Source organism: Rhizobium rosettiformans W3, from assembly GCF_004912135.1.
In the GTDB taxonomy this organism is placed as follows: Bacteria; Pseudomonadota; Alphaproteobacteria; order Rhizobiales; family Rhizobiaceae; genus Allorhizobium; species Allorhizobium rosettiformans.
On record NZ_STGU01000001.1, the window covers coordinates 227,036 to 454,440 of the forward strand.

213 protein-coding genes and 1 tRNA gene (2 of these 214 running past the window's edge) are annotated in these 227,405 nt (G+C 62.2%); 106 read left to right on the plus strand and 108 right to left on the minus strand.

All coding sequences use genetic code 11. From position 1 onward, the window contains the following. From FAA86_RS01045 to FAA86_RS01070, 6 genes are all read left to right on the plus strand, one after another. On the plus strand, positions 1–1,232 hold the 3' portion of the coding sequence (locus FAA86_RS01045; RefSeq protein WP_136537969.1) for an ABC transporter substrate-binding protein. It extends 28 nt beyond the left edge of the window; only the last 1,232 of its 1,260 coding nucleotides appear in the window; its start codon lies beyond the left edge, outside the window; it ends in the stop codon at positions 1,230–1,232. A 61-nt stretch (positions 1,233–1,293) separates the two neighbouring features. Further along, the gene (locus FAA86_RS01050; protein ID WP_136537970.1) at positions 1,294–2,280 is read left to right on the plus strand and encodes a carbohydrate ABC transporter permease; all 987 of its coding nucleotides are present in this window, start codon (positions 1,294–1,296) and stop codon (positions 2,278–2,280) included. Then, positions 2,280–3,107, plus strand: a complete 828-nt coding sequence (locus FAA86_RS01055) for a carbohydrate ABC transporter permease (protein ID WP_183954604.1) — start codon at positions 2,280–2,282, stop codon at positions 3,105–3,107. Before FAA86_RS01050 ends, FAA86_RS01055 begins: the two co-directional genes overlap by 1 nt. Positions 3,108–3,118: 11 nt before the next feature. Continuing rightward, on the plus strand, positions 3,119–4,144 hold the full coding sequence (locus FAA86_RS01060) for an ABC transporter ATP-binding protein (protein ID WP_136537972.1): 1,026 nt from the start codon (positions 3,119–3,121) through the stop codon (positions 4,142–4,144). A gap of 59 nt (positions 4,145–4,203) precedes the next feature. Next, positions 4,204–4,989 (plus strand): ThuA domain-containing protein, encoded by a 786-nt coding sequence (locus FAA86_RS01065; RefSeq protein ID WP_136537973.1) that lies wholly within the window; start codon positions 4,204–4,206, stop codon positions 4,987–4,989. Further along, a complete protein-coding gene (locus FAA86_RS01070; protein WP_167494849.1) occupies positions 4,986–6,044 on the plus strand; it encodes a Gfo/Idh/MocA family protein in 1,059 nt (352 codons plus the stop codon). Before FAA86_RS01065 ends, FAA86_RS01070 begins: the two co-directional genes overlap by 4 nt. 93 nt (positions 6,045–6,137) lie before the next feature. Here FAA86_RS01070 and iolG read toward each other — a convergent pair whose 3' ends face one another. Then, positions 6,138–7,133 (minus strand): inositol 2-dehydrogenase, encoded by a 996-nt coding sequence (gene iolG, locus FAA86_RS01075; RefSeq protein ID WP_136537974.1) that lies wholly within the window; start codon positions 7,131–7,133, stop codon positions 6,138–6,140. Between the two features lie 203 nt (positions 7,134–7,336). Here iolG and FAA86_RS01080 point away from each other — a divergent pair, with 203 nt between their 5' ends. The 7 genes from FAA86_RS01080 to FAA86_RS01110 all read left to right on the plus strand — a co-directional run bounded on the left by FAA86_RS01080 (position 7,337) and on the right by FAA86_RS01110 (position 14,754). Continuing rightward, a complete protein-coding gene (locus FAA86_RS01080) occupies positions 7,337–8,155 on the plus strand; it encodes a MurR/RpiR family transcriptional regulator (protein ID WP_136537975.1) in 819 nt (272 codons plus the stop codon). 119 nt (positions 8,156–8,274) lie between these two features. Next, a complete protein-coding gene (locus FAA86_RS01085; RefSeq protein ID WP_136537976.1) occupies positions 8,275–10,203 on the plus strand; it encodes a bifunctional 5-dehydro-2-deoxygluconokinase/5-dehydro-2-deoxyphosphogluconate aldolase in 1,929 nt (642 codons plus the stop codon). Beyond that, the gene (gene iolD / locus FAA86_RS01090; protein WP_136537977.1) at positions 10,200–12,020 is read left to right on the plus strand and encodes a 3D-(3,5/4)-trihydroxycyclohexane-1,2-dione acylhydrolase (decyclizing); all 1,821 of its coding nucleotides are present in this window, start codon (positions 10,200–10,202) and stop codon (positions 12,018–12,020) included. The genes FAA86_RS01085 and iolD overlap by 4 nt, the downstream gene beginning before the upstream one ends. Positions 12,021–12,022: 2 nt before the next feature. Beyond that, positions 12,023–12,916: a myo-inosose-2 dehydratase gene (gene iolE, locus FAA86_RS01095; protein WP_136537978.1), complete on the plus strand. Its 894-nt coding sequence runs from the start codon at positions 12,023–12,025 to the stop codon at positions 12,914–12,916. A gap of 104 nt (positions 12,917–13,020) precedes the next feature. Next, a complete protein-coding gene (locus FAA86_RS01100) occupies positions 13,021–13,287 on the plus strand; it encodes a hypothetical protein (protein WP_136537979.1) in 267 nt (88 codons plus the stop codon). 11 nt (positions 13,288–13,298) lie between these two features. Next, a complete protein-coding gene (iolB, locus tag FAA86_RS01105; protein WP_136537980.1) occupies positions 13,299–14,108 on the plus strand; it encodes a 5-deoxy-glucuronate isomerase in 810 nt (269 codons plus the stop codon). 115 nt (positions 14,109–14,223) lie between these two features. After that, on the plus strand, positions 14,224–14,754 hold the full coding sequence (locus FAA86_RS01110; RefSeq protein WP_136537981.1) for a DUF3833 family protein: 531 nt from the start codon (positions 14,224–14,226) through the stop codon (positions 14,752–14,754). Positions 14,755–14,757: 3 nt separating this feature from the next. Here the strand turns inward: FAA86_RS01110 and FAA86_RS01115 are convergent, their stop codons facing one another. The 3 genes from FAA86_RS01115 to FAA86_RS01125 are packed head-to-tail and all read right to left on the minus strand — an operon-like array spanning position 14,758 to position 18,161. Next, on the minus strand, positions 14,758–15,972 hold the full coding sequence (locus tag FAA86_RS01115; RefSeq protein WP_377343793.1) for a TIGR03862 family flavoprotein: 1,215 nt from the start codon (positions 15,970–15,972) through the stop codon (positions 14,758–14,760). A gap of 6 nt (positions 15,973–15,978) precedes the next feature. Further along, a complete protein-coding gene (locus tag FAA86_RS01120; RefSeq protein WP_136537983.1) occupies positions 15,979–17,154 on the minus strand; it encodes an aminotransferase in 1,176 nt (391 codons plus the stop codon). A gap of 17 nt (positions 17,155–17,171) precedes the next feature. Further along, positions 17,172–18,161, minus strand: coding sequence for a LysR substrate-binding domain-containing protein (locus FAA86_RS01125; RefSeq protein ID WP_136537984.1), 990 nt, complete (start codon positions 18,159–18,161; stop codon positions 17,172–17,174). Positions 18,162–18,324: 163 nt separating this feature from the next. Here FAA86_RS01125 and speB point away from each other — a divergent pair, with 163 nt between their 5' ends. The 7 genes from speB to FAA86_RS01160 all read left to right on the plus strand — a co-directional run bounded on the left by speB (position 18,325) and on the right by FAA86_RS01160 (position 24,148). Further along, a complete protein-coding gene (gene speB / locus FAA86_RS01130; protein ID WP_136537985.1) occupies positions 18,325–19,380 on the plus strand; it encodes an agmatinase in 1,056 nt (351 codons plus the stop codon). 167 nt (positions 19,381–19,547) lie between these two features. Further along, complete coding sequence (locus tag FAA86_RS01135) at positions 19,548–20,558, plus strand: ABC transporter substrate-binding protein (protein WP_246034986.1); 1,011 nt, start codon at positions 19,548–19,550, stop codon at positions 20,556–20,558. Positions 20,559–20,764: 206 nt separating this feature from the next. After that, on the plus strand, positions 20,765–21,010 hold the full coding sequence (locus FAA86_RS01140; RefSeq protein ID WP_136537987.1) for a type II toxin-antitoxin system Phd/YefM family antitoxin: 246 nt from the start codon (positions 20,765–20,767) through the stop codon (positions 21,008–21,010). Continuing rightward, a complete protein-coding gene (locus FAA86_RS01145) occupies positions 21,007–21,441 on the plus strand; it encodes a type II toxin-antitoxin system VapC family toxin (protein ID WP_136537988.1) in 435 nt (144 codons plus the stop codon). The genes FAA86_RS01140 and FAA86_RS01145 overlap by 4 nt, the downstream gene beginning before the upstream one ends. Positions 21,442–21,465: 24 nt before the next feature. Continuing rightward, entirely contained in the window at positions 21,466–22,500 is a 1,035-nt protein-coding gene (locus FAA86_RS01150; RefSeq protein ID WP_136537989.1) for an ABC transporter ATP-binding protein, read from the plus strand. Then, positions 22,497–23,351: an ABC transporter permease gene (locus FAA86_RS01155; RefSeq protein ID WP_136537990.1), complete on the plus strand. Its 855-nt coding sequence runs from the start codon at positions 22,497–22,499 to the stop codon at positions 23,349–23,351. The genes FAA86_RS01150 and FAA86_RS01155 overlap by 4 nt, the downstream gene beginning before the upstream one ends. Then, positions 23,348–24,148, plus strand: coding sequence for an ABC transporter permease (locus FAA86_RS01160; RefSeq protein WP_136537991.1), 801 nt, complete (start codon positions 23,348–23,350; stop codon positions 24,146–24,148). Before FAA86_RS01155 ends, FAA86_RS01160 begins: the two co-directional genes overlap by 4 nt. Before the next feature lie 10 nt (positions 24,149–24,158). Here FAA86_RS01160 and FAA86_RS01165 read toward each other — a convergent pair whose 3' ends face one another. The 8 genes from FAA86_RS01165 to FAA86_RS01200 form a co-directional block, all read right to left on the minus strand. Continuing rightward, positions 24,159–25,754 carry a GMC family oxidoreductase gene (locus tag FAA86_RS01165; RefSeq protein WP_136537992.1) on the minus strand — a complete coding sequence of 532 codons (1,596 nt, stop codon included), beginning with the start codon at positions 25,752–25,754 and terminating at the stop codon, positions 24,159–24,161. Between the two features lie 22 nt (positions 25,755–25,776). Then, complete coding sequence (gene scpA, locus FAA86_RS01170) at positions 25,777–27,912, minus strand: methylmalonyl-CoA mutase (RefSeq protein ID WP_136537993.1); 2,136 nt, start codon at positions 27,910–27,912, stop codon at positions 25,777–25,779. A gap of 185 nt (positions 27,913–28,097) precedes the next feature. Next, positions 28,098–30,107 (minus strand): acetyl-CoA carboxylase biotin carboxylase subunit, encoded by a 2,010-nt coding sequence (locus tag FAA86_RS01175; RefSeq protein ID WP_136537994.1) that lies wholly within the window; start codon positions 30,105–30,107, stop codon positions 28,098–28,100. A gap of 5 nt (positions 30,108–30,112) precedes the next feature. Beyond that, positions 30,113–30,397, minus strand: coding sequence for a DUF2442 domain-containing protein (locus FAA86_RS01180; protein ID WP_136537995.1), 285 nt, complete (start codon positions 30,395–30,397; stop codon positions 30,113–30,115). Between the two features lie 36 nt (positions 30,398–30,433). Further along, on the minus strand, positions 30,434–30,847 hold the full coding sequence (locus tag FAA86_RS01185; protein WP_113461161.1) for a hypothetical protein: 414 nt from the start codon (positions 30,845–30,847) through the stop codon (positions 30,434–30,436). Positions 30,848–30,851: 4 nt separating this feature from the next. After that, a complete protein-coding gene (locus FAA86_RS01190; protein ID WP_113461160.1) occupies positions 30,852–31,229 on the minus strand; it encodes a hypothetical protein in 378 nt (125 codons plus the stop codon). A gap of 9 nt (positions 31,230–31,238) precedes the next feature. Next, complete coding sequence (gene yghU / locus FAA86_RS01195) at positions 31,239–32,150, minus strand: glutathione-dependent disulfide-bond oxidoreductase (RefSeq protein WP_136537996.1); 912 nt, start codon at positions 32,148–32,150, stop codon at positions 31,239–31,241. Between the two features lie 116 nt (positions 32,151–32,266). Continuing rightward, the gene (locus FAA86_RS01200) at positions 32,267–33,799 is read right to left on the minus strand and encodes an acyl-CoA carboxylase subunit beta (RefSeq protein WP_136537997.1); all 1,533 of its coding nucleotides are present in this window, start codon (positions 33,797–33,799) and stop codon (positions 32,267–32,269) included. A gap of 134 nt (positions 33,800–33,933) precedes the next feature. On the opposite strand from FAA86_RS01200, the gene FAA86_RS01205 reads away from it, so the two are divergent. From FAA86_RS01205 to FAA86_RS01215, 3 genes are all read left to right on the plus strand, one after another. Next, positions 33,934–35,343: a helix-turn-helix domain-containing protein gene (locus FAA86_RS01205; protein ID WP_136537998.1), complete on the plus strand. Its 1,410-nt coding sequence runs from the start codon at positions 33,934–33,936 to the stop codon at positions 35,341–35,343. 183 nt (positions 35,344–35,526) lie between these two features. Next, the gene (locus FAA86_RS01210; protein WP_136537999.1) at positions 35,527–35,751 is read left to right on the plus strand and encodes an antitoxin MazE-like protein; all 225 of its coding nucleotides are present in this window, start codon (positions 35,527–35,529) and stop codon (positions 35,749–35,751) included. Next, on the plus strand, positions 35,736–36,074 hold the full coding sequence (locus FAA86_RS01215; RefSeq protein WP_210309854.1) for a type II toxin-antitoxin system PemK/MazF family toxin: 339 nt from the start codon (positions 35,736–35,738) through the stop codon (positions 36,072–36,074). The genes FAA86_RS01210 and FAA86_RS01215 overlap by 16 nt, the downstream gene beginning before the upstream one ends. Before the next feature lie 50 nt (positions 36,075–36,124). On the opposite strand, the gene FAA86_RS01220 is transcribed toward FAA86_RS01215, so the two are convergent. From FAA86_RS01220 to FAA86_RS01245, 5 genes are all read right to left on the minus strand, one after another. Further along, the gene (locus tag FAA86_RS01220) at positions 36,125–37,198 is read right to left on the minus strand and encodes an enoyl-CoA hydratase/isomerase family protein (RefSeq protein WP_136538000.1); all 1,074 of its coding nucleotides are present in this window, start codon (positions 37,196–37,198) and stop codon (positions 36,125–36,127) included. A 272-nt stretch (positions 37,199–37,470) separates the two neighbouring features. Then, positions 37,471–38,427: a D-2-hydroxyacid dehydrogenase gene (locus FAA86_RS01230; protein ID WP_136538001.1), complete on the minus strand. Its 957-nt coding sequence runs from the start codon at positions 38,425–38,427 to the stop codon at positions 37,471–37,473. A gap of 59 nt (positions 38,428–38,486) precedes the next feature. Next, positions 38,487–39,113: a glutathione S-transferase family protein gene (locus tag FAA86_RS01235; RefSeq protein ID WP_136538002.1), complete on the minus strand. Its 627-nt coding sequence runs from the start codon at positions 39,111–39,113 to the stop codon at positions 38,487–38,489. Then, positions 39,113–39,784 (minus strand): Rieske (2Fe-2S) protein, encoded by a 672-nt coding sequence (locus FAA86_RS01240; protein WP_136538003.1) that lies wholly within the window; start codon positions 39,782–39,784, stop codon positions 39,113–39,115. Before FAA86_RS01240 ends, FAA86_RS01235 begins: the two co-directional genes overlap by 1 nt. Continuing rightward, positions 39,781–40,089 carry a hypothetical protein gene (locus FAA86_RS01245; protein WP_246034971.1) on the minus strand — a complete coding sequence of 103 codons (309 nt, stop codon included), beginning with the start codon at positions 40,087–40,089 and terminating at the stop codon, positions 39,781–39,783. Before FAA86_RS01245 ends, FAA86_RS01240 begins: the two co-directional genes overlap by 4 nt. A gap of 89 nt (positions 40,090–40,178) precedes the next feature. On the opposite strand from FAA86_RS01245, the gene FAA86_RS01250 reads away from it, so the two are divergent. Continuing rightward, entirely contained in the window at positions 40,179–41,036 is an 858-nt protein-coding gene (locus tag FAA86_RS01250; RefSeq protein ID WP_136538004.1) for an aromatic ring-hydroxylating dioxygenase subunit alpha, read from the plus strand. Between the two features lie 62 nt (positions 41,037–41,098). On the opposite strand, the gene FAA86_RS01255 is transcribed toward FAA86_RS01250, so the two are convergent. After that, positions 41,099–41,296 carry a CsbD family protein gene (locus tag FAA86_RS01255; protein WP_113461149.1) on the minus strand — a complete coding sequence of 66 codons (198 nt, stop codon included), beginning with the start codon at positions 41,294–41,296 and terminating at the stop codon, positions 41,099–41,101. 227 nt (positions 41,297–41,523) lie between these two features. Here FAA86_RS01255 and FAA86_RS01260 point away from each other — a divergent pair, with 227 nt between their 5' ends. Then, positions 41,524–41,877 (plus strand): ElaB/YgaM/YqjD family protein, encoded by a 354-nt coding sequence (locus tag FAA86_RS01260; protein ID WP_113461148.1) that lies wholly within the window; start codon positions 41,524–41,526, stop codon positions 41,875–41,877. A 2-nt stretch (positions 41,878–41,879) separates the two neighbouring features. Continuing rightward, positions 41,880–42,329, plus strand: coding sequence for a hypothetical protein (locus FAA86_RS01265; RefSeq protein ID WP_136538005.1), 450 nt, complete (start codon positions 41,880–41,882; stop codon positions 42,327–42,329). Between the two features lie 57 nt (positions 42,330–42,386). Here the strand turns inward: FAA86_RS01265 and FAA86_RS01270 are convergent, their stop codons facing one another. Next, positions 42,387–42,578: a NepR family anti-sigma factor gene (locus FAA86_RS01270; protein ID WP_136538006.1), complete on the minus strand. Its 192-nt coding sequence runs from the start codon at positions 42,576–42,578 to the stop codon at positions 42,387–42,389. A gap of 152 nt (positions 42,579–42,730) precedes the next feature. On the opposite strand from FAA86_RS01270, the gene FAA86_RS01275 reads away from it, so the two are divergent. The 5 genes from FAA86_RS01275 (at position 42,731) to FAA86_RS01295 (ending at position 46,333) form a co-directional block, all read left to right on the plus strand. Then, positions 42,731–43,525 (plus strand): response regulator, encoded by a 795-nt coding sequence (locus FAA86_RS01275; RefSeq protein WP_136538007.1) that lies wholly within the window; start codon positions 42,731–42,733, stop codon positions 43,523–43,525. An 86-nt stretch (positions 43,526–43,611) separates the two neighbouring features. Further along, positions 43,612–44,601: a sensor histidine kinase gene (locus FAA86_RS01280; RefSeq protein ID WP_167494850.1), complete on the plus strand. Its 990-nt coding sequence runs from the start codon at positions 43,612–43,614 to the stop codon at positions 44,599–44,601. A 51-nt stretch (positions 44,602–44,652) separates the two neighbouring features. Next, on the plus strand, positions 44,653–45,714 hold the full coding sequence (locus tag FAA86_RS01285; RefSeq protein WP_136538008.1) for a zinc-binding metallopeptidase family protein: 1,062 nt from the start codon (positions 44,653–44,655) through the stop codon (positions 45,712–45,714). 86 nt (positions 45,715–45,800) lie between these two features. Continuing rightward, on the plus strand, positions 45,801–46,136 hold the full coding sequence (locus tag FAA86_RS01290) for a hypothetical protein (protein ID WP_246034972.1): 336 nt from the start codon (positions 45,801–45,803) through the stop codon (positions 46,134–46,136). Then, complete coding sequence (locus FAA86_RS01295; protein WP_136538009.1) at positions 46,133–46,333, plus strand: hypothetical protein; 201 nt, start codon at positions 46,133–46,135, stop codon at positions 46,331–46,333. The genes FAA86_RS01290 and FAA86_RS01295 overlap by 4 nt, the downstream gene beginning before the upstream one ends. Before the next feature lie 70 nt (positions 46,334–46,403). On the opposite strand, the gene FAA86_RS01300 is transcribed toward FAA86_RS01295, so the two are convergent. Continuing rightward, positions 46,404–46,568 (minus strand): DUF1328 domain-containing protein, encoded by a 165-nt coding sequence (locus FAA86_RS01300; RefSeq protein WP_069043330.1) that lies wholly within the window; start codon positions 46,566–46,568, stop codon positions 46,404–46,406. Between the two features lie 230 nt (positions 46,569–46,798). On the opposite strand from FAA86_RS01300, the gene FAA86_RS01305 reads away from it, so the two are divergent. Both FAA86_RS01305 and FAA86_RS01310 read left to right on the plus strand, forming a co-directional pair. Continuing rightward, complete coding sequence (locus FAA86_RS01305) at positions 46,799–46,960, plus strand: NepR family anti-sigma factor (RefSeq protein ID WP_246034987.1); 162 nt, start codon at positions 46,799–46,801, stop codon at positions 46,958–46,960. Then, positions 46,957–47,523, plus strand: a complete 567-nt coding sequence (locus FAA86_RS01310; RefSeq protein ID WP_113461140.1) for an RNA polymerase sigma factor — start codon at positions 46,957–46,959, stop codon at positions 47,521–47,523. Before FAA86_RS01305 ends, FAA86_RS01310 begins: the two co-directional genes overlap by 4 nt. On the opposite strand, the gene FAA86_RS01315 is transcribed toward FAA86_RS01310, so the two are convergent. Further along, positions 47,491–47,886, minus strand: a complete 396-nt coding sequence (locus tag FAA86_RS01315; protein ID WP_136538011.1) for an ANTAR domain-containing protein — start codon at positions 47,884–47,886, stop codon at positions 47,491–47,493. The genes FAA86_RS01310 and FAA86_RS01315 overlap by 33 nt on opposite strands. 122 nt (positions 47,887–48,008) lie before the next feature. Here FAA86_RS01315 and FAA86_RS01320 point away from each other — a divergent pair, with 122 nt between their 5' ends. After that, positions 48,009–48,764 (plus strand): Crp/Fnr family transcriptional regulator, encoded by a 756-nt coding sequence (locus tag FAA86_RS01320; RefSeq protein WP_136538012.1) that lies wholly within the window; start codon positions 48,009–48,011, stop codon positions 48,762–48,764. A 66-nt stretch (positions 48,765–48,830) separates the two neighbouring features. On the opposite strand, the gene FAA86_RS01325 is transcribed toward FAA86_RS01320, so the two are convergent. Next, positions 48,831–48,995 (minus strand): DUF1328 domain-containing protein, encoded by a 165-nt coding sequence (locus FAA86_RS01325; protein ID WP_113461137.1) that lies wholly within the window; start codon positions 48,993–48,995, stop codon positions 48,831–48,833. 254 nt (positions 48,996–49,249) lie between these two features. Between FAA86_RS01325 and FAA86_RS01330 the strand changes: the two genes are divergently transcribed. The 3 genes from FAA86_RS01330 (at position 49,250) to FAA86_RS01340 (ending at position 53,635) form a co-directional block, all read left to right on the plus strand. Continuing rightward, the gene (locus FAA86_RS01330) at positions 49,250–50,827 is read left to right on the plus strand and encodes a Re/Si-specific NAD(P)(+) transhydrogenase subunit alpha (RefSeq protein WP_377343770.1); all 1,578 of its coding nucleotides are present in this window, start codon (positions 49,250–49,252) and stop codon (positions 50,825–50,827) included. A 19-nt stretch (positions 50,828–50,846) separates the two neighbouring features. Beyond that, on the plus strand, positions 50,847–52,349 hold the full coding sequence (locus FAA86_RS01335; RefSeq protein ID WP_136538013.1) for an NAD(P)(+) transhydrogenase (Re/Si-specific) subunit beta: 1,503 nt from the start codon (positions 50,847–50,849) through the stop codon (positions 52,347–52,349). 257 nt (positions 52,350–52,606) lie between these two features. Continuing rightward, entirely contained in the window at positions 52,607–53,635 is a 1,029-nt protein-coding gene (locus FAA86_RS01340) for a ParA family protein (RefSeq protein ID WP_136538014.1), read from the plus strand. 91 nt (positions 53,636–53,726) lie between these two features. Here the strand turns inward: FAA86_RS01340 and FAA86_RS01345 are convergent, their stop codons facing one another. Both FAA86_RS01345 and FAA86_RS01350 read right to left on the minus strand, forming a co-directional pair. Continuing rightward, positions 53,727–54,569, minus strand: a complete 843-nt coding sequence (locus tag FAA86_RS01345; RefSeq protein WP_136538015.1) for a fumarylacetoacetate hydrolase family protein — start codon at positions 54,567–54,569, stop codon at positions 53,727–53,729. Between the two features lie 97 nt (positions 54,570–54,666). Then, positions 54,667–55,395 carry an SDR family oxidoreductase gene (locus tag FAA86_RS01350; RefSeq protein ID WP_136538016.1) on the minus strand — a complete coding sequence of 243 codons (729 nt, stop codon included), beginning with the start codon at positions 55,393–55,395 and terminating at the stop codon, positions 54,667–54,669. 136 nt (positions 55,396–55,531) lie between these two features. Between FAA86_RS01350 and FAA86_RS01355 the strand changes: the two genes are divergently transcribed. Both FAA86_RS01355 and FAA86_RS01360 read left to right on the plus strand, forming a co-directional pair. Further along, complete coding sequence (locus FAA86_RS01355) at positions 55,532–56,332, plus strand: IclR family transcriptional regulator (RefSeq protein WP_136538017.1); 801 nt, start codon at positions 55,532–55,534, stop codon at positions 56,330–56,332. Positions 56,333–56,360: 28 nt separating this feature from the next. Beyond that, positions 56,361–57,200, plus strand: a complete 840-nt coding sequence (locus tag FAA86_RS01360; RefSeq protein ID WP_136538018.1) for an amidohydrolase family protein — start codon at positions 56,361–56,363, stop codon at positions 57,198–57,200. Here the strand turns inward: FAA86_RS01360 and FAA86_RS01365 are convergent. From FAA86_RS01365 to FAA86_RS01400, 8 genes are all read right to left on the minus strand, one after another. Beyond that, a complete protein-coding gene (locus tag FAA86_RS01365) occupies positions 57,197–57,877 on the minus strand; it encodes a TetR/AcrR family transcriptional regulator (protein ID WP_136538019.1) in 681 nt (226 codons plus the stop codon). The two genes, FAA86_RS01360 and FAA86_RS01365, sit on opposite strands and share 4 nt — an antisense overlap. Then, on the minus strand, positions 57,874–59,550 hold the full coding sequence (locus FAA86_RS01370; RefSeq protein ID WP_136538020.1) for an amidohydrolase: 1,677 nt from the start codon (positions 59,548–59,550) through the stop codon (positions 57,874–57,876). The genes FAA86_RS01365 and FAA86_RS01370 overlap by 4 nt, the downstream gene beginning before the upstream one ends. Positions 59,551–59,565: 15 nt before the next feature. Next, on the minus strand, positions 59,566–61,236 hold the full coding sequence (locus FAA86_RS01375) for an amidohydrolase (RefSeq protein WP_136538021.1): 1,671 nt from the start codon (positions 61,234–61,236) through the stop codon (positions 59,566–59,568). Positions 61,237–61,253: 17 nt separating this feature from the next. Continuing rightward, positions 61,254–62,435: a serine hydrolase domain-containing protein gene (locus FAA86_RS01380; protein ID WP_136538022.1), complete on the minus strand. Its 1,182-nt coding sequence runs from the start codon at positions 62,433–62,435 to the stop codon at positions 61,254–61,256. A gap of 71 nt (positions 62,436–62,506) precedes the next feature. Beyond that, positions 62,507–63,541 (minus strand): ABC transporter substrate-binding protein, encoded by a 1,035-nt coding sequence (locus FAA86_RS01385; RefSeq protein ID WP_136538326.1) that lies wholly within the window; start codon positions 63,539–63,541, stop codon positions 62,507–62,509. 31 nt (positions 63,542–63,572) lie between these two features. After that, on the minus strand, positions 63,573–64,382 hold the full coding sequence (locus FAA86_RS01390) for an ABC transporter permease (RefSeq protein ID WP_136538023.1): 810 nt from the start codon (positions 64,380–64,382) through the stop codon (positions 63,573–63,575). Then, a complete protein-coding gene (locus FAA86_RS01395) occupies positions 64,375–65,298 on the minus strand; it encodes an ABC transporter permease (RefSeq protein ID WP_136538024.1) in 924 nt (307 codons plus the stop codon). The genes FAA86_RS01390 and FAA86_RS01395 overlap by 8 nt, the downstream gene beginning before the upstream one ends. 2 nt (positions 65,299–65,300) lie before the next feature. Further along, positions 65,301–66,401 carry an ABC transporter ATP-binding protein gene (locus FAA86_RS01400; RefSeq protein WP_136538025.1) on the minus strand — a complete coding sequence of 367 codons (1,101 nt, stop codon included), beginning with the start codon at positions 66,399–66,401 and terminating at the stop codon, positions 65,301–65,303. Between the two features lie 432 nt (positions 66,402–66,833). Here FAA86_RS01400 and FAA86_RS01405 point away from each other — a divergent pair, with 432 nt between their 5' ends. Next, entirely contained in the window at positions 66,834–68,273 is a 1,440-nt protein-coding gene (locus FAA86_RS01405; RefSeq protein WP_136538026.1) for an amidase, read from the plus strand. 119 nt (positions 68,274–68,392) lie between these two features. Next, positions 68,393–69,445, plus strand: coding sequence for a dipeptidase (locus tag FAA86_RS01410; RefSeq protein WP_136538027.1), 1,053 nt, complete (start codon positions 68,393–68,395; stop codon positions 69,443–69,445). 18 nt (positions 69,446–69,463) lie between these two features. On the opposite strand, the gene FAA86_RS01415 is transcribed toward FAA86_RS01410, so the two are convergent. The 4 genes from FAA86_RS01415 to FAA86_RS01430 all read right to left on the minus strand — a co-directional run bounded on the left by FAA86_RS01415 (position 69,464) and on the right by FAA86_RS01430 (position 74,643). Next, positions 69,464–70,657 carry an alpha-D-ribose 1-methylphosphonate 5-triphosphate diphosphatase gene (locus FAA86_RS01415; RefSeq protein WP_136538028.1) on the minus strand — a complete coding sequence of 398 codons (1,194 nt, stop codon included), beginning with the start codon at positions 70,655–70,657 and terminating at the stop codon, positions 69,464–69,466. An 82-nt stretch (positions 70,658–70,739) separates the two neighbouring features. Then, positions 70,740–71,915: an acetate/propionate family kinase gene (locus tag FAA86_RS01420; RefSeq protein ID WP_136538029.1), complete on the minus strand. Its 1,176-nt coding sequence runs from the start codon at positions 71,913–71,915 to the stop codon at positions 70,740–70,742. Continuing rightward, on the minus strand, positions 71,912–73,276 hold the full coding sequence (locus tag FAA86_RS01425; protein ID WP_167494852.1) for a bifunctional enoyl-CoA hydratase/phosphate acetyltransferase: 1,365 nt from the start codon (positions 73,274–73,276) through the stop codon (positions 71,912–71,914). The genes FAA86_RS01420 and FAA86_RS01425 overlap by 4 nt, the downstream gene beginning before the upstream one ends. Before the next feature lie 368 nt (positions 73,277–73,644). After that, the gene (locus FAA86_RS01430; protein WP_136538031.1) at positions 73,645–74,643 is read right to left on the minus strand and encodes a P1 family peptidase; all 999 of its coding nucleotides are present in this window, start codon (positions 74,641–74,643) and stop codon (positions 73,645–73,647) included. Positions 74,644–74,864: 221 nt separating this feature from the next. Between FAA86_RS01430 and FAA86_RS01435 the strand changes: the two genes are divergently transcribed. Beyond that, complete coding sequence (locus tag FAA86_RS01435; protein WP_136538032.1) at positions 74,865–75,566, plus strand: phosphatase PAP2 family protein; 702 nt, start codon at positions 74,865–74,867, stop codon at positions 75,564–75,566. Between the two features lie 18 nt (positions 75,567–75,584). Here FAA86_RS01435 and FAA86_RS01440 read toward each other — a convergent pair whose 3' ends face one another. From FAA86_RS01440 to FAA86_RS01450, 3 genes are all read right to left on the minus strand, one after another. Then, positions 75,585–76,511, minus strand: coding sequence for an ABC transporter permease (locus FAA86_RS01440; RefSeq protein ID WP_210309853.1), 927 nt, complete (start codon positions 76,509–76,511; stop codon positions 75,585–75,587). Then, complete coding sequence (locus tag FAA86_RS01445; RefSeq protein ID WP_136538033.1) at positions 76,504–77,514, minus strand: ABC transporter permease; 1,011 nt, start codon at positions 77,512–77,514, stop codon at positions 76,504–76,506. The genes FAA86_RS01440 and FAA86_RS01445 overlap by 8 nt, the downstream gene beginning before the upstream one ends. A gap of 74 nt (positions 77,515–77,588) precedes the next feature. Beyond that, positions 77,589–79,295: a peptide ABC transporter substrate-binding protein gene (locus FAA86_RS01450; protein WP_136538034.1), complete on the minus strand. Its 1,707-nt coding sequence runs from the start codon at positions 79,293–79,295 to the stop codon at positions 77,589–77,591. A 322-nt stretch (positions 79,296–79,617) separates the two neighbouring features. On the opposite strand from FAA86_RS01450, the gene FAA86_RS01455 reads away from it, so the two are divergent. Both FAA86_RS01455 and FAA86_RS01460 read left to right on the plus strand, forming a co-directional pair. Continuing rightward, the gene (locus FAA86_RS01455; RefSeq protein ID WP_136538035.1) at positions 79,618–80,781 is read left to right on the plus strand and encodes a M20 aminoacylase family protein; all 1,164 of its coding nucleotides are present in this window, start codon (positions 79,618–79,620) and stop codon (positions 80,779–80,781) included. Positions 80,782–80,824: 43 nt separating this feature from the next. Continuing rightward, positions 80,825–82,660: an ABC transporter ATP-binding protein gene (locus FAA86_RS01460; RefSeq protein WP_136538036.1), complete on the plus strand. Its 1,836-nt coding sequence runs from the start codon at positions 80,825–80,827 to the stop codon at positions 82,658–82,660. Positions 82,661–82,699: 39 nt separating this feature from the next. Here FAA86_RS01460 and FAA86_RS01465 read toward each other — a convergent pair whose 3' ends face one another. After that, the gene (locus FAA86_RS01465) at positions 82,700–83,188 is read right to left on the minus strand and encodes a hypothetical protein (RefSeq protein ID WP_136538037.1); all 489 of its coding nucleotides are present in this window, start codon (positions 83,186–83,188) and stop codon (positions 82,700–82,702) included. A gap of 159 nt (positions 83,189–83,347) precedes the next feature. Here FAA86_RS01465 and FAA86_RS01470 point away from each other — a divergent pair, with 159 nt between their 5' ends. Then, the gene (locus FAA86_RS01470; RefSeq protein WP_136538038.1) at positions 83,348–84,136 is read left to right on the plus strand and encodes a carbon-nitrogen hydrolase family protein; all 789 of its coding nucleotides are present in this window, start codon (positions 83,348–83,350) and stop codon (positions 84,134–84,136) included. A 63-nt stretch (positions 84,137–84,199) separates the two neighbouring features. Beyond that, the gene (locus tag FAA86_RS01475; RefSeq protein ID WP_136538039.1) at positions 84,200–84,922 is read left to right on the plus strand and encodes a sulfate transporter family protein; all 723 of its coding nucleotides are present in this window, start codon (positions 84,200–84,202) and stop codon (positions 84,920–84,922) included. On the opposite strand, the gene FAA86_RS01480 is transcribed toward FAA86_RS01475, so the two are convergent. After that, the gene (locus FAA86_RS01480; RefSeq protein WP_136538040.1) at positions 84,905–85,330 is read right to left on the minus strand and encodes a VOC family protein; all 426 of its coding nucleotides are present in this window, start codon (positions 85,328–85,330) and stop codon (positions 84,905–84,907) included. The two genes, FAA86_RS01475 and FAA86_RS01480, sit on opposite strands and share 18 nt — an antisense overlap. An 86-nt stretch (positions 85,331–85,416) precedes the next feature. Between FAA86_RS01480 and FAA86_RS01485 the strand changes: the two genes are divergently transcribed. Beyond that, complete coding sequence (locus tag FAA86_RS01485) at positions 85,417–85,998, plus strand: TetR/AcrR family transcriptional regulator (protein ID WP_136538041.1); 582 nt, start codon at positions 85,417–85,419, stop codon at positions 85,996–85,998. Here the strand turns inward: FAA86_RS01485 and nth are convergent. Further along, positions 85,979–86,761, minus strand: a complete 783-nt coding sequence (gene nth / locus FAA86_RS01490) for an endonuclease III (protein ID WP_136538042.1) — start codon at positions 86,759–86,761, stop codon at positions 85,979–85,981. The genes FAA86_RS01485 and nth overlap by 20 nt on opposite strands. A 25-nt stretch (positions 86,762–86,786) precedes the next feature. Between nth and FAA86_RS01495 the strand changes: the two genes are divergently transcribed. The 4 genes from FAA86_RS01495 (at position 86,787) to FAA86_RS01510 (ending at position 88,817) form a co-directional block, all read left to right on the plus strand. Then, positions 86,787–87,281 carry a DUF2244 domain-containing protein gene (locus tag FAA86_RS01495; protein ID WP_136538043.1) on the plus strand — a complete coding sequence of 165 codons (495 nt, stop codon included), beginning with the start codon at positions 86,787–86,789 and terminating at the stop codon, positions 87,279–87,281. 79 nt (positions 87,282–87,360) lie between these two features. Beyond that, a complete protein-coding gene (locus FAA86_RS01500; RefSeq protein ID WP_136538044.1) occupies positions 87,361–88,245 on the plus strand; it encodes a methylated-DNA--[protein]-cysteine S-methyltransferase in 885 nt (294 codons plus the stop codon). 43 nt (positions 88,246–88,288) lie between these two features. Continuing rightward, positions 88,289–88,525: a CopG family ribbon-helix-helix protein gene (locus tag FAA86_RS01505; RefSeq protein ID WP_136538045.1), complete on the plus strand. Its 237-nt coding sequence runs from the start codon at positions 88,289–88,291 to the stop codon at positions 88,523–88,525. Between the two features lie 4 nt (positions 88,526–88,529). Further along, positions 88,530–88,817, plus strand: coding sequence for a type II toxin-antitoxin system RelE/ParE family toxin (locus tag FAA86_RS01510; RefSeq protein WP_136538046.1), 288 nt, complete (start codon positions 88,530–88,532; stop codon positions 88,815–88,817). Here FAA86_RS01510 and FAA86_RS01515 read toward each other — a convergent pair. Continuing rightward, the gene (locus FAA86_RS01515; protein ID WP_136538047.1) at positions 88,814–89,791 is read right to left on the minus strand and encodes a sugar-binding transcriptional regulator; all 978 of its coding nucleotides are present in this window, start codon (positions 89,789–89,791) and stop codon (positions 88,814–88,816) included. The two genes, FAA86_RS01510 and FAA86_RS01515, sit on opposite strands and share 4 nt — an antisense overlap. Before the next feature lie 176 nt (positions 89,792–89,967). Between FAA86_RS01515 and tal the strand changes: the two genes are divergently transcribed. The 3 genes from tal to FAA86_RS01530 all read left to right on the plus strand — a co-directional run bounded on the left by tal (position 89,968) and on the right by FAA86_RS01530 (position 95,505). Beyond that, a complete protein-coding gene (gene tal, locus FAA86_RS01520; protein WP_136538048.1) occupies positions 89,968–90,924 on the plus strand; it encodes a transaldolase in 957 nt (318 codons plus the stop codon). A 105-nt stretch (positions 90,925–91,029) separates the two neighbouring features. Continuing rightward, positions 91,030–91,422 carry a GFA family protein gene (locus FAA86_RS01525; RefSeq protein ID WP_136538049.1) on the plus strand — a complete coding sequence of 131 codons (393 nt, stop codon included), beginning with the start codon at positions 91,030–91,032 and terminating at the stop codon, positions 91,420–91,422. A 420-nt stretch (positions 91,423–91,842) separates the two neighbouring features. Next, complete coding sequence (locus FAA86_RS01530) at positions 91,843–95,505, plus strand: beta strand repeat-containing protein (RefSeq protein ID WP_136538050.1); 3,663 nt, start codon at positions 91,843–91,845, stop codon at positions 95,503–95,505. Between the two features lie 24 nt (positions 95,506–95,529). Here the strand turns inward: FAA86_RS01530 and FAA86_RS01535 are convergent, their stop codons facing one another. The 7 genes from FAA86_RS01535 to FAA86_RS01565 all read right to left on the minus strand — a co-directional run bounded on the left by FAA86_RS01535 (position 95,530) and on the right by FAA86_RS01565 (position 102,945). Next, positions 95,530–96,000, minus strand: coding sequence for an SH3 domain-containing protein (locus tag FAA86_RS01535; RefSeq protein WP_136538051.1), 471 nt, complete (start codon positions 95,998–96,000; stop codon positions 95,530–95,532). Between the two features lie 141 nt (positions 96,001–96,141). After that, a complete protein-coding gene (locus FAA86_RS01540) occupies positions 96,142–97,566 on the minus strand; it encodes a gamma-aminobutyraldehyde dehydrogenase (protein WP_136538052.1) in 1,425 nt (474 codons plus the stop codon). A gap of 69 nt (positions 97,567–97,635) precedes the next feature. Further along, complete coding sequence (locus FAA86_RS01545; RefSeq protein ID WP_136538053.1) at positions 97,636–98,451, minus strand: ABC transporter permease; 816 nt, start codon at positions 98,449–98,451, stop codon at positions 97,636–97,638. Then, positions 98,441–99,391 (minus strand): ABC transporter permease, encoded by a 951-nt coding sequence (locus tag FAA86_RS01550; RefSeq protein WP_136538054.1) that lies wholly within the window; start codon positions 99,389–99,391, stop codon positions 98,441–98,443. The genes FAA86_RS01545 and FAA86_RS01550 overlap by 11 nt, the downstream gene beginning before the upstream one ends. Next, positions 99,388–100,377 carry an ABC transporter ATP-binding protein gene (locus tag FAA86_RS01555; RefSeq protein WP_136538055.1) on the minus strand — a complete coding sequence of 330 codons (990 nt, stop codon included), beginning with the start codon at positions 100,375–100,377 and terminating at the stop codon, positions 99,388–99,390. Before FAA86_RS01555 ends, FAA86_RS01550 begins: the two co-directional genes overlap by 4 nt. A 178-nt stretch (positions 100,378–100,555) precedes the next feature. Then, positions 100,556–101,713 carry an ABC transporter substrate-binding protein gene (locus FAA86_RS01560; RefSeq protein ID WP_136538056.1) on the minus strand — a complete coding sequence of 386 codons (1,158 nt, stop codon included), beginning with the start codon at positions 101,711–101,713 and terminating at the stop codon, positions 100,556–100,558. Between the two features lie 323 nt (positions 101,714–102,036). Next, positions 102,037–102,945 (minus strand): LysR family transcriptional regulator, encoded by a 909-nt coding sequence (locus tag FAA86_RS01565; RefSeq protein ID WP_136538057.1) that lies wholly within the window; start codon positions 102,943–102,945, stop codon positions 102,037–102,039. Between the two features lie 184 nt (positions 102,946–103,129). Here FAA86_RS01565 and FAA86_RS01570 point away from each other — a divergent pair, with 184 nt between their 5' ends. After that, positions 103,130–104,026 carry a DMT family transporter gene (locus FAA86_RS01570; protein WP_136538328.1) on the plus strand — a complete coding sequence of 299 codons (897 nt, stop codon included), beginning with the start codon at positions 103,130–103,132 and terminating at the stop codon, positions 104,024–104,026. Here FAA86_RS01570 and FAA86_RS01575 read toward each other — a convergent pair. Genes FAA86_RS01575 through FAA86_RS01590 form a run of 4 tightly spaced genes read right to left on the minus strand, consistent with a single transcriptional unit; the run spans position 104,023 to position 107,522 of the window. After that, positions 104,023–104,865 (minus strand): metal ABC transporter permease, encoded by an 843-nt coding sequence (locus tag FAA86_RS01575; RefSeq protein WP_136538058.1) that lies wholly within the window; start codon positions 104,863–104,865, stop codon positions 104,023–104,025. The genes FAA86_RS01570 and FAA86_RS01575 overlap by 4 nt on opposite strands. Then, positions 104,862–105,770, minus strand: coding sequence for a metal ABC transporter permease (locus FAA86_RS01580; RefSeq protein ID WP_136538059.1), 909 nt, complete (start codon positions 105,768–105,770; stop codon positions 104,862–104,864). The genes FAA86_RS01575 and FAA86_RS01580 overlap by 4 nt, the downstream gene beginning before the upstream one ends. Continuing rightward, positions 105,751–106,638, minus strand: coding sequence for a manganese/iron ABC transporter ATP-binding protein (locus FAA86_RS01585; protein WP_281281660.1), 888 nt, complete (start codon positions 106,636–106,638; stop codon positions 105,751–105,753). The genes FAA86_RS01580 and FAA86_RS01585 overlap by 20 nt, the downstream gene beginning before the upstream one ends. Further along, a complete protein-coding gene (locus tag FAA86_RS01590) occupies positions 106,635–107,522 on the minus strand; it encodes a metal ABC transporter substrate-binding protein (RefSeq protein WP_136538060.1) in 888 nt (295 codons plus the stop codon). The genes FAA86_RS01585 and FAA86_RS01590 overlap by 4 nt, the downstream gene beginning before the upstream one ends. A 212-nt stretch (positions 107,523–107,734) precedes the next feature. Between FAA86_RS01590 and FAA86_RS01595 the strand changes: the two genes are divergently transcribed. Then, entirely contained in the window at positions 107,735–109,327 is a 1,593-nt protein-coding gene (locus FAA86_RS01595) for a putative sodium/potassium/calcium exchanger (RefSeq protein ID WP_136538061.1), read from the plus strand. A gap of 129 nt (positions 109,328–109,456) precedes the next feature. On the opposite strand, the gene lysS is transcribed toward FAA86_RS01595, so the two are convergent. The 5 genes from lysS to FAA86_RS01620 all read right to left on the minus strand — a co-directional run bounded on the left by lysS (position 109,457) and on the right by FAA86_RS01620 (position 116,496). Beyond that, a complete protein-coding gene (gene lysS, locus FAA86_RS01600; protein ID WP_136538062.1) occupies positions 109,457–110,953 on the minus strand; it encodes a lysine--tRNA ligase in 1,497 nt (498 codons plus the stop codon). Between the two features lie 169 nt (positions 110,954–111,122). Then, positions 111,123–112,580 (minus strand): glutamate--tRNA ligase, encoded by a 1,458-nt coding sequence (gene gltX / locus FAA86_RS01605; protein ID WP_136538063.1) that lies wholly within the window; start codon positions 112,578–112,580, stop codon positions 111,123–111,125. Between the two features lie 463 nt (positions 112,581–113,043). After that, positions 113,044–114,813, minus strand: coding sequence for an SLC13 family permease (locus FAA86_RS01610; RefSeq protein ID WP_136538064.1), 1,770 nt, complete (start codon positions 114,811–114,813; stop codon positions 113,044–113,046). A 145-nt stretch (positions 114,814–114,958) separates the two neighbouring features. After that, on the minus strand, positions 114,959–115,717 hold the full coding sequence (locus FAA86_RS01615; protein ID WP_113461086.1) for a TerC family protein: 759 nt from the start codon (positions 115,715–115,717) through the stop codon (positions 114,959–114,961). 113 nt (positions 115,718–115,830) lie between these two features. Next, the gene (locus tag FAA86_RS01620; protein ID WP_136538065.1) at positions 115,831–116,496 is read right to left on the minus strand and encodes a TetR/AcrR family transcriptional regulator; all 666 of its coding nucleotides are present in this window, start codon (positions 116,494–116,496) and stop codon (positions 115,831–115,833) included. A 176-nt stretch (positions 116,497–116,672) separates the two neighbouring features. Between FAA86_RS01620 and FAA86_RS01625 the strand changes: the two genes are divergently transcribed. From FAA86_RS01625 to xylA, 5 genes are all read left to right on the plus strand, one after another. Further along, the gene (locus tag FAA86_RS01625) at positions 116,673–117,860 is read left to right on the plus strand and encodes an HlyD family secretion protein (RefSeq protein WP_136538066.1); all 1,188 of its coding nucleotides are present in this window, start codon (positions 116,673–116,675) and stop codon (positions 117,858–117,860) included. A 34-nt stretch (positions 117,861–117,894) separates the two neighbouring features. Further along, positions 117,895–119,475 carry a DHA2 family efflux MFS transporter permease subunit gene (locus FAA86_RS01630; protein WP_136538067.1) on the plus strand — a complete coding sequence of 527 codons (1,581 nt, stop codon included), beginning with the start codon at positions 117,895–117,897 and terminating at the stop codon, positions 119,473–119,475. A 163-nt stretch (positions 119,476–119,638) separates the two neighbouring features. Next, positions 119,639–120,664, plus strand: coding sequence for a LacI family DNA-binding transcriptional regulator (locus tag FAA86_RS01635; RefSeq protein ID WP_136538068.1), 1,026 nt, complete (start codon positions 119,639–119,641; stop codon positions 120,662–120,664). A 23-nt stretch (positions 120,665–120,687) separates the two neighbouring features. After that, positions 120,688–122,136 (plus strand): xylulokinase, encoded by a 1,449-nt coding sequence (xylB, locus tag FAA86_RS01640; RefSeq protein ID WP_136538069.1) that lies wholly within the window; start codon positions 120,688–120,690, stop codon positions 122,134–122,136. 206 nt (positions 122,137–122,342) lie between these two features. Next, positions 122,343–123,653 (plus strand): xylose isomerase, encoded by a 1,311-nt coding sequence (xylA, locus tag FAA86_RS01650; RefSeq protein ID WP_136538070.1) that lies wholly within the window; start codon positions 122,343–122,345, stop codon positions 123,651–123,653. A 236-nt stretch (positions 123,654–123,889) separates the two neighbouring features. Here the strand turns inward: xylA and greA are convergent, their stop codons facing one another. Together greA and FAA86_RS01660 are read right to left on the minus strand one after the other, a co-directional pair. Continuing rightward, a complete protein-coding gene (gene greA / locus FAA86_RS01655) occupies positions 123,890–124,372 on the minus strand; it encodes a transcription elongation factor GreA (protein WP_136538071.1) in 483 nt (160 codons plus the stop codon). 117 nt (positions 124,373–124,489) lie between these two features. Next, positions 124,490–125,509: a LacI family DNA-binding transcriptional regulator gene (locus FAA86_RS01660; protein WP_136538072.1), complete on the minus strand. Its 1,020-nt coding sequence runs from the start codon at positions 125,507–125,509 to the stop codon at positions 124,490–124,492. Between the two features lie 174 nt (positions 125,510–125,683). On the opposite strand from FAA86_RS01660, the gene FAA86_RS01665 reads away from it, so the two are divergent. From FAA86_RS01665 to FAA86_RS01680, 4 genes are all read left to right on the plus strand, one after another. Next, positions 125,684–127,210, plus strand: coding sequence for a sugar ABC transporter ATP-binding protein (locus tag FAA86_RS01665; protein ID WP_136538073.1), 1,527 nt, complete (start codon positions 125,684–125,686; stop codon positions 127,208–127,210). A 97-nt stretch (positions 127,211–127,307) separates the two neighbouring features. Next, a complete protein-coding gene (locus FAA86_RS01670; protein ID WP_113461077.1) occupies positions 127,308–128,318 on the plus strand; it encodes an ABC transporter permease in 1,011 nt (336 codons plus the stop codon). A 68-nt stretch (positions 128,319–128,386) separates the two neighbouring features. Beyond that, positions 128,387–129,340, plus strand: coding sequence for a substrate-binding domain-containing protein (locus tag FAA86_RS01675; protein WP_136538074.1), 954 nt, complete (start codon positions 128,387–128,389; stop codon positions 129,338–129,340). Positions 129,341–129,479: 139 nt separating this feature from the next. Beyond that, the gene (locus tag FAA86_RS01680) at positions 129,480–130,532 is read left to right on the plus strand and encodes a sugar phosphate isomerase/epimerase family protein (protein ID WP_136538075.1); all 1,053 of its coding nucleotides are present in this window, start codon (positions 129,480–129,482) and stop codon (positions 130,530–130,532) included. Positions 130,533–130,535: 3 nt separating this feature from the next. Here FAA86_RS01680 and FAA86_RS01685 read toward each other — a convergent pair whose 3' ends face one another. Further along, positions 130,536–131,171 carry a CatB-related O-acetyltransferase gene (locus tag FAA86_RS01685; RefSeq protein WP_136538076.1) on the minus strand — a complete coding sequence of 212 codons (636 nt, stop codon included), beginning with the start codon at positions 131,169–131,171 and terminating at the stop codon, positions 130,536–130,538. A gap of 182 nt (positions 131,172–131,353) precedes the next feature. Between FAA86_RS01685 and FAA86_RS01690 the strand changes: the two genes are divergently transcribed. Beyond that, on the plus strand, positions 131,354–132,526 hold the full coding sequence (locus FAA86_RS01690; protein WP_136538077.1) for a Gfo/Idh/MocA family protein: 1,173 nt from the start codon (positions 131,354–131,356) through the stop codon (positions 132,524–132,526). A gap of 448 nt (positions 132,527–132,974) precedes the next feature. Next, positions 132,975–134,348: a GH1 family beta-glucosidase gene (locus tag FAA86_RS01695; protein ID WP_136538078.1), complete on the plus strand. Its 1,374-nt coding sequence runs from the start codon at positions 132,975–132,977 to the stop codon at positions 134,346–134,348. Positions 134,349–134,381: 33 nt separating this feature from the next. Here FAA86_RS01695 and FAA86_RS01700 read toward each other — a convergent pair whose 3' ends face one another. Beyond that, on the minus strand, positions 134,382–134,777 hold the full coding sequence (locus FAA86_RS01700; RefSeq protein WP_136538079.1) for a winged helix-turn-helix transcriptional regulator: 396 nt from the start codon (positions 134,775–134,777) through the stop codon (positions 134,382–134,384). 160 nt (positions 134,778–134,937) lie between these two features. Here FAA86_RS01700 and FAA86_RS01705 point away from each other — a divergent pair, with 160 nt between their 5' ends. The 3 genes from FAA86_RS01705 (at position 134,938) to FAA86_RS01715 (ending at position 138,308) form a co-directional block, all read left to right on the plus strand. Beyond that, the gene (locus FAA86_RS01705) at positions 134,938–135,576 is read left to right on the plus strand and encodes an NAD(P)H-dependent oxidoreductase (RefSeq protein ID WP_136538080.1); all 639 of its coding nucleotides are present in this window, start codon (positions 134,938–134,940) and stop codon (positions 135,574–135,576) included. A 187-nt stretch (positions 135,577–135,763) separates the two neighbouring features. After that, entirely contained in the window at positions 135,764–138,001 is a 2,238-nt protein-coding gene (locus FAA86_RS01710) for a putative bifunctional diguanylate cyclase/phosphodiesterase (RefSeq protein WP_167494855.1), read from the plus strand. 58 nt (positions 138,002–138,059) lie between these two features. After that, positions 138,060–138,308 carry a hypothetical protein gene (locus FAA86_RS01715; RefSeq protein WP_136538081.1) on the plus strand — a complete coding sequence of 83 codons (249 nt, stop codon included), beginning with the start codon at positions 138,060–138,062 and terminating at the stop codon, positions 138,306–138,308. Positions 138,309–138,326: 18 nt separating this feature from the next. On the opposite strand, the gene trhO is transcribed toward FAA86_RS01715, so the two are convergent. After that, positions 138,327–139,271 (minus strand): oxygen-dependent tRNA uridine(34) hydroxylase TrhO, encoded by a 945-nt coding sequence (gene trhO / locus FAA86_RS01720; protein ID WP_136538082.1) that lies wholly within the window; start codon positions 139,269–139,271, stop codon positions 138,327–138,329. 171 nt (positions 139,272–139,442) lie between these two features. Here trhO and FAA86_RS01725 point away from each other — a divergent pair, with 171 nt between their 5' ends. From FAA86_RS01725 to FAA86_RS01740, 5 genes are read left to right on the plus strand one after another with little or no spacing between them, the layout of a single operon-like run. Next, positions 139,443–140,960: an ABC transporter substrate-binding protein gene (locus FAA86_RS01725; RefSeq protein ID WP_136538083.1), complete on the plus strand. Its 1,518-nt coding sequence runs from the start codon at positions 139,443–139,445 to the stop codon at positions 140,958–140,960. Continuing rightward, positions 140,957–141,892 carry an ABC transporter permease gene (locus tag FAA86_RS01730; protein ID WP_136538084.1) on the plus strand — a complete coding sequence of 312 codons (936 nt, stop codon included), beginning with the start codon at positions 140,957–140,959 and terminating at the stop codon, positions 141,890–141,892. The genes FAA86_RS01725 and FAA86_RS01730 overlap by 4 nt, the downstream gene beginning before the upstream one ends. Beyond that, entirely contained in the window at positions 141,889–142,347 is a 459-nt protein-coding gene (locus FAA86_RS24885) for a hypothetical protein (protein WP_246034974.1), read from the plus strand. The genes FAA86_RS01730 and FAA86_RS24885 overlap by 4 nt, the downstream gene beginning before the upstream one ends. After that, entirely contained in the window at positions 142,348–142,707 is a 360-nt protein-coding gene (locus FAA86_RS24890; RefSeq protein WP_246034975.1) for an ABC transporter permease subunit, read from the plus strand. Next, positions 142,704–144,107, plus strand: a complete 1,404-nt coding sequence (locus FAA86_RS01740) for an ABC transporter ATP-binding protein (RefSeq protein WP_136538085.1) — start codon at positions 142,704–142,706, stop codon at positions 144,105–144,107. The genes FAA86_RS24890 and FAA86_RS01740 overlap by 4 nt, the downstream gene beginning before the upstream one ends. On the opposite strand, the gene FAA86_RS01745 is transcribed toward FAA86_RS01740, so the two are convergent. Together FAA86_RS01745 and FAA86_RS01750 are read right to left on the minus strand one after the other, a co-directional pair. Next, on the minus strand, positions 144,104–145,012 hold the full coding sequence (locus FAA86_RS01745; RefSeq protein WP_136538086.1) for a CHAD domain-containing protein: 909 nt from the start codon (positions 145,010–145,012) through the stop codon (positions 144,104–144,106). The two genes, FAA86_RS01740 and FAA86_RS01745, sit on opposite strands and share 4 nt — an antisense overlap. Next, complete coding sequence (locus FAA86_RS01750) at positions 144,996–145,484, minus strand: CYTH domain-containing protein (protein WP_136538087.1); 489 nt, start codon at positions 145,482–145,484, stop codon at positions 144,996–144,998. Before FAA86_RS01750 ends, FAA86_RS01745 begins: the two co-directional genes overlap by 17 nt. 153 nt (positions 145,485–145,637) lie before the next feature. Between FAA86_RS01750 and FAA86_RS01755 the strand changes: the two genes are divergently transcribed. The 4 genes from FAA86_RS01755 (at position 145,638) to FAA86_RS25155 (ending at position 148,275) form a co-directional block, all read left to right on the plus strand. Further along, the gene (locus FAA86_RS01755; RefSeq protein WP_136538088.1) at positions 145,638–146,276 is read left to right on the plus strand and encodes a 2-dehydro-3-deoxy-phosphogluconate aldolase; all 639 of its coding nucleotides are present in this window, start codon (positions 145,638–145,640) and stop codon (positions 146,274–146,276) included. An 88-nt stretch (positions 146,277–146,364) separates the two neighbouring features. After that, a complete protein-coding gene (locus tag FAA86_RS01760; RefSeq protein WP_113461063.1) occupies positions 146,365–147,063 on the plus strand; it encodes a tellurite resistance TerB family protein in 699 nt (232 codons plus the stop codon). Positions 147,064–147,170: 107 nt separating this feature from the next. After that, on the plus strand, positions 147,171–147,860 hold the full coding sequence (locus FAA86_RS01765; RefSeq protein ID WP_136538089.1) for a GNAT family N-acetyltransferase: 690 nt from the start codon (positions 147,171–147,173) through the stop codon (positions 147,858–147,860). Positions 147,861–147,873: 13 nt separating this feature from the next. Beyond that, positions 147,874–148,275 carry a hypothetical protein gene (locus FAA86_RS25155; RefSeq protein WP_342774115.1) on the plus strand — a complete coding sequence of 134 codons (402 nt, stop codon included), beginning with the start codon at positions 147,874–147,876 and terminating at the stop codon, positions 148,273–148,275. A 3-nt stretch (positions 148,276–148,278) separates the two neighbouring features. Here FAA86_RS25155 and FAA86_RS01775 read toward each other — a convergent pair whose 3' ends face one another. The 3 genes from FAA86_RS01775 to FAA86_RS01785 all read right to left on the minus strand — a co-directional run bounded on the left by FAA86_RS01775 (position 148,279) and on the right by FAA86_RS01785 (position 151,015). After that, on the minus strand, positions 148,279–149,397 hold the full coding sequence (locus FAA86_RS01775; RefSeq protein ID WP_136538090.1) for a nickel/cobalt transporter: 1,119 nt from the start codon (positions 149,395–149,397) through the stop codon (positions 148,279–148,281). Next, the gene (locus FAA86_RS01780; RefSeq protein WP_136538332.1) at positions 149,391–150,035 is read right to left on the minus strand and encodes a DUF1007 family protein; all 645 of its coding nucleotides are present in this window, start codon (positions 150,033–150,035) and stop codon (positions 149,391–149,393) included. Before FAA86_RS01780 ends, FAA86_RS01775 begins: the two co-directional genes overlap by 7 nt. Positions 150,036–150,121: 86 nt before the next feature. Continuing rightward, positions 150,122–151,015 (minus strand): LysR family transcriptional regulator, encoded by an 894-nt coding sequence (locus tag FAA86_RS01785; RefSeq protein WP_136538091.1) that lies wholly within the window; start codon positions 151,013–151,015, stop codon positions 150,122–150,124. A 562-nt stretch (positions 151,016–151,577) separates the two neighbouring features. On the opposite strand from FAA86_RS01785, the gene odc2 reads away from it, so the two are divergent. The 4 genes from odc2 (at position 151,578) to FAA86_RS01805 (ending at position 155,359) form a co-directional block, all read left to right on the plus strand. Beyond that, on the plus strand, positions 151,578–152,711 hold the full coding sequence (gene odc2 / locus FAA86_RS01790; protein ID WP_113461059.1) for an ornithine/lysine decarboxylase: 1,134 nt from the start codon (positions 151,578–151,580) through the stop codon (positions 152,709–152,711). 66 nt (positions 152,712–152,777) lie between these two features. After that, complete coding sequence (locus FAA86_RS01795; RefSeq protein WP_136538092.1) at positions 152,778–153,374, plus strand: GNAT family N-acetyltransferase; 597 nt, start codon at positions 152,778–152,780, stop codon at positions 153,372–153,374. A gap of 318 nt (positions 153,375–153,692) precedes the next feature. Next, complete coding sequence (locus FAA86_RS01800; RefSeq protein ID WP_377344430.1) at positions 153,693–154,337, plus strand: OmpW/AlkL family protein; 645 nt, start codon at positions 153,693–153,695, stop codon at positions 154,335–154,337. Between the two features lie 389 nt (positions 154,338–154,726). Beyond that, entirely contained in the window at positions 154,727–155,359 is a 633-nt protein-coding gene (locus FAA86_RS01805) for an outer membrane protein (RefSeq protein WP_136538094.1), read from the plus strand. Between the two features lie 68 nt (positions 155,360–155,427). Here the strand turns inward: FAA86_RS01805 and FAA86_RS01810 are convergent, their stop codons facing one another. The 6 genes from FAA86_RS01810 to FAA86_RS01835 all read right to left on the minus strand — a co-directional run bounded on the left by FAA86_RS01810 (position 155,428) and on the right by FAA86_RS01835 (position 161,343). Beyond that, positions 155,428–157,263, minus strand: coding sequence for a methyl-accepting chemotaxis protein (locus FAA86_RS01810; protein ID WP_136538095.1), 1,836 nt, complete (start codon positions 157,261–157,263; stop codon positions 155,428–155,430). A gap of 300 nt (positions 157,264–157,563) precedes the next feature. Next, positions 157,564–158,550, minus strand: coding sequence for a WD40 repeat domain-containing protein (locus FAA86_RS01815; RefSeq protein ID WP_136538096.1), 987 nt, complete (start codon positions 158,548–158,550; stop codon positions 157,564–157,566). A gap of 66 nt (positions 158,551–158,616) precedes the next feature. Beyond that, positions 158,617–159,729, minus strand: coding sequence for a CobW family GTP-binding protein (locus FAA86_RS01820; protein WP_136538097.1), 1,113 nt, complete (start codon positions 159,727–159,729; stop codon positions 158,617–158,619). A 99-nt stretch (positions 159,730–159,828) separates the two neighbouring features. After that, a complete protein-coding gene (locus FAA86_RS01825; protein WP_136538098.1) occupies positions 159,829–160,224 on the minus strand; it encodes a type II toxin-antitoxin system VapC family toxin in 396 nt (131 codons plus the stop codon). Further along, complete coding sequence (locus tag FAA86_RS01830) at positions 160,221–160,493, minus strand: type II toxin-antitoxin system Phd/YefM family antitoxin (RefSeq protein WP_136538099.1); 273 nt, start codon at positions 160,491–160,493, stop codon at positions 160,221–160,223. Before FAA86_RS01830 ends, FAA86_RS01825 begins: the two co-directional genes overlap by 4 nt. Before the next feature lie 58 nt (positions 160,494–160,551). Then, on the minus strand, positions 160,552–161,343 hold the full coding sequence (locus tag FAA86_RS01835) for a creatininase family protein (RefSeq protein WP_136538100.1): 792 nt from the start codon (positions 161,341–161,343) through the stop codon (positions 160,552–160,554). A 90-nt stretch (positions 161,344–161,433) separates the two neighbouring features. Here FAA86_RS01835 and FAA86_RS01840 point away from each other — a divergent pair, with 90 nt between their 5' ends. The 5 genes from FAA86_RS01840 (at position 161,434) to FAA86_RS01860 (ending at position 165,990) form a co-directional block, all read left to right on the plus strand. Continuing rightward, positions 161,434–161,961, plus strand: a complete 528-nt coding sequence (locus FAA86_RS01840) for a MarR family winged helix-turn-helix transcriptional regulator (protein WP_136538101.1) — start codon at positions 161,434–161,436, stop codon at positions 161,959–161,961. 76 nt (positions 161,962–162,037) lie between these two features. Further along, a complete protein-coding gene (locus tag FAA86_RS01845; protein WP_113461048.1) occupies positions 162,038–163,054 on the plus strand; it encodes a LacI family DNA-binding transcriptional regulator in 1,017 nt (338 codons plus the stop codon). 58 nt (positions 163,055–163,112) lie between these two features. Next, positions 163,113–164,072, plus strand: a complete 960-nt coding sequence (locus tag FAA86_RS01850; RefSeq protein ID WP_136538102.1) for a 2-hydroxyacid dehydrogenase — start codon at positions 163,113–163,115, stop codon at positions 164,070–164,072. 76 nt (positions 164,073–164,148) lie between these two features. Beyond that, positions 164,149–164,628 carry a hypothetical protein gene (locus tag FAA86_RS01855; RefSeq protein ID WP_136538103.1) on the plus strand — a complete coding sequence of 160 codons (480 nt, stop codon included), beginning with the start codon at positions 164,149–164,151 and terminating at the stop codon, positions 164,626–164,628. 255 nt (positions 164,629–164,883) lie between these two features. After that, positions 164,884–165,990, plus strand: coding sequence for a TRAP transporter substrate-binding protein (locus FAA86_RS01860; protein ID WP_136538104.1), 1,107 nt, complete (start codon positions 164,884–164,886; stop codon positions 165,988–165,990). Positions 165,991–166,108: 118 nt separating this feature from the next. On the opposite strand, the gene FAA86_RS01865 is transcribed toward FAA86_RS01860, so the two are convergent. Next, positions 166,109–167,989: a TRAP transporter large permease subunit gene (locus tag FAA86_RS01865; protein WP_136538105.1), complete on the minus strand. Its 1,881-nt coding sequence runs from the start codon at positions 167,987–167,989 to the stop codon at positions 166,109–166,111. A 1-nt stretch (position 167,990) separates the two neighbouring features. Then, positions 167,991–168,542 (minus strand): TRAP transporter small permease subunit, encoded by a 552-nt coding sequence (locus FAA86_RS01870; protein ID WP_136538106.1) that lies wholly within the window; start codon positions 168,540–168,542, stop codon positions 167,991–167,993. Positions 168,543–168,922: 380 nt separating this feature from the next. Here FAA86_RS01870 and FAA86_RS01875 point away from each other — a divergent pair, with 380 nt between their 5' ends. From FAA86_RS01875 to FAA86_RS01885, 3 genes are all read left to right on the plus strand, one after another. Further along, the gene (locus FAA86_RS01875; protein WP_136538107.1) at positions 168,923–171,232 is read left to right on the plus strand and encodes a putative bifunctional diguanylate cyclase/phosphodiesterase; all 2,310 of its coding nucleotides are present in this window, start codon (positions 168,923–168,925) and stop codon (positions 171,230–171,232) included. Positions 171,233–171,451: 219 nt separating this feature from the next. Continuing rightward, entirely contained in the window at positions 171,452–172,171 is a 720-nt protein-coding gene (locus tag FAA86_RS01880) for an N-acyl amino acid synthase FeeM domain-containing protein (protein ID WP_246034976.1), read from the plus strand. Positions 172,172–172,303: 132 nt separating this feature from the next. Next, entirely contained in the window at positions 172,304–172,528 is a 225-nt protein-coding gene (locus FAA86_RS01885) for an aa3-type cytochrome c oxidase subunit IV (protein WP_113461040.1), read from the plus strand. A gap of 138 nt (positions 172,529–172,666) precedes the next feature. Here FAA86_RS01885 and FAA86_RS01890 read toward each other — a convergent pair whose 3' ends face one another. Both FAA86_RS01890 and rpsU read right to left on the minus strand, forming a co-directional pair. After that, positions 172,667–173,530, minus strand: a complete 864-nt coding sequence (locus tag FAA86_RS01890; protein ID WP_246034977.1) for a tetratricopeptide repeat protein — start codon at positions 173,528–173,530, stop codon at positions 172,667–172,669. Positions 173,531–173,667: 137 nt separating this feature from the next. Further along, the gene (gene rpsU / locus FAA86_RS01895; protein WP_006726944.1) at positions 173,668–173,892 is read right to left on the minus strand and encodes a 30S ribosomal protein S21; all 225 of its coding nucleotides are present in this window, start codon (positions 173,890–173,892) and stop codon (positions 173,668–173,670) included. Between the two features lie 304 nt (positions 173,893–174,196). Between rpsU and FAA86_RS01900 the strand changes: the two genes are divergently transcribed. The 6 genes from FAA86_RS01900 to FAA86_RS01925 all read left to right on the plus strand — a co-directional run bounded on the left by FAA86_RS01900 (position 174,197) and on the right by FAA86_RS01925 (position 180,028). Beyond that, positions 174,197–175,450 carry a sarcosine oxidase subunit beta family protein gene (locus FAA86_RS01900; protein WP_136538108.1) on the plus strand — a complete coding sequence of 418 codons (1,254 nt, stop codon included), beginning with the start codon at positions 174,197–174,199 and terminating at the stop codon, positions 175,448–175,450. A 17-nt stretch (positions 175,451–175,467) separates the two neighbouring features. Further along, the gene (locus FAA86_RS01905; protein ID WP_136538109.1) at positions 175,468–175,788 is read left to right on the plus strand and encodes a sarcosine oxidase subunit delta; all 321 of its coding nucleotides are present in this window, start codon (positions 175,468–175,470) and stop codon (positions 175,786–175,788) included. Beyond that, on the plus strand, positions 175,785–178,778 hold the full coding sequence (locus FAA86_RS01910; RefSeq protein WP_136538110.1) for a sarcosine oxidase subunit alpha: 2,994 nt from the start codon (positions 175,785–175,787) through the stop codon (positions 178,776–178,778). The genes FAA86_RS01905 and FAA86_RS01910 overlap by 4 nt, the downstream gene beginning before the upstream one ends. Beyond that, complete coding sequence (locus FAA86_RS01915) at positions 178,771–179,325, plus strand: sarcosine oxidase subunit gamma (protein ID WP_136538111.1); 555 nt, start codon at positions 178,771–178,773, stop codon at positions 179,323–179,325. The genes FAA86_RS01910 and FAA86_RS01915 overlap by 8 nt, the downstream gene beginning before the upstream one ends. Positions 179,326–179,457: 132 nt before the next feature. Next, positions 179,458–179,727 (plus strand): ribbon-helix-helix domain-containing protein, encoded by a 270-nt coding sequence (locus tag FAA86_RS01920; protein ID WP_136538112.1) that lies wholly within the window; start codon positions 179,458–179,460, stop codon positions 179,725–179,727. Further along, complete coding sequence (locus tag FAA86_RS01925) at positions 179,714–180,028, plus strand: type II toxin-antitoxin system RelE/ParE family toxin (RefSeq protein WP_136538113.1); 315 nt, start codon at positions 179,714–179,716, stop codon at positions 180,026–180,028. The genes FAA86_RS01920 and FAA86_RS01925 overlap by 14 nt, the downstream gene beginning before the upstream one ends. On the opposite strand, the gene FAA86_RS01930 is transcribed toward FAA86_RS01925, so the two are convergent. The 18 genes from FAA86_RS01930 to FAA86_RS02015 all read right to left on the minus strand — a co-directional run bounded on the left by FAA86_RS01930 (position 180,017) and on the right by FAA86_RS02015 (position 205,766). Continuing rightward, positions 180,017–181,084, minus strand: coding sequence for a DUF2332 domain-containing protein (locus tag FAA86_RS01930; protein ID WP_136538114.1), 1,068 nt, complete (start codon positions 181,082–181,084; stop codon positions 180,017–180,019). The genes FAA86_RS01925 and FAA86_RS01930 overlap by 12 nt on opposite strands. A 22-nt stretch (positions 181,085–181,106) precedes the next feature. Continuing rightward, the gene (locus tag FAA86_RS01935; RefSeq protein WP_113461033.1) at positions 181,107–181,595 is read right to left on the minus strand and encodes a MaoC family dehydratase; all 489 of its coding nucleotides are present in this window, start codon (positions 181,593–181,595) and stop codon (positions 181,107–181,109) included. 88 nt (positions 181,596–181,683) lie between these two features. Then, the gene (glgX, locus tag FAA86_RS01940) at positions 181,684–183,642 is read right to left on the minus strand and encodes a glycogen debranching protein GlgX (protein WP_136538115.1); all 1,959 of its coding nucleotides are present in this window, start codon (positions 183,640–183,642) and stop codon (positions 181,684–181,686) included. A gap of 81 nt (positions 183,643–183,723) precedes the next feature. After that, positions 183,724–184,452 (minus strand): arsenical resistance protein ArsH, encoded by a 729-nt coding sequence (gene arsH / locus FAA86_RS01945; RefSeq protein WP_136538116.1) that lies wholly within the window; start codon positions 184,450–184,452, stop codon positions 183,724–183,726. Further along, on the minus strand, positions 184,427–184,852 hold the full coding sequence (gene arsC / locus FAA86_RS01950) for an arsenate reductase (glutaredoxin) (RefSeq protein ID WP_136538117.1): 426 nt from the start codon (positions 184,850–184,852) through the stop codon (positions 184,427–184,429). The genes arsH and arsC overlap by 26 nt, the downstream gene beginning before the upstream one ends. 6 nt (positions 184,853–184,858) lie before the next feature. Next, positions 184,859–185,917, minus strand: a complete 1,059-nt coding sequence (gene arsB, locus FAA86_RS01955) for an ACR3 family arsenite efflux transporter (RefSeq protein WP_136538118.1) — start codon at positions 185,915–185,917, stop codon at positions 184,859–184,861. A 3-nt stretch (positions 185,918–185,920) separates the two neighbouring features. Continuing rightward, the gene (locus tag FAA86_RS01960) at positions 185,921–186,442 is read right to left on the minus strand and encodes an arsenate reductase ArsC (RefSeq protein ID WP_136538119.1); all 522 of its coding nucleotides are present in this window, start codon (positions 186,440–186,442) and stop codon (positions 185,921–185,923) included. A 10-nt stretch (positions 186,443–186,452) separates the two neighbouring features. Next, complete coding sequence (locus tag FAA86_RS01965) at positions 186,453–186,812, minus strand: ArsR/SmtB family transcription factor (RefSeq protein ID WP_136538120.1); 360 nt, start codon at positions 186,810–186,812, stop codon at positions 186,453–186,455. Positions 186,813–186,927: 115 nt separating this feature from the next. Next, entirely contained in the window at positions 186,928–188,556 is a 1,629-nt protein-coding gene (locus FAA86_RS01970; protein ID WP_136538121.1) for an alpha-D-glucose phosphate-specific phosphoglucomutase, read from the minus strand. Between the two features lie 3 nt (positions 188,557–188,559). Continuing rightward, positions 188,560–189,999, minus strand: coding sequence for a glycogen synthase GlgA (glgA, locus tag FAA86_RS01975; RefSeq protein WP_136538122.1), 1,440 nt, complete (start codon positions 189,997–189,999; stop codon positions 188,560–188,562). A gap of 8 nt (positions 190,000–190,007) precedes the next feature. After that, positions 190,008–191,267 (minus strand): glucose-1-phosphate adenylyltransferase, encoded by a 1,260-nt coding sequence (gene glgC, locus FAA86_RS01980; protein WP_136538123.1) that lies wholly within the window; start codon positions 191,265–191,267, stop codon positions 190,008–190,010. Between the two features lie 12 nt (positions 191,268–191,279). Continuing rightward, positions 191,280–193,493 (minus strand): 1,4-alpha-glucan branching protein GlgB, encoded by a 2,214-nt coding sequence (gene glgB, locus FAA86_RS01985; protein WP_136538124.1) that lies wholly within the window; start codon positions 193,491–193,493, stop codon positions 191,280–191,282. Then, complete coding sequence (locus tag FAA86_RS01990) at positions 193,493–195,955, minus strand: glycogen/starch/alpha-glucan phosphorylase (protein ID WP_136538125.1); 2,463 nt, start codon at positions 195,953–195,955, stop codon at positions 193,493–193,495. The genes glgB and FAA86_RS01990 overlap by 1 nt, the downstream gene beginning before the upstream one ends. Before the next feature lie 260 nt (positions 195,956–196,215). Continuing rightward, the gene (locus FAA86_RS01995) at positions 196,216–197,481 is read right to left on the minus strand and encodes a TadE/TadG family type IV pilus assembly protein (RefSeq protein WP_167494856.1); all 1,266 of its coding nucleotides are present in this window, start codon (positions 197,479–197,481) and stop codon (positions 196,216–196,218) included. Between the two features lie 93 nt (positions 197,482–197,574). Next, a complete protein-coding gene (locus FAA86_RS02000) occupies positions 197,575–198,456 on the minus strand; it encodes a transglutaminase family protein (RefSeq protein ID WP_136538127.1) in 882 nt (293 codons plus the stop codon). A 4-nt stretch (positions 198,457–198,460) separates the two neighbouring features. Beyond that, on the minus strand, positions 198,461–200,875 hold the full coding sequence (locus FAA86_RS02005; RefSeq protein ID WP_136538128.1) for a circularly permuted type 2 ATP-grasp protein: 2,415 nt from the start codon (positions 200,873–200,875) through the stop codon (positions 198,461–198,463). Positions 200,876–200,878: 3 nt separating this feature from the next. Beyond that, positions 200,879–204,205 (minus strand): transglutaminase family protein, encoded by a 3,327-nt coding sequence (locus FAA86_RS02010; RefSeq protein WP_136538129.1) that lies wholly within the window; start codon positions 204,203–204,205, stop codon positions 200,879–200,881. A gap of 133 nt (positions 204,206–204,338) precedes the next feature. After that, the gene (locus tag FAA86_RS02015; protein ID WP_136538130.1) at positions 204,339–205,766 is read right to left on the minus strand and encodes a mannose-1-phosphate guanylyltransferase/mannose-6-phosphate isomerase; all 1,428 of its coding nucleotides are present in this window, start codon (positions 205,764–205,766) and stop codon (positions 204,339–204,341) included. A gap of 249 nt (positions 205,767–206,015) precedes the next feature. Between FAA86_RS02015 and FAA86_RS02020 the strand changes: the two genes are divergently transcribed. Together FAA86_RS02020 and FAA86_RS02025 are read left to right on the plus strand one after the other, a co-directional pair. Beyond that, positions 206,016–206,717: a fumarylacetoacetate hydrolase family protein gene (locus tag FAA86_RS02020; RefSeq protein ID WP_136538131.1), complete on the plus strand. Its 702-nt coding sequence runs from the start codon at positions 206,016–206,018 to the stop codon at positions 206,715–206,717. A gap of 1 nt (position 206,718) precedes the next feature. After that, positions 206,719–207,150: a hypothetical protein gene (locus FAA86_RS02025; protein ID WP_246034978.1), complete on the plus strand. Its 432-nt coding sequence runs from the start codon at positions 206,719–206,721 to the stop codon at positions 207,148–207,150. A gap of 90 nt (positions 207,151–207,240) precedes the next feature. On the opposite strand, the gene FAA86_RS02030 is transcribed toward FAA86_RS02025, so the two are convergent. Together FAA86_RS02030 and cpdR1 are read right to left on the minus strand one after the other, a co-directional pair. Further along, a tRNA-Val gene (locus FAA86_RS02030) sits at positions 207,241–207,315 on the minus strand. A 94-nt stretch (positions 207,316–207,409) separates the two neighbouring features. After that, the gene (gene cpdR1 / locus FAA86_RS02035; protein ID WP_006726917.1) at positions 207,410–207,772 is read right to left on the minus strand and encodes a response regulator CpdR1; all 363 of its coding nucleotides are present in this window, start codon (positions 207,770–207,772) and stop codon (positions 207,410–207,412) included. Positions 207,773–207,970: 198 nt separating this feature from the next. On the opposite strand from cpdR1, the gene FAA86_RS02040 reads away from it, so the two are divergent. After that, positions 207,971–208,846, plus strand: a complete 876-nt coding sequence (locus FAA86_RS02040) for an N-formylglutamate amidohydrolase (protein ID WP_113461014.1) — start codon at positions 207,971–207,973, stop codon at positions 208,844–208,846. Positions 208,847–209,161: 315 nt separating this feature from the next. Next, positions 209,162–209,938 carry a histidinol-phosphatase gene (gene hisN, locus FAA86_RS02045; RefSeq protein WP_136538132.1) on the plus strand — a complete coding sequence of 259 codons (777 nt, stop codon included), beginning with the start codon at positions 209,162–209,164 and terminating at the stop codon, positions 209,936–209,938. A gap of 9 nt (positions 209,939–209,947) precedes the next feature. On the opposite strand, the gene FAA86_RS02050 is transcribed toward hisN, so the two are convergent. Next, positions 209,948–210,937 (minus strand): alpha/beta fold hydrolase, encoded by a 990-nt coding sequence (locus FAA86_RS02050; protein ID WP_136538133.1) that lies wholly within the window; start codon positions 210,935–210,937, stop codon positions 209,948–209,950. 399 nt (positions 210,938–211,336) lie between these two features. On the opposite strand from FAA86_RS02050, the gene FAA86_RS02055 reads away from it, so the two are divergent. After that, positions 211,337–211,807 carry an Hsp20 family protein gene (locus FAA86_RS02055; RefSeq protein WP_113461011.1) on the plus strand — a complete coding sequence of 157 codons (471 nt, stop codon included), beginning with the start codon at positions 211,337–211,339 and terminating at the stop codon, positions 211,805–211,807. A 27-nt stretch (positions 211,808–211,834) separates the two neighbouring features. Here the strand turns inward: FAA86_RS02055 and FAA86_RS02060 are convergent, their stop codons facing one another. The 5 genes from FAA86_RS02060 to FAA86_RS02080 form a co-directional block, all read right to left on the minus strand. Further along, positions 211,835–212,434, minus strand: coding sequence for a DoxX family protein (locus FAA86_RS02060; RefSeq protein WP_136538134.1), 600 nt, complete (start codon positions 212,432–212,434; stop codon positions 211,835–211,837). Next, a complete protein-coding gene (locus tag FAA86_RS02065; RefSeq protein ID WP_136538135.1) occupies positions 212,431–213,210 on the minus strand; it encodes an HvfC/BufC N-terminal domain-containing protein in 780 nt (259 codons plus the stop codon). Before FAA86_RS02065 ends, FAA86_RS02060 begins: the two co-directional genes overlap by 4 nt. Continuing rightward, positions 213,200–214,090, minus strand: a complete 891-nt coding sequence (gene bufB, locus FAA86_RS02070; RefSeq protein WP_136538334.1) for an MNIO family bufferin maturase — start codon at positions 214,088–214,090, stop codon at positions 213,200–213,202. Before bufB ends, FAA86_RS02065 begins: the two co-directional genes overlap by 11 nt. A gap of 98 nt (positions 214,091–214,188) precedes the next feature. Continuing rightward, positions 214,189–214,491: a BufA1 family periplasmic bufferin-type metallophore gene (locus FAA86_RS02075; protein WP_113461008.1), complete on the minus strand. Its 303-nt coding sequence runs from the start codon at positions 214,489–214,491 to the stop codon at positions 214,189–214,191. Positions 214,492–214,636: 145 nt separating this feature from the next. After that, positions 214,637–215,683, minus strand: coding sequence for a threonine aldolase family protein (locus FAA86_RS02080; RefSeq protein ID WP_136538136.1), 1,047 nt, complete (start codon positions 215,681–215,683; stop codon positions 214,637–214,639). 413 nt (positions 215,684–216,096) lie between these two features. On the opposite strand from FAA86_RS02080, the gene gltB reads away from it, so the two are divergent. The 3 genes from gltB to FAA86_RS02090 are packed head-to-tail and all read left to right on the plus strand — an operon-like array spanning position 216,097 to position 222,452. After that, on the plus strand, positions 216,097–220,815 hold the full coding sequence (gene gltB, locus FAA86_RS02085) for a glutamate synthase large subunit (protein WP_136538137.1): 4,719 nt from the start codon (positions 216,097–216,099) through the stop codon (positions 220,813–220,815). Continuing rightward, positions 220,812–220,982, plus strand: coding sequence for a hypothetical protein (locus tag FAA86_RS24475; RefSeq protein ID WP_167494843.1), 171 nt, complete (start codon positions 220,812–220,814; stop codon positions 220,980–220,982). Before gltB ends, FAA86_RS24475 begins: the two co-directional genes overlap by 4 nt. Before the next feature lie 15 nt (positions 220,983–220,997). Further along, positions 220,998–222,452: a glutamate synthase subunit beta gene (locus FAA86_RS02090; RefSeq protein ID WP_136538138.1), complete on the plus strand. Its 1,455-nt coding sequence runs from the start codon at positions 220,998–221,000 to the stop codon at positions 222,450–222,452. A 75-nt stretch (positions 222,453–222,527) separates the two neighbouring features. Here the strand turns inward: FAA86_RS02090 and FAA86_RS02095 are convergent, their stop codons facing one another. Together FAA86_RS02095 and FAA86_RS02100 are read right to left on the minus strand one after the other, a co-directional pair. Continuing rightward, a complete protein-coding gene (locus FAA86_RS02095; RefSeq protein ID WP_136538139.1) occupies positions 222,528–223,751 on the minus strand; it encodes an SGNH/GDSL hydrolase family protein in 1,224 nt (407 codons plus the stop codon). A gap of 117 nt (positions 223,752–223,868) precedes the next feature. After that, on the minus strand, positions 223,869–225,080 hold the full coding sequence (locus FAA86_RS02100) for a lytic murein transglycosylase (protein ID WP_136538140.1): 1,212 nt from the start codon (positions 225,078–225,080) through the stop codon (positions 223,869–223,871). A 194-nt stretch (positions 225,081–225,274) separates the two neighbouring features. Here FAA86_RS02100 and galU point away from each other — a divergent pair, with 194 nt between their 5' ends. Then, positions 225,275–226,162 (plus strand): UTP--glucose-1-phosphate uridylyltransferase GalU, encoded by an 888-nt coding sequence (gene galU / locus FAA86_RS02105; RefSeq protein ID WP_136538141.1) that lies wholly within the window; start codon positions 225,275–225,277, stop codon positions 226,160–226,162. A 23-nt stretch (positions 226,163–226,185) separates the two neighbouring features. Here galU and FAA86_RS02110 read toward each other — a convergent pair whose 3' ends face one another. Beyond that, positions 226,186–227,405 carry the 3' portion of an outer membrane beta-barrel protein gene (locus FAA86_RS02110; protein WP_136538142.1) on the minus strand. The gene runs 298 nt beyond the window's last position, so 1,220 of the gene's 1,518 nt are visible here — the last part of the coding sequence; its start codon lies beyond the right edge, outside the window; the stop codon is at positions 226,186–226,188.

Sequence of the window (227,405 nt, forward strand, 5' to 3'; positions counted from 1 at the left end):
TCGTAGCAACTGCCTTGTGCGGAACGGCAGAGGCCGCCGAGATTGCCGTTGCCGCCAACTCGACCGGCAAAAACCTCGATTTCCTGCGCAAGATGTTTGCCGAATTCGAAGAAAAGACGGGGCACAAGGTGTCGCTGGTCACTATGCCGCCATCCAGTTCCGAACAGTTTGCCCAGTATCGGCTGTGGCTCGCGGCGGGGAACAAGGATGTCGACGTCTATCAGACCGACGTGATCTGGGCGCCGCAGTTGGCCGACCAGTTCATCGACCTGAAGGAGGCAGCGAGTGAGGTGATCGACCAGTTCTTCCCCTCGATCATCGAGTCCCAGACTGTGGAGGGGCGGCTTGTCGCCATGCCGATGTTCACCGATGCGCCGGCGCTCTTCTACCGCAAGGACCTTCTGGAGAAACATGGCAAGGAAGTGCCGAAGACATGGGCCGACATGGCGGCGGTCGCCAAGGAGATCCAGGATAAGGAGCGCGAGGCGGGCCAGAAGGATCTGTGGGGTTTCGTCTTCCAGGCCAATGCCTATGAGGGGCTGACCTGCAATGCGCTCGAATGGATCAAGTCTTCGGGCGGCGGGCAGATCGTCGAGCCGGATGGCACGATCTCGGTCAACAACGAGAAGGCGGCAGCAGCGCTCGATCAGGCGAAATCCTGGATTGGCACTATTTCTCCTCCGGGCGTGCTTGCCTATCAGGAGGAAGAGTCACGCGGCGTGTGGCAGACCGGCAATGCCGTCTTCATGCGCAACTGGCCTTACGCCTATGCGCTCGGAAATGGCGAAGACAGCGCCGTGAAGGGCAAGTTCGACGTCACGACCCTGCCGGTTGCGGCAGCCGGCGACAAGCCTTCCTCGACGCTCGGCGGCTGGAACCTTGCCGTCTCCAAGTATTCCGAGGAGCAGGAGGCCTCGATCGAGCTCGTCAAGTTCCTGACATCGACCGAGTCCCAGAAGCGCCGCGCGATCGAGCAGTCGCAGTTGCCGACTTTGCAGGCGCTCTACGACGACCCGGAAATTGCCGAGGCGCATCCCTTCATGCCGCAGTGGAAGCCGATTTTCCAGGATGCCGTACCGCGTCCGTCGGCCACCACCAAGGTCAAGTATAACGAGGTTTCCTCGCGCTTCTGGGGTGCTGTGCACAATACGCTATCGGGCTCTGGCACTGCAGCCGAAAACCTCGAGCTGCTCGAAATCGAGCTGAACGAGCTCATGGGCAGCGGCTGGTGATGCCGGCGCCGGGCGGCCTTCGGGCCGCCCGGCTATCCGTCACCTGCAGGGAGGAACGCCCATGACCGACATCAGCATGCAGAGCACCGTCCGGCCCTTGCCGGCCAAGGCGGCACCCGGCTCGGATCTTCGCGCACAGCGCACCCGCTCCGCCTGGATCTTTCTCGCCCCCACGCTTCTCGTCCTCGCCATGGTGGCCGGTTGGCCCCTCATCCGGACGATCTATTTCAGCTTCACCAATGCCACGCTCAACAATCTCGAAGGTGCCGAGTTCATCGGCTTCTCGAACTACCTTAGCTGGATCACGCTGCAGAGCGGGCGCACCGTCTGGCGCGGCCTGCTCGTCGATCCGGCCTGGTGGGGAGCGGTGTGGAATACGCTGCGATTCACGCTGCTCTCGGTCTCGATCGAGACCGTGCTCGGCCTCGTCGTTGCGCTGGTGCTCAATGCCAGCTTCCCGGGTCGGGGCATCGTGCGGGCTGCCATCCTCATACCCTGGGCGATCCCGACGATCGTGTCTGCCAAGATGTGGGCCTGGATGCTCAACGACCAGTTCGGCATTCTGAACGATATCTTTCTCAATCTCGGGCTGATCAGCCAGAAGATCGCGTGGACGGCCAACCCCGATACGGCGATGGTCGCGGTGCTGATCGTCGATGTGTGGAAGACGACGCCGTTCATGGCGCTGCTCATTCTCGCCGGCCTGCAGATGGTGCCGCAGGATATCTATGAGGCTGCGAAGATCGACGGTGTACATCCGGTCAAGGTGTTCTGGCGCATCACGTTGCCGCTGATCCGGCCGGCGCTGATGGTGGCGGTGATCTTCCGCATGCTCGATGCGCTGCGCATCTTCGATCTCATCTATGTGCTGACGCCGAATAATTCGCAGACCAAGACCATGTCGGTCATGGCGCGCGAGAACCTCTTCGAATTCGACAAGTTCGCCTATGGGGCGGCGGCGTCCACCATGCTGTTCCTGACTATCGCCTCGATCACGGTCATCTACATCGTCTTCGGGCGGGTCAACCTGTCGGGAGGGGACCGCTGATGCCGACGATCCTCAAACAGTCCCTCTTTTACGTGCTGGTCACCGTCATCGTGGTGATCGCGGTCTTCCCGTTCTACTACGCGATCATCACCAGTCTGAAGCCGGGCAGTTCGCTGTTCGACATCGGTTATTGGCCCAAGGTGGTGACCTTCTCGAACTACGAGGGTGTGCTGTCACGCGGCAGCTTCCTGCGCAATCTCGGCAATTCCGTCATGATTGCCAGCATCGTGGTGGCCATCTCGCTGGTTCTAGCGGTCACCGCGTCCTATGCGCTGGCACGCGTGCGGTTCCGGGGCAGGGGGCTTCTGCTGCTCACCATCCTCAGCGTCTCGATGTTTCCGCAGATCGCGGTTCTTGCCGGCCTGTTCGAACTCATCCGCTTCGTCGGGATCTTCAACACGCCCTTCGCGCTGATCTTCTCCTACATGATCTTCACGCTGCCGTTCACCGTCTGGGTGCTCACCACCTTCATGCGAGATCTGCCGATCGAGATCGAGGAGGCGGCGATCGTCGATGGCGCTTCGTCCTGGGTGATCGTGACACAGGTGTTCATGCCGCTGATGTGGCCAGCCCTCGTCACCACAGGGCTGCTCGCATTCATCGCGGCGTGGAACGAGTTCCTGTTCGCGCTCACCTTCACCTCGTCGAACAGCCAGCGGACGGTGCCCGTCGCCATCGCGCTGCTTTCCGGGGACAGCCAGTTCGAAATCCCCTGGGGCAGCATCATGGCCGCCTCGGTTATCGTCACCGTTCCGCTGGTCGTGCTCGTGCTGATTTTCCAGCGGCGGATTATCTCCGGCCTCACCGCCGGCGGCGTCAAGGGATAGGAGGAAAATCCATGGCTCACATTCAACTCACCGATATCCGCAAGTCCTTCGGTGCCCTCGAGGTCATCAAGGGTGTCGACATGGAAATCCGCTCGGGCGAGTTCATGGTCTTTGTCGGCCCCTCCGGCTGCGGCAAGTCTACCCTGCTGCGTCTGATCGCCGGGCTTGAGGACATCACCCACGGCACGCTTGCCTTCGATGGCGAGGTGATGAACCAACTGGCGCCCGCCAAGCGCGGCATTGCCATGGTCTTCCAGTCCTATGCGCTTTATCCGCATATGACCGTGTTCGACAACATGGCCTTCGGCATGAAGCTGGCCGGTCAGGACAAGGCGGAGCGCGACCGGCGGGTGCGCGAGGCGGCCGACATGCTGCAACTGACGCCTTATCTTGAACGGCTGCCACGGCAGTTATCCGGCGGTCAGCGGCAGCGTGTGGCGATCGGTCGCGCCATCGTTCGCGATCCTCGCGTGTTTCTCTTCGATGAACCGCTCTCCAACCTCGATGCGGCGCTACGCGTGGCGACCCGCCTCGAAATTGCCAAGCTTCACCGCAGCATGCACAACACTACGATGATCTATGTGACCCATGATCAGGTGGAAGCTATGACGCTTGCAGATCGGATCTGCGTGCTGCGCGACGGCGTGGTCGAGCAGATCGGCACGCCGCTCGAGCTCTACGAGAACCCGAATTCTCTTTTCGTCGCGGGCTTCATCGGCTCGCCGAAAATGAATTTCCTCGATGGCCGCTTTTCGGAGGAAATGCGCGCACATACCATCGGCATTCGCTCCGAGCATCTCCTGATTGAACACGGGGGCCGGTGGCGGGGTTCTGTCGTGCATTCCGAGATGCTCGGATCGGACAGCTATGTTTATGTCGACATCGGGACGTCGGAGCCGATCGTCGTCCGGCAGGAGGGTACCGCTACGCTAAAGCCCGGCGAGACCATTGCGCTCTCGCCCATTGAGCACGAACTGCACCGTTTCGACCGCGATGGCCGCGCCATCGGCCGCGGCCTGATGAAAGGCGCTACTTGAGCGCCATGATGTGATGCGGCTCTCCATGGCGGAGGGCCGAGACCTTAAGGAGAATTCAGATGACGATCAGAACGGTTGTCTGGGGCGAAAACATTCACGAGCGCGAAAACGCCATCGTCCGGGAGATCTATCCCGATGGCATGCATGCGACCATCGCTGCTGCCTTGAACGAGGATAGCGAGATCGAGGCGACAACCGCCACCCTGCAGGAGCCGGAGCACGGGCTTTCCGTCGAGCGGCTGGCCGAGACGGACGTGCTCGTCTGGTGGGGCCACAAGGCCCATGGCGAGGTGTCCGACGAGATCGTTGAGCGTGTCGCCAAGCGGGTTTGGGAGGGCATGGGCCTGCTCGTCCTGCATTCCGGGCATTTCGCCAAGCCCTTCAAGCGGCTGATGGGCACGCCCTGTGCGCTGAAGTGGCGGGAAGCCGGCGAGCGCGAGCGGATCTGGACGGTCAATCCGGGGCATCCGATCGCAGCCGGCATTCCGGAAAGCTTCGTGCTGGAGAACGAGGAAATGTACGGCGAGTTCTTCTCCGTGCCGGAGCCGCTCGAAACGGTCTTCATCTCCTGGTTTGCCGGCGGCGAGATCTTCCGTTCGGGCCTGACCTGGCGGCGCGGTGCGGGCAACATCTTCTATTTCCGCCCCGGCCATGAAACCTACCCGACCTATCACGATGCGACCGTGCAGCAGGTCATTCGCAACGGCGTGAAATGGGCTTACAATCCGATGCCACGTTACTCGGCCGTGCATGACGCACCGAATGTGCCGGTGGAGCAGGCGCTGGAGCCGATCACCGAGCGCGGGCCGCGTCTGCATCAGGCTGGCGAGGAAGGCTACAAATGACCACAACGCCAATCCGCCTGCTGATTCTTGGAACCGGTGGCATGGCCAATACCCATGCCATGAACTTTTCGACGATAACCGATGTGCAGCTGGTGGCTGCTGTCGATCTCGACATGGCCACCGTCCGCGCCTTTGCCGCGCGGCACAACATCCCCAACACCTTCACCTCGCTGGACGAGGCGATCGCCTGGGGCGAATTCGACGCCGTCACCAATGTGACGCCGGACCGGGTTCACTATCCGACGACGCTCAAGCTGCTGGCTGCAGGCAAGCATGTGATGTGCGAAAAGCCATTGGCCGAGAACTATGCCAAGGCAGACGAAATGGCGACGGCGGCAGAAGCGTCCGGCCTCGTCAACATGGTCAACCTCACCTACCGCAACGTGGCGCAGGTGCAGAAGGCCCGGCAGATGGTTCTGGCCGGCGAGATCGGCAAGGTCCGGCATATCGAGGCCTCCTATCTGCAGAGCTGGCTCGTCTCCAAGGCCTGGGGTGACTGGGCGACCGAGAGCCAGTGGCTCTGGCGCCTGTCGACCAAACACGGCTCGAACGGCGTGCTCGGCGATGTCGGCATCCACATTCTCGACTTCGTCGGTTATGGCGCGGTGACCGAGATCGATCATGTCTTCGCTCGCATGAAGGCCTTCGACAAAGCTCCGGGCAACCGGATCGGCGAATATGATCTCGATGCGAATGACAGCTTCACCATGACGGCGGAATTCACCAATGGGGCCATGGGTGTCATCCATGCGAGCCGCTGGGCGACGGGGCACCTGAACGAGCTCAGGCTTCGCGTGCATGGCGACAAGGGCGCGCTGGAGGTCATCCACCGTCTCGACGGATCGGTCCTTCGGGCCTGCCTGCAGGAAGATGTTGAGAAGGCCGTCTGGCGGGAGATCGAGGTCGATCCTGTCGAGACGAACTACCAGAAGTTCATCACCGCGATCCGCTCCGGCTATATGCAGGAGCCGAGCTTCCGGCATGCCGCCAACCTGCAGAAGATCCTTGATCTCGCCATGCTGACCGAGGTCGAGCGGCGCGAGCTCGTCGTTTGATATCGGCCTTTGAAACGGAAAGCGCCGCCCGAGGAGGTTCGGGCGGCGCTTCCATTCTGCGCGACCTTGCGGCCACGCGGGAGCTGTTGATCGTCAGTAGGCGACGGTGACGGCCGACTTGTCCTTGGCCGATTTCACGGCAGCGTCGGCGAGCGCCAGCGCGATCAGGCCGTCTTCGGCGGACGGCGCCATAGGCGTGCCGTTGTCGAGCGCGTCGATGAAGGCAGAGATTTCAGCGGCGTAAGCTGCCGTGTAGCGGGTCATGAAGAAGTCGTGCAGGGGCGGGCGGGTATAGCCGTCCTTGTTGGCGACCTCGATCGAGACCGGGCGCTGGTTTTCGGCCGAGACCGAGCCGAGCGAACCATGCACTTCGATGCGCTGGTCGTAGCCGTAGGAAGCGCGGCGGGAGTTGGAGATGATCGCCTGGCGGCCGCTCTTCGTCGTCAGGATCAGCGAGGCGCTGTCGTAGTCGCCGAGTTCGCCGATCTTGGGATCGACCAGAACCGAGGCCGAGGCCTGGACCGTTTCGATCTCTTCGCCCAGCAGGAAGCGGGCCATGTCGAAGTCGTGGATGGTCATGTCGCGGAAGATGCCGCCTGAGACCTTGATGTATTCGGCCGGCGGTGCGCCCGGGTCGCGGCTGGTGATCGTCACCATCTCGACCTGGCCGATCGAGCCCTTGTCGATCTCCTTGCGAACGGCCTGGAAATGCGGATCGAAGCGGCGGTTGAAGCCGAGCATGACCTTGCCGCCGACGGCGCGCACGGTTTCGAGGCAGGCCTTGGCTCTGTCAACATCCAGATCGATCGGCTTTTCACAGAAGATCGCCTTGCCGGCCTTGGCGAAGCGCTCGATCAGGTCGGCATGGGTGTTGGTCGGCGCGCAGATGATGACGGCGTCGATGTCCTTGTCGGCCTCGATCTCTTCAATCGTCTTTACCGCGCAGCCGGTCTGGGCCGCAATGGCGTTTGCGGCGTCCGCAAAGGCATCCGCAACGGCGACCAGTTTCGCGCGCTTGTCTTCTGCAATGGCTTTTGCGTGGACCTTGCCAATGCGGCCGGCGCCCAGAAGTGCCAGTCTCGTGACCATGTTCATTCCTCCCTGTCCGCCTTGGTCTCTCGTCAAGAGGAGGCGATTGTGGTGTCGTTGGGCGCTCCTGATGGAGGCGCTTGACCGATATTCCATTTCTCGCTGGCCAAGGCTGCGATTTGGAATATATGTTCTATTTTGCTAGATCGTGACACGGTTTCTGTCAAGCGTGACGATGTGTCCGGATGAAGGTAGGGGACGGCATGAGCGAGAACGGCGGACCGCAGACGATCAAAGAGTTCGAGGACCGGTTGCTGGAAGTCTCTGGCAGTCTGCCCAAGCGGCTGAAGCAATGCGCGGACTATGTCGCTGCCAACAAGGATCGCATTGCCGTGTCGACCGTTGCGGAGATGGCGGAGGGTGCGGGCGTCCAGCCGTCGGCCTTCATGCGTTTCTGCCAGATCATGGGTTTCTCCGGGTTTTCGGAGATGCAGAAGCTGTTTCGCGAGAGCTTCGTCGGCGGCTGGCCGGATTATTCCACGCGCCTCCAGCATTTGAAAGAGAAGGCTGAGGGGTCGCCCTCGGCCCTTCTCGCGGAATTCGTCGAGGCTGGGCGGCTTTCCCTCGAAAATCTCGTTAAAACTGTGGATCCACAGGCCCTTGAGGTCGCGGTCAACCAACTCGCTTCGGCGCGGATGATCCACATCATGGGTCTCCGGCGGTCCTTTCCGGTTGCGAGCTATATGGCCTATGCATTCGAGAAGATGGGCGTTCCGGCCATGCTGCACAGTGTCGTCGGGCGGCTCGACAATCATCATGCCATCCGCGAAGGAGATGCCCTGCTGGCAGTGACCTTCTCGCCCTATTCCGCCGAGACGCTTGATCTGGTTGAGCAGGTACGGGCGCGCGGCGTTCCGGTCGTTGCTGTTACCGATACGGTCGTCAGTCCACTCCGGCGGATGGGGGCGACGCTGCTTTCCGTTTCCGAAGTCGATTTCGGTGCGTTCCGCTCGCTGTCGGCCACGCTCTGTCTGGCGATCACGCTTTCGGTGGCCGTCGGTACGGCGCGTCAGGATGACTGAACGTCCGTATTGAAATTCTGAAAAATAGAATTTATAGTCCATTTTATGAATGGCTGTTCCAAAAAGGGGAGCGGTCGCGAGGCGGGGCGAAAGATCTCGCATCACAGGGAGGACATCGTTTGGCTTTGCTCGATCTGATCACGATCGGTCGTTCGTCCGTGGACCTTTACGGGGCCCAGGTCGGCGGTCGGCTGGAGGACATGGCCTCCTTCAACAAATATATCGGTGGTTCTCCGACCAATATCGCTGCCGGTACCGCGCGGCTTGGCCTTAAATCGGCGCTGATCACGCGCGTGGGCGACGAGCATATGGGCCGCTTCATCCGCGAGCAGCTGGTGCGCGAGGGCGTCGACGTGCGCGGGGTGAAGACGGACAAGGAGCGGCTGACCGCACTCGTCCTGCTCGGCATTCGCGACGAACACCAGTTTCCGCTGATCTTCTACCGCGAGAATTGTGCCGACATGGCGCTCTCGGAAGAGGATATCGATCCGGATTTCATCGCCGAGGCGCGCTGCGTCTGCGCGACCGGCACGCATCTGTCGCATCCGCGCACGGAAGCTGCCGTCTTGAAGGCGCTTAAGATCGCCCGCGAGAAGGGTGGCCTGACGGCGCTCGACATCGACTATCGCCCGAACCTCTGGGGTCTTGCCGGCCATGGCGACGGCGAAAGCCGCTTCATTGAATCCGCTCAGGTGACGGCGAAGCTGCAATCGACGCTGCATCTCTTCAACCTGATCGTCGGCACGGAAGAAGAATTCCACATTGCCGGCGGCTCGACGGACACGATCGAGGCGCTGAAGGCGGTTCGCAAGGTCTCCTCGGCAACGCTGGTGTGCAAGCGCGGCCCGATGGGTGCGGTCGTCTTTGACGGTGCGATCCCCGACAGTCTCGACGCCGGCCAGACTGGCCAGGGTTTCCCGATCGAGGTGTTCAACGTGCTCGGCGCCGGCGATGGCTTCATGTCGGGGCTACTGAAAGGCTGGCTCACCGGCCAGGACTGGCCGACCAGCCTGAAGTACGCCAATGCCTGCGGCGCCTTCGCCGTCTCGCGCCACGGCTGCACGCCGGCCTATCCGAGCTGGGAAGAGCTGCAGTATTTCTTCAAGACCGGCATCAGGAACAAGGCGCTGCGCAAGGATGAAGCTCTGGAGCAGGTGCATTGGTCGACCAACCGCAAGGGTGACTGGTCGACGATGCGGGTCTTTGCTTTCGATCACCGCATGCAGCTCGAAGCCATGGCCAGGGAAGCGGGCGTTGCCGGCGAGAAGATCGGTGCCTTCAAGAACCTGTGCCTCGATGCCGCCCTCCACGTGTCCGGTGGCAATTCCGGTTACGGCCTGCTCTGCGATAGCCGTCTCGGTCGTGAGGCGCTCTATCGCGCTGCCGGCTCCGGTCTCTGGATCGGTCGTCCCGTCGAATGGCCGGGCTCGCGTCCGCTGACACTGGAGCCGGAAATCGGCCCGGATTTCGGTGGCCTCGTCGAATGGCCGCTAGAGCACGTGGTCAAGGTACTCTGCTTCTATCATCCCGGCGACACCGCAGAGATGAAGGCCGAGCAGGAAAAGACCGTGCAGCGGCTCTTCCATGCGGCGCGCCGCAATCGCCTCGAATTCCTGCTGGAAGTCATCCCCTCCAAGGTCGGCGCGTGCGATGATGAGACGGTGGCCAAGATCATCGAGCGTTTCTACGAAATCGGCGTCTATCCCGACTGGTGGAAGCTCGAGCCGATGAAGACGGTGGCGTCCTGGGCCAATGCCTGCAATGCCATCGAACGCAACGACCCGAACACCCGCGGCATCGTGGTGCTCGGTCTCGATGCGCCGCAGGCGGAGCTTGAGGAAAGCTTCCAGCTTGCTGCCGGCTTCGATCTGGTCAAAGGTTTCGCCGTCGGCCGCACCATCTTCGGGGACGCTGCGCGCAAGTGGCTCGCCGGCAGCATTAATGACGCCCAAGCCGTGGAGGACATGGCGGCCCGTTACCAGAGCCTCTGCGCGATCTGGGACTCGGCACGGCAGAAGGCGGTTTCCGCCAAGGGAGGAAAAGCATGAAGACGATCCGGCTGACCGCCGCCCAGGCGATGGTGCGCTACCTCGCGAACCAGGTGAACGAGGATGGCGTTCCCTATATTGCGGGCATGTGGGCGATCTTCGGTCATGGCAACGTGGCTGGCATTGGCGAAGCGCTCTACGGCATCCGCGAGGAACTGCCGACCTATCGCGGCCAGAACGAGCAATCGATGGCGCATGCAGCGATTGCCTATGCCAAGCAGCTTGGCCGTCGCCGGGCCATGGCGGTGACCTCCTCGATCGGCCCTGGCGCGCTCAACATGGTGACGGCTGCTGCCCTCGCGCATGTCAACCGTCTGCCGGTGCTCTTCATCCCCGGCGATGTCTTTGCCAATCGCGGCCCGGATCCCGTGCTGCAGCAGATCGAGGATTTCGGCGACGGCACGATGTCGGCGAATGACTGCTTCCGCCCCGTGAGCCGGTATTTCGACCGCATCATGCGCCCGGAGCAGCTCTTGACCGCTCTGCCGCGCGCCATGCGCACGCTGACCGATCCCGCGGATTGCGGCCCGGTCACGCTCGCCTTCTGCCAGGATGTGCAGGCCGAGGCCTATGACTATCCTGAGAGCTTCTTTGCAAGCAAGACCTGGCGCTTCCGTCGGCCCGAGCCTGACGTCGTCGAGTTCGAAGCAGCGGTTGCGGCGCTCAAGGCTGCGAAGAACCCTGTCATCGTCGCCGGTGGCGGCGTGCATTTCTCCGGTGCCACCGACACGCTGAAGGCCTTTGTCGAGAAGCACCAGATCCCCGTCGTCGAGACGCAGGCCGGTAAGTCGGCGCTCGCCTGGGACCACGGGTTGAATTTCGGCCCCGTCGGCGTCACCGGTGCCGAGAGCGCCAATGTGGTTTCGGAAAAGGCCGACCTCGTTATCGGCGTCGGCACGCGCTTCCAGGATTTCACCACGGGCTCCTGGGCGCTGTTCAAGAACCCCAACCGCAAGATTCTGGCGCTCAACGTGCAGCCTTACGACAGTGCCAAGCATTATGCGATCCCGCTGGTGGCTGACGCGAAAATCGGCCTTGAAAAGCTCTCGGCAGCGCTCGGCGATCACACGTATGCCGCACCCGATGCCGGTCTCAAGGCCTCCTGGTTTACCAAGGCGGATGCCGTCACCGCTGCCCCCAAGGACAGCAATGCGCTGCCGACGGACATGCAGGTGATCGGCGCTGTGCAGCGCGCCTCGCGCGACAACACGGTCGTGATGTGTGCTGCCGGCACCATGCCGGGCGAGTTGCATCAACTGTGGAAGTCAAAGCTGCCGCTCTCCTATCACATGGAATACGGCTTCTCCTGCATGGGCTACGAGATCGCGGGTGGTCTCGGCATCAAGATGGCGGAACCGCACCGCGACGTCATCGTCATGGTCGGCGACGGCTCCTACATGATGATGAATTCGGAACTCGCGACGGCTGTCGGTATGGGCGTGAAGATCACTGTCGTGATCACCGACAACCGCGGCTACGGTTGCATCAACCGGCTGCAGATGGGCACCGGCGGGGCGCAGTTCAACAACCTCTATGCCCATTCGAATGTCAGCCCGATGGCGATCAATTTCGCCGCTCATGCGGCGTCGATGGGCGCGCGGTCTCACAAGGTGTCCTCGATATCGGAGCTGGAAACAGCGCTTAATGCCGCCCGCGAGGCGACCGAGACGACGGTGATCGTCATCGATACCGATCCTTATCCGACTACCGGAGCCGGCGGCTACTGGTGGGATGTCGCGGTGCCGGAAGTCTCGGCCCGCGCCGAAGTCAATCAAGCCCGCGCAGCCTATGAAGCGGCTCTGAAGGAAAGAACCTGATCATGATCCTTTTCGGAACCAACCCGATCGCTTGGTCGAACGATGACGACCGTCGTCTTGGCGCCCATATCAGCCTCGAACAGTGCCTGGACGAAACCGCAAGAATCGGCTTCGACGGCATCGAAAAGGGCCACAAGCTGCCGACCGATTCGGAGGGCCTCAAGTCGGTGCTTGAGCCTCGCGGCCTGAAATTCGTGTCCGGCTGGCATTCGCTGAACCTGCTCACCAACACGATCGAGGAAGAAAAGGCCGCCATGCAGCCTTTCCTGGATGTGCTCAAGGCCATGGGCTGCAAGGTCATCATCGTCTGCGAAACCTCCAACGCCATCCACGGCGCCGATGACACGGCACTTGCCGACCGTCCTGTCCTCTCGGATGCCGAATGGGCAAAGTTCGGCGCCGGCGTCGAAGCGCTGGCGGAATTCTCGGCTGCCCAGGGCATCTCGCTGGTCTATCACCACCACATGGGAACGGTCGTCGAAACCGAGGCCGAGATCGACAAGCTGATGGAGCATACCGGCCCGCATGCCAAGCTGCTGCTCGACACCGGCCATTGCTATTTCGGCGGCGGCAATCCGGAAGCGGTCGCGAAAAAATACATGCACCGCGTCGGCCATATCCACGCGAAGAACGTGCGTCCCGTCATCGCCGATCAGGTGCGGAGCGAAAAGCTCTCCTTCCTCGAAGGTGTGCGCCGTGGCGTGTTCACCGTTCCGGGTGACAGCGAGGGCGGCGTGAACTTCTTGCCGGTGCTGAAGATTGCGGCGGAGCATGGCTATCAGGGCTGGATCGTCATCGAGGCAGAGCAGGACCCGGATGTGCGCAATCCCTTCGACTATCAGAGCCTGGGCCTGAAATCGCTCAAGGGCTTCGCCAAGGAAGCCGGCCTGATCTGATGTTGCCACGGGGCGGAGCATACCTCCGCCTCGTGTTTTGACAGATCGCAGATTTGGGCTCTATTGCAGGCTGCCTTGAAAACACTGACTGCCGGGAGCAGACCTTGAAGTTCCAGATCCTCGATCCGACCCATCCTTTCTTCAAGCCGCTGTGGCGCCGCATTCTCTGCGTCGTCCTGCCTTTGGCCTGGGCCGGGGTGGAGTATTCGAACGGTGCGACCGGCTGGGCGATGATCTTTGTCGCAGCCGGACTCTACGCGGCCTATGAGCTGCTTTTCATGTACGACCACACGATGAAAAAGGCCGAGGCAAAAGCCGAAGCCGAACGGGCGCGGATTGCGGCAGAGGCCGAACGTTCCGACGCCGACTAAGGGAGACGGAAATGACCGATCTGTTGCGCAAGCCTTCCGGCATCTCGGGCAAGGTCCATGACATCACGCCTGCCAGCGCCGGTTGGGGCTATGTCGGTTTTGGGCTTTATCACCTGAAGTCGGGCGAGCGTGCTGCGGAACAGACCGGCGAGACGGAAGTCATTCTGGTGCTCGTCGAGGGCAAAGCGAAGATCATCGGCTCCGGCAAGGATTTCGGCGAACTCGGCGATCGCATGAAGGTCTTTGAAAAGAAGCCGCCGCACTGCGTCTATGTGCCGGCCGGGAGCGACTGGACGGCGGAAGCGACGACAGATTGCGTGCTGGCGATTTGCACGGCGCCGGCCATGCCGGGCCGCGAGGCGCAGCAGATCGGCCCTGAGGGGATTTCGCTCGTTGAACGCGGCAAGGGCGCCAATACCCGTTACATCTATCCGATCGCCATGGAAGACCGGGATGTCGCCGACAGTCTGCTGGTGACGGAAGTCTTCACGCCCTCGGGCAACTGGTCGTCCTATCCGCCCCATCGTCACGACGAGGACAACTATCCCGAGATGACCTATCTCGAGGAGACCTATTACCACCGCCTCAATCCGGCCCAAGGCTTCGGCTTCCAGCGTGTCTTCACCGAAGACGGTTCGCTCGACGAGACCATGGCGGTGTCGGATGGCGACGTGGTGCTGGTGCCGAAGGGGCACCATCCCTGCGGTGTGCCGCATGGCTACGAGATGTATTATCTGAACGTCATGGCTGGCCCCTTGCGCAAATGGCGTTTCCAGAACCATCCGGATCACGACTGGATCTATCAGCGCGACAGCAAGTAAGCTTGGGCGAAGGCGGCCATCGCCTTCACGAATGCGTTCCCTGGAACAATTCCAAATCCGTTCATCGATTGGCGCCGTAGTGGGAGCACAACGCGCCAATGATGGAGACGCACCCATGCCCAAGTTCAGCTTGGCCCTTGTCGGGCTTGCCCTGAGCCTGCTGCCGTCCGCCGGACAGGCAGCCGAGAAATTCACTTTCGAGGACTACTTCGCCGGACGCACCGAAGCGGTCGGCTCGTTCAGCGCCATCAACGGCGTGAAGCGGACGTTCACGGTCGACCTCACCGGGAACTGGGACGGCAAGACACTGACGCTGCGCGAAGACTTCGTCTTCGATGACGGTACCAAGGATCGCAAGACCTGGCGTTTCACCAAGACCAGCCCGACCACCTATAGCGGCACCCGGGAGGACGTGATCGGCGAGACGACGGTGCGGCTGAACGGTGCCGTCGCGCGCTTCAACTATCTCGTCTATCTCAGCCCGGAAACGCAGGGCAACAAGGTCCGCTTCTGGGACAAGATGGTGCTGCGTGAAGACGGGACGGTGCTGAATACGGCGCTTGTCACTAAGTTCGGCATTCCGGTTGCCAAGACCACCGTCGAGTTTCGCAAACCCGGCACTTCGCACAAGACGGCGAGCCGCTGAGGCTTATAGCCTTTGTCCTGCGAGCCAGCGGTCGATGCCGCTGGCGGCGGCAATGCCGGTTGCAAAGCAGGCGGTGAGCAGATAGCCCCCGGTCGGGGCCTCCCAGTCGAGCATTTCGCCTGCCACAAACGTGCCCGGGCGGGCCTGCAACATGAGGCCATCGTCGATGGCGTCAAGGGACACACCCCCGGCAGTCGAGATGGCCTCGGCGATCGGGCGGGGGCGTTTCACCGGAAGCGGCAGTGCCTTGATGAGGTTGGCTAGGCCACCCGCGTCACGCCGGTTGGCTGCCGGATCGACTTCGCGCAGCAGGGCTATCTTTACGCCATCTAGATTTGCGGCCTTCTTCAATCGTGTCGAAAAACTCGCCTTGCGATCCTGACGCGCGAGGTCTGCGGCAAGCTTCTCCTCTGTCCGGCCCGGTGCGAGATCCAGCATGAGTGCAGCCTGGCCGTCCCGATCGAGCGCATCTCGTAGCGCCGCCGAATGCGCGTAGATCAGGCTGCCTTCAATGCCACCTTTGCTGATGACAAATTCGCCCTGGGTGGTGCCGGCTGCCGAGGTGGCCTTGACCGACTTGATCGGCTGGCCGGAGAAGCGGGTGTCAAAGCTCTCGGAGAAATCGCAGTCGAAGCCGCAATTGGCGGGGCGAAGGGGGACAATATCGATGCCTTCTGCTTTCAGCAGCGGCACCCAGGCGGCATCTGAGCCGAGCTTCGGCCAGCTGGCGCCACCGAGCGCGAGAAGTGTTGCGTCGGCGGTGACGTGCTTCTGACCCTCGGGAGTGTCGAAGATCAAGGGCTTTCCGTCGAAACCCGTCCACCGATGCCGGGTGAGGATGGTCACGCCCATGCCTTCCAACCGCTTCAGCCAGGCGCGCAACAGCGGCGAGGCCTTCATCACCTTCGGGAAGACGCGGCCTGATGTGCCGACAAAGGTTTCCGTGCCGAGGTCGGCTGCCCAGACCCGGATGGCGTCCGGCGTCATCAGGTCCAGCACCGGACGCAGCCGATCGTTCGCCGCGCCATAGCGGGTGACGAAACGCGCATAATCCTCGGCATGAGTGATGTTAAGGCCGGACTTGCCGGCGAGCAGGAACTTGCGGCCGACCGTCGGCATGGCGTCGTAGACGGTGACGCGATGGCCCTTGCGGGCGAGATGTTCCGCCGCCATCAGGCCCGCCGGGCCGCCGCCGATGATCGCCACGCTCTTCTTCATCAGCGATCAGTCCAGCTTGAAGGTCGAGAGACGGGAGACCAGACCTTCGATCGTTGCGCTGTCAGCATTGGCGAAGGCGAAGCGCAGGTAGTCCTGGCAGTCGTCGCCGAAATAGGCGCCGGGGATGCAGAGCACGCCGGCCTTCTTTGCCAGTCGTTCGGCGACATAGGCAGACTTCTCGCCGGGAAAGGGATGGCGGATGAAAGCGAAATAGGCGCCGAGCGAGTCCATCTTCCAGTCGGGCAGTTGCTGCATCACGCCCTTCAACGTCTCGGCGCGTTTGAGGATTTCGATGCGGTTGTCGTCCCGCCAGGCCTTAAGCGCCGGGATAGCCTTGGCGACGGCCGCCTGGGGTGCGCGGGGGGCGCAGATCTGCAGGTTATCCATGACCTTGGCGATCTGCGAGACCGCGCGTGGGCCAGCGGTGATCGCGCCCAGACGATGGCCGGGAATGCAGAAGGATTTCGAGAAGGAATAGAGGAGGATGAGGTTCTCTTCCCAGCCTTCGATCGAGAGCAGGTCATGCGGGCGACCTTCGCCGGGGAGAAAGTCGCGATAGGTCTCGTCAAGGATGAGGAAAGCGCCGGCCTTGCGGCAGGCCTCGAAGGCCTGGCGCAGCAGGTCTGCCGGATAGATCGCACCGGTCGGATTGTTGGGCGAGACCAGCGCCACGGCCTTGACGCCCTTCGCCAGGACCGCCTCGATGCCTTTTATTGTGGGTACGAAACCGGTCGCGGGATCAAGCGGGATCAGTTCGCGGCGAATGCCCATCATCGCCAGCGTGGTTTCCTGATTGAAGTAGAAGGGATCCGTCAGTGCCACGGCATCGCCGCTCGCCGCAATCGCCTGCACCGTTGCCATGAAGGCCTGGTTGCAGCCGGCGGTGATGTGGATGTTCTCAGCGGTAACACGCGCGCCGTAGACGGCAGCAACCTCGGCCGCATAAGCCTCGCGCAGCGGCGTCTCGCCTTCGATCGGGCCGTAACCGGCATTCGCGCGGGCGGAAGCGGCTTCCGCCAGCCAGGCGAAGAGATCGGGATGCGGCGGATAACCGGGCACCGCCTGGCTCAGGTCGATCATCGGGCCGGCTGCGCCGTCATAGGCGCGCGCCCAGGCGAAGACCGAGGGAACTGGCGGCGCCGAGAGATCTGCGACGAGCGGATTGAAGGGGGCGGCGGGCATGGCAGGTTCCTCGGCGGTTATTCGCTCTCTTCCAGGAGCGGAACGGCGGTACTGGTATTGCGTTTGCGGGTCGAGGGCAGGCCTCGTCCCGATGGGCGGCTTGCCGGGCGCGGCTGGGCCGCACGCTCGGTTTCGATCGTGTCGAAGATCCAGTCAATGAAGACCTTGGCGATCGGCGCGGCGCGCACGTCGTTGCGGGCGGCAACGTAAAAGGCGTCCGGTGCTGGCACTGCGAGATCGAAGGGGATCACGAGTTCGCCGGCGGCAATCAGGCTGGATGCCGTGATGCTGTCACCCAGTGCCACGCCCTGGCCGTGGCGGGCAGCCTCGGTCGAGAGCCTTGCATCACCCATGAAGTGTTCCCGCGCCCTGGGCATGTCCAGCTGATCGGCTGCAGCAAGCCAGCTGCGCCATTCGCGGCCGTCGTCTCCATGCAGCAGCACGTGGTCGTGCAGATCGCGAACGGAGCGCAGGGGGCGTGTGTTGAGCAGGGTCGGACTGACGACAGGGAACAGGTCGAATGTGCTCCAGAGGCGCGTCCAGCAGTCCTTCCAACCGCCCGGGCCATAGAGGATCGCGATGTCGATGTCAGGCGAGTAGATGAGGTTCGAATCATTGCTGGAGGTCAGCGTCAGGCTGATCTCGGGATAACGATCGGTGAAGGAGCCGAGACGGGGCACCAGCCAGAGCGAGAGCAGAGCGGGGACGCAAGAAATTCTGAGGCTGCCGCTGGTCGAGGGGCGGTTCATCAAGGCCGTTGCCGCTGCAATCCCATCGAAGGCCTGGGTGACGGCCGGCAGAAGGAGCGCGCCCTGTGGCGTCAACTTGAGCCGCTTGCCGCCGCGCTCGAAAAGCGCGGTCTTGAGCGTTTCTTCAAGGCTTCGGATCTGATGGGAAATCGCGCCATGCGTCACGCTCAGCTCTCTGGCCGCTGCCGAGATCGAGCCGCGACGCGCGGCGGCCTCGAAGGCTCGCAGAGGGTTGAGTGGTGGCAGGCGGCTTGCCATGGCGGCTTTATAATCCGTGAATTTTTCTCACATCGATTGCTATAACATCGTGAATTGATTTTCCAAGTGCGTTGCAGGTTAATGCTCACAATAAAGGCATGCCTAGATCATGCCGCAAAAATGGACGACGGCCGCTTTGTCGTTCACAAACAGGGAACGTCAGATGACTTTCGATGAGAAGCGCCTCGCGGCGCTGCGTGAGAAATACGGAAACGACAAGGCTGGCGAGATCTTCGATCCGAAGTTTGCCAAGGTGGGCGAGAAGATCTTCTCGAACGGTACGCGTGCTGCCCCCTATGCCGGCATGCCGACTTTCGTGTCTGCGCCCTATCGCCAGGTTGATCAGCGCAATCCGGATGTCGGTGATCTCGATGTCGCGATCGTCGGCGTCCCGATGGATCTCGGCGTCACCAATCGGCCCGGCTCGCGCTTCGGGCCTCGGGCCCTGCGCGCCATCGACCGCATCGGGCCCTACAACCACGTGCTCGAATGCGCGCCGGTCTTCGATCTCAAGGTCGCCGATATCGGCGACGTGCCCTTTTCCAGCCGCTACCGGCTCGAGATGAGCCATGACGATATCGAGGCCTATCACACCAAGCTCGTGGCCCAAGGCGTTCTGCCGCTGTCCGTCGGCGGCGACCATTCGATCACCCATCCCATCATGAAGGCGATTGCCAAGAAGCATGGCCCCGTCGGCATGATCCATATCGACGCCCATTGCGACACCGGCGGCGCCTTCGATCAGACGAAATTCCACCATGGCGGTCCATTTCGCAATGCGGTGCTCGATGGGGTGCTCGATCCTGTCCGGACGATCCAGATCGGTATTCGGGGACCTGCCGAATATCTCTGGGAGTTCTCCTACGAGTCCGGCATGACCGTCATTCATGCCGAAGAGATCAACGGTCTTGGCATTCCTGCCATCATCGAGAAGGCAAAGGCGATCATCGGCGATGGCCCGACATACCTCTCCTTCGATATCGACAGCCTCGATCCAAGCGTCGCTCCCGGCACAGGTACGCCGGAAGTGGGTGGTCTGACGTCGCGCGAAGCGCTGGAACTGATCCGCGGCTTCAAGGGCATCAATCTAATCGGTGGCGACGTGGTCGAAGTCGCGCCGCAATATGACGCGAACCACAACACAGCGCATGTGGGCGCACAAATCCTCTTCGAAATCCTCAGCCTGATGGTCTACAGTCCGGCCATCAAACCGCGCTGAGAGCGCTGATCCCGGACAGCTTCCGCCGTCCGGTCACAGATACAGACGAACGGGCGAAAACGCCTCAACTACAACAAGGGAACAGGACCATGAAAGACATTCTCTCTACCTCCGTCAGCCGCCGCGGCGTGCTCGCCGGCTCGGCCGCCATTGCTGGCGCGCTTGCCATGCCGTCGATCCTGCGCGCCCAGGACAAGTCGATCAAGATCGGCGTCTATGGCGGCTACTTCAAGGATTCCTTCGACAAGAACATCTTTCCGGAATTCACCAAGGCAACCGGCATTGCGGTTGAATCCATCGCCGAGCCGACCGGTGAAGCCTGGCTGGTGCAGCTCGAGCAGGCCGCCAAGGCCGGCCAGGCTCCGGCCGATCTCTCGATGATGTCGCAGGTGGCGATGCTGAAAGGCCAGGCGACCGAGCTCTGGGCGCCGATCGACATGGCGAAAATCAGCAATGCGTCCGGCCTGATCGAGCGTTTCGTCAACAAGTATCCGGATGGTCGCGTGGCCGGCGTCGGTGCCGTTGCCTGGTACATCACGCTCGTGACCAACACGGATGTCTACAAGGACGCGCCGACCTCGTGGAACGCGCTCTGGGATCCGGCGAATGCCGACAAGCTCGGCCTGCTGGCGCTCGTCTCCAACTCCTTCCTGCTGGAAGTCACCGCCAAGACCCATTTCGGCGGCACCAATGCGCTCGACACCGAGGAAGGCATCCTGAAGGCTTTCGAAAAGCTCGCGGAAGTGAAGCCGAATGTGCGCCTCTGGTATCGCGACGAGGCGCAGTTCGAGCAGTCGCTGAAGTCGGGCGAGATCCCGATGGGCCAGTATTATCACGACGTCACGGGTCTGGCCGCTGCCGATGGCCAGCCGGTCCGCTCGACCTTCCCGCAGGAAGGCGGCATTCAGGATTCCGGTTGCTGGGCGTTGTCGCGTGCATCGACGAAGACCGAAGAAGCCCATATCTTCATCGACTACATGTGCCAGCCCTCGATCCAGGCGACCCTGTCGCGCAAGGTCGGTACCGCGCCGACGGTCAAGCGCGAACTGCTCGACTTGACTGCAGAGGAATTCGCCGCCGTCTCCTCCGACATCGAGCCGATCACGCCGCGCTACGACCTCTACCAGACCAAGTCGGACTGGTTGAACCAGAAGTGGACCGAACTGATCGTCGGCTGATCATAGGTTTTGTGGTTGCCCCTCATCCGCCTGCCGGCACCTTCTCCCCGCAGGCGGGGAGAAGGGTACTAGCGGGAGGCGCCGCGCCAACGTCTCCTCTCCCCGCTTGCGGGGAGAGGGTAGGGTGAGGGGCTGTTCCCGTTGGTTTTGCTGCATCTTGGGGTACGTGATAGGATCACTGAAGGCATCTCAGCGGAGACAATCTCATGGCAACGATCAGTGTGCGGGATGTGAATACCGATCTCTCCGAATTGGTGGACGAGGTGATCAAGGGTGGCACCGTCACGATCACCCGCGACGGCAAACCTGTAGCGACGCTGGTGCCGGTTGAAAGCGCTGAAACGCCGGACCAATCGCCGAGACCCAATCTGGTCGATTTCCTCAAAACTTTCCCAGAACCAGGAATGGTCTTTGAGCGAAATCCCTCGCCGAGCCGGGACGTGGATCTTTGAGGGGATATCTGCTCGACACGAATGCGGTCTCCCTGCTTTACGACGGCAGAGCTTCGCAAGCGTTCGAAGACTGGTTGCGGCAGCGCTTTGAGGAAAAATCTCTTTATCTATCGACGATCACTGTCCTTGAAATACAGAAGGGTGCAACGAAGCTCGAACTGGTCAAGAATGGTAACCCCACACGGGCGCGGCAATTGCACCTCTGGCTCCAAAGGCTCATTGAGCAGTATGCGGACAGCATTCTGGTCGTTGATACGGAAACGGCACTTGCCGCCGGAACCCTTGATGGAGCGATGCGTGCACGCGGACACAATGGCCAGCTCGCCGACATCCTCATCGCCGCGACCGCCCAAACACACGGCCTTACCGTCGTCACCGCCAATACCAGAGACTTCGAGCCACTGGGTGTCGACTGTCTCGCCCCGTTTTGAAAACACTCGTTCGATTGGATGCTTATGTCCGGCCTCGCCCTCAATTCCGTCACCAAGCAGTTCGGCACCTTCACGGCGGTCGACAATGTGCAGCTCTCCGTTCCGCACGGCACCTTCGTCTGCCTGCTCGGTCCCTCCGGCTGCGGCAAGACCACGCTGCTTCGGATGATTGCCGGGCTCGACAGCCCGACCAATGGCGCGATCGTGCTGGATGACAAGGACATCACGCAGGTTCCGACGCACAAGCGGGATCTCGGCATGGTCTTCCAGTCGCTGGCGCTGTTTCCCCATCTGACTGTCGGCGAAAACATCGCCTATCCCTTGCGCATCCGTGGCATCGGCCGCGAGGAGCAGGTGAAGCGGGTCGATGAGCTGCTCGCGATGATCCATCTGCCGGGTTATGCGGACCGTCCGGTCCACAAGCTCTCCGGCGGCCAGCGGCAGCGTGTGGCTATTGCCCGGGCACTTGCGATTTCGCCGAAACTCTTCCTGCTCGACGAGCCGCTGTCGGCGCTGGATGCCAAGCTGCGCGAAGCGATGCAGGTGGAACTGCGCAAGCTGCAGCAGCAGCTCGGCATCACCACCATCGTCGTCACCCATGACCAGCGCGAGGCGATGACCATGGCCGATACGGTCGTTGTCATGAGCGGCGGCAAGATCCGTCAGGCGGCGAGCCCGATCGAGATCTATCGCAAGCCGGCCGATCGTTTTGTCGCCGACTTCATCGGCTCGACCAATCTCCTGCCAATGACCGCACAGGGCGGAACGGCGCTGGTGCTTGGGCATAGCGTCGCGGGGATTTCGGCTCCCTCAAGTTCGGCGCAGGCCAGCCTCTCGGTTCGGCCAGAAGACGTGAAGCTCGCAGCCCCAGGCGAAGGCCGCATCACCGGCAAGGTCACCTTCATCCGCGATCTCGGCGGCACCATTGAGACCTTCCTCGATGTCTCCGGTACCGAGGTCGTTGCGGTCTCCACGCCGCGCGAACGGCCGGTCGTCACTGTCGGCCAGGATGTCGGCATCGTCATCGATCCTGAAACCGCCGTGGTGCTGTCGGCATGAGACGCGAACCGCCCAAGACCGCGCTCGACTATGCGCCGCTCGCCTTTCCCGCGGGCATGCTGATCCTGTTCTTCGTTGTGCCTTTCGCGACGATGATCGCTGTTTCGTTCTTCAAGCGGGATCCAACCGGTTTCTATTCGCCGGATTTCGTTTTCGACAACTACGCCCGCTTCCTGTCCTTCTTCTTCGGCGGCGTGCTCGGCTTCTCGCTGGGGCTGGCGATTGCCGTCGCGGTGGTCTGTGTGGCTTTGGCGCTGCCATTCACCTATCTGCTCGCGCGCATGTCCCGCAAGGCGCAGGTGATCTGGCTTGTGGCACTGCTCTCTGTCCTGTCGCTCTCGGAAGTCATTATCGGTTTTGCCTGGTCGACGCTGTTTTCGCGCACCGCCGGCATCACCAATCTCCTGGTCATGGTCGGGTTGATGGAAAGCCCGGTGGCGCTGATGCCGAATTTCGGCGCGGTGCTGACCGGCATGACCTATCAGGCGCTGCCCTATACGGTGCTGGTGCTTTATCCCGCTCTCGTCAGGCTCGATCCGACGCTGACGGAAGCGGCCCGCACGCTCGGCGCCTCGCCACTGCGCGCCTTCTTCACCGTCGTTGTGCCGGCGCTACGCAACACGCTGATTGCCACACTTATCATGGTCTTCATCTTCGCGCTCGGCTCCTATCTGCTGCCGCAGATCCTTGGGCGTCCCTCACACTGGACACTCTCCGTGCTGATCACCGACCAGGCGATCTACCAGTCCAACATGCCGTTCGCGGCAGCCATGGCCGTGTTTCTCGTGCTGGTCACGCTCGGCATGGTGGCGCTGACGCTTCTGATCGGTCGCAAGGGAGAAGCAGCATGAACAAGGCGTTAACTCGTCTCTACTTCACGCTTATCGGCATCTTTCTCGCTGCGCCCATTGTCGTGGTCGCCGGGGTGTCGGTGAATGCCAAGCAGAGCCTCAACTTCCCGCCGCAGGGATTTTCGCTCTCCTGGTATAGCGCGATCTTTACCGATCCCGGCTGGCGCTCGGCCTTCTTCGCCTCGGTCATCCTGGCTCTATGCGCGGCGGCGCTTGCGGTGGCCATCGCGCTGCCGCTCGCCAGGTTTCTGTGGCGGCGTCTTGCGCCTTGGGCGCAGGTGTTCCAGCTGCTGGGCATCGCGCCCTTCACTTTGCCGCCCGTCATCACGGCGCTGGGCTTGCTCACCTTCTGGGCCGCGACCGGCTTCTACGGCCAACCCTGGACGGCGGTCATCAGCCACGCGATCTTTTTCGTGACGCTGCCGCTGGTAACACTGTCGCTCGGTTTTTCGGCGATCGACCGCTCGCTGGTCGAGGCGGCGGCCACCATGGGAGCCGATGACCGTACCATCTTCCGCACGGTCGTTCTGCCGCTGATCGCGCCCTACCTGGTCTCGGGCTATGCCTTTGCCTTCGTGCTCTCGCTCAACGAATATATCGTCGCCTACATGACGGTCGGTTTCGTGATGGAAACGCTGCCGATCAAGATCTTCAACGCGCTGCGCTACGGTTATACGCCTGTCATGGCGTCGGTGACGATCCTGTTCGTGGCGGTGGCCGCCACCGTGTTCGGTCTCGTCGCCCGCTTCGGCGATCTGCCGAAACTGCTCGGCGCGAATGCCGACGACCGCAGCTGATGGTCTCGCGTCAGCGCTGGTCCTCAAGGATCATCGCCGCCGCCTTCTCAGCGATCATGAGGGTGGGGGAATTCGTGTTGCCTGAGGTGATCGTCGGCATGACCGAGGCATCGGCGATGCGCAGGCCCTTCAAGGCGCGGAGCCGCAGGCGCGGATCGACGACGCTATCCGGATCCGCTCCCATGCGGCAGGTGCCGACGGGGTGGAAGATCGTCGTGCCGATATCGCCAGCCGCCTTTTCCAGCTCCGCATCGCTTTCGAGATCAGGTCCGGGGCGATACTCCTCCGGCTGATAGCGGGCAAAGGCGGGCTGGGCGGCGATGCGGCGGGTAAGCCGGATCGAGCGGACGGCAACGTCGCGGTCGCCAGACGTCGAGAGGTAGTTCGGCGCGATCTTCGGCTGGGCGGCAAAGTCCGGCCCTGCAATATGCACCGAACCCCGGCTTTCGGGTCGCAGGTTACAGACGCTGGCGGTCATCGCCGGGAAGGGGTGGACCGGATCGCCGAACTTGTCGAGCGACACCGGCTGCACGTGGTATTCGAGGTCTGCTGTCTCCTTGTCCGGGCCGGATCGGGTGAAGATGCCGAGCTGGCTCGGCGCCATGGACATTGGGCCAGAGCGGCGGAACGCATATTCCAGCCCGATCATCGCCTTGCCATAAAGGCTGGAGGCGCGCTCGTTGAGCGTCGGCACGCCGCTCACCTTGAAGACGAGGCGTAGCTGCAGGTGGTCCTGCAGGTTTTCGCCGACGGCCGGCACCTCGCGGACTGTCTCGATGCCGGCATTCTGCAAGACGTCACCGCGACCGATACCAGACAGTTCGAGAATCTGCGGCGAGCCTATGGCACCGGCTGACAGCACCACCTCGCGGCGGGCGGCAAAGCGTTTCAACTCACCATCGTGATGCACTTCGGCGCCGGTCACGCGATCGTCCTCTATCGTCAGGCGCTTCACATGGGCGCGGGTGAGGATCGTCAGGTTCTTCCGGTGCCTGATGGGCTTCAGAAAGGCCTTGGCCGTGTTCCAGCGGATGCCGGAGCGCTGGTTGACCTCGAAGAAGGCGGAGCCTTCGTTGTCGCCACGGTTGAAATCGTCGGTTTCCGGAATGCCCGCCTGTTTGGCCGCCGCGCGAAAGGCTTCCAGCACGTCCCAGCGAAGCCTCGCCTTCTCCACGCGCCATTCGCCGCCGGAGCCGTGTTTGTCGTCGGCCCCCCGGTGGAAGTCCTCTGTCTTTTTGAAGAGGGGCAACACATCGTCCCAGCCCCAGCCTTCACAGCCCATCTGGCGCCACTGGTCGTAGTCGCGGGCCTGGCCGCGCATATAGATCATGCCGTTGATCGAGGAGCAGCCGCCAAGCACCTTGCCGCGGGGATAGCCGATGGCGCGACCGTTCAGGCCCGGCTCGGCCTCAGTCCTGAAGCACCAGTCTGTGCGCGGATTGTTGATGCAATAGAGATAGCCGACTGGGATATGGATCCAGTGGTAGTTGTCGCTGCCGCCGGCTTCGAGCAGCAGCACACGGCGCGTGGGATCGGCGGACAGCCGGTTGGCTAGCAGGCAGCCGGCGGTGCCGGCGCCGATGACGATGTAATCGTAGGTCTCCATGCTCCTCCCCGAGCCGTCAGACTCAACTGTTTCGCAGGCGGCCTTCCAGCAGGTCAAGCACGGAGCGGGCGGCATCCATGACATTGGTGCCGGGGCCAAAGACGGCGGAGACGCCATGCTCCAGCAGGAAGTCATAGTCCTGGCGCGGAATGACTCCGCCGACGACCACGATCACATCATTGGCGCCCTTGGCCTTCAGCGCCTCGACCAGTTGCGGGGCAAGCGTCTTGTGGCCTGCTGCGAGCGAGGACATGCCGACGACCTGCACCTTGTTGGCGACGGCGAGGTCTGCGGCTTCCTCGGGTGTCTGGAAGAGGGGGCCTGCCACGACATCGAAGCCGATATCACCGAAGGCCGAGGCGATCACCTTGGCGCCCCGGTCATGGCCATCCTGGCCGAGCTTGGCGATCAGGATACGTGGCTTGGACGCGGCCTTGCCATAGTCCTTGAGGCGGGTGGACAGCGTCTCCATTTCCGGATCGCCCTCGTATGCCTTGCCATAGATGTTATGCACGACTTCGGGCACAGCAACGTGATCGCCGAAAACGGCGCGCATGGCATCCGAAATCTCGCCGACGGTGGCACGTGCCCGGGCCGCCTCGACGGCTGCTTCCAGCAGGTTGCCCTCTCCGGTGCGGGCGATTTCGGTGAGGCGCGCGAGGGTTTCGCTGACCCGCTTGGGGTCGCGCTGGCGGCGCGTCTGTTCGATGCGCTTGACCTGGGAGAGGCGAACGGCGGTGTTGTCGATTTCGAGGATGTCGATCGGTTCTTCGTTTTCCAGACGGAACTTGTTGACCCCGACGATCACCTCCTCGCCGCGGTCGACGGCGGCTTGGCGGCGGGTAGCTGCTTCCTCGATAAGGCGCTTCGGCAACCCGTCATCGACCGCCTTCGTCATGCCACCCAGGCTTTCAACCTCCTCAATCAGGGCCCAGGCTTTTTCCGCCAGTTCGTTGGTCAGGCTCTCGACGTAATAGGAGCCGGCGAGCGGATCGACGACCTTGGTCACGCCGGTCTCGTTCTGCAGGATCAGCTGGGTGTTGCGGGCAATGCGGGCGGAAAATTCCGTCGGCAGGGCAATCGCCTCGTCGAAGGAATTGGTGTGCAGCGACTGCGTGCCGCCGAGCGCCGCCGACATGGCTTCGAAGGCGGTACGGATGATGTTGTTGTAGGGGTCCTGCTCGGCGAGCGACACGCCCGAGGTCTGGCAATGGGTGCGCAGCATCAGGCTCGACGCCTTCTTCGGCTCGAATTCCTGCATGATGCGGGTCCAGAGCAGGCGGGCGGCGCGCAGTTTTGCCGCTTCCATGAAGAAGTTCATGCCAATGGCGAAGAAGAAGGAGAGGCGACCGGCGAATTCGTCGACATTCAGGCCCTTGGCGATGGCTGCACGGACATATTCGCGACCGTCCGCCAGCGTAAAGGCAAGCTCCTGCACCAGCGTCGCGCCCGCCTCCTGCATATGATAGCCGGAGATCGAGATCGAGTTGAACTTCGGCATCTCCTTCGCCGTGTATTCGATGATGTCGGCGATGATCCGCATCGAGGGCTCGGGCGGGTAGATATAGGTGTTGCGGACCATGAACTCCTTGAGAATGTCGTTCTGAATGGTCCCGGACAGCTTGTCGCGCGATACCCCTTGCTCCTCACCCGTAACAATGAAGTTCGCTAGGATCGGGATGACGGCGCCATTCATGGTCATCGACACCGAGATGTCCTGCAACGGAATGCCGTCGAACAGGATCTTCATGTCCTCGACGCTGTCGATCGCCACACCCGCCTTGCCGACATCGCCCTCGACGCGCGGATGATCCGAATCGTACCCGCGATGGGTGGCGAGATCGAAGGCGACGGAGACGCCCTGCTGACCTGCGGCGAGCGCCTTGCGGTAGAAGGCATTGCTCTCCTCCGCCGTCGAGAAGCCGGCATATTGCCGGATGGTCCAAGGGCGGCCGGCATACATGGTGGCTCGGGGACCGCGCACAAAAGGGGCAAAGCCCGGCAGGCTGTCGAGATGGTCGATGCTCGCGACATCCTCTGCCGTATAAAGCGGTTTTACCGGAATGCCCTCCGGTGTGTTCCAGACGAGGCTCTCGGCCGGACGCTTCAGTTCCTTCTCGGCAAGCGCCTGCCAGTCGGCGATGGTTTTCTTGGTCATCCGGTCTTCTCCCTGCTCCGCACGGACTGCGGGCCGACGACTAGTGTTCCTGTTTGCCCCTCACCCTGCCCTCTCCCCGCAGGCGGGGAGAGGGAGGCACAAGCAGCGCCATTTCGGCCTTCTCCCCGTTTACGGGGAGAAGGTGCCGGCAGGCGGATGAGGGGCAGTCTCCTGAGCGGAGATAGCTAGCCCTCGAACTCCATGATCAGCTCATCCACCGCCAGGCTCTGGCCCGGCTTGACGACGATCTTCTTCACGGTGCCGCGGCGTTCGGCCTTCAGGATATTCTCCATCTTCATCGCCTCGACGGTGGCGAGCGCCTGACCGGCTTCCACGGTCTCGCCTTCCTTCACCGCAACTCCGGTGATGACGCCCGGCATGGGGCAGAGCAGCATCTTGGAGGTATCCGGCGGCAGCTTTTCCGGCATGAGTTTGGCAAGTGCCGCGACACGCGGCGAGCGGACGCGGGCGGTCACATCCATGCCGCGCCAGCGGAGCCGGATGGCGGGGCCCTTGAGATCGACCTTCACCGCAAGCATATCGCCGCCGATGTCGACATGGGCGAGCGTCTGACCCGGCTGCCAGTCGGTGGCGACAACAAGCTCGTTGCCGGCCTCGAATGCGACGCGTGTATTCCCCGTGCCCTCGGTGACGGCCATTGCATGGTCGCCACCCACCAGATTGACGACCCAGTCCTTGCCGAGCTTGCGGGTGTGGTTGCCGATGGTGCCGGAGATCTGGGTCGCACGCGCCTGCAGGCGGTGATTGATCACGGCGGCAATCGCGGCGAGCTTTTCGGCCGAGGCGGCATCCGGGGTGACGCCGGTAAAGCCGTCCTTGAACTCTTCGGCGATATAGGCCGTGGTGATCTTGCCGGAGCGGAAGCGCTCCTGGTTCATCACGGCGGAGAGGAAGGGCAGGTTGTGGCCGATGCCTTCGACTTCGAAGCTGTCGAGGGCCTCGCTCATGGCGTCGATGGCGGTCATGCGGTCCTTGGCCCAAGTGCAGAGCTTGGCGATCATCGGGTCGTAATACATCGAGATCTCGCCGCCTTCGAAGACGCCGGTATCGTTACGAACGATGGTGCCGTGGGCGGTCGTTCCCTCTGCCGGCGGGCGGTAGCGGGTGAGGCGACCGATCGAGGGCAGGAAGTTGCGATAGGGATCTTCTGCATAGAGCCGGCTTTCGATCGCCCAGCCGTTCAGCTTCACATCATCCTGACCGAAGGCGAGTTTCTCGCCAGCGGCAACACGGATCATCTGCTCGACGAGATCAAGGCCGGTCACCAGTTCGGTGACGGGATGTTCGACCTGCAGGCGGGTGTTCATCTCGAGGAAGTAGAACTTGTTCTCTTTGCCATCGACGATGAATTCGACAGTGCCGGCCGAGTGATAGCCGACGGCTTTGGCGAGAGCGACTGCCTGTTCGCCCATGGCCTTGCGGGTGGCTGCATCGAGGAAGGGCGAGGGGGCCTCTTCGATGACCTTCTGGTTTCGCCGCTGGATCGAGCATTCGCGCTCGCCGAGATAGAGCGTGTTGCCGTGCTTGTCGCCGAGCACCTGGATTTCGATATGGCGCGGCTCGGTGACGAATTTCTCGATGAAGATGCGGTCGTCGCCAAACGAGTTCTTTGCCTCGTTCTTCGACGACTGGAAGCCTTCGCGGGCCTCTTCTGCGTTCCAGGCAATGCGCATGCCCTTGCCGCCGCCGCCGGCCGAGGCCTTGATCATCACGGGATAGCCGATCTGATCGGAGATCTTCACCGCCTCGTCGGCATCGGCAATCAGGCCCATATGGCCGGGCACCGTTGAAACACCGGCTTCGGCCGCCAGCTTCTTCGAGGTGATCTTGTCGCCCATGGCCTGGATTGCACCAACCGGCGGGCCGATGAAGGTCACGCCCGCCTTTTCCAGGGCTTCGGCGAAGGCTGCGTTTTCCGAAAGGAAGCCGTAGCCCGGATGCACGGCATCGGCGCCGGTCTGCCGGATCGCATCGAGGATCTTGTCGATGACGATATAGGACTGGTTCGACGGCGCCGGGCCGATATGCACCGCCTCATCGGCCATCTCGACATGCAGCGCATTGCGGTCGGCATCCGAATAGACGGCGACCGTCTTGATGCCGAGCTTCTTGGCGGTCTTGATGACCCGGCAGGCAATTTCGCCCCGGTTGGCGATGAGGATTTTCTGGATCATTGTTGTCACTCGGCAGCTTGAGCAGGCGGGATGGCGCCGGGAGCGGCACCCCCAATGATGAGCGCCTTGGCGCTGATGTATTCGTCGATTTCCTCCCAGCCAACGGCGTCACCAAAGGGGAGGATTTCACCCTTGGCGCGCTGCTCGGGGGAAGCCTTGGCGAGGCGCGGATACCACCAGAGCGGCGCCACGATCCTGCGCCCATCCATCATGTCGAAGATGATGCTGTCGTCCGTGACGTCCACAGAGCGGACTTGCAGTTGCCGCTCATCAATGTCCAAAGTGGTCATTCCACGCCTCCTCCCGGCCCTGAATTCCGTTGCCCGCTATTCCCTGACCTTCTTCTTCAGGCCCTTGGCCACGCTCTTCTCGTCCTTCACCTCGCCAAACGCCTCCGGAAAGTTCTTCCGAGCCAGCGGCTCGTTGATCTTCAGCTTGGCGAAATAGGATTGCGGATCGAAACCACGCTCGGCGGCGATGACTTCGCGGCCGAAGAGGCGGCAGAGGCGTTCGCCGTCGAGATTGCCGCGCTCGAAGGGTTCGGTCCCGAAATACTGCCAGAGCGCCTGCATGAAACCGAGATCGGCGAGCGCCACCGTCTGGTCCATGGTGCGATGGCGCGGCCAGTTGGTCACCGGCGTCACCTTCGGATTGGCGCGGCGGATCGTATACTGCCACTGTGTTCCGGGCAGACCGAGCGGAAAGCCCTGGTGTTTCGGCATGAGCGGATCTTTTGCCATGGGTTCACACCTCGAACACGTCTTCGAAGGATTCGGGGAAGTTCTTCCGGGCTACCTTCTCGTCGATGACGAGCATCGCCTCGTAGGACAGAGGATCGAAATCCTTGGTGGCCGGGATGACTTCACGGCCGAAAAGCAGGCTCAGGCGCGCGGCATCCAGATTGCCGCGCTCGAAGGGTTCTGCGCCGAAATGGTGCCAGAGCGCATGGAGGAAGGCTGCGTCGATGCGGTGTTCCTTGGTGCCGGGGCGCGCCTTGCGGGGCAGCGCCTTGATGGGGGTGACGCCGCGCGGATTGGCACGGCGGATGGTAAACTGCACACCGGTCCCCGGCATGCCGCCGGGGAAACCGCGATGTTTCGTCATGTCGGGGAGGCTTGGCATGGTCTCTCCTTACGCCGCAGCGATCTTGTCCTGCGTCTTCGTATCGAAGTCGGAGGCGTCGTGGCGTTCATGCAGCTGTTCGGAGAGCGGGCCGGAGGTCTTGTTGACCATGGCGCCACGCTTCACACCCGGACGGGCGGCGAGCTGCTTCGTCCAGCGCTGGACATGTTCGTATTCATCGACGGAGAGGAAAGTGCCGGCATCGTCATAGGCGCCGTGCAGGGCGAGACGCCCATACCAGGGCCAGATCGCCATGTCGGCAATCGTGTAGTCCTTGCCGGCCATGAACTCGTTGTCGGCGAGATGGCGGTTCAGCACATCCATCTGGCGCTTCACCTCCATGGCGTAACGGTCGATGGCATATTGGATCTTCATCGGCGCATAGGTATAGAAATGGCCAAAGCCGCCGCCGAGGAAGGGAGCGGACCCCATCTGCCAGAAGAGCCAGTTCAGCGTTTCAGCGCGGGCACGGGTCTCGGTCGGCAGAAAGGCGCCGAATTTCTCCGCGAGATAGGTCATGATCGAGGCGCTCTCGAACAAGCGGATCGGCTCGCCGCCATCCTTGGGCGCATGGTCCATCAGGGCCGGGATCTTGGAATTCGGGTTGACCTCGACAAAGCCCGAGGAGAACTGGTCGCCCTTGCCGATATTGATCAGCCAGGCATCATATTCGGCGCCGTCGTGACCGGCTGCCAGCAGCTCCTCAAGCAGGATCGTCACCTTCTGGCCGTTCGGCGTGCCCAGCGAATAAAGCTGCAGCGGATGCTTGCCGACCGGGCGCTCCTTGTCATGTGTCGCGCCCGCGATGGGGCGATTGATATTGGCGAAGGCACCGCCATTGCCGGGCTCCCAGGTCCAGACCTTCGGGGGCACGTAGCCAGCTGGCAGGTTTTTCTCGGGCGGGAATTTTGTCTCGGTCATGAATCGGGTCCTTTCTCGGTGAAGCGCCTCGGGCGCGCCGAGAGTTATATAGGCCTTCCCTGTTGTCCTTGCCCACTCTCAATGCATGATCACAACGGGCCCCTCACAACAGGCCCTCACAGGGGGATCGTGTCGTGCTTCTTCCAATGCGTGCCGACCTGCTTGTTGCGGAGGCTCGCAAACGCCTTGGCAATGCGGCGGCGGGAGGAATGCGGCATGATCACTTCGTCGATGAAGCCGCGTTCGGCGGCCTTGAAGGGGTTGGCGAAATTGACTTCGTATTCCCTAGTTCGCGCCGCGATCTTCTCGGCGTCGCCGAGTTCGGAGCGGTAGAGGATTTCAGCGGCACCCTTGGCGCCCATGACGGCGATTTCGGCCGTCGGCCAGGCATAGTTGATATCGGCGCCGATATGCTTGGAGGCCATGACGTCGTAAGCGCCGCCATAGGCCTTGCGGGTGATCAGCGTCACCATCGGCACGGTCGCTTGGCTGTAGGCGAAGAGCAGCTTGGCGCCATGCTTGATGACGCCGCCATATTCCTGGGCGGTGCCGGGCAGGAAGCCGGGCACGTCGACCAGCGTCAGGATCGGGATCGAGAAGGCATCGCAGAAGCGCACGAAGCGGGCGGCTTTCCGTGAGCTGTCGATATCGAGGCAGCCGGCCAGCACCATGGGCTGGTTGGCGACGACGCCGACCGTCTGGCCTTCCATGCGGATGAAGCCGGTGATGATGTTCCTCGCGAAGGCTTCCTGGATCTCGAAGAAATCGCCTTCGTCGGCCAGCGCGTAGATCAGCTCCTTCATGTCATAGGGCTTGTTGGAGCTGTCGGGGATCAGCGTGTCCAACCGCATTTCGATGCGGGCCGGATCGTCATGGAAGGGGCGGATCGGCGGCTTTTCGCGGTTGTTCAATGGCAGGAAGTCGAAGAGCAGGCGGACCTGTTCCAGCGCCTCGATGTCGTTCTCATAGGCGCCATCGGCGACGGAGGATTTCTTGGTGTGGGTCGAGGCGCCGCCCAGCTCTTCCGCCGTGACGATCTCGTTGGTCACCGTCTTCACCACGTCGGGGCCGGTGACGAACATGTACGAGCTGTCGCGCACCATGAAGATGAAGTCGGTCATGGCGGGCGAATAGACGGCACCGCCGGCGCAGGGACCCATGATCACGGAGATCTGCGGGATGACGCCCGAGGCATCGACATTGCGCTTGAAGACATCGGCATAGCCGGCCAGCGACGCGACACCTTCCTGGATGCGGGCGCCGCCCGAGTCATTGAGGCCGATCACCGGTGCTCCCACCTTCATCGCCATATCCATGATCTTGCAGATCTTCTGGGCATGGGTTTCCGACAGCGAGCCGCCGAGCACGGTGAAATCCTGGGAGAAGACATAGACCTGGCGGCCGTTGATCGTGCCCCAGCCGGTGACCACGCCATCACCCGGCACCTTCTGCTCGGCCATGCCGAAATCGACGCAGCGATGGGTGACATACATGTCGTATTCTTCGAACGAGCCCTCGTCGAGCAGGACCTCGATGCGCTCGCGGGCGGTCAGCTTGCCCTTGCCGTGCTGGGCGGCAATGCGCTTTTCGCCGCCGCCGAGGCGGGCCTCCGCGCGGCGCGCTTCGAGCTGGTCCAGGATCGTCGACATGCTTCCTCCGGAATGATCTGTTTGGCTTTAAAGCCTTGTGTGACACCTATTCCACTGTGCCGCAGAAGAAAACGGTTGAACAGGTGCATCTGTGGATTTATGAATTTGCAAAGTGAAAATTGCGAATTTGCGAAATGGCCATCGGGAAACTCTTCATCGGCCGCAAGGTCCGCGACATCCGCCAGGCAAACGGCGCCACCCAGGCGCAGTTTGCCGATATGGTCGGCATCTCCACCAGCTATCTCAACCAGATCGAAAACAACCAGCGCCCGGTCTCGGCCTCAGTGCTTCTGTCGCTGGCGGAAAAGTTCGGCATCGATATCACCGAGCTTTCCTCCGGCCAGAACGACCGGTTGCTATCGGCGCTCACGGAGGCGCTCTCCGATCCGCTGTTCGAGACCTATTCGCCGAGCCTGCAGGAGCTGAAGCTCGTCACCCAGAATGCTCCCGGTTTTGCCCATGCGCTGATTGCTGCGCATCAGGCTTACAGGCGCGGCAACGAGCAGCTGGCGAGCCTCGACGACCGCCTGGGGGCAGCACCCAGCCAGGAGGTGACGCCGTATGACGAGGTGCGCGATTTCTTCCACTTCGTCGACAATTACATCCACGATCTCGACCTCGCCGCCGAGCAACTGGCGACGGAGCTGAAGCTCGGGGAGGGGGAGAATTACGCGGCGCTCTCAGGCCATCTCGAAGCGAAACACGGCGTGCGTGTCGTGCGCGGCGAGGCGGGTGATGAGGCCATCCGCCGCTTTGATCCGGTGGGGCGGATCCTCACCGTCAGCCGTTACGCCTCTGCTCCCACCCGCGATTTCCAGATCGCCATCCAGATTGCCCAGCTGGCGGCGGCCACGAAGATCGACCAGGTGCTGAAACAGGCGAATTTCCGCAGCGAAGAGGCGGTCGAGATCTGTCGTATGGGGCTCTACAACTATTTCGCCGGCGCGTTGATCCTGCCCTATCGCAGCTTCCTCACGGCTGCGCGGGATCTCCGCCACGACATCGAGCTGCTGGCCGCCCGTTTCGAGGCCTCGCTGGAGCAGGTCTGTCACCGTCTCTCGACCCTGCAGCGGCCGGGCCTCAAGGGCGTGCCGATCTTCTTTGCCCGTATCGACCGGGCCGGCAATATCACCAAGCGCCACAGCGCCGCCCGCCTGCAATTCGCCCGCTTCGGGGCGGCCTGTCCGCTGTGGAATGCGCATCAGGCCTTCGAGACGCCGGGCCGGATCATCCGCCAGACCGCAGAAACGCCCGATGGCGTGCGCTATCTCTGCATCGCGACGCAAGTGTCAAAAGGCTCCGCCGGCTTCCGCGCCGCCAATCCGCGCTACGCGCTCGCCCTCGGCTGCGAGATCTCCTATGCCGGCGCCTTCGTCTATGCCGACGACCTCGACCTCTCCAACCGCGGCGCCTTCGACCCGATCGGCATTTCCTGCCGCATCTGCGAGCGCATCAAATGCACCAGCCGCGCCGTGCCGCCGCTGAAGAGGAAGCTGGTGGTGGATCATCGGGTAAGGAACCCGATGCCTTATGAGATTGATTAAGGGCGTTTCCTTGATCGCGGCAGGGCAAAAATGCTCGTCAGCATTCGGCCGAACCGGTCGTCCCGCTCTCGGCCCAATGGTAGCGTAGATCCTAACATTCGGGCCGTACGTAACCGGAGCTGAAATCATTAGGTAGTGCGCGACCAAAGTGCTAGGGTAGCGCGCGACCTATTGGAGAACGCTATGCCGAGACCTAAGCGCGCCGATGACGGCCTGACCAAGTTTCAACGCTACCGGCAACAGCAGCAGCGCCGGGGCATGAAGCAACTTCGCATTTGGGTACCAGACCCTCACAGGCCCGAATTTGCCGCCGAAGCCGAGCGGCAAGGGCTGCTCTTGCGCGGCCGTCCCGAGGAAACCGAAGCACTGGACTTCATTGCGGCTGCTACTGATTGGCCGGAATCGTGAAAAGAGGCGATCTCGTCACGGTTTCGGCGCAGGGCGATTATGGAAAACCGCGTCCGGCGATCGTCATTCAATCTGATTTTCTCAATGCGGCAGACAGCGTGCTGGTCGTTTTGCTCACCAGCACGATCGCTGAGGCCCCGCTTTATCGGCTCACTATAGAGCCAACGGCGGAGAACGGGCTCAATGTCGTTTCACAGGTCATGGTGGATAAGGTTATGGCCTATCCGCGCGCCAAATGCGGCCCGGTGATCGGTCATCTTTCCGCTGCCGACATGCTGGCTCTCAACAACATGCTTTCGGTGATGATCGGCCTTGCTGACTGACGTCAATGCTCGTCGCACAAATCGGTCGCGAACTCTCATGCGGCCGGAGCCTACCCAAACAACCGCTCATCCTTCGCAACAAAAAACGCCTCGACACTCTCCGGCGCCACATCCTCCAGCGTCGCCGGGGACCATTTCGGGTTCCTGTCCTTGTCGATGATCGCAGCCCGTATGCCTTCGTAGAAGTCGGGGACTCTCACCACCTGGAGGGTGCCTAAGAATTCGCGTTCGAGGCAGGTTTCAAGATCCTTGGAGCTACGGGCCTCGCGCAGCATCCTGAGCGTTACCTTCAGGCTGGTCGGCGATTTCGCGCTGATGGCGTTGAGCGTTCGGGCGGCGAGGTCGGACTGTTCCTGTTCGAGGGCGGCGATGATCTCCTCCACCGTGTCGAAGGCGAAGCAGCGGTCGATCATGGCGCGGCCTTCGGAAAAGATGCCGGTCGGGCCGTCCACCGTATAGTCGCGGATGATCGAGGCCATGGTTGACCCGAGAGCGGGGGCGGGCAGGGCGGCGATCCGCTCCAGCAGTTCGGCCACTCGGTCCTGCGGGACATACCAGTCGGCGAAGCCTGCGGTGATGGCATCCGCGCCGTTCACCGCCTCGCCAGTCAGCCCCATCCAGGTGCCGAGTTCGCCGGCTGCGCGGGAGAGCAGCCAGGTGGCACCAATATCGGGGAAGAAGCCGATGCCGGTTTCGGGCATGGCGAGTTTCGTCGTTTCGGTGACGATGCGGTGGCTGCCATGGCTGGACACGCCAACGCCGCCGCCCATGGTGATGCCGTCCATCACGACGACATAGGGCTTTTTGAAGCGGGCGATGCGGGCGTTCAGGCGGTATTCGGCCTTGAGGAATTGGGAGGCCTTGCTGTCGCCAGCTTTGCCGCTTTCATAGAACATCCTGATGTCGCCGCCGGCGCAAAGCCCGCGTTCGCCCTCGCCGGTGACGAGGACGGCTGCCACATCAGGGTCGGCCTCGAAGGCATCGAGCGCCTTGCCGAAGGCGAGGATCATGTCGTGGGAGAGGCTGTTCAGCACCCGTGGCCGGTTGAGGGCGATCAGGCCAAGTGCGCCCTTCTTTGCCGTCAGGATCTCCTCGCCCTCATAGTCCGCCTCCAGATACCGCATGCCGTCCTCCCTTGTCTTTTGAGAGAGTTAGATATGCGTCGCGGGCAAAGGGCAAGGGCTGGGTTGGCGTATGTGCATACCCCCCTCTGTCACTGCGTGACATCTCCCCCACAAGGGGGGAGAGCGGAGCGCCGCGTTTGCCGATCCCTTTGCGGCGCCAACGGAATGTGAGCGGGCCGGCGGTTCAGCCAGTCTCCCCCCGTGTGGGGGAGATGGCCGGCAGGGCAGAGGGGGGTACCCCGATGCGACAGCCTTGACCTGCCTGAGCAAGATCAGCCAACAAGATTACGCGGGGTTCCCGCCAAAAACAGCTCGATGTTCTCGATCAGCTGGTCGGCCAGCGCCTGGATTGCCTCGCGGCTTGCCCAGGCGACATGCGAGGTGAGGATGACGTTTTCGCGTGATGCGATCCGCATCATCGGGCTGTCTGGCGTGGGCGGTTCGCCATCGGTGACGTCGAAGCCGGCGCCGGAGATCTGACCTGCATCGAGCGCCTTTTCGAGAGCCAATTCGTCGACAAGGCCGCCGCGTCCGGTGTTGATCAGCAGCGGCTTGCGCTCCATCAGGGCGAATTCGCGCGCACCGATCACGCCGCGCGTTTCCGGTGTCAGCGGGCAATGCAGCGTGATCACGTCAGAGCGCTTCAGGACCTCGTCGAAAGCCGTCTGGCCGGATTTCAGCTCGGTTGCGCCGCGGCGGCCGGCGGCCAGCACCGTCATGCCGAAGGCCTCGGCGATCTTGCCCACGGACTGGCCAAGCGTGCCGTGGCCGATGATGCCGAGCGTCGAGCCGCCGAGATCGGCGATGGGGTAATCGAAATAGCAGAATTGCGCGGCCTGCTGCCAGCGCCCCTCGATCACCGACCGGCGATAGGGCAGGATGGAGCGGCGCAGCGCCAGCATCAGGGCGAAGGTGTGTTCGGGCACCGTGTGTTTGGCGTAGTTCCTGATATTGCAGACGGCGATGTCGTGCGCCTTCGCCTCCGCGAGATCGACGATGTCGGTGCCGGTGGCGGAGACGGCGATCAGCTTGAGCTTCGCGGCGCCGGCAAGCGCCTCGGCGCGGACGGGGGCCTTGTTGGTGATCACGACATCGGCGTCGCGGATGCGCTCGGCGACCTCATGCGGGGCGGTACGGGCATGGACCACCATCTCATGCGGCACGGAGGGTGCGCGGACCACGGTTTCCGGCGACAGCGTGTCGCGGTCGAGAAAGACGATGCGGATCATGGCGGACCTCCCTGCGTTGCCATCGACCTAGCCGAGCGGCTTTCGGGCAGCAAGGCAGGTCAGTGATAATCCGGTACGCCCGGCATAGTGATGAAGCCCGGAAGCGCGCGGAAGCGGCGCAGCCAGCGGCGAAGGGCCGGGTATTCGTCGTGGTCGATGCCGCAGTCACGCGAAAGCGCGAAGCTCGGCAGGAGGGCCAGATCGGCCAGCGTCGGGTTGTTGCCAACGAACCAGTCCGAGCCTTCGATCTGCCGGAGCGTCATGTGGTCTTCCATGATGCGAAAGGCTTTGCGGGCGGCCTTGAGATCCGCCTCGCTGGCGCCCTCGGAGGTGAAGAGAGCCGCCTCGCGGGCGTCGACGGCGGGTTTCAGCTCGCGGGTGGAGAAGCCATGCCATTGCTGGACGCGCCCGAAATCAGCTGCATCGGCGGGCAGCCAGGGACTGTCAGGCGCATGGGCGCGGACGAGATAGGCGAGGATAGCCGCTGTGCCGAACAGCCTGACGTCGCCGTCTTCAAGGATCGGCAACGTGCCGGTCGGGTTCAACGCCAGCATATGCGGCTGTTCCTGCTCGCGGCCGGGCGCCTTGTCGACGGCAACCGTCTCGAAGGTGAGGCCGAGCATGGAGAGGAGGAGGCGGACGCGAAAGCCGTTTTCGTCGAGGTGGTAATCGTAAAGCCTGATCATCACGCGGCCTCCATCGAGCGTGCTTCGAGGCGATTGCGGAGGTCGGTTGCCCAGAGCGTGAGGCTGCGGCGGGTGGTGGTCGAGATGTCGCCGGTGACGGTCACGTGGAGTGCGGAGCGCTCGGCGTCGCGGGACTGGGCGGCGATCAGCACGGTCGTGCCGTTTCCTTGCAGTGTCACCGTTGAGGCTGAGGTTGCGCCCACGCTGTAGCCTTCCGGCAGCGCTGTCGTTACCGCCGCAAGAGCCGCTTCCGCTGGCATATCGAGGAAGAGGCTGCGAACGGGTTCTGCCGTTTCGGTAAGCGTCGAGAGGTCCGCTGCATCCGCCCCTTCCAGTGCCATCCAGACGATGCCGGCGCGTTCGGTTGCGGCGAAGGTCGGGACCTTGATCGTCTTTGGCACCTCGAGATCGGGATGGGCCGGAATGTAGCGACATTGGCCGCCCGTATCGTAGCGCCATCCGTGATAAAGGCAGGCGATGTGGTCGCCGCGCACGAAGCCGAAGCTCATGCGCATGCCGCGATGCGGACAGCGATCCTCCCAGACATGGACCGCGCCCTTGTCGTCGCGCCAGACGACGCGCTCCTCGCCGTTGACGAGCGTTCCGGCAGAGGTGCCGGCTTCGATGTCGGCGGAAAGGGCAACGGGGATCCAGGGAGAGGGTGATGTCATGATGCGGCCTTTGCGGGCAGGTCGTCGTCGGTTTGAAATCTTGATACGTCGAGCACGATGCTGTCATAGGGGCCAAGGCTGACCGCCATTTCAAAGGCGTCGATCAGGGCTTCCGGGCCCGACAGCGTGAGGCGGCAGCGCTCGCTGTCGCAGAAGGCAATGTTCAGGCCGAGCGAGAGACGCGCTGCACGATGTTCGGCAAACGCGACAAAACCTTGCGGCTCCAGCCTTCCGGAAAAGGTGAAGCCGACGGTCATCTGGCCGGCCTTCGCCGTCATCGGATGGGGATCAGTGTTGCCTTGCAATTGTGCGCGCTCTAATTTTTAGGCAATCTAGCGGCGGGCGCGATCGGGTTTCAAGCGGTTTCTCCCATGCTCCAGAGGAAAGACAGACTATGCAGAACGGTATCGACAAGGCGTCGCTCAATCAGTGGTATGTGCTCGATACCGAGGCGGTGATCCCCGTGGGCCGATCGCAGAACCGGCTGCTCGGGACGGATCTCACCGTCGTCAAGCAGGCGGATGGGGCGATCGAGGTGTTTGCCGAGGGGCGAGCCGAGCCGCTGCCGCTTCGCCATCGTTTCGGTTTTCTCTGGGCGACGCTGGGTGAGCCCGAGCGCGAGATCTTTCCCCTGCCGGAGGCCGATGAGCCTGATCGACGCTATGTGCCCTGCGGTGTCGTCACCGTGAAGGCGTCAGGGCTTCGCATCGTCGAGAATTTCCTCGACATGGCGCATTTCCCCTTCGTCCATACCGACGTGCTGGGTGCGGAGCCGCATACCGAAGTGCAGAGCTATGATGTCGAGATCCGGCGTGAGGAGGACGAGGTCTGGGCGACCAACTGCACCTTCTTCCAGCCGCAGGCGGCTCTGTCGGCGCAGGACGGGATCACCACGCAATACATGTACCGGGTGATGACGCCGTTCACGACGATCCTCTACAAGACCTGTCCCAATGCGACCAATCGCTGGGATGTCATCGGTCTCTTCGTCCAGCCGCTCGATCCCGGCCGCTGCCGGGCCCATCCGATCATGTATCTGATCGACGATGTCTCGACGACGACGGAGCTCATTCATTTCCAGCAGATGATCTTCCTGCAGGACCGGATCATCCTTGAGAACCAGCGTCCGGTGCTTCTGCCACTCGAGCCGCGCAAGGAAATTCCGACCCGAGCGGATGCTTCCTCCATCGCCTATCGCCGCTGGCTCAAGGAAAAGGGCGTGACTTACGGCGCAACGACGGCTGCGGCATGAGGGCAACAAAAAACCCGGAGCCGTGAGGATCCGGGTTTCATATGTCTCAAGACCTTCAGGTCTCAGCCGCGGGCCATCCAGTCGTCGATCTCGCGGTCGGCTTCTTCCTGGGTCTTGCCATAGGCGGCCTGGATCTTGCCCGACAGTTCCTTGCGCTTGCCGGCGATCACGTCGAGATCGTCACCCGTGAGCTTGCCCCACTGGGTCTGGGCCTTGCCCTTGAACTGTTCCCAATTGCCTTCGATCTGATTCCAATTCATCGGTGTTCTCCCGTGTCTGGGGTGTTGTCGAGGCTCGTGTCCTCGGCTGCAACAACGTGAGCCGCGTCTTCGGGTTCCATCTTCTTCATCTTCTTCATCTTCTTCATCATCGTCCCGGGAAAGGGTTCGGATCTGTTCAAGTTTTCGCCGATGCGGTGGAACACTCGCGCACTTCTGACGTTTGAGAGGGAACAAGACACCATATTTTACAACGAAGGAGATCGACTATGGCGCAGGTACCGAGTGCCTCGAAGAACAAGGCCGAAAGCATCGCAAACGACATGGCGACCGGCATTGAGAACAAGGCATCCACGACCGCCGGTGCGACAAGCGGCGACGTGCAGGCCGATCTCGAAGCTCTGCGCCGTGACATCGCGTCGCTGACGCAGACGGTTGCTTCTTTCGGCAGCGGCAAGATCCGCCAGGCGGGTGAGACCTCGCAGCAGTATATGGACAATGCCCGCGAGCGCTTCATGAATGCGGAAGAGGACATTGAAGCCTATGTCCGCGCAAAGCCCCTGCAGTCGCTCGCCATGGCCGCTGGCGTCGGTTACGTGCTCGCCCTGCTCAGCCGGCGCTGATCATGCTGCCTCTCTTCAGACATCTCGGCGTCGCGGCATTCGGTAAAGTTCGCCCGACAGCCACTCGTCTGACGCGCTCCCTGATCGGGGGCGCGGTGGCCGGGATCTTCGGGCTGACGGCCTATGTGGCATTGTTGCTGGCGCTCGGCTTCTACCTTTCGGCGGAACTCGGCGCGGTCTATGCAGCTTTGATCGTTGCACTTCTCACCGCCGTTTGCGCCGTCATCGTGCTCATGGTCGTGCAGGGTATGAACAAGGCGACCGAGCGACGGGCCGAGGCTCGGCAGCGTGCGGCACGCTCCCGGCTTCCGGATCCGATGACGTTGCAGATGCTCGCCGGCGTACCCGCCATGATGAGAGGGCGTTCTTTATTGACCACTGCCGCAATTGCGGCTCTGGTCTTTGGCGTCGCGAAGATGCAGGGCGTTGGTCGGGACGATCGCGACGATTGATTGTGAAGGAGAGAGCCAGTGCGATTGTCGCTGGCTCTTTCTGCACCTGAGCCTCAGTTATTTCTTCGCTCTGGTTTCCGCGTCCTGCAGGCGTTCGAGAAGGTCCAGCAAATGAGAAGGCGTGCCTTCGTCCACGATGCTGTCGTAATAGCCGCGGAGCTTTGTGCCGATCAGCGCGTTGTCGTTGTGTCGCTGTGCTTGGGTGGGCTTTTTCGTCTTCGCCGGCTTGTCCGCAGGGCCTTCAGCCATTTTGTTCCAGTTCCATCGTTTTCCTAGGCGAAATGAGAATTACTCCTATAAGATTTCGGATGCAAAAAAGTTCCACAGGTGATGGAACTTTTTTGCAGGCACGGCGTTTTCAGCCGAGTCCGCACCGAATTCCATACTGATTGGAGAACTGCATGTCCCTTACTGCCCGCGTTGCCGTCCATCTTCCCTATCTGAGGCGGTATGCACGCGCCGTCACCGGTTCGCAGACATCTGGAGATGCCTATGTCGCGGCTGTTCTTGAGGCGCTGATCGCCGATATCTCGATTTTCCCGGATACGGGGAACGACCGCGTTGCACTCTACAAGCTCTTCGTCACCATTTACGACTCCACCAAGGTGGAGCTGCCCCAGATCACCTCGCCCTTTGCCTGGGAAAAGCGCGCAGCCGCCAATCTTGCCGCAGTCCCGACACGTGCTCGCCATGCTTTCCTGCTGATCACCGTGGAAGGCTTCACCACTGCCGAGGCTGCCAACGTCCTCAGCGTCAGCGAGTCCGAGTTCAACGGGCTCTTCAATGAGGCCTCCATGGAAATTTCTCGTCAGGTTGCAACCGATATCATGATCATCGAGGACGAGCCTCTGATCGCGCTCGACATCGAGCAGATGGTCGAGGACCTCGGCCACCGTGTCACCGGCATCGCCCGGACGCATGCCGAAGCGGTCGATCTCTACAAGCGCACCAACCCGAAGATGGTTCTGGCCGACATCCAGCTGGCCGATGGCAGCTCGGGTATCGATGCCGTCAACGACATTCTCAAGGTCGACACGATCCCGGTCATCTTCATCACGGCGTTCCCGGAACGTCTGCTGACGGGCGAACGTCCGGAGCCGGCATTCCTGGTCACCAAGCCGTTCAACCCCGACATGGTCAAGGCGCTGATCAGCCAGGCGCTCTTCTTCAACGAGCGTGTTGCAGAGCAGGTTTGATCTAGAACGCGTGAATGGACGTAAGCGAGGAAGGGACCGGCGGGCGAGGCCGGTCCGGGGTGCCGATCAGCGGCGGAGCAGGTAAATTGGTACATCGGTTGACATGGTTTGAACCTCAGCGCGGCGACGATCAGCTGCGGGAGTTCTTCATAACCGCGCTCATGGATATGGGCGCCAGCCTGATCCTTCAGGACAAGGACGGTACCTATGTCTGCATCACCTCGCTGCCGTCTCGCTGGCGGCTGACTCCGGGTGTCGTCCCCTCCGACGAGGCGATTTTCGGGGAAGAGGTTGGGCAGAAGCTCGCCGAGCTGAAGTCTGGCCTCGTCAATGCCGGTGATCGTGCGGAACTTGAAATCGAGGGAGGTGAGGACACCTTCTACGAATTCCGGTGCCGCATGGTGGAAATGGCAGACCACGATCTGCACATGATCACGGTGGTCATCGACCGGACGGAAGACCGCCGGCGCGAGCGTCTCTTGAGGGCGCTGCTGCGTGAGGTCAGCCACCGGTCGAAGAACCTGCTCGCCATCATCCAGAGCATTGCCTCTCAGACGGCGCGCTATTCCGGCACGCTCGACATGTTCCTCGGCAAATTCCGCGGAAGGCTGCATGCCCTGTCGCAGTCTCAGGATCTGATCACGGATTCGAGCTGGCGTGGCGCCTATTTCCGGGATCTGCTGAAGCAGCAGGTTGATCGTTACGTGCAGGAAAACGCCGATCTGGTGCAGGTGTCTGGCGAAGACGTACTGCTTACGCCGAATGCCTCTTTGCATATCGGTCTTGCGCTTCATGAGCTGGTGGTCAACGCCGTCAGTCACGGTGACTTCCTGCAGCGGCGTCTGCCGATCGAGGTCTCCTGCCGCAAGCTGGATACGCCGGACGGGCCTGTGGTGGAGATGCTTTGGACCGAGCCTTACACAGCCCGCGCGACCGAGGACACGAAAGCTGCCCGTTTCGGCAGTACGGTCCTTGAGCGGGTCGTGCCGTCGTCGGTCAATGGCGAAGCAAAGCATTCCTTGGAAAACGGGCAGGTGCGTTACCAGCTGCGTTTCCCGCTTGAGATTTTCGACTGACCATCCAGCTCCGCCGCCTCCCGCGTCGCTGCCTCACAGAAAGACGAGATCATGCGCCTGTTCAGTTGCAGCAACTGTTCGAATGTCGTGCATTTCGAAAATGATGGCTGCGTGACCTGCGGTTCACGCCTCGCCTTCCGCTCCGGCAACCTCGACATGGTCGCGCTCGACATGTCCTGTACCCAGGTGCTCGAACAGGGGCAGGTGGGAACGGATACCGTGAGGCCTTGTGCGAATGCCGCATTGGGCGGCTGCAACTGGCTGGTGGAAGACGCCGATGAAAGCGGCTTCTGTCTGGCCTGCCGCCACAATCTGACGATCCCCGATCTCTCGATACCGGAGAACCTGCAGAACTGGCAGAGGATCGAACTCGCCAAGCGCGGCCTTTTCTATTCGCTGCTCAGGTTCCAGCTGCCGCTGGTCACCCGGACCGCCGATCCGGAGCGGGGGCTCGGATTCGAGTTCCTGGCAGACGATCCGACGGCCGAAGGCGAGGGGCCGGTTCTGACGGGCCATGACGAGGGGCTGATCACGCTCAACATCGCCGAAGGCTCGGATGCCGAGCGGGAAGCGCGGCGTGTCGCACTCGGTGAACCCTTCCGCACACTCCTCGGTCACTTTCGCCATGAGGTCGCCCATTACTATTGGAACGTGCTGGTTCGTGACACGGGCCGTTTCGACGAATTTCGCGCCGTCTTCGGTGACGAGCGCGAGGACTATTCGGAAGCGCTCAAGCGACATTATGCCGAAGGTCCGGTCGTCGGCTGGGAGAACAGCTTCATCTCCGCTTATGCGGCCAGCCATCCGTGGGAAGACTTCGCGGAAACCTTTGCGCATTACTTCCACATGGTGGATGCGCTCGATACGGCCGATGCGTTCGGTCTTCGCACGAGCCCGGATGTCGAGGCCGATATTCCCGCCATCGAGCTCAAGCGGACCTTCGACAGCTACAGAGCGGGCAGCGCACTGGCGCTGATCCGTGCCTGGGTGCCGTTGACGCTTGCAATCAACAGCATCAACCGCAGCATGGGGCAGCCGGATCTCTATCCCTTCGTGCTGTCAGAGCCGGTGATTGCAAAGTTGCATTACATTCATGGGCTGATACGCGCCTAAACCGGCCGGCCCGCCTTACAAACGCCGAATTCCCGGAACCTCGGCCAAGTCTCCGCGTTAACTTTCCAGTAACACGGAGACTGATCATGAACAGCATGGCTGCCTTATTGGTCATTGTGGCCTGCCATCCTCAAGACACCACCTGTCTTCAGGATCCTGTGGCCGTCATTTCCTATGACACTGACGATGCTTGCTACAACGCGCTGCCGCAAGAACTTCGCAGAGCGCGCGCCATGGCGGATATCATCTATGGTGATTGCTTCCCGGTCAGTGCCGACCTCGTCGCCGGGCGCGACATCCGCCAGACGATCGATCCCGGCAAGCTTGCCGTTCTTGATGCCCCGGTGTCCGTCGCCGGTCCTGCCGAGGCGCAGGCATTGATCGCGCCGATCCCGGCAGAGCGTTATGGAGCTATCCGATGAATACGACCCATACGACCCAACCCGCACAGAACCCGCAGCCCAATGTCGATGCCGAGAACCGCCATCTGGCGCAGCAGGCCGGTCTCGATCAGGACTTGGAGTCGCAGGTGCCCCCCCGCTATGGGCCGTTTACCGTCACGACGCTCAGCATCATCCTGATCCTGCTCGTCACGGTGATCATTTGGGTGCTGGTTTAGAAACCTTGATTTAAGTAAAAAAATAGGCCGCTTCTTTCGAAGCGGCCTATTTTGTTCATCTTTGACCTGCTCAGGCCTGACGGAAGAGGCGCATGGCAAGCGAGATGAGGAAAAGAATGATGAAGATGCCGAAGAGGATCTTGGCGATACCTGCAGACGCGCCGGCGATGCCGCCGAAGCCAAGTACACCTGCGATCAGAGCGACGACCAGAAAGACGAGGGCGTAGTAGAGCATATTGGGTTCTCCTGTTTCGATGGCGGAAGAACGTCGCCTGTCGGTCTTTGTTCCATCTCGATCACGGTTTCGAGAGGGCCGTTTGTGCTATTGTCGGGGGCAAATAAAAATATCGCGTTTCGTGGAACCTTCTCCGCGCATCCGCGTTTTCAGGCGACACCGTTTCAAACCCGTTGGACCAAATGACAGAACATTCAAAGAAAGCGCCGGCTTCGAACGGGCTGCCTGGAATGGCCGCCTTACACCCCGGGGTCTCGGCGCAACTGCGAGAATACTACCAATCCGTACAGGAGGAGGGCATACCCGAGCGGTTCCTGCAACTCCTCGAGCGTCTGGATGTGGCGGAGCGCCAGGCCAGCGAAGATACTCGCATCAAGGATACTGCTCGATGACTGTTGGCGATAAGTCGACTGACGGATCTTTCAAGCGCGAGCTGCTCGCCGCGCTGCCCAACCTGCGTGCTTTCGCCGTGTCGCTGACCGGCCGCCACCATGTGGCTGACGATCTGGTGCAGGACACGATCATGAAGGCCTGGGCCAAGCAGGATCACTTCGAGCCCGGCACGAATATGAAGGCCTGGCTTTTCACCATCCTGCGCAACGAATTCTATTCCCAGATGCGCAAGCGTGGCCGCGAAGTCTCCGATACGGACGGCATCTTCACGTCACAGCTCTCCACCCATCCGCAGCAATACGGCTCCCTCGATCTGCAAGACTTCAAGCGGGCGCTTGACCAGCTGCCGAGCGATCAGCGCGAAGCGATCATTCTCGTCGGCGCTTCGGGCTTCGCTTATGAAGAAGCAGCGGAGATCTGCGGCTGCGCCGTGGGTACCATCAAGAGCCGAATCAATCGCGCGCGCAACAAGCTTCAGGAGATCCTGGGCGTGAGTGGCGAGGGCGATTACGGCCCGGATGCCAACAGCTCAGCGGTCATCAAGAAGGCCTTCGCTGTCTGACGACTTGCGACGCATCGCGTCGAGCACCGCCGCAGCCAGTTCTGCTGATTGCGGCGGCTTGGAGACCATGGGGTAGGACGACACAACCGTGTCCGCAACGGGGTAATAGTCATAGGACGACAGAAAGACCGGCACTGCGCCGGCCGACTGAATCAGCTTCGCGCGCTCGACATTCAAGGGCTCGGCTGCTGCAGCGTCGATGATGACAATCTCGAAATCTCCCGCAGAAAGCTCTTGAGCCAGCCTGGCAAGCGGCGTGATCTTCACGTCACATGTCAGGCTCTCCTGCAGGATGCGCTCCACCTCCATCGCAATAAGATACTGGTTTTCGGCGATGAGAACGCGGGGCGTCGACGTGGTCATGGAAGTTCCTTTTGTCAGCCGCGCGTTATGGGGCGTAGGTTGACGACCGTCATTTAAAAAAGACATGTGATGTTTTGATTGTTCCATGCAGGAACATGGTGGCGTAGAAACGAGGTCATCCGATGGCAATCGAACCCAGCCCGTCTCCCATTCGCGTCAGCTGCTTCGAATGTCCCCTGCGGCACATGAAGCGCTTCCGCCCTTTCACCGAAGCAGAGCTGGAATTCGTCTCCTCCTTCAAGCGCGGCGAGCTGATCGCCGACCCCGGAACCACCGTGCTTGTCGAGGGTGCGCGCAGTGCGCATCTCTACACCGTGCTTTCCGGCTGGGGGTTCCGCTACAAGATCCTTGAGGACGGTCGACGGCAGATCCTGAACTATATCGTGCCGGGAGACATGATCGGCCTGCAGGGCGCGGTCATGGCCGAGATGCAGCATTCGGTCGAGGCCCTGACGCCGATGACGCTTTGCGTCTTCGAGCGGAGCCGGCTCTTCTCGCTGTTCGAGCTGCATCCGGGACTCGGCTTCGATCTGACCTGGCTTGCGGCGCGCGAGGAGTGCATTCTCGACGAACACTTGCTCAGCATCGGGCGACGCTCAGCGCTCGAGCGCTCCTCCTATCTTCTTGCCTTCCTGTTCGATCGCGGGGTGAATGCCGGGATCCTCGGTGACAACCACCGCCATATCCCGGCGACGCAAATGCACTTCGCCGATACGCTCGGTCTGTCGATCGTTCACACGAACAAGACATTGAAGAAGCTCGCAGATCGGGGGCTCATCCGCTGGCGCGAGCGGGGCTGCGACATCATCGATCCCGTGGGACTGCAGGAGATTGCCAGCTGGACGCCCGGAGATCCCCGGGTCAGACCCTTCATCTGAAGGCAGCACACGAAAAGGCCCGCATCGCCACTGGCGATGCGGGCCTTTTGCATTCGGGAGCGAACGTCAGGCTACAATGATGACCCCGGTAAAGAGGGCGATGATCATCACCACCAGGACGATGAAAATCAGGATCTTGGCGATGCCCGCCGAAGCGCCTGCCACGCCGCGAAAGCCGAGAAGGCTCGCTACGGCAGCGATGAGAAGTAGAATGAGGATCCATTGCAGCATGTGTGTCTCCCTGACGTTGTTCCATTGGAGAAACAGGGTGGGCCGGTAGTTTGTTCCATCGCGCACCTGACAGCACATTGTGTGCGCTGCAGCAAAAATCGGTTTAAGTGCCGCGCGGGTGTGACAAAACCGTCATTTGTTCCTGAAGCTGGACTAGACAGGGGGCCTCACTTCTGGTCGTGTCCGCCATCGGAGAGTCCTTCGACTTTGGGCGAAGGATAGCAGGTAGAACCCGTTTGAACGGAGTTTGGGAGATGGGATTGAAGATCGGATCGCCAAGGGAGATTTATGCCGGCGAGGCTCGCGTCGCGATGACGCCTGATAGCGCCACCCAGTTGCAGAAACTCGGCTATGAATGCGTGATCGAAAGCGGCGCCGGCAAGGCTGCGGGACTTTCTGACGACGCCTATCGCGCCGCCGGTGTGACAGTGGTGGAAACAGCCGCGGCGCTCTATGAAACGGCCGATATCATCGCCAAGGTGCGTCCGCCCGAGACATCCGAAGTCGATCGCCTCGGCCCCGGCAAGACGCTGATCTCCTTCTTCTATCCGGCCCAGAATACCGCTCTGCTCGAACAGGCGAAGGGCAAGGGTGCGACCGTCGTTGCCATGGACATGGTGCCACGCATTTCGCGCGCCCAGAAGATGGATGCGCTGTCCTCCATGGCCAACATCGCCGGTTATCGTGCGGTCATTGAGGCCGGCAACAATTTCGGCCGCTTCTTCACCGGTCAGGTGACGGCTGCCGGCAAGGTGCCGCCGGCCAAGGTGCTGGTCATCGGTGCGGGTGTCGCCGGTCTTGCCGCCATCGGTACGGCCACCTCGCTCGGCGCCATCACCTATGCCTTTGACGTACGCCCTGAAGTGGCTGAACAGATCGAGAGCATGGGCGCGCAGTTCGTGTTCCTGGAGTTTGAACCGACGCAGGACGGTGCCGCGACCGGCGGTTATGCCGCTCCGTCGTCGCCCGAGTTCCGCGAGAAGCAGCTTGCCAAGTTCCGCGAACTGGCGCCTGAGATCGACATCGTCATCACCACGGCACTGATCCCGGGCCGTGATGCGCCGAAGCTCTGGCTCGCCGACATGGTGGCCGCGATGAAGTCGGGCTCTGTCGTGGTCGACCTTGCGGCCGAGCGGGGTGGGAACTGCGATCTGACCGTCGCCGACCAGAAGATTGTCTCCGACAATGGTGTGACTATCGTCGGCTACACCGACTTCCCGAGCCGCATGGCCGCACAGTCCTCGACGCTCTATGCCACCAATATTCGTCACATGATGACCGATCTGACACCGTCCAAGGACGGTGTGGTCGTGCACAACATGGAAGACGATGTCATCCGGGGTGCCACTGTCACCAAGGATGGTGAGATCACCTATCCGCCACCGCCGCCGAAGATCCAGGCCATTGCCGCTGCCAAGCCAAAGGAGAAGGTGAAAGAGCTGACGCCTGAGGAAAAACGTGCCCAGGAAATCGCCGCCTTCAAGACGCAGACCCGCAATCAGGTCGCGATGCTTGCCGGTGGTGGTGCGCTTATCCTGCTTGCCGGCCTTTATGCGCCTGCCAGTTTCATGAGCCATTTCATCGTCTTCGTGCTCGCCTGCTTCGTCGGTTTCCAGGTCATCTGGAATGTCAGCCATTCGCTGCACACGCCGTTGATGGCAATCACCAATGCCATCTCCTCGATCATCATTCTGGGCGCCCTGATGCAGATCGGATCGGGCAACTTCCTGGTGGTCATCCTCGCCGCACTGTCGGTCCTGATGGCCGGCATCAACATCTTCGGGGGCTTCATGGTCACCCGGCGCATGCTCGCCATGTTCCAGAAGTCTTGAGTCAGGGGAGGGGATAGAAATGGAATATGGATTCACCACAGCGGCATATGTCGTCGCAGCCGTTCTCTTCATCCTGTCGCTCGGCGGCCTGTCGGGTCAGGAGAGCGCCAAGCGCGCCGTCTGGTATGGCATCGTCGGCATGGGCCTTGCGGTACTCGCGACTCTGTACGGCCCTGGTGCCGGCAACTGGTTCGTCTCGATCGTGATGATCGCCATTGGCGGCGCGATTGGCTGGGTGGTCGCTCAGCGCGTGCAGATGACGGAAATGCCGCAGCTGGTTGCTGCCATGCACTCGCTCGTCGGTCTCGCCGCTGTCTTCATCGGTTTCAATGCCGAAATCGAGATGTGGCGAATTGCCAGCACGATTACGGATGCGGGCATCGCCTTTTGTGATCCGGCCGTCAATGCGGTCGCTTGCGCCATCCAGGCCGGCCACACCGACCTTTTCAAGGATTTCACCGGTTTTGCGCTGAAGATCGCGGAGAAAACCGGGCCGGAGATTGCCGTCCTGAAGATCGAAGTCTTCCTCGGCGTCTTCATTGGCGCGGTTACCTTCACCGGCTCTGTCGTCGCCTATGGCAAGCTTGCCGGCAAGGTCGATGGCAAGGCCAAGAAGCTGCCGGGCGGCCACATGCTGAATGCCGGCGCGGCGATTGCCTCGCTGATCCTGCTGGTCCTCTATTTCAACGGCGCCGGCAGCTGGACGCTGATCCTGATGACGCTTCTGGCGCTCTTCATCGGTTACCACCTGATCATGGGCATCGGCGGCGCCGACATGCCGGTCGTTGTCTCGATGCTCAACAGCTATTCGGGCTGGGCGGCTGCGGCCATCGGCTTCTCGCTGTCGAACGATCTCCTGATCGTCGTCGGCGCTCTGGTCGGCTCCTCGGGTGCGATCCTGTCCTACATCATGTGCAAGGCGATGAACCGCAGCTTCATCTCGGTCATCCTCGGCGGCTTCGGCGGCACGACCGGACCGCAGATGGAAGTGACCGGCGAACAGATCGCCATCGATGGCGATGGCGTTGCCAATGCGCTGAACGATGCAGACAGCGTCATCATCGTGCCGGGCTACGGCATGGCTGTCGCGCAGGCACAGCAGTCGGTGTCTGAGCTCACCCGCAAGCTACGTGCCGCCGGCAAGACGGTGCGTTTCGCGATCCATCCGGTCGCCGGTCGTCTGCCGGGCCACATGAACGTGCTGCTGGCCGAAGCGAAAGTGCCCTATGACATCGTTCTGGAAATGGACGAGATCAACGAGGACTTCCCCGAGACGGATGTCGTCATCGTCATCGGCTCGAATGACATCGTCAATCCTGCTGCCCAGGAAGACCCGAACTCGCCGATCGCCGGCATGCCGGTCTTGGAAGTCTGGAAGGCGAAGCAGGTCTTCGTCTCCAAGCGCGGCCAGGGCACCGGCTATTCCGGCATCGAGAACCCGCTGTTCTACAAGGAGAATACGCGGATGTTCTACGGCGACGCGAAGAAGTCGATCGACAGCATCCTGCCACTGATCAAGTAAGGCGGGTGCCGCACTTATGAATAAGGAAGCCGGGTGGTCACGCCCGGCTTTTTTGTTGATGTTGACGGGCGTGAACCTCAAGTTCCCTCAGGTAGAGGGAAGCGCCTGCAATGCACACTAGACTATTTGGGTACGATACGGTGCCGGTAGAGGGAGAGTGGTGTCCATGGAGCCCATGTAGACGTCTCTTTCTGCCATTGACGTGTCCTTCATGGACGTATATATGTCTCCTTAGGACTTAGATATGGGGTCAAAACATGACAGTGAACTCTACAATTTTCTGGAACAACAAAGGTGGTACAGGTAAAACCAGCCTAGCGTTTCAGGCCATCACCACCTTTGCGCATTTGAATCAGTCCAAAAGGATACTTGTAATTGACGTATGCCCTCAAGCCAATTTATCTGAGTTGTTGCTCGGTGGCTTGGAGGGGAACGGAAGTGACAATCTTCTAAAGGTCCAGGGACGTACTCCACGGGCAACGGTGGGAGGATACTTTCAGTCAAGGCTGCCGTCGCCTTACAGCTTTGGTTCCATCCCTGTTGGTGATTATTTAGTTGTTCCTTCGCAATACAATTCTTTGATTCCTGGAAATATCGTTCTTCTTGCGGGCGACCCCTTACTTGAGTTGCAAGCAAACTCAATGTCTACGCTTGCAAACAATCAAATACCGGGCACTGATACGTGGGTTAAGATAGTTAGTTGGTTAAAAGATTTCATTTCGGAAACCAAGAGTGCCTACGACTACATCTTCACTGATGCTAATCCTAGTTTTTCAATATATACCCAAGTGGCTATGGCTGCAGCAAATCGAGTAGTTTTACCCGTAATGGCGGATGACTCCTCTCGACGTGCAATCCAAAATGCTTTTTCTCTGATATATGGTCTGAAGCTTCCGTCCGAAATCTATGCTCAGCATATGTTTGCGACTCGGATGGATCAAGGTAGACTTCCGTTGCCCAAGGCACATCTCGTCGTCAAAAACAGAATCACCCAATATATGGGTAGTGCATCTGGTTATCGTGCGATTTTGGATAGTATAGATCGGGACATCGATTCAATTATTCGGGAAAATCCGGATCTGATTACATTTGGTTCATTAGACGAAGGTGTTTTGGAAATTCGTGATTTTCAAACAACGGGGGTGGTTGCGTTCGCGCGAGGTACCCCCTTCTTCGCCTTGAAGCCCGGGAAAAGGTCAGTGGGAGGGAGGAGGGTGGCGATCGATGGCAATCAGATCCGTGATCGGAACATTGAGATTGTAAAACTGGCGATGCTGCTGAAATAAGATAATTCGATTGAATTGCCAGCAGTTCCGCCGCTCTTTTGTATGTGTGCGGCGGAACTCCATATGCTGCTACTGCTGTAAATAACTGATCTCAGACATCCGCCTTGAAGGTCTGCTTCTGCGTGCCGAGACCCTCGATGCCGAGCTCGACGACATCGCCGGCCTTGAGGAACTGCGGCGGCTTCATGCCGAGGCCTACGCCCGGAGGCGTGCCGGTGGAGATTATGTCGCCGGGATGCAGGCTCATGAACTGGCTAAGATAGGACACAACGTGGGCGACGCCGTAGACCATGGTCTTCGACGAGCCGTCCTGCATCATCTTGCCGTTGACCAAGAGCCACATCTTCAGATCATGCGGATTGGAAATCTCGTCCTTGGTGACGAGCCAGGGGCCGATCGGGCCGAAGGTGTCGCAGGACTTGCCCTTGGTCCACTGGCCTGCGCGCTCCGTCTGGAAGGCGCGTTCGGAGACGTCGTGGGAGACGCAGTAGCCGGCAACATAATCCATGGCATCCGCTTCCGAGACATATTTTGCAGTCTTCCCAATGACGACGCCGAGTTCCACTTCCCAGTCTGTCTTTTCCGAGCCGCGTGGGATCAGCACGTCGTCGTTCGGGCCGCAGATCGCCGACGTCGCCTTCATGAAGATGACAGGTTCCGGCGGCACGGCAGCACCGGTTTCGGCGGCATGGTCCGAGTAGTTGAGGCCGATGCAGATGAACTTGCCGGTGCCGGCAACGCAGGCGCCGATGCGGTCAACGGCGATTTCCGGCAGCGAGGCCGGATCGATGGCGGCGATCTTCGCCAGGCCTTCCGGGGAGATCGCTGCACCGCCGATGTCGGCGACATGGCCCGAGAGGTCACGAACCTTGCCGTCCTCGTCGAGGATCGCAGGCTTTTCCTGGCCGAGCGGGCCGACACGCATGAGTTTCATGGTCTTCTTCCTTCCTGAAGGTCGCGGCTGAACCGCTCTGTGTATTCCTGCTCGCAATGCCGGATGGAAAAGTGATTCACACTTCTCCTCGCACTGCTCAAATCGTCCAGCCGCCGTCGATGGCGAAGGCCTGGCCCGAGGTGTAAGTGGCGCCTGCGATATAGACGGCAAGGTCGGCGATCTCTTCCGGCGTGCCAAGCCGACCCATGGGCTGGCGGGCGATGAAGGCTGCGCGGGCAGCCTCATAGTCCCCTTGAGCGCGCATGCGGTCCTGCAGGGAAGGGCTTTCGACGGTGCCAGGGCAGATCGCGTTGCAGCGAATGCCTTGCGTCACGTAATCGGCTGCGACCGACTTGGTCAGCCCGATCACCGCGGCCTTGGTAACCGTGTAGGCGAAGCGGTTCGGGACGCCTTTGATCGAGCTTGCGACCGAGGCCATGTTGATGATCGACCCCTCGCCGCGCTCCAGCATGGCCGGTAGGACCGCGCGAATGGTGCGGATCATGGCACGCACATTGAGATCGAAGGCGAAGTCGAGATCCGTGTCGGCCATGTCCAGGACCGTGCCGCCATGCACAACGCCGGCGCAGTTGAAGAGCACGTCGAAGGGGCCGGTCTCGGCGACCACCGCCTTGACGGCTTCGTCGTTCAGGACATCGAGCCTGCGTGTCGTAATTCCAGCCTCGCCATCCAGCGTCGCCAAGGCATCCTCGTTGATGTCGGTCGCCACGACCGTTGCACCGGCGCGGGCAAAGGCGAGCGCGCTGGCGCGACCGATGCCCTGGCCGGCTGCCGTCACCAACACATGCTTGTTCTTAAGGTTCATGCTCTTGGCTCCTCCAGCCGATCCCTCGCCATTCGACCCTTGCATATTCCCGCGGTCGATGCGAGCATCATTCATATGCAAAACATTTATTCATCAACGTCAAGGTCGGTCCTCGGGCTTCAAGGAGAGAAATTAAGTGAATGACCTCGACCAGGAGCGTTATCGGGCGCCAGCGCTCGACAAGGGGCTCGATATCATCGAGCTTCTGGCAGGCGTGGATGGAGGCTTGAGCCAGGCCGAGATCGCCAAGAAGCTCGATCGCAGCCCGAACGAATTCTACCGGATGCTCGACCGGCTGGTGAAACGCGGCTATGTCGCGCGGCTGGAGGGGGACCGCTACGTGCTGACGCTGAAGCTCTTTGGTCTCGCACAGCTGCATGCCCCGACACGTCGGCTTGCCTCACTCGCCATGCCGCTGATGCGGGAACTGGCCGAGATCACCCAGCAGGAAAACCACATCGTCGTCTACGATCGCGGCCATCCTGTCGTCATCGCCCAGCTGGAGGCGCCGGGCTATTGGGGCATCTCGATCCGGGTCGGCTCGCGCATGGGGCTGTTCGACACTGGTTCCGGCCATGTGCTGCTTGCCTTCCGCAGTCCGGAGGTGCGGGCGATGATGGTCGCCGAACATGTCGCGAGCGGCGGGCCGGACGGACGGATGACCGAGGATTTCGTTGATCGGCTCGAGCAGATCCGGGCGCGCGGCTACGAGATGATGCCGAGCGCGCAGACGGCCGGTGTCATTAACCTCTCGGCCCCGATCGTCAGTGCCGATGGCGAGGCCTTGGGCGCGCTCACGGTGCCCTATATCACCCTCATCAACACGCCTGAGGCGCCCGACATCGCCCGAACGATTGAAGCGCTGACGGAGACAGCGCGGCAAATCTCCGCGTTAGCGGGTGCCGGTCTCGGAGCGGATGCGATCGAGACGAATTAAGATTCCAAGGCCTTGGGAGGGGCCGCACATGATCATCGATACCCACCTGCACCTGATCTATCGAGACCGGCTCGCTTATCCCTGGCTGAAGGACGTCCCGGCCCTCGATGCCGATTTCAGCTGGGAGACCTACTCACGGGAGGCCCGGCGGCTGGGGATCTCGTCCGTGCTGCATATGGAGGTGGATGTCGCGCCCGAGGACATTCCCTCGGAAACCGCGATGGTTCAGGAACTATCGCGAATGCCGGATAACCTGATCCGCGGGGTCATCGCCTCGTGCCGGCCGGAAGATCCTGGTTTTGCCGCCTATCTCGAGACCCAGCTTGCCAATCCCTTCGTCAAGGGATTCCGCCGCGTGCTGCATGTGGTGCCCGATGATGTGTCCGAGGGGGCTCTGTTTCGGGAGAATGTAAAGCGGCTCTCCGGCACGGGGCTCACCTTCGATCTCTGCATGCTGCCGCATCAGGTCGACAAGGCCAAGGCGCTTGTTGACCTCGCGCCTGAGGTCACCTTCATCCTCGACCATTGTGGGGTGCCCGACATCAAGGGACATGGCTATGACACCTGGAAGACAGGGATCGCCGACATTGCCAAGCGCGATAATGTCCGCGTCAAGATCTCCGGCATCCCGGCCTATGGCGATCTGGAGAACTGGACGCTGGAAGATCTGAAACCCTATTTCGATCACACCATCAGTACCTTCGGTTTCGATCGCGCGATCTGGGGTTCGGACTGGCCGGTCTGCACCCTGGGCGGCGGGCTCTCCACCTGGGTCGCGACCACGCAGGCCCTGCTGCATGGCTGCACGAAGGAAGAGAAGGACAAACTCTTCTCCGGCAATGCGCTTGGGATCTGGAAGCTCGCTTAGCTTGCCTTGCCGTGCTCTGCCATGAGCCTGCGGAAATAGCCGCGCATGGCGATGATCAAGGCCTCGATGTCGTCATTGGAGGCCGAGAGGTCCTGCAGCGCGTAGCTTTGCAGGATGATGCCGTCGATCCCGATCAGCATCTGGCGGGCGACGGCGCGACCGATCCGGCGAAGCTCTTCGTCTGTGTCGTCCTCGAAGACGAGATGGCCGTAGAAATCGATATAGGCATTGTACTGGCGGGCTGCGAGCCATTCGGAGCCCTTGGTGCGCAGGGCATAGAGCGTCAGCTCCGTCTGGGCGATCTGCTTGTCGCGGGTGCGCTGGATGTAGCGCCAGCTCGCCCGGATCAGCGCTTCGACCCGGTCTTCCGGTTCCTCCGGCAAGGCCACATCATGGCGATAAGCGACCTCCATGTCGGCGATCAGATCTTCTAGCACGGCCAGCAGCAGGCTTTCCTTGCTGTCGAAATAGTAGTGGAGCGTCGCGAGTTTGACGCCCGCCGAGGCGGCAATCCGCCGGGTTGTCAGCGCCTCCATGCCCCCTTCTTCCAGAGCTTCGCGCGCGCCCTTGATGATGCGCACACGCGTTTCGAGGCCTTTGCGCGTAGCACCTGCGGGACGTCCGCGAGAGCTTGCGGTTGCCGGTTTGCTGGTCGGCGAGGGCGCTGCTTCCGTCATCGCCCCCCTCTGGCATCAAACGTGACGCGGCCGTCGCAAATGGTGAGCACGGGAGAGAGCGTGGCAATGGCCTCGGGGGCGGTCGCTTCGACATCGCCTGATAGCACCACCACGTCGGCGTAGTAGCCGGGTTTCAGGACGCCCTTGCGGTCTTCCATATATTCGACCCAGGCGCTGGTGCGGGTATAGGCGGCCAGTGTCTCGTGCAGGGTAAGGCGGTGGTCCGGCATGTCGTCGGCCCAGGGTTTGCGCGTGAGGGCGTCGCCGATGCAGCTCAGCGGCGGCAGCGGCGAGACCGGCCAGTCGGTGGCGAATACGATCTTTGCGCCGGCATCGACCAGCGTCTTCCAGGCGAAGGCGTAGGGCCAGCGCTCGCGGCCGATATAGGTCAGGTAAGGCTCAAGCGGCAGGCCAGCCGAACCCGGCGGATGCGTCGGCTGCATGGACGCGACGGTGCCGGTTTCGGCAAAGCGGGGGATGTCGTCGGGGTGAACCACCTCAATATGTTCGATGCGGTTGCGCATGTCCCTTTTGCCGTTGGCTTTGATCGCGGCTTCGTAGCCGTCGAGCACCATGCGGACCGCGCCGTCGCCGATCGCATGCACGGCAACCGGCAGGCCGAGGCGATTGGCTTCCGTCGCGACTGCGTTGAAGGCGGCGCCAGAGAATAATGGCTCACCCTGCCAGCCGGGCTTGTGAGCATAGTCATCGACGAAGACGGCGGTTTCGCCCTCGGTCACGCCATCCATAAACAGCTTGACGAAGTTGCAGCGAAGCTTGTCGGTGTCGAAGCGCGCTTTCCAGGCGGCGGCTTTCTCCTCCAAGTCGGAGAGCGGCATGAAGTTCTTCATGTGATAGGGCATGCGTACCCTGACCGGCATTCCCTCGGTCTTCTCGATCTCGTCCAGCATTTCGAGCTGGTAGAGATTGCCATCCATGTTCTGGAACGAGGTGATGCCGAGCGAGGCACAATAGGCGAGGCCCTTTTTCAGCACAGCGATGTCGCCGGCGCGCTCTTCCGGAGTAACGTGCACGGGGTCGCCGCCAGTGCCGACACCAAGCCCTTCGCGGCCGCCGGTCACGCTCATCGACGCGACAGGACGCATGGCATTGCTTTCGCGCAGCTCGCCATTGGCGAGGCCGTCCTCGCCCATGACGATCTCGTTGCCGATCCCGACATCGCGGCCCTGCAGGATGCCCGCCTTTTCGAGTGCGATCGTGTTGGCCCAGGCGGTGTGCCGGTCTGGGGCGACCATCATGAAGGGACGATCTGCGATGATGCGGTCGAGATGGTGGCGGGTGACGCGCTCGGTCTCGGACAGAATGGTATAATCTGCCGTCTGGGCGACGAGCAGCGGCAGATGCAGGTTGGCCGCCGCATAGTCGCGCACGGCCTTTGACAATGCGTCAAAGCCCTTCACGCCGAAAAGCGAGAGTTCACCCAGCGCAACCGAACCGCCGAAGATGTGCATATGCGCTTCGTTGAAACCCGGAAGCACCGTTGCACCGTTTGCATCAACGATGCGGGTGGCCGGTCCGGCTTGCGCCAGGATCTCGTCATCGCTGCCCACGGCCATGATGCGATTGCCGGTGAGCGCGATGGCTTCGGCGCGCGGATGCGCGTCATCCATGGTGAGGATGCGGGCATTGTGGATGATGATGTCAGCGCTCATGGCACATGTCTCTCTTCAGGCCTGGAAGGTGATGCGGCCGTCGCAGATCGTGACGGCGGGGCGGACGGTGTCCATGATCTCTTCGGGCGCGACGGCTTCGATGTCCTTGGTGAGGATGACGACGTCGGCGAGATAGCCTGGCTTCAGCATGCCCTTGCGGTCTTCCATGAATTCCACCCAAGCACCGATCGCGGTATAGGCTTCGAGCGCTTCCATCAGCGAGAAGCGCTGGTCCTTCAGCCCATCCTTCCAGGGCTTGCGGGTCAGAGCATCCTGGATGCATTGGAACGGCGAGACCGGCGAAACTGGCCAGTCTGAGGCGAAGACGACCGGCGCGCCGGCTTCTTTCATGGTGCGCCAGGCATAGGCGTAACCCCAGCGGTCCTCGCCGATCTTTGCCGTCGTCGCTTCCGCCGGGAAGCAGGTGCCGCCGGGATAGTGAACCGGCTGCATGGAGGCGACAACGCCCAGTTGGGCAAAGCGCGGGATGTCGTCCGGATGGATGATCTCGATATGCTCGATGCGGTGGCGGTTGTCGCGCTTGCCGTTCGCCTTCACCGCCGCCTCGTAGCCGTCGAGCGTCTGGCGGATCGCGGCACTGCCGATGGCGTGAACCGCGACCTGCAGACCGAGCGCATCGGCCTTGGTGGCGATCGCATCGAAGGTTTCGGGCGTGAAGAGCGGCTCATAGGTGTAGCCCGGCCGGTCGCCGTAGCCGTCGAGCATATAGGCCGTCTGGCTGTCCAGCACCCCGTCCATGAAGACCTTGACGAAATCGCCGCGCAGCATGTCGGTGGCGAATTCCTTCTTCCAGGCTGCCGCCTTGTCGAGGTCCTCCAGCGCCATGAAGTTCTTCATGTGATAGGGAATGCGGATGCGGCAGGAGAGCTCGCCCGAAAGCTCGAGATCGCGCATCAGGCGCAGCTGATAGTGGTTGCCATCAAAATTCTGGATCGAGGTGACACCCCAGGAGGCGCAGTAGTCGAGGCCGGCCTTCAGGATGGCACGGTCGAGGGCGAACTGTTCCGGCGTGACATTTTCCGGGTCCATGCCGGTGACCATGCCGAGCTCTTCGCGGCCGCCGGTGGAGGCGAGCGCCGAGACCGGGCCGAAGGCATTGCCTTCGCGCAGCTCGCCATTGGCAAGGCCATCGGGTCCCATGACGATCTCGTTGCCGATGCCGACATCCTTGCCCTGCAAGATGCCTGCCTTTTCCAGTGCTGCCGTGTTCGCCCAGGCGGTGTGATGATCGGGCGCGAACATCATGAACGGCCGATCGGGCAAGATCGCATCGAGGTGATGGCGGGTGCAGGGTTCGGTGAGCGAGATGATCGAATAGTCGGCGGAGAAACCCATCAGCAGCGGCTCGTCGGGGTTCTTCGCCGCATAGTCGAGGATGGCGGCCTTCAATGGCTCGAAGCCCTGGATGCCGTGCAGGTTCAGCTGGCGCAGCGACACGGAGCCGGGGAAGATGTGCATATGGGCTTCGTTGAAGCCCGGCATGACGGTCGCGCCCTGGGCGTCGATCCGCTGAGTTTTCGGACCGGCCAGCGACTCGATCTCGGATCGCGTGCCGACGGCGAGGATCCGGTTGCCGGCAAGCGCGACGGCTTCGGCGCGGGGGGCTGCCGGATCCATGGTGAGGACCGGGCCGTTGGTGATGATGATGTCTGCAGTCGTTGCCATGACGGGATCCTTTGGTGTCATGCGGTCCAGGCGCTGAGCGCGCGGAAGAAGGCGAAGTTGTCGTGTTTCAGCTCGTCATCCAGCGGGTTGGGCTGGGAGGAGAGCTTGACGATCACGGTTTCGGTGGAGGGATCGACATAGAGCCACTGACCGTGGATGCCGATGGCGCAGAAGGCTCCATCAGGCTCACCCGACTGGTACCATTGGCTGCGATAGCGGCCCTTGGGAAAGAAGTTGGATTTGCCGTCGACCCAGGCCTGGTGGTCGCCAGCCGTCAGCATGTCGGCGATCCAGGCTTCCGGAATGATACGGCGGTCCTCGACCTTGCCGCCCATGCGCAGCATTTCGCCGACGCGGGCAAGGTCGCGGGCGGTGACCGAGATGCCGCCGGCGGCACGCGCCGTGCCTTCCGCATCGACCGTCACGCTCGCATGGTTCTTGGCGCCGAGCGGCTGCCACAGACGTTTCGACAAGACATCGGCGTAACGTTCGCCGGTTGCGCGCTCGATCAGGATGCCGAGAAGGTCAGAATTCGGAGAAGCATAGAAATGCGCGCCGCCATGCGGATGGGCGTCTTTCTTCAGCGTCAGCAGGAAGGCGAGCAAGGTTTCGTCCGGCTGAGCCGGATCGGCAGGGTTCCACAAGGTGGCGCGGCGATAGCGGGCATAGGCACCATCGGTGTTCAGATAGGCTTCGTCGAAGGCGAGGCTGACGCGCATGTCGAGCACGTCGCGGATGGTGCAGTCGCCATAGGCGGAGCCGGCGGCTTCCGGCAGCAGGTCGGTGACCGGGGCATCCGGGTCGATCAGGCCATCGGCTTCCAATGTGGCGATGACGAGGGCGGTCAGGGATTTGCTGATCGAGAAGATGATGTGGCGCTGGTTGACGCCGGCATGGGGCGCATAATGTTCGGCGACGATCCGGCCCGCCTTCATCAGCACGAAGGCGTCGGTATGGGCATAATCGAGGTAGGCGCCGACATCGGGCTGTCCGGCCAACCCCTCCGGCAGGTGCTGAGTGAGCAGCGGCGATCGCAGAGGCGCTCCTTCGCTCACCTCGGCCATGGCGGCGATGCTGGCACTCGGGACAATCTCCTCGGCGTGGCCAAAGCTGAAAGGGCTGAAAGGGGCCGTGCGCCAGTTGGCCAGCGTCACATCCCGCCTTTCAAAACCGAAGGCTTCGGCAAACTGCGTCGTCATCAGGGTATGCTCCTCCTGCGGGAGGGCGGTGTCGCCCTCCCGTGTCGGTCTCATCTGTTGTTGGTTCGGTCTTACTTCTGCACTTCGGTCCAGATGCGGGTGTAAAGCTGCTGCACGTCCGGTTCGCAGCTCAGCAGGAACTCGCCGGCGCTCTCCAGTTCTGCCGGGATCACCAGTTCCGGTGCGCCCTGCATTTCCTTGTCCATGAACTGTTCAGAACCCTTGATGCCGTTGGCATACTTGGCGAAGTTCGACAGCATGGCAGCGTTTTCCGGGGCCATGATGAAGTTCATGAAGGCCTTGGCATTGTCGACGTTCTTGGCGTCCTTGAGGATGACGACGCTGTCCATGAAGACCGGGTAGCCTTCCTTCGGATAGCCGAACTTGACCTCGGGGTTCTGCAGGCGCGAGCGCATGATGGCGCCGTTCCAGTAGTAGACGCCAGCGTAGTCACCTGTCGGCAGCTTGTCGGTGACGCTGTAGTCCATGGCGAGCCACTTGGTCTTCGCCTCGACCAGCTTGTCGCGCACCTTCTTCAGCACTTCCTTGTCGGTCGTGCACCAGTCGCCGCCGAAATACTTGATCGTGGCGAAGAGCACGTCGTTCATTTCGGGCGTCACGTTCAGCTTGCCGACCAGCTCTTCCGGCGGATCGAGGAAGATCGCCGAGGTGTTGATATCGCCATTGTAGAACTTGGTGTTGACGCCGATGCCGGTCACGCCCCACTGCCACGGAACCGAGTAGCGGCGGCCCGGATCCCACTCGACGTCCGCCCAGCGCGGATCGACGTTCTTGAAGTTTTCCATCTGGTCCGGACGTGCTTCGAGCAGCAGGCCTTCATTGATCCAGATCGGCATGTAGTTGGCTGAGGGCACGACGATGTCGAATCCGTGGCCACCGGCGCGAACCTTGGCGAGTGCGGTGTCGTTGGAGTCGTAGTCGGTGATGGTCACCTTGACGTCGAACTGCTCCTCGAACTTCTTGATCAGTTCCGGGCTCGTATAGTCGCCCCAGTTGTAGATGTTGAGTTCACCGGCGGCAGAGGCTGCGCCCGCGAAACCCAGCACCGAGATCGCGGCGATTGCCGTGGTCGTCATCCATTTCATGGTCATTTCCGTTCCTCTCTGTTGGTTGCTTTTATGCTTGCGGCTTGCGCCGGTTGATGAAGAAGAAGATCACGATCAGCACCGTCGAGGCGGCGAGGAAGATCGTGGCGATGGCGTTGATTTCGGGCGTCGTCTCGCGCCGGATCTGCCCGAGCATGTAGGTGGGCAACGTGTCCTGTCCGCCGGATTTGACGAATTCGGTGATGACGACGTCATCGAGCGAGATGACGAAGGCGAGCATGAAGCCGGCGATGATGGCGGGCCGGAGCAGCGGCAGTGTGACGAAGCGGAAGGCCTGCCAGGGTGTCGCATAGAGATCGGCTGCCGCCCGCTCCAGCGTCAGGTCCATGCTTTCCAGTCGCGCGCGGATGGGAAGATAGGCGAAGGGAATGCAAAACGCCGTGTGCGCCAGGATCAGGTAGCCGAGGCCGGAATAACCGGTCCAGACCTTGATGCGCGAGAAGACGATCAGAAGCGCCACCGCGGTGACGATTTCCGGGATCATCAGCGGCTGGTTGATGATTGCGTATTTCGCGGTCAGGCCGCGATAGGGTTCGGTGCGCGTCGTGGCCAGTGCTGCCATGGTGGCGGCGATCGTGGCCAGTCCTGCCGCCCAGAGGGCGATGATGACCGAACGCAGTGCGGCTTCCTGTGCTGCCCCATTGTCCATCGCGGAGGCGAACCAGCGCAAGGAGAAGCCGCCCCAGCTCGCAAGGGAGTCGCTGGCATTGAAGGAATAGGCGACCAGGGTCGCGATCGGCAGGTAGAGCGCGAAGAAGGTGAAGAGGGCAATCGTGCCGAAGCCCGGTTGCGAGCGGATGTCGAAGCGACGTTCAGCCATGACGCACCCCCGATTTCGCGGCGTTGCGGACGTAGAAGAGCAGGGCGATCATGACGAGCGCCATCAGGGTGATCGACATGGCAGCACCCAGCGGCCAGTTGCGGCCGGCCCCGAACTGCAGTTCGATCAGGTTGCCCAGCATCAGGTTCTTGCCGCCGCCCAGCACGCGCGGGATGACATATGCGCCGAGCGAGGGGATGAAGACGAGGATCGAGCCGGCGATCAAGCCCGGCTTCACCAGCGGAATGACGATGCGCCAGAGCACCTGCAGCCGGTTGGCGTAGAGGTCGTAGCCGGCTTCGACCAGTCGAAAATCCAGCTTCTCGATCGAGGCATAGAGCGGCAGCACCATCAGCGGCAGATAGACATAGGTCATGCCGAGCAGGGTGGCGGTGTCGGTGTAGATGATCTGCAGCGGTCTATCGATGACGCCGAGCCAGATCAGCACATTGTTCAGGATGCCCTCGTTGCGTATGACCTGCTGCATGGCGAAGGTGCGGATTAGCAGATTGGTCCAGAAGGGGATGGTGATCAGGAAGACCCAGATTTCGCGAGAGCGGGCCGGCCGGGTCGCGATGAAATAGGCGGTTGGGAAACCCAGGATCAGGGTGAGGATCGTCGTGTAGAGCGAGAGCGTGATCGAGCGCCAGAAGATCGCGAGATGCGCGTCGGCGATGCCCAGCGTGTCGTCGAAAATGTCCCGCTGCAGGAAGACCGATGTCCAGCCTTCGAGCGAGAAGGTGCCGAATTTCACGTCGCCGTAGTCGCCCTTTTCCAGGAAGGAATAGAGCACCATCACCAGAAGCGGGCCGAGGGCCGCGACAAAGATGATCGCAAGGGCCGGGAGGCTCAGAAGCCAGCGGTTTTTGACATCGCGCGATCTGGCAGTTTCGGGGGCCGTTTTCGTCGCGCTCATCGTCAGTCCCTCAGGATCTGTGCGACATCGTCGCTGACTAGAATGCCGACGCTCTGGCCCTGCGTCACCCCGCAACTGCCGCTGCGGCTGTTCTGCTGACGGACGCTGAAGAGCGAGCCGCCTTCGAGCCGCACGTTGATGTTGGTGTCGGTGCCGAGATAGACGACGCTTTCGACAGTCCCCTTCAAGGTCGCCGCCTTGGTTGGTTCGACGATCGAGGCGTGTTCGGGACGGATCACGATGGTAACCTTGCCAGATGGCGTGGTGTTTTCCGGGAAGGTCGCGGGGATCTCCTGGCCGGAGCGAAGCCGGACGCTTGCGCGATCGCCCTGAACGGAGGCGACCTCCACCTCCAGGAAATTGGTCTCGCCAATGAAGTCGGCGACGAAACGTTCGGCCGGGCGATCATAGATATCCCAGGGCGAACCGACCTGGCGAAGGCTGCCCATCGACATGACCGCAATGCGGTCCGACATGGTGAGCGCCTCCTCCTGGTCGTGGGTGACGAAGATGAAGGTGATGCCGGTCTCGGCCTGGACCCGCTTCAGCTCGATCTGCATCTCCTTGCGCAGCTTGTAGTCGAGCGCCGACAAGGGCTCGTCGAGCAGCAGGACTTTCGGCTTGGGGGCGAGTGCGCGGGCGAGCGCCACGCGCTGTTGTTGGCCGCCGGAGATCTGGCTTACCTGACGGTCGCGCATCTTGGTCATGTGCACGAGTTCCAGCATCTCGGCCACGCGCGCCTCGATCTCGGCCTTCGGCTTGCCCAGCATTTTCAAACCAAAGCCAATGTTGTCGGCGACCGTCATGTGCGGGAAAAGCGCGTAGGACTGGAAGACGGTGTTGACGGGTCGCTTGAAGGGCGGAAGGGGCGCGATGTCCTCGCCATGCAGAAGGATCTCGCCCACTGTCGGAAAATCGAAGCCGGCAATGAGGCGCAGAAGCGTGGTCTTTCCGCAGCCGGAAGGCCCCAGCAGCGTGAAGAACTCGTTTTCCTTGATCTTGAGGAAGATCCCGTCGAGCGCGGTGACCTTGTCCTGTCCTGTTCCGTAGATGCGGCTGACGCCGCGGATTTCGATGGCTGCCTTGTCTGATGCGGAAGTCAAGCCGTGCCCCCTGGCGTTCGGTTATGCGCGAAGTGCTTCGGTCGACCCCTGATGCGGCGAAACTTGCCGATCGCGGGGTGGCGCAAGTGGTGTCACGCAAGTGACGTGCCAGCTTCTGGGCATGCTGATCTCTCCCCTTGCGGCGTGATCCAGACGGATACCTTTGACGGGCAAAAGGCTGGATTTCGCCTGATTTCGTCGATGTTCCCGTGTTTCGGAGAAGCAGTTCGACGACGCCTGCTTCATCCTCTTTTGTGGCATGTTGCCTCTAATTTGGTCGTTTGACCATTTTTATTTTGGGCAGGTCCAAACTTTTCCGGCAACGCATGGCTGGCCTGCGCGAGGCGCTCGGCCGGACGCTTGACACCACTGTGCCGGCCAGCCCATCGTCAGCGCCTTTCTGCTTTCAGCACAGTTGCTACGGAGCCTCGCGTGTCCGACCTGACGTCCCTGTCCCTCGCCGACCTGCAACAGTCTCTTCACACGAAAAGCCTCTCGGCCGAAGAGGTGATGGCAGGCTATCTCGACAGGATCGAGCGGTTCAACCCGCAGGTCAATGCCTTGGTGAGCCTTCGGCCTCGCGATGTCTTGCTGGCGGAGGCGCGCGCGAAAGATGCCGAACGCGCGCAAGGTGGTGCACTCGGCGCGCTGCATGGTGTGCCGATCGCGATCAAGGATCTGAGCGAGGCCAAGGGCATTCTCTGCACCTATGGCTCGCCGCTTTTCCATGACTACGTGCCCGATTTCGACGACATCCAGGTCGAGCGGATCCGCGCGGCCGGCGCGATCATCATCGGCAAGACGAACACGCCGGAATGGGGTTTCGGTTCGCACAGCTACAACCCGGTCTTCGGCGTGACCCGCAATCCCTGGGACTTGAGCCGTTCTGCCGGCGGCTCGAGCGGTGGTGCCGGGGCCGCGCTCACTGCGCGGCTGGTGCCGGTCGCCGATGGCAGCGACATGATGGGATCGCTGCGGAACCCGGCAGCCTTCAACAATGTCGTCGGCTTTCGCCCGAGCTTCGGGCGTATCCCGACGCTTCCGGGGCGCGATGGCTATCTGAACCAGCTCGCGACGCTCGGGCCGATGGGGCGTTCCGTCGGGGATGTGGTCACGCTTCTCAACGTGCAGTCCGGTTTCGATCTGCGCGATCCCTCATCCTTCGAGAGCGGACCTGTCGTCCTCGATCGGGACATTGCGGCCAGAGGCGGTCGTATCGGCTGGCTCGGAAATTTCGGCGGTCACCTGTCTTTCGAGCCGGGCGTCCTCGACCTCAACGAAAAGGCACTCGCCGTCTTCCAGAAACTCGGCTTCGCCGACGAGCCTCTACGCATCGACTTCGACATGAACCGGCTCTGGTGGGCGTGGACGACGCTTCGCAGCTATTTTACCGCGGGCAGCATGCGGGACTTCTACGAGGATCCTGGCCGGCGCGGTTCGCTCAAGCCGGAAATCCTCTACGAGGTCCGTTCCGGGCTGCGCATTCAGGCAGCTGACGTCTACGAGGCCTCCGCCGTCCGCACTGCGTGGTACCAGGCGTTGGCCAAGGCCTTCGAGACCTACGACTATCTCATCGCCCCTGCCGCGCAGGTCTTTCCCTTCGATGCCGAGATCCCCTGGCCGCGCGAGATCGCGGGCAAGCACATGGATACCTATCACCGCTGGATGGAAGTCGTGATCGGCCCCAGCATGGCCGGTCTGCCGGTCGCCTCACTTCCGGCAGGGTTCTCACCGCAAGGATTGCCGAACGGGTTTCAGCTGATCGGCAAGCCGCGGGCTGACCAGGCTGTCCTGTCGGTTGCGGCAGCCTATGAGGCGGCGACGGACTGGCTGGCGCGCGTGCCGCCACTGGCTGCGGATGCCGCGGGATAAATTGCGCTTCGGCTTGAAGCGCGACATGATTTGGTCCAACGATTCCGGAACAGTTGGTTTGTTCCGCCTATTTCCCGATCCGGGCTCATCGCCCCGACAGCACTTCTGGATCTCTTTTCATGAACCTAGTTTTCGACGGCCACAACGATGTTCTGCTGCGTCTCTGGCGCAGCCGCAACGAGGGCCGCAATCCCGTCGCCGAATTCCGAAATGGCACGAGCGCCGGCCATATCGATGCGCCCCGCGCCAAACGCGGCGGGCTCGCCGGCGGTCTCTGCGCGATCTACATCCCATCGCCGCATGATTTCACCCTGCGGGAGCCGGATGCGAATGGGCATTATGCAACACCACTCGATCCGCCGCTCGAGCGGCAGCCGTCCCTCGACATCGCGCTGCAGATGGCAGCGATCGCCCATCGTCTGGATCAGGACGGAACATGGCGGCTGTGCCGCACGACCGGCGAGATCCGCCAGGCCATGGCCGACGGCGTCTTCGCGGCCGTGATGCACATGGAAGGCTGCGAGGCGATCGATGCGGATCTGGAGGCGCTGGAGGTCTTCTATGCCGCAGGCCTGCGCTCGCTCGGGCCGGTCTGGAGCCGCAACAACATCTTCGGCCACGGCGTGCCCTTCGCCTACCCAAGCTCGCCCGATACAGGGCCCGGCCTGACCAAGGCCGGCGAGGATCTGATCCGGGCCTGCAACCGGCTCGGCATTCTGATCGATCTCGCCCATATCACCGAGACGGGTTTCTGGGATGTCGAGCGCCTCAGCGACCAGCCGCTGATTGCCAGCCATTCCAACGTTCATGCGCTCACCCCGGTCGCCCGCAATCTGACCGACCGGCAGATGGATGCGATCAGGGCGAGCCAGGGTCTCGTCGGCCTGAACTATGCCGTCACCATGCTGCGACCCGACGGGCGCGACGATGCCGAGACATCGCTTGCGACCATGGTCAGCCATATCGACTATCTCGTCGACCGCATGGGGATCGACTGCGTCGCGCTCGGGTCCGATTTCGATGGTGCGACCATCCCGAATGTCATCGGCGATGCTGCCGGCAACCAGCGGCTTGTCACGGCACTGAAGGAGCGCGGCTACGGGCCATCCGACCTCGACAAGATCTGCCGGGAAAACTGGCTTCGGGTGCTGGCTTCCGCCTGGCACGAATGAGCGAGGCTATCGCCTCGGTCAGGCGACGCGGTGGCCGGAGCGCCACGCGGACTTGACGAAGGGATGGCCGTCCTGCAGGTCGACGCGGATCAGATCGGCCTTCAAGCCGGTCTTGATGGCGCCGCGATCGGGCAGATTGCCTGCGAGCGCCGGGCTGCGGGTGACCATGGCAACAGCGCTCGGCAGGTCGTAGTCGAGGCCCGGATCGGCTGCGATCATGAAGGCGGCATCGAGCATCGACCGCGGCACGTAGTCCGAGGCGAGAATGTCGACGAGGCGAGCCCGCAGCAGATCCCGCACGGCGATGTTGCCGGATTGCGAGCCACCGCGCACGAGGTTCGGTGCACCGGCAACAATGTGCATGCCGGCGGCGCGGGCAGCTTCTGCCGCTTCCATCGAGCAGGGGAATTCCGAGATCGAGACGCCTTCTGCCACCCCTTCCTCGATATGGGCGATATCGGTGTCGTCATGGCTCATCAGCGGCATGGAGCGCGCGCGGGCAAGGGCCACGATATCCGGCCGGGTCGTGGCGGCGATATGGCTCTTTTCGGCCACCAGGACCTTGATCTTTTCGCGCACCCGTTCCGGGCTCTCTCCCGTCGACTTGCAGGCTCTTGCGACATAGGCCTCGATGTCGCGGCTCTGGCGGATGCCGGGGAGGTGTTCCATGACGGAGATGACGCGGACGATTTCTCGGTCGATATTGTCGGCCGTCAGTTGCGGGGTCGCGGGGTCGGTCAGTTCGCAGCGCAGATGGACAAGATGCTCGGCCCGCAGCATGCCCGTGCTTTGCGCCTGCTCCAGCGCTTCGATCATCGGTTTCAGGATCTCGGCACGCTCGGGATTGTCGGTGGTTGCACCGACGCAGAGGCTGTCGAAGACGGTGGTCACACCACCGCCGATGATCTGGGCATCGTGGGCGAGGGCGGCACGCATGAAATCCCAGCGCACATGGGCGCGGGGATAGAGGTGCTTTTCGAAATGGTCGGTATGAATGTCGACGAGGCCCGGCAGGAGATAGTCGCCACCGAAGTCGATCGCATGGGCGTGGCGTGAGGGGCCTTCGTGGATCTCGACCAGTTCGCCGTTTTCGACCACGACCGAGCCATGCAGCACATGGTCCGGTGTCACAACGCGGGCGTTGGAGAGGATGAGGAGTTCGCCGCGCGAGGATCCTTGCGTTTCGCCTGTCGCCTCTACCTGTCGCAGCATTGTTCTTCTCCATACGCTCGCAGTCGACGCGTCTGTAGGCGCCTTTCATGACGCTTTGGTGTCAGCCTCTCCCTTTCGTGCTTCAGTCGATCAGGCTCAGGCAGTCATCGGCGATCACCTGTTCCTCGTCGGTGGCGATCACGCGGATCTTCACCCGACTTTCCTCGCGGGAGATGACGGCTTCGTTGCGGTCATTCGCTTCGCCGTCGAGGAGGAGGCCGAGGAAACGCAGGCGCTCGACCACCGAGCGGCGGATCGTCGGCTGATTTTCGCCGATGCCGGCGGTGAAGACCAGGGTGTCGAGGCCGCCAAGCGAAGCCACGAGCCGTGCCACTTCGCCGGCGATCCGGAAGGTGAAGACATCGAGCGCTTCACAGGCTTCTTTCGACGGCGTCTCGAGAAGCGCCCGGCTATCGGCGCTGATGCCGGAGAGGCCCAGCAGCCCGGACTGCTTGTAGATCATGTCCTCGACCTGTTTCACGCCCAAACCATGGGCGTCGATCAGGTGGAAGAGCACACCGGGATCGATTGCGCCCGAGCGGGTCGCCATCGGCACGCCGTCGATCGTGGAGAAGCCCATCGAGGTGTCGCGGCTCAAGCCGTGTTCGAGGGCGCAGAGGCTCGCGCCGGAGCCGAGATGGGCGACAACGGCGCGACCGCCGGCGGTGTCAGGTTCGAGCGTTTTCAGGACCCCGGCGATATAGATGTAAGACAGGCCGTGAAAGCCGTAGCGTTTGACGCCCTTGTCGAACCAGTCCCGCGGAATGGCGAAGCGCCTGACCGTGTCCGACTGCGTGCGGTGGAAGGCCGTGTCGAAGGAGGCCGTCTGCGGCAGACCGGGCTTGAGGTCTGCGATCGCCCTGATGAGGCGCAGGTTTTGCGGCTGGTGCAGCGGGGCGAGTGTCACCAGGCTTTCGATGCCGGCGAGGGTATCTTCGTCGATCCTGACGGCATCGGCAAAGAGATCGCCGCCATGCACCACGCGATGGCCGACGGCACATACAGCGTCGAGATCATAATGCTCCGACAACCAGTCAAAAACCTCTTCCAGCACGTCATGCAGCAGGTCGTCGGTCTTTGTCTCCAGCGGCACGTCGAAGACCTGAGGACCCTCAACCAGATGGAAGGTCAGCGGCTCGGCGCGGAAGTCGATGACACCCTTGCCGATGCGTTTCGCGCCCTCTTGCTCGCGGGCGAAGATGCCGATCTTCACGGTCGAAGAGCCGGCATTGAAGGTCAGCAGCAATTTCTGGCTCATGCCTTGCCACCAAGGGCTGCCGCACGCTTGGCAGCGACCAGCTTTGCCAGAGCTGCGGAGGCAATGCGGACACGCAAGCTGTCCGCACGGCTGGTCAGGATGATCGGCACGCGGGCGCCGAGCACCAGCCCGGCGGCATCGGCATTGGCGAAATAGAGGAGCTGTTTGGCGAGCATGTTGCCGGCTTCGAGATCCGGCACCAGCAGGATGTCGGCATCGCCGGCGACAGGGGAGACGATGCCTTTCGTGCGGGCTGCCTCTCTGCTGATTGCATTGTCGAAGGCAAGCGGCCCGTCGACCTTTGCGCCCCGGATCTGGCCACGCGCAGCCATGACGGTCAAGGCTGCGGCCTCCAGTGTCGCCGGCATCTTGTCGTTGACCGTCTCGACGGCGGCAAGCACCGCGACCTTGGGTTCGGCGACGCCGAGCATATGCATGAGATCGACGGCGTTCTGGCAGATGTCGCGCTTGTGCTCAAGTGTCGGGGCAATGTTGATTGCGGCATCCGTGACGATCAGGAGCTTGGAATAGGCAGGCACGTCCATGACATAGACATGGCTGACGCGGCGCTCGGTCTTGAGGCCGGAGCCGCTGCCGACGACGGCGCCGAGCAGTTCATCGGAATGCAGGCTGCCCTTCATGACCGAGCCGACCTTGCCCGCAACGGCAAGCTCGACGGCAAGGGCTGCTGCCGCATGGCTGTGTTCGGTCGGCATGATCTCGAAACCGTCGAGCGAGATGCCGGCCCTTTCGGCGGCTGCGCGGATCTTTGCCTCCGGGCCGATCAGGATCGGCTCCAGAAGACCTTCGTCGCGGATCTCGACCGCGCCCTCGATCGCTTCCGGAGAGCAGGGGTGGACAAGCGCCGTCTTCACCATCGGCAGGCTGCGGGCCTCGGCGACGATGGCGTCGAAGCGGTCGTGGCGCTGCAGCGAGACATCGGGGGGCAGGTTTTCCGACCAGCTGATGCGTTCGATCGGCGCGCGGACCCGTGCCTTGCCGACGAGCACCGGCTCGCCATGCTGGTTGACGCAGCGTGTGTCGAAGACCAGCGTGCGGCCGTCGCTTTCCTTGGTCAGAAGGGTTACCGTCGCGGTGATCCGGTCGCCGGTCGCGATTTCCTTCCAGAACTCCAGATCCTGACCGAGATAGACGGTGCCGGGGCCGGGCAGTCGGGTGTCGAGCACGGCCGAGATCATGCCGGCCGGGATCAGCGACTGGCCGAGCGGCACGGGATTGCTGTCACCCGACAGCGCTGCAAAGAGCTCAATGTCATCGGGGCCGATGGTTCGTGTCAGCTGTGCCGCATCGCCAAGCTTGAGCTCGTCGAACATGCGGTTGGTGAGGACTGGTCTTTCCATATCGTCTTCATCTTCCATTCTCGAACCGTCCTCCCCCGATCCGTTCATCCTGCGGTTCGTCTGCGTCATCCGCATGACCAACTCTGGCGGGCAATCTCCAGGCATGAGGGTGGGTTGTCCTTGACTTGGGTCAAGGGGAACTTGGGCGAAAGTCGGGGTCAAGGGTTGCCTCTCCCCTTGTGGGAGAACGCAAAGAGGCAGGTAACTTGATGCCCTCATGCTGAGGTGCCCGCGCGCAGCGCGGGCCTCGAAGCATCCCGCGCTTTGCTTCACACGTACCGAAATCATAGTGGCGCGCTTCATGCGTCGGTGGCCTCGCCCTTCGAGGCCCGACCTTGTCGGGCACCTCAGGGTGAGGGGAGAACACGTCACCCCCACCTATCCCGCCAGGCCGGTTGTGCGTCAGGGCAAGGCAGCGCCACGGCCTCATAAACCCCGCGCGCAATGGCGCGGGCCGTCACCAGAGTGGCCAGATGGCAGAGCTCCATGAGGTCGGCCGCGCCATTGCTCTCCCGCTTGCCCGTCGAGGCGGAAAACATCGTGTCCCCGTCAAGCGGCAGATGCGCCGGGAGGACGGCGCGGGCGAGGCCGTCATGGGCGGAGATCGACAGCCGGTGCAGTTCAGCCTTTGACAAGGCGCAATCGGTGACCACGGCACCGATCGTCGTTGCCGTCAGCCTGAGGCCCTTGATGTTCAGGGCTCGGTCTTCCGCGCTGACACGCACGGGCTGACCGAGCCCGCCAAACTCCTCATCCTCCTCGAAGGGCGCTGCCCAGAAATGCGGGCCGTCGCCGATCACGGCCGAGCCCATGGCATTGACGGCAACGAGGGCTGCGATGGTGTGGCCGGATGACGAGACCGCACTGGCCGAACCGAGGCCGCCCTTGAAATTGGCCGTCGTCGCACCGGTTCCCGCACCGACCGTGCCGAGCTGGAAGGCGCCCTTTGCTGCATTTTCGTAGGCCTGATAACCGAGATCCCGATAGGGGGCATGCAGGCCCCAGTCCTTGTTGCCGCCATTCAGCAGATCCATCAGGATGGCCTGTGGCACGATCGGCACCCGCACAGCGCCGACGGCAAAGCCGCGACCTGCGGCCCTCAGGCCCGACTGCACGCCGCCCGCCGCATCGAGCCCGAAGGCCGAACCGCCCGAGAGCACCAAGGCATCGATCTGTTGTACGGTCATCGCGGGATCGAGCAGCGTCACGTCGCGTCCCCCCGGCGCGCCGCCAAGCACCGTTCCGGACGCGGTTGCCGGTTCGTCGAAGACGATCACCGTGACGCCCGAGCCGAGGTCGAGATCTGTCGCATGGCCAACCGAGAGGCCGTCGATATCGGTTAGGAGGTTGAGGGGGCCGTGGGGCATGGGGTATCTCCGAGTGGGTGGGCGGAGAGTGGCGGGCGCATGCAGCAAGATCAAGTCGCTTTCCGCGTGTAGGCGCTCACTCGCAGTGTCGGCCGCACTATCAGGAACACTCTCGTGAAGGAACAACGGCGACCCGCCCACATTTGCCTCACGCGGCGCGGTTGACGCGCCTGTCTTCGGACGCGATGTAGACCCAACAGTCACCAAGCAGGAACCCGCCCATGCAGCATCTCAAGCGCCATCTCACCCGCATCATCTCGGTGGCCGAAGCCCGTGTCTGGTTGACGGCCCTGGTGGCGGCGCTGGTCACGTATTTCTTGTTCGAGCTGACCGGCGAGGTGCTGGAGGGCGAGACGCGCGCCTTCGACGAGAGCGTGCTTTTGATGCTGCGCGACACATCCGATGTCGGCATGCCGGTCGGGCCCGGCTGGCTGACGAAGATGATGGTGGATATCACAGCACTTGGCGGGGTGACGGTGCTGACGCTCATCGTCACCATCGTCGTCGTCTATCTGGCGCTGCGTCGGAAGTTCAGGACTGCCGCTTTCGTGACCGTCTCGATCCTCGGCGGCTGGGCCTTGAGCAGCGCCATGAAGCTCGGCATTGCGCGGCCGCGTCCGGAAGTCGTCCAGCATCTGGTCGAGGTGAACGACATGAGCTTTCCAAGCGGGCACGCCATGCTGTCGGCCATCACCTATCTGACGCTCGGTGCCATGCTGTCACGCATCGAGGAGCAGCCCTCGTTGCGCTACTTCTTCCCGCTCGTTGCCCTCTTCCTCACCTTCATCATCGGCCTCAGCCGCATCTATCTCGGCGTCCATTATCCGACCGACGTGCTCGGGGGCTGGGCCGCGGGCACGGTCTGGGCCTGCGCAGCCTGGTTTGCGGCAAGATGGTTCCTGGGACGACCGAGCGGGCGCTGATGCGCCCACTCGTTTTGCTCAATGCTTCAACGCCTTCGGATCGAGCGCGTCGCGGATGGCGTCGCCGATGTAGTTGACGCTCAGCACCGTCAGCGAGATCGCCAGACCCGGCCAGAGCACGCGTGACGGGTTGATCTGCAGGAAGTTCGCACCGTCGAAGAGCAGGCGACCCCAGGTCGGGAAGTCGGGTGGGAAGCCGAGGCCCAGGAATGAGAGCGCGGATTCCGTGATGATGGCGGTGGCGATGCCGAGTGTTGCCGAGACCATGATCGAGGACATCACGTTCGGCAGGATGTGCTTGATGATGATGCGGTATTCCCGCATGCCGCTCGATTTGGCCGCCAGGATGAATTCCTGGCTCTTGATCGCCAGGACGTCACCGCGAACGATGCGGGCGGTGTGCATCCAGCTGGTGATGCCGATGACGAAGACGATCAGGATGAAAATGCCCGTCTCCGGTCCGAAGGACGCGCGCAGCGTGTCGCGGAAGAGCATGATGATCACGAGCAGCAGCGGCAGGAGCGGCAGCGCCAGGAAGAGGTCGGTCAGGCGCATCAGCGGGCCGTCGAGCTTGCGGGAATAGCCTGAGAGCACCCCCACCAGCGTGCCGACCACGAGCGCCAGCAGCATGGCGGCCATGCCGACGGCGAGCGAAATCTGCCCCCCGGCCAGCACCTGGGCCAGCATGTCCTTGCCGAGATTGTCGGTGCCAAAGGGGTGTGCCCAGGACGGGCCCTGGTTCTTGGCGCGGATGTCGATCTTGTTCGGGTCGATCGTGTGGATATAGGGGCCGATGAAGACGGCCAGCACGATGAAGGTGAAGACGACGAGGCCGGCGACGCCGCCCGGATGCTTGCGGAACTGGCGCCAGAGCTGGGACCAGAAGCCGCCGCTTTCGGTGCGGGTCTGCGGTGCCGGTGCGGTCGAGATTGCGGCATCACTCATAGCGGATCCTCGGATCGAGTATGCCGTAGAGAACGTCGGCAATCAGGTTGAAGAGCACGATCAGGATCGCGAAGATGAAGGTCAGCGTCTGCACGAGCGGGATGTCGCCGCCCTGGATTGCGGTGATCAGCAGCTGGCCGAGGCCGTTCACGCGGAAGACCTGCTCGGTGATTATGGCGCCCGAAAAGATCGTGGGCACTCCGAGAGCGATCACCGTGACGACCGGGATCAGGCTGTTGCGCAGCACATGCACGAGCAGCACGACCTTTTCCTTCACGCCCTTGGCACGCGCCGTTCGGACATAGTCCATATTCAGATTGTCGAGCATGGAGGCGCGCACGAAGCGGCTGATCTGCGAGACGTTGAACAGGGTCAGTACCAGCACGGGCAGGAACATCTGCTTCACCTGTAGGACGAAGCTCTCCCAACTGTTGACCACCAGCGTGGTGTCGTAGATCGACGGAAACCACTGCAGGTAGGAGGAGAAGACGACGATCAGCAGGACGCCGGTGAAGAAGGTCGGCACCGAATAGCCGACCATCGAGACGAAGGTGCCGATCTGATCGAACCAGGAATACTGGCGATAGGCGGAGATCACGCCGATCGGGATCGCGATCAGCACACCGAAGAGGTAGGAGAGGCCGACGACCCAGAGCGTCTGCGGCAGGCGCTGGACGATGAGGTCGACCACGGGGCTGCGCGTCGCCCAGGAGAGAACGCGCATGCGCTCGCCGGAGCCGACAGTGAGGCCGGTGATCTGCTCGAAAATGTTGAGCGGCTCATTGATGAAGAACTGCTGCAGCCATTTGAAATAGCGGATGACGAAGGGCTGATCGAGGCCCATGGCGAGGCGGATCTGCTCGCGCACATCAGGCGGAATGGTCAGCGGCAGGTCGCTCAGCGGATCGCTCGGCGCGAGGTCGAGCAGGGCGAAAATGATGAAACTGATGGCCAGTAGCGTCGGGACTGCAAACAGCAGTCGCCGAACGGTGAAGGTGAACATCGGCTGGTCTCCAGGCTGCAGGCAAAATGCGAGCGCCGGGCCCACCCCTCAGGGCAGGCCCGGCACTGACGGCATTACTTCGCGCGCGACCAGTCGGCGACGTTCCAGAGCTCAGAGTCCCAGGCGTTCATCTTCACGCCGAGCAGCGTGTTGTTGACGGCCGAGGGCTGACCACGGTGGATCAGCGGGATCTGAGCGACATCGTTGGAGAGCATGTCGTTGAGCTTCTTGGCGATTTCGGCACGCTTTTCGAGCTCGCCGGTCTTGCCGAGTTCTCTCACGAGGTTGTCGTATTCCTCATTGCAATAGCGGACGATGTTCTCACCCTGCCAGCCGGTGGCCGGGCTCGGGATCTTGTCGCACATCCAGCCGGCCATGTACTTCTCCGGATCAGTGCCGTCGAAGTTGTTGGTGTACATCTGGATGTCGGCCATGAACTTCTGGAAGGTATCCGGAGAGGCCGGGTCACCGCCGAAGAAGACGGAAGCCGAGATGTTGCGCAGTTCGACATCCACGCCGATCTGGCTCCACATGTCCTTAATCAGGGCCTGGTTGCCCTGGCGGACGGAGTTGGTGGAGGTCTGGTAGAGGAAGGAGAGCTTGACGCCGTCCTTCTCGCGGATGCCGTCCGAGCCCATCTTCCAGCCGGCATCTTCGAGCAGCTTGTTGGCGCCTTCGATGTCCTGCTTCAGGCACCAGTCGACAGCCGTCGAAACGTAGATATCGGGCGCCGGCAGGATGTTGCAGGTCGGCTGGCCGTTCGGGCCATAGCCGGCTTCGTCGATGATCTCGCGATCGATGGCGATCGAAAGCGCGCGGCGGACGGCCGGGTCGGACAGAGCCGGATGCGGGCCGGCTTCCTTGGTCGAACGCTTGTCGCCGAGCGAGGGATCGACACCGTAAGGGTTGATGTCGATACGCTCGACCTGGGTGCCGAAGGCGACTTCGATCTTGCCCTTGCCGGCGGCCATCATCTGCTCGAGGATTTCGGGCTCGACCTGCATGTTCCAGGCATAGTCGAATTCGCCGGTTTCGAGAACCGAGCGGGCAGCCGAGGCGGCGTCACCGCCACCCTTCAGGGTGACGGAGGCGAAGGCCGGCTTGGCGGCATCGCGGTAGTTCGGGTTGGCTTCGAAGGTCACAACGTCGTTCGGCTTGAATTCCTTCACGACAAACGGGCCGGTGCCGATCGGGCCGAAGTTGGCGGAGGTGCATTCCGGCGCCTTTACGCCAAGGCAGTCCTTGAACTGGGCGGCCTGGATCAGCGGGGCCTGCGCGCCGACAAAGGCGCTGTAGGGATAGGGCTTGGCATCGGCAAAGGAGACCTTGATGGTGGAGGCGTCGATCGCCTCGACATTCGTCACGCCTTCGAAATAGGCGCCCTGGGCGCAGCCGCCATCCGGCGCGGTGCAGTATTTCCAGGTGAAGATCGCGTCATCGGCCGTCACCGCCGTGCCGTCGGACCACTTCAGGTCGGGCTTCAGCTTCCAGGTAATGCTCTTGAAATCGGCTGCAACGCCGCCGTTCTCAACGGTCGGAATTTCGCTGGCCAGCATCGGCACCAGGGCGCCGGTCTCGTCGTATCGGGCAAGCGGTTCGATGACCATCGAGGCCGCATAGACTTCCTTGGTGCCCCCCGACAGATACGGATTCATCGTCGAAACGGCCTGCCAGAAGATGATCTTCAGGTCGCCGTCGGTGCCACGTTCGGCCATGGCCGGCGCTGCCGTCAGCGCGAAGGCGGCGGCCGACGCTGCCAGCATCAGTTTGCGAGTGTTCATGTGCTCATTCCCCATTATTTTTTGTTTGCAGGCATGATGGTAACCCGATCTGCCGACCCGCGATGTGGCCAGCGCATTCAAGAAATGTCAACCACCTATCTTTTTGGTATTTCAGGAAAATTTCGGCGTTCTCTCGATTTTTCGGAGTCGCGACGGGCGTTCCCGGACAGCCCTGGTTCTGTCGGGTTGGCTAAAATTTAGGCCATGTAAACACAAGCCTATTTTCCATGCAAGATGGAATTTTGCGGCTTGCCAAAGCTGCGCATCACGGCACAGTATGCGCGAAATCCTGCGGGGAACAACGACAAAAAGAGGTCATTTCATGCCAGTGCTCAACCGTGCCAGCGAGCTTCAGCCGGAGGTCGCTGAATGGCGCCGCCATCTCCACCAGAACCCGGAACTGTTGTTCGACGTTCATGGCACCGCAGCCTTCGTGACGGAGAAGCTCAAGGAGTTCGGTTGCGACGTGGTCAAGACGGGCATCGGGCGGACCGGCGTCGTGGGCATCATCAAGGGCAATCGCGGCGATGGGCCGGTCGTCGGCTTCCGCGCCGACATGGACGCACTGCCGATCCACGAGATGTCCGGCAAGTCCTGGGCCTCCAAGACACCCGGCAAGATGCATGCCTGCGGCCATGACGGTCATACCGCCATGCTGCTCGGTGCTGCCAAATATCTCGCCGAGACCCGCAACTTCCGCGGTTCGATCGCGGTCATCTTCCAGCCGGCCGAAGAGGGCGGTGGCGGTGCGCGCGAGATGGTCGCCGATGGCATGATGGAGACGTTCGGGATCAGCCAAGTCTATGGCATGCACAACCATCCGGGCATGGCTGTCGGCACGTTTGCCACCCGCAAGGGATCGGTCATGGCGGCCGCCGACCAGTTCGACATCCTGATCGAGGGCCGAAGCGGCCACGCCGCCCAGCCGCACAAGAGTGTCGATCCGGTGCTGGCGGCCGCGCAGGTGGTCGTGGCACTGCAGTCGATTGCATCGCGCGAGACGGATCCGCTGGGTTCGGTGGTCATCACGGTCACCAAGATCCATGGCGGTGACGCCTATAATGTCATTCCGGATGCCGTGACCTTGTCAGGCACGGTGCGCACGCTTCTGCCGGAAATGCGCGACATGGCGGAGACCCGCATGGGCGAGATCGCCACAGGTGTGGCGATGGCCATGGGGGCCAAGGCCACGCTCCGCTATCACCGGGGCTATCCGGTCACGATCAACCACGAATCGGAAACGGACTTCGCGCTCGACATCATGCGCAAGGTGGCCGGTGACCATGCCGTCAGCGATGCCTTTCCGCCGGCCATGGGTGCGGAGGATTTCTCCTATATGCTGGAGGCCCGGCCCGGCTCCTTCGTCTTCATCGGCAACGGCAATACGGCCAACCTGCACAATTCGGCCTATGACTTCAACGACGAGGTCATCCCCTATGGCATCAGCTATTGGGTGACGCTCGCCGAGACGGCGCTCGCCGCCTGATCCACCGACCACGTCTCGACACACAAAAACAGGGGAACGGGATATGGCTGCGGTGGAACAGGGAATGACAACAGGTGAGGCGCCGGTGCTTTCCGTACGCGGGCTGACGACCTCCTTCAGGATCGGCACCGAGTGGCGCTCGGTGGTGCGCGACATGAACCTCGACGTGGCGGCCGGCGAAACGGTCGCGATCGTCGGCGAGTCGGGGTCGGGCAAGAGCGTGACGTCGCTCTCGATCATGCGGCTTTTGCCGCAGCTCACCAGTCGGATCGAGGGTAGCGTCAAGCTCGAGGGACGCGAGCTGCTGACGCTCGATCCGGAGCAGATGCGCCAGGTCCGCGGCAATCAGATCTCGATGATCTTTCAGGAGCCAATGACCTCCCTCAATCCGATCTTCCCGATCGGCAAGCAGATCGCCGAGGCCATCACCTGCCACCGCGACATCTCGGCGGCGGATGCAAAGGCAGAGGTGCTGCGCCTGCTTGACCGTGTGCGTATCCCGAATGCGAAAAACCGGTTCGACGAATATCCGCACCAATTCTCCGGCGGCATGCGCCAGCGTGTCATGATCGCCATGGCGCTCGCCTCCAGGCCGAAGCTCCTGATTGCCGACGAGCCGACGACGGCGCTCGATGTCACCATCCAGGGCCAGATCCTCGATCTCATCAAGACCTTGCAGGACGAAGAGGGCATGGCCGTGCTCTTCATCACCCATGACATGGGTGTCGTGGCCGAGGTGTCGGACCGAACTGTCGTGATGTTCCGCGGCGAGGCGGTGGAGACCGGCACGACCGATGACATCTTCAACCGCGGAAAACATCCCTATACACGCGCGCTGCTTTCAGCCGTGCCGAAGCTCGGCTCCATGGGTGGGCGCGAGCGGCCGATGCGTTTTCCGGTTATCGATATCCGGACCGGAGACACGCTGGTGCCGGAGGCAGAGGCAGGCGCGCCGGAGAAGACGAGCCAGCCGCTTCTCGATGTGCAGAACCTCACGACGCGCTTCGATATCCGCTCGGGCCTGTTCGGTCGCAAAAGTGGTGCCGTGCATGCGGTGGAAAACGTTTCCTTCACGCTCAAGCCCGGGGAAACGCTTTCGCTCGTCGGAGAATCCGGCTGCGGAAAGTCCACCACCGGCCGCTCTATCACGCGTCTCGTGCAGCCGACCTCGGGACAGATCACGGTCGATGGCTACAATGTCGGCAGTCTCGACGAAGCGGCCTTGCGCCGCATGCGCCGCAGCATCCAGATGGTCTTCCAGGATCCCTTCGCCAGCCTCGATCCGCGTATGAGCGTCGGCCAAGCCGTCATGGAGCCGTTCGTCGAACACAAGCTCGGCACGAAAGCCGAGGCGCGTGAAAAGGCGGCCGATCTGCTCGAGCGTGTCGGGCTGGCCGCAGACATGATGCCGCGGTATCCGCATGAATTTTCCGGTGGCCAGCGCCAGCGCATCGCGATTGCCCGATCGCTGATGCTCGATCCGAAGATCATCGTGGCGGACGAGGCCGTCTCGGCGCTCGATGTTTCGATCAAGGCGCAGGTCTGCAATCTGCTGCTCGATCTGCAGCAGAGCTTCAACCTCGCCTATCTCTTCATCAGCCACGACATGGCGGTCGTCGAGCGGGTGAGCCATCGGGTGGCGGTCATGTATCTGGGTGAGATCGTCGAGATCGGTCCGCGCCAGGCCGTCTTCGACAATCCGCAGCATCCCTATACGAGGAAGCTGATGGCGGCCGTTCCGGTGCCGGATCCGGCGCGGCGGAAGCTCAAGCGCAACCTTTCGACCGACGAGATCAAGAGCCCGATCCGGCCCGTCGGATACCAGCCGCCGGTGCGGCAGTATCGGGAAGTCGGGGAAGGGCACCTCGTTCAGGTCTAAGGTCATCGCCGCGAGAAAGAGCTTGCGGCGTTCTTTGGATCACTCCGGCGGAGCCTGTCCGAAGCCGACAAACGAGACATGGGCCGTCCACTCGTATTTCGTCGCATCGACGATCTGCGGGCGGGGATGGGCGAAGCCATGATAGAGCAGCGCGTAGCACCGCACGACCGTCTGGCCCGGTGCCAGCGGCCGGTCATGGCGCAGTGTGCCGCGGTAAAGGATCTTGCTCCGTCCGTGTTCACGGCCGAAAAGGTCGAAAGCCAGGCGATTGACCCCACGAGTGGAATCATTGCTCAGCGTTGCCGCGATCGGCAAGTCCGGGTCGACGCAGGTGGTGCCGTTCCCTTCGACCGTCACGGTGACCGAGGAGGCGGCGCTCCTTTGGCTGCGGGACTGGTAGTCGCTGAAGATCCACACCACAGTGCCGATGGCCGCTATGGCCGCGGCGAGCGCCGTCGCCCAGGGGCGTCTCCTCAGGAAAAGCTCGACCAGCAGCAAGGCCAGCGCTGCGACGATGATAAAGGCCATCACGGCCGTCTGGTCTTCAAACCGGGTTCCATGCCAACAAGATAAGGTTGCCGAGGAGAAAGGCAACGGTCCAAATGTCTGCCTTGGAGTTGCCGCTTGCCTCGGCTAGGCCTGCGGCTCTAACGTCGGCTCCCCGCCACAAGGCAACAGGTGCGTCCCATGCTGATCTCCCTTTATCAAATGCAGCCTCTTTCCGGCGATGTGCCGGGCAATATCGGCAAGATCGCCCAGGCCGCGATGGCCGCTGCCGAGATGGGGGCCGAACTGCTCGTGACGCCGGAACTCTGCACCAGCGGCTATGCGCTCGGCGCCCGGTTCGAAGAGCTTGCCGAAGAGCGGGACGGTTCGATCATCGGTGCGCTGACCGAGATCTCTGCCGATTGCGGGCTTGCGATCTGCGCCGGCTTTCCGGAACGTGACGGCAACCAGGTCTTCAACTCCTCGGTCTTGGTGCGGCCGGACGGCAGCAAGGAATTTTATCGCAAGAGCCACCTCTATGGTGAAGGCGAACGGGCAGCCTTCGTGCCGGGCGACGAGCCACCTCATGTCTTTGACCTGAACGGCATCAGGACCGGCATGCTCATCTGCTACGATGTGGAGTTTCCGGAGAATGTGCGCGGACTTGCTCTCGCCGGTGCCGAGCTGATCATCGTTCCGACCGCCCTACCGGAGGGCATCATCAGCCGGCGGGTTGCCGATACCGTGGTGCCGACCCGGGCCTTCGAAAACGGCGTCTTCGTCGTTTATGCCGATCTCTGCGGTGAAGAAAACGGCCTTTCCTATGGCGGTCGCTCCGTTATTCTGGCACCCGATGGCGACGAGCTGGCGCGCGCCGGCATGCGCGAGACGCTGCTGGTGGCCGAGATCGACCCCGCCGCCTATGATGATGCAAAGGCGCAGAACCCGTATCTGACCGACCGGCGGCCGGGGCTTTACCGTCTCGGCTAACGGTCCGGATTGCAGTCGGCACGGCTCGCCCCTACATCACGACGACAGATGTAGGAGACACCGATGATTTTCGACGCCGCCGCCAAGTCGCTGCGCAACCTGTTTGCCCCGGAGACGCGCACCGTCTTCTGGAAGACGCTGGGCCTGACGATCCTGGTCCTGATCGGCTTGTGGTTCGGCCTGCGCGAAAGCTTCATCGCCTTCATCATGCCGCTGCTGCAGGGCTTCATCCCGGAACTGCCGGACTGGGCTGGCTGGTTGACCTTCATCTTCGGGATCCTCGCCAGCATCGGGCTTGCGCTGGGTCTGGCGCTTCTCCTCTCGCCCGTGACGGCAATCATTGCGGGTCTCTTCCTCGATGATGTGGCCGAAGTGGTGGAGAAGCGGGATTATCCGCATGATCCGCCGGGGAAGGCCATGCCGATGGGCGAGGCGATCATTGCCTCGATCAAGTTCTTCGGCGTCGTGATTGTCGGCAACCTGATTGCGCTGATGCTGCTCTTCATTCCCGGCATCAACATCATCGCCTTCTTCCTGGTGAACGGTTATCTGCTGGGTCGAGAATTCTTCGAATTCGCCGCCATGCGCTTCAGGAGCGCGGAAGAGGCGAAGCTGCTGCGCTCGCGCCATTCGGGCACCGTGTTCATGGCGGGCCTCGTCATCGCCCTCTTCCTCGCCGTGCCGATCGTCAACCTGCTGACGCCGCTCTTTGCAGCCGGCCTGATGGTGCACTTGCACAAGGCACTGACGGCGCGGGATCCGTCGACGTCATTGCGGCAGAGCTGAGGCCTCATACCGCGCGGCAAATTCGGCGCTCGGCGGGATCGGCTTGATCACGTCGATCAGGACGCCATTGGGGTCGGCCGTGATGAAATGCCGCTGGCCAAAATCCTCGTCCCTGAGGTCGAGAAGGATCGGCAGACCGGCCTGCTTCAGCCTGTCATAAATAGTGTCCACGTCCTCCACCTCGAAGTTCAGGAGCAGGCCGGAGACCTTTCCGCGGTATCCCAATGGGACTGTTTCATGGCGACCGTCGAGAATTGCGAGCGTCACCTTCTCGTCTTCGGTCGACTGCAGATGGACATACCATTCGGCGGTGAAGAGCGGTTCGAAATGGAAATGGCGTCGATAGAAGGCCGTCGTCGCTTTGACATTGTCGGCCATGATGACGGGGTAATAGCTCGTTGTCCTCATCTCTTTCCCTCCACGCTAATTTAACGTACAGTCTGAATGTATCTTGGTGACTAACATACATTCTGATTGTATGTAAAGAGGTGGTGGTGGCGCGTAATAGCAAAGAAGGGACAGAGGCGACACGTTTGGCGCTGATATCGGCGGCGAGACAGCTCTTCGTCGAGAAGGGATACGCCGATACGGCAACGCCGGACATCGTGGCCGCGGCGGGTGTTACACGCGGTGCGCTCTATCATCATTTCGAGGACAAGAAGGCCCTGTTCAGGGCGGTGATCGAACGGGAAGCGATGGCGGTCGCATCCGACATCGATCGCGGCGCTGCATCGGCCGCGACGCCGAGAGATGCGCTGATCTCGGGGGCATCAGCCTATCTCGCGGCGATGGCAGTGGAGGGCCGTGCGCGCCTGATGCTGCTGGAAGCGCCGGCTGTGCTGGGTGTCGAACGTACGGCCGAGATCGACCGGGACAATGGCGAGGATCGGCTGCGTGAGGGTGTTTCAGACTATCTCGGAGCGGCGGTATCTGCGGATGAGGTTCGCGCGCTGACAACCCTGCTATCCTCCGCCTTCGACCGTGCAGTTCTCGAGATCGAGCGTGGGGGCAACCCCAGTCTCTACGAGGCTGCCATCGCGCGACTGATCGACGGACTCATTCCTCGCTCGCGTTGAAGATCTGCGGCGGCAGTTCGACGAGCGGCGCCGGGATGTTGCAAGTCTTTTCCGGCGACTTGCAGATATCGGCGATCACGCAGCGTTCGCATTCGGGACGCCTTGCCTTGCAGCAGTAGCGTCCGTGCAGGATCAGCCAGTGATGGGCGTGGAAGAGATATTGCTCGGGGATGATCCGCATCAGGATATCCTCGATCTCATCCGGCGTCTTGCCGGGTGCGAGCTTGATGCGGTTGCCGATCCTCAGGATATGCGTGTCGACGGCCATTGTGGGGATGCCGAAGGCCATGGACATCACGACATTGGCGGTCTTTCTCCCGACGCCGGGCAGCGTCACCAGTTCCTCGCGGGTTCGGGGCACTTCGCTGCCGAAGTCATCGACAAGCTTCTGGGAAAGGGCGATGACGTTCTTCGCCTTGTTCCGGTAGAGCCCGATCGTCTTGATGTAATCGCGGACCTTCTCTTCTCCGAGCGCCAGCATCTTTTCCGGCGTGTCGGCCACCTTGAAGAGGGCGCGCGTGGCCTTATTTACCCCCGCATCGGTTGCCTGGGCAGAGAGCGCCACGGCGACGACCAGCGTGAACGGATTGACATGTTCCAGCTCGCCTTTGGGCTCCGGTCTCTGGATCGAGAAGCGGCGGAAGATCTCTTCCAGTTCGGCCTTGGAATAAGCCGTGCGACGGCGTGTCGCCGGCTTGCGACGGGTCCCCGGATTTGACTTTTTCAAAGTTTGGGTGCTGGATTTCGGCTTCGCTTCAGTCATGAAAAACCTATAGTCGGGCGCGGTGATGGAAGGCAATCTCGAGCAGGCGGCAGACCAGCCGATTTTCGCAGCGGAACTGACGCCTTACCGGTCGCTTGGCCGCAAGGGCTATCGCATTCTCTTTGCCATCACCGGGACGGTCTGCTTTGTCCATGCGATCTTCTTCATGGCAACCGGCGCCTGGCCGATCGGCCTGTTTTTCGGCCTCGACTTTCTCCTGCTCTACGGTGCCTTCTGGCTGAACTACCGCGCCGCACGGGTGCGGGAAGAGGTGACCGTTTCGCGCACCAGCCTCTCCATCCGGAAATTCACGCCGGCCGGCCGGATGACCGAGCACAGGTTCAAGACACTCTGGGCGCGCTTCTTCGTGCAGCGGCATGAGGAATTCGGCATCACCGCCATGGGCGTTGCCGGCGAGGGTCGGCAGACGGATGTCGGCTCCTTCCTCAATCCCGACGACCGCGAAAGTTTCGCCAAGGCCTTCAAAGGCGCCCTCGCCACGGCGAAGCAGCGGATCTGACCTCTCTCATGGCAGGCAAGAAACGGGTGGTATCCGGCCTCGTGTCGTGGTGAAGTCCTGACGAAATGAGGATTTCGCCATGACGCTCGCCCAACAGATCGATCTTTCGCGCACTACGGATATCACGCCCGACGGCTCCGACTACGAGACCGTGCGGCAGGTGATCGAGATGCTGACGCTCGACTATCAGAGCCAGCCGTCGCTGGAACTGATCGCCGAGCGGCTCGGCCAGTCGCCGACACAGTTGCAGAAGACCTTTACGCGATGGGCAGGGCTTTCACCGAAAGCCTTCCTGCAGGCTGTCACGCTCGATCACGCCAAGCGGTTGCTCGGGCGAGAGGAATTGCCGCTCCTGGAGACGTCGCTCGAGCTCGGATTGTCCGGGCCGGGGCGACTGCATGACCTCTTTGTGACGCACGAGGCGATGAGCCCGGGGGAATGGAAGGCACGCGGGGCGGGCCTGACCATCCGCTACGGCTATCACCCGTCGCCTTTCGGTCTGGCGCTGGTCATGATCACCGACCGCGGACTGGCGGGGCTCGCCTTCGCTGATCCGGGTGGGGAGATTGCGTGTTTCGAGGACATGACGCAGCGTTGGCCGAACGCGCTTTATGTGGAGGATGTCGAGGCCACCGCGCTCTATGCGGCGCGCGTCTTTCATCCCGAGCGCTGGTCGGCGGACGAGCCACTGCGGGTCGTGCTGATCGGCTCGGATTTCCAGATCCGGGTCTGGGAGAGCCTGCTTGCCATCCCGCTCGGCCGCGCCGTGACCTATTCCGATATTGCCTGCAAGATCGGCCAGCCCACCGCCAGCCGCGCCGTGGGAGCCGCCGTCGGCCGCAACCCGATCTCGTTCGTGGTTCCCTGCCACCGGGCGCTCGGCAAGAGCGGGGCGCTGACGGGCTATCACTGGGGGCTGACGCGCAAGCGGGCCATGCTGGGCTGGGAAGCGGGGAAGGCCTGAGGGGGGCGCTTCCGGAAATGGCCGAGCTGTGAGATGATGGCGCATGCGCAACACGGTTCAACTCCCTGAAGACATCAGCCGGCGGATCGACAGTCTGGTCGAGCGGAGCAATCTGTCCCGCGATCAGATCGTGGAGGATGCGCTTGCCCAGGGACGCTCGCTCGCCTGGCAAGAGCAATGGGTGGCGGGTGTGCTGGAAGGGCTGGCCCAGGCCGATCGCGGTGATTTCGCTGATGATGCCGACATCGAGGCCGTGTTGAACAGATACGACGCTCCTTGAAGCTATGCGTATCGTCTGGACGCGGCGTTATCTGCAGGAACTCGCGGCCATCGGTGATTACCTCGTTGAACGAAACCCGGCTGCTGCCGCGCGGATCGTACGGTCAATCCACGGGCGAACGCTGCGGCTTCTGACGCAGAATGCTTTTCTGGGACGCCGTGGCGAAATTGAAGGGACGCGCGAACTCGTTCTCGCTGATCTCGGATATATCGTCGCTTACCGGGTGCGAGATGATCACGTCGAAGTGCTCTTCGTGCAGCATGGCGCGCGCGCCTGGCCCGAGCAGCTCTAGCCCGCCAGCCCCAGCAGTTCCCGCGCTGCGGCTTCATCCGTGATCAGCGTGTTACACCCGATCCGCCTGATCGTCGCGCGGATGGCTCTCGCGCGGTGTGCACCGCCGGAGGAGAGTACGATGTGTTTGGCCTTCTTCAGCGTGTCGAGATCGACCGACATTACCCGCTCGTTGATCGGGTGGGCGACGGAGCGGCCTTCCTCATCAAGGAAGTTGAACATGGTGTCGCAGACACAGCCGGCGTCGACCAGTTCCGTCAGCGTCTGGTGGCTGATGAAGCCTTCCGAGAGCGAGGTGGAATGCGGGCCGATATCGCCGCAGGAGACGATGGCGAGATCGAGGTTCTCGGCGAGGTCGTAGATCGCTTTCAGCCCGCAGTCTTCGATCAGCGCGCGTTTTGTCGCCACACTGTCCACGAGAAGTGGTGCCAGGAACATATAGCATTCCGCGCCGAGCTGGCTTGCCAGCCGCCAGGTATAGTCGATCGGATTGGTCTGGCGCACGGCGACGATGCCGCCGAGCAGGGAGACGACCTTGCAGTTTTCGCGGTTCGGCGGCCGGAAACCGGCGAGCGAGGCCGTCATGGTCCGGCCCCAGCCGACGCCGATGGTCATGTCGTTGGTGATCACTTCGGTCAAGAACTGGCCGAGCGCCAGCCCCACCGCCTTGGCGATTGCGGCAGCATCCTGGGCATCCGGTGAGGGCACAACCACGGCCTCGTCCAGGCCATAGGCTTTTTCCAGGCGAAGCGCGAGATCGACGCAATCGGCAACGCCGTCGCTGATCCAGATCTGCACCTCCGCGCGCTTGCGCGCTTCTTCCAGCATGCGGATGACGGTCGACCGGCTGATGCCGAGCCTGTCCGCCACATCCTTCTGCGTCAGGCCCTCGTTGTAATAGAGCCAGGCGGCGCGGACGCGGAGCGCGCCAGCGTCCGAATGGCTTGAATGGGTGTCGCGTCGGAGCTTTGCCAAGTTTCTTCTCGATTTCGGAACTTCCAGCCCGCACTATCGGTTTGGTTGGTACTTATGTCAAATTCAAAGGACAAATGTCTTGACTTCGCCATGATCAGACGGTGATAGTCCGGGCGACAAGGCCGGTGGTCCGCCAGCGGTCGCAACCCCTTTTCGCGCAGCCGAAGGATGACCTGATGACCTCGAAACTCGAACAGCTTCGTTCCATGACGACCGTGGTCGCCGACACCGGCGATATCGAGGCCGTCCGCCGCCTGAAGCCGGTCGATTGCACCACCAATCCGTCGATCGTCTTGAAGGCGCTCGGCACCGATGCTTTCCAGGAAGCCTTCCAGGAGGCGATCAGCTGGGGCAAGGCCAAGGGCGGACAGGACGATGCCGTGATCGGTGCGATCGCCGACCGTATGGCGATCTCCGTCGGTGCAGCTCTGGCCGAACTCGTTCCGGGCCGTGTATCGACCGAAGTCGATGCGGATCTCTCCTTCGACACGAAGGCATCGGTCGAGAAGGCGCACCAGATCATTGCAGGCTACAAGGAGCGCGGCATCGAGAAGGATCGCATCCTGATCAAGCTCGCCTCGACCTGGGAAGGCATTCGCGCCGCCGAAATCCTGCAGAAGGAAGGCATCGACTGCAATCTGACGCTGCTCTTTTCCAAGGCCCAGGCGATTGCCTGCGCCGAGGCCAAGGTCTTCCTCATCTCGCCCTTCGTCGGCCGCATCCTCGACTGGTACAAGAAGTCGACCGGTCAGGACTATACTGCCGAGACCGATCCGGGCGTCGTCTCGGTCCGCTCGATCTACAATTACTACAAGGCGAACGGCATCGGCACGATCGTCATGGGTGCGTCCTTCCGCAACGCCGGTGAAATCGAAGCGCTGGCCGGTTGCGACCGTCTGACCATCAGCCCGCAGCTGCTCGACGAGTTGAATACAGATCAAGGCACGCTTGCCCGCGCGCTTTCGCCCGACACCGTCAAGGCCGAGCCGCATGTCTCGCTCGACGAGAAAGCCTTCCGCTGGGCGATGAACCAGGACGCTATGGCGACCGAAAAGCTCGCCGAGGGCATTCGCGGATTCGCCAAGGATATGGACACACTGCGCGGCCAGATCGCCAAGGCGCTTGCTGCCTGATCAGGCAACCGATCCCTCAGATCCGAGTTTGGAGATGGCCGTGGCGCAAGCTGCGGCCATTTCTTATTGTCGATCAATGGATGAGGACCGGAAGAGAGAGCGGATATGGCGATTATTGCGGGTGGCTGCGCTTGCGGCAAGGTGCGGTTCGAAGCGGAGGGCGAGCCCGACCGCGTCGGCATCTGCCATTGCCTCGACTGCCGCAAGTATCACGGCGCGCTGTTCTTCGCCGCGGCGATCTATCCGGAAACACAGGTCCGGGTTTCCGGTGAGCCTCAGATGTATGACGGCCGCTGTTTCTGTGCCACATGCGGCTCTCGTGTCTTCAACCGCAGCGGGGCCGAACTCGAGCTTCATCTCGGCGCCCTCGACGACGTCAACGTGTTCCAACCAACATACGAACTCTGGACCATCCGGCGGGAGAGCTGGCTTCCCGCGTTTCCGACGGAGGAGCGGTACGAGCGGGATCGGCCGGGAGAGGGGCGAGAGGAGGCATAAAGCTGGTCTCTGCCAATCCACTGCCTCCGATCAACTGCTTGTGTCGGTTAAATAATCGACCATAGGCTGCAAAAGCGCTGCCTTAATCATTGACGAAAGGTTAATTTCTAATTCATATCGCAGCCATGACGCGTATGCGAATCCGCTCTGGATTCGCGGCGTAAGGTTCGGGTCAGCCGACCAGGGTCATTGTCATGGTGGGGAGGCAGGGATCGAACCTGCTGCATGAAGCGTTCTCCGCTTTCAGGCTCTAATCCAGCCATGTTTCACTGAAATTGCGTCCGCAACTGTCTGTCGTCGCTCGCTCTTCTGCGCGTGCCCGGCAGGCGTCTTTAAGGTTTCGCGTGCTTCGAAAGGAGATGCGAGCCTGTCGCTGGTCGCAGTGCTTTTTCGATCCATTGGTTTTTAGGGCAGGCGTTGATGGCTACGATCATTCCTTCGATGAGCATCAATCAGATCAGGACGCTGGCAACGTCGACGATTGCGTCGTTCACCAGCGAAGATGTGGGCGCGCTGAGCTCGGCCCAGATCGCCGCGCTGTCATCGAAGCAGATTTCCGCCTTTCAGACCGATGATTTCGATGGCTTTTCATCCAGCCAGCTGCGGGCCGTCTCGGCCGCAGCGGTGCGTGGCCTCACCATTGATCAGCTTGCCGTCATCGACAGTGCCAAGATGATCGGGCTGGATAGCCGCCAGCTTGGTGCGCTGTCCTCCGTTCAGGTCGCAGCGCTTTCCGCAGACCAGTTCGACGCCCTGTCAACATCGCAGTTGAGCGCACTGACAAGCCTGGCGCTCGCCGGCCTTGGGACGGATGATATCGCGACGCTCACCTCCGCCGAGCTGGCAGCGCTGTCTACCCGTGCGCTGGCAGGCCTCTCCTCAGCCAACTTTGCAGCCTTCACCAGCAGCCAGCTCTCTGGCCTGACTTCGGCGCAGATCGCCTCTCTCTCCACCGCTGTCATCGCCAATCTCAGCACCAGCCAGATCGACGGCCTCTCCTCGCTGCAGCTCTCGGGCCTGACGTCGCGACAGATCTCGGTGCTTGCCGCCGACAAGCTCGCGTCCCTGGGAACCGATCAGATCATCGGACTGAGGAGCGGTGCCGTTGCTGCTCTCTCTTCCACGCAGGTTGCCGCCCTGTCGACGCAGCAAGTCGACGCCTTGACGAGTGTCCAACTGGCAGCGTTGACGTCCACCGCGATCAAGGGGCTCGGTACTGAAGATATCGACGTGCTCTCGGCCGATGATGTTGCCGCCATTGCGACACGGGCGCTGACCGGGCTTTCGCTTGATGTCTTCGGCTCGCTGACATCCGCCCAGCTCACCGCGCTCAGTTCCAGCAAGCTCGCGGCACTCACCACGGCGCAGATCGCTTCTTTGACCTCCGAGCAGGTCGACGGCTTTAGCTCTGCTCAACTGGCAGGTCTGTCTGGCGCTCAGGTGAACGCCCTGAGCTCCGGCACTTTGCTGTCGCTCAGCACCGATCAGATCAGCGGTCTTTCGACCCGTGTGATCGCCACGCTCGGCTCAGCCACCATCGCGGCGCTCGACAGTGCGCAGGTCGCGGCGCTTTCGACCTTGCAGATTGCCGCCTTGTCTTCGACCGGCGTGGCCGGGCTCGGGACGGACGATCTGGCGAATTTCTCCTCGACCGAATTCGCGGCCCTGAACACGCGCGCCCTTCAGGCGCTGTCGACCGTGCAGATCGCGACCCTGCTTTCCACGCAGCTGGCGGCTCTTTCTTCCGGTCAGGTGGCCGGCCTGACGACGACGCAGATCGCAGCGCTTACCAGCGCGCAGCTTGACGGCCTCACCACGACCCAGGTGGCAGCACTCACGTCGGCTCAGATCGTCGCCTTGGGCAGCGCCAACATCACCACGCTGTCCACCGCCCAGATCGCGGCCTTGAGCAGCCGGACTGTTGGTGCTCTGACCAGTGCCCAGCTCGATGCAATGACCAGCGATCAGATCGAGGCGCTGACATCGACACAGATTGCGGCTCTCTCTTCCAGTGACCTTGCAGCACTCTCCTCGGGCGACCTTTCTACCTTCTCCACATCCGAGTTCGCGGCCATCAGCCCAGCCGCCGTGCCCGGAATTTCATCGGCTGTCATCGGCAATCTGTCGACAGCCCTGATCGGGGCGATGAGCACACGCGCCGTGGCAGCCCTGAATTCCGCGCAGGTCGCGGCCATGACGTCGGCTCAGATCGCGGCGCTGTCGAGCGCGCAGATTGCGGCCCTGTCTTCGACCTCCGTCGCCGCACTCGGCTCGGATGATCTCTCGACCTTCGATTCCGCCGACATTGCTGCGCTGAATGCCCGGTCTCTCGCCGGCCTCTCGACCAGCGCCTTTGCCAGCCTGACCTCCGGTCAGTTGGTTGCGCTCAGCTCGGCCCAGGTAGTCGCGCTTTCAACCGCCATCATCGGTTCTCTGAGCAGCGCCCAGCTGAGTGCCTTGACGACGAGCCAGATTGCCATGCTCTCGTCCAGCCAGGTTGCTGCACTTTCGACCGCGGCACTCGCTCTGCTCGATAGCGCGCAGATCGGGGCCATCAGCACAAGGTCAATCGGCGCGCTGACATCCCAGCAGGTTTCCGCCTTGAACACGGCAACCTTCGATGCCTTGACGACCGTGCAGCTCAGCGCGCTGAGTTCGTCGGCGATCCGCGCCCTGACGACCGGCGCCATCAGCACATTGACCTCGTCCGAGATTGCCGCTCTGCCCTCTCGGGTGATTGCAGCGCTCTCCACCAGTAGCATCGCGTCCTTCACTTCCGAGCAGATCTCGAGCCTCACGGGCACTCAGGCCGCGGCGCTGACGACAGCGCAAATCGACAGTCTCACCAGCGCACAGATCGATTTCCTCTCGACGGGCGCCATTGCCGGGCTCACCAGCACCCAGCTTCGGTCGCTGACGTCGGAGCAATTCGGCTCTCTGTCCACGGCGCAGATGCAATCGCTGAGCACGCGCGCCATTGGAGACCTTGGCAGTACCCTGTGGTCCGCCATCGGCAGCGCCGAATTTGCGGCTCTTTCCACCGCGCAGCTTTCGGCGCTGGGCAGCGCGCCTTTGGCTAGCGCCCAGCTCGATACGCTTTCCTCGTCGGAACTCGGCGTGTTGAGCACGCGCACCATCGCCTCCATCGCCCCGTCCTCCTTCGCGACCCTCGACACGGCCCAACTCGCCGGTCTCACCTCCGCCCAGGCGGCCGCGCTGACAACGGCGCAGATCGGCGGCCTGAGCAGCGATCAATTCGATGGTCTGACGACGGCCGCCATCGCTGCCCTCAGCAGCACTCAACTGCGGGCGCTTTCGACGGATACATTCGCCTCGCTCTCCACCAGTCAGGTTGCGGCGATCAACAGCCGTGCCTTCGCAGGCCTCAGCTCCACCCAGATCCAGGCCCTGTCTTCCGAGCAGATCGGGTCTCTGACGACAGCCTTGCTGGCGCTGCTGTCCAGTGCGGCCGTGGCCGGACTGACGACAGACGATATCGATGTGCTCGACCCGAGCGACATCGCTGCCATCAATGCGCGTGCGATCGCCGGATTGTCGACGGCAAACATTGCCGCTCTCGACAGCGCCCAGCTCGCCGCGTTGACTTCCGCACAGCTGAGCGCTCTGACAACGGCACAGGTGCGGGCGCTGACATCGAGCCAGGTCGCAGGCCTCTCCAGTGGTCAGTTTGCCGCTCTGTCCTCGACACAGATTCGCACCCTCTCCACCGACAGCATCGTCGCCTTGAACACGGATCAGGTCGCAGCGCTCAACTCGCGGGTCATCGGTGCGCTCTCGACTGAGCAGCTTGTCGCCATGACCACGGCACAGATCGAGGCCCTGACCCCGGCACAGGTTGCCGCCCTCGGCTCGGCTGCGATCCGCGCCCTGGAGAGTGCGGATCTGCAGCTCTTCTCCACTGCTGACATCGCAGCCATCGGTACCGGGGCAATTGCCGGACTGTCGACGGATGACATAGGTGATCTCAGCACCTCCCAGCTTCTCGCCCTGACGACGCCGCAGGTCCAGGCCATGAACGATTACCAGCTCGCAGCTGTCCTCGCGGCCTATCAGGAGATCTGATCCCCGAGGGATGCGAGCTGCGCCTCAGGGCCGTCTTGGTCGGGCGAAGGGATCGATCAGGATATCCGGCTCGTATTTTGGATTGCGGATGTCGTCGGGTGGGGCAAAGCCGGGTTCTTCGAGCAGGAAGCGGCCATCCACCCAGCCAGAGATGCGTGGGAGATCAACGGTCGCGACGCGGCACCAGTAGCCGCCACGGCTGTCCTTGCAGGAGAGCCGCTCGATCGGCGTTCCCTCTTCGAGCGCATGGATGATGCGGAAAGTAGGCCCTGCACCGGAATAGACCGGGAGGCGTTGGCCAGGGGGCAGGCCGCGGACGTGCCAGAGATAGCTGTCCAGCATCAACCCGCCGCCGTCGATGTCCGGGGCAGGGATCACCTGAGGCTCTTGTGCCATCGATGAGGTGGCAAGAAGCGTGGCCGCGAACAGAACGACCGCCATCGCCGTGACGGTCTTCTGGTGCCTGTATCCGGTCTCGTTCAGCTCGCCGCGCATGTCGCTCTCCTGATTCCGCCCGATGATACGGAGGAGAGCGCCGCGGTGCCACCGGTTTGGTCGGTCAGGGTAAACGCGCCGTCGAAGGGCAGGATTCCTTATCGGATATCCCACCCTTCGCGCCCCGCAGGCCCCGCGAAGTCAGTGCGCGATCATCACGTGGCGGACGGCGGTGTAGTCTTCCAGCGCGTAGAGCGACATGTCTTTGCCATAGCCGGACTGCTTCATGCCGCCATGGGGCATCTCGTTGCAGAGCATGAAGTGGGTGTTGATCCAGGTGCAGCCGTAACGCAGCTTGGCGGCGGTCTGCATGGCGCGGGAGATGTCCTTGGTCCAGACGGAGGAGGCAAGGCCGTAGTCGCTGTCATTGGCCCAGGCGACGGCCTGTTCGGCTTCCGTGAAGCGGGTGACGGAAACGACCGGACCGAAGACTTCGCGCCGGACGATCTCGTCGTCCTGCGTTGCGCCGGCAATGACGGTCGGGGTGTAGAAGAAGCCCTTGTCGGAGCCGAGCTTGCCGCCGGTCACGACTTCCATGTGCTTGTGTTCGGCCGCGCGGGTGACAAAGCTTTCGACGCGGTCGCGCTGGCGCTTGGAGATCAGCGGACCGATCTCGTTTTCGGCGTCGTCGGCCTGGTTGAACTTGATGGTCGACACGGCGCTGGCGAGATCGGCGACGAAGCGGTCATAGATCTTGTCGCTCGCATAGATGCGGCAGGCGGCGGTGCAGTCCTGGCCGGCATTGTAATAGCCGAAGGTGCGAATCGCCGAGACGACGGCGTCGATATCGGCATCGTCATGCACGATGACCGGGGCCTTGCCGCCAAGTTCGAGATGGGTGCGCTTCACGGTCTTGGCAGCCGCCGTCAGCACCTTCTTACCCGTTGCGATATCGCCGGTGATGGAGACCATTGCGATCTTCGGGTGGTTGATCAGCGCATTGCCGACGCTTTCGCCGCGGCCGAGCACGACGTTGACCACACCTTCCGGCAGGATGTCGGCCATGACCTTGGCGAGCTTGAGTGCCGTCAGCGGCGTCTGCTCGGAGGGCTTGAAGACGATGGTGTTGCCGCCGGCAAGCGCCGGTGCGAGCTTCCAGGCCATCATCATCAGCGGATAGTTCCAGGGCGCGATCGAGCCGATGACGCCGACGGCATCGCGGCGGATCATGGAGGTGAAGCCCGGGAGGTATTCGCCCGAGACGGGGGCCTGCAGCGTGCGGATCGCACCGGCGAAGAAGCGATAGCAGTCAACGATGGCCGGAATTTCATCGTTGAGCACGGCGTTGATCGGCTTGCCGCAGTTGAGGCTTTCAAGCGCTGCGAAAGCGGCGGCATCCTTCTCGATCGCATCGGCGATCGCGAGCAGATAGCCGGCGCGCTGGCCGGGGGTCGTCTGCGACCAGGAGACGAAGGCGCCTTCGGCGGCGTCGACAGCCGCTTCGACCTGGGCGAGCGAGGCTTCGGGGAGATCGATGATGACGTCGCCGGTCTTCGGGTTCAGGATCTTTTCGTCCGTCTCTGTGCCGGCTTCGAACTTGGCGCCGATCAGCATCTGGGTGTCCATGTCGTTCTCCCTTTCATCAGACTTCAATTGCGAGACCGGCGGCCGCGGCCGCACGGATTCGGTGGTTTATCATTTGCCGTTGCCTGCGATCTGGTCGGTATCGCGGGTCAGATAATAGGCTGCCAGGATCGGCAGGAAAGTGACGATGACCACGACCACGGCGACCACGTTGGTGACCGGGCGCTGGCGTGGGCGGATCAGTTCTTCGAGCATCCAGATCGGCAGGGTCGATTGCTGGCCGGCGGTAAACGTGGTGACGATGACCTCGTCGAAGGAGAGCGCAAAGGCGAGCATGCCGCCGGCGAGAAGGGCTGTCGCGATGTTCGGCAGGATCACATGGCGGAAGGTCTGGAAGCCGTCAGCGCCGAGATCCATCGAGGCCTCGATCAAGGAGCCGGAGGTGCGGCGGAAGCGGGCGACGGCGTTGTTGTAGACGACGACGACGCAGAAGGTGGCGTGGCCGAGGATGATCGTCCAGAAGGAGAAGGGGATATCCGCGAGCGAAAAGGCCGAGCGCAGCGCAATGCCGGTGATGATGCCGGGCAGCGCGATCGGCAGGATCACGAGCAGCGAGATCACTTCGCGACCAAAGAACTTGGTGCGGGCGACGGCGGCGGCTGCGAGTGTGCCGAGCACGAGCGCGATGACCGTTGCGATGCTTGCGACCTTGACCGAGAGTGTGAGCGCTTCCCAGATGTCCGGACGGTTCCAGGCGACGGCGAACCATTTGGTGGTGAAGCCCGGCGGCGGCCACTGGAAGGTCTTTTCCTCCGTGGTGAAGGCATAGACGAAGATCAGCAGGATCGGCAGGTGCAGGAAGGCGAGGCCCGCGCCGGCGGCGATCTTCAAGGACAGGCCTGATGACTGGGAGCGGTCAGAGCGCATCGAAGGCCCCCATGCGTTTGGCGATCGTGAGATAGATCCCCATGATGACGATCGGCACGACCGAGAAGGCGGCAGCAAGCGGGATGTTGCCGGCGGTTCCCTGCTGGGCATAGACCGCCTGGCCGATGAAGAGGCGCGAGGTGCCGACGATCTGCGGGATGATGTAATCGCCCATGGTCAGCGAGAAAGTGAAGATCGAGCCGGCGACGATGCCGGGGAGCGCCAAGGGAAAGAGCACATGGCGGAAGGTCTGGCGGCTATCGGCACCGAGATCGCCCGAGGCTTCGATCAGATTGCCGGGCACGCGCTCCAGCGCTGCCTGGATCGGCAGGATCATGAAGGGCAGCCAGACATAGACGAAGACGATGAAAGTGCCGAGATAGCTGATCGACAGGGAATTGCCGCCGATCACGGGGATGGCGAGGATGCCGTCGAGCAGCCAGGTCAGATGCAGTTTCGCGAAGAGCCAGGTGAGGATGCCTTCCTTGGCGAGGATCAGCTTCCAGGCATAGACTTTGACGAGATAGCTCGACCAGAGCGGCAGCATGATGCCGAGATAGAAGACAGCCTTCCAGCGACCCTTGGCGTAGCGCGCGGCATAATAGGCGATCGGGAAGGCGATGACGGCGGATGCCAGCGTGACAGCCGCCGACATCAGCAGCGTGCGCAGGATGATGTCGAAATTGGCCGGGCGGAGCAGTTCGCCATAGGTCGCGAGCGTGAACTCGTAATTGATCAGGCCGGAAAATTGATCGATCGAGAAGAAGCTCTGCATGAGCAAAGCGATCAGAGAACCGACATAGATGATGCCGAGCCAGAGCAGGGGCGGCACCAGCATCAGAACCAGCAGCAGGTTGGGACGCCGCCAGAACAGATCCGAGAGCCGCCCCATCAGGCCCTGACGGCCAGGGGTGATGGCGGGTGCGGAGATCGCCGTCATGCGGCCTCCTCCATATAATGCAGGTCGGAGGGCGACCAGGCGATGCGGATGCTTTCGCCGGCTTGAGGCGCGGACTGGCCAGCGGGCAGTGAGACGGTGAGGGCCGTCACCGCCGTTTCGACGAAGAGCTTGGTCGAGGCGCCGAGGAAGCTGGTCGATCGCACGGTCGCCTCGACACCGCCTTCCGAGACGATGCGGATCGCTTCGGGGCGCAGGCTCGTCCAGCGGGATTCTCCGCCGAGCGCCTTCATCGCTTCGGGCGCAATCACATTCGAGGAGCCGACGAAATCGGCGACGAAGCGGGTGCGCGGGCGGTTGTAGATCTCGTGCGGTGTTCCGGCCTGGACGATCTTGCCGTCATTGAAGACAGCGACGCGGTCGGCCATAGAGAGCGCTTCGCCCTGGTCATGGGTGACGAAGACAAAGGTGATGCCGAGCGAACGTTGCAGGCTCTTCAACTCCTCCTGCATCTGTTCGCGCAGTTTCAGGTCGAGTGCGCCGAGCGGCTCGTCGAGCAGCAGAACCTTGGGCTTGTTCACCAGTGCACGGGCGAGCGCCACGCGCTGCCGCTGGCCGCCGGAGAGCTGACCGGGCTTGCGGGTGCCGTAGCCGGGGAGTTTCACCATCTCCAGGGCCTTCTCGGCCTCGCGGTGGCGTTCGGACTTGGTGACGCCCTTGACCATCAGGCCATAGGCGACGTTGTCGAGAATGTTCAGGTGCGGGAAGAGGGCATAGTCCTGGAAGACCGTGTTGACGTTGCGGCGATAGGGCGGCACGCCCTCGGCCGTCTCGCCGAAGATCTCGATATGGCCAGACGTCGGCTGTTCGAAGCCGGCGATCAGACGCAGGCAGGTCGTCTTGCCGGAGCCGGAGGGCCCGAGCATGGCGAAGAATTCACCTGGCTCGACGGTCAGGTCGACGGCATCGACGGCTTTCACGCTGCCGAAATGGCGCGAGACCTTCGAGAAGGAGACGGCTGCGGTCATGGGGACTCCAGGATTTCAGTAGGGTGCCGACAGAAGGCCAGCGGAGGTCTACACCCTCCCCTTGAGGGGGAGGGTCGGAACGAAGGTCCGGGGTGGGGTGACCACCAGAGTGTCGTTTAGAAATCACCCCCACCCGCGCGTTCCGCGCGACCTCCCCCCTCAAGGGGGAGGTGGGAGATCAACGTCCGCCGATCACGCCGATGTAGTCGGAGACCCAGCGGTGGTAGGGGACGCATTCGCCCTGGCTTTCGCATTTCGAAACCGGGGTCTTCCAGAACTTGATCTTGTCGAAGTTCTCGTAGCCGTTGGTTTTGCAGCCTTCGTCGCCGAGCAGCGCATTGCCCTTGCAGGCGGCGGGAACGGAGGGAACCGTGCCGAACCAGGCGGAGACGTCACCCTGGACCTTGGGCGAGAGCGAATGTTCCATCCACATATAGGCGCAGTTCGGGTGTTCGCTGTCGGCATGCAGCATGGTGGTGTCGGCCCAGCCGGTGACGCCTTCCTTCGGGAAAACCGAAGCGACCGGCTGGTCGGCCTTCAGGAGGTTGACCTGGAAGGGCCAGGAGCCTGAGGCGACCACGCCTTCGTTCTTGAAGTCGTCGATCTGGATGAAGGCATCGTGCCAGTACCGGCTGACGAGCTGGCGCTGGCCGCGCAGCAGGTCCAGGGCTGCCTTGTACTGATCTTCGTTCAGCTCGAAGGGGTCCTTGATGCCGAGTTCGGGCTTGTGGAACATCAGGTAGTTGGCGGCGTCGGCCACATGGATCGGGCCGTCATAGGCCTGGACGCGGCCCTTGTTGGACTTGCCGTCGGCAAGCGTCATCTCTTCGAAGACGACGTTCCAGCTGTCGGGCGCTTTGTCGCCGAAGGCCTTGGTGTTGTACATTAGGACGTTCGGGCCCCAGACGTAAGGCGTGCCGTAATGGACGCCGTCCTTGGTGTGCCAGGGAGCGTTCTGCAGGCGCTCGTCGATGGTGCTCCAGGAGGGGATCAACGCCGTGTTGATCGGCTGGACGCGCTTGCCCGCGACGAGGCGCAGCGACGCATCGCCTGAAGCGGTGACAAGGTCGAAGCCGCCTTCGTTCATAAGGGCCACCATTTCATCCGAGGTGGCGGCGGTCTTCACCGAGACCATGCAGCCGGTCTTCTTTTCGAATTCGGTGACCCAGTCGAAATTCTTGTCGGTTTCGCCGCGCTCGATATAGCCGGCCCAGGCGACGATGGACAGCGCGCCTTCGCCCGGACCCAGCTCCTTCAGCGGCTCCTGGGCAACGGCGGCCGTGGTCAGACTGAGGACGGAGGCAAGGACAGTGCAAGACTTCAGAAGAGATTTCATCGCGAGGTCTCCCGGTTGTGAGGCCGCTTTGCGTGCCCCTTATTGTTCCCGGAGAAAAAGTTGCCGCGATTTTACCGCATTCGCAAATTCATTCGTCAGAATGGCGGTATCGGTTTTTCCGATGGGGAGTCGTGAGGTGCTTGTTGGTTTTTGCCCCTCATCCCCGGCGCAACGAGTTGCGCCTTAGCTGCCGCCACCTTCTCCCCGCGAACGGGGAGAAGGCCGATGGGGCCGCCGTGTCCGCCTTCTCCCCGCCTGCGGGGAGAAGGTCCCGGCTGGGGGATGAGGGGAGCCTCACTCGATGCCATGTAGCTAGGGAGAAGTTACCTCACCCGCCCACTCCGGCTCGCCTCGGCGATCCCCACGAAATCCCGTGCCGACTGCGGCAGGCTCGAGCCCTTGCGCCAAACCATGCCGACCTGCACAACAGGCAGCGCGCCTGACACATCGCGGCTTTCGATACGGTCGCCTTCCAGCGACCAGGGGCGGTAGACGAGGTCGGGGAGCAGCGCCACGCCGGCGCCGGTGGCGACGAGGCTGCGGACAGCCTCCACCGAGCGGGTGCGGAAGGCGACATGGGGGCGGGCGCCCAGCGCCGACAGGAGCTTGCCGGTGTTCTCCTCGATTTCGTCAACCGTCAGCATGATCAGCGGTTCCTTGGTGATATCGGCAATCGAGATGATATCGGCCGAGACCAGCGGATGGCCAATGGGCAGCCAGAGGCGATAGGGCGAGGTTTCCAGGATCTCGGCCTGCAGCGCCATGCGGTCGCGCAGGTTGGAGATGACCATGACGGCGACATCGAGTTCACCGCCGATCAGGAGATGTTCGAGATAGGAGCCATTGTCCTCGATCGCCGAGACCTCGACACCCGGGCAGGCGCGGCGATAGCGGGCGAGGAGGTCCGACAGCACGTAGCCGGCAACGAGCGAGGTGACGCCGATATTGAGGGTGCCGCCGGTGCTGTTCTGAGTCTCGGTGAAGACGTTGCGGGCGTCCGACACGTCAGCGAGGATCTTCGTTGCGTGGCGCAGGAACTGGTGGCCGTTATAGGTGATGGTCAGGCCGCGCGGATGGCGCTCGAAGAGTTCGACGCCAAGATCGCCCTCCAGTTCCTTGATTGCCTCGGTCACCGAGGACTGGGAGATCGAGAGGTTCTGGGCCGCACGCGTGACCGATCCCTGCTCGGCGACGGCGACGAAATACTGCAATTGGCGGAGGGTGAAGGCCATGGCTCTTTCAAGCATGCCGCCCGGTTCGAGGCAAGGCGGGCTCGATCTCGTGCGAGTGGTTGTCAGGTTGCAGGGCAGCTGTGCAAAACTGCACTAGGCAAGGCGCAGTCACGGTGTAGGATCAGACCGCCCGCGCCGTTGCTTCGTCCACGGATCCCTCCTCGTGCAAAGTTCTCTTCGCCCCATGAAATCGACGCCGCTCGGCTATCTCTTCACCTTCACCGCCTTCTCCGTCTTCGCCATACAGGACGGCCTTTCCAAGCATCTCGGCGAGACCCATTCGCCGGTGCAGGTCGCCATGGTGCGCTACTGGGCCTTCGTCGCTTTCGCGCTGTTTCTCGCAATGCGCTCCAGCGGCGGCCTTCGCGTGGCGGTCAACACGAAGCGACCGTTCCTGCAAATTCTCCGCGGGCTGATCCTCTTCTCGCAGATACTGATCTCGATCGTCGCCTTCACGCAGGTGGGGCTCGCGCAGAGCCAGGCGATCTTCGCGGCCGGGCCGATCTTCGTTGCGCTCCTGTCCATGCCGATCCTCGGCGAGAAGGTAGGCTGGCGGCGCTGGACAGCCATCCTTTTCGGCCTCGTCGGCGTGGTGATCATGCTCTCGCCCAGCAGCGACGGGTTCAATTCCTACATCTGGTTGCCGCTGATCTGCGCCGTGCTTGGCGCGATCTATGGCATCGCCACCCGCCTCGTCAGCCGCGACGACCAGCCATCGACCAGCTTCTTCTATCTGGCGATCGTCGGCTTTATCGGCTCGAACCTGCTCGGGCCCTTTTTCTGGACGCCCTTCACCCCGGAGGGATGGGCTCTGATGATCGGGCTTTGCTGCACCGGCATCATCGGCCACCTGTCGCTGATCAAGGCCTATGAAAACCTTGACGCCGTGATCGTTCAGCCGATCTCTTACTGGCAGCTGGTGCTGGGTGCGATGATCGCGGTGACGGTCTTCGGCGAAGTGCTGCGCTGGAACACGGTTGTCGGCGCCGTCATCGTCGTGGGCGCCGGGCTTTTCACCGTGTGGCGGGAATGGGTGGTGTCGCGCCGCGCGCGGCGGGCCGAGGAAGTCGGCCGCGTTTAGGCGCTCGCTTCCGTCTTTCGGTTCCGCACTTGGCCGATCAGGAAAGTGACGACGAAGATGCCGCTCATGATCAAGACGATCGTCGGCGCGGGCGCACTGTCGAGGAAGAAGCTCAGATAGATGCCTGCGAGTGACGACGTGACGGCGACGACGACGGCCGTGACGAGCATTGCCGCATAGCGCTTGGTCAGCAGGAAGGCGATCGCGCCGGGGGCGACGAGCATCGCCACCGAGAGGATGATGCCCACGGCCTTCAAGGCGCCGACGACGACCAACGAAAGCACGGCAAGCTGACCGTAATGCAGGAGGCGCACGGAGAGGCCGATCGCCTGGGCATGCTGCGGATCGAAGGCGTGGGCCAGGAGATCCTTGCGCAAGAGGACGAGGAAGGTCGTGGCAAAGAGCGCGATCAGGCCCGTCTCGATCAGGTCCGACGGCAGGATGCCCAGTATGTCACCGAAAAGGATGTGGTCGAGATGCACAGCGCTTTCGACCTGGACATACAGCACGAGCCCCAAGCCGAACATGCCGGAAAAGACGATACCGAGCACAGTGTCTTCCTTGATGCGGCTGTTCTCCTTGATGAAGCCGGTCAGAAGCGCACAGAAGACGCCGGCGACGAAGGCACCGATGGCAAGCGGAATGCCGGCGATATAGGCAATGACGACGCCAGGCAGCACGGCATGGGAGACGGCATCCCCCATCAGCGACCAGCCTTTCAGCACCAGCAGGCAGGAGAGAAGCGCCATCGGCACCGCGATCATCAGTGTAACGATGAAGGCCGTCTGCATGAAGGGCAGCTGAAAGGGGAGGAGGGCGAGTTCGAGGGTTTCGCTCATGCGGGGCGCTCCTCGGGCAGGCGATGTGGTTCTGCCGCGGCTGCCTGGGGCATGGGCTGGAGCGCCTCGCGCGCACGGCTTCGCGCGGCGAGCATGCCGTGCTTCGGGGCAAAGAGGAAAGCTGCGAGGAAGATCAGCGTCTGCAGGACGACGATGATGCCGCCGGTCGCGCCATCGAGGAAATAGCTCGCATAGGCGCCGACGAAACTGGTGCCGGCACCAATGCCGAGCGCCAGCAGGATCAGCCGCTGGAAGCGGTCGGTCAGGAGATAGGCGGTGGCGCCCGGGGTGACGACCATTGCGATGACGAGAAAGGCGCCGACGGTTTGCATGGCGGCGACGGTCGAAGCGGCAAGCAGGGTGAAGAAGATCACCTTGAGGCGCTCCGGCTTCAGCCCGATCGAGCGGGCGTGGTTCTCGTCGAAGAAGGTCACCATCAGGTCCTTCCACTTCACCGTCAGCACGAGAAGGCTGACGCCGCCGATCAGGACGAGCTGCAGCGTGTCGGCAGGAGAGATCGCGAGGATATTGCCGAGCACGATGGTCTTGATGTCGATCGAGACGGGCGAGATCGACACCATGAACAGGCCAAGTCCGAAGAAGGAGGTGAAGATCAGCCCGATGATCGCGTCTTCCTTCAGCTTGGTGCGCTGGTTCAGGAAGAGGATGGCGAGAGCTGCCATCCCGCCGGAGAGAAAGGCGCCGAAGGCGAAGGGCAGGCCCAACATATAGGCGCCGGCGACGCCGGGCACGATGGCATGCGAGAGTGCATCGCCGATCAGTGACCAGCCCTTGAGCATCAGATAGGCCGAGAGGAAGCCGCAAACGCCGCCGACCAGCGCAGACACCAGAATGGCGTTGCGCATGTAGTCATAGGTGAAGGGCTCAGCCAGGGTCGCGAGCATCAGCGGCTCCCGGTTTTGGCTGGCCGTAGATGACGAAGGGACGCTCGTCGTCGGTGATGACTGTGACTTCGCGGCCGTCATCGTCGTCGTGCAGGTCGCGGCCGGCAAGCACGAAGTGGCGCAGTGCGCCGCCGAAGGCGGTCTTGAGGTTGTCTTCAGTAAAGGTGTCCTCGGTCTTGCCGGAGGCGATCACCGTTCCCTTGACGAAGATGGTCCGGTCGCAGAAATCCGGCACGCTGCCAAGATTGTGGGTTGAGACCAGCATCACACGGCCTTCGGCGCGCAGGTCCTTCATCAGGCCGATGATCTGTTCTTCGGTGGTCACGTCGACGCCGGTGAAGGGTTCGTCGAGCAGGATGACCTGTCCCTCCTGGGCAAGCGCGCGGGCGAGGAAGACGCGCTTGCGCTGGCCGCCGGAGAGTTCGCCGATCTGGCGCTTGCGGTAGTCGCTCATGCCGACGCGGGCGAGTGCCTCCTCGACCATCTGGTGGTCTCGCTTCGAGGGAATGCGCAGGAAGCTCATATGGCCGTACCGGCCCATCATGACGACATCCTCGACGAGCACGGGGAAGTTCCAGTCGACCTCTTCCGCTTGGGGGACGTAAGCGACGAGGTTCTGTCGCAGGGCTTCGCGGACACTCATGCCGAGCACGCGGATTTCGCCGGAGGCGACCGGCACGAAGCCCATGATTGCCTTGAAGAGGGTCGATTTGCCGGCACCGTTGACGCCGACAAGGGCAGTGATCGTTCCGGGCGGGATGGCGAAACTCGCATGGCGCAAGGCCGTATGGCCGTTGCGATAGGTAACCGTCACATCCTCTGCGGCGATCCCCTCGCGATTGCGTCTTCCGCCCGATCCCATGATCATCCGGCAAATCCCTTCACGATGGTCGAAACCGTCACCTTCAGGAGGTCCAGATAGGTCGGGACCGGGCCGTCAGGCTCACTCAGCGAATCCACGTAAAGGATGCCGCCATAACGGGCGCCGGTTTCCGCCGCGACCTGCTGGGCCGGCTTGTCGGAGACGGTGCTCTCGGAGAATACGACGGGGATCTTGTTTTCGATCACCTGGTCGACGACAGCCTTCACCTGTTGCGGCGTGCCCTGGCTGTCGGCATTGATCGGCCACAGATAGAGCTCCTGCATTCCGAGATCGCGGGCGAGGTAGGAGAAGGCGCCTTCGCTCGTCACCAGGAAGCGCTCGTTTTCCGGGATCTTGGCGATCTCCGCCTTCATCGGCTCGATCTCGGCGCTGATTTGCTGCGAATAGGTCCGCGCATTGGCTTCGTAGATCGCGGCATTGGCCGGATCGATGTCCGTCAACGCCTTGCGGATGTTCTCAACGTAGATCAGCGCGTTTTCCGGTGACATCCAGGCATGCGGGTTCGGCTTGCCGTCATAAGCGCCGCCGGCAATGCCAATCGGCTCGACACCGTCGCTGACGGTAACAGTCGGGACATCGCCGAGATTGGCGAGGAATTTCTCGAACCAGGCTTCGAGGTTCAGGCCGTTGCGCAGGACGAGATCGGCATCGCGGGCTTTGAGAATATCGCGCGGTGTCGGCTGGTAGCCGTGGATCTCAGCGCCGGGCTTGGTGATGCTTTCAACAGTTGCGGCATCGCCTGCAACATTCTGCGCGATATCGGCAATCACGGTGAAGGTGGTGACGACCTTCGGCTTGTCATCGGCAAAGGCTGCTCCCGGCACGAGGAGCGCCAGGGCAAGGAGACGGCACGCAAGCTTTGAGACCATGGTCCATTCCTGTTCTTGCAAGTCATTCGCATTAAAATCTATAGCGCTTCGCGTCGTTGTCAATGCTCTTGCAAATCATTCGCAAAAACTCTGGGAGCGACTGCTGTCCCGGTTTGGAAAGGCGGGGTTAAAGGTTCCGCAAGGAGAGGGGGGTATGGTCGCCTTCAGTATCGCGTAAACAGTCGGGACGGTGTCATGGCGGAGTTCCAAGCGTGAAGGTGCCCAAGATCCACCTTTCACGAAAGCTCATGCTGATTTTGGGCGGGGTGCTCGTCACTCTCGGCGGCACGGGTGCCGCTGCCGTCTATATCGGCGCCGACAAGCTTCTCGGGCCCTCCTATGCCGAGCTGAACGGCCTCGAATGCACCGAAGTCAAGACGGTCGAGATCCAGAAGAAGGACCGCTTCTGGGTGCGCAAGTTCATCACGACAAACGAACCGGGCGACGGGCTGACGCGCGTCAAGACGGCGCTGCGGGTCGCCAAGTCCCTGCAGGAAACGAAGAAGGCCGACCTCGTGCAGGTGGTCGTGCTCGATGCAAACGGGCCGAAGGATCGCTCCGGCATGCGCGGACGTGCGGTTGGCGCCGATGTCATTTACGTGCCGGATCCGAGCCATGTGCCGGAAGAGGTCTCCGCGCGGGTGCTGACGGCGCGTTATGTCGATGGATCGGCCGCGCCCAATGGCGAGTTCTTCGGCGAGCGCGTGGACATGCTCGAAGACGACATCCAGGCGCTCGTTGCCAGGCTCAACGACCAGACCGACTGCGTGAAGCCCGAGGTACTGGTGCCGGAAGGCGATGGCCATGGTGAGAAGGCCGGTGGCCATGGCGCGGCGGATGCGCATGGCGAGAAGGCCGCCGACGGACATGACGACGCGGCCGGACATGGCGAAGCCGATGGTCACGGAGATGCGGGTGGGCACGGCGAGGCTGAGGGCCATGGCGAGGCACCTGCCGGCGAGCATGGTGAGGAAACGCCCGTTGCCGAGCACGGCGCGGAAGAAAGCAAGGGCTGGATGGCCTCGCTGATGGGCATGGTCGGTCTCGGTGGAGACGAGACCCCGGCCGAGGGACATGCCGCACCGGCGGATGGCCATGCAGCACCCGCTGACGGCCATGGTGCCGTGGCCGAGGGTCACGAGGCGCCGGCCGAGGATCATGCGGAACCGGCTGCTGTCGCACATGGCAATGCCGGCCATGATGCTGAAGGCGAGCACGCGACAGCCGAACCGGCTGCTCACGGCGAAGAACCTGCTGCCGCCGCGCATGGCGAGGCCTCTGACCATGGCGAAACACCGGTGGCGCATGGCGAGGAAACACACGCGACCACCGAAGAGACGGCGCATGGCGGCGATGCCGGTGCCCATGAGCAGAGTGCGGACGCCGTTGCCGGACATGAGGCCGCTCCAGAAGAAACGCCCGCAGCGGACGGGGGCTGGTTCAGCTCGCTGAAGTCGATGGTCGGTCTCGGCGGCTCGGAAGAGGACGCGCCGGTCGAGGAGACGGCCGCGAAGGCCGAAGAAGGCCACGGCGCTGACGGTGCTGCGAGTGCCGATCATGGCGCCGCATGGCTGGAAAAGATGCGCGCACAGCCGATCACGCCCGACACCGCCTCGCCGTCAGCGGCCAAGCCGGAAGAGCATGGTGCGGCCAAGGATGCGCATGAACCGGCTGCAGAGGATCATGCCGCGAAGCCCGGCGACGATCACGCGACCGGCGGTCACGACATGCCTGCCGAAGACGAAGCCATCCTGCCGCCAAAGGCAAAGGCCACGGGCGACGAGCATGCCGAAGCGGGGCACTGACGCGAGCCGCTGCGGCGCGTTGGCGTGAGTGCTCATGCTCGGCGCAAAGGCCCCTCGGATCATCAACAGATCAAACGAAAAAGCCCCGGCCTGTGACCGGGGCTTTTGTCTTTTCCGGGATGATCCGGCTCAGTCGGCCTTGTTGCGGCGCGCCGGGAAGAGGATGACGTCGCGGATCGACGGGGCGTTGGTCAGGAGCATGATCAGGCGGTCGACGCCGATGCCCAGACCACCCGCGGGCGGCATGCCCTGGTCGATCGCATCGAGGAACTCGTCGTCGAGCTGCTTGTCCTTCTCGCCGCGCGAATGGGCTTGTTCGAGCTGCTCGACCATGCGCTTGCGCTGCTCTTCCGGGTCGTTCAGTTCGGAGAAGGCGTTGCCGACTTCCCAGGCGTTGCAATAGGTCTCGAAACGCTCGACGAGGCGCGGTTCGCCCGGGACTTCCTTGGCGAAGGGCGAGATGTCCTTCGGGAAGTGGGTGACGTGCGACGGCTGGATCAGCGTGCCCTCGACCTTTTCTTCGAAGATGAAGGCGAGGCATTCGCCCCAGGTCCAGTCCTTCTCGACTTCGAAGCCGGCAGCCTTGGCTGCGGCGCGGGCTTCCTCGTCGGTCTTGATCGCCAGGAAGTCGATGCCGGTTGCTTCCTTGACGGCATCCGGCATGGGTACGCGCTTGAACGGTCCCTTGAAGGAAAGCGTCTTGTCGCCATAGGTGACGTCGCTCGAACCGTGAATCGCGACGGCTAGCGTCTCGAACATGCGCTCGACGAGGCCCATGATGTCCTCGTAGTCGGCATAGGCCCAGTAGCATTCCATCATGGTGAATTCGGGATTGTGGCGCGTCGACACACCTTCGTTGCGGAAGTTGCGGTTGACCTCGAATACCTTGTCGGACAGGCCCGACACCAGCGTGCGCTTCAAGAACAGTTCCGGCGCGATGCGCAGATACATGTCCATCTTCAGCGTGTTGTGGTGGGTCTTGAAAGGTTCGGCAGTGGCGCCGCCATAGACCGTCTGCAGCATCGGCGTCTCGACCTCGAGGAAGCCTTCGCCTTCCATGAACCGGCGGATGCCGGAGACGATCTTCGAGCGCTGCTGGAAGCGGAGCTTCGACTCCTCGTTCGTCAGGATGTCGAGGTGGCGCTTGCGGTAGCGCAACTCGATATCGGCAAGACCGTGATACTTCTCCGGCATGGGGAGCAGCGTCTTGGTCAGCATGGTGATTTCATGGGCGTTGATGGTGAGCTCGCCACGCTTGGTGCGGCGGACCTGGCCCTTGACGCCGATGATGTCGCCGAGGTCGATCATCGGCAGAAGCGCACGGGCCTCTTCCGGGGTCGTGTCCTTGTGGGAGAAGATCTGGATCTTGCCCGAGGCGTCATGGATGTCCATGAACATGCCGGAATTGCGCGAGGAATAGACGCGGCCAGCGACCGTGACGATGTCGTCCGACTCCTGATCCGGCTCGAGACCAGCGTATTTCTCCGCGAATTCCGCGTTGGTCAGCGTGCGGTGAAAATGCGCCGGATAGACGTCGCCGACGGTCTTGCGCAGCTGGTCGAGCTTCTGGCGGCGGACCTCGGTCGGGTCGGAGGAGAGGGCGGTTTCGGTCTTCTGTTCGGTCATCGTGTGTTTGCCTTTTGCGGCTGTGTTCGTTTTAGTTCGCCGGTGCGGCTGGCTCGGTCAGCCCTCCCCCTTGTGGGGAGGGTCGGAGCGAAGCGACGGGGAGGGGAGGCGCCTTGCTCAGGGCAAAACCCCTCCCCAACCCCTCCCCACAAGGGGGAGGGGCTTTCCCTCAGTTCTGCGCACCCGCCATCGCGGTCAGCACCTGGATCGCGACCTTCAACCGCTGGCGCACGACCGAGCGGCCGAGCAGCGCCATTGAGTCAAACAGCGGCAGCGAACGCTGACTGCCCGAGACGGCGACGAAGAGGGGCGGGGTGACGACGCGGAGCTTCTTGCCCATGCGTTCGGAAATCGCGCGCAGCTCTTCCTCGATGGTCGTGACATTCCATTCGAGGATCTTTTCGAGATCCGCCTGAACGGTCGTGACGATTTCGAGCGTCTCGGCCGGGCTCGTCTTCAAGCCGCCGAAGGAGGCTGGGGTGAGGCCCACGTCGTTTGCGAGCAGGAAGCCTGCGAGCGGTGGCAGTTCGCCAAGCTTGGTGACGCGGCTCTGGGCGAGCTTCAGGCCTTCGACCAGTCGGTCGTTCTCCATGGCCCAGTCGAGCGTGCGGGCGACGAAATCCTCTGGCGAGAGCTTTTCGCGCAGCCAGCGGCCATTCAGCCAGTCCAGCTTCTGGATGTCGAAGATCGCGCCGGCCTTTGAGAGGTTGTCCGGATCGAACTTCTCGATCAGCTCTTCCATGGTCAGCAGTTCCTCGCCTTCGGCGATCTGAATGAAGAACAGGCCGAGGAAGTTCATCAGCGCTTCTGGCAGGTAGCCGAGAGCGGAGTAATAGGAGATCGAGGTCGGGTTCTTGCGCTTCGACAGCTTCGACTTGTCGTGATTGCGCATCAGCGACAGGTGCATGAACTTCGGCGGCTCGAGACCGAGATGCTTGTAGATCAGGATGTGCTTCGGCACGGATGCCAGCCACTCTTCGCCGCGGGCGACGTGGGTGATCTTCATCAGGTGGTCGTCGACGACATTCGCCATGTGATAGGTCGGCATGCCGTCAGCCTTGAGCAGCACCTGCATGTCGACGCTTTCCCACGGGATCGACACGTCGCCATAGACGCCGTCGTGGAAATCACAGGAGCCTTCGGTCGGCACCTTCAGGCGCACGACGGAGGGTTCGCCGGCTTCCATGCGGGCGGTTACTTCTTCGGCCTTCAGGTTGAGGCAGTGCCCGTCATAGCCCGGGGGCTTCCCGGCTGCACGCTGGGCTTCGCGCATCTGCTCCAGCCGCTCGGGCGTGCAGAAACAGCGGAAGGCGCCACCGTCGCGGACCATCTGCTCGACGAAGGGGCGGTAAATGTCCTTGCGCTCGGACTGGCGATAGGGACCATAGGGGCCGCCGACATCGGGACCTTCCGACCAGGTGAGGCCGGTCCATTTCAGCGCGTCCAGCACCTTCTGCTCGAATTCAGCCGTCGAGCGGGTCGCGTCGGTGTCCTCGATGCGCAGGATGAACTCACCGCCGAATTTCTTGGCGAAGAGATAGTTGAACAGCGCGATATAGGCCGTGCCGACATGGGGTTCGCCGGTCGGGGAGGGTGCGATGCGGACGCGGACGCCTGATGTGGTCATGGAATTCAGCTCGTGGTGCGTGCGGGGGACCTGGCGCCTGAACGCCGGACCGAAAATTGTGGGACTGCCGATGATGGCTGCGTGATGCAGGTTTGCGCCCGGACGGGCGGCCTGTTCCACCGGGTGGCCTTAGGCCATATTCATAGCCGTGCGTCAAGAAAAACCACGGATGCCGGCCCTTTGGTGGCCCTGCCGAAAAAAACTTCAAAATTATTTTTCGAGGGCCGGAACCCGGCGGCTGATCCCGCGTTCTTGAGAACAGAGCGCAGGCCGTGCCAACCGGACGCGACGGGATATGGGGAACATGGAGGTTTTTCCGGTTTCTCTCCGTGGCCAACGAAATGGCAGGCGAGCCCCTTAACCGTCCGGCCTGTGCTCTCCCCCAAGTCCCCGCCCCCAAGGAAAACCTGCGTCCCGCCGACGCAGGTTTTTCTTTGCGTTTTTTCCCCGTTTCAAAAGGCGGCTAGCTGACCGGCCAGACCATCAGAAGTGCTGGGACCGAGACCACCACGATCAGAAACGACAGAGGCAGGCCGAGCCTCGGATAGTCCGAGAAGCGATAGCCGCCGGGCCCCATGACCAGCGTGTTGCACTGGTGGCCGATGGGGGTGAGGAAGTCGCACCCCGCGCCGATCGCGACCGCCATCAGAAAGGCTTCCGGCTTGTAGCCGAGACCTGTGGCGAAACTCGCGGCGATCGGGGCCATGACGAGAACGGTCGCCGCATTGTTGAGGAAGGGCGTCACAGCCATGGCGGTGAGCAGGATCATGGCGACCGCGCCCCAGGCCGGCATACCGCCAGCCACCGCGTTCAGCCAGCCGGCGATGACATCGCTGCCGCCTGATGTGCGAAGGGTATCTGCAACCGGAATGAGCGCTGCCAGCATCACGAGGATCGGCCCGTCGACGGCACGGTAAACCTCGCTCACCGGCAACACGCCGAAGGCTACCATGGCCAGAGCGGCCGCGAAGAAGGCGATGGCAACCGGAGCGAGGCCGAGGGCCGTCGACCCCATGGCGACCACCAGGATCGCCAGCGGGATGAAGATGTTGCGGCTGGTGCCGAGCAGGATTTCGCGTTCGGCGAGCGGCAGGCAGCCGAGCTCTGTGAGGATGGCGGGCATCTGCTGGCGCAGGCCCTGCAGCACCACGACGTCACCGGAGCGCAGCGTCAGTTGCCCGAGGCGCTCGCGGATGCGCTTGCCCTGGCGACTGACGGCCAGGAGGTTGACCCCATAGGTGTGCACCAGAGAGAGCTCGCTGGTCGTCTGTCCGATCAGCGGCGAGCCGCGACCGATGACCGCCTCGACGGAGGAAATGTCACCACGCTTTTTCCGGTCGCCTTGCGTGTTGCCCGAGAGGCTGAGATTGCCCTGCGAGACGATGCGGTCGAGCGCCTCGGAAGGGCCTTCCAGCAGGAGGGTATCCTCCTCATGCAGCAGGACATCCGGAAAGGGCGAGAGCCGTGTATGCCCGCGCAGGATGGCCGTCGCGACGACATCCCCGTGAGCCGTCTGCAGGAGATGATGGAGCGTCTTGCCGGCGAAGGGCGACTGGCGCGTGATCATCGCCTCCGTGGCGAAGCTCGAGGCTTCCAGCGCTTCCTGCAGCGAGGGGTTCTGGTTCTCGCGGCGCGGCACGAGCCAGTAGAAGAAGATCAGGAACAGAATGCCAGCAACGGCCAGGGTCCCTCCAACGGGCGTGAAGTCGAACATCGTGAAGGGTTGGCCCGTCAGTTCCTCGCGCAGGCGCGAGACCGCGATGTTCGGCGAGGTGCCGATCTGCGTCATCAGGCCGCCGAGAAGGGCCGAGAATGCCATGGGCATCAGGAAGACGGAGGGCGTGACTGCGGATCTGCGGGCGAACTGGAACGCGACCGGCATCATGATGGCGAGGGCGCCGATATTCTTGATGAAGGCGGAAAGCACGGTCACCGTCACCAGCAAGAGCAGCATTTGCCCGTGCAGGGAGCTCAGAGCCGGAAAAAAGCGCTTGATGGCAAGATCCACGACGCCTGAGCGCGCCACGCCGGCGCTGACCACCAGAGCGCTGCCGACGATGATGACTAGATCGTCCGAGAAACCGGAAAAGGCTTCGCTGGCCGGCACCAGCCCGAGGGCAACGGCCGCGACGAGGGCCACGCAGGCCACGACGTCGTAGCGGAACTTCTCCCAGAGAAACGCGCCCATCATCAAGGCGATGAGGCTGAAGGCGAGAATTTGCTCGTAGGTCATGGGGCTCCGGCAAGAGTGCGGATCATCGATGAAGGCGTAAGCGCTTGCGGCAGGTCCGGCAAGAGGCGATCCGTGTCCGTGGCGACTGCTCCCGTAAAAAAGGCCCATCTCGCGACGGGCCTTTCAATGTTCTTGAGCCGTATCCTCAATGGACCACTTGCTTCGACAGGCGGTCGCGCTCGCGTTTGCGGCGGGCAAACATGTTCAGGACCTCCACCAGTGCGGAGAAGGCCATCGCGGCGTAGACATAGCCCTTCGGGACATGGAAGCCCATGCCTTCGGCAATCAGCGTGGTGCCGATCATCAGGAGGAAGGCGAGTGCCAGCATGACGATCGTCGGGTTCTTCTCGATGAAGTTGGCAAGCGGGGTGGCAGCCACCAGCATCACGGTGACGGCGGCAAGAACGGCCACGACCATGATCGGCAGATGAGGCGTCATGCCGACGGCGGTGATGATGCTGTCGATCGAGAAGACGAGGTCGAGCAGCAGGATCTGGCCGATCGCGCTGGCAAAGGTCGTCGACGCCGTCGAGGCGATGAAATCCTCTTCCTTGTCGATCGGATCGACGTTGTGGTGAATTTCCTTCGTGGCCTTCCAGACGAGGAAGAGGCCACCGGCGATGAGGATCATATCTTTCCAGGAGAAGCCGTGGCCGAAGGCTTCAAAGACCGGCGTGGTCAACTGGACGATCCAGGCGACGGTGCCGAGCAAAGCGAGGCGCATGACAAGCGCCAGGCCGATGCCGATGCGGCGGGCCCTTTCGCGCATCTCCTGCGGCAGCTTGTTGGTCAGGATGGAAATGAAGATGAGGTTGTCGATGCCGAGAACCACTTCCATGACGACGAGCGTCACGAGGGCGACCCAGGCGGCGGGGTCCTGGAGGAGAAGAAGGATATCCTGCATTGTTGTCTTCCGTGCTGATCAAACGGAGGGGGGAACCCAAGACATGCGGCATATCTTGGGCATTGGCAAGCCGCCGATAAAAGTCCCCCGACGGAACAAAGTTCCCTCAGTGATCAGACACGGGCGTCCGTGTTTTTCGGACCATAGAAGTTCATGAACATCCGCAGGCCGGAATCGACAACCCGCCCGATCTCCTTGTCATCCGGACGGACCGGGATGTCATTGAAGAGGCGCTTCTTGAAGTAACCCGCCGTGGACATGTCGATGAACTGACGGGCCGCCAGGTCGCTGTCCTCTACGTCGAGCTCGCCCTTCTCATGCGCCGCTGCAATATAGTCCTGCAACAGAACCTTGATGTTGGTCGGCGACGAGGCGAAGAAGCGCTGACAGAGGGCCGGCATTCGGTCGAGCACGCCCATAAGAATGCGCATGGTGGGGATCATCTCGGTGTCGAGAATGAAGTGCGCATGGGCGAGCGCGTAGCGGCGGAGGCCTTCCTCGACATTGGCGCTCTCTGCCAGGATCTGGCGAATTGCGGCATCGAAGGCGCTCTTCTCACGCTCGACCAGAGCGCCGAAAAGATCTTCCTTGCTCTGGAAGTAAACGTAGATGGTACCTTTCGATACGCCAGCTTCGCGCGTGACGTCGTTCATGCTGGCGGCGTCGTAGCCGAGCTTCATGAAAACGCGTTTCGCGCCGTCCAGGATCTGGCCTCGCTTGACCGGGTCTGCACCCGCCGCGAACCGGCCGACCCCACCGCAGCCCTCGGGGACTGCCATTGTGATCTCTTCCTGTTTCATCGTCTGCCTCGGCATCACGCCATCAAAAATTAACTTAGAGGGATCTTCAGTGAAAATCCGCGTTTCTATGCCTTGATATGCGTTAGCGAAACCTATATGTCAATCGAACCGAACGGTTCAGTTCGAATAAATTCAACCCATCCCTGGTTTCCACCATGTCATCGACGCAAAGATCCACCGCCCTTCGTTCCACTCCTACTCCAGTCGATCGGAATGAGGCCGCGCCCGTGACCGAAACGGAAGCCGGGGTACCAGATCCGGCTCCGGAAGCCGCACCGTCCAAGCCCAAGCGCCGCAGCCCGGTGCTGCCCGTCATCCTGGCAGCACTGCTCGCCGGTGGCGCGTGGTATGGTTATGAGTGGTGGACCAATGGACGCTTCATGGTGTCCACGGAGGACGCCTATATCGAGGGCGATATCGCCATCATCTCGCCGAAGGTCTCGGGCTACGTCCAGACGGTCAATGTGAGCAGCAACCAGTTCGTCCGCGCGGGTGAGCCGCTGGTGACGCTCGACGGCGGCGACTATCAGATCGCTTACGACCAGGCTGTGGCGAACAAGGAGACGGCTGAGCTGTCCGTCAAGCGGATCGACGCCCAGATTATCGGCGGAGAGGCCAGTGTGGCCCAGGCCCAGGCCCAGCTCGGAGCGTTGGAAGCCTCGGTCCGCGGCGCCGAGATTACGGCCAATCGGGCGAGCGAACTTGCATCCAAGTCGGTCGGCACCACGGCCGACCTCGACAACGCGAAGGTGGCGCTGGATCAGGCGCGCGCCAATCTCGTTGCCGGCCAGGCTGCCGTGGATTCCGCCAATGCCAATCTTTCGATCCTCAAGGCGCAGCGCGAGGAAGCGCTGAACACCGTGCGCCTGCAGCAGCTGGCGATCGATAAGGCAAAGCGCGACCTCGACTTTACCGTCCTCAAGGCGCCTTATGACGGCGTTGTCGGCAATCTGGCCGTTCAGGCCGGTGATCTCGTCTCCGCCGGCAAGCGGCTTGCAGCGCTCGTTCCGACCAACGAGCTTTATATCGAGGCGAACTTCAAGGAAACGCAGATCGCCGATCTCGTGCCGGGCTCCAAGGTGTCGATCCATGTCGACGCCTATGGCGACCAGCCGCTCGAGGGCACCGTCACGTCGATCGCCCCGGCATCGGGTGCCATCTTCTCGATGCTGCCGGCCGAGAACGCGACCGGCAACTTCACCAAGGTCGTACAGCGGGTGCCCGTTCGCATCGCGCTGCCCAAGGATGCTCTTGCCGGTGGCCATCTGCGCGCCGGCCTCAGCGTCATCGTCGACGTCGACACCCGCACGGCCCCTGACGGCCAGGCGCTTGCCGCGAAGTAAGATCACCGGCTGACGTTATCGAAAGGGCCGTGTCATGGCCGCAGTCACGACAGATATCGCGCCCTCGGCTCCCGCCGAGGAGCGGATGGATCCCAGACGCGTCTTCGCCTTTCTGGCAATGGTCTTCGGCATGTTCATGTCGATCCTCGACATCCAGATCGTTTCGGCTTCACTCTCCGAAATTCAGGCCGGTCTCGGTGCGGGTTCCGACGAGATCGCCTGGGTGCAGACGTCTTACCTGATCGCCGAAGTCATCATGATCCCGCTCTCGGGCGTGCTCGCGCGCATCCTGTCGACGCGGGTTCTCTTCACCTTTTGTGCTGCCGGGTTCACGCTTGCCAGCGCACTGTGTGCGACCGCGACGAACATCGAACAGATGATCGTCTATCGCGCGATCCAGGGCTTCATCGGCGGCGGCATGATCCCTTCCGTCTTTGCGGCCGCCTTCACGATCTTCCCGCCGTCCAAGCGCAACATCGTTTCGCCCATGGTTGGCCTTGTGGCGACGCTGGCACCCACCATTGGTCCGACGATCGGCGGTTACATCAGCCATGCGATGTCCTGGCACTGGCTGTTCCTGATCAACGTCATTCCCGGCGTGCTGGTCGCAGCCGCGGCCTGGAGCCTGATCGATTTCGACAAGCCGGACCTCAAGCTTCTGAAGAAGTTCGACTGGTGGGGTCTTGCCTCCATGGCGGTCTTCCTGGGCACGATGGAGTTCGTGCTGGAAGAGGGCAACAACAAGGACTGGTTCAACGACCATCACATCGTGATGGGCACCATCGCCATGGTGATCGGTGGGGCAATCTTCTTCTGGCGCGTGTTCAAGGTCGAGTTGCCGGTGGTCGATCTCAGAGCCTTTTCCAACGCCAATTTCGCCTTCGGTTCGCTCTTTTCCTTCGTCATGGGGGTTGGCCTTTACGGTCTCACCTATCTCTACCCGCTCTATCTGGGACGCATCCGTGGTTATGACTCGCTCATGATCGGCGAAACGATGTTCGTTTCCGGTGCTGCAATGTTCCTGACGGCGCCCGTTGCAGGGGCTCTGTCGAACAAGCTCGATCCGCGCGTCATGATGATGATCGGTTTCGGTGGCTTCGGGCTTGGCACCTATATGATGACTGGCATGACCGCGGACTGGGACTTCTATGAGCTGCTCGTGCCGCAGATCCTGCGCGGTTGCTCGCTGATGATCTGCATGGTCCCGATCAACAATCTGGCGCTCGGCACCCTTCCGCCGGACCGCATCAAGAATGCGTCCGGCCTGTTCAACCTCACCCGTAACCTCGGCGGCGCCGTGGGGCTCGCGATCATCAACACCATGCTGACGCAGCGCTCCGATGACCATTATGCGAGACTTTCCGAGCAGCTCTCCTGGAGCAACCAGGCGGCTCTCGACTGGCTGGCGAGTGTCGGTGCCAACTACGACAGCTATGGCCTCGATGGCACGGCAGTCGCGATCGCGAAGCTTTCGGGCGTTGTCACGCAGCAATCCTGGCTCTTGTCCTTCATTGACGTGTTCATGGGGCTGACAGTGCTTTTTGTCGCGCTGATCTTCCTCGTGCTGCTGTTGAAGAAGCCGAAGGGGGCAGCCCCGGCCGGCTCCGGGCACTGACAGGATCATCCCGGCGTAAGCTTCCCGCGCCATCCTGCCCAAGATCTCCAAGCCTCAAGGCCGCCTTCGGGCGGCCTGTTTTTTGTGGTTATAGAGGTACGTACATCAGATTTCTGATTTACGTACCTCAGTGACTGGTGTAGGACAGGCGCCGGAGGAGACTATGAAGCCGACTGTCCATGACATCGCAAGCCGCGCGGGCGTTAGCCTTGCCACCGTCGACCGGGTTCTCAACCGGCGGCCGGGGGTCAGCGCGCGCACTCGCGAGAAGGTGGATCAGGCGGTCAGTGAACTCGGCTTCGTGCGCGATGTGGCGGCCGCGAACCTCGCCAAGGGGCGCGTTTATCCGCTGACCTTCATCATTCCCTCGAACGACAATTCCTTCATGCGCGGCCTGAGGTTGGCGCTCGAAGAGGCGAGCGCACGTGCTGCCGTGGAGCGCATCGCGATCCGCCTTGTCGATGTGCCCGCATTCGATGCGCCGGCCCTCGCTGCCGCCTTAAGAGAGGCCGCGACGCATGAGCCTGCTGGCATTGCCTTCGTCGCTGTCGATGCGCCCGAGGTGGCCGAGGCCGCAGCAGAGATTTCGGCGGCTGGCATTCCGCTGGTGACGCTGGTCTCCGATCTCTCCGGAACCGATCGCGATCATTATGCCGGGATCGACAATGCCGCTGCAGGGCGAACCGCTGCCAGCCTGCTCGGGCGCTTTGCCGGGGGTCGCCAGGGCAAGGTCTGCGTGCTCGCCGGCTCCATGCTGGTGCGTGACCACCGGGAGCGTTGCGATGCCTTCGCCTCCGTGATGGCCGCCGATTTTGCCGGACTTGATCTGCTGCCGGTGCTCGAAGGGCGGGACGATCCCGTCACCGTGGAGCGGCTGGTGGCGGAGCTCTTTTCGAGGCGACACGATATCGTCGCGCTCTACAGTCTCGGCGCCGGCAATCGCGGCCTCGTGAGGGCTCTGGATCGCTTGCCGCGTGAGCGACGTCCCGTTGTCATTGCGCATGAGCTGACGGAAACGACCCGCGATGCTTTGCAGTCGGGGCTGATCGATGCAGTGCTCAACCAGGATGCGGGCCATGAGGTGCGCAGCGCCATCCGCGTCCTGAAGGCCAAGGCCGACGGGCTGCCGGTTGTGGCTGCCCAGGAGCGCATTCGTATCGACATATTCTTGAAGGACAATCTGCCCTGAAGGCAGAGGAACGGAGGACACCCATGTATCTCGGATTGGATCTCGGCACATCCAGCGTCAAGGCGATGCTCATCGATGATGCGCAGCAGGTCATCGGCGTCGGCCATGCGGCCATGACCGTACAGCGGCCGCATCCGGGCTGGTCGGAGCAGGCGCCGGGCGACTGGCTGCGCGCCACGGAAGAGGCCGTTGCTGCGCTCAAGGCCTCGCATCCGAAGGAACTGGCGGCGGTGAAGGGCATCGGCCTTTCCGGCCATATGCATGGCGCGACACTGATCGATGCGAAGGATCGGGTGCTCCGGCCCTGCATTCTCTGGAACGACACGCGCAGCCATGCGGAAGCGGCAAGCCTTGACGCCGATCCACGCTTTCGGGCACTGACCGGCAACATCGTCTTCCCCGGCTTCACGGCACCGAAACTGGCCTGGGTGAAGAACAACGAGCCCGATACCTTCAGCAAGGTGGCCAAGGTCCTCCTGCCCAAGGACTACCTGCGCCTCTGGCTGACGGGTGAATATCTCTCAGACATGTCGGATTCGGCCGGCACCAGCTGGCTCGACACGGGTAAGCGCGCCTGGTCGAGCGAGTTGCTGGAGGCCACGGGCCTCACCGTCGAGCAGATGCCGGGCCTCGTCGAAGGCACGGATCGCGCCGGTACCCTGCGTGCCGAGTTGGCCGAAAAATGGGGTCTCGGCTCTGATGTCGTTGTCGCCGGTGGGGCAGGGGACAATGCGGCCTCCGCCTGTGGCATGGGGACCGTTGCGGAAGGCCAGGCCTTCGTCTCGCTCGGGACATCGGGCGTGCTGTTTGCCGCCAACGCCTCCTATCTGCCGAAGCCGGAAAGTGCCGTGCACGCCTTCTGCCACGCTCTGCCCAAGACCTGGCACCAGATGGGCGTCATCCTTTCGGCCACTGACGCACTGAACTGGCATTCTACCGTGACCGGCAAATCCGCGGGCGAACTGACCGGCGAACTCGGCGATGCGCTGAAGTCCCCGACAGGGGTGACCTTCCTGCCTTACCTCTCGGGCGAACGCACGCCGCACAATGATGCGAAGATCCGGGGTGCCTTTATCGGGCTCGGCCATGAGAGCGACCGCGCGGTGCTGACCCAGGCGGTGCTGGAAGGGGTGACCTTCGCCATTCGCGACAGCCTCGAGGCACTGAAATCCGCCGGCACCAGGATCGACCGCGTGACGGCGATCGGTGGTGGTTCGCGCTCGTGCTACTGGCTGTCTTCGATTGCGACGGCACTGGACATGCCGGTCGACATTCCCGCCGACGGCGATTTCGGCGCGGCTTTCGGTGCCGCCCGCCTCGGCCTGATCGCCGCGACGGGAGCCGACCCGCTTTCGGTCTGCACCGCGCCGGAAACGGCGGAGACGGTGGAGCCGGCCAAGGGTCTCACGTCGGCATATGAGACGGCCTATGGCCGCTACCGGGCGCTTTATCCAGCGATCCGCGGGATTTGAAAGTTTGCCCCTCACCCTGACCCTCTCCCCGCAGGCGGGGAGAGGGGACGGCAACGGTGGCGGCGCATGTCCTTCTCCCCGTTCACGGGGAGAAGGTGCCGGCAGGCGGATGAGGGGCCGCGAAGCCATCACCCCACCCCGGACCTTACGGTCCGTCCCTCCCCCTCAAGGGGAGGGTGGTCACAACACACCAAGGAGGACTACCCATGAGCACAGGTTTCTTCGGCAATATCCAGAAGATCAAATATGAAGGCGAAGGCAGCACCAATCCGCTGGCCTTCCGCCACTACAATCCGGACGAAGTCGTTCTCGGCAAGCGCATGGAAGACCATCTGCGCTTTGCGATTGCCTATTGGCACACTTTCGTCTGGCCGGGCACGGACCCGTTCGGCGGCAATACCTTCGAGCGCCCGTGGTTCAAGGACACGATGGATGCGGCGAAGATGAAGGCCGATGTCGCCTTCGAATTCTTCCAGCTGCTCGGCACGCCGTACTATTGCTTCCACGATGCCGACGTTCGCCCCGAGGGCAACAGCTTTGCCGAGAACACCAAGAACCTGAACGAGATCGTCGACTACTTCGCCAAGAAGCAGGAAGAGACCGGCGTCAAGCTGCTCTGGGGTACGGCGAACATGTTCTCGCATCGCCGCTACATGTCGGGCGCTGCCACCAACCCGGATCCTGACGTTTTCGCCTTCGCCGCTGCGACCGTGAAGACCTGCCTCGACGCGACCCAGCGCCTCGGCGGCGAGAACTACGTTCTCTGGGGCGGTCGCGAAGGTTACGAGACGCTGCTCAACACCGACCTCAAGAAGGAACTGGACCAGATGGGCCGCTTCCTGAACCTCGTGGTCGAATACAAGCATAAGATCGGCTTCAAGGGCGCGATCCTGATCGAGCCGAAGCCGCAGGAGCCGTCGAAGCACCAGTATGACTACGACGTCGCAACGGTCTACGGCTTCCTGAAGAACTACGGTCTCGAAAAGGAAGTGAAGGTCAATATCGAGCAGGGCCACGCGATCCTCGCCGGCCACAGCTTCGAGCACGAGCTGGCGCTTGCCAATGCGCTCGGCATCTTCGGCTCGATCGACATGAACCGCAACGACTACCAGTCCGGCTGGGATACCGACCAGTTCCCGAACAATGTTCCGGAAATGGCGCTGGCCTACTATCAGGTTCTTCAGGCCGGCGGCTTCACCACCGGCGGCACGAACTTCGACGCCAAGCTGCGCCGTCAGTCGCTCGATGCGGAAGACCTGCTGATCGGTCATATCGGCGGCATGGATTGCTGCGCCCGTGGCCTGAAGGCTGCCGCCAAGATGGTGGAAGACAAGGCTCTGTCCGCACCCCTCGCCAACCGCTATGCCGGCTGGGACAAGGCAGAAAACCAGAAGATGCTGCGCGGCGAGGAAAGCCTCGACGCCATCGCCGCCCGCGTCGAAAGCCAGAACATCAACCCGAAGCCGGTTTCCGGCAAGCAGGAACTGCTGGAAAACGTGGTCAACCGCTACGTTTGATTGCTGGGTATACGAGTGCGACTGGGGCCGGGGCGCGCAAGCGTCCCGGCCCTTCGTGTTCCTAAACGACCGTCATCCTCGGGCTTGTCCCGAGGATCTACCAAGGGTGTCGCGGTTTGGACGGTTCAGGAATGCCGGGCGGGCGCAGCGGTCGCCCGAAGGGTCGAGTTTCCGTCAGGCGCCAGTAGATCCTCGGGACACGCCCGAGGATGACGGTGGAGGGGTGAGTGGGCCGATCACCCGATCGCAGTGATCTCCAGTTCCTGATCGCCGACCGTCACGACGTCACCCACGGCCTTGCCCATCAATCGGCTCGCGACCGGTGAGACGAACGAGATCGATCCGGTCTTCGGATCGGCTTCATCCTCGCCGACGATGCGGTAGGTCTGCACTCGCCCGTCGTCCCGCTCGAATGTCACCGTGCTGCCAAAGGCCACAACGGCATTGCTCTCAGGGGCAGGGATGACCTGCGCGGTGCGCAGCCGCTCCGTCAGATATTTCAGATCGCGATACGGCACGGCCGATTGACGGCGGCGCTCGTTGATGTCCTCGATCACCTGCGCGGCGAGATAGGCGGCGCGGGCCTCTTCGGCCTCGGTCTCCAGACGCTTCAAGCCTTCCGCCGTCACGAGGTTCGGATGGGGCGAGATCGGGCGATCCGGCAGATGGGTTTCCGCCGCGGTTTCCGAACTCTCTTCCTTGGTGAAGGCGACACTCATGGGGGCATTCCGATTGCTGGGGCAGGGCCGGGATCCGGACCCGCGAATGTAGGGGTATCTCGGTCAACGGCCAAGACTGATGATGGGTCCATCTGCAAAGGCGGCGCTGCAGCGCGGTCAGCGCTTTGCCGGCCCCGTCACCGAGCCGCGCACGATGAGATCCGGCATCAGCAAGATCTCCTGGCGCTCTATCGTGCGATCGCCGAGGGACTTGATCAGCAGCGCCATGGCCTGGCGGCCGATCGCCGTGCGGGGCTGGCGGATGGTGGTGAGCGCCGGGTTGAGATAGGTCGCCTGGGGCACGTCGTCGAAGCCGATGACGGAAAAGTCGTGCGGCAGGTCGTAGCCGCGGGCGGTAAGGCCGTTGATCACGCCGACGGCGGTGGCATCGTTGACGCACATGAAAGCGGTCGGCAACTGGTCGCGCATGAAGAGCTGCTCGACGGCGAGGCGGCCGCTTTCGATCGTGCCTTCGCCTTCCAGCACGAAACGCTGGTTCGGCGGGATGCGCGCGGCATCCAGCGCCTTGTCGAAGCCCTGGCGGCGGCGCTGGTGGCCGAGGCGTGTCTTGCTGTCGCCGATGAAGGCGATGGAGCGGTGGCCGGAGGAAAGCAGATGTTCGGCCGCTTTTCGCGCGCCGGCCACGTCATCGACGCCGACATAGGAAATCTTCGAGCCGAACACGGGTTCAAAAACGGCGACCGAGGGCGGCAGGCGCTGGCCGACGACCTGATGGCCGAAGGGTTCGTGGCCGGTGAAGAGCACGAGGCCCGTCGCCTGGCCGGAGCTGAGGAATTTCAGATATTCCAGCCCACGTTCGGGATCGTTCTGGGTATGGCCGATCAGGACGCCATAGCCATGGGCGCGGGCTTCGTTTTCCAGGCCGATCAATGTCGAGGAAAAATTCGGGTCGCCGATGTCGGGCGCCAGGATGAGGATCATGTTCGACCGGCCCATGCGCAGCGAGCGCGCCATGGCATTGGTCGTGTAGCCGGTGATGGCGATGGCCTGGTTCACCCGCTGCCGGGTCGATTTCGCCACCTTGTCCGGCGTGTGGATCGCACGGCTCACGGTCGCGATCGACACTTCTGCGATGCGTGCCACGTCCTCGATCGTCGCTGGTGCAGAATTCGGCACGCGGCTTTATCCCCTATCCGTCTGGAATCGTTGGAGACCTTACATTTACTGCTGCGACTGCGAAAGCCGAGAGGGAACAAAATCTCCCTGTGAGTGAATGATGTAAACCTTTACATCGGTCATGTAAAGGTTTACACAGATGGCAGAGCGGTGGAGGACCGCCGGGAGGATTGCATGACATCGGTTGGGGGCGAGGCGCGGACACCCGTGCTCGTGGCGGAGCGTATTTCAAAGTCATTTGGCGACGTCCAGGTGCTGTTCAGCGTCGACTTCGATGTGGCGCCGGGCGAGGTCCATGCGCTGATGGGCGAGAACGGCGCGGGCAAGTCGACGCTGGTCAAGATCCTCTCGGGCTTCGAGCAGGCAACGGCAGGGCGAATCCTGCTCGATGGCGAGCCGGTGACGCTGCCGGCCAACGGTGCCGCTGAAGCCATGGGCATCGTGCTGATCCATCAGGAATTCAATCTCGCCGAGCATCTGACCGTCACCGAAAGCCTGTTTCTCGGTCGCGAAGTGACCCACTTCGGCCTTCTGGACCGCAAGACGATGCGGGCCGAGACGCGCCGTGTGCTGAACCAGCTCGGCTCCAAGATCGACGAAAACGCGCTGATCAGCTCTCTCGCGGTTGCCGACAAGCAGATGGTCGAGATTGCCAAGGCCATCAGCCGCAAGGCGCGGATCGTCTTCATGGACGAGCCGACGGCGGTGCTGTCGCGTGAGGAGACGGAAGTGCTCTTCGATCAGGTGCGCAAGCTGCGCGCCCGCGGCACGAGCTTCGTCTTCGTATCGCACAAGCTTGACGAGGTGATGGAGCTGACCGACCGCGTCACCGTTCTGCGGGACGGGCAGTGGGTGAAGACCGCGCCCACATCGGCACTCGATGGCGAGGCGATCGCGCAGCTGATGGTCGGCCGCGAATTGTCGAGCCTTTATCCCACCAAACACGAGCCCGATGTCGACGAGGAAATCGCCCTGTCGGTGAAAAACCTGACGACCGGTTTCGTCAAGAATGCGAGCTTCGACCTGAAGCGGGGCGAAGTGCTGGGGTTTTCCGGCCTCATCGGTTCGGGCCGCACGGAGCTGATGGAAGCGGTGGCGGGTCTTCGTCCGCGCCTCTCCGGTGACGTGCAGTTGAAGGGCATGGTGCTCGACGCCGGCGATTTCCGCGAGGCGAACCGGCGCGGGCTCGCCTACATGACCAAGGATCGCAAGGGCAAGGGCCTGTTGCTCGGCGAGGGCATGACCGCCAACCTGACGCTGCAGTCGATGGACAACCATGTGCGCCACGGCTACCTCGATCCCGGCAGCGAGGCGAAGGCGATGGCGCGTGCCAAGCGCCGCTTCGACATCCGTGTGCGTGATGACCGCGTTAGGGTCGGGCGCATGTCCGGAGGCAACCAGCAGAAGCTGTTGCTTGCCAAGATCATGGAAGTCGAGCCCGACATCATCATCATCGACGAGCCGACGCGCGGCATCGATGTCGGCACCAAGCAGCAGATCTATCACTTTATCGCGGCACTTGCCCGAGAGGGGCGTTCGATCATCGTCATCTCCTCGGAGATGCCCGAGGTGATCGGGCTCTGCACGCGGGTCGCCGTCATGCGCGAGGGCCGGATGGTCGGTCTGCTCGAGGGCGAAGACATCAACGAACAGACGATCATGCGCTACGCCGCCGGGCTGAAACGGCAGATGGCGAGCTGATCGATGACTAAGGCTCGGCGCACAAGACCGGGCTTCGAAACGAAGACTTCAGGGTATGCGACCTCCGGTGCGAGGTGCGGGAGGAGACGGGAAGACCATGACTGCCGAGACTGAAACGACCACCCCTGGCCCTGGCCGCCGCACCTGGCGCGACGTCGACCTGCGGGCCGTGGCGCCTTTCGCGGCGCTGCTGATCCTCTTGATCATCGGTGCGCTGGTAAACCCGAACTTCATTGGCCTCACCAACCTCGCCAATGTCGCGACGCGTTCCGCCTTCATCGCGATCATCGCCGTCGGGGCAACCTTCGTCATATCCTCGGGCGACCTCGATCTCTCGGTCGGCTCCATGGTGGCTTTCGTGGCCAGTCTGATGATCCTCTTCATGAATTCCGGCGCGATTGCAGATCCCGGCCTGATGATCGCAGCCGCCATGGCGCTCGCTATCATCATCGGCTCGCTCTGCGGTCTTGCCAATGGCCTGATCACCACCGTTGGCAAGATCGAGCCCTTTATTGCCACGCTCGGCACCATGGGCATCTATCGTGGCCTGACAACCTGGCTCTCCCAGGGCGGGGCGATCACGCTGCGCGACCCGGCCCAGCAGGAGATCTATCGGCCCGTCTATTTCGGTTCGATCCTCGGGCTGCCCGTGCCGATCGTCGTCATCCTCGTGGTGACCGCCATTGCCGCCGTCATACTCTATCGCACGCGTTATGGCCGCCACGTCGTCGCCGTCGGATCCAACCGCGATGTCGCGCGCTATTCCGGCATTGCGGTCGACCGGGTGCGCACCATCGCTTTCGTCATCCAGGGGCTCTGTGTCGCGATTGCCGTGCTGCTCTACGTGCCGCGTCTCGGCTCGACGTCCGCGACCACGGGCATTCTGTGGGAACTGCAGGCCATTACCGCCGTCGTGGTTGGTGGGACGGCACTGAAGGGTGGTGCCGGTCGCGTCTGGGGCACGATCTGCGGCGCCTTCATCCTCGAGCTCGTCGGCAACATCATGCTGCTCTCGAATTTCATCTCCGAATATCTGATCGGCGCCATCCAGGGCACGATCATCATCATCGCGATGCTCGTCCAGCGGTCGCTGGCGCGCAAGGCGTGACGCGTGACCGGGCAGGAGGGTCGCCCGGTCCGTTCCAACTCGACCCTAGGCATTTTGGGAGGAAACCAATGCACAAGAAACTGCTCGGGCTTGCCGTTGCCATGACGGCGCTCACCTCGCTCTTCGCGGCAGCGCAGGCGCAGGAAACCAAGACGATCGGCGTGTCCATCCCGGCCGCCGACCACGGCTGGACCGCTGGCGTCGTCTACCATGCCAACCGCGTCGCCGAACTCCTGATGAAGGAGCATCCCGGCCTCAACGTCGTCGTGAAGACCTCGGCCGATCCTGCCACGCAGGCGAATGCCGTGCAGGACCTGGAAGTCCAGGGCATCGATGCGCTCGTCATCCTGCCGACCGATCCGGATCCGCTGGTCAACGCGATGAAGGAAGTGAAGAACAAGGGTCACTTCGTCACCATCGTCGACCGTGCACCTTCGACCAATGACAACAGCGTGCGTGACCTCTATGTCGCCGGCAACAACCCGGCGCTCGGCAAGGTCGCCGGCGAGTACATCGCCAAGAACTCGCCGGATGCCGAAGTCGTCATCATCCGCGGTCTGCCGATCCCGATCGACCAGCAGCGCCAGGACGGTTTCGATGAGGGTATCGCAGGCTCCAACGTCAAGGTTCTCGACCGCCAGTTCGGCAACTGGAACCGCGACGATGCCTTCAAGGTCATGCAGGACTATTTGACCAAGTATCCGAAGATCGATGTGGTCTGGTGCCAGGACGACGACATGGCTGTGGGCGTTCTCCAGGCCATCGAACAGGCCGGCCGTACCGACATCCAGTACATCATCGGTGGTGCCGGTTCGAAGGACATGATCAAGAAGGTCATGGACGGCGACAAGATGGTGCCGGTCAACGTTCTCTACCCGCCGTCCATGGTCGGCACGGCGATGGAGCTGACGGCTGCTGCGCTCTACGATGCGGTTCCGGTTCACGGCACCTACACGCTCGACGCGACGCTGATCACGCCGGAGAATGCCGAGAACTACTACTTCCCGGATTCGCCGTTCTGATCTGAACCACCCAAAATCAAGGTCTGCCCGGGTTTTCCCGGGCAGATTTCTGCTGCAACCATCATTGCGGTTGTGTCGAAATTCCATCTCCTGTAATCGTTCACGGAAACGTTGCAGGAATACTCAGGGAGGAGAATTCATGAAGACGATCAAGGGGCCGGCGATCTTTCTCGGCCAGTTTGCGGGTGACGCCGCACCGTTCAACACCTGGGATGGGATTACGAAGTGGGCGGCCGAAAAGGGCTATGTCGGCGTGCAGGTGCCGACCTGGGCCGGCCAGCTGATGGACCTGAAGAAAGCCGCCGAATCAAAGGATTACTGCGACGAGCTGGCTGGCGTGGCGCGGGCGAACGGCGTCGAAATCACCGAACTCTCCACCCACCTTCAGGGCCAGCTGGTTGCCGTGCATCCGGCCTATGACGAGGCCTTCGATGGCTTTGCGGCACCGGAAGTCCGCGGCAATCCGAAGGCGCGTCAGGAATGGGCCGTGCAGCAGGTGAAGTATGCGCTGAAGGCATCCCGCAATCTCGGCATCAAGGCGCATGCGACCTTCTCGGGCGCACTGGCCTGGCCGTTCATTTATCCGTGGCCGCAGCGTCCGGCCGGTCTCGTCGAGACCGCCTTTGACGAACTTGCCCGCCGCTGGCTGCCGATCCTCGATTATGCCGAGGAGCAGGGTGTCGACGTCTGCTACGAGATCCATCCGGGCGAAGACCTGCATGACGGCGTGACCTTCGAGATGTTCCTCGAGCGGGTGAAGAACCATTCCCGCGCCAACATGCTCTACGACCCCTCGCACTATGTGCTGCAGTGCCTCGACTATCTCGACAACATCGACATCTACAAGGACCGGATCAAGATGTTCCACGTCAAGGACGCGGAATTCAATCCGACCGGCCGTCAGGGCGTCTATGGCGGATATCAGGGCTGGGTGCAGCGGGCAGGACGCTTCCGGTCGCTCGGCGACGGCCAGGTCGATTTCGGCGCGATCTTTTCGAAGATGGCAGCGAACGACTTCGACGGCTGGGCCGTGGTCGAATGGGAATGCGCGCTGAAGCACCCGGAAGACGGCGCCCGTGAAGGCGCAGATTTCGTCCGGGCGCATATCATCCGTGTTACCGAGAAGGCCTTCGACGACTTCGCTTCCGGCGGGACTGACGATGCGGCCAACCGCCGGATGCTGGGGCTCTGAAACCTAGACGGCCTTGAGGTCGGCTATGTCGCCGCTCTCGAGGTGGGGCAGGGCGCGTTCGATCTTGTCGAGCGGCCAGTCCCACCAGGCGAGCGCCAGGAGATCGGCTATTTGCTCGTCTGTGAAGCGCTGGCGGATCACGGTCGCCGGGTTGCCGCCGACGATGGAGTAGGGCGGCACATCGCGGGTGACGACGGCGCGGGCGGCGATGATGACGCCGGGGCCGATCGTGACCCCCGGCATGATCGTGGCTCCATGACCGATCCAGACATCGTGGCCGATGACGGTGTCGCGGAACGGCAGGTCCTGATAGCCATTGATGGTTTCGGGGCTGAAGACGCGGAAGGGAAATGTTGTCACGCCCGCCAGGGCATGATTGGCCGAACTGGTGATGATGACCGTCTCACGGGCGATCTGGACGAAGCGGCCGATCACCAGCCTCTCCTGGCTGAAGGGATAGAGATAGGGCGCGAGGATCGCTGCCGTTTCTTCTGTCGGACCGGGATGGGTGAAGTAGCTGAAGTCGCCGATCTCCATACGGGGATGGTCGATGACGGCGGCGAGCTGAACGGTCTCGCGGTAGGGCGTGCCATCGGCGAGGGTGATGGGATAGGGTTTTCTCGGATCGAGAAAAGGCATGGCTGAGATCCTTCCAAAAGCATGCATCTGATGTCGCGGCAGTCGCCGACACCGGGTTTTCTGCTTTGCCTCCAAAGAGGCGGATCTTAGCTGTTCACTGTCAGGGCATCCTTCTTCTCGGATGCCAGTCTAACGGATCTGGAGCGTGAACTCCAGACGCAGCTCATGAAGGAGGACGCATCATGGCGATCGAAGCAAGCAAGTCGGGCGAACGGACACCGAAGATCCGGCTGGGTATGGTCGGCGGTGGCGCCGGGGCCTTCATCGGCGCGGTGCATCGCATGGCAGCCCGTCTCGACGACCAGTATGATCTCGTTGCCGGTGCTCTCTCTTCGACGCCGGAAAAATCTGCTGCCTCGGGCCGCGAACTCGGGCTCGACCCGGAGCGTTGCTATGGCTCTTACGAAGAGATGGCGGAGAAGGAAGCCGCGCGCCCCGACGGGATCGAGGCTGTGTCGATCGTCACGCCGAACCATGTGCATTTCCCGGCGGCCAAGGCGTTCCTCGAGCGCGGCATCCATGTCATCTGCGACAAGCCGCTGACCTCGAACCTTGAAGATGCCAAGGCGCTGAAGGCGGTTGCCGACAAGGCGAAGGCGCTGTTCATCCTGACGCACAATTACACCGGCTATCCGATGGTGCGGCATGCCCGTGAACTGGTGCGCTCCGGCGAGCTCGGCGATCTCAGGCTGGTGCAGATGGAATATCCGCAGGATTGGCTGGCCGAGCCGATCGAGCAGACCGGCCAGAAGCAGGCGGCCTGGCGCACGGATCCGAAGCAGTCGGGTGCGGGTGGTTCGACCGGCGATATCGGAACGCATGCCTATAATCTCGGCTCGTTCATTTCGGGCCTCGAACTCGACGAGTTGGCGGCTGACGTGCACACCTTCGTCGAGGGCCGCCGCCTCGACGACAACGCTCATGTCATGCTGCGCTTTAAGGGCGGTGCGAAGGGCATGCTGTGGTGCAGCCAGGTCGCGACCGGCAACGAGAACGGGCTGAAGGTTCGGATCTACGGCACCAAGGCCGGTATCGAATGGACGCAGGCCGATCCGAACTATCTGTGGTTCACCCGTCTCGGCGAGCCGAAGCAGCTGATCACGCGCGGCGGGGCAGGGGCGAATGCCGCCGCGGCCCGTGTGACGCGCATTCCGTCGGGACATCCGGAAGGCTATCTCGAAGCCTTCGCGACGATCTATACGGAGGCTGCCGCGGCCATCAATGCGGCGAAGGCAGGCACTGCGGTCGATGCGGCGGTGGTCTATCCGACCGTCGATGACGGCGTGAAGGGTGTTGCTTTCGTTGAGGCCTGCATTGCGTCGTCGAAGCAGAATGGTGGCTGGGTGAAGGTATGAGCCCACCTCCCCCTTGGCGGGGGAGGTCGCCGCGCAGCGGCGGGTGGGGGTGAATCTGCGAACTTGCCCCTCACCCTACCCTCTCCCCGCGAGCGGGGAGAGGGGGGGAATGCTTGACCAGCGGCGAGGCCTTCTCCCCGCATGCGGGGAGAAGGTCCCCGAAGGGCAGATGAGGGGCATGGTCTTGACGAGGCATGCTGATCCTCACCCGCACCCCGCCTCTGCTTTATTCGGCGGCCCTCTTCCCAAGCGGAGAGGCGGTCACGCAGGCGGTCACCCCACCCCCGAGCTTCGCTCCGACCCTCCCCCTCAAGGGGAGGGTGTGAAAACTGCAACGTTGCAGTTTTTTATTTCCGCCGTCTTCACCCCGTCTTGGCTTTGCTCTAAACCGCTGAGCGACGGATAAGCGGCGGCGGTGTCCGCGCTTGCATGACGAAGGACTTACTCCATGATCGATCCCAAGGCGCTCGCCTCGCGTTTTCCCGGTGACTTCCTGTTTGGCGTCGCCACTGCATCCTTCCAGATCGAAGGGGCGTCGAAGGCGGATGGCCGCAAGCCGTCGATCTGGGATGCATTCTCCAACATGCCGGGCCGGGTCTTCGGGCGGCACAATGGCGACGTCGCCTGTGACCACTACAATCGCTGGGAAAGCGACCTCGACCTGATCAAGGAGATGGGCGTTACCGGCTATCGTTTCTCGATCGCTTGGCCGCGCATCATCCCGGAGGGCACCGGCCCGATCAACGAGAAGGGTCTCGATTTCTACGACAAGCTGATCGATGGCCTGAAGGCGCGGGGCATCAAGGCTTACGCGACGCTCTACCATTGGGATCTGCCGCTGGCGCTCATGGGAGACGGCGGCTGGACGGCGCGCTCCACGGCGCAGGCCTTCCAGCGCTACACCAAGGTGGTGATGGAGCGCCTCGGTGATCGGCTCGATGCGGTTGCGACCTTCAACGAGCCCTGGTGCTCGGTCTGGCTCAGCCATCTCTACGGCGTGCATGCGCCGGGCGAGCGCAGCATGGATGCAGCCTTGCATGCCCTGCATTACACCAATCTGGCCCATGGCCTTTCGGTTCAGACCATCCGCGACGTGGCGCCCAAAGTGCCGGTCGGGCTGGTGCTGAACGCCCATGAGACGCTGCCGGGCTCCGACAGTGCCGCTGATCTCGCGGCCGCCGAACGGGCGCATCAGTTCCACAACGGCGTCTTCTTCGATCCGGTCTTCAAGGGCGAATACCCGGCCGATTTCCTTTCGGCGCTCGGTCACCGCATGCCGAAGATCGAAGACGGCGATCTCGCCATCATCAACCAGAAGCTCGACTGGTGGGGGCTGAACTACTACACGCCGATGCGTGTTGCCGACGATCCGACACCCGGTGCCGAATTCCCGGCAACGGTGGGTGCGCCTCCGGTTTCCAAGGTCAAGACGGATATCGGCTGGGAAGTTTACGCGCCGGCGCTGAAGTCGCTCGTCGAGCGGCTCTACGCACGCTACGAACTGCCGCCGTGCTACATCACCGAGAACGGCGCCTGCTACAACATGGAAGTTGAAGGGGGCGAGGTCGACGACCAGCCGCGCCTCGATTACTACGCAGAACATCTCGACAAGGTCGCCGACCTGATCGCCGAGGGCTATCCGATGCAGGGATATTTTGCCTGGTCGCTGATGGACAATTTCGAGTGGGCGGAAGGCTACAAGATGCGCTTCGGCCTCGTGCATGTCGATTACGACACGCAGGTGCGCACCATCAAGAAGAGCGGGAAGTGGTACCGCGATCTGGCTCTCGAATTCCCCAAGGGGAACTTCAAGGCCGACTGACGCAGCGGGGCATCACGCCCCGCATCTTCGCCGTCATCCCAGCTTGATCAGCTTGTTGCCCGTATCGATCTCGTTTCGACGATCGAACTCGGCGCGGGCTGACTGAATGCGCTCGTGATGGGTGAAGACCCAGCCGCCGAGCGCCCGGATCGGCTCGCCGAACGAGCGGCCGAGATCGGTCAGGGCATATTCCACCTTGGGCGGCACGGTCGGATGCACCGTGCGCTCGACGATGCCGTCTCTCTCCAGCGCCCTCAGCGTCAATGTCAGCATGCGTTGCGATATGCCGACCACCGATCGTTTCAGATCCGAAAAGCGTTGCGGACCGTCGCCGAGCATCATGATGACGAGCACCGTCCACTTGTCGCCCAGCCTTGCCAGCATCTCGCTGACCGTCTGGCACTTGTTCGGGTCGTAGTTGTCGCACATGGCGCGTCCAATCGTTCTATCGATGTTACCTGGTATCAAAAATGTGCCTTCTTGCACATCCGATCCAGTTACATATCTAGGCCTGGTTACTATTTGATACCAGATCCACCCGGCGATGCAAACTCCCTCCATCGCTGCGGATCCAAACCAGGAGCCGACTATGTCCGCACTCATCGAAAAGCTGAACTGGCGCTACGCCACCAAGAAGATGGACCCCACCAAGAGCGTGTCCGAGGACAAGGTCGAGCGTATTGTCGAGGCCGCGCGTCTCGCTCCGACCTCCAGCGGTCTGCAGCCCTTCGAAGTCATCGTCGTGACCAACAAGGAGGTTCGCGCCCGCATTCAGGAGATCGCCTGGAACCAGGCGCAGGTCACCGAAGGTTCGCATCTTCTCGTCTTCGCCGCCTGGGACAACTACACGGCCGACCGCATCAATTACATGTTCGATCTGGTCAACGATGAGCGCGGCTTCAAGAATGAGGGCTTCGAGAACTATCGCCAGATGCTGCTCGGCATGTATCCCGGCCGCGATCCGGACGTGAATTTCGAGCACGCGGCGCGCCAGGCCTATATCGGCTTCGGCATGGCCGTTGCCGCTGCCGCATTCGAGGGCGTCGACGCGACCCCGATGGAAGGCTTCGAAGCCGACAAGCTCGATGAGATCCTCGGTCTTCGCGAGAAAGGCCTGCGTTCGGTCACGATCCTGCCGCTGGGATATCGCGCCTCTGAGGGCGACTGGCTTGCGCCGCTCAGGAAGGTGCGCCGCCCGAAGGACGAATTCGTTTCCGTCGTTGCGTGATTGTTTTCAACCTCGCCGGCGCCTCCAGGCCGGCAGCGCGACAGGGGCTTCCGAAAGGAGGCCCCTTTGTTTTTGGTCTGCTCGAAACAGGATTCCGCGATTTTCTGATATTCCTCTTTTTCCTCAGCATGTTAAGTCAAATTGAACAATTCTGAGGCACCGTGCTTGCCAGGCCAGGGTGTAAAGAATGCGGCTTCAGAATTCAAAGAGACGGCTCCAGCCGATCAGAGATCGTCGTTTTGTCGCCGGTGCGTTGCTGCTGGTGTTTGCCGCGGTCGCCGTTCTCGTTGCCTTCACTGTTCTCACCGCACTTGACCGTGTGGCGACCTATGCCAACCATCTCGATCAAGAACGCTCGCGCGAGACGCTGGTCGGCGCGATCCAGACCTTCGAGCACCAACTCGGCGCAACGCTGAACGACTATGCCGCCTGGGACGATGCCGCGGAGAATGTCTATCGGTTGCGGGACAGCGACTGGGTCAACAGCAATTTCGGCGACATGACCTTCGACAGCGATCTCTTCGATGTCGCCATCGTCATCGACCGGCAGGGCGAGGTCAGCATGGCCTATTCCGACGGTCAGCCGATCATCGGCGAGGTCGGTGGCTTCCTGCAGACCGACGTTCAACAGTTGCTCGACAAGGTGAAGAGCACGCCTGCGAACCAGATCCCGCAGGCCGGCGGCTTCGTGCGCACGCACAAGGGAATCGGTGCTGCCGGCGTCGCCTTGATCCGCATGAAGTCCGGCGAACTCGGTGTGCCCGACGAGCAACGTGCCTATCTCATCTTCATCCGGCACCTCTTCACGTCGACCGTTGAGCGGATCGGCAAGGCTTATGTGCTGCCAGGCTTGATGCTGGTGCCGCCGTCGACCCGGGCCACACATCTCGTTCCAATCGTTTCGCCGTCGAATGCGACCATTGCCGCGCTTGCCTGGACCCCAAGGGCGCCAGGCGATCTCAGCCGTGGGCAGGTGCAGCCTCTGGTGACGTTGGCACTGACGCTGGTCGCAATCTACTGCCTGCTGCTCCTGGTGGTCGGCCAGCGCATCTTCCGGAGCCTTTCCGCCGACGAAGCCGTCGCGATGAAGCTTGCCCTGACAGACAGGCTGAGCGGGCTTGCCAATCGGGAAGGCCTGCGCGTGCTGCTGCAGGAGCGCGTCGAGGCCGCCCGCGCCAACCAGACCGATGTCGTCCTGCTTTATCTCGATCTCGATGGCTTCAAGGAAGTCAATGACGCCTATGGTCACGCAACCGGCGACAGCCTGATCCGAGCGGTGGCCGCTGGCCTGACCGTGCTTGTCGGTCCGGAAGCGGCACTCGCTCGCATCGGCGGTGACGAATTTGCCGTCGTGCTCTCCGGCACTGACCTTAACATGCGTGCGACGGCTCTGGCTGACGCCATTCTCGCCTTCTTTGACGAGCCTCTGACGCTTGGCGAGCGAGTGGTCGTGGTTGGCTGCAGCATCGGTCTTTGCACCTCGCCGGCCGGTAGTGTCGACGGCGCGGAGCTGACGCGCCGGGCCGATATGGCGATGTATTCCTCCAAGGATGGGGGACGAGGCCGCTGGACATTCTATGACCCGCAGATGGACGAGGCGCGCGAGACCCGCAATCTGCTGGAGCTCGATCTTCGGGCGGCCATTGCGCGCGGCGAAATCGAGGTCGTCTATCAGCCCGTCGTCGACGCCAAGACCTTTGCGCTTGTTAGCGTCGAAGCGCTGGCCCGCTGGAACCGCAGGGGGCACGGCCCCGTCTCGCCGGATGTCTTCATTCCGATCGCCGAGGCGAGTGGCCTCATCGATCAGCTGGGCCTGTGCGTGCTGCGCCGGGCGCTGTTCCAGCTTTCGCAGTGGCCCGAGCTCAAGCTGTCAGTCAACGTTTCTCCGGGGCAGTTTCGCGATCCCGCCTTTGTCGATCGTGTGGCCGAGGTTTTTGACGAGGCCGGGATTGAGCCGGGCCGCGTCGTCATGGAAATGACGGAGACCTACTTCATCCAGAGCCCGGACCGGGCGCGCCAGGCGCTGGAGCGGCTCAAAGGTCTCGGGCTGCGCATCGCGCTCGATGACTTCGGCGCCGGCTTCTCCAGTGTCGGCTATCTGCGGCAGTTCGGCTTCGACCGGATGAAGATCGACCGGTCGCTCGTTCAGTCGCTCGATCGGGGCCATCGGGCAGTGGAAATGCTGCAGGCAACGGTCGCGCTTGCGCGCTCGCTCGGCATTCCCGTTACGGCCGAGGGGGTCGAGACGGAGCAGCAGGCGGTGATCCTGCGCATTGCCGGCTGTGACCAGCTGCAGGGCTATCTCTTCGGTCGACCGCAATCGCCGGAGGACATTGCAGCACTGATGGTCCGGCCGATGGAGCTGCGTGCCAAGGCAGCGGAGCTTGCCTTCGCAGCGAGCCGCGACGGTGGATTGCTGGTGTAAGGCAAGGGGGAACCGGACCCGGTCTTTATGCCTTTCTCTCGCAGAAAGGAGAGATCAGATGCTCACCACCGATACCTGGCTCAAAATTGTCTGCAGCATGATGATCAACGCCGTCATCTTCGGCGCTGGTGCCATTGTTGTCCTGTCGGTTCCGGCGCTTGCCGTCCACGCCAAGGTCTTGCTGCCGCTCGTCATCATCGCCGCCTTCGCCGCAGCACCCCTGTTCGCGCTTGTGATCGCCCCGCGCATGCGTCTGCGCAACTGGGGTCGTCGCGAGTGGAAACGTGGCGACATGATCTCTGGCTAAAGAGACATTCGGCGGCGTTCAGCCGCCGATATGCTTTTCGCCACGCTTTTTCGCCAGTGCTATCTGCAGCTGGCGCTGCCGATAACGGTCGCGATCGGCCTCGGTGCGGCTGTCATAACAATGGCTGCAGGAGACACCCTCCTCGTAATGGGGATGGGTCAGTTCCTCGGCGGTAATCGGATTGCGGCAGGCGTGGCAGAGCTTGTGGTTGCCCTCCTTCAGGCCATGCGTGACCGAGACGCGCTCGTCGAAGACGAAGCAGGCGCCGTCCCACAGGCTCTGTTCTTCCGGCACTTCCTCCAGATATTTCAGAATGCCACCCTTGAGGTGGTACACTTCCTCGAAGCCCTGCTGCTTCATGAAGGCCGTTGCCTTTTCGCAGCGGATGCCGCCGGTGCAGTACATCGCGATCTTCGGCTTGTTGTGCAGGCCGGGATTGTTCTTCACCCAGTCGGGAAACTCCCGGAAGGTCTTCGTGTTCGGGTCGACTGCGCCGCGGAAGATGCCGATTGCCGTCTCGTAATCGTTGCGGGTGTCGATAACGATGGTGTCCGGGTCCGAAATGAGCTCATTCCAGTCCTTCGGATCGACATAGGTGCCGACGATCTCGTTGGGGTCGATATCCTCGACGCCCATGGTCACGATCTCTTTTTTCAGCCGCACCTTCATGCGCAGGAAGGGCATCTTCGATGCACGGCTTTCCTTGTGCTCGAGGCTCGTGAATTCCGGCTGGCTGCGGATATAGGCCAGTACCTTGGCAATGGCCGCATCGGTCCCGGCGATCGTGCCGTTGATGCCCTCATGGGCGAGAAGCAGCGTGCCCTTCACACCTTCGGCCTTGCAGAGGCTCTCCAGCGGCTCCTGGAAGCTTGCGAAGCGCGGGAACTTGGCAAAGTGATAAAGCGCGGCGACGCAAAAGGCGCCGCTGGTCTCGGGGCGTGGGGCTGCTGAGTGTTCTGTCATGGCCTGCGAAATACCCCCTCTACCCCTGCGGCGCAACGGATTTCCGCAGGCCGGGACAAGTTTGAAAATCGTCAAGTCCATGAGCAGGCTGTGGGCAGTGCGCCATGACACTGGACAGCAGAACGGCATTGATTACACGGACGTTACTTTATAACATTAAAGGTGATGCTAATGTTCAAGAATATGTTCGCAGCTTCGCTCGCGCTTCTTCTCTCAGGCACAGCGCCCGCCATGGCAACGGATGGCGTTGTCGATATCGTCGCGCCGTTCGAGATCACAGGTCTCGATCCCGCCAAGTCCGGCGACATCTTCTTGCGCATGGGGATCGTGGAAACGCTTGTGGAAGCGGACAAGGACGGCAATCCGATTCCGGCTCTCGCGAAGACCTGGTCCGTCAGCGAGGATGGGCTGGTCTGGCGCTTCGAGCTGCAGCCCGGCGTCAAGTTTCAGGACGGCACGGCACTGACGGCCGACGCTGCCGCGTCTGCGCTCAACATTGCCAAGGCCAAGGCCGGCCTATTGAGCAAGGCGCCCATTGCCGACATCAAGGCTGAAGGGGAGGGGACGGTCGTCGTGACGCTGTCGAAGCCTTTCGTGCCGCTTCTTGCCTTCCTCGCCGAGAACCGTGCGCAGATCCTGGCGCCGGCCGCTTACGAAGGGGCCGAGGTCAAGGCGATCATCGGGACGGGACCGTTCAAGCTGACCAAGCTCGAGGCTCCGCAAAGCCTCGCGGTCGAGCGCTTCGCCGATTACTGGGGTAAGAAGCCTGAAATCGAGAAGGCGACCTATCTGTCGGTCAGCCGCGCCGAGACCCGCGCGCTGATGGCCGAAAGCGGCGACGCCGATTATGTCTTCAATCTCGATCCCGCAAGCCGCACGCGTCTGGCAAAGAGCGACAAGGTGGTGTTGCAATCCGTGTCCATTCCGCGCAGCGTGCTCCTGAAGGTCAATGCGGGTCATGCCTTCCTTTCCGACGTCAAGGCGCGCGAAGCACTCAGCCTTGCCATCGACCGTGAAGGCTTGGCCATCGCGATCCTGCGCTATCCGGCGGCAGCCACGCAGCTTTTCCCGCCGAGCCTCAAGATCTGGCACGATGCCGGGCTTGCCCCGCTTGCCTATGACCCGGAAAAGGCGAAGGCGCTTCTTGCCGAACTCGGTTGGAGCGCGGACGACGATGGCATGCTTCAGAAGGACGGCAAGCCGTTCGCACTGACGCTCACGACCTATCCCGATCGCCCTGAGCTGCCGCTGATTGCTGCGGTCCTCCAGGACCAGCTCAAGGAAATCGGTGTCGCGCTGACGATCAATTCCACGAATTCATCCGAGATCCCTGCCAAGCATCAGGACGGGTCACTCGAGCTTGCGCTGATGGCGCGCAACTTCGCGCTCGTCCCTGATCCGATCGGCACCATGCTCTCAGACTACGGTCCCGGTGGCGGAGACTGGGGCGCCATGAACTGGACCAATGTAAGCTTCGAGGCGGCGCTCGACGACCTCACCCGCGTGACGGACCCGGCACAAGGCGAAGCTCTGCGTCACCGGGCCGTCGCGGCGATCCAGGCCGACCTGCCGGTGATCCCGATTGCCTGGTACCAGCAAACCGTTGCCGTCTCCCCGCAACTGGAGGGGGCTGAGCTTGATCCGTTCGAGCGTTCCTTCGGGCTTGAAGACATGCGGTGGGCGAAATGACGAAAGCAATCCTAAACCGCCTCATTCAGGCGGCTCTGGTGGCATTCATGGTTGGGCTCATCTGCTTTGTGATGACACGGTCGCTGCCTGGCGACCTTGCCTACCGTATCGCTGCTGGCCGCTATGGCTTTGACGTCGTCGACAGTGCAGCCGCTGCGAAGGTGGCTGCCGAACTCGACCTGGGCAAACCGGCGATTGTCGCTCTTTTCGAGTGGATGGCCGACCTCCTGCGCTTCGATCTCGGCACGTCACTGGTGACCGGCAAACCCGTTATCGATGAGATTGGCATGCAGCTTGGCCATACGATCGAGCTGGCGCTCGCTGCGATCGTGCTGTCGCTTTTCATCGGACCGCCGCTCGGCATTCTCGCGGGGCTCAGGCCCGACGGGGTCCTGGACCGGGCACTGATGCTTCTATCGACGGCGCTTCGCGCTCTGCCGCAATTCGTGGTCGGGCTGATCCTGATCATCGTCTTCGGCATCACGCTCAATGTCTTGCCTGCGGCCGGACATACCCATGGCGCCCATCTCGTGCTCCCGGCGCTGACACTGGCGCTCGGTCTGGCGGCCGTCTCCAATCGCGTCGCGCGTGATGCGATGGTCGCGGTGTTGCGCTCGCCCTATTACGCCTTTGGCCGGACCAAGGGGCTCTCCGAGTGGCAGGTCTTTGCGCGGCACGGGCTGCGCAATGTCGCAGTGCCGATCGTTACCTATCTCGGCGTGCAATTCGTCTATCTCGTCGAGGGTGTCGTGGTCGTCGAGACGCTGTTTGCCTGGCCAGGCATCGGCCATGCTCTGGTCCACGCCATCTTCGGGCGGGACGTGCCGATGATCCAGGGAACGGCACTCGTCATGGGATTGATGTTCGTGGCGCTCAACGCGCTCGTCGATCTCTTTTGCCATGGCATCGATCCGAGGAGGCGCAGCGCATGACGACGTTCGATTATGTGGCACCGCGCCCGGCACGCTGGCCGGTCCGCCGTATCATCGGGGCGACCATCCTTCTGGCTCTCCTCGTCTTTGCATTCCTGCCGCTTCTGATCGGCGGAGCCGACCCGTTGAAGCAGAGCTTGCGGCTGACACTGCAGGGACCGACTGCTGCGGACTGGTTTGGCTATGACCACCTCGGCCGTTCGATGCAGGCGCGTCTGGCGGCTGCCCTTCGGCTGTCGCTGGGGCTTGCGCTTCTCTCGGTCTTCACCGCCATGATCCCGGGCGTGTTGCTCGGTGTCTTGGCGGCCTGGCGCGGTGGCTTTGTCGATCGCGCCGTCGGTGCGGTCTCCGAGGCCTTCCTCGCGCTGCCCGGCCTCCTGCTGGTTCTGATGCTGACGGCGATCGTGCCGGATAATCCGGCAATGCTCTATATCGGCATTTCGCTGGTGCTCTGAGTGGAATACTTCCGCCTCACGCGCGCCCTGGCACGGCCCCTCCTGATGTCGCCGGCGGTCGAAGCCTCACGGCTTCTCGGGTTCGGGCATGCCTATATCCTGCGTCGGCATCTGTGGCCGGAACTTGCTCCGATGGTGCTGACTGTCGCTGCCTATGGTGCAGCCACGGCCATCATGGCGATCGCGGCCCTCGGCTTCGTCAGTGTCGGCGTGCGCCCCCCGACGCCGGAGCTCGGTTCGATGATGATCGAGCTTCTGCCCTACTACCAGGAAGCACCGCATGCGCTGCTGCAGCCAATCGCGGTCATCTTTCTGATGGTGCTCGCACTCCAGTTGATCGGCGGAAAGGACAAGTCATGACCATTCTTCTTTCTGTCGATTCCGCTTCCGTTTCTGCAGTGACCGGCGAGATCGTGTCTCCGGTGTCCTTCTCCTTGCGGGCCGGACGACCCTTCACCATTCTCGGGGAGACCGGGTCGGGCAAGAGCCTCTTGGCACAAGCCATGATCGGCGTGCTCCCAGAGGGACTGACGGCCACTGGCTCGGTGACCATCGACGGCCAGGTCCTTTCGCTGGCAGAGCGCAAGCGGTTCCGCCCGCTCTGGGGCCGGAAGGTCGGCGTCCTGCCGCAGGAGCCATGGCTGGCGCTCGACCCCACCATGGTGGCGCTCGAGCAGGTCAGCGAGGGCCACCGTTATCTGAGGCGGCTCGGGGAGGACGAGGCCGTCTCGGCCGCGCGTACCGATCTCGAAGCGCTGGGTGTGCTCGATGCCGAAGCGAAGCTGCCGGGTCAGTTGTCAGGCGGCATGGCCCAGCGGGTCGCCTTTGCCGCAGCGCGTGCCGGTGGTGCCAGCATCATCATTGCCGATGAGCCGACCAAGGGGCTTGATGCCGCCCGACGCGACGAGGTCATCGCGCTTCTGATGAGGGAAGTCGAAGCCGGCGGGACCGTCTTGACCATTACCCATGATCTGGCGCTCGCTCGTCAGATGGGTGGGGATCTCGCCGTCATGCTCGATGGCAGGATCATTGAAATCGGCGAAGCCGCAGAGGTGCTGGCCTCGCCAAGGCATGACTATACACGTCGTCTGATTGCGGCAGAGCCGGAAAACTGGGAGCGCCGGACGGCAGCCACAGCTGCAGAGGAAGCCCCCATCCTCGTGGCTTCCGGACTGGCGAAGGCGCGCGGCGGCAAGCTGCTGTTCTCGGGTCAGGATCTGTCGATCAGACCCGGGGAGATCGTCGGCATCACCGGTCCCAGCGGTTCGGGCAAGAGTTCGCTCGGGGATGTCCTCCTCGGGCTTCTGAAAGCCGATGCCGGTGAAGTCATCCGTTTGCCACAGGCAAAACCGGTCCGCTACCAGAAGCTCTATCAGGATCCGCCCTCGGCCTTCCCGCAGAAGGTCACACTGGGTCAAGCCATCTCCGATCTGGTGCGGCTGCATCGGCTCGACGCATCACGCGTTCAGCCGCTGATGGAGCGGCTGCGGCTGTCGCCGGTTCTGCTGACAAGGCTGCCCACGGAGGTTTCGGGCGGCGAATTGCAGCGGTTCGCGCTGTTGCGGGTTCTTCTTCTCGATCCGGTCTTCGTCTTCGCCGACGAGCCGACCTCGCGTCTCGACCTGATCACGCAACAGGAGACCATCGATCTGCTGACGGAGCTGGCGCGGGAGCGAAACTGCGCGGTTCTGCTGGTCAGTCACGACGCGGCGATGATCGAGAAGACCTGCGACCGGCAGGTTGAGATCGGCGCGGTTTAAGTCGCCGCGCGCATCCACAAGGTCTCGACAATGCCGGCCTCGTGTTTTGCGGGGTCGGCGAAGACCTGATCGGCGAGATCAAGCGCTTCGCGGCGCAGGTCCTGCTGGCGGCGGATGATGATTGCGAGCAGGAATGACTGGCCTTCGCCGTCACCGAAGGTCTCGGGCTCGTGGTCGAGGAGCGTCGTCAGGACCGTGAGGTCATGTTCGTGACCGAGAAGGTCGACCAGCCTTTTCGCCTCGTTGCGCTTGGCGACAAAGGCGCTCGGCCAGAGGTCGCGCAGCAGCGAGAGGTTCATCCAGTAGGCCTGGGCCGCCTTCCGCAAGTCGTGGAAGGCTTCGCCATGGCTTTCGCCCTTGCAGGTCTCAAGCGCCTCATGGGCGTTTTCCAACCCCTTGCGCCAGCCCTTCGCGATCAGGCGCGACGCCAGTCTGGGCTTCGACGGCAGGGAAAGCGCGTCCAGCGCGCCGATCGCCGCTCGGCATTCGCTGACGACAGCCTCGACCTTGGCTTCCAGATCCTTTTCCTCGGCGGCGATCTCGTCCCGGCGCAGCGCCAGCACCGCGCGGGTCGCGTCCAGCGTTTCTGCTTCTTCGTCTGTGAGGGCGTGGTCTGAGAGATGCTCGACCGTTTCGATCAGTGCGGTCGCATCGCGGATGCGAGAGAGGCTGCGGCCGGCATCGCGCAGTCTGACGTTTTCCTGGCGGCGGAAGGCCTTGTCGCCGGTCGCGATCAGGCGATAGAGATTGCGCAGGCGCTTGAACTTCTTGCGGGCGGCGTGGATTGCGGCATGGAGACCTTCAGGCCTTGCCTCGAGGGCCTCTATCGCCTTTTCCAGCTCGCGGCGCGCGACGGTCTGGACCTCGTCGAGAAGCGGGCGGTCCGGCCTAATGCGATATGGCATGCACCAGCTCCGGCCGCATGCGCTCGGTCGCAAGAGCCTGATTGGAATAGCGCTTGTCGCCGGTGACCTCACGGCCAAGCCAGGTGGGAAGGCTCGGCGCGTCATCCTCCGATGTCATTTCAACCTCGGCCGTCACCAGGCCGCGATAGGCGCCTTCGAAGACATCGACTTCCCAGGTGAAACCTTCGAAGTCGACGGTGTAGCGGGTCTTCTCGATGACGTTGCCGATCGAGAAGGCGAGCATTTCCAGGGCATCGTCGTGGGAGATCGGATATTCGAACTCGTCGCGGGTCAGCGCGCCTTTGCCGAATTTGATTGTCAGCTGGGCCGTTTTGTCGTTGCGGGTGCGCACACGCACCGAACGGTCCGGCTCGGCAGCGATATAGGCCTGGCGGATATGGGTCTGCGACGTAACGGCCTTTTTCCAGCCATCGGTTCGGACGAGAAACTTGCGCTCGATTTCCTTCGCCATACCCTCACGCTCCGAAATATAACCGTCGCAAACATATCCGAGGCTGCAGCGTTAGCAAACTGGAAAGATTCCGTGCTACCTGTCGGTCTCGACATCGGCGGCTTCGCGCGCTAGTGAAGGGCCGATCTAATCGTTTTAAAAGAGGGTTCTGCCATGGGCGACAAAACCGAAAAGCTCCTCTCCACCCTGAAGCTTCAGCCGGTCGTGCCGGTTTTGATCGTCGAGGACGCGAAGACCGCCGTTCCGCTGGCGCGCGCTCTTGTCGCAGGTGGCCTGAAGGCGATCGAGATCACGCTCCGCACCGATGCCGCGCTCGAAGCCGTGCGACTGGTCGCTCAGGAAGTCGAAGGTGCCGTCGTCGGTGCCGGCACCATCCTCAATGCCGCACATTATGCGGCGGCTGTCGATGCCGGCTCGCAATTCATCGTCAGCCCGGGCACGACCCAGGAACTGCTCGATGTGGCGCGCCAGTCCGACATTCCGCTGCTGCCGGGGGCTGCGACTGCATCCGAAGTCATGGCACTGCGCGAAGAGGGCTACAAGGTTCTGAAGTTCTTTCCCGCCGAGCAGGCCGGCGGTGCGGCGTACCTCAAGGCGCTGTCCTCGCCGCTCGCCGGCACGCTGTTCTGCCCGACCGGCGGCATCTCGCTGAAGAACGCCATGGATTACCTGTCGCTGCCGAACGTCGTCTGCGTGGGCGGTTCCTGGGTTGCGCCGAAGGAGCTGGTCTCGGCCGGCGACTGGGCCGGCATCACGAAGCTTGCCAGTGAAGCTTCGGCCCTGAAGGGCTGACATTCCCGTCACGTCGCCGTTTACCGCTCTTTGTATTGTCTCTGTGGCTTCCTATCTAGGGAGCGACAGAGACAACAAGGAGACCGCGATGTTCGACGCCAAGAAGCTGCTGGATCAATTCCTCGGTTCGCAGATGCCCGGTTCTGCCGGTTCGATCGGCCAGAAGGGCAATGACCTCATGGGCATGGCCAAGGCCAATCCCTGGAAGACCGGCGCTCTTGCAGCCGTGCTGCTCGGCACGAAGACGGGGCGCTCCCTGGGCAGTAATGCCCTGAAGATCGGTGGCCTCGCCGTCATCGCAGGTCTCGGCTACCAGGCCTACAAGAACTACAAGTCCGGTCAGCCGGCAGAGCCGACCCAGTCGCTGCCCGAACTCCTGCCGCCACCGAAGGATTCGCCCTTCAGCACCGAGCCGCAGGCCGTCTCCAATGATTTCGCCCTTTCGCTGGTGCGCGCGATGATCGCAGCCGCCAAGGCCGATGGTCACATCGATGCCAGCGAGCGCTCGCGCATCATGGACAAGGTGCATCTGTCGGGCCTTGGTGCGGAGGCCGAGGCCTTTATCGAAGCGGAATTGGCCAAGCCGATCGACCTCGACGCGCTCGTTGCCTCCGCGAAGACGGAAGAGCAGCGGGTCGAAATCTACACGGCCTCGCGTCTGACGATCGAGCCGGATACCCGCACCGAGCGCGGCTATCTCGACATGCTCGCCGGCCGCCTCGGCCTTCCCGATGCACTCGTCGACCACATCGAGGCGACCGTCGCTTCCGCCAAGGTCAGCCTCTGAGATCGAGGATCTGCGGCAACCGGTCCGGCCGGTTGCCGCGTGTGGCGGTTGCCTTTGGCGCCAGCGTGACATAAGCCTCGGGCAAACACTGGGCCCGAGGCTTTTTCATGCGTGATCTGTCCACTTTCAAGGGATGTCCGGCTCCTCAGCCCGTCAGGCTGGAAGGGCGCTTCGTCGTTGTCGAACCTTACGACCGCGATACGCATCTTAAGGCGCTCTGGGACGGTCTCGGCGGAATGGAGATCAACCCGCTTCTCACCTATTTCACCCAGCCGGATTTCCAGGGGATCGAAGACTTCGACGCCTGGCTGACGACCGTTCAGAAGGGCGGTTGGGTCACGGAAGTCTTCCGGGACAAGGCGACCGGCAAGGTCGTGGGCATGGCGAATTACATGCGGCCGGACCCGGCGAACGGTGTGGTCGAAGTGGGCGGTGTTGCGCATGGCCCCGCCATGAGCCGTTCGCCGCTCGCGACCGAGGCTCATTATCTCCTGGCGCGGCATGTCTTCGATGACCTCGGCTATCGCCGCTATGAATGGAAGTGCCACAACGAAAACGAGCCGAGCAAGGTCACGGCGAAGCGCTACGGCTTCAGCTTCGAAGGGGTGTTTCGCCAGCATATGATGTCGAAGGGCAGAAACCGCGACACCGCCTGGTTTTCTATGATCGATAGCGAATGGCCGGTCATCCGGGCCGCCTTCGAGGCCTGGCTCGACCCTGACAATTTCGATGAGGCCGGACGCCAGAAGCGGCGGCTGGAAGAGTTGCGCGTCGAGATCGCAGCCGCCTCAAGCTGATAGGAAAGATACCGTGAAGCCGAACATCTACAGCATCATCCTTTATGTCGGAACGGCCGTCGCTGCCCTGGCGCTTGCCTATGCGAGCTTCAAGAGCGCCACCGTGGCCTGGTCGGTCGGCATCTGCGTCGCGATCGGTGTCGTAGTCTACGCTTTCAGCATGTTGCCGGAGCCGAAGAAGGTGGCGCGATCGGACGAGGCGCCCAAGACGCAGCGGTCACCGGCGGCACAGGCTGCGGTGGTGGTCGCCGTGATTTTCGGATTGATGCTTGTCGTTCCGACCGTCGTGCTCTGGCTCGGCCGTTATTCTCCGGAACTGGGCGCATTGGTCGGCGGCGTCGCGCTCATGGCCTTGTTCCTCATTCTCTGGCTGCGCTCGCGCTATCAGCGCAGCCACGAAAGGGACGAGGGCTGATCCTCAGGCGTTGAGGCTGGCGGCCAGCAGCAGGGCGCCCAGCAGGATCACGAGCAGTGCTGCGCCCACTTCGATCGAGCTAGCCACGATGCCAGCGCGGCGGGAGCCGGGGCCGGAAAGCCTCAAGGCGAAGCCCTTGGCGCCGACGGCAAGGCTTGCCAGTACCGAGACGGTGATGGCGGTGCCGAGTGCCATGGCGCAAACGGACAATATCCCGCCGAGCAGGAGACCGTTCAGCAGCGAGAAGGTCATGACAAGCAGCGCGCCGGAACAGGGGCGCATACCGACGGCGATGACGGCCGACCAGGCATCGCGCAGGCTAAAGGTGCTGCCGCCGAGAAGGCTCGGGTCTGGCAGATGGGCGATCCCGCATTCATGGCAGACCGAACCGGGCGCGAGCGCATCATGATCATGGGCGACGGCGACAGCGCGAAAGCGTGAACCGGCTGCCTCTTTCGATGACGTCGGTTCAGAGGGGCTGGCAAACAGGGATGCCGTGACGCTGCTGCCTGAAGGTACTTCCGTTCTCTCGAAAAGGCCGGCTGTTGCTGCAGACGGTGTTGCATGGGCGAATGACGTCCGCAGCTTGCGCACCAGCAGCCAGATGCCGAAGGCCACGATCATCGCATAGCTTGCGATTTCCAGCGTGCGCGTGGCGTCTGTCATGCTGATCGAGGTGCCGCGCAGGACGAGATAGGCCGTACCGACGACCGCGATCGCCACCATGCCTTGAAGAATGGCCGAGACGAAGGAGATCAGGATGCCGCGGCGCAGTTCGATCTCGTTGGCCAACAGATAGGACGAGATAACGGCCTTGCCGTGCCCGGGGCCGGCGGCGTGGAAAACCCCATAGGCGAAAGAGAGGCCAATCAGGGTCACGAGGCTCGAGGGATCCTCGCGCATCGCTTTCAAAGCATCGGTCAGTGAGCGATAGAAGGCCTGCTGATGGGCGTTGATCCAGACCAGCAACTCCGCAAAGGGTCCGGAAGACGGCTGATAGCTCGGCTCGGCAGTGCCGATGCCGAGCGGGGAGGCGGCGTGGGCGACGCCCGCGACCAGGGCGAGAGCGAGTGCTGCTACTGCGATTCGGGCAACCAGCCCGCGTCGGGCATGGCTCAGCATGTCACCTCCAGCCTGGTGGCAAACAGCTTGCCCATGTCATTACCGGTCGGATCGCTGAAGAAGGCTTCGGTCAGGTTCAGCTGGTTCTGCGCAATGATCTCGTCCGGGTCGGGTCGGACGACCTTGTGCGTGCAGGCCTCGAAGGCCTTGCCCTCGACCACCATGTCCTCGTCCTTGGCGAAGTCGATCGCGGTATAGAGTGTCGGGTCATAGACGCCGAAATTCATCCGGCCGCCGATCGTCACGGGCGTCTTCGGCTTTGCCACGAAGAAGACCAGAAGCTGGTTGTCCTTGAAGTCGACGTTGAAGACTTCGGGCCTCGCGATCTCGCTGGTGGTCCCGTCTTTTGTGATGAAAGTGAAGTAGCTGTAGTCGCCGAGCGAATCGCGGATGGTGTTGGCGATCTCGTTCAGCTCGGCGTGGTCGAGCTTGAGGTCCGTGTTCTTGTCGAAGTCCATGAGGACGCTCGAGGAGAAGATGTCATCGAAGCGCCAGACATTGCGCAGTTCTTTCAGCGTGCCGTCATCGGCGGCGACGATCTCCACGCGCGCTTCGGCAAAGATGTGAGGATGGGAGAGTGCCGGTGTCGCGAAGGCAACGACCGCTCCGGCCGCCCAATAACTCAGGCTTCTCAGCATTCTGTCCAGACCCTTCCCGATGTCCCGCATGGGTTCCCTCCTGTCGGATGAATGGGACAAAAGTGGGACCCGCTGCGATTCGCTGATCACGAGTAGCGCTTGAACCATGCGTGAAGGTAATCGACGAAGGCGCGTACCTTGGCCGGCAGATAGCGACGGTGCGGATAGACGGCATAGATGCCGCGGTCCTTGGCGATGTATTCGTCGAAGAGCGACACGAGCTCGCCCGAGGCGAGATGGGGCCTTGCGATGAAATCAGGGATCATGGCGACACCCAGGCCGGCACGGGCTGCGCGCAGGGTGGCTTGCGGGCTGTTCACTTCGATCGGACCGGACACACTGACGGTGATCGGGCTGCCATCGGTATCCACGAACCGCAGGCTGTTATGCGACCGGGAATTGGTGTCGATCAAGAAAGGGACACGGGAAAGCTCGCTGGGGTGAACGAGAGGGCCCTTCGCCTCCAGAAAGGCCGGAGTCGCACAGGCATAGACCCGGAAGTCCGAGAGCTTGCGGGCGATCATGCCGGAATCGTCCAGCTTGGTGATTCGGATTCCGAGGTCGAAGCCTTCCTCGATCAGGTCGACGAATCGGTCTTCAGCGACGATCTCCAGAGACAGTTCCGGGTTTTCCTTGGCGAAATCGATCAGCGACTGGCCGATCTCAGCATCGATAAAGGTGCGGGGCAGGGTGACCTTCAGCTTGCCTTTGAGGTCGGCATTGTTCTCGCGCACGAGATCGGCAAGGTTGTCGATCTCCTTCAGGATATCGGCAGCCGTCCTGTAATAGGTATGCCCAGCCTCCGTCAGGGAAAATTGCCGGGTGGTGCGATTGAGCAGCAGGGCGCCCAATTCGTCTTCCAATTCACGGACATACTTGGACAGCAATGCCTTGGATCGGCCTGTCTTGCGCGCAGCGGCCGAAAAACCTTCGGCTTCCACCACATCGATAAAAGCCCGGATCCTCGTCAGCGTATCCATGTCGCTCCCCTGTTGCCGCGCAGATTGTGAACGCGCGAAGTGAATTGTTCAATGAATAGCACGGTCCTCGCAGAAATTAACCAGGGGCGAATTTTCCTCTTGATTATGACGGACAGTTTTCTTATCTCCGTGCTTGCCCAAAGTCGCACGTGCCTGTGGGTGTCCGCCGACCCTCGAACTGGGATTTATCCCTAAGGTGAGGTCATCGGTAAGGTACCTGGAACTAACCCCTCCAGTCGCTATTCCGGCCAACCGGGAAATGCGAGGACATCTTGAAGCAACGACGGTGCGGGCCTTTCTGGTTCTCTGCCGGCTTTCCATCAGCCGGGGTACTGAAGAGGCACACCATCATTGCCGGAAGTGCGGTAGGGTCTCCCTCCAATCCATGGCAGACAAAGCGGATTTATGCGCTCAGGCAAGAGTGCGTTCATCCATCGTTTCGCGCGTCGAGCGTTCGTACGGTACCAGTGTCTCCACCGACTGGTTTCTTGCGATGTCTCGCCGTCCTTTGTCCATCCGAAGTCTCAGGCTTCGGAACCCTTGGCTTATGGAAGGTTGACCGATGACCACTGCACGTATCCTCGACTTCATCAACACCCGACGTCCGGAAGGTCCCTGCCTCGTGGTCGACCTCGACGTGGTGCGCGACAACTTCGGTGCCTTCCGTCATGCCCTGCCGGACAGCGCCATCTACTACGCAGTCAAGGCGAACCCGGCGCCGGAGATCCTCCAGCTCCTGGCCTCGCTCGGCTCGAACTTCGACTGCGCTTCCGTTGCCGAAATCCAGATGGCACTCGATGCCGGCGCCACCGCCGACCGCATCTCCTTCGGCAACACCATCAAGAAGGAGCGCGACATCGCACGTGCCTATGCACTCGGTGTCAACCTCTATGCCGTCGACAGCCACGAGGAAGTCGAGAAGATCGCGCGAGCAGCTCCCGGCGCCCGCGTGTTCTGCCGCGTCCTGACCGATGGTGAAGGCGCCGAATGGCCGCTTTCCCGTAAGTTCGGCTGCGTGCCGCAGATGGCCGTCGACGTTCTCGTCTACGCCCACCAGCTCGGCCTCGAAAGCTTCGGCGTCTCGTTCCATGTCGGTTCGCAGATGACAAAGGTCGATGCCTGGGATGGCGCCCTTGCCGATGCCAAGCGCGTGTTCAACTCGCTGGCCAAGCAGGGCATCGTCCTGAAGATGGTCAACATGGGTGGTGGTTTCCCGACCAAGTACCTGCGCGACATCCCGTCCGCAGAGGCCTATGGTCAGGCGATCAACGCGTCGCTGAAGAAGCACTTCGGCAACAACATCCCGCAGACCATCATCGAGCCGGGCCGCGGCATGGTCGGCAATGCCGGCGTGATCAAGGCGGAAGTCGTGCTGATCTCGAAGAAGTCCGACAATGACGAGCATCGCTGGGTGTTCCTCGACATCGGCAAGTTCGGTGGCCTGGCCGAAACCATGGACGAAGCGATCCGTTACCCGATCCGCACCGTCCGTGACGCCGATGACATGGAGCCCTGCGTCATCGCCGGTCCGACCTGCGATTCGGCCGACGTGCTCTACGAGAAGAACATGTATCCGCTGCCGATCTCGCTCTCGATCGGCGACGAGGTTCTGATCGAAGGCACCGGCGCCTACACCACCACCTATTCGGCGGTGGCGTTCAATGGCTTCGAACCGCTGAAGTCCTACGTCATCTGACGTCCGTGCCGGCCAACCGGCACGGACCTTCACAATCATCGTCACCGCTTGGGATGGGAGGCCACCATGGCCGCTGTTCTGACCAGCATGCGCGCGCTTTTCGCGCCGGCGCCTGCCTTTGTCATCGATACCGAAACGCCAGCCGACGTCGTCGCGCGTGAAGCGCTGCTCGACCGTGCCATGGGCACCAACCGCCGCAAGAAGTCGTCGGAGAAGATCCGTCGCAACCGGATCCCGGCCGAAGGGCTGGCGTTCGTGGCGCGTGATCCGGCGGGGCATGTGATCGGGACCGTGCGTCTGTGGAATATCGAGGCCGGCGTCAGCCGCGAAGGCAAGGCCATTGATGCGCTGCTGCTCGGTCCGCTCGCCGTCGATTCGGCGCATGAGGGCAAGGGTATCGGTGGCGCGCTGATGCGGGCCGCCCTCCTCGAAGCCCGCAAGCGCGGCCATGGTGCCGTGCTTCTGGTGGGTGACGCACCTTACTACGAGCGCTTCGGCTTCTTTGCCGACAAGACGCAGCATCTGGTGATGCCGGGTCCGTTTGCGCGCGACCGCTTCCTGGCGCTGGAACTCGTGCATGGCTGGCTCGAAGGAGCCGCCGGCATGGTGGTCGCGTCCGGTCGCAAGCTGTCGCAGCCGACGAGCCTGCGCCGCGCAGCCTGAGTGAAGGCTCCCGGATGCTCGCTGAAGGGCCCGGCCGCGACTCGTTCGCGCCGGGCCCTTTCCTTTGGTGGTCGACCACAGCCGCATGACGAAGGTTTTTTCCAATCGTCAACTCTGGCCGTGTCGTGGCGGTCACAGTTCGAGCGGCGATCGTTGTTCTTCATAATCAAGCTCTAACCTATTGATCTGGCTCAAGTGGCTCGCCTCTCCCGGGCTGCTAGCTGGCTTCGGCTTAATGCCGATGCTTGTTTCAAGGAGAGAATGATGACCACCGTCCGGACTGCCTCAACCCGCGCTCTTGTCGCGACCGCCACACTGATGCTGCTTGCACCGGCAGTTTCGGCGGCGGATCTCGCGCCACTGATGGAACCCGCACCCGAGGCGGCGACCGAGGCGGTCGCGGCGGCCAGCCCCTGGCAGATTCGTGTCCGCGGTCTCGGCGTGATCACGAATGATTCGGGCTCGGTGAATGGCGTTGCGGGCTCGGACCTGTCCTACAGCGATAGCGTGATACCCGAACTCGACATCACCTATTATCTCACCGACAACATTGCCGCCGAACTCATCCTCGGCACCACCTATGCCAACATCTATGGCGAGGGTGCACTCGCAAGCGTGGGGAAGGTGGGCAAGACATGGGTGCTGCCGCCGACGCTGACGCTGCAATACCACTTCACCGACTTCGGCGCCTTCAAGCCTTATGTCGGCGCCGGCGTGAACTACACCATGTTCTACAGCCAGGATGGCGACGCGGCGACGAGCCTCGATGTGAAGAACTCGTTCGGCACGGCGCTGCAGATCGGCGCCGACTACATGGTCAACGAGCATTGGGGCGTGAACTTCGACGTGAAGAAGCTTTTCCTCAAGGCCGATTTCGACGCGACGATTAACGGCACGGACTATTCCGGCAAGGCGAAGCTCGATCCATGGCTGATCGGCGCCGGCGTCACCTACCGTTTCTAATCGCCGGGCGGTTTCTTTTTTTTAGAGGGGGCGGATGCCGTTGGCGCCGCCCCTTCATTGCGTCTTCGGCCGGCAATGGACGCCGTTGATGTCGTGATATCAACGGGTTGAGGATCTTGTATCAAGTCGGAAGACCCGACTGCACCTGTTTCCTGTGTTGCAAATCTCACGCAGTTTTCACGCACTGCTGACAGGCTCGTCCATTTTTCCGCCACACGAAGGAACCATTTTGCTGCTCGATACTTCTTGCTGCGGGTCCTGTGCGGAAAATTATCGCATAGGCGGGAACAAAAGCGCTGGTTGGGTTTAGGTGGTTATGTTGTATAATCATCACATACATGAACCACAGATGGCGCTATAAGCGATCTTGTAACACAGGAGTTTATCACATGATCAAAAGCATCCTTCTCGGATCTGCCGCCGCTCTGGCGATTTCGACCTCGGCTTTCGCGGCTGACGCCATTTACGAAGCCCCGGCTGAGCCGCCGGTTGCCGTCGAAACTGTTCCGCAGTTTTCCTGGGCAGGTGGCTATGCAGGTATCCTGACCGGCTACGGTTGGGGTGACGGCGAAATCGAAGGCATCGCAGGGTCTGAAGACTTCGACGGTGCTCGCTTCGGTGGCTTCGTTGGTTACAACTGGGACCTCGGCAACCAGCTGGTTGTTGGTCTCGAGGGTGACCTGAACTACGACTGGAACGAAGAAACTGTTCTTGGTCAGGACTTTGATTCTGGTCTGAACTGGTCGGCACGTGCCCGCGTTGGCTACGCTATGGACCGCGCTCTGCTGTATGTTGCTGGTGGTTACACCGGTACGAACATCTCGACCGACGGCCCGCTGGGTAGCGACGACGACACGCTGCATGGCTGGACCATCGGTGGTGGCGTTGACTACGCTCTGACCGACCGCATGTTCACCCGCGTCGAATATCGTTACAACGACTTCGGCAGCGGCGACCTCGGCGGCACTGATGTCGACTTCGACCAGCACACGGTCAACGTCGGCCTCGCCGTCAAGTTCTGATCCAACTGATCTGACACGGAAAAGCCCGGCTTCCTCGCGGAAGCCGGGCTTCTCTGTTTGCGGTTCCATCAGGCGGCGCGATGCTCGATCGCGGTAGCCTCTGTGCCGCGGATCTCGCTTCGGCGATTGAGCTGAAAGCGGTTGACCAGCGAAGTCAGCTGAACCGCACCCTCGGCAAGCGTATGGCTGATGGCAGTGGTTTCCTCGACCATCGCCGCGTTCTGCTGCGTCATCTGGTCGATGCTGTTGATCGCAGCACTTATCTCCTGCAAGCCGATGGCCTGCTCGCGTGCCGCCGTCGCGATCGCGTCGACATTGGTGTCGATGCGGCTGACGAAGTCACCGATCTGATCAAGGGCGGTGCCGGTTTCGCCGACGAGCTGGACGCCGGAGGAGACCTCCACACTGGACTTCTGGATGAGGCCCTTGATGTCGCGCGCTGCATTGGCAGACCGCTGGGCGAGTTCGCGGACTTCCTGGGCGACAACCGCAAAGCCCTTTCCGGCTTCCCCGGCGCGGGCCGCCTCGACCCCGGCATTCAGGGCGAGGAGGTTGGTCTGGAATGCGATCTCGTCGATGACGCCGATGATCTGGCCGATCTCCGACGAAGCCGATTCGATGCGCTCCATGGCCGATACGGCGGAGCGAACGACGCTTCCCGAAGCCACGGCGCAGTTTTTCGCTTGCCGCACCAGCTCGCGGGTGTCGCTCGTGCGCTGGGCGGAGGCCCGTACCGTGGCAGTCACCTGTTCCAGGGCTGCGGAGGTCTGTTCGAGCGCTGCGGCCTGCTGCTCGGTGCGGCTTGCAAGATTGCCGGAGGCTTCGCGCATTTCCTGGCTGTTTTCCAGCAGGCGGCGCGTCTCCTCCATGACCTTTTCGAGCGTCGCCTGGAACGTGGCGATGGAATGGTTGAAGTCCTGGCGTAGGGGTTCGAAGCGGGCATCGAAGGCTTCGTCCAGGGTGATGCGGATGTTGCATTCGGCGAGGCGGTGAAGGCCGGCACCGAGCGCCTCGATGACGAAACGCAGCGCTTCCGCCTCGATCGTCCGATCCTGGTCGCGCAGCGCGCGTTCGCGGTCTGCTTCGGCACGTGCCGCCTCGGTCTCGGCCTGCAGGCGCTGGTTTTCCAAACCCGACTGGCGGAAGACTTCCACCGCTTCGGCGATGTGACCAATCTCGTCGCGGCGATTGGCATGGGGAACGGTCCCCGTGAAGTCGCCGGAGGCCATGTTGGTCATAAAGCCGGTGATCTCTCCGAGCGGTTTCAGTGCGCGGCGGTGGATGAAGTAGACGCTTCCAAGGGCCGTGGCGATCAGCATGAGGCCGAGCGTCAGCAGCAGAGCTTCTTCGCTCGCGGATTTGGCAGCCGCGTAGGATTCGCGCCCGACGAGATAATCGCCCGCCATGGTCACCAGTTCGTTCACCGAGGTCTCATGGTCATGAAATTCTGTCTTGAGCTTTACGAGCACCGGCGTGGTAGCGCTGGCATCGCCGGCAACAAGAGCCGGTTTCAGTTCATTCTGCAAAGTCGTCCAATAACGGTCGCCCTTGGCGATGACTTCGTCGTAGAGCTTGGCACGCAAGTTATCCGGTAGCGTCGAGTTCTTCCAGTATTCCCGGCGCTCGTCATAGAGCTTGTGGAGCAGATCGAAGCGCGGCAGGTTCACGGCGGCCGTGTCCGGATGAACGAAGACTTCGTTGGCCAGCGCGTAAGATTCGATCAGATAGAGCGGGGGCGGCAGGATGTCGGCGATCAGGTCCTTTCCGTCGACGATCTCTTTATAGATGGGGCCGTTGACCTTGAGGGTCTGCAGGGTCTGGGCGCCTACGCCCGCGACCGCGACAATGCCGGCGGCGAGGGCAAGGCCTGCCGCCGTCACCACGATTTTGAGGTTCAGGTTCATGTGTCGTCCGTTTCGAACGCGCGCCGCGGCCGGGCGCACGCGTTTGCGCCCTCGGCTCAGCTGCCGTGGTTGGAGAGAATAATTAAAGCTGAATTCAGAGGAATGATTCCAGTCCCAGCGAGACGCGGCTGTCTTGTCTCTCGCTCGCCTCCCCGAAATTAGGGAGGCAATCACTACCACATGGTTAAGGTGAGTATTCGGTGAACGGTTTAGTGCAAGATTTAGGTATTTTTGACCTTAGGCGCGATTTTCGTTGCCCATACACGCAACCAAAAGGCTTTGAGAGCCGATTTCAGACAATCAGCCGGTGATATCGATCACACCGCAGTCGCCCGTTTCGGAGCCGAAGGCGAGCAGTTTGCCGGTGCTGCTCCAGGCAAGCGAGGTGATCGCACCCTTGCCGGGACGGCGCAACAGCGCCTCCTTCCCGTCGGCAATGCGGACAGCAAGGATCATCCCGTCGATGAAGCCGATGGCCAAGACTTCCTCCATCGGATGGAAGGCGACCTGGGTGACGAGGATATTGGCGCGTGTCCCAAGTTCCAGCGGTGCCTTGCCCATGGGGCCGTCCTTGCCCGAAAAGGGCCAGACGATGGCGGCCGGCGCGCCCGACGAGGCAAGCCATTTGCCCTTGGGCGACCAGGAGAGCGACTTTACCTTGGCCGGGTAACCGGTCATGCGCATGTGGCGCGTGTCGGAGGATTTGCCGTCGAGCTTCCAGCCGTGCAACGCGCTTTCCTGCATCATCGTCACGACGAAGCGGCCATCCGGTGAGAAGGTGACGCCGGTATGAGCGCCCTTCCAGTCGAGATCGACGGGTGCGCCCGACGTGCCGACCCAGTGCAGGGTCACCCCGTTGTAGCGGGCAACCGCAATCCGCAGCCCTTTGGGCGCGAAGTCGACGGCTTCGACCGTGCGCTCCTCCACGAATTCCTTGGTCGTGCCATCGGCGAGACGCACGAAGGTCGACTTGCCGACCGCATAGGCGACAGCACCCTGTGGCCCGGGCGCAACGACCGAGATCCACTTGCGCGGTACATGCGCCAGTTCAGTGACGGTCCCGTCATGGGCGATGCGCAGGACACGACCGTCTTCGCCGCCGGTCAGCAGGGTCTGGGTCGCCGGATCCTTGACGCAGGTAAGCAGGCCGGCATTGGCCTCCGTCACCTTCTCGCCGCCGTCCAAGCGGTGAATGGCGCCAGTCGCGGCAGCAAAGACCGGGATGTCTCCTAGGAAATGCGTGGAGACAACATGACCTTCGATATCGAGAGGGGCGACTGTGGGCATAGGTTCAGGCTTTCTTTCGGGCAATGTGCGGGCGGGGAGGGGGCGGGGCGCGCCCACTCCGGCAGATCAGGCGGTGGCTTCGCAGGCCTTGAAGCTTGCTTCGAGCTTCTCGCGGTCAAGCTCGCGGCCGATGAAGACCAGACGGCTCTCGCGCTTCTCGCCGTCCTTCCACGGGCGCTGATGATCGCCTTCGACAATCATGTGCACGCCCTGCACGACATAGCGCTCCTCGTCGCCCTTGAAGGCAATGATGCCCTTGAGACGCAGGATGTTCGGGCCTTGCGTCTGGGTCACCTTCTGGATCCAGGGGAAGAACCGGTCGGGGTTCATCTCGCCACCGCGCAGCGACACCGAGGTCACCGTCACATCATGGATCGGGGACGGACCGTGGTCGTGATGGTGATGATCATGATCATGGCCATGATGGTGGTGATGGTCGTGATCATGGTGATGATGATCGTGGTGATGGTGATGACCGTGATCATGGTCGCAATCGGGGCCGCAGACGTGATCCGGATCATCGTGGTCCAGGAAATGCGGATCGTTCTCCAGTGCGCGCTCGAGGTTGAATGCGCCCTGATCGAGCACCTTGGCGAGATCCACCCCGGAGCGGGTGGTCGAGTAGATGCGGGCCGACGGGTTGATTGCACGGACGATGTGTTCGATCTGGTGCAGCTCGTCGTGGGAGACGAGGTCAGCCTTGTTGATCACAACGACATCTGCGAAGGCGATCTGGTCTTCCGCCTCGCGGCTGTCCTTCAGGCGCAACGGCAGGTGCTTGGCGTCAACCAGGGCGACGACGGCGTCGAGCTCGGTCTTGGACCGAACGTCATCGTCCATGAAGAAGGTCTGGGCAACCGGAACCGGATCGGCAAGGCCCGTGGTCTCGACGATGATGCCGTCGAAACGACCCGGGCGGCGCATCAGGCCTTCCACGACGCGGATCAGGTCGCCGCGCACCGTGCAGCAGACGCAGCCATTGTTCATCTCGTAGATTTCTTCGTCCGACTCGACGATCAGGTCGTTGTCAATGCCGATTTCACCGAACTCGTTGACGATGACGGCGTATTTCTTGCCGTGGTTCTCGGAGAGAATGCGGTTCAGGAGCGTCGTCTTGCCGGCGCCGAGATAGCCGGTGAGCACGGTGACGGGTGTCGGTTTCGCGGTTGCTTCGGTCATGAAAGCCTCTGATGTCAGGGGGCGCCGGGCGATGCGGCTGTAATGGTATTACCCCCATATAGGGGTTCCGGCGAGTCAGTTCAAAGGCTTTCGTGAGCTTCAGCCGGTGGTGAGTGCGGAGCGGAGATCGGTGCGGCCGAAGTCGTCGCCGACATAGAGGAGAGGGCAGTCAAACTCCTCGGCGGTGGCATAAGAAAAGCAGTCGCCAAAATTGAGTGCGGCGGGGTGGAAGCCTTTGCCGAAGCGTTGGTAGGCGAAGCTGGCGCGTTCTGAACGGGCACGCGTGAGCTCTATGATCTCAAAATTGAGGGAAGCAATCAGTTCCGACAATTGATCAGAGCATCGTTTCTGAAGCGCGACGATCTTCAGTTCGAGCAGGGTACCAGCCGACAACAGCAGGCGCCTCTTAGGGATCTCAAGAACTGCCGCGCAGGCCTTGGCAGTCGGTTCATTCCTTATGACAGCAATCAGCGCGGATGTGTCGATCGCGATCACGCTGGAAGACCGTTCTCGTCATAAAGAAAGTCGTGGCTTCTGTCTGCGAGGGGCTCACCCGGGACCGGGGGAGGGGCTTTGGCCATGATGTCTTTGATGATAGCCCGTCGCTCCTCAAGGGTCAGTTCATGGCGGCGATCGTTTGTTTCGACCGGTCGCAGGGCTATGGCATCCTGGCCGTCGCGGGTGATGATAACGGGTTCTCCGCGTTCGGCTCGCTCCACGAGTTCTTCGAACCGTTCGCCTGCTTGCTCCATGGAAACGCGCATGCTTCTTCCTCGCGATTTCTGTCGATCAATATGCGCCTTACCTGGGGAGCCTTCAAGCTCACGTCAGTGTTGCGATGTCGAAGTTATGCACGTCTTCCATCAATTCGAGCAGGCCGTTGACGGCATGCGTGATCAGCAGCTCACCTCTCTCTGCCGTGGCCGCTGCGGCATTGCCTGCCACGCCGTCCGGGTTGAGATCCGACATCTTCCAGCCGAAAGCATGCGGACCATAGGCGCGCAGGTGTTTGTAGCGAGCCGCGAAATCGGACTGGCGCGAGGGGAAGCCCCTGGCTTTGGTCATGTCGACCTGGTCCGGCGCAAGGGCCAGCATGACCGAGGTTTCGATATCTCCGCCATGAATGTCGATTGCCTTTTCTTCCGGTGAGATCCAGCCATCCGGCTGACCGAAGCGGGTCCAACTCGTGGCGACCACGAGCATGTTCAGACGGACGCGCGCCTCGGTCGCGACAATAGTGAGCAGCGGGGAGTTGCCGCCATGGGCGTTGAGCAGGACCAGCTTTCGGATCCCCTGATGATGGAGGTGCCTGGCGATTGCGAGCCAGCGGTTTACCGCTTCGTCGAATGCGAGCGTGCGCGTGCCTCTAACGTCCATATGCTCGATAGAATAACCGACGGGTTCGACCGGGAGGAAGGTGACAGGCAGATGATCGGGAAGGGCACTCGCCACGCGCTCGACGATGCCGGAGGCAATGATCGTGTCCGTCTCGAAAGGGAGATGGGGACCGTGCTGCTCGTGCGCGCCTAGAGGCAGAACGGCAATCCAGTCGTGCCGATCTGCGGCGGTCAGGTGCGGATCGTTATCCTTGAACCAAGGGGCCGGTTTCGCCATCTGGCCTAATCTCCTGATCTTCGTTATGCATGGCAACCGTCGCGACAGGGATGAAGTAGCCACCGCAGCGTGTGCCGACCGGGGAGAGTCATGGCGAAAAAGGACAAGGCCGACAAGGACCGCGGCGAAAAGAAGAAGGCCAAGAAGAAGTCGCCACCGGGTTCTGGCGTGCTGAGTGCTGCCGTCACCCAGGTTGCGCGCGCCATGCGCACGCGTCTCTCCCATGGGCTTGCCGAAAGTGGCCTTTATCCCGGGCAGGACGGTGTGGTGCAGCTGCTCGCGCAGGAAGACGGTCAGACGCCAGGGGCGCTTGCCCATCAGTTGGGGGTCAAGGCACCGACAATGACCCGAACGATCGGCCGGATGGAGGCGCAGGGTTTTGTCCAGCGTCGGACCGATGATCGCGATGGCCGGCTTACCAAGGTCTATCTGACCGATGAAGGTCGCGGCAGCGTCGCACGCATCGCGGAGGCAATGGCCGACTGCGAGACGCTGGCCGTTCAGGGCCTGTCCGGGAAAGAGCTGAAGACCCTCGTGAAGCTGCTCTCGTTGATCGACGACAATCTCTCCGGCCATGGGGAAGCTCGCTCTGCGCACGAGGCCGATGACGACGATTGATCTTGTCGATTAAACTGTTTAATTAAAACGTTTAAGGGCGGTGAAGCGCCCACCGGTCTGCTGCGAGGGAGGAAACGTGGCACAAAAGGTAAAACTTTCGACCATTGCGGAAACGCTGGGTCTCTCCACCGCAACCATCTCGCTTGCTCTGCGTGACAGCCCGCTCGTTGCCGCCGATACGCGCGAGAAGATCAAGGAGCAGGCCCGGGTTCTCGGTTACATCTACAACCGTCGTGCAGCCAGCCTTAGAACCTCGCGCTCCGGCATCATCGGTGTTGTCGTGCACGACATCATGAACCCGTTCTACGGCGAAATCCTGAAAGCCATCGAGACCGAGCTCGACCGGAGCCGGCACACCTTCATTCTCTCCAACCATTACGATAGCGTCGACAAGCAGCGGATGTTCGTCGAAACCCTGCTGCAGCTCGGCGGCGACGGGGTGATCATGTCGCCCGCGATCGGCACGCCACCGGAAGACGTGCTGCTCTGCGAGAATAACGGCATGCCGGCGATCTTCGTGGCGCGCTCGATGGAGGGGCTCGACGTGCCGATCTACCGAGGCGACGACACCTACGGGATATCGCTGGCCACCAACCATCTCATCGGTCTTGGTCATCGCTCGATTGCCATGATCGGCGGTACGGATCAGACCTCGACGGGGCGCGACCGCTACCAGGGCTACGTGAACGCGCTGCGCAAAGCCGGGATCGAGGTCGACCCGGGTCTTCGCATCCCCGGCCCCCGAACCAAGCAAGGCGGCTTCGAAGCAGCCGTCAACTTCCTGTCCCTGCCGCAGAAGCCGACGGCCGCCGTATGCTGGAACGATCTCGTCGCGATCGGATTGATGAACGGCATTGCACGCGCCGGGCTCGTTCCCGGCCAGGATATCTCGGTGACGGGCTATGACGATCTGGAAGAAGCTTCGATCGCCACCCCCTCTCTGACGACCGTCTGGAATGGTCAGGCCGAAGTCGGGCGGCTGGCCGCGCGTGCGCTGCTCGACAAGCTTGCCGGCAGTCATGAGCCTGACGGCATTCACCTGATCAAGCCCGAGATGCGCATTCGCCAGTCGACGGGCCCGATCCGCCGCTGAAGCCCTGCCGGCTGACTTAGCCGGCGGCTCCCCACCCAGACCGCCAGAGGAGACAGCCATGTCCGATCGCCCCCTCGTGTTGATCCCAGGCCGGATCAATCCCCGCGTCCGATCCCGCCTTGCCGAGCAGTTCGAGCTGGTTGAAGTTGCCGATGCTTCGGCCGCGGATTGTGCCCCCGATATCCTCCAGCAGGTGCGCGGCGCAGCCGTTTCCGGCCGGTTCCCTGCCGCGCTGATCGAGCGGCTACCGAAGCTCGAGGTGATCGCCAACTTCGGCGTCGGCTATGATGGTGTCGAGGTCAAGGCCGCCGCGCAGCGAGGGGTCGTCGTCACGAACACTCCTGATGTGCTGAATGACGAAGTGGCGGATACGGCCATCGCGCTGCTGCTCAACACCATCAGGCGCTTCCATTTTGCCGAGCAGTATCTGCGCGAAGGGCGGTGGGAAAAAGAGGGGGCCTTTCCTCTTTCCCCGATGTCGCTGAAAGGCCGGAAGGTCGGCCTTCACGGACTGGGGCGGATCGGCATGGAAATCGCCTCCCGGCTCGTGCCCTTCAAGGTCGAGATTGCCTACCACACGCGGAGCCCGCGCGCGGATGTCGCCTACACCTACCACGATAATCTTGTCGGACTGGCCAAGGCGGTGGATATCCTCATCTCGATCGTCCCGTCGACGGCTGAGACGAATGGCGCCATCAATTCTGAGGTGCTGGCCGCACTGGGGTCGGATGGCGTGCTGATCAATGTCGGTCGAGGATCGACTGTGGACGAGCCCGCGCTGATCGCTGCCCTGCAGAACGGCACGATTGGCGCGGCAGGTCTCGATGTGTTCGCCGAGGAACCGCATGTGCCCCAGGCGCTGATCGACCTTCCGAATGTCTCGCTGCTGCCGCATGTCGCGTCGGCCTCTGTGCCAACGCGTGATGCCATGGCCGATCTGGTGGTCGATAACCTCATTAGCTGGTTTGAGGGCCGTGGACCGCTGACGCCGGTGCCCGAAACGCCTGCGACCCGCTGATTCGGCTGTTCAGCCTTCGGCAAGCTTGAGAGCGCATTCTTCCGAGACTTGGGGTCTCGAGCGGAAGGATGCTCCGATGAAGTCCTCTCTCGTCATCGTGGCGACGGCATTGATATGTGCGGGTGTTTCGGCGGCGGGTCTCGGCTTCTGGGCGAGCTCGGCCCCCTCGGACGGAGTGACTGCGGATCCGATCGTGCTCGGGACGATCCCAACGACTGTCGGACAGTCGCATCCGACGATTGCGTCGCTGAGGACAGCCCCGGTCTCGCCGCCGGCCATCTTCTCGGTCTCGAATTTCACCCGCAAGACGGTGTGCCTAGTGGAGCGCGGTGCGGCGCTCACCAGCCGCAGCCGTGACTTCTACGCGCCGCCGGATTGCGAACAGGTCTGGCCCGGCCTGACGCGGGCCACGACCTGGACGCAAAACGAGGACGGCAGTGTTACCATCAGTGATACGGGCGGCGGCACCCTTTTGACGCTCGTTCGCGGCCGCCACTTTTCCTATGAGGTCACCGACGCCGCCGATGCCGATCTCGCGCTTCTGATGCTGCCTTGAGTGCCGGATGGGGCTCGGACGCCCGCTCAGTCGACCGTATTCGGTCAGACTAGAGGCCGTCTACTTCACTCAAGTATTTTGTCTGATTGCGCTAACGTCGAGCCTCGGAAATAGGCCACGACGAAGTGAAACCTCTCATCCAAAAGAATAGCTTGCAAGCGCTTGAAACGCTTTGACCAAAATGGTTAGCTCGCACATCGCTGCCGGGAGGGGCCGCCGATGCCCGCCGGTAGGGCAACAACTGGGAGGAAGTTTATGGATCGTCGTTCATTTATCAAGAAAGCCGGTGTCGCCGGTGCGGGCGCTGCCGCGTCCACCGTGCTGGCCGCACCTGCCATCGCGCAGGAAATGCCGAAGGTGACCTGGCGCTTGACGTCGTCGTTCCCGAAGTCGCTCGACACCATTTACGGTGGTGCCGAAGATCTCGCCAAGAACGTGTCGGATGCAACCGGCGGCAACTTCGAAATTCAGGTCTTTGCTGCAGGCGAAATCGTACCCGGCCTTCAGGCCGCCGATGCCGTATCGGCCGGCACGGTTGAGATGTGCCATACCTGCTCCTATTACTACGTCGGCAAGGATCCGACCTTCGCCATCGGCACGGCCATTCCCTTCGGCCTGAATGCACGCCTGACCAATGCCTGGTTCTATGAAGGCAACGGCAACACGCTGCTCAACGAATTCTATGCCACGCATGGCCTCGTCGGCTTCATCGCCGGCAACACCGGTGCCCAGATGGGCGGCTGGTTCCGCAAGGAGATCAACACGGTCGACGACTTTAAGGGCGTCAAGATGCGCATCGCCGGTCTTGCTGGCCGCGTGGTCGAAAAGCTCGGCGTGGTGCCGCAGCAGATCGCCGGTGGCGACATCTATCCGGCTCTCGAGAAGGGCACGATCGACGCGGCTGAATGGGTCGGTCCCTATGACGACCAGAAGCTCGGCTTCAACAAGGTTGCGCCGTTCTACTACTACCCGGCCTTCTGGGAAGGTGGCCCGGTCATCCACGCATTCGCCAACAAGGAAAAGTTCGAGGCTCTGCCGCCGGCCTACCAGGCGGCCCTGCGGGACGCTTGCGCCTATGCCAATACCAACATGATGGCCAAGTACGACCTCAAGAACCCGAAGGCGATCAAGGAACTCGTGGCCGCCGGCACGCAGCTGCGTCCTTACAGCCAGGAGATCCTCGAGGCCTGCTTCAACGCGGCGATGGAGCTTTATGCGGAAATCGGCGCGCAGAATGCAGCGTTCAAGAAGATCTATGAAGACCAGGTGGCCTTCAAGCGCGAAGCCTATCTTTGGATGCAGCTGTCGGAATACACCTACGACACCTTCATGATGATGCAGCAGCGCGCAGGCAAGCTCTAAGCGACCGCCTGTTCCATCTTCGGCCGGCCTCCTTCGGGAGGCCGGTTTTTTTATGCGCAGGCGCTGCTCCTCTGCCCGCTCAAAAAGAAAGCCCCCGGGAGGGGGCTTTCGAGATCTCTCAGTTAAAGGCCGGAGGTTGGCTCAAATCCGGTGTGGCGGGCGCAGCCGGCGGTGCCGATGGCGCTGCCGGAGCCGGGGGCGAACCGCCGCCGAAGTCCAGCGGCGGTAGGCCGAGGCTCGGTGCGGGAGCCGCCGGTGCCGTTCCTTCAGGGGCCGGCGCCGGTCCGGAGCCGAAGCTCGGCGGCGGTAGACCGAATGACGGGGCAGGTGCTGTGCCACCGCCAGCGTCCGGCTGGCCGAAGGACGGAGCGGGGCTCGAACCAAAGCCTGGCAGTTCGATCTGAATGCTGCCCGGATCGGTCGTCGCCGGTGTCCCCTTGTAATGCATGACCAGTCCGGGGAAGGAGATGACGGTGACGATCGCCAGGAACTGGATGATGATGAAGGGAAGCACGCCCTTGTAGATGTCGACCGTCTTGATGCCCGCCCGCATCTGTCCCGTCACCTTGTCCTTCCATTGTCCTTCCGGTGCGACGGAGCGCAGGTAGAAGAGCGAGAAGCCGAACGGCGGCGTCAGGAAGGACGTCTGCAGGTTGATCCCGAGGATGATGCCGAACCAGACCAGGTCGATCCCGTGGCTCTGGGCGACCGGAACCAGCAGCGGCACCATGATGAAGGCGATCTCGAAGAAGTCGAGGAAGCAGCCGAGGATGAAGACGATGATCGTGACAACGATCAGGAAGCCGTATTCGCCGCCCGGAAGCGCCAGCATCAGATCCTCGATCCAGACATTGCCGTTGATGCCGTAGAAGGTCAGGCCGAAGACGCGGGCGCCGATCAGGATCATCATGACGAAGGCCGACAGACGCGTCGTGGCGTCCAGAGCGTTCTTCAGGATGGCCAGGTTCAGGCGGCCCTTGGCAGTCGCGATGATCAGGGCTCCGGTGGCGCCCATGGCGCCGCCTTCCGTCGGCGTTGCAATGCCAAGGAAGATGGTGCCGAGCACGAGGAAGATCAGCGCCAGCGGCGGGACCATCACGATGATGACCTCCTGGGCCAGTCGCGAGATCAGGTTGAGCTTCATGCCACGGTTGAGGAGCGCGAAGACGTAGACCGTGACCACGCCGAAGGCGAGCGCTGCAACCAGCTGCCATTCGGCGCTGGCAACGCCGGTGAACAGAAGGTGATAGCCGAGGAAATAGAGGCCAGTGCCAATTGCGATCATCACCAGCAGCGAGGTCACGCCGTCACCGAGGGTGCGGGCTTCCTTGGGCAGGGCAGGGGCCCATTCCGGCTTGATGATTGTGACAGCGAAAATGTAGAGGCAGTAGGCCGCGATGATCATCAGCGCCGGGTAAAGCGCGCCGACATACATGTCGCCGACGGAACGACCGAGCTGGTCGGCCATGACGATCAGAACCAGCGACGGCGGCACGATCTGCGCCAGCGTGCCGGAGGCGGCGATCGTGCCGGAGACCAGCGGGCCGTTATACTTGTAGCGCAGCATGATCGGCAGAGAGATCAGGCCCATGGCCATGACGGATGCGGCCACGACGCCGGTGGTGGCACCGAGCAGGGCGCCGACCAGGATGACCGCATAAGCGAGGCCGCCGCGCACCGGGCCGAACAGCTGGCCGATGGTGTCGAGCAGGTCTTCCGCCATGCGCGACCGTTCCAGGATGATGCCCATCAAGGTGAAGAACGGGATCGACAGCAGGGTGTCGTTGTACATGATCCCGTAAATGCGTTCCGGATGGGACTGAAGCAGCGGCCAGAACAGGCGGATCTCGGAGGAGATGTGCGAGAGTTCGACGCCGACGACGAAATAGATAAGGCCGCCAGCTGCCAGCGTGAAGGCGACGGGATAGCCGAGCAGCAGCATCAGCATGACGCTGGTGAACATGATCGGCGCTAGGTTGTGCGCGATGAAGTTGATCATCTCAGGCCTCCTTGCCTTCGGTCGCCGGTGGGGTGACGCTTGCATCGTCGATCCGGCCCATCAGCACGGCAGCGCGCTTGATGATTTCAGAGAAGGCCTGGGCGGTCAGGAGGATGAAGCCGATCAGGACGACGGCCTTTGCGGGCCAGATGACCAGGCCGCCGGCGCTCGAGGAGACTTCACCCGAACGGAAGGACAGCCAGAACCACGGCCAGGCGAGATAGGCCATCAGTCCGGAGAAGGGCACGAGGAAGATGATGTGCAGGATCAGGTCGATCCAGTCGCGGGTCCGCTTCGTCCATCCGCTGGACAGGATGTCGATGCGGATATGTTCATTGCGGAGCAAGGCATAAGCAGCGGCAAGCATGAAGACTGTGCCATAGAGATACCATTGCAGTTCGAGCCAGGCGTTCGACGAGATGTCGAAGACCTTGCGAATGACGGCATTGCCGGCGCTGATCAGAACGGCGGCCAGGAGCAGCCAGGAAACCCAGCGCCCGATGGCCCCGTTGATCGCGTCGATCAGCCGGGAAACAGCCAACAGGATTGTCATTGTGTTTGTTCTCCCCTTGTCTTTTTGTGCTTAGAGCAATGACAAACCGGGCGCAACTCAACAGCGCTTGTGGTTCTGGCGGGCATACGAAAGTCGCAGTTCAGACTCTTTCGACCGGCCTGAGGGGATGCCGTGAGGCTCATTGCCCGTCTTGATCCATTCGTCGCATTTTAATGGTTTCCCTATGCCGCCCTTAAGAGGTTGTGACTTACTCGTTTGCGTCCCGCATCGAAGCAGTGCATTTTAGAAATTGCTTCGTTATGCACATTACTGTGACGTTTTAGTACATGCTTTTCGCCCTTCGGACCGGGCATAGGGATTGGAAGAGACATCGTTTGGCAGCTGAGGTTTCACGTCCAGCCGCGCCGGGAGGGCAGATCATGAGGGCCGACAAGGGGCCTGAGCACAATGTGCCCACGGATGTCTATCTCTCGTTCGTGAGCTCCCTGTTCGACAACCGCTTCACGCTGTTCACCGGCATGGTTGTCCACATCCTGACCTTCGTCACCGTCTATGTTCAGACCGGTGCGGGTTTCTATCTGCTGCTCTGCGGCTGCTTCGTTCTCGTCTTCTCCTTTCGCCTGCATTCGTTTTTCCTGTTCGATCGTGAGGACAAAACCGCGCTGAGCCGCGAACAGATCGCGGCCTGGGAACGGCGCTATGTGCTGGGCGGTGCGTTGACAGCCGCTATTCTCGGGATTGGTAGCGGCTATGCCATGCTCGCATTCGAGGACACGTTCGCGGAACTCGCATGTATAGCCGTGGCCATGGCGTCGATGGTGTCCGTTGTCGGGCGCAATTATGGTTCCCGGCTCGCTGTAGACTTGCAGACGCTGGCCTGCTGCGCGCCCATGGTGATTGGCAGTCTCCTTGCGCAGGACATCTTCAAGGCGTTGCTATCACTCATGCTGGTGCCCTTTGGGCTCACGGTCCGATCGATGGCCAATGGCGTCCGAGACTTTCTCTATGAAAATGTTATCGCCTCGCGCGAGATGGCGAAGATCGCCGACCGCTTCGACACGGCTCTGAGCAACATGACGCACGGCCTGCTGATGCTCGACCCGAACAACCGGATCGAGGTCGTCAACCGCAAGGCCTGTGAGTTGCTCAACTTGGGCGACCGTCGACGGCTGACGGGCTGCGACCTGGATGTGGTCCTGCACTACGGCGTGCGGCACACCTTTGTCGACGGTGCCATGCCGAGTTTGCTGCAGAAGCAGCTTTCCCAACTCACGCAGGGGCTAACCAGCCGAGCCGTGATGCATTTTTCCGAGGACCTCGTTCTCGAGTTCTCCGCCAAACGGCGCGACGAGGGTGGCGTTGTCCTGATCTTCGAAGATGTGACGGCTCGTGTGCGCGCGGATCGCAAGATCCTTCACATGGCGCGTTACGATGCGCTGACGGGGCTGCCGCAACGCAGCTATTTTGCCGAACTCGTGCGCGACCGTCTGGATCGCCCGGGCGAATACGGACCCGTTGTTGGATTGATGCTGCTGGACGTCGCCGATTTCAAGCATGTGAACGACCTCAAGGGACACCTGACGGGTGACAAGCTGCTGGTCGCTGTCGGGGAGCGGTTGACGGAACTGGCTGCCGGCAAGGCGGTCGTCGGACGTCAGGTAGGCGATCACTTCATCTTCTTCTTCCCGAATGTGCAGGGGCGGCCGGATCTCGAGATCGAGATGAAAGGTCTACATGCTGCGGCGAGAGGAGAATACGAAATCGACGGCACCCGCTTTCCGATCAACTTCTCTGCCGGCGCAGCACTGGTAGACACCGCTGAAGGCGATATGGAGGCGTGGCTCGTCAAGCTGGACATCGCGCTCTTTGAATCCAAAGCACGCGGACGCGGAAATTTCACGCTGTTCGTCGATGAGATGGATGCTCGCTATCTTGAGCGTCAGCGGCTGAAAGCAGACTTGCGTGCCGCTGTGGACAGCCATGGCATCACGGTCGTCTATCAACCGATGTTCACCCCGGATGGTCGTAAGCTGGCCTGCTGCGAAGCGCTCGCCAGGTGGCACCACCCGGAAAAAGGACCGATCGCCCCCAACATCTTCATCCAGATCGCGGAGGAGATGGGTATCGTTACCGACATCACGCATCAGGTCCTGCAGAAAGCATGTGCCGATTGCCGGACCTGGCCTGAATCCATTGGCGTGTCAGTAAACCTTTCAGTCCAAGACTTGAGGCAGGGAGATCTTGCTTCAACAGTAGAGAAGATCCTGACGAATGCCGGGTTACCAGCAGCACGCCTCCATCTGGAGGTGACTGAAAGCAGCCTTATTGAAGAGCTCTCTGCTGCGCGTGACGTGTTGGAGCAACTGAGATCACTCGGCATAACCATCTCTATTGACGATTTCGGCACCGGATTTTCAAGTCTGAGCTATCTGGACACACTGCCCGTTGACGTCGTCAAGATCGATCGGTCGTTTGTTCGGAACATTGGAGAGGACGCCCGTCGCCTCAAACTGTTGCGCGGTATTGTCAGCCTCACGCGGGGGCTTGATATCGGCATTGTTGTCGAGGGGGTGGAGACCCGGGAGCAACTTGCTCTCATCAAGAAACACAATTGTGCTGACCTCATTCAGGGCTATGTGTTTTCCACACCTATAGCGACCCACGCCGTCAAAGGTCTTGCGGAAGAAGCGTCGCTTCATGGCCTGTCAGGTCACGCCGGCGTCGCCTGAGGCTGCCAAACAAATCAGAAAACTCAGCTCCGCCGTGACGCGGTCTAGCCGCTTGGAAACCGCGTAGTCGCATATGCGACTGTTAACCTTAACCTATGGGGTTTTAATTTGTTATTAATATTTGGGGGCGCGGCAGGGAACAATGCGTGCTAGCCATTCACCGGGTGTTAACCATGGTGAGCGTCGGGTATGGAACTTGAAGGCTTTTCGGAGCGACTGATGCGATACCTCGATTATGTCGAGTATCGCCGCATTGAGACGCAAGAGGATTTTGAAGACATCGAGCATCTCCGCTACAAGGCATATAAAGCAGCGAATGTGCTGCCGGTCGCGGCACCAAGTATGATCGATGATGCCGACTTTGATAGACATGCCTATGTTTTCGGCATCTACTATTTCGAAGAGCTGGTGAGCACCATCAGGCTTCATCACGTGACACCTTCCCACCCGCTTTCTCAATCTGAAGGGGTGTTTCCGGACGTTATGGAAGCCTATCTCGATGCTGGGCTGACCCTTATCGATCCTGCCCGATTTGCTGTCGATCCGCAGGTTGCGGCTGAGCTGCCGGTTCTACCTTATATAACGCTACGCCCCAGCATTGTTGCTGCTGCCTATTTCAAGGCTGATCGCGTGCTGCAACACGTGCGCCCGCATCACGCTGCGTTTTACAAGCGCGTGTTCTATGCGGAGACAGTCGTGGAGCGCCGTATGACCGAGATATACGGTCTCGAACTCACCCTCATGGCGACCAATACCCATACGACCGGGTCCAAGTTGCTCAAGCGCTATCCCTTCTTCGATTCAGGCGTTCACGAGCGGCGGCTGATGTTCGGGCGCGGGGAGGGGCGTTTGCCGACGACGCCGCTGACGATCCTGCCTTCGGCGCGGCTCGTGGCCGATGGGAAGATCATCGGTGCGGTGGCGGGCCGTGATTATTGACCACGATCCCCGGATGCGATTGCACTTGGGCCGGCCTTTGTGTATGCGGAAACAGAGAGAATTTAGCCCACAGCCGCGTCCTTGCGTGATTCTGCCGTGGTGCCGTCTGGCTTAAGATTTGGGAGATCGAACATGAGCGAACATCATTCCGGTCCGGTCGAAACCGGTGCTTCGATGGACTACAAGGAGCACGAGAAGACCTATGACCTCTTCATCGCCGGCACCAAGTATGGCACCGCCATTCTGGTTGCGCTGATGATCGCCATGGCTGCTGGTTTCTTCGGCGGCGCCGGCCTGCTCGGTGGCCTCTTCATCTGGATCGTGCTGTCGGTTGCCGGCGTCTTCATGATGCGCTGATCAGCGCCGACAACTTCGAACGTCAAAGGCGGTCCGGAAGCGGGCCGCCTTTTTCTTTGCCGTCTCATCCGCCCGGCATGGATAACAAAAAACGGCGGGTCTCCCCGCCGTTTCGCACCTCAGTGCTGTGCCGGACCGTCAGGTCGTGCCGCGCGTGCGCGCAAGGCCCTGCTTGGCCGGCTCGTATTTCGGATCGAGGCGCAGCGCATGGCTGTAGGACTTGGCGGCCCGTGCCTTGTCGCCACGGCGCTCGTAGACAAGCGCCTGGTTCGCCCAGCTTTCAGCGATGTTGCCGTTGAGCTCGATGGCGAGGTTGAAGTCGGCGAAGGCGTTTTCGTCGTCGTTGAGCGCGATATAGGAGACGCCGCGGCCGTTATAGGGTTCCGGGGCGCGCGAGGAGAGCGAAATCGCCTTGGAGAAGTCTTCGATCGCCTTCGGGTGGTCGCCGCGCAGCTGATAGATCAGGCCGCGATTGTGATAGGCGCGACCATCCGTCGTATCGAGTTGGATCGCGCGGTTGAAGTCGCCGAAAGCTTCGTCGATGCGGCCAGCCTGGCGGTAGATGTTGCCTCGGCCGATATAGGCGACGTCGTAATTCGGGTTGATCTTCAGCGCCGCATTGTAGTCGGCTGCCGCTTCAACCGGCTTACCCATGTTGCGATAGACCAGCGCGCGGTTGGCGTAAGCCTGGAAGAACTGCGGATTGAGCTGCAGCGCCGTGTTGAAATCGTCGAGCGCCTGCTTGAACTGGCCGGCGCGGCCATAAGCCGAACCACGAACGTTGTAGCCCTCCGGATCGCGCGGATTGGCCTGGATAACGGCTGTCAGCGAGGCGATGTTTTCGTCGGATCCCTGCGCGCGATCGAGCCGAATGACATCCGTCGTTTCCGTCGTCGTGGCACAGCCTGCCAGGGTCAAGGCAGCAAAGAGAGCAGCTGCAGATGCCAGTCGCGATCTGGATGCGACAGAGGAGGCTGGGGAGAGCACGGAGGTTTTCGTCATGAGGCGCATCATCCGGCGGCCGCCGGGACCTCGAAAGGCATCGGGCAGCACAAGTTCGTGTTGCATATCAAAAGAGCGGCGGCGATTCGTGTCGCCCCCGCCCTCATTTCATAGGAAAACGCCCAAATCGGGGCAGATCAACGGCCGCGTGCAGCCGGCAGCAGGCCTTCGCGCTGCATCTTCTTGCGCGCCAGCTTGCGGACGCGACGAACAGCTTCAGCCTTCTCGCGTGCACGCTTCTCAGACGGCTTTTCGAAGAAATCGCGCATCTTCATTTCGCGGAAGATGCCTTCGCGCTGCATTTTCTTCTTGAGAGCGCGGAGCGCCTGGTCAACGTTGTTGTCGCGGACTAGTACCTGCACGTTTATCCCGTTCCTTTGGTTCTTTGAGTTGGTCCTTCCGTCGATGGAGGTCACATCTACGGAAACAGCATAATGGTTCGCCCGGCCCGTGAGTCCGGCGATTGGCGAGCGAGATACCAGAAGACCCTGGTGAAGTCCATATGTCGCAGGGCCTTGAAGCAACAAATTTGCACTACCCACCAGAACATCTCCGGGGTGTCGAAAGACGGATGACAATGCGTCGCAAAACGGACGTCATATCGTGGGTTGATCTGCGACCTGTATCATCCTACCCCAGTGCCTGAACCACAGGAGTTTAAGGCGAATGCGCAAATATTCGGTCTTTGCCGTTGTCCGTGAGGCCATGCGTGCCCACAAGGGATGGGAGGCTCAGTGGGTCTCTCCCGAGCCGCGGCAGTCCTATGACGTGATCATTGTCGGCGCCGGCGGCCATGGCCTGGGCGCCGCCTATTACCTCGCCAAGGAGCACGGCATTACCAATGTCGCCGTCATCGAGAAGGGCTGGCTCGGCGGTGGCAATACTGGCCGTAATACGACGATCATCCGGTCCAACTATCTCTATGAAGAGAGCATGGACATCTACGAGCATTCGCTGAAGCTCTGGGAAGGTCTGTCTCAAGACCTTAACTACAATGTCATGTATTCGCCGCGCGGCGTGATGATGCTGTCGCACAATGTGCATGACATGCAGTCGTTCAAGCGCCATGTGAATGCCAACAATCTCTACGGCATCGACAATGAATGGCTGACGCCCGAGCAGGCCAAGGCCTTCTGCCCGCCGCTCGATATCTCGAAGAATGCCCGCTACCCGATCAATGGCGCAGCGCTGCAGCGCCGCGGCGGCACGGCGCGTCACGATGCGGTCGCCTGGGGTTATGCGCGTGCGGCCTCGGATCGCGGCGTGCATATCATCCAGAACTGCGAAGTCACCGGCATCCGCCGTGGTCCGAATGGTGAAGTGACCGGCGTCGACACGACCAAGGGCTTTATCGGCGCGAAAAAGGTCGGCGTTTCCGCGGCCGGCCATTCTTCCGTCGTCATGGGCATGGCGGGTGTGCGTCTTCCGGTTCACTCGACGCCGCTGCAGGCGCTCGTCTCCGAGCCGCTGAAGCCGATCTTCCCCTGCGTGGTCATGTCGAACACCGTGCATGCCTATATCTCGCAGTCCGACAAGGGCGAACTGGTCATCGGGGCCGGTACCGACCAGTACAATTCCTACAGCCAGACCGGCGGCATGCAGATCATCACCCATACGCTCGATGCCATCTGCGAGCTCTTCCCGATGTTCCGTCGTGTGAAGATGATGCGCCAGTGGGGCGGGATCACCGACAACACGGCCGACCGTTCGCCGATCCAGAGCGTCACGCCGGTTCCGAACCTCTTCGTCAATGCCGGCTGGGGTACGGGCGGCTTCAAGGCGACGCCGGGCTCTGCCAACCTCTTTGCTCATCTCATCGCCAAGGGCGAGCCGCACCGGCTGGCCCAGGGTCTGACGCTCGACCGGTTCCGCACCGGCCGCCTCATCGACGAGGCAGCCGCCGCTGCCGTGGCGCACTGAATTAGGGATCGTCCATCATGCTGGTCATCAAATGCCCCTATTGCGAAGAAGAGCGTGCAGAGCTCGAGTTTCGCGCCGCCGGTGAGGCGCATATCGCGCGCCCGGAAAACATCGCCTCGATCACGGACGAGGAGTTCGCCGATTACTTCTTCCTGCGCGACAACCCGAAGGGCCTGATCTTCGAACGCTGGCGCCATATCCATGGTTGCGGGCGCTTCTTCAATGCGGCTCGCGACACCATCTCAGACAAGATCCTGCTGACCTACAAGGCCGGTGAACCCATGCCCGATCCCGCGACGCTTCAGTCCGCCACCGTCACCAAGGGAGAGAAGGCATGAGCGCTGCCAACCGTATCCCCGGCAAGGGCCGCCTGACGCCGGCGCTGACCGCCCGCTTCACGATCGATGGCCGCACGCTGACGGCTTACGAAGGCGATACCGTGGCGTCTGCGATGATCGCCAACGGCATGCATCTCGCCGGCCGCTCTTTCAAGTATCACCGTCCGCGCGGCATCCTGACCGCAGGTCCGGAAGAGCCGAATGCGCTGCTCGACGTCGCGCGTGACGCCGCCCGCCGCCAGCCGAATGTGCGGGCGACCGTGCAGGAAGTCTTCGACGGGATGAAGATCGAGACGCAGAACCGCTGGCCGTCGCTGTCGCTCGACATCGGCGAGGTCAACAATCTGCTCTCGCCCTTCTTCGCCGCCGGCTTTTACTACAAGACCTTCATGTGGCCGAAGGCTGCCTGGCACCAGATTTACGAACCCTTCATCCGTCGTGCTGCCGGCCTTGGCCATGCGCCGAAGGAAGCGGATCCGGATCATTACGCCAATCGCTATGCGCATTGCGACGTGCTGGTCATCGGTGGCGGTGCCGCCGGTCTCGCGTCGGCGCTGGCTGCCGCCCAGACGGGCGTGCGCGTCATGATCGTTGACGAACAACCGGAAATGGGCGGTGCCTTCCACTTCGACACTGGTGCGACCGTCGACGGCCAGAGCGGCTGGGACTGGGCGCAAGCGACTGTCGCGAAGCTCAAGGCCATGTCCAACGTCACCGTGCTCTCGCGCACAACGGCCTTCGGCTATCACAATCACAATTACGTGGCGCTGGTCGAACGCGTCACCGACCACATCGCCAAGCCGTCGAAGAACCAGCCGCGCGAACGGCTGTGGCAGGTGCGTGCCAAGCGCGTGATCATCGCCAGTGGTTCGATCGAACGGCACATGGTGTTCGCCAACAATGACCGCCCCGGCATCATGCTCGCCTCCGCCGGCCGCACCTATCTCAACCATTTCGGCGTGGCCGTCGGTGCCAAGGTCGGCGTCTACACGGCACATGACTCGGCCTATGAAGCGGCGATCGACCTGAAGAAGGCGGGCGTTTCGGTGCCCGTCATCGTCGATGCCCGCGAGAAGCCGGGCGAAAAGGTGCTGGCAGAGGCCCGCGCACTCGGCATCGAGGTGCTGACCGGCCATGGCGTGGTCAATACCGCTGGTCGTCTGCGTGTCCGTTCGATCACCGTTCGCCGCAATGGCGGCGGCTCTACCCGCAAGATCGAGGTCGATGCGCTGCTCATGTGCGCCGGCTGGACGCCGTCCGTGCACATGTTCTCGCAGTCGCGCGGCAAGCTGAAGTTCGATGCTGCCAACCAGCGCTTCCTGCCTGACGTCTATGCCCAGGACTGCATCTGCGTCGGTGGCTGCAACGGCACCGACGATCTGCAGGCGCTGCTCGACGAGGCAACCGCTGCCGGTTTCTCCTCGGCCAAGGCTGCGGGTGCGACCGAGACGCCTGCTGTTTCGCTGTCGGGTGCCAATGCGCATGCCTGGACCGGTGGCATGATCGGCGCTGCCGAAGGCGCCGGGCGCGAAGACAACGTCAAGGCCTTCGTCGACTTCCAGCACGATGTCTGCGCCAAGGACATTCGTCTGGCCGTGCGCGAGGGCATGCATTCGATCGAGCATATCAAGCGCTTCACGACGAACGGCATGGCCTCCGACCAGGGCAAGCTCTCCAACATGCATGGCCTCGCCATTGCAGCCGAAGTGCTGGGTAAGGAGATCCCGCAGGTCGGTCTCACCACCTTCCGCGCGCCCTATACGCCCGTCACCTTCGGCACGCTGATCAACCATTCGCGCGATGCGCTGTTTGATCCGGTGCGCAAGACGCCGATGCATGCCTATGAAGTTTCTCAGGGTGCCGTCTATGAAGACGTCGGCAACTGGAAGCGCGCCTGGTATTACCCCAAGGGCGGCGAGGACATGCATGCCGCCGTCAATCGCGAGTGCAAGACGGTGCGCGAGGCGGCCGGCGTGTTCAATGCCTCGACGCTGGGCAAGATCGAAGTCGTCGGCCCTGACGCCGCCGAGTTCCTGAACCTGATGTACACCAATGCCTGGGACACGCTGAAGCCCGGCAAGGCGCGTTACGGCATCATGACGCGCGAAGACGGCTTCATCTATGACGATGGCGTCGTCGGTCGTCTGGCGGAGGATCGTTTCCACGTCACGACCACGACGGGCGGTGCGCCGCGCGTCATGAACCACATGGAAGACTATCTGCAGACGGAATTCCCGCATCTGAAGGTCTGGCTCACCTCGACCACGGAACAATGGGCCGTCATCGCTGTCCAGGGTCCGAAGGCGCGAGACATCATCGCGCCGTTCGTCGAGGGCATCGACATCTCGAACGAGGCCTTCCCGCATATGAGCGTGGCCGAAGGCAAGTTCTGCGGCGTGCCGACGCGTCTCTTCCGCGTGTCGTTCACCGGCGAGCTCGGCTTCGAAGTCAATGTGCCTGCCGATTTCGGCGCGGACGTCTTCCAGAAGATCTGGGAGCGTGCCCAGTCGCTCGGTGCCTGCCTCTATGGCACCGAGACCATGCACGTGCTGCGCGCCGAGAAGGGTTACATCATCGTCGGTCAGGATACCGACGGCACGCTGACGGCCGACGATGCCGGCCTCTCCTGGGCGGTGTCGAAGAAGAAGACCGACTTTGTCGGCATTCGCGGCATGAAGCGTCCGGATCTGGTCAAGGAAGGCCGCAAGCAGCTTGTCGGCATCTTCACCAAGGATCCGAACGAAGTGCTGGAAGAGGGCGCGCAGATCGTCGCCAATCCGAACCAGCCGAAGCCGATGACTATGCTCGGGCATGTCACCTCGTCCTACTGGTCTGAAAACCTCGGTCGCTCGATTGCGATTGCCATGGTGGCCGGTGGCCGCGCACGCATGGGCGAGACGCTTTACGTGCCGATGAAGGACAAGACCATCGCGGTCGAGGTCACCGACATGGTATTCTTTGACAAGGAAGGGGGCCGCATCCATGGCTGATATGTCTGTCGCAGAACGCAAGACCGTTCTTGCCGGCTTCCATGGCGGCAGCGCCAAGGTGCGCCTCACCCCGGCGCTTCCTGCCACCCGCGTCTCGTTGCGCGCCGGTGAAGACGGCATTGCCGGTCTTTCGAAGTCGCTTGGCTTGAAGCTTCCGACAAAGCCCAAGACGTCCGTCTCGGCCAAGGGGCGCACGGCCTTCTGGATCGGTCCGGACGAATGGTTCCTGATCGACGAGAAGGGTGACACGTTGATGGCCGACTGCGCCGCCTCCGGCGTGGTTCATTCGGCGACCGACATCTCCCATCGCAACACAGCGATCATCGTCTCGGGACCCGCCGCTACCGACACGCTCAACGCAGCCTGCCCGCTCGACCTCTCGCTCGCCGCCTTCCCGGTGGGGGCGGTGACGCGCACCGTGTTCGGCAAGATCGAGATCATCCTCTACCGCGTCGAGCAAGAGACTTTTCGCGTCGAATGCTGGCGGTCTTTTGCGGAATATGCGTTCGGCATGCTCGCCGAGGGCGCGGAGGATGCCTCGCTCTGAGGGGCGAGTTTTCGACGGGATTTGAGGAGGCCGGGGTGACCCGGCCTTTTCTGTGTTTGGGGTGAAACTCGCGCAGATGTTGTCCGCATGCTATTGTGAGGTCGAAATTGCGCAGCATGGAGGTCAGCTTTGATGAATTCTTTCCGAAACGAGACCCTGAAGGCCGTGGACCACCTTGTCGAGATCGGCGGTTTTGCGTCTGCGGACGAGGCGGTGCTTGCCGCAATCGAAGCCTGGCACCAAACGACAGACGATCCGGCTGAACGGCTTGAGGCGATCCGGCAGCGGGTACGTCGATCGATCGATGATCCTCGCCCCAGCCTGAGCATTGACGAGGTCGATGCTGCGCTTGACGAGATAATGGCCGAAGCGCAATCGGTGCCGGGACGTGCAGCGCGCTAATGTCCGCTTTCGCCCAGAAGCTCTGAACGATCTTCAAGACCTATTCGCGTTCGTGCTGGCGCTCAGCCAGTCACCTGTGACGGCAAGACGCTATGTCGGTCGTATTCGTGCGCGCTGCGAGAAGATTGGTGATGCGCCCCACGGCGGTGTGCTGAGAGATGACTTAGCTCCGGGGTTACGCATGGTTCCTTTCGAACATAGTGCGGTCGTGCTCTACCTCGTAGACGAGAGCGGCGTTGTGATTACCAACATCTTCCATGGACGCCGAAACTACGCGGCTCTGTTCAACTCAGACGGCTGAGTCTTCCCACCCCGACCATTTCACCCAGCGCCCGTGAAAATCCGCCCGACCAATCTCGCACATCTCCCCGGATGGCCAGAGCGTGAGCAGTATCGCGGCCCCGTCCGGCTTGCCGTCGGCTTCCAGTTGCAGGCGGGCCAGTGGGGCGGTTTCCGTCGCGCGGCTGCCGGCGTCTGCGATCAGGGCTTCACCCTCGGCCTTCAACGCCGGCGGCAGGTATTGCCAGGCAATGGTGTGGTAGATCACGTGGGCCATGCCCGGACGCGGCGTTGCCAGGCGCTTGCGCAGCCAGTCGATGGCGTCGGCCTTCTCGACCTTCAGTCCGCTTTCGGTCGCCATGGCAAGGGCTGCTGCCGTGCGATCGAGGCGGTCCTGCTGGTCGGCCCAGATATAGGAGAAGAGCCGCAGGCGATCGTCTTCGGATGCGGGATCGAGCGGGTTCAGGTCGCAGCCAGCGCGTTCGATGATTTCGATTTTGGCTTGCGGTGGCGGCGGGCCTTCCCAGCGTGGGGCGAGTTCGACAGCGGAGACCTGGCCCCAGCGGAAGTCCCCCAGTCGGTAGCTGTAACGATCCCATTGCAGGTTGAGGCCGGCACTGGCGCCGACTTCCGAGAGGATCAGCGGCTTGGCGGTCTGCGCCGCAATGGTGAGGAAACCGGGGAGCAGGGCGGAGGAGCGGCGTACCTCGTTGGTCTGTGGGGCGGAGTTCAGGCGCTCCAGCATGAAGGCTTCGTCGCGGCGCATGGTAGCCTCGATCGCGGCCCAGAGCGTGTCGTCATCGACGGTATGCGGCGGATAAACGGCTGACAAGGCCTGGTCCTGGCCGGAGCGGACGAGGGCGTGCAGCGTGCCGGCGAGCCGTAGCGCCAGCGCATCGCCGGTACCGTCAGGGTTGCCGGGCCAACGGAGCACTGTTTCACCGACACTGCTATCCCCGGTTAGCCGCTCTGCCGCCAGCGTGCAGAGGCGGGCGGTGAAGGGGGAGCCCAGATCGGCGCAGGCTTTTGCCTGACGGAGGAAACTCTGGCGGATCAGGTCACTGCGGTCCTCGCTCATCCTCGAAGTCGCCTTTCGTGTCTCAGACGCCTTCGGGCCGATCCTTCGGATCGAATTGCGAGATGGTGATCCAGTTGGCGGTCAAGGCGGGCTTGCGCTCGTCCTCGATCTCGACGGTCACTTCATAGGTGTTCATCAGCATGCCGGCGCCACGAAAGCGGGCTTCGGCCAGCTTGAAGGAGCCGCGAATGCGTTTTCCGGTCTTGACCGGAGACATGAAGCGCAGCTTGTCGAAGCCGTAGTTGATGCCCATCGTCTGCTCGCGGATCTTTGGCAAACAGTTGAAGTTCATGGCGGACAGAAGTGACACCGTCAGAAAGCCATGCGCGATCGTGCCGCCGAAGGGTGTTTCGGCGGCGGCGCGCACCGGGTCGGTGTGGATGAACTGGTGGTCCATGGTGGCGCCGGCAAAGGCGTCGATCATCGGCTGGTCAACGGTGATCCAGTCGGAGACACCAACCACGGTACCGACGAGGCCCGGCACGTCCTTGAGTGAAATCTCTTGCGGCATGAAAAGAACCCGATCCTTCAATAATTCCCGCAAGCTACAGCCGGTTCATGTCAATCGGAAGGGGGGTGCGTCACTCTTCGTCACTTTCTCACGCGCGGACCCAGATGTCGACGCTGCGGGCCTTCACGCTTATGCGGCTTGCGCTGCGGCCCGTCTCCAGGAGGCGCCATTTCCGCTTCTCCGCAGCGGGCAGCGCGAACTCCTGTGCATCGCTCGAACGGTTAAACAGCACGGCTATATGGCAGTCCTTGCCGGTCTCACGATCGATGCTGGCGAGCATCATGGCAAAGGCGCCGAGATCGGGTGTTTCCCAGTCCTGAACGGTCATGGGCTGACCTTCCATGTTCAGCCACGCGACGTCATTCTCTCCGGTCAGGACGCTCGGGTCCATGAAGCAGGAGAAGCGCTGGCGCATGGCGGCAAGTCGGGCGGTGGTTTCGATCAGCGCCTCGTCGGCCCTCGACCAGTCGAGCCAGGTCAGCGCATTGTCCTGGCAATAGGCATTGTTGTTGCCGTGCTGGGTGCGACCGAACTCGTCGCCCGCCGTCAGCATCACGGCACCCCGGCTGGCGAAGAGCGTTGACAGCAGAGCTTCGACATCCTGACGGCGCTTCTTCAGGATCGCCTTGTCGGACGTTTCACCCTCGACCCCGTTGTTCCAGGAATGGTTCTCATTGTGGCCGTCGCGGTTTTCCTCGCCATTCGCCTCGTTGTGTTTGTGTTCATAGGACACGAGGTCGTAGAGCGAAAAGCCGTCATGGGCGGCGATGAAGTTGACGCTGCGCGTCTGGCCGTGGCCGTCATGGGCGAAGAGATCGGCGGAGCCGGCGAGCGCCGTCGCAAGATCGCCTGTCGTGCCAGCGTCGCCGCGCCAGTGGCGGCGGAAGGTGTCACGGGCGCGGTCGTTCCATTCGAGGAAGGCGGGCGGGAAGCGGCCGAGCTGGTAGCCGCCGAGCCCGATATCCCAGGGTTCGGCGATCAGGATGCGATCCTCCAGCACCTCGTCTTTGAGAATGGCGCGCAGCGTCGGGGCATCCCGATGGAAGCCGTCCCAGTGGCGGCCCATGATCGGCGCGAGGTCGAAGCGGAAACCGTCGACGCCGGCCGAGAGAACGAAGTGACGGAGCGTATCGACGATCAGTTGCCGGACGAACGGATGGTCGCAGGCCAGCGTGTTGCCGCAGCCGGTGTCGTTGACCAGCGTGCCGGGATCATCCGCCACATGGCGGAAGAGGGAGCGGTTGTCTATGCCGCGCAGCGACAGCGTCGTGCCCATGACATCGCTTTCGCCGGTGTGGTTGAAGACGAGGTCGAGGATGACGCCGATGCCCTCGGCATGCAGGGCGGCAACCGTGTCGCGGAGTTCTTTCACGCCGCCGGGGACGAGGCGCGGATCGAGCGCCATCATGGCGACGGGATTGTAACCCCAGCTGTTGGTGAGGCCGAGCGGCGGCAGATGCCGCTCGTCGATCCAGGCGGTGATCGGCATCAGTTCGACCATGTCCACGCCGATCCGCCTCAGATGGGAAAGGATGGCGGGATGGGCGAGGGCGGAGAGCGTGCCGCGCTGCCCGTCCGGCACGTCCGGATGCAGCATGGTCAGCGCCTTGACGTTGACCTCATAGATAAAGCCGGTGCGCTCGCCGAGCGGCATCATGGGCTTCAGCGACTTGTGCGCCTTCAGGATGGCTTTCGGCATCAGATCGGCGGTGTCGATACCGAACTGGCCGAGCCTCGGATCATAGACGAAGGGTCGGTCAAGCTCGGTGGCATAGGGGTCGACCAGCAGTTTCGCTGGGTCGTACCAGTGCCCTTCAGCCGGATCATAGGGGCCGTGAATGCGGAAGCCGTAGCGGGCACCTTCCTTCATGCCGTCGACGTACACATGATGCACATCGCCATCACCCCGCGTCATCGACAGGCGGGCGAGTTCGGTCTCCCCACGATCGTCGAAGAGGCAGAGTTCCACGAGGCTTGCATGATGCGACCAGAGACGAACATCCGCACCCGTCTTGCCAGGGGTGGCTCCGAGCATCGGCTTGGTCATGGATCGCCTCGTGGTCCGGTTGATTCGCTTGCCTTCGAGAAACAATAGCAGGCGGCCCGAACCGGACCAGAGCCGTTCCCATCACATGGCCTTCAGGTTCACACCCTTGACTGCCGCCTCCTTGCGTTCGCTGTAGCGATCGGTGAGGTAGCTGGAGATGTCGCGCGTCAGAAGCGTGAACTTCACCAGTTCCTCGCAGACATCGACGACGCGCTCGTAATAAGAGGAGGGCTTCATCCGGCCGTCGGCGTCAAATTCCTGATAGGCTTTGGCCACCGAGGACTGGTTGGGGATGGTGATCATCCGCATCCAGCGGCCGAGCAGGCGCATGGCGTTGACGGCATTGAACGACTGCGAGCCGCCGGAGACCTGCATGACAGCGAGCGTCTTGCCCTGGGTCGGGCGGACAGCGCCGACCGAGAGCGGTATCCAGTCGATCTGGGCCTTCATGATGCCGGTCAGCGTGCCGTGGCGCTCGGGGCTCACCCAGACTTGGCCTTCGGACCATGCCGAGAGGTCGCGCAGCTCCTGCACCTTCGGGTGGCTCACCGGTGCATCGTCGGGCAGCGGCAGGCCTGACGGGTCGAAGACTTTCACCTCGGCGCCGAAATGCTCGAGCAGGCGCTTGGCCTCCATCGCCAGCAGCCGGCTGTAGGAGACCTGCCGCAGCGAGCCATAGAGGATCAGGATACGCGGCTTGTGGGTCGAGAAGGGGCGGCGCAGTGCTTCCAGGTCCGGCAGGCGCAGGTGATCGAGATCGGCGGCGGGCAGGTCTACTCTCACATCAGACAATGCGCTTGCCCTCCGCATCGAGCACGGCTTCCCCGTCTTCCTTGACGAAGGCGGAGGTGAAAGCGTCAGCGGGAAGGATGTCGAGCACCACTTCGGACGGGCGGCAGAGGCGCGTGCCCATCTCGGTCACAACAAGCGGGCGGTTGATCAGGATCGGCGTCGCGATCATCGCGTCGAGCAGCTGGTCGTCCGAGAGGGCGGGATCGGCAAGGCCGAGTTCCTCATAGGGCGTGCCCTTTTCGCGAATCGCCTGACGCACCGAAAGGCCGGAATCGGCGATCATCTTTGCCAGATCTTCCTTGCTCGGCGGGGTCTTCAGATATTCGATGACCGTGGGCTCGATGCCGGCATGGCGGATGAGGTCGAGCGTGTTGCGCGAGGTGCCGCAGGCCGGGTTGTGATAGATGGTGACGTTCATGAGATTTCAGGCCTTTGCTTGATTGGCGGATCTGGCGGTGACGGCATGGCCGGCCTCGTACCAACGCTTGCTGCGGTTGACGATCGCGACCAGTGCCAGCATCACGGGCACTTCGATCAACACGCCGACGACGGTGGCAAGGGCGGCGCCCGAGTTGAAGCCGAAGAGGCTGATGGCGGTTGCGACCGCAAGCTCAAAGAAGTTGGAGGCGCCGATCAGGGCCGAGGGGCCTGCAATGCAATGGGCTTCACCAGTCATTCGGTTTGCCAGGTAGGCAAAGCCGAAGATGAAGATGGTCTGCAGGAAGATCGGCACGGCGAGGATGGCGATTACCATCGGCTGGGCGAGGATCTGGTTGCCCTGGAAGGCGAAGAGCAGAACGACCGTCAGGAGCAGCGCGCCGATCGAGAGCGGCTGTATCTGGGCCTGGAAGCGCTGCAGGGCGCGACCATCGCCGCTGCCGAGTGCCCGACGCAGGATCTGGGCGACGATCACCGGCACGACGATGAAGAGCGCGACCGAGATGAGAAGCGTGTCCCAGGGCACGATGATCGACGAGACGCCGAGCAGGATGGCGACGATCGGCGCGAAAGCCAGCACCATCACGGCATCATTCAGTGCCACCTGGGTGAGGGTGAAAGGCGCGTCGCCGCGGGTCAGGTTCGACCAGACGAAGACCATGGCGGTGCAGGGTGCGGCCCCAAGCAGGATGAGACCCGCGATATAGCTGTCGATCTGATCGCTCGGCAGGAAAGGTGCGAAGAGCCAGCCGATGAAGATCCAGCCGAGGACCGCCATGGAAAAGGGCTTCACGGCCCAATTGGCAAAAAGCGTGACGCTCATGCCGCGCCAATGGGTTCCGACTTCGCGGATGGCGGCAAAGTCGATCTTCATCAGCATAGGAATAATCATCAGCCAGATGAGCACAGCGACCGGCAGGTTGACCTTGGCGATCTCGGCCGAACCGATGAGCTGGAAGAGGCCGGGGAAGACCGAACCAAGCGCGATGCCAACAACTATTGCCAATGCGACCCAGAGGGTCAGATAACGCTCGAAAGTGGACATGGGTCAGGCAACCTCGGGGTTGGCGGCATCAGTGGTCGTGCCAATCTCGGCCAGACGCTTTTGCAGCGAAAGCTTGTCGAGGCTCGCCATCGGCAGGCTGACGAAAATGGAAATACGGTGATTGAGCATCCGGTACGCCTCGGCAAAGGCGAAGTGCTTCTCGCTATCCGTGCCTTCGGCAGCTGCCGGGTCCGGAACGCCCCAATGAGCGGTCATCGGCTGGCCGGGCCAGACCGGGCAGGCTTCGGCGGCGGCGTTGTCGCAGACGGTGAAGACGAAATCGAGCTGAGGCGCGCCGGGCACTGCAAACTCGTCCCAGTTCTTCGAGCGGGCGAAGCTCGTGTCGTAGTTCATGCCCTTCAGCAGTTGCAGCGTGTAGGGATGGACCTCACCTTTCGGCTGGGAGCCGGCGGAGTAGGCCTTGAACTTGCCCTGGCCGAGCCGGTTGAGGATCGCTTCGGCGATGATCGAGCGGGCGGAATTGCCGGTGCAGAGGAAGAGCACGTTATAGATCTTGTCGGACATGGCCGGTCTCTCAGTTGGAGCGGGTGACTTCGAGGGTGGGTGAACAGCAGGCGAGATCATCGATCAGCGGCTGGCAGAGGCTGGCGTTGCCGCCGCAGCAATCTTTCAGCAGGTAAAGCGCGACAGCGCGGAAGCGGTCGAGGTCGGCGCGGTAGATGATCGAGCGGCTCTGACGCTCGCCGGTCACCAGACCGGCCTGCGACAGCGTCGACAGATGCGCCGACATGGTGTTCTGCGGCACCCCGATCAGGCGGGCGAGTTCGCCGGCGGGAATGCCATCGGGTTCATGCGCCACCAGCAGGCGAAAGGTCTGCAGGCGTGTCGGTTGGGCCAAGGCGGCAAGCGCCGCGATCGTCAGTTTTTCATCCATACTTCTAGAATAATGGATATATCGTGGGAGTCAATCCGGGTGTTGCCGGTGGCAAAGAAAAACCCCGGCGCCCAAGACGCCGGGGCTTGATGTCTGAGACAAGGTTTCAGCTCCGTCAGGTAATGACCGTCGGCTCGTTCATGCCCGTATAGCGCTTGATCTCGGCCACTTCCTCGGCTGCCGCGATCAGGTCGGCAAGCGCCGCCTGGGTCTCGATGCCGTGACGGCTGGCGTCGGGCTCGTAGCGCTCGACGTAAAGGCGGAGCGTCGCGCCCGAGGTGCCGGTGCCGGAGAGGCGGAAGACGATGCGGCTGCCGCCCTCGAAGAGGATGCGGATGCCCTGATTCTTCGACACGGAATGGTCGATCGGATCATTGTAGGCAAAGTCGTCGGCCGCGCTCACGGTCAGGCCGTTGATCGTAGTGCCGGGAAGGCTTTCGAGCTTGGCGCGGAGTGCTGCGACCAAGGCGTTGGCGTTCTCGGTATCCACGCCCTCATAGTCGTGGCGGGAATAGTAGTTGCGACCGTATTCGGCCCAGTGGGCCTCGACGATCTCTTTCACGCTCTGCTTGCGGGCGGCAACGATGTTGAGCCAGAAGAGCACCGCCCAGAGGCCGTCCTTTTCGCGCACATGGTCGGAGCCGGTGCCGAAGCTTTCCTCGCCGCAGACGGTGACCTTGCCGGCATCCATCAGGTTGCCAAAGAACTTCCAGCCCGTCGGGGTCTCGTACATGCCGATGCCGAGCTTTTCGGCAACGCGGTCGGCGGCGGCACTTGTCGGCATCGAGCGGGCGATGCCGGCAATGCCCTGTCTGTAGCCGGGGGCGCAGGTGGCGTTGGCGGCGATCATCGCGAGGCTGTCGGAGGGCGTGACGAACATGCCCTTGCCGACGACCATGTTGCGGTCGCCGTCACCGTCGGAGGCGGCACCGAAGTCGGGACCGTCAGGACTCATGACATCGTCATAGAGTTCCTTGGCATGCACGAGGTTCGGGTCCGGATGGTGGTGGCCGAAGTCGGGCAGGGGGACTTCGTTGCGCACGGAACCTGCGGGTGCGCCCAGGCGCTTTTCGAGGATCTCGACGGCATAGGGGCCGGTGACGGCACTCATTGAGTCGATTACTACGCGGAAGCCGCCCGAGATCAGGGAGCGGATGGCGGGGAAATCGAAGAGCGTTTCCATCAGGTCGGCATAGTCGGTGACGGGGTCAATGACCTCGACCACCATGCCTGCAAGATCGAAACTACCAACAGTGTCGAGATCGATGTCGGCGACGTCGACCGTCTTGTAGCTGTCGATGACCTTGGTGCGGGCGAAGATCGCGTCGGTGATCTTTTCCGGTGCCGGGCCGCCATTGCCGATATTGTACTTGATGCCGAAGTCTTCGGTCGGGCCGCCGGGATTGTGGCTGGCCGAGAGCACGATGCCGCCAAAGGCCTTGTATTTTCGGATGACATGCGAGGCAGCCGGCGTCGAGAGAATGCCGCCCTTGCCGACCATCACCTTGCCGAAGCCGTTCGCGGCGGCCATCTTCAGCGCCTTCTGGATGACTTCGCGGTTGTAGTAGCGGCCGTCGCCGCCGATCACCAGTGTCTGGCCTTCGAAGCCCTCGAGGCTGTCGAAGATCGCCTGGATGAAGTTCTCCGCATAGTTTTCCTGCTGGAAGACCGGAACCTTCTTGCGCAGTCCCGAGGTGCCGGGTTTCTGGTCCGCATAGGGTTTCGTGGAGACGGTCGAGATCATCGATTACTGGCCTTTCGAGACGAGGCGTTGATAAAGTTCAACATAGGATACCGCGCTCCTGTTCCAGGAGACGTCGGATTTCATGCCCTGCTTCTGCATCTGCGACCAGAGACGCTGGTCACTGTAGAGGCGAAGCGTGCGGCGAATGGCGCGGCGGAGTGCGTCAGCCGTCACGGGCGCAAACTGCACGCCCGTGGCGACGCCAGCGGCGAGGGCGGCTTCATTGGCGTCGATGATGGTGTCTGCCAGGCCGCCGGTTCGGGCGACCAGCGGGATGCAGCCATAACGCAGCGCGTAGAGCTGGGTCAGGCCGCAGGGCTCGAAGCGCGAGGGCACGAGGATCACGTCCGATCCCGCCTGCATGACATGCGAGAGGCCTTCGTCATAGCCGAGCACCATGCCCACGCGGCCGCGGTGGTGGGCGGCTGCACTTTGCAGCGCTGCCTCGATGCCGCTTTCGCCGGAGCCGAGGATGGCAAGCCTGCCGCCGGCATTGACGATTTCGTCGATGACCTCCGGCAGAAGATCGAGACCCTTCTGCCAGGTGAGGCGGGAGATCACGCAGAAGATCGGACCGTCATTGCCGTCAAAACCGAAACGCTCCACCATCGCAGCGCGATTGCCGGCGCGTTTCTTCAGGGCAGAACCCGAATATTTGCTGGCCAGCAAGGGGTCGGCGGCGGGGTCCCAGACCTCGGAATCGATGCCGTTGACGATGCCATAGAGATCGGCAGCACGGCTGGCGATGACGCCATCAAGGCCCATGCCGAATTCGGGCGTCAGGATCTCCTCGGCGTAGGATGGGCTGACGGTCGAGAGCGCATGGGCGGTGGTCAAGCCGCTCTTCAGGTAGCTGATCGTGCCATAATATTCGAGCGCCTCATGCCAGGCATGGCCGGGAAGACCGAGATAGGGGAAGAGATTGGCGCCGAACTGGCCCTGGAAGGCGATGTTGTGGATGGTGATGAGGCTCGGGACCTCCGGCGCCTCGGCATACCGCATGTAGACGGGCACGAGTGCCGCCTGCCAGTCATGCACATGCACGAGATCGGGCTTGAAGCCGGGCAGCACGCCCACCGCGATCTCGGCGCCGACCTTGGAGAGGACCGCAAAGCGCTTCCAGTTGTCGGGATAGTCACGGCCCTGGGTATCGAGGTAAGGACCGCCCGAACGCTCGTAGAGCTGCGGGCAGTCGAGGATCAGGAGGTCGAGGCCCTCATGCTTGACCTCGAGCAGGGTCGCCCGTTCGTCGAGGACCTCGTCGAATTCATGGATCTTTTTCGGCTTCTTGACCGCCTTCATGACCGCCGGATAGCCGGGGATCAGCGTCTTCGTCTCGACGCCGTGGGCGGCGAGCGCGATGGGCAGGGCACCCACGACGTCGGCAAGGCCTCCGGTCTTGATCAGCGGATACAGTTCGGAGGCGACCGAAAGGACCTTCATGGAAGCGACTAACCCAGTTTGTCGATCATCGACTGCGTGATGAGGCAAATCCCGTTTTCGCTGCGGCGGAAGCGCTTGGCATCCATTTCCGGATCCTCGCCGACGATCAGCCCCTCGGGGATCACCACGCCATGGTCTATCACGACATTTGTGAGACGCGCATGACGGCCGATCTGCACCTTGGGCAGGACCACGGCCCCTTCCAATCGCGAATAGGAATTGGCGCGGACACCGGTGAAGAGCAGGCTCTTGTAGAGTGACGAGCCGGAGATGATGCAATCGCCCGAGACCAGCGAGGAAATCGCCGAGCCACGACGGCCTTCGTCGTCATGCACGAACTTGGCCGGCGGCGTGATCTCGGAATAGGTCCAGATCGGCCAGCTCTTGTCGTAGAGATCGAGTTCCGGGACGATGTCCGTCAGGTCGATATTGGCCTGCCAATAGGCGTCGATCGTCCCAACATCTCGCCAGTAGGGCTCGCGCTCGAAGTCGGAACGCACGCAAGATTGGGCAAAGCGGTGGGCGACGGCTTTACCGTTCTTCACCACATAGGGAATAATGTCCTTGCCGAAGTCGCGGCTGGACTCAGGGTCGGCGGCGTCCCGACGCAGCAGCTCCATCAGGTAGCGGGTGTGGAAGACATAGATGCCCATGGAGGCGAGGGCGAAGTCTTCATTGCCCGGAATGCCCGGCGGATCGGCCGGCTTTTCGACGAAGTCGATGATGCGGTCTGTCGGATCGACATGCATGACGCCGAAGCCGGTCGCTTCCAGGCGCGGCACCTCGAGGCAGCCGATGGTGACGTCGGCACCCGAGTTGACGTGCTGCTGCAGCATCATCTCGTAGTCCATCTTGTAGATGTGGTCGCCGGCGAGAATGACCATGTATTCCGGCGCATAGGACTCGATGATGTCGGCGTTCTGGAAGACGGCGTCCGCGGTGCCCTCGTACCACTGAGTCTCGGACACGCGCTGGGAGGCGGGCAGGATGTCGAAACTCTCGTTGCGCTCGGGACGGAAGAAGTTCCAGCCGAGCTGCAGGTGGCGGATCAGTGAATGGGCCTTGTACTGGGTGGCCACGCCGATGCGGCGGATACCTGAGTTCAATGCATTGGAGAGGGCGAAGTCGATGATGCGGGCCTTGCCGCCGAAATAGACGGCCGGCTTGGCGCGCCGGTCTGTCAGTTCCTTCAGGCGGCTGCCGCGGCCGCCGGCCAGCACATAGGCCATGGCGTCACGCGACAGGCTCTTTGCCATTTTCTCGGTCATGTTATCCTCCCCTTATTGTTCCAATTCCAGCATGATCACGGCGAGCGGCGGCAGGGTCAGGCCTGCTCTTGCCCATCCGCTGCCCGTGGCATGCGCCTCCACGCGGCCACCATTGCCCTTGCCGCTACCACCATAGATTTCGGCATCGGTATTGAGTATCTCACGCCAACGGCCCGCCGCAGGCAAGCTCAATTCGTAGCGCTCGTGATAGGCGGGCGTCAGATTGCAGATAACGGCAATCGGCTTTTCACCCGGCGCCTTGCGCAGCCAGGCGAAGACCGAGTTGTCCTGGTCATCCGCATTGATCCATTCGAAGCCTTCGCCCTCGCAGTCGCGCGCATGAAGCGCGGGCTTGGAGCGGTAGGTGAAGTTCAAATCGCGGATCAGCCTGCGCATGCCCTCATGCGGCGCATAATCGAGGAGATTCCAGTCGAGCGACCGCTCTTCCGACCATTCGCTCCACTGCGCGAATTCCTGGCCCATGAAGAGCAGCTTCTTGCCGGGATGGCCCCACATGAAGCCGTAATAGGCGCGGAGATTGGCGAATTTCTGCCAGTCATCGCCCGGCATCTTGGCGATCATCGAACCTTTTCCGTGCACGACCTCGTCATGAGAGATCGGCAGGACAAAGTTTTCAGAGAAGGCGTAGAGCAGGCCGAAGGTCAGCTCATGATGATGGTATTTGCGGTAGATCGGGTCGCGGGCGAAATAGCTCAGCGTGTCGTGCATGAAGCCCATGTTCCACTTGAAGCCGAAGCCGAGGCCGCCTTCGTGGACCGGCTGTGAGACCTTGGGCCAGGAGGTGCTCTCCTCGGCAATGGTCATGATGCCCGGGTGGCTGCCATAGATGTGGTGGTTCATCTGCTGGAGGAAGCGCACCGCCTCCAGGTTCTCGCGTCCGCCGTATTCGTTGGGGATCCACTCGCCTTCCTTGCGGGAATAATCGAGATAGAGCATCGAGGCGACCGCATCGACGCGTAGGCCGTCGAGGTGGAATTTCTCCGCCCAGTAGAGCGCATTGTTGATCAGGTAAGACAGGACTTCCTGACGACCGAAATTGTAGATCGCCGTGTTCCAGTCGGGGTGGAAGCCCTGGCGCGGATCTGCATGTTCGTAAAGCGCCGTGCCGTCGAAGTTGCGAAGCCCGTGGGCATCCGTCGGGAAGTGCGCGGGCACCCAGTCGAGGATGACACCGAGACCCACCTTGTGGCATCCGTTGACGAAGCGGGCAAAACCTTCCGGCTCGCCGAAGCGGGCGCTCGGTGCATAGAGGCCCGTCGTTTGGTAGCCCCAGGAGGGGTCGTAAGGGTGCTCGGTGACGGGCAGGAATTCGATATGGGTGAAGCCCATGTCGACGCAGTAGGGGATGAGCCTGGCTGCCATTTCATCCCATGTCAGCATCGAGCCGTCGTCGCGGCGCTGCCAGGATGCTGCATGCACCTCGTAGATCGAGATCGGCTGCCGGCGCTGGTCGATGCTGGCCCAGTGCTTTCGATGCGCCTCGTCCTCCCAGACCTGTTCCAGTTCCGGCGTGGTCATGGAGGCGTTCTTCGGGCGCAGTTCCGCGCGGCGTGCAAAGGGGTCGGCCTTCAGCGGCTGAAGCTCGCCATGCGGTCCAACAATCTCGAACTTGTAGGTGGCACCGGCGCGGACGTCGGGCGCGAAGATTTCCCAGATGCCGGTATCGCGGCGCAGCCGCATCACATGCCGGCGACCGTCCCAGTCGTTGAAGTCGCCGACAACGGAGACGCGGCGGGCATTCGGCGCCCAGACGGCAAAGTGGAAGCCATCGACGCCCTGATGCTTGATCGGATGGGCACCCATCTTGTCGAAGAGGCGCAGGTGCGAGCCTTCGCGGATGAAATAGTCATCCATGGGCCCGAGAATCGGCCAGAAGCTGTAGGGGTCGGTCACCGTCCATTCAGCGTCGCCACGAGTGGCGCGGTAGCGCAAGGGCAGAACGCCATCCAGCTTGACCGCGCCCGAGAAGAAGCCGGCGTCGTTGTGGCGGATCAGCTGGCCGACCTCTTCGCCGCCGAGATTATAGGCGACCACAGTCTCGGCGCCTGGAATGAAGCATCTGGCGACATAGCCCTTGCCGGCCTCGTGCACGCCAAGAAAGGCGAAGGGATCGCCATGGGTGCCGTGGATGATTGCTTCGATTTCTGCTGCCGACGGTGTGTCCGGCTTCGCTTCGTCACCGCTCCTCTTCGGTGATTTTGCCATCAAGCTCTCCAGATGTCCGCGTTGTATTGCCGAATGGTTCTGTCTGACGAGAACCAACCCATGCGCGCGGTGTTCCGGATGGTCTTGGAATACCAGGCGGACTTGTCGGTCCAGATGTCGTCCACCTCGCGCTGCGCCTTGGCATAGGCGTCGAAGTCGGCTGCGACCATGAACCAGTCGTGCTGGTAGATGCCCTGCATCAGATCGGCGTAACGATCGCGGTCGTCGGGGGAGAAGACGCCCGAGGCGATCGACGACAGGGCCTGCTGCAATTCGCGCGAGGCGTCGATGGCGGCGCGGGGATTATGCCCCTCGGCGCGCACGCGACCGACCTCGTCAGCGGTCATTCCAAAAATCACAATATTCTCCTCGCCCACATGATCGCGCATTTCAACATTGGCGCCATCGAGGGTTCCAATGGTCAGTGCACCATTCAACGCGAACTTCATGTTCCCGGTTCCGGATGCTTCCATGCCGGCGGTGGAAATCTGTTCGGAGAGGTCTGCCGCCGGCACCATGACTTCGGCCAGCGAGACGTTGTAGTTCGGAATGAAGACGACCTTGAGAAGGCCGCGCACCGAAGGATCGGTGTTGATGACGCGGGCCACGTCGTTGGCCAGTTTGATAATCAGCTTGGCGTTGTGATAGCTGGGTGCTGCCTTGCCGGCGAACAACTTGACGCGGGGCACCCAATCGCGCTCCGGATGCGAGCGGATCTGGTCGAACAGCGCGACGGTTTCGATGATGTTCAGAAGCTGGCGCTTGTACTCGTGGATGCGCTTGATCTGGATGTCGAACATCGCATGCGGATCGAGCTTGATGCCCATGCGGCTGGCCACAAGGCCCGCCAGCTTCTGCTTGTTGGAGAACTTCACCGCGGCGAACTTCTCCTGGAATGACGCATCATCGGCGAAGGCATCCAGCCCTTTGAGCTTGGTTGCATCATCCAGGAAGTCCGGGCCGATCGCTTCCTTGATCAGGTCGGTGAGATCGGGATTGCACTGCATCAGCCAGCGGCGGGGCGTAATGCCGTTGGTCTTGTTGTTGATGCGTGTCGGATAGAGCTTGTGGAGATCGGCAAACACGGTCTCCTTCATCAGCTCCGTGTGGAGCGCCGAGACGCCGTTGATCGAATGCGAACCCATGAAGGCGAGGTTGCCCATGCGCACCCGGCGGTCGCCGCTTTCGTCGATCAGCGAGATCTGGCGGATTTCCTGGTCGTTGAAGCCTCTGACTTTGCGGGCATCGAGCAGCACCTTGGCATTGATCGCATAGACGAGCTGCATATGGCGAGGCAGGAGGCGCTCGAAGAGCGGCACCGGCCAGCTTTCCAGCGCTTCGGGCAGGAGCGTATGGTTGGTGTAGGAGAAGGTGTTGCGGGTGATCTCCCAGGCTTCGTCGAAGGCGACACCGTGCACATCGACGAGGAGGCGCATCAGTTCAGCGACGGAGACGGCCGGGTGGGTGTCGTTGAGCTGGATCGCCACCTTCTCCGGGAGCTGGGCAAGCGTGTTGCCCTGCTGCAGGTGACGGCGGACGATGTCCTGTAGCGAGGCCGAACAGAAGAAGAATTCCTGCCGCAGACGCAGTTCCTGACCGGCCGGTGTGGCGTCTGCCGGATAAAGAACGCGGGTCAGCGACTCCGCCTTGTTGCTCTCGCGCAAGGCGCCGATATGGTCGCCTGCGTTGAAGGCGTCGAGCAGGATCGGGTCGATCGGCTGGGCCGACCAGAGGCGGAGCGTATTGACCCGCTCGCCGCGCCAGCCGACGGCCGGGGTGTCATAGGCGGTGGCAATGACGCGCTCGCCCTGTTTCCAGACGTAACGGGGCTCGCCATCCGGACCCTCGATGGTCTCGACCGTGCCACCGAAGCCGACTTCATAGGAGCTTTCGCGGCGTTCGAATTCCCAGGGGTTGCCGTGCGCAAGCCAGCTCTCCGGCAGTTCGACCTGCCAGCCATCCGCCATCTGCTGGCGGAAAAGGCCGTGCACGTAGCGGATGCCGTAGCCGTAGGCCGGGATGTTGACGGTTGCCATGCTTTCCATGAAGCAGGCGGCGAGGCGACCGAGGCCGCCATTGCCGAGAGCGGCATCCGGCTCCAGACCGGCGATGACATCGAACTCGACGGAGAGCGAGGAGAGCGCCTGGCGGATGTCGTCGATCAGGCCGAGGTTCGACATGGCGTCGCGCAGCAGTCGGCCGATCAGGAATTCGAGCGACAGATAATAAACCCGCTTGCCGTTGTTCATGTAGGTGTTGCGGGTGGATTCCATCCAGGTGTCGATGATGCGGTCGCGCACCACGAGGATGGTGGCCGTCAGCCAGTCGTGCGGGGTCGCCACCTTGGCATCCTTGCCGATGCTGTAGGTCAGCTTTTCCATGATTTCGGCAGCCAGGGCGTCCGGATCGGAAACACCGCGCTTGGGAAGGGGAAGGTCGACTTTGTGGGGAGTCTTGATCATCGGTCCGCCTGGCGTTGTTGGTGTCTCCGGGCGTCGGCGACGCGATGATGGTGCCGCTCCCGTGAACGGCAGTTTACGCATCGAAATGAGACAGTTGCAACAGGCGTCAGCTAAGGCCGGCAAATTTGTTCAAGGGGCAATCGGCGTGGGCAACCCCTTGATCCCTTTGGATTATGTGCGAAGCATGAAGAAACGATAAGACCGCAGCCCGGGAGCTGCGGTCGAAAGGTCGGTCAAAATCCAAAACGTTTTGGATCAGGTCAGTTGGTCAGGCGCGTGGAGGCGGCAGCTGCTGCCTTGCCGATCTCCCCGAAGGCCGCGACCAGACCGGCCATATCGGTCGGCGCTTTGTAATGATCGGGGGACGTCGCGCAGTAGGATAGCAACTCCTGGCCTTTCTGAGGGGCCATGAAAGCTACCGTAAAAACCTGAATCCCGTCTTCTTTGGCTGCGTTACATTGAGCCCGGACCGCATCGTCGATGCTTTTATTCCACGAGGAGCTGCTTCCAGTCATTTCGCCGTCGGTCATCAGGACGATGTAGCGGGTGAAGCTGCTGTTCCGTTTCGCCGCGTGGGCATTCTCCTCAGTCTTGTTCTCCTTGTAGAGAGCATCGTAGGCGAGCTTCATGCCTCCAGAGGCATTCGTGCCCCCGGTCGGGACGGATGGCAAAGCGGTGATGTAGTTTGTGGCGGTCGTGACACCCCAGGCCATTCCCGAGGGGCTCTGCGTGCTGTCGTTATAAGAGACCGCGCCGACTCGGATGAGATCGCCTTCAGGATCTGCTTTCACCAATTCGTTCATCATCACCGCTGAGGCTGTCTTCAGGGCCTGGATCTTCTTCACGTAGCAGGGTTTTGTGGGCTTGATGTACCCGCTCTTCCCCGGCTTGACGTCCTTGTAAGCCCAGTTCGACGAGGTGTAGTTCACGCAGCTGCTGACCGAGGTGTCCACGGTGTCCGTGACGAAGGACATCGAGCCCGAGCGGTCGAGAACGACATACATCGAAACGGCCGCACCACTTTCAGGGGTCGACTGGGCAGTTGCCGTGACGCTCAAGGTCACTTCCTTCCAGCCGAGGAGAGCGGTCATGCCATTGGTCGGCATCGTGTATGAGGGCGATAGCGTGACCTCGACAGACTTGCCGCTTTGGCCCAGTTCCCGTTCGACGTTGCCGACGGCTCCCGCCAGTGGATCCTCCTCGGCAGCTTCATCGGACTCATCGCTGCCCGCAGAGGGAACGACATTGGCAAACTGGGCCTTCATGAACTTCCGAGCGAACTCCAGGACTTCCTGGTCCGTCATGGCCTCGTCTCGAGCCAGAGCATTTGCAGCCGACAAGACGGCCGAGTCGGCTGATTCCTGAAGTGCGGCACGGATCTGGACCATCTTGTTGAGGTCCAGCGCGATACCCGCCGTGGCTGCGGCAACCGGCAGAATGATGGCTGTCACCACACCAAAATTGCCGGCGCGATCGCGCCAGAGGCGGGAGAAAAGAGATTTCGTGCGGCTGCAAGGGTTAGTCATCATGTCCATCCAACATCAGCGTTTGGACCGATATACCCTGCAGCCTCTTGCGATCCGTTTAAGCGGATCGATAAAATTCGATGAAACGATGCTCTATTGTCGGACCGGGATGACGTCGACGGCCTGTGCCGTCTGATGGGAGCCGTAGCTCTTGAGCACGCCGATGACCGGGGCGACGTCGGCATAATCGCGGCCGTAACCGACGACGATGTGGTCCGTGCCCGCATGAATGTCATTGGTGGGGTCGAGCTCGAGCCAGCCGGTCAGCTTGCCACACCAGACCCTGACCCAGGCATGCATGGCGTCGGCTCCCTCCAGCCGCTCCTTGCCCGGCGGCGGGATGGTGCGCAGGAAGCCGCTGACATAGCCGGCGGGAATGCCCAGGCTGCGCAGCGCCACGATCATCACATGGCTGAAGTCCTGGCAGACGCCGCGCTTCTTTTCAAACGCCTCTGCGGGTGTGGTGTCCACCGTCGTTGCCTCGGCATCGTATTTGAAGTCCTTGTGGATGCGGCTGCAGAGCGTCTCGGCGATCTGGCGCACCGTCATGCTGGGCTTCAGCATATCGCGCACATAGGTGGCGATCGCCTTGTCGCGCGGGAGGCGGGGGCTGGTGCCGATGAAATGGTGCGGGGATTCTGCGTCGAGCGACCAGGTCTCGGCCATCTCCTGCGGCAGGCGGTCGAGCAGCGGCGAGAAATCGGCGGCCAGCGGCTGGGCCTGCACCATGACGCGGGCCTGCATGCGGATGTCGAGCTTCTCGTGAGGGCCGCGCAGGATCGCATGGCTCGTCGGATGGCGGAAGAAGTCGTTGAAGGTTGAGAGCTCGTCCGGTTCTGGCGAGACGGTGATTGCGCCGGCGACAAGGCGCTGCCGGTCGGGCAGAGACAGCGGCAGCAGGCGCAGCATGTGGTGAGCGCCCGATGCGGGCACCTCGTAGCGATAGCCGATATGGAGCGACAGGTCGTACAGCATCGCGTCAGTTCAGATAGGACTGGGCGAGGATGTCGGAGAGTTTCTCCAATTCCCGCTCCAGGTTGGTGTAGACATCGGCATTCATGGCTTCCGGCGTCATGACCGCAAGGCCCGAATGCAGGCGCATTGCCTCGCGGAAAAGGCTCGACATCTGCCCGTTCACCATGGCGTTCGGCAGCTGCTCCACCTCGATCCGGATCTCGTTCAGCTGGAAGAGGATCGAGCGCGGGTTGAGCGGGTCGAGCGCCAGCAGATCGGTAACAGTGAGCCGCGCCGTAGACACGTTGTAGCGCCTGCGGTGGGTCATGACGTTGTCGCCGATCTCGAGCAGCATATCGAGGCCGCCATCGGGTGCGTCGGGTCCGGTCATGTGGCCGAGCAGGCGGGTCATGTGCAGTCCGCGTTCCAGAAGGCGGCCGATGGTCAGGAAGCGCCAGCCGGTGAAGCGATACATGTTTTCATGCACGAGACCGGCAAAGCCCGCGAGCTTGCGCAGCAGGATCGTCATGGCGTGCGCCGCATCATCGCCCGGCTTCACCTTCTCGTGGAAGCGCTTGGCCGTCTTCGACAGATCGGTCAGCGCCAGCCAGCCATCCGGCGAGAACCGGTCGCGGATGTTGCTCGCCGAATAGACCGCACTGTCGATATTGCGCAGCAGGCTTTCCGGCACGCCGGACTTGGTGTCGACGTCGATGTTGGAGAGATATTCGCTGACGAAGGCCAGCAGCGGCTGCTCCGGGTTGGCGCTCTCGGCATAACGGGCGTGCCAGGCGCGCAGGATGCGCAACACGCCTTCGGCGCGCTCGATGTAGCGGCCGAGCCAGAAGAGGTTGTCCGCCGCGCGGCTCGGCAAGCTGCCGGGCATGTTGCGGGTAAAGGTCTCTTCCGCCGGCAGAAGCGAGGTGCGGTCGACAGGCTTGTCGGAGACGATCCAGACATCGGCCGCACTGCCGCCTGCCTGCATGGCGATGGCGGAGACGTCCGAACCACTGCCGATCCGGGCGAAGCCGCCGGGCATGATCTGCCAGCCATCTTTCGTGCGGGCAGCAAAGACGCGCAGCGACATCGGGCGCGGCGTCAGCTTGCCGTCGATCATGGCCGGCGTGGTCGAGAGTGTCACCACTTCCTGGCCGACGAGGTTGCCCGCTTCGGCTTCCAGCCATTCGGCCGTGGTGCGACCTTGCGGGTCCTTGTAGCGGGACCCCATGACGGACCGGCCACTGTCGTCGAAGAAGGGAAGGCGGGAGAAGGCCGAGCCGATGACCATGCGGTCGAGATGGGCGGCGACGTGCTCTCGTTCTGCCTTCTGGCCACACCACCAGGTGGCGATCGAGGGCAGCTTCAGCTCTTCGCCGAGCAGGTGACGCGAGAGCGTCGGCATAAAGGCAAGCAACGCGCGGGTCTCAAGGATCCCGGAGCCGAGTGCATTGACGAAGGTGACAGAACCGTTGCGCAGCGCCTGCACCATGCCGGGCGTGCCGATATAGGAGTTCTGATCGAGTTCCAGCGGATCGGCGAAGGCGGCATCGAGGCGGCGCCAGAGGACGCTCACGGGCTTCAGGCCGGCCACGGTCCGGACCATGACGCGGCCGTTGACGATGGTCAGGTCCTCGCCCTCGAGCAGCATGATGCCGAGATAGCGGGCGATATAGGCGTGTTCGAAATAGGTCTCGTTGGCGGGGCCTGGCGACAGCACTGCGATGCGCTCGTCGCTGCTGCGGGTGCGCGCCTGCAGCGCCTTGCGGAAGGCGCCGAAGAAGGAAGCGAGCCGGTGGACATGCGTCTCGGAATAGATGTCGGAAAAGGCACGCGCGGTGGCGACCCGGTTTTCGAGCGCAAAGCCTGCACCCGAGGGCGCCTGGGTGCGGTCGGCCAGAACCCACCAATTGCCGTCGGGGCCTCGACCGATTTCGAAGGAACAGAAATGCAGGTAGTGGCCGCCGGCGGGCTTGATGCCGACGAGAGGGCGGAGGAATTCGGGGTTGGACGCAATCAGCTGCGGCGGCAGAAAGCCTTCCTGTACCAGCCGGTTTTCCGAATAGATGTCGGCAACGACTGCTTCCAGCAGGTTGGCGCGCTGCACGAGCCCCTCGGCCAGCACCTGCCATTCGGCATCGGAGATCAGCACTGGAATGTGGGAGAAGGGCCAGGCCCGTTCGCTCGAGCCGCCAGCACCGTAAGCGCGGTAGAAGACGCCGGCATCCCGCAGATAGCGATCCGCACGGGCGAAGCGTTCATGCAGATCCTGTTCGGGCATGGTGTCGATGGCGGACACAAGGGCCTGCCACACGGGCCGGACGTTGCCGTGTGTGTCGATCATTTCGTCGGCAGCGCCCGCCAAGGCGCGATAGCCGGCCGTGCGGGCCTCGCTTATCGGCGCGTCTGGCGGGGGAAGTTCCGCTGCCGTCTTCTGTGCCATCAATCAGATACCTTGCGGTCGTCTCAGGTCCAAAGTGTGCGGGAACTCGGGCGACACGGTCTCGGGCCAAAGAGGATAGGAGCCGGCTGTATGGCCCCAAGGCTCGAAACGTGCAAGCCGACGGGCTTCCGCTTCATTCCCATTCACAGGGAAAGTATCGTAGTTGCGGCCGCCGGGATGGGCGACGTGATAGACGCAGCCCCCGATCGATCGGCCAGACCATGTATCATAGATATCGAATGTTAGCGGTGTGTTGACAGGTAGCACCGGATGCAGGCCCGATGCAGGCTGCCAGGCCTTGTAGCGGACGCCGGCCACGGCCACGCCATTCACATCGGTCTTGCGCAGTGGCACCGCGCGTCCGTTGCAGGCGACCGTGAAGCGCTCCGGATTGGCCGTCTCCAGCTTCACCTGCAGGCGCTCGACGGAGGAATCGACATACCGCACCGTGCCGCCGATCGCGCCTTGCTCACCCATGACATGCCAGGGCTCCAACGCACCGCGCAGTTCGAGCCTGGATGCCTCGTATTCGACCTCGCCGAAGAAGGGGAAGCGGAACTCGAGCTGGGCCGCGAACCATTCCGGTTTGAAGTCGAAACCGTTCTGGCGGAGATCCGCCAGCACTTCGAGAAAGTCCTGCCAGATGTAATGCGGCAGCATGAAACGGTCATGCAGGCTCGTGCCCCAGCGGACGAAGCTGCCGCTGATCGGGTTTTTCCAGAAGCGAGCGATCAGCGCGCGGATCAGGAGCTGTTGAGCGAGGGACATGCGCGCATTCGGCGGCATTTCGAAGCCGCGGAATTCAACGAGGCCAAGGCGTCCGGTCGGGCCATCGGGCGAGAAGAGCTTGTCGATGCAGATTTCCGAGCGATGGGTGTTGCCGGTGACGTCGACGAGCAGGTTGCGGAACAGGCGGTCGACCAGCCAGGGCAGGGGCGGTGCCAAGCCCTCGTTCGGCAGGGGGATCTGAGCGAGCGCGATTTCGAGCTCGTAGAGCGAATCGTGGCGCGCTTCATCGATGCGCGGTGCCTGGCTGGTTGGGCCGATGAAGAGGCCGGAGAACAGATAGGACAGCGAGGGGTGGCGCTGCCAGTGCAGGACCAGGCTTTTCAGGAGATCCGGCCGGCGGAGGAAAGGACTGTCGTTTGGGGTCGCGCCGCCGACGACGACATGGTTGCCGCCGCCTGTGCCGCAATGACGGCCGTCGATCATGAACTTGTCGGCGCCGAGGCGGCAGAGGCGTGCTTCCTCGTAGATCGCGGTGGTGGTGGCGACGCAATCCTCCCAGTCATAAGCTGGGTGGATGTTGACCTCGATGACGCCCGGGTCCGGAGCGACGCGGATGACATTCAGCCGCTCGTCATGCGGCGGTGTGTAGCCTTCGATATGGACCGGCAGATTGAGCGCGGCAGCCGCGCGTTCGGCCGAGGCGATCAGGTCGAGATAGTCTTCGAGTGCCGCCGTCGGCGGCATGAAGATGCAAAGACGACCGTCGCGGACTTCCACCGAAATTGCCGTGCGGACGCGTCCGCCGATCTCCTCATAGGACTGGCCGAGCAGCTGCTGCTGGGCAATGTCCGCCTGGAAGGAGTGCTCCGGCATGACCCGGCCCTTCTCCGTGGTGAAGTCGGGCAGCGGGGGCTTCTCGACTGTCGGATCGACCGGATTGATATAAGGGTACCAGGACGGGGCGATGTAGGGCAGGGAATTCAAGGGGAGACGGAAGCCGACGGGGCTGTCGCCGGGCACGAGATAGAGCCGGCCGCGCCGTGTGCTCCAGCGTTCCGACACCCAGGTCCGGCCCGACACACGGGACTGCCAGGCCTGCACGGGCAGGACATAGCCGGCCGGGGTGGTCAGCCCGTTGGAGAAGACCTTGGCAATGCGGCTGCGCTCTTCCGGGTCCTTGAGCTTCGAGTTCGAGGGGTCGACGTTCTCCGGCAGGTTCGCTTCCTTGACGATCCATTCGGCGGGATCCTCATAGGCCGGCATGACGTTTTCGGTGGCAATGTCGAGCTCGGTCGCGATCGCCTGCAGGAGGCGCGCGGCGTCCTCATGGCTGACTTTGTGGTCGCGGCTTTCCACCGCGATTAGATCCGGATTGTTCCACACCGGCTTGTTGTCCCGGCGCCAGTAGAGCGAGAAGGTCCAGCGGGGCAGACTTTCGCCGGGATACCACTTACCCTGGCCGTAATGCAGGAAGCCGCCGGGGGCAAAGCGTTCGCGCAGGCGGCGGATCAACTGATCGGCCTTGTCGCGCTTGGTCGGGCCGACGGCTGCCGTGTTCCATTCGTCCGACTGGAAGTCATCGATGGAGACGAAGGTTGGTTCGCCGCCCATGGTGAGCCTGATGTCGCGGGCCTGCAGCTCGGCATCGACCTGGTGGCCGAGGCGGTTAAGCTCATCCCAGCTGTCATCGGAAAAGGGTTTTGTGATGCGCGGGTGCTCGGCGACGCGCTTGACCTGCATGTCGAAGGCGAATTCGGTGTTGGCCTCTCCGAAGTAACCACCGGAGATCGGCGCGGCGTTCCGGTAATGCGGGGTCGCGGCCAGCGGAATGTGGCTTTCGCCGGTCAGCAGGCCCGAGGTCGGGTCGAGGCCGATCCAGCCGGCGCCGGGGATATAGACTTCCGCCCAGGCATGCAGGTCGGTGAAGTCGACTTCGGTGCCGGAAGGCCCGTCGAGTGCCTTCAGGTCCGGGGTGAGCTGGATCAGGTAACCGGAGACGAAGCGGGCGGCAAAGCCCAGGTGACGCAGGATCTGGACGAGCAGCCAGCTCGAATCACGGCAGGAACCACGGGCGGAGGTCAGTGTCTCCTGCGGCGTCTGGACGCCCGGCTCCATGCGGATGACGTAGCCGATCTCCTGCTGCAGGCGGGCGTTGAGACCGACGACCATGTCGACCGTTCCCTGGCCGGGTGTCTTGTCGATCGTCTTGACGAAGGCTTCAAGCGCCGGGTCAGCCGGCTCGGGCGTCATGTAGATCTTCAGGTCTTCGCGGATATCGGCCGGATAGTCGAAGGGCCATTTGACCGCCTCCTCTTCGGTGAAGAAGTCGAAGGGGTTGTAGACGGTCATGTCCGCGACGAGATCGACCTCGATCTTGAATTCGCTGACCGGGTCGGGAAACACGAAGCGGGCGAGATAGTTGCCGTAAGGGTCCTGCTGCAGATTGACGAAGTGGTTCTCGGGCGTGACCTTCAGCGAGTGCGAGATCACCTTCGTGCGCGAGTGAGGAGCGGGCTTCAGCCGGATGATCTGGGGCCCGAGGCGGACCGGGTTGTCGTATTTGTAATGCGTGAGGTGATAGATGCTTGCCTTGATCGACATTCGTTACCGCTTCGCTGTTCGCCCCTGCCGTTTTTTCCGGCTTGCATCGATCTTGTGCAATGCAGCGCCATAAAGCAAGCGGCCCGGACGGTGGAAGCCGCCGGGCCGTGGAACATGCGGTGGATGAGAGGTCTCAGCTACGGCCGAATTCGTCGACGAGGCGAATGATGTCGTCTTCGCCGAGATAGGAGCCGGTCTGTACCTCGATCACCTCGAGGCGGATCTTGCCTGGGTTGGCGAGACGATGGACCGAACCCTGCGGGATGTAGATCGACTGGTTTTCATGCAGAACGGTCACCTTGTCGTCGATCGTGACCTCGGCCGTTCCCTTGACGCAGACCCAGTGCTCGGCGCGGTGGTGATGCTTCTGCAGCGAGAGCTTCTTTTCCGGATGGACGAAGAGACGCTTCACCTGGAAACGATCGCCGTTGAGGATCGATGTGTAGCCGCCCCAGGGACGCAGCGCCGTCGGATGGTTTTCGGTGAGGTGGCTGGTCTTCTTGTCGGCCGCCAGCATCTTGACGAGGTTGCCGACGTCCTGGCTGCGATCGAGGCGGCCGACATAAACGGCATCTTCCGATGCGATGACTGCGACGCCTTCCATGCCCTGAACGGCGAGATGGGCGTTGCGCGACATGACCAGCGAATTGGTGGTGTCGGAGACGGTGGCATTGCCGTTGACGACATTGCCGTTCTCATCGCCACCGGCGAGCTTCCAGATCGCATCCCAGCTGCCAAGATCCGACCAGGTGATGGAGGCGGGAACGACGGCGGCATTCTCCGTCTTCTCCATCACGGCATAGTCGATCGAGATGCTCGGGCTTTCTGCAAAGCTCTCGGCATCGAGGCGGGTGAAGTCGAGGTCGGTCTTGGCGTTCTCGATGGATTTTTCGACGGCTGCGAGCACTTCTGGCGCAAGGGCTTCGAGCTCCGCGATCATTTGGCCGGCGGAGAAGACGAACATGCCGGAGTTCCAAGCATAATTGCCTTTCGCCAGCATCTGCTCGGCAACATCCGCATTGGGCTTCTCGACGAAGCGCGACACCTGATGCACGCCGTCGACAAGCTCCTTGCCGATCTCGATATAGCCATAGCCCGTCGCGGGCTCGGTCGGCGTGATGCCGAAGGTGACGATCTTGCCGTCCTGAGCGGCCTTCGCGGCCTTTTCAACGCAGGAGCGATAGGTCGCATCCACCGTGATCTCATGATCGGAAGGCAGGATCTGGATCAGCGTATCGCGGCCATGGCGCTCTGCGACGAGGAGTGCGGCGGCGGCGACGGCGGCGGCCGTGTTGCGCGCTTCCGGCTCCAGCACGATGCCGTCGAGGGTCACGCCCAATTCTCGGGCCTGTTCGGCCACAAGGAAGCGGAAATCCTCGTTGGTCACGACAACAGGAGCATCGTATAGCGCTTCGTCGGAGACGCGGGCCAAAGTCTTCTGCAGCAGCGTTTCCTCGCCGAGGAAGCGGATGAACTGCTTGGCAGCGGCGGCGCGCGACAGCGGCCAGAGCCTTGTTCCCTTGCCGCCGGCCATGATGACCGGCACGATCTTGATGCTCATGTTTTCTTGCCTTTCGATGTCTTGCCGGGGCGTTTCCGTCCCGGCTGATGTCGGAGCGACGGATGTGTCGCATGCGCAATTGAACGCAGGTGCGGCGGTTTTGTTACATGTTTGGGGCGATGTTCCAACCCCGCTCGGCGTGTCGGTCATCATAATCAGAGAGGATGCATAACGTCCCCGCGGCGGTTATGGTGCCACAGTCGCAGCAGCCGGCTGCGTTGTTCGCTGTCCATTCAAAGAGAGTGTGCCTTGTCCGCATCCCGTCCGCTGTTTTCCGTTCCCTCCGCACCGCTCATCCCAATCGTGGGCGCCGAGGAAGGCTTTCCGATCCATCGCATCTTCTGTGTCGGCCGCAATTATGCGGCGCATGCGGCCGAACTCGGCAACACCGTTGACCGGGTCGCGCCGTTCTACTTCACCAAGCCGCCGACCGGCCTCGTGCTCGACGGCGGCTCGATCGCCTATCCGCCTGGCACGGAGGATTATCACCATGAGATCGAACTCGTGATCGCCATTGGTGCGCCTGCCTTCAAGGTGTCAGTTGATGACGCGATGAAGGCCGTGTTCGGCTATGCCGTGGGGCTCGACATGACGCGGCGCGACCTGCAGAACGCGATGAAGGAGAAGCAGCGGCCTTGGGATATCGCCAAGGCCTTCGAGGAGTCGGCCGTGATCGGACCGATCACGCCCGCCGCCGATTTCGCTCCTGCCGAGCAGCGCATTTCGCTCAGGGTCAATGACGCCCTGCGCCAGGAAGGGCATCTCAACGAAATGGTCTGGTCGGTGCCCGAGATGATCAGTCATCTCTCGCGCTATTACCACCTCACGCCGGGCGATCTCATCTATACCGGCACGCCCTCCGGCGTCGGTGCTCTTCAGCCAGGCGATCGGCTTGTGGGGGCCGTGGACGGCCTTTCCCCGATCACCGTCACGATCGGCCCGGCGGGCTGAGATGGTCTTCACGGGCCCGGATATGGTCGAGGGCCCGGCGCTGGTGCCGGGCCGCGACTGCGGCAGCTGTTCGCTCTGCTGCATCCTTCCCGACATCGCGGAATTCGATAAACCGGCCAACCAGCCCTGCCGCCACTGCCAGCCCGGCGGCCGATGCGACGCATATGATGTGAGGCCGGCCACCTGTCGCGACTTTTTCTGCCTCTGGCGCACGGACTCGACGCTCGGGGAGGAATGGGATCCGCGGGTGAGCCGGATGATGCTCTATGCGCAGGGGGCGCAGCTCACGGTGCTGGTCGAGCCAGAGGCGGCCGCGATCTGGCGGGATGCGCCCTATCATGGCTGGCTAGAGCAGAAGGCACGGTCTCTCAAGCCGGCGGGCGGTTATGTGGTGGTCTATGCGGGGGAGGATGTGGCGGTGGTGAAGGGGTAGGAGGCTTCCTGATTCGCCCCTTTGTCAGGGTCGAAACCGTAAAACTCAAAAGGGCTTGCCGTTTCCGGCAAGCCCTTGAAAGAATTCGAATGGTGGGCGTGACAAGGATCGAACTTGTGACCCCTACGATGTCAACGTAGTGCTCTCCCGCTGAGCTACACGCCCATCCGATGGCGGCTTAAGACCACAAAACCGCTTCGCCCGTCAATAGGCATTTTGCAGTTTTATGAAGAGATTTTTTCGATCTCCTCGGAAGCCCTTATGCCGCAAGGAGTTTGTTCACTTCGTCGACGAGATCGCGAAGGTGGAAAGGCTTGGAGAGGACCTTGGCATCCTTCGGAGCCTTCGAATCGGCGTTCAGAGCGACGGCGGCAAAGCCGGTGATGAACATGACCTTCAGGTCCGGATCGAGTTCGGTGGCGCGGCGCGCCAGCTCGATGCCGTCCATCTCGGGCATCACGATGTCGGTCAGGAGAAGGGAGAAGGGCTCTTCCCGCAGGCGGTCATAGGCTGAGGCGCCGTTGTCGAAGGAGGAGACTTTGTACCCCGCCTTTTCCAGCGCCTTCACCAGGAACCGGCGCATGTCGTTGTCATCTTCGGCGAGAAGGATTTTCTGAGTCATTTAGGGACCGCTGTACTCGATTGCATAGGGAGGCTCGCAGCCGCTCACTTTAGGGTTGGCTCAGTAAAGAACCGGTGAACAACGAAAAAGTGAGCCTGCTCCGCCATTTCCGGGAGTATGGACTTTGCAGCGGTCGACTGGCAACATGGCGAACACAACAAGTTTGTGACTTGGTAAAGAAGAGGCCCTGGGAAGCGGATGACCAACGAAATCGAGCTGTTCGAGGTTCGAGAGCCCGCGATCCAGACCATTCCATTCGTCTATAACTCTCCGCATAGCGGTCGTCGTTATCCCTCGACCTTCCTCGATGAATCGCGACTCGACGAGATTTCGATTCGCCGTTCGGAAGATCACTATGTCGACGAGTTGTTTTCGGCGGCGCCTCGTTTCGGCGCGCCTCTGCTTGTTGCGCATTTCCCGCGCGCCTATGTCGATGTGAACCGTGAGCCCTACGAGCTCGACCCGCGGATGTTCTCCGATCCGCTGCCGCCTTATGCCAACAGCAATTCGGCGCGTGTGGCTGGCGGGCTCGGTACCATCCCGCGCATCGTTGCCGAGAACATGGAGATCTACGAGCGGCGCATGCCGCTCACCGTCGCGATGGAGCGGATCGAGAGCTGCTACAAGCCGTATCACGCCTGCCTGCGCAGACTGATTGCCCGGACCCATGCAATGTTCGGCTTTGGCGTTCTGATCGACTGCCATTCCATGCCGGGCAATATCCGAGTCGCCGGCAGCGGTCTGAAACCCGATTTCATCGTCGGTGACCGCTATGGTACCAGCGCCTCGGCCGAACTGAGCCAGGCGGCTCTGCAATTCCTGGAAGATCTCGGCTTCACGGCCGTGCGCAACAAGCCCTATGCGGGCGGTTTCATCACCGAGCACTACGGCCGCCCGGCACGTGGGCTCCACGCGCTGCAGATCGAGGTCAACCGCTCGATCTATATCGACGAGACGACGCTCGAAAAACGCTCCGATTTCGATGTTCTGGCCGGTTCTCTGGCTGTCTTCATGGAGCAGATGGCAGAATTCGTCGCCGATTATGCCGGCGACCGAGCGCTCGCCGCCGAGTAACAGCTTCCACTAGATCCCCGAAGAAAGCCCCCGATGCCTCGCGTCGGGCAAAAAAAACCGCGCTCGTGGCGCGGTTAAGTCTAGGGAGGAAACACCCAAGGAGGGTATTTACAGTCAGAAGACTGTAAGTGACACGTTAGATGTTGCGGTGCACCATTGTCAAGTCGATTTTTGGTGCATTTTTGAGCAAGACCAAAATTTGCGCAATTTGGGGATGGCGGTCCCATCGCAGCCACCCGCACGGGGTCGCCGGAGGTTTTCTTTCGCAGCATCTGGCAGTAAGACGGGTGCTCCCTCCAGACGACGGATATCTTCATGCGCCCTGACCGTGACTTCTTCTTCCGCCTTGCCGATGCTGCCAAGGCCGAGACCCTTCCGCGCTTTCGCTCCGGGCTTTCCGTCGTCAACAAGGAGAAGGCGGGTTTCGACCCGGTGACCGAGGGTGACCAGGCGGCGGAGATCGCGATCCGAAAGCTGATCGAGGCCGAGTTCCCGACCCATGGCATTCTTGGCGAGGAGCACGAGAATATCCGCATGGACAGCGATCATGTCTGGGTCATCGATCCGATTGACGGGACGCGGGCCTTCATCTCAGGCGTGCCCGTCTGGGGCACGCTGATCGGCTTCCAGGAAAAGGGCCGCGCGGTCATGGGCCTGATGGAGCAACCCTTCACGGGTGAGCGCTATTATGCCGATGGCGAGCGCTCGTGGTATTCCGGTCCCGACGGCGAGCGGCAGAACCAGGTGCGCGACTGCGGCAGCCTCGAAAACGCGATCCTGTTCACCACCTCGCCGCATCTCTTCAAGGACTGGGAAGTCGAGCGCTTCGAGGCCGTGCAGGACAAGGTCAAACTCTTTCGCTACGGAGTCGACTGCTATGCCTATTGCCTGCTCGCCGCCGGCCATGTCGATCTGGTCATCGAGACCGTGCTGAAGCCTTACGACGTCGGCGCGCTGATCCCGATCATCGAGCAGGCGGGCGGGATCATCACGACTTGGGATGGCGGGCGGCCGGAAGCGGGCGGCTCCATCATCGCGGCAGGATCGAAGGCCGTGCATGCTGAGGCTACGGAGATGCTGAAGCGCCGCTGACGCGGGGCTTCAAGCTTCGAGCGCGGTGTCGGTCAGTTCGCCGACCGGATCTGCCTCGTCCGGTTCTCCGCCCGGCATGAAGGCGAAGAGGGCGGCCAGCGCCTGGTTCCGGTAGCGATCCTGCTCCTGCAGGATCTCATGGCGCGCGCCTGGCACCGGCACCAGTTGCCCGGCGCGGAAATACTGGGCCAGCGACTCCTGATAATGATAGGGCACGATCGGGTCATTGCCCGGCGCGACGATCACCGTCGGCACGGTGATAGAGGCGAGATGGCCCGGACGCCTGACGTCGTCGATCGCCTTCTGGCTCTCGTAAAGCCAGCGGGCCGTGGGCGGGCCGAGCGCGAGCTCCGGATGTTCGACAAGGATCTTCTGATTGCGGGCGAAGCGGAACTCGTCCGTCGTCAACGGATTGCCCTCGAAAGGCTTCAGCGGTTCGTCCTTGTTGAGGTTGATCTTGCCAAAGCCGGTGAAGGAGGCGAGCGTCGCCAGCCGCCTGATGTTTTCCGGCGAGGCCTTCTGGCCTCCGAGCCCGACGAAAGGCGCTGTCAGCACCATGCGCTCGATCCGATTGGAAAGTCGCGGTGCAGCCTTCAGCGCGATCAGCCCCCCGGTCGAGTGGGCAAGCAGGAAGAAGGGCAGGCGGGTGTCGGGCAGGACGATCTGCTCGAGGAAGATCTCGAGATCGCGGACATAGTGGTCGAAGCGCCCGACATGGCCCTTGCGCGGATCCTTCAGCAGACGTTCGGAACCGCCCTGGCCGCGGAAGTCATAGGTCGCCACCCAGAAGCCGCGCTCCGTCAGATCCCGGATTGTCTCGAAGTATTTCTCGATGGCCTCGTTGCGACCATGGACGAGGACGATGGTGCCCTTGGTCTTCGCTGTGCTGGAACGGAAGACCGCGTAGCGCAGCTTTACGCCGCGATGACCTTCGAAGAAACCGACCAGTGGCGTTCCGGGAATGGGGTTGCCGGGGGTCGCGTGAAGAATGGCATCCATGCCTGCAACTGCCTGTCGGTTGAAGCGCGTCTCGTCTCTTCCGGGATAGGCCCGAGCCGTGGCTCAAGTCAAAGAAAAAAGCCGGGACCGCAGACGGAGGGCTGCGATCCCGGCGAAGTCCGGCCGAAGTGGAAGGGACGATATCTCCGGCCCGGTCGGTCGAGACAACCGATGATGCCAATCTAGAGGAGGGCGTTTGAACCCGGCTTGAACCGGCCGTTCACCCGAAGTTCATCCCGGGATAATCCGGCCCGGGACAGAGGATCTTGAATTCAATCTCGGCATTTCCCACATCGTGCGTGCGGACGCCAGAAGGGTCCGTGAACCGCCGCCAGCATCGCCCCAAGCGGGATGCCAGCGGTCCAAAGAGAACGCCAACGTCGCTTCAAGGAGGACACCATGCGTCACGTCGATTTTTCCCCGCTCTACCGTTCCACCGTAGGTTTCGATCGCCTGTTCACCATGCTGGACAGCCTTGGTCAGCCGGAACAGGCCCAGAGCTACCCGCCCTACAATATCGAACGCACCGGCGAGAACCTTTACCGGATCACCATGGCCGTTGCCGGCTTCGACGAAACCGAGCTTTCGATCGAGGCGCACGCCCATGTGCTGACCGTCAAGGGTGAGAAGGCCGAAGACGAGAAGACCGAGCAGAGCGAATTCCTCTATCGCGGCATTGCCAAGCGCGCCTTCGAGCGCCGCTTCCAGCTTGCCGATCATGTGGAAGTCACCGCCGCATCGCTGAAGAACGGCCTGTTGCACATCGACCTCTTGCGCAACATTCCCGAAGCCATGAAGCCGCGCCGGATTGCCATTGCCGCCGAACCCGTCGGCACCGCACCGAAGGCAATCGAGGCGCATGTGAACTAAGCGCGGTCGCGCTCCACGGGCTCCCAGTCAGGCGGTCGGCGAAAGCCGGCCGCTTTTTTCATGCGCGCTGTAACGGCGTGTCCAGATCGTGCAGAGCAGTTTGTCCAATGAGAACAGGCCCGCACCCTTCACGGCAAGATAGACGAGCGGGAAGATCCAGAGCAGGCGCTGGTCGAGAATGACGCTGTCCGGGAAGCGGTCGAAAAGTGCGCCGATGGTCGTCGCATCGACATTGTGCACCAGGATGTCAGTCAGGCTTTGCACGATGATGAAGCCAATCATGCCAAGGGCCGCGATGCGCGTGAAGAGACCCGCGACGAGCAGCAGGGGGAAGATGATTTCGCCATAGGAGCCGAGAAACACCATCAGCCCCCAGGGGAAGAAGGAAACGGCCGAGACATCACCGCCGGCAGCATCCACGGCGGGCAGGGCAATCTGGTAATAGGCGCTGTCTGCAATCGAGAGGGGCCCGTCGAACTTGGTCAGCGCCGAGTTGAGATAATACGGCACGAGAACGGCGAGAAAGACCAGGCGCGCGAAAAGCCCGAGGAACCAGCCGTCCAGAATGGCATCCAGCTGTCGGACGGTGCGCCGGTAGAATTCGATGAGCGAGACGGCTGAAGTCATGATCTGTCGCTTTCCTGCGTTAGGTCGATTTTCGAGAAGGCGCCGGAGGTGAGCGATAGGCCGATTAGGGCGGGAATGTCGGCATCTTCCGCGCTGGCGGCAAGGCAAGCCTCGCCCAGTGTTTCGCCCGCAAGGAGCGCTTCAAAGAAGGTGGCGCCGCCTGATGGCAGGACCTCGATCGCCACCTCGAAATTGGGGCGTGTGATCAGCACCGCTTCCGGTGCCATCGGATTGACGCCTTCGAGCGACTGGCCGGAGCGGTCCCTGAGGCAAATTGTGCCGGCGGCATGCGTGAGGCGGCTAACCCGCGTGGCCGGATGCGGCCGGAACAGGATCGCGGGAAGGTCGTCGGCGGAGACCTGAGCCAGGGCTGCCGGATCAAGTGGTTCCGCATCGGCTGCGTGATAGGCGTCAAGCCAGAGCCGTTCGATGCGGGCGACGTCAGCGAGGAAGGGCAGGTCCGCTGCCGGTGGGAAGTTTTCGAGGAAGGTCGGAAAGCTTTCGCCATAGGTGAAGAGCAGCGGTGATGTGGGCGGATGAGCGGTGACATAGAGACGGGCCATCGCGCGGAAGAAATCCTCGCCGACGAGGTTCTGGACCGTCGGGAAAATCGAGGCCAGCGCATCGACGAGCGAGACGGTGACATTGTTGCGATAGACGGCGAAACGGCGCTGCGGGGCGAATTGCTGCCGGCCCGTCAGACCTTCCGGCGGCGGCAAATCCGGGGCGAAAAGGGCCGCAGCGAAAGCGCCGCTCGAGACGGGATCAGGACGCATGGCGCAGCCCGCCACGCATTGCCGGGTGTCGGTGAAGGATCGCCTCGGTAAGCATGGCTTCCCGTTTCAGCACCGGCCAGTCCGGCACGTCGTTGTCCCATTCGATCAGGGTCGGCAGAGGACCAAGCTGGCCGATGATGTGGACATAGAGATCCCAAACCAGATCATCGACAGGGCGGTCGTGGCTGTCGATCAGCAGCGGCAGGCCTGCATCGTCGATGTCCTCGGCATGGCCCGCCAGGTGGATCTCCTCGACGAACTCCAGCGGAAAATTGGCGAGATAGTCGCGGGCGCCATAGCCGTGATTGGTGGCGGATACATGGACATTGTTGATGTCGAGCAGCAGTCCGCAGCCGGTGCGGCGGGCGATCTCGCGAATGAAGTCCGTCTCGCTCATCGTCGAGGCCTCGAAGCCGAGATAGGTCGAGGGGTTTTCAAGCAGGATCTTGCGGCCGAGTGTGTCCTGGACCTCATCAATGTGGGCGCAGACACGCGAAAGCGTCGCCTCATCATAGGGGACCGGCAGGAGGTCGTTCAGGAAATGGCTGTCATGGGTCGACCAGGCGAGGTGTTCCGAGACCTGCTCCGGCTGGTAGCGATCGACAACCGCCTTCAGGCGAGCGAGATGTGCCGGATCGAGGCCGGTCGGGCTGCCGATGGAAAGGCCGACGCCGTGGATCGAGAGCGGAAAGTCTTTGCGCATGCGGGTGAGAATGCGGTGTGGCTGGCCGCCGGCGCCCATGTAGTTTTCGGCATGGACTTCGAGAAAGCCGATGCGGAAGTCATCGGCCAGAATGGCGTCTGCGTGTTGCGGCTTGAAGCCGGCGCCTGCGCGGGGCGGCAGGCCGAGATCGCGGGGTGTCTGGTTCGACACGCGCATGGTTGCCTTCGGGGCATCTGCCGCTGACATGACCGGCTCCTCCAGTTTCGGGAACGTGGGGACAGCACCTGCGGGTCGCCCGCAGGTGCCGTATCGGCTCAGGCCTTGGGCAGGTCGCGGTCGAGGGCTTCGAGCGAACCCATGCGGCCATCGGGAAGAGCCATGGCCGTGCAGGTGCCCTTGGCAACATAGGTCCAGGCATTGCCCTGGAAGTCGACCTTGGAGGTGCCGGCGCAGGTAGTGCCGGGGCCGGCGGCGCAATCATTCTTGCCCGCCATGGCGACGCCAAAGCACTTTTCCTTTTCCTGGGCGACGGCCGGACCCGACAGGAGGGCGGCGCTGCCGATGGCCATGGTGACGGCGGCTGCGAGGGCGGCGGTGTTGATGGTGGTCTTGGTCATGAAACTTCTCCTCGGATCGTGAAGCGCGTTGTTGGTCCAGCCCTCGTCGGGGCTGGCAAACGCATCATGTCGAGGAGAAGCGTCTTTGAAAAATCAAGGTTTTTTGTAGCAAACGTGCGAAACTAGACTGTAAGAAACGTCTCGCTCAAACGACTTCTATGAATTGATCGACTTCATCTTCACTGGTGGCGAAGCTCGTTACCAGTCGAACTAGGGTCTCGTTTTCGTTCGGCAAGGGCAACCAGCCATGGGGTGGCTGCCAGTCGTAGAATTTCGCCCCTTTTTCCCGTGCGCGATCGGCAGACGACTTCTCGATTACCGCAAAGACTTCGTTTGCCGTCGTTTCCCAGGCAAGGCGCGCGGTATTCTTGGAGGCGAGACCTTCACGCAGACGATCGGCCATCGAATTGGCATGACGGGCAAGGTCCAGCCAGAGATCATCTTCGAGATAGGCTTCAAGCTGGGCCGAGATGAACCGGCTCTTGGAGAAGAGCTGGGCCGAACGCTTGCGGATGAAGGGAAGATCGGCAGCCATTTCGGGATTGAAGAAGACGATGGCTTCCGCACACCAGCAGCCATTCTTCGTGCCGCCGAAGGAGAGGATGTCGACGCCGCGCTTCCAGGTCATCTCTGCGGGTGTCGCGTCGAGCGCGACAAGCGCATTGGCGAAACGGGCGCCATCCATATGGAGCGGCAGGTCTCGGGACTTGGCGATGGCGGCCAACCGGTCCAGCTCGTCGAGAGAGTAGACGGTGCCGACTTCGGTCGCCTGGGTCACGGTGACCGCCATGGCGCGGCCGTGATGCGGGGAGGCGGGTTCGAAACGGGCGATGGCCTTGTCGAGTGCCTTCGGGTCGATCTTGCCCTCTGCGCCTTCGACACCGAAAAGCCGGGTGGCGCCGGTCAGGAACTCCGGCGCGCCGCCTTCGTCCGCGTTGACGTGCGCGTCGGCATGGCAGAAACTTACCCCGCCGGCTTTTGCTACGCTTGCCAAGGCCAGCGAATTTGCGGCGGTGCCGGTGGCCACGAAGAAGACAGCGACCTCACGCTCGAAAATGGCGCTGAACCTGTCTTCGACCGCCTTGTCGAGCTCGCTCGTGCCATAGGCCGGGGCAAAGCCCTGGGCATGACGGGTGAGATTGTCGGCGATCCGGGGATGGGTGCCGGCCCAGTTGTCGGAAGCAAAATGCATGGGATAATTCCTGCGGATGGGATGCTGCAGGGACTGTAGGCATTTCCGTATCGGTATCAATCCGGCCCATCCCGAACGCAGGCCGTTCGAGCTCATTCCGCAACAAGGCGGCTAGATGCATGCCGCTGCGCGTAATTAAATTTCGCGGTTTGTGGCGCTTCTGTAATTTCGCGTCCTTCCATGCGTTAATTTTCCGGGTCAAGTCTTGCATGAGCGTTTACTTTCTGTCATAGGAACAGCAGAAATTAGGTCAGATCAGTTGACCTAATTCCAGTTTCGAAGGCAGTTGGTTTTCGGGCGTCATGGGGTGGTCAAACGATCCGTGCAGGATGGTGAGGCCGCCGCTGGCGCCTGTCGGCGCCTAAGAGAGTTCCCAACAGCCCGGTCCGTCCGGCTTCAAGGAGGTAAAGGTCATGACGAAGGTAACGTCATCCGAAGCGATCATCCGGTCCGCCAGCGCGGAAGCGACAGCCAAAACGGCTGTTGTGCGCGCCGGTCTTCCTCCGAAGCAGGGCCTTTATGATCCCCGCAACGAGCACGATGCCTGCGGCGTCGGCTTCATCGCCCATATGAAGGGGCAGAAGTCGCACCAGATCGTCAAGGACGGCCTCTTCATCCTGGAGAACCTGACCCACCGCGGTGCGGTCGGTGCCGACCCATTGATGGGCGACGGTGCCGGCATTCTCGTCCAGATACCGGACCGCTTCTTCCGTGAAGAAATGGCGGCTCAGGGCGTGACGCTGCCGAAGGCCGGTGAATATGCCGTCGGTCATTTCTTCTTCCCGCAGGACGAGCAGCAGATCGCGCACTTCAAGCAGGTGATCGCAGAGGTCTGTCAGTCCGAAGGCCAGCATCTGCTCGGCTATCGCGACGTGCCGGTCGACAACTCCTCGCTGTCCAAGGCGCCCGAAATTGCGGCGACCGAGCCGCGCCAGATCCAGGTCTTCATCGGTGCCGGCCGTGACGCGGCGACCCAGGAGCAGTTCGAGCGTCGCCTGTTCCTGCTGCGCAAGGTGATCTCCAACCGCATCTACGACCAGTACGGCGGCCAGGAGACCGGCTTCTATCCGGTTTCGCTGTCGTCCTCGACGATCGTCTACAAGGGCATGTTCCTGGCCTATCAGGTTGGTGCCTATTACAAGGATCTCGCCGATCCGCGTTTCGAGTCAGCCGTTGCCCTCGTGCATCAGCGCTTCTCGACCAACACTTTCCCGTCCTGGAAGCTGGCTCACCCCTATCGCATGGTCGCCCATAACGGCGAAATCAACACGCTGCGCGGCAACGTCAACTGGATGGCGGCGCGCCAGGCGTCGGTGTCTTCGCCGCTCTTCGGAGACGACATCTCCAAGCTCTGGCCGATCTCTTATGAAGGTCAGTCTGACACGGCCTGCTTCGACAACGCGCTCGAATTCCTGCAGCGCGGTGGATATTCGCTGGCGCATGCCGTGATGATGCTGATCCCGGAAGCCTGGGCCGGCAACCAGCTGATGTCGCCTGAGCGCAAGGCCTTCTACGAATACCACGCCGCGATGATGGAACCGTGGGACGGCCCGGCCGCCGTCTGCTTCACCGATGGCAAACAGATTGGCGCGACGCTCGACCGTAACGGCCTGCGTCCGGCGCGTTATCTCGTCACCGACGACGACCGCGTGATCCTCGCATCCGAAGCCGGCACGCTGCCGGTGCCGGAAGAAAAGATCATCAAGAAGTGGCGCCTGCAGCCGGGCAAGATGCTGCTCATCGACATGCAGGAAGGTCGCATCATCTCCGACGAAGAGGTGAAGTCCTCGCTCGCTCAGAGCCATCCTTACCGCGAATGGCTGGATCGCACCCAGCTGATCCTCGAAGACCTGAAGCCGGTGGAGCCGCGTGCGCTGCGCCGCGACGTGTCGCTGCTCGATCGCCAGCAGGCCTTCGGCTACACCACCGAAGACACCAAGATCCTGATGTCGCCGATGGCGACGACCGGTCAGGAAGCGATCGGCTCGATGGGCACCGATACGCCGATCTCGGCGATGTCGGTGAAGTCGAAGCTGCTCTACACCTATTTCAAGCAGAACTTCGCCCAGGTGACGAACCCGCCGATCGATCCGATCCGCGAAGAGCTCGTGATGAGCCTCGTGTCCTTCATCGGTCCGCGTCCGAACATTCTCGACCATGAGGGCATGGCCAAGGCCAAGCGCATGGAAGTGCGCCAGCCGATCCTCACCAATGGCGACCTGGAAAAAATCCGGTCGATCGGTCATGTCGAAGACCATTTCGACACCAAGACGCTCGACTTCACCTATGACGTCAGCCGCGGTGCCGAAGGCATGCCGGAAATGCTCGATCGCCTCTGCGAGCGGGCGGAAGCGGCCGTGCGCGGCGGCTACAACATCATCGTGCTGTCGGACCGTCAGATCGGCCCGGACCGTATTGCGATCCCGGCGCTGCTCGCGACCGCTGCCGTACACCATCACCTGATCCGCAAGGGGCTTCGCACCTCGGTCGGTCTTGTTGTCGAGTCGGGCGAGCCACGCGAAGTGCATCACTTCTGCTGTCTCGCAGGCTTCGGCGCCGAGGCGATCAACCCCTATCTCGCCTTCGATACGCTGCTCGACATGCACAAGCATGGCGAATTCCCGAAGGAAGTGTCGGAGGACGAAGTCGTCTACCGCTACATCAAGGCTGTCGGTAAGGGCATCCTGAAGGTCATGTCCAAGATGGGCATCTCGACCTACCAGTCCTATTGCGGCGCGCAGATCTTCGACGCGGTCGGCCTGTCGTCCGAACTGGTCGACAAGTACTTCTTCGGCACGGCGACGACGATCGAGGGCATCGGCCTTGCCGAGATCGCCGAGGAAACTGTGGCGCGTCATCTGTCGGCCTTCGGCAAGGATCCCGTGCTTGCCAGTACGCTCGATGTCGGCGGCGAATATGCCTACCGCATGCGTGGTGAAAACCATGCCTGGAGCCCTGACTCGATTGCTTCCCTGCAGCATGCCGTGCGTGGCAACAGCCAGGATCGCTACCGCGAATTCGCCGAGATGGTGAATGACAGCAATCTGCGGATGAACACCATCCGCGGTTTGTTCAAGATCAAGACTGCCGAAGACCTGGGCCGCAAGCCCATCTCGATCGATGAGGTCGAACCGGCCGTCGATATCGTCAAGCGCTTCTCGACCGGTGCGATGTCCTTCGGTTCGATCAGCCGTGAGGCGCATACGACGCTTGCAATCGCCATGAACAAGATTGGCGGCAAGTCGAACACGGGCGAGGGTGGCGAAGAGAGCGACCGCTACCTTCCGCTGCCGGATGGTACGACCAATCCAGAAAGGTCTGCGATCAAGCAGATCGCGTCCGGCCGCTTCGGCGTGACGACCGAATATCTCGTCAATGCGGACGTGCTGCAGATCAAGGTCGCGCAGGGTGCCAAGCCCGGCGAAGGCGGTCAGCTGCCTGGTCACAAGGTCGATGCGACGGTCGCCAAGACCCGTCACTCGACGCCGGGCGTGGGCCTCATCTCGCCGCCGCCGCATCACGACATCTATTCGATCGAAGATCTGGCGCAGTTGATCTACGACCTGAAGAACGTCAATCCGGAAGCCGATGTCTCGGTCAAGCTCGTCTCGGAAGTCGGCGTCGGCACGGTTGCCGCTGGTGTCGCCAAGGCCCGCGCCGATCATATCACCGTCTCCGGCTTCGACGGCGGCACCGGTGCCTCTCCGCTCACCTCGCTGAAGCATGCGGGTAGCCCTTGGGAAATCGGTCTTGCCGAGACGCAGCAGACGCTGGTCCTGAACGGTCTGCGCTCGCGCATCGCGCTGCAGGTCGATGGTGGTCTGAAGACCGGCCGTGACGTCATCATCGGCGCGCTGCTCGGTGCGGACGAGTTCGGCTTTGCCACGGCTCCGCTGATTGCTGCCGGCTGCATCATGATGCGCAAGTGCCATCTGAACACCTGCCCGGTTGGCGTTGCCACCCAGGACCCGGTGCTGCGCAAGCGCTTCAAGGGTACGCCCGAGCACGTCATCAACTACTTCTTCTTCGTTGCCGAAGAAGTGCGCGAAATCCTCGCATCGCTCGGCGTTCGCAAGCTCGATGAGATCATCGGTGCTTCCGAACTGCTCGAAAAGGACGAGATGCTCGCTCACTGGAAGGCCAAGGGCCTCGACTTCTCGAAGATCTTCCACAAGGTCGAAGCCCCGAAGGAAGCGACCTACTGGACCGAACGCCAGAAGCACCCGATCGACGACATTCTCGACCGCAAGCTGATCGAGAAGGCGATGCCGTCGCTGGAAGCCAAGCAGCCCGTTGTCTTTGACGTTGACATCAAGAACGTCGACCGGTCGGCTGGCGCCATGCTTTCGGGTGAAGTTGCCAAGCGCTACGGCCATAAGGGTCTGAAGGATGACACCATCCATGTCACGCTGAACGGCACCGCCGGCCAGTCCTTCGGCGCCTTCCTGGCGCGTGGCATCACCTTCGACCTCGTGGGCGATGGCAACGACTATGTCGGCAAGGGCCTGTCGGGTGGCCGCATCATCGTGCGTCCGCCGGAAAATGCCCGCATCGTCGCGGAGAACTCGATCATCGTCGGCAATACCGTGCTTTACGGTGCAATCTCTGGCGAGTGCTATTTCCGCGGCGTGGCCGGCGAGCGGTTCGCCGTGCGCAACTCGGGGGCGATCGCCGTCGTCGAAGGCGTGGGTGACCACGGCTGCGAATACATGACGGGCGGCGTGGTCGTCGTGCTCGGCGAAACGGGCCGCAACTTCGCGGCCGGCATGTCGGGCGGTGTCGCCTATGTGCTCGACGAGAGCGGCGATTTCGCCAAGCGCTGCAACATGGCCATGGTCGAACTCGAGCCGGTTCCGGAAGAGGACGACATGCTGGAGAAGCTGCACCATCACGGCGGCGACCTCATGCACAAGGGCCTGGTCGACGTGTCGGGCGACATGACCCGCCACGACGAGGAGCGCCTCTACCAGCTGATCTCGAACCATCTGCATTACACGGGCTCGAACCGTGCCAAGCAGATCCTCGACAGCTGGGCCGAGTATCGTCCGAAGTTCCGCAAGGTCATGCCGGTGGAATACCGCCGTGCGCTTGAGGAAATGGAACGCATGCGCATGGGCGTTGCCGCGGAGTGAGCCGCAAGGGACGCATCGTCCACATCGGATTGGCCGTGGTGATTGCCGCGGCCGTTCCAACGGTCGCCGCACTGGTCAATGGTGCGCTTGTTTTGGAATTCATAGTGCTGGGGGCGGTGATCGGTTTCGCCTACTGGTACTGGGGGCCGCAATGGCCGCCTCTGTGAACTGAGGGAAAGAAAATGGGCAAGGTTACAGGTTTCATGGAAATCGACCGGCAGGTGGCGAAGTATCAGCCGGCCTCCGACCGCATCCGCCATTTCCGCGAATTCACCATCCCCATGTCGGATGCCGAGGTGACCAAGCAGGCGGCACGCTGCATGGATTGCGGCATTCCCTACTGCCACGGTCCGACCGGCTGTCCTGTTCACAACCAGATCCCGGACTGGAACGACCTCGTCTATAACAACAAGTGGGAGGAGGCGATCCGCAACCTCCACTCGACGAATAACTTCCCGGAATTCACCGGTCGCGTCTGCCCGGCCCCTTGCGAGGAAGCCTGCACGCTCAACCTCGAAGATACGCCGGTCGCGATCAAGACCGTCGAGCAGGCGATTGCCGACAAAGCTTACGAGCTCGGCTTCATCGTGCCGCAGCCGGCAACGATCCATACCGGCAAGAAGGTCGCGGTCATCGGCTCCGGCCCGTCGGGTCTCGCCGCAGCCCAGCAGCTTGGCCGCGCCGGTCATGAGGTGCATGTCTACGAGCGCGAGACCAAGCCTGGCGGCCTGCTGCGCTACGGCATTCCGGACTTCAAGATGGAGAAGAACTTCATCGATCGCCGCGTCGAGCAGATGAAGGGCGAAAACGTCACCTTCCATTGCGGCGTGAATGTCGGTGTCGACGTGACCGTCGAGAAGCTGCGTTCGGATTACGATGCCGTCCTCTATTGCGGCGGTTCGGAAACCCCGCGCGAAGCCGGCATTCCAGGCGTCGAGTTACATGGCGTGCATGATGCCATGCCCTATCTCGTGCAGCAGAACCGCCGCGTCGGTCGGGAAAACATCGACAGCGCCGGCTGGCCGGCCGATCCGATCCTGGCTGGCGGCAAGCATGTCGTGGTCGTCGGTGGTGGCGACACGGCATCTGACTGCGTCGGCACGGCCTTCCGCCAGGGCGCCGTCAAGGTGACCCAGCTCGACATCCGTCCGCGTCCGCCGCAGACGGAAGACAAGCTCGCCGTCTGGCCCTTTTGGGCGACCAAGATGCGCACCTCGTCTTCTCAGGCCGAAGGTGCAGTGCGCGAGTTCCAGGTGGCAACGCTTGAATTCGTCGGCGAAGACGGCGTGCTGACCGGCGTGAAGTGCTGCCAGGTCGATGAGCGCCGCAAGCCGATCCCGGGCACGGAGTTCATCATCAAGGCCGATCTCGCCTTCATCGCGATCGGCTTTTCCGGTCCGTTTACCGACAGCGTGCTGAAGGAACTCGACGGCAAGCTCGAACTCAACACCGACCGCCGCGGTTCGACCAATGTCGTTGCCAACGACAAGGACTATCGCTCCTCGGTCGACAAGCTCTGGGTTGCCGGCGACGCGCGTCGCGGCCAGTCGCTGGTCGTCTGGGCAATCCGCGAGGGACGTCAGGCCGCCCGCGCCATCGACGAGGCCCTGATGGGCGAGAGCGTGTTGCCGCGCTGAGGCGACGCACATCTACGAATGACAAAGGGGCTGCTTTCGAGCGGCCCCTTTTTGATTTGGATGAGTTTTTAGAGCTTAAGGCGTTGCCGTTGCTGGCGGTGCTGCAGTTGATGTGGCTGGCTCGGCCGGCCGCTTCACGTAATCCACTCGTCCAACCGGCGGATCCGGCATGCGGCCGTTCTGGACGAGTTGGTCGCGCGGGGTCGGGAAGCTGGAGGAGGGCGGGAGCGTGCCGCCCAGCAATTCGTCCGCGCCGTCGAGTTCGGGGTCGAAGAGGTCGATCGGTGGAGTCGTGGTGATGCCCCGGTTTTCGGAGGGCGGCAGGCTCACCAGGTCCGGCAGATTGCTGGCGTCGAGGCGGACGAGATCCGGGCTCGTCATGTCGCCGAGATAGCGGCGCACGGATTTTTCGACATAGAAGGCGAGCTTGCGTTTGCCGGGGCCGGTGAAGCCGATACCATCGTTACCACGCAGGCGCACGGGCTGGCCGTTGATGTCCGATCCGGTCACGATGAAGCGGCCTTCCTGATCCACGAAGCCTTCCCAGACATCGACGAATTCGCCGTTCACCTTTTCGATGCTGGAGCGGTAGATGGTGTTGAGGCGCAGCGCATCCGCCGTCATGTTCTGCGGCCGGAAGGCCGGGAGGCCGACCCAGACCACGGGCACCTGGGACGCAGCCGCAAGGGTCGCGAGATTGGCGACGCGCTCGCCGTAAGCGGTGAACCACTCGTCCGTGCGGAAGTCCAGTCGCCCGGTTGCGGTGACCAGTTGCTGGCGGTCATTGGCGCCGATCTGGATGACGATGACGCTGGGCTTGATCTCTTCGACCAGTGCCGGCAGTTGCGCGGGCCAATCGTAGAAATCGTCGCGCACGAGACCCGAGGAGCCGTTCGCGCGGGTCTGGACCTGCACCCCTGGTGCATCCTCGAACGCCGTTTCCAGACCATCCGCGAGAGCCGCAGCCACGAAGTCCCCGACGACGAGCACCTTCTTGGCGTTGTCGAGTTTGGGCGGCGGCGGTGGTGGGGCCGCTGCGGCGCGCGTTGATGGCTGGCGGGTCTTGATCGTGGTGACGCTGCCGTTCGTCTTCTTGCGGGTCTTGCCCTCGCGTGGACGCTGTGCGTCCTGCGGCGGGACATAGACCGGCTGCCTTGATCCGAAGAGCATGTCGAGCAGGTTACGGCGGCGCTCGGGCTGCTGGGCTTCCGCTGCCGATGTCAGAAAGGCCGTCACGCCCAGCATCAATGCCAGGCCGAGGCACAGCAATCGGGCAAGGGATCCGCGCGGGCTCTTCAAGTGATACTCCTTCGCCGTCGCTGCGGCAGCCTTCACAAAAGCAGTCCGCCGCGATCCGATGTTTCTGGATCGCGGCGGAGGGCAAGTCAACCTTTGCGATGCACGGCCATGCCGTGATCAGTTGCGCAATGCGTCGAGCAGCACGCGCGAGGGCTGGCCGTCAACCGACATGCCGAGGCGCTGCTGGATGGCCGTGATCGCCGCCTTCGAGCCAGAGCCGAAATTGCCGTCGATCTTGCCGTCATAGTAGCCCAAGGCCTGCAGACGGGTCTGCAGCTCGAACTTCTCCTTGATGTCGAGGGAGCCGTTCGGGCGCGGCCAGCGCTGCTGCATGCCGCCATAACCGGCGATCTCGTCGGCCAGCAGGCCAACGCCGAGGGCATAGCTGTCGGCTGCGTTGTAGCGCTTGATGACGAAGAAGTTCTTGGTCATCAGGAAGCCGGGGCCGTTCGGCCCGCCGAGCATCTTGAGTTCGGCCCGTTCGCTGCCGTTCCGGAAGCCTTTGCCGGAGGGACGGGCGAAGCCAAGGGCCTGCCACTGCGCAACCGTCTTGGTCTGGCCGGTATATTTGTGGCCGCCTCTCGGCACGACGATCTCATAGCCCCAGGTGCGACCGGTCTGCCAATTGTTCTTGGCGAGCAGATTGGCCGCAGTGGCCAGCGCATCCGGGATCGAGTGCCAGATGTCCTTGCTGCCGTTGCCATCGGCGTCGATGCCGTAGAGCAGGTAGCTCGAGGGAATGAACTGCGTATGGCCCATGGCACCCGCCCAGGAACCCATGAGGTTCTTGTTGGTGACATCGCCGTTCTGCAGCATCTTCAAGGCCGCAATCAGCTGGGTCCGGGCATATTTTGCCCGCTTGCGATCCGCATAGGCGAGTGTCGCCAGCGAGCGCGGCACGTTGTGCAGCCGGTCGGGACGCTCAAGAGCGGCACCGTAATTGGATTCCATCGACCAGATCGCCAGAAGGACATGCTTGTCGACGCCGAAATGGTTTTCGAGCGCCTTCAGCAGCCCGCCATGCTTGGCGAGCATCTCCCGTCCGACTTTGACGGTGTAGGGGTTCACGCGGCTGTCGAGATAGTCCCAGATCTCCGACTTGAACTCGGGCTGGTAGGCTGCCTTTTCCAGCACGAACTGGTCAGGCTCCGTGACACCTTTGAAGGCTTCCCTATAGGTGCGCTCGGTAATGCCGGATTTCGCGGCAACGGAATAGAAGTCGCGGATCCATTTCTGGAAACCGGCATCCGCCAGCGCTTCCATGGGCATCAGCGACGTCGACAGGGCCAGGGCAATGGCGCCGAGCAGGCTGGGGCGGTGTCTTTTCATGGGCATCTCCCGTGCATTCTCGTGTTGGCAGCCGGAACAAGGCTGTTCACCACAGGTTAATGCTGTTCAGTCAACAAACCGTTTACCACGTTGTCCGCCCAAGCTTAGTCTTTGCCATTTTGAAGCAATTGTATGTTACTGGCCGTGACCGCGTTATGAAGGCGTTAATCGATTAGATCCTCCAGGAGGGATGAGTGGTTCAGTCTAAAAAGCTCCGGAAAGCCGTATTTCCCGTCGCCGGTCTCGGCACCCGATTTCTGCCCGCCACCAAGGCGGTGCCGAAAGAGATGCTGACGGTCGTCGACAAGCCGGTCATCCAATATGTGGTCGACGAGGCCATCGAGGCTGGCATCGAGCATTTCGTCTTCGTCACCGGTCGCGGCAAGGCCGTCATCGAGGACTATTTCGACATTCAGTTCGAGCTCGAGCAGACCTTGAAGGCCCGCAACAAGAACGCCGAACTCTCGCTTCTCGACGAGCTGCAGCCGACGGCCGGACAGACCAGCTTCACCCGCCAGCAGGAGCCGCTCGGTCTCGGCCACGCGGTCTGGTGCGCGCGCGACATCGTCGGTCACGAACCCTTCGCTCTTCTCCTGCCGGACATGATTATGCGCGGGGAGAAGGCTTGCCTCAAGGGCATGGTCGAACTTTACGAGAAGACCGGTGGCAATATCGTGGCGGTCGAGGAATGCGCACCCGAACAGGCGCACAAATACGGCATCGTCGGCGTCGGTGAGACGCTGGAGGGTGGCTTCAAGATCACCCAGATGGTGGAAAAGCCGGCCAAGGGGACTGCCCCTTCCAACTTCTTCATCAACGGCCGTTACATCCTGCAGCCGGAGATCTTCGAGATCCTGTCGACGCAGGAACGCGGTGCCGGCAATGAAATCCAGTTGACCGACGGCATGTTGAAGCTCGCCCAGGCCCAGGACTTCGCCGGATATCACTTCAAGGGCGAGACCTTCGACTGCGGCGCCAAGGATGGGTTCATTCTGGCAAACGTCGCGTTCGCCATCGAGCGTGCGGATATCCGTCCGGCGATCGAAGACCAGCTCAAGGCTCTGCTCGCCGCGCTGAAATAATCGAGAAATTCCTGGCCGCCGGCTCAACGCTTGGCGGTCAGGCCCACCAATGCTGTCACGCTGTCGTTGTCCGCGCCGGTCTTGTAGTTCGTCCGCTCATAAGTCAGATCGGCCGTGGCATCGAGGTAGCGGTTCACCTTCCAGGTCACACCGGCGCCCGCGAGATAGGACGTGGAATCGCTGGCGCTCGCATCCCCATCATAGTTCGTGAAGCTCGTGCCACCGGTCAGGCGGGCGACGAGGTTGGACCGCAGGTCGTGTGCCAGCTGGGCGCTCACGCGATGGATCGTCGCGCCGCTGATGCCGGCCGTGGTCGACGGGTCGATGCTGGTATCAAGCGTCAGATCGATGGTCGTGCCTTCGCGAGGCGACCAGAAGATGCTGCCGTCCACGGTCAGTGCCGAGAGTTCCTTCAGGCGTGGGTCTTCGTATTTCTGATGTTCGTAGCCGACAGCGATCTCGCCGCGCAGCTTTTCACCGAGTTCCAAAGCCACGCCGGTTCTCGCGCCATAGAGATCGGCCGAGCGGCGATAACCGTCGGAATCAACGGCATCGTCGTAATCGACTTTGCCAATCGTGCCCTCGATGAAGGGGATCAGGGCCGGAGACAATTCATAGCCGAGACGGCTGGTCAGCGTGTAGCGGTTGCGGTTTCGGTCGCTGCGTTCAAGCGTCGAGCCGTCCGAGAGTTCCGCGTCGGAGTATTGCGAGCGGGTGATGTCGGCGGCGAGAGAGCCTCTGATCAGCCCGAAGTCGCGCTCGATTGCAGCACCGGCGCCATATTCATGCACGCCTGATTGAACCTTAGCGCCCGAGATCGCATTCGGGTCATCCGAGTCTTCGCGGCTGAAATTGTAAGAGCCGGAGAGCGTCGCCGTGGTGTCGTCGGAGAGATCGAGGCGCAGGCGTGCGTCGATGTCGGCGCGCGGCTTGTCTGTCGCGTCGCCCGACAGCGTCTCCTGCCAGGCACCCTCGGCGCCGACGGTCAGTTCATGGCGGGACCAGTCCGAAGTGATCGTGCCCTTGAGGCCGGTTTCGGAGAATATCCTGTCTTCCTTGACGCTGCCGGTCTTCTCGGTCTCGCTGCCGAGCTTCTGGCTGATCGAGGGACGCAGGATCAGCGTGCCGAGACGGATGCCGCTGTCGTCTTCCGCATCGAGCTCGCGGTTGATCCGCGCTGCGGTCGGGTTGTCGAGGCGGCTTTCCCGCAGGTTCTGCCGTCCCATGTCTTCTTCCAGGGGCA

Coding starts and splice junctions, on each gene's coding strand:
- FAA86_RS01715 (WP_136538081.1), top strand. CDS start 138,060: ATGCTCACCACCGATACCTGGCTCAAAATTGTCTGCAGCATGATGATC.
- cpdR1 (WP_006726917.1), bottom strand. CDS start 207,772: ATGACTCAGAAAATCCTTCTCGCCGAAGATGACAACGACATGCGCCGG.
- FAA86_RS01540 (WP_136538052.1), bottom strand. CDS start 97,566: ATGGACACCCAGATGCTGATCGGCGCCAAGTTCGAAGCCGGCACAGAG.
- FAA86_RS01995 (WP_167494856.1), bottom strand. CDS start 197,481: ATGACTAACCCTTGCAGCCGCACGAAATCTCTTTTCTCCCGCCTCTGG.
- FAA86_RS01360 (WP_136538018.1), top strand. CDS start 56,361: ATGATCATCGATACCCACCTGCACCTGATCTATCGAGACCGGCTCGCT.
- FAA86_RS01325 (WP_113461137.1), bottom strand. CDS start 48,995: ATGCTGCAATGGATCCTCATTCTACTTCTCATCGCTGCCGTAGCGAGC.
- glgB (WP_136538124.1), bottom strand. CDS start 193,493: ATGGCAAAATCACCGAAGAGGAGCGGTGACGAAGCGAAGCCGGACACA.
- FAA86_RS01565 (WP_136538057.1), bottom strand. CDS start 102,945: ATGGCCTTCACCCTCCGCCAATTGCAGTATTTCGTCGCCGTCGCCGAG.
- FAA86_RS01335 (WP_136538013.1), top strand. CDS start 50,847: ATGGAATATGGATTCACCACAGCGGCATATGTCGTCGCAGCCGTTCTC.
- FAA86_RS01685 (WP_136538076.1), bottom strand. CDS start 131,171: ATGCCTTTTCTCGATCCGAGAAAACCCTATCCCATCACCCTCGCCGAT.
- FAA86_RS01560 (WP_136538056.1), bottom strand. CDS start 101,713: ATGAAATCTCTTCTGAAGTCTTGCACTGTCCTTGCCTCCGTCCTCAGT.
- FAA86_RS02075 (WP_113461008.1), bottom strand. CDS start 214,491: ATGACCAAGACCACCATCAACACCGCCGCCCTCGCAGCCGCCGTCACC.
- FAA86_RS01910 (WP_136538110.1), top strand. CDS start 175,785: ATGAGCGCTGCCAACCGTATCCCCGGCAAGGGCCGCCTGACGCCGGCG.
- FAA86_RS01415 (WP_136538028.1), bottom strand. CDS start 70,657: ATGCTGCGACAGGTAGAGGCGACAGGCGAAACGCAAGGATCCTCGCGC.
- FAA86_RS01210 (WP_136537999.1), top strand. CDS start 35,527: ATGCCGAGACCTAAGCGCGCCGATGACGGCCTGACCAAGTTTCAACGC.
- FAA86_RS01890 (WP_246034977.1), bottom strand. CDS start 173,530: ATGACGAAAACCTCCGTGCTCTCCCCAGCCTCCTCTGTCGCATCCAGA.
- FAA86_RS01740 (WP_136538085.1), top strand. CDS start 142,704: ATGACCATTCTTCTTTCTGTCGATTCCGCTTCCGTTTCTGCAGTGACC.
- FAA86_RS01185 (WP_113461161.1), bottom strand. CDS start 30,847: ATGGCAAAAGATCCGCTCATGCCGAAACACCAGGGCTTTCCGCTCGGT.
- FAA86_RS01265 (WP_136538005.1), top strand. CDS start 41,880: ATGCTGCCTCTCTTCAGACATCTCGGCGTCGCGGCATTCGGTAAAGTT.
- tal (WP_136538048.1), top strand. CDS start 89,968: ATGACCTCGAAACTCGAACAGCTTCGTTCCATGACGACCGTGGTCGCC.
- FAA86_RS01345 (WP_136538015.1), bottom strand. CDS start 54,569: ATGAAACTCATGCGTGTCGGCCCGCTCGGCCAGGAAAAGCCTGCGATC.
- FAA86_RS01270 (WP_136538006.1), bottom strand. CDS start 42,578: ATGGCTGAAGGCCCTGCGGACAAGCCGGCGAAGACGAAAAAGCCCACC.
- FAA86_RS02015 (WP_136538130.1), bottom strand. CDS start 205,766: ATGAGCATCAAGATCGTGCCGGTCATCATGGCCGGCGGCAAGGGAACA.
- FAA86_RS01870 (WP_136538106.1), bottom strand. CDS start 168,542: ATGACAATCCTGTTGGCTGTTTCCCGGCTGATCGACGCGATCAACGGG.
- hisN (WP_136538132.1), top strand. CDS start 209,162: ATGCGCCCTGACCGTGACTTCTTCTTCCGCCTTGCCGATGCTGCCAAG.
- FAA86_RS01140 (WP_136537987.1), top strand. CDS start 20,765: ATGGCAACGATCAGTGTGCGGGATGTGAATACCGATCTCTCCGAATTG.
- FAA86_RS01785 (WP_136538091.1), bottom strand. CDS start 151,015: ATGGATACGCTGACGAGGATCCGGGCTTTTATCGATGTGGTGGAAGCC.
- FAA86_RS01960 (WP_136538119.1), bottom strand. CDS start 186,442: ATGTCCGACAAGATCTATAACGTGCTCTTCCTCTGCACCGGCAATTCC.
- FAA86_RS01530 (WP_136538050.1), top strand. CDS start 91,843: ATGGCTACGATCATTCCTTCGATGAGCATCAATCAGATCAGGACGCTG.
- FAA86_RS01880 (WP_246034976.1), top strand. CDS start 171,452: ATGCGATACCTCGATTATGTCGAGTATCGCCGCATTGAGACGCAAGAG.
- scpA (WP_136537993.1), bottom strand. CDS start 27,912: ATGACCAAGAAAACCATCGCCGACTGGCAGGCGCTTGCCGAGAAGGAA.
- FAA86_RS01535 (WP_136538051.1), bottom strand. CDS start 96,000: ATGCGCGGCGAGCTGAACGAGACCGGATACAGGCACCAGAAGACCGTC.
- FAA86_RS01300 (WP_069043330.1), bottom strand. CDS start 46,568: ATGCTCTACTACGCCCTCGTCTTTCTGGTCGTCGCTCTGATCGCAGGT.
- odc2 (WP_113461059.1), top strand. CDS start 151,578: ATGACCACTGCACGTATCCTCGACTTCATCAACACCCGACGTCCGGAA.
- FAA86_RS02005 (WP_136538128.1), bottom strand. CDS start 200,875: ATGGCACAGAAGACGGCAGCGGAACTTCCCCCGCCAGACGCGCCGATA.
- FAA86_RS01160 (WP_136537991.1), top strand. CDS start 23,348: ATGAACAAGGCGTTAACTCGTCTCTACTTCACGCTTATCGGCATCTTT.
- FAA86_RS01250 (WP_136538004.1), top strand. CDS start 40,179: ATGCAGAACGGTATCGACAAGGCGTCGCTCAATCAGTGGTATGTGCTC.
- FAA86_RS01745 (WP_136538086.1), bottom strand. CDS start 145,012: ATGCCATATCGCATTAGGCCGGACCGCCCGCTTCTCGACGAGGTCCAG.
- FAA86_RS01690 (WP_136538077.1), top strand. CDS start 131,354: ATGGCGATCGAAGCAAGCAAGTCGGGCGAACGGACACCGAAGATCCGG.
- xylA (WP_136538070.1), top strand. CDS start 122,343: ATGAGCACAGGTTTCTTCGGCAATATCCAGAAGATCAAATATGAAGGC.
- glgC (WP_136538123.1), bottom strand. CDS start 191,267: ATGACCGAGAAAATGGCAAAGAGCCTGTCGCGTGACGCCATGGCCTAT.
- FAA86_RS01615 (WP_113461086.1), bottom strand. CDS start 115,717: ATGCAGGATATCCTTCTTCTCCTCCAGGACCCCGCCGCCTGGGTCGCC.
- FAA86_RS01180 (WP_136537995.1), bottom strand. CDS start 30,397: ATGACCACTTTGGACATTGATGAGCGGCAACTGCAAGTCCGCTCTGTG.
- bufB (WP_136538334.1), bottom strand. CDS start 214,090: ATGCGCGTGTCGAACCAGACACCCCGCGATCTCGGCCTGCCGCCCCGC.
- FAA86_RS01805 (WP_136538094.1), top strand. CDS start 154,727: ATGATCAAAAGCATCCTTCTCGGATCTGCCGCCGCTCTGGCGATTTCG.
- FAA86_RS01815 (WP_136538096.1), bottom strand. CDS start 158,550: ATGCCCACAGTCGCCCCTCTCGATATCGAAGGTCATGTTGTCTCCACG.
- FAA86_RS01050 (WP_136537970.1), top strand. CDS start 1,294: ATGACCGACATCAGCATGCAGAGCACCGTCCGGCCCTTGCCGGCCAAG.
- FAA86_RS01135 (WP_246034986.1), top strand. CDS start 19,548: ATGCCGTCGATCCTGCGCGCCCAGGACAAGTCGATCAAGATCGGCGTC.
- FAA86_RS01680 (WP_136538075.1), top strand. CDS start 129,480: ATGAAGACGATCAAGGGGCCGGCGATCTTTCTCGGCCAGTTTGCGGGT.
- FAA86_RS01205 (WP_136537998.1), top strand. CDS start 33,934: ATGGCCATCGGGAAACTCTTCATCGGCCGCAAGGTCCGCGACATCCGC.
- FAA86_RS01930 (WP_136538114.1), bottom strand. CDS start 181,084: ATGAGCGAGGACCGCAGTGACCTGATCCGCCAGAGTTTCCTCCGTCAG.
- FAA86_RS01860 (WP_136538104.1), top strand. CDS start 164,884: ATGGATCGTCGTTCATTTATCAAGAAAGCCGGTGTCGCCGGTGCGGGC.
- FAA86_RS01445 (WP_136538033.1), bottom strand. CDS start 77,514: ATGTTCACCTTCACCGTTCGGCGACTGCTGTTTGCAGTCCCGACGCTA.
- FAA86_RS01305 (WP_246034987.1), top strand. CDS start 46,799: ATGGCCGCCTTACACCCCGGGGTCTCGGCGCAACTGCGAGAATACTAC.
- FAA86_RS01220 (WP_136538000.1), bottom strand. CDS start 37,198: ATGCGGTATCTGGAGGCGGACTATGAGGGCGAGGAGATCCTGACGGCA.
- gltX (WP_136538063.1), bottom strand. CDS start 112,580: ATGACCACATCAGGCGTCCGCGTCCGCATCGCACCCTCCCCGACCGGC.
- FAA86_RS01610 (WP_136538064.1), bottom strand. CDS start 114,813: ATGACCTACGAGCAAATTCTCGCCTTCAGCCTCATCGCCTTGATGATG.
- FAA86_RS01905 (WP_136538109.1), top strand. CDS start 175,468: ATGCTGGTCATCAAATGCCCCTATTGCGAAGAAGAGCGTGCAGAGCTC.
- FAA86_RS01710 (WP_167494855.1), top strand. CDS start 135,764: ATGCGGCTTCAGAATTCAAAGAGACGGCTCCAGCCGATCAGAGATCGT.
- FAA86_RS02010 (WP_136538129.1), bottom strand. CDS start 204,205: ATGTCGATCAAGGCAAGCATCTATCACCTCACGCATTACAAATACGAC.
- FAA86_RS01500 (WP_136538044.1), top strand. CDS start 87,361: ATGACGCTCGCCCAACAGATCGATCTTTCGCGCACTACGGATATCACG.
- FAA86_RS01070 (WP_167494849.1), top strand. CDS start 4,986: ATGACCACAACGCCAATCCGCCTGCTGATTCTTGGAACCGGTGGCATG.
- FAA86_RS01295 (WP_136538009.1), top strand. CDS start 46,133: ATGAATACGACCCATACGACCCAACCCGCACAGAACCCGCAGCCCAAT.
- FAA86_RS01810 (WP_136538095.1), bottom strand. CDS start 157,263: ATGAACCTGAACCTCAAAATCGTGGTGACGGCGGCAGGCCTTGCCCTC.
- FAA86_RS01310 (WP_113461140.1), top strand. CDS start 46,957: ATGACTGTTGGCGATAAGTCGACTGACGGATCTTTCAAGCGCGAGCTG.
- FAA86_RS01380 (WP_136538022.1), bottom strand. CDS start 62,435: ATGACGACGCAGTTTGCCGAAGCCTTCGGTTTTGAAAGGCGGGATGTG.
- glgX (WP_136538115.1), bottom strand. CDS start 183,642: ATGACCAAGCCGATGCTCGGAGCCACCCCTGGCAAGACGGGTGCGGAT.
- iolG (WP_136537974.1), bottom strand. CDS start 7,133: ATGGTCACGAGACTGGCACTTCTGGGCGCCGGCCGCATTGGCAAGGTC.
- FAA86_RS02040 (WP_113461014.1), top strand. CDS start 207,971: ATGACCAACGAAATCGAGCTGTTCGAGGTTCGAGAGCCCGCGATCCAG.
- arsH (WP_136538116.1), bottom strand. CDS start 184,452: ATGCGGAGGGCAAGCGCATTGTCTGATGTGAGAGTAGACCTGCCCGCC.
- lysS (WP_136538062.1), bottom strand. CDS start 110,953: ATGACCGAACAGAAGACCGAAACCGCCCTCTCCTCCGACCCGACCGAG.
- FAA86_RS01450 (WP_136538034.1), bottom strand. CDS start 79,295: ATGAACACTCGCAAACTGATGCTGGCAGCGTCGGCCGCCGCCTTCGCG.
- FAA86_RS01260 (WP_113461148.1), top strand. CDS start 41,524: ATGGCGCAGGTACCGAGTGCCTCGAAGAACAAGGCCGAAAGCATCGCA.
- FAA86_RS01855 (WP_136538103.1), top strand. CDS start 164,149: ATGAAGTCCTCTCTCGTCATCGTGGCGACGGCATTGATATGTGCGGGT.
- FAA86_RS01235 (WP_136538002.1), bottom strand. CDS start 39,113: ATGATCAGGCTTTACGATTACCACCTCGACGAAAACGGCTTTCGCGTC.
- FAA86_RS01550 (WP_136538054.1), bottom strand. CDS start 99,391: ATGACGGCGATCTCCGCACCCGCCATCACCCCTGGCCGTCAGGGCCTG.
- FAA86_RS01760 (WP_113461063.1), top strand. CDS start 146,365: ATGTTCGACGCCAAGAAGCTGCTGGATCAATTCCTCGGTTCGCAGATG.
- FAA86_RS01990 (WP_136538125.1), bottom strand. CDS start 195,955: ATGATCAAGACTCCCCACAAAGTCGACCTTCCCCTTCCCAAGCGCGGT.
- FAA86_RS01375 (WP_136538021.1), bottom strand. CDS start 61,236: ATGGCAACGACTGCAGACATCATCATCACCAACGGCCCGGTCCTCACC.
- FAA86_RS02090 (WP_136538138.1), top strand. CDS start 220,998: ATGGGCAAGGTTACAGGTTTCATGGAAATCGACCGGCAGGTGGCGAAG.
- FAA86_RS01055 (WP_183954604.1), top strand. CDS start 2,280: ATGCCGACGATCCTCAAACAGTCCCTCTTTTACGTGCTGGTCACCGTC.
- FAA86_RS01665 (WP_136538073.1), top strand. CDS start 125,684: ATGACATCGGTTGGGGGCGAGGCGCGGACACCCGTGCTCGTGGCGGAG.
- FAA86_RS01730 (WP_136538084.1), top strand. CDS start 140,957: ATGACGAAAGCAATCCTAAACCGCCTCATTCAGGCGGCTCTGGTGGCA.
- FAA86_RS01320 (WP_136538012.1), top strand. CDS start 48,009: ATGGCAATCGAACCCAGCCCGTCTCCCATTCGCGTCAGCTGCTTCGAA.
- FAA86_RS01590 (WP_136538060.1), bottom strand. CDS start 107,522: ATGGTCTCAAAGCTTGCGTGCCGTCTCCTTGCCCTGGCGCTCCTCGTG.
- FAA86_RS01775 (WP_136538090.1), bottom strand. CDS start 149,397: ATGCTGAGCCATGCCCGACGCGGGCTGGTTGCCCGAATCGCAGTAGCA.
- FAA86_RS01425 (WP_167494852.1), bottom strand. CDS start 73,276: ATGGAAAGACCAGTCCTCACCAACCGCATGTTCGACGAGCTCAAGCTT.
- FAA86_RS01060 (WP_136537972.1), top strand. CDS start 3,119: ATGGCTCACATTCAACTCACCGATATCCGCAAGTCCTTCGGTGCCCTC.
- FAA86_RS01935 (WP_113461033.1), bottom strand. CDS start 181,595: ATGCCGCAAGAGATTTCACTCAAGGACGTGCCGGGCCTCGTCGGTACC.
- nth (WP_136538042.1), bottom strand. CDS start 86,761: ATGACTGAAGCGAAGCCGAAATCCAGCACCCAAACTTTGAAAAAGTCA.
- FAA86_RS01080 (WP_136537975.1), top strand. CDS start 7,337: ATGAGCGAGAACGGCGGACCGCAGACGATCAAAGAGTTCGAGGACCGG.
- FAA86_RS02055 (WP_113461011.1), top strand. CDS start 211,337: ATGCGTCACGTCGATTTTTCCCCGCTCTACCGTTCCACCGTAGGTTTC.
- FAA86_RS01150 (WP_136537989.1), top strand. CDS start 21,466: ATGTCCGGCCTCGCCCTCAATTCCGTCACCAAGCAGTTCGGCACCTTC.
- FAA86_RS01620 (WP_136538065.1), bottom strand. CDS start 116,496: ATGGCAGTCCCCGAGGGCTGCGGTGGGGTCGGCCGGTTCGCGGCGGGT.
- iolD (WP_136537977.1), top strand. CDS start 10,200: ATGAAGACGATCCGGCTGACCGCCGCCCAGGCGATGGTGCGCTACCTC.
- FAA86_RS01395 (WP_136538024.1), bottom strand. CDS start 65,298: ATGAGCGCGACGAAAACGGCCCCCGAAACTGCCAGATCGCGCGATGTC.
- FAA86_RS01885 (WP_113461040.1), top strand. CDS start 172,304: ATGAGCGAACATCATTCCGGTCCGGTCGAAACCGGTGCTTCGATGGAC.
- FAA86_RS01330 (WP_377343770.1), top strand. CDS start 49,250: ATGGGATTGAAGATCGGATCGCCAAGGGAGATTTATGCCGGCGAGGCT.
- FAA86_RS01675 (WP_136538074.1), top strand. CDS start 128,387: ATGCACAAGAAACTGCTCGGGCTTGCCGTTGCCATGACGGCGCTCACC.
- FAA86_RS01420 (WP_136538029.1), bottom strand. CDS start 71,915: ATGAGCCAGAAATTGCTGCTGACCTTCAATGCCGGCTCTTCGACCGTG.
- FAA86_RS01525 (WP_136538049.1), top strand. CDS start 91,030: ATGGCGATTATTGCGGGTGGCTGCGCTTGCGGCAAGGTGCGGTTCGAA.
- FAA86_RS01545 (WP_136538053.1), bottom strand. CDS start 98,451: ATGCGCTCTGACCGCTCCCAGTCATCAGGCCTGTCCTTGAAGATCGCC.
- FAA86_RS01765 (WP_136538089.1), top strand. CDS start 147,171: ATGCGTGATCTGTCCACTTTCAAGGGATGTCCGGCTCCTCAGCCCGTC.
- FAA86_RS02050 (WP_136538133.1), bottom strand. CDS start 210,937: ATGGATGCCATTCTTCACGCGACCCCCGGCAACCCCATTCCCGGAACG.
- FAA86_RS01115 (WP_377343793.1), bottom strand. CDS start 15,972: ATGAAGAAGAGCGTGGCGATCATCGGCGGCGGCCCGGCGGGCCTGATG.
- FAA86_RS01510 (WP_136538046.1), top strand. CDS start 88,530: ATGCGTATCGTCTGGACGCGGCGTTATCTGCAGGAACTCGCGGCCATC.
- FAA86_RS01625 (WP_136538066.1), top strand. CDS start 116,673: ATGTCATCGACGCAAAGATCCACCGCCCTTCGTTCCACTCCTACTCCA.
- FAA86_RS01835 (WP_136538100.1), bottom strand. CDS start 161,343: ATGGCGAAACCGGCCCCTTGGTTCAAGGATAACGATCCGCACCTGACC.
- gltB (WP_136538137.1), top strand. CDS start 216,097: ATGACGAAGGTAACGTCATCCGAAGCGATCATCCGGTCCGCCAGCGCG.
- FAA86_RS01155 (WP_136537990.1), top strand. CDS start 22,497: ATGAGACGCGAACCGCCCAAGACCGCGCTCGACTATGCGCCGCTCGCC.
- FAA86_RS01430 (WP_136538031.1), bottom strand. CDS start 74,643: ATGCCCCACGGCCCCCTCAACCTCCTAACCGATATCGACGGCCTCTCG.
- FAA86_RS01475 (WP_136538039.1), top strand. CDS start 84,200: ATGATTTTCGACGCCGCCGCCAAGTCGCTGCGCAACCTGTTTGCCCCG.
- FAA86_RS01165 (WP_136537992.1), bottom strand. CDS start 25,754: ATGGAGACCTACGATTACATCGTCATCGGCGCCGGCACCGCCGGCTGC.
- iolE (WP_136537978.1), top strand. CDS start 12,023: ATGATCCTTTTCGGAACCAACCCGATCGCTTGGTCGAACGATGACGAC.
- greA (WP_136538071.1), bottom strand. CDS start 124,372: ATGAGTGTCGCCTTCACCAAGGAAGAGAGTTCGGAAACCGCGGCGGAA.
- iolB (WP_136537980.1), top strand. CDS start 13,299: ATGACCGATCTGTTGCGCAAGCCTTCCGGCATCTCGGGCAAGGTCCAT.
- FAA86_RS01700 (WP_136538079.1), bottom strand. CDS start 134,777: ATGTGCGACAACTACGACCCGAACAAGTGCCAGACGGTCAGCGAGATG.
- FAA86_RS01275 (WP_136538007.1), top strand. CDS start 42,731: ATGTCCCTTACTGCCCGCGTTGCCGTCCATCTTCCCTATCTGAGGCGG.
- FAA86_RS01190 (WP_113461160.1), bottom strand. CDS start 31,229: ATGCCAAGCCTCCCCGACATGACGAAACATCGCGGTTTCCCCGGCGGC.
- FAA86_RS01820 (WP_136538097.1), bottom strand. CDS start 159,729: ATGACCGAAGCAACCGCGAAACCGACACCCGTCACCGTGCTCACCGGC.
- FAA86_RS01630 (WP_136538067.1), top strand. CDS start 117,895: ATGGCCGCAGTCACGACAGATATCGCGCCCTCGGCTCCCGCCGAGGAG.
- FAA86_RS01965 (WP_136538120.1), bottom strand. CDS start 186,812: ATGGATGAAAAACTGACGATCGCGGCGCTTGCCGCCTTGGCCCAACCG.
- FAA86_RS01390 (WP_136538023.1), bottom strand. CDS start 64,382: ATGGCTGAACGTCGCTTCGACATCCGCTCGCAACCGGGCTTCGGCACG.
- FAA86_RS01465 (WP_136538037.1), bottom strand. CDS start 83,188: ATGGCCTTTATCATCGTCGCAGCGCTGGCCTTGCTGCTGGTCGAGCTT.
- xylB (WP_136538069.1), top strand. CDS start 120,688: ATGTATCTCGGATTGGATCTCGGCACATCCAGCGTCAAGGCGATGCTC.
- FAA86_RS01875 (WP_136538107.1), top strand. CDS start 168,923: ATGAGGGCCGACAAGGGGCCTGAGCACAATGTGCCCACGGATGTCTAT.
- FAA86_RS01455 (WP_136538035.1), top strand. CDS start 79,618: ATGCCAGTGCTCAACCGTGCCAGCGAGCTTCAGCCGGAGGTCGCTGAA.
- FAA86_RS01370 (WP_136538020.1), bottom strand. CDS start 59,550: ATGAGCGCTGACATCATCATCCACAATGCCCGCATCCTCACCATGGAT.
- FAA86_RS02100 (WP_136538140.1), bottom strand. CDS start 225,080: ATGAAAAGACACCGCCCCAGCCTGCTCGGCGCCATTGCCCTGGCCCTG.
- FAA86_RS01230 (WP_136538001.1), bottom strand. CDS start 38,427: ATGATCCGCATCGTCTTTCTCGACCGCGACACGCTGTCGCCGGAAACC.
- FAA86_RS01900 (WP_136538108.1), top strand. CDS start 174,197: ATGCGCAAATATTCGGTCTTTGCCGTTGTCCGTGAGGCCATGCGTGCC.
- FAA86_RS02000 (WP_136538127.1), bottom strand. CDS start 198,456: ATGCTGTACGACCTGTCGCTCCATATCGGCTATCGCTACGAGGTGCCC.
- FAA86_RS01495 (WP_136538043.1), top strand. CDS start 86,787: ATGGAAGGCAATCTCGAGCAGGCGGCAGACCAGCCGATTTTCGCAGCG.
- FAA86_RS01240 (WP_136538003.1), bottom strand. CDS start 39,784: ATGACATCACCCTCTCCCTGGATCCCCGTTGCCCTTTCCGCCGACATC.
- FAA86_RS01830 (WP_136538099.1), bottom strand. CDS start 160,493: ATGCGCGTTTCCATGGAGCAAGCAGGCGAACGGTTCGAAGAACTCGTG.
- FAA86_RS01120 (WP_136537983.1), bottom strand. CDS start 17,154: ATGCCCGCCGCCCCCTTCAATCCGCTCGTCGCAGATCTCTCGGCGCCG.
- FAA86_RS01110 (WP_136537981.1), top strand. CDS start 14,224: ATGCCCAAGTTCAGCTTGGCCCTTGTCGGGCTTGCCCTGAGCCTGCTG.
- FAA86_RS01285 (WP_136538008.1), top strand. CDS start 44,653: ATGCGCCTGTTCAGTTGCAGCAACTGTTCGAATGTCGTGCATTTCGAA.
- FAA86_RS01175 (WP_136537994.1), bottom strand. CDS start 30,107: ATGATCCAGAAAATCCTCATCGCCAACCGGGGCGAAATTGCCTGCCGG.
- FAA86_RS01290 (WP_246034972.1), top strand. CDS start 45,801: ATGAACAGCATGGCTGCCTTATTGGTCATTGTGGCCTGCCATCCTCAA.
- FAA86_RS01585 (WP_281281660.1), bottom strand. CDS start 106,638: ATGATCATGGGATCGGGCGGAAGACGCAATCGCGAGGGGATCGCCGCA.
- FAA86_RS01575 (WP_136538058.1), bottom strand. CDS start 104,865: ATGAGCGAAACCCTCGAACTCGCCCTCCTCCCCTTTCAGCTGCCCTTC.
- arsB (WP_136538118.1), bottom strand. CDS start 185,917: ATGTCCACTTTCGAGCGTTATCTGACCCTCTGGGTCGCATTGGCAATA.
- FAA86_RS01920 (WP_136538112.1), top strand. CDS start 179,458: ATGAATTCTTTCCGAAACGAGACCCTGAAGGCCGTGGACCACCTTGTC.
- FAA86_RS02065 (WP_136538135.1), bottom strand. CDS start 213,210: ATGCGTCCTGATCCCGTCTCGAGCGGCGCTTTCGCTGCGGCCCTTTTC.
- FAA86_RS01470 (WP_136538038.1), top strand. CDS start 83,348: ATGCTGATCTCCCTTTATCAAATGCAGCCTCTTTCCGGCGATGTGCCG.
- FAA86_RS01780 (WP_136538332.1), bottom strand. CDS start 150,035: ATGCTGAGAAGCCTGAGTTATTGGGCGGCCGGAGCGGTCGTTGCCTTC.
- FAA86_RS01350 (WP_136538016.1), bottom strand. CDS start 55,395: ATGAACCTTAAGAACAAGCATGTGTTGGTGACGGCAGCCGGCCAGGGC.
- FAA86_RS01365 (WP_136538019.1), bottom strand. CDS start 57,877: ATGACGGAAGCAGCGCCCTCGCCGACCAGCAAACCGGCAACCGCAAGC.
- glgA (WP_136538122.1), bottom strand. CDS start 189,999: ATGAAGGTCCTTTCGGTCGCCTCCGAACTGTATCCGCTGATCAAGACC.
- FAA86_RS01570 (WP_136538328.1), top strand. CDS start 103,130: ATGAAATCGACGCCGCTCGGCTATCTCTTCACCTTCACCGCCTTCTCC.
- FAA86_RS01635 (WP_136538068.1), top strand. CDS start 119,639: ATGAAGCCGACTGTCCATGACATCGCAAGCCGCGCGGGCGTTAGCCTT.
- FAA86_RS01795 (WP_136538092.1), top strand. CDS start 152,778: ATGGCCGCTGTTCTGACCAGCATGCGCGCGCTTTTCGCGCCGGCGCCT.
- arsC (WP_136538117.1), bottom strand. CDS start 184,852: ATGAACGTCACCATCTATCACAACCCGGCCTGCGGCACCTCGCGCAAC.
- FAA86_RS01200 (WP_136537997.1), bottom strand. CDS start 33,799: ATGTCGACGATCCTGGACCAGCTCGAAGCGCGCCGCGCGGAGGCCCGC.
- FAA86_RS01670 (WP_113461077.1), top strand. CDS start 127,308: ATGACTGCCGAGACTGAAACGACCACCCCTGGCCCTGGCCGCCGCACC.
- FAA86_RS01385 (WP_136538326.1), bottom strand. CDS start 63,541: ATGAAATGGATGACGACCACGGCAATCGCCGCGATCTCGGTGCTGGGT.
- FAA86_RS01725 (WP_136538083.1), top strand. CDS start 139,443: ATGTTCAAGAATATGTTCGCAGCTTCGCTCGCGCTTCTTCTCTCAGGC.
- FAA86_RS01750 (WP_136538087.1), bottom strand. CDS start 145,484: ATGGCGAAGGAAATCGAGCGCAAGTTTCTCGTCCGAACCGATGGCTGG.
- FAA86_RS01125 (WP_136537984.1), bottom strand. CDS start 18,161: ATGGCAAGCCGCCTGCCACCACTCAACCCTCTGCGAGCCTTCGAGGCC.
- FAA86_RS01340 (WP_136538014.1), top strand. CDS start 52,607: ATGACAGTGAACTCTACAATTTTCTGGAACAACAAAGGTGGTACAGGT.
- FAA86_RS02060 (WP_136538134.1), bottom strand. CDS start 212,434: ATGACTTCAGCCGTCTCGCTCATCGAATTCTACCGGCGCACCGTCCGA.
- FAA86_RS01460 (WP_136538036.1), top strand. CDS start 80,825: ATGGCTGCGGTGGAACAGGGAATGACAACAGGTGAGGCGCCGGTGCTT.
- FAA86_RS01255 (WP_113461149.1), bottom strand. CDS start 41,296: ATGAATTGGAATCAGATCGAAGGCAATTGGGAACAGTTCAAGGGCAAG.
- FAA86_RS01435 (WP_136538032.1), top strand. CDS start 74,865: ATGCAGCATCTCAAGCGCCATCTCACCCGCATCATCTCGGTGGCCGAA.
- trhO (WP_136538082.1), bottom strand. CDS start 139,271: ATGACAGAACACTCAGCAGCCCCACGCCCCGAGACCAGCGGCGCCTTT.
- FAA86_RS01705 (WP_136538080.1), top strand. CDS start 134,938: ATGTCCGCACTCATCGAAAAGCTGAACTGGCGCTACGCCACCAAGAAG.
- FAA86_RS01695 (WP_136538078.1), top strand. CDS start 132,975: ATGATCGATCCCAAGGCGCTCGCCTCGCGTTTTCCCGGTGACTTCCTG.
- FAA86_RS01315 (WP_136538011.1), bottom strand. CDS start 47,886: ATGACCACGTCGACGCCCCGCGTTCTCATCGCCGAAAACCAGTATCTT.
- FAA86_RS01065 (WP_136537973.1), top strand. CDS start 4,204: ATGACGATCAGAACGGTTGTCTGGGGCGAAAACATTCACGAGCGCGAA.
- FAA86_RS01580 (WP_136538059.1), bottom strand. CDS start 105,770: ATGCTCGCGACCCTGGCTGAGCCCTTCACCTATGACTACATGCGCAAC.
- FAA86_RS24885 (WP_246034974.1), top strand. CDS start 141,889: ATGACGACGTTCGATTATGTGGCACCGCGCCCGGCACGCTGGCCGGTC.
- FAA86_RS01970 (WP_136538121.1), bottom strand. CDS start 188,556: ATGATCTCGACCGTCTCCACGAAACCCTATGCGGACCAGAAACCCGGC.
- FAA86_RS01915 (WP_136538111.1), top strand. CDS start 178,771: ATGGCTGATATGTCTGTCGCAGAACGCAAGACCGTTCTTGCCGGCTTC.
- FAA86_RS01850 (WP_136538102.1), top strand. CDS start 163,113: ATGTCCGATCGCCCCCTCGTGTTGATCCCAGGCCGGATCAATCCCCGC.
- FAA86_RS02025 (WP_246034978.1), top strand. CDS start 206,719: ATGGTCTTCACGGGCCCGGATATGGTCGAGGGCCCGGCGCTGGTGCCG.
- FAA86_RS01505 (WP_136538045.1), top strand. CDS start 88,289: ATGCGCAACACGGTTCAACTCCCTGAAGACATCAGCCGGCGGATCGAC.
- speB (WP_136537985.1), top strand. CDS start 18,325: ATGACTTTCGATGAGAAGCGCCTCGCGGCGCTGCGTGAGAAATACGGA.
- FAA86_RS01800 (WP_377344430.1), top strand. CDS start 153,693: ATGCTGCTTGCACCGGCAGTTTCGGCGGCGGATCTCGCGCCACTGATG.
- FAA86_RS01555 (WP_136538055.1), bottom strand. CDS start 100,377: ATGACCGCAGCCGTCTCCTTCTCGAAGGTCTCGCGCCATTTCGGCAGC.
- FAA86_RS01410 (WP_136538027.1), top strand. CDS start 68,393: ATGAACCTAGTTTTCGACGGCCACAACGATGTTCTGCTGCGTCTCTGG.
- FAA86_RS01865 (WP_136538105.1), bottom strand. CDS start 167,989: ATGATCAACTTCATCGCGCACAACCTAGCGCCGATCATGTTCACCAGC.
- yghU (WP_136537996.1), bottom strand. CDS start 32,150: ATGACCGAGACAAAATTCCCGCCCGAGAAAAACCTGCCAGCTGGCTAC.
- FAA86_RS01480 (WP_136538040.1), bottom strand. CDS start 85,330: ATGAGGACAACGAGCTATTACCCCGTCATCATGGCCGACAATGTCAAA.
- FAA86_RS01840 (WP_136538101.1), top strand. CDS start 161,434: ATGGCGAAAAAGGACAAGGCCGACAAGGACCGCGGCGAAAAGAAGAAG.
- FAA86_RS01755 (WP_136538088.1), top strand. CDS start 145,638: ATGGGCGACAAAACCGAAAAGCTCCTCTCCACCCTGAAGCTTCAGCCG.
- FAA86_RS01440 (WP_210309853.1), bottom strand. CDS start 76,511: ATGAGTGATGCCGCAATCTCGACCGCACCGGCACCGCAGACCCGCACC.
- FAA86_RS02080 (WP_136538136.1), bottom strand. CDS start 215,683: ATGCATTTTGCTTCCGACAACTGGGCCGGCACCCATCCCCGGATCGCC.